Here is a 165,525-nt window from a genome sequence, read left to right on the forward strand (position 1 = left end):
GGGCTCAGGTCCTGCGGGCCGAGCGCCGGGCCGCCCCAAGCCGGCCCGCGATCCCCCCGGGGGATCGGCTGGTGTACCCGCCGGACGAGGGGCTCAGGTCCTGCGGGCCGAGCGCCGGGCCGCCCCAAGCCGGCCCGCGATCCCCTCGGGGGATCGGCTGGCGTACCCGGACGAGGGGCTCAGGTGATCGCCTGGGCGCGCACCATGCTCGCGTAGAGGCCGTTGCCGGCGATCAGCTGCTCGTGGCGGCCGCACTCCAGCACGCGGCCGTCGCCCATCACGTAGATGCAGTCGGCGTTGCGCACCGTGCTCAGGCGGTGGGCGATCAGGATCAGCGTCTTCTCGCCCTGCAGCTGCTCGATCGACTGCTGCACCGCCCGCTCGGACTCGCTGTCCAGCGCCGAGGTGGCCTCGTCGAAGACCCAGATGCGTGCGTCCTTGTAGAGCGCCCGCGCAATCGCCAGGCGCTGGCGCTGGCCGCCCGACAGGCGGCTGCCGTTGCTGCCGATGACGGTCTCGACGCCCTCGGGCATGCGCTCGACGAAGCCCCACAGGTTGGCCGCGCGCAGGCATTGCTCGATGCGGACCGGGTCCTTGGGCAGCACGTAGGCGACGTTGTCGGCGATCGAGCCGTCGAACAGCACGATGTCCTGCGACACCACCGCGAACTGGCGCCGCAGCGAGGTCTTGCGGATGTCCTGAAGGTCCAGTCCGTCGAAGGACACCTGGCCTTCGGTTGGCGCGACGAAGCCCAGCAGCGTGTTGACCACCGTCGTCTTGCCCGAGCCGGACGGGCCGACCAGCGCGATGGTCTGGCCGGGCCGGATGTCCAGGTCGAAGGTGGCCAGCGCTGCATGCTCGCTGCCGGGGTAGCGCACGGTGACGCGCTCGAAGCGCAGCGCGCCGTCCGGTCGATCGGGCAGCACGCGCGTGCCGTGGTCGGGCTCGGGCGGCGTGTCCATCAGGTCGAAGCAGGCCTGCGCGCCGATCAGGCCGCCGACGATGGGTTGCGTCACGTCGGTCAGGTGCTTCATCGGCGAGATCGTCATCAGCATCGCGGTGATGAAGGCGATGAAGTCGCCCACCGTCGCCTGTCCCTGGTTGGCCTCGATCAGCGCCAGCGTCAGGATCAGCGCCACGCCCAGGCTGGCGACGGTCTGCGTCAGAGGTGTCATGGTCGCGCCGGCCGCCACGCTCTTGAGCGTCATGCGGCGGAAGTGCTGGGCCTCCTGGCGGAAGCGCTTCTGCTCGAACTCACCGGCATCGAAGGTGCGCACCACGCGCCAGGCCCGGATGATGTCGTCGACGATGCCGATCAGCCGGATCTGCGAGCCGTAGGCCTCGCTGCCCAGCCGCAGCACCCGCTTCTGGACCTTGCGCACCACGAAGGCCAGCGCCGGCGCGATCGCGAAGGTGATCAGCGTGAGCTTCCAGTTGAGATAGAACAGGTAGCCCAGCATCGCGATCAGCGTGGTGCCATCGCGCAGCACCGTGATGACCGCGCCGGACAGCGAGGACATCGTCGAGTTCGGGTCGTTGATGACGCGTGAAGCCGCGACACCCGGGCTCAGGGTATTGTACAGGCTCGCATCGGCACCGACGACGGCCCGCAGCAGGTCGTTGCGCAGCGAGAACACCGCCTTCGACGTCGAGGAGCCGAACAGGTAGGTGCCCGCGAACGACAGCACCCCGCGCACCACGAACAGCCCGATCACGATCAGCGGCAGCAACCACACCGGCAAGGGACTCGTGCCATTGAAGCCGCGGTCCAGCAACTGCTTGAGCAGCGCCGGAATGGCCGGCTCGAACGCCGCCGAGACGAAGAAACAGGCCACGCCGGCGGCGAATTCGCCCTTGTGGGGCTTGAGGTAACCCAGGAGCCTGGTGGCGGTCTGCTTGTGGGACATGTCGTCGTGGAAGGCGCGGTTTCAGGAAGATCTGGTCAGTTGCTTCAAGCGCTGCGCGCGAGGAACTGTTCGACCTTTTCCTTCAGCAAGGCCTCGCTTTTCTGGATCATTTCCGAATACTGCGTGTTCTGGAAGCCCCAGAGAACCGAGGTCGTGTCTTCGCGATGGCCGGCTAGGAATGGCAAGGTGGTGGTGATGCGCAATCCAGGATAGTTTTCGAGATACCGGTCGATGGTGTTGCTCTGGGGATCCTGATCGGCTTCGTTCCAATTGCTGATGATGCGCATGGCACGTTGCCCGTAAATGTTGCAGACCATGCTGGTCATGCGGTCGATGGTGACGAACTGGCGACCGTTTTCCCAGCTGACGTCGCAGACTTCGGTGTCCTCATGCAGATGGGCGATCAGGCCCGCGAAGATATCCCAGGAGTAGGGGTCCTGGCGGTGCCGGGCCTGGACGTCTGCCAGGATCGCGCTCGCTTCGTCGCTGACCAGGGCATCGTCCTCGCAGATCACGATGGATTCCAGACCTTGTTCGAGGGCCTTTCGGCACATGAACTTGTAGCTCAGTCCGCAACCCACCCATCCTGGCGTCATGCGAATGCCATCGAAGAAGGCTGCCGCGAGCGGCCGCGATTCCTCGGCCAGTTTTCTTCTGGCCACGGTTTCAGGCAGGCTCAGGCAGAGTCGGTCGGCCGGCAGGCGGAATTCGGGCTGCGCCCGCTCGAAGGTCGGGAAATCGATCAGGCGCTGCGCCAGGAGGATGCGACCGAGCAGGAACTGGAAGGTCGAGGCAGATTGCCGCAGCACCTCGGACCGATCCGGGCGGCCGGCAGAGAGCGCCGCCTTGATCTCGCGAATCATGCCGTCGATGTCGCCAGGCGCGACAAAGCGGACCTCGGCCGATTCGATCGGGTATTCGGCCTGGTTGGAACTGCTCTCCGAGACGACTTGAAGGCCCAGGGCCAGGCACTCGTTGATCCGGGTGGTCTCGAGCAACGCGTTTTCGTAGTAGTGGAGATTGATCACCACGCGGGCACGGCGGAGGACGCGGTGCAATTCGGCGCCGAAGGTGTTCGAGAGTTCGGTCAGCCTGAAATGCCGGCCGAGTTCGTCCAGGATGGCACGCCGACGCGGCACGTGAGAATCACCGTAGAAGACCAGTTCGATGTCCTGATCGATCTCCCTATGCGCGTCGTCCTGCCCGTCGCCGACGCCGTAGGGGTCGTATCCCGGCATGCTGCCGACCGGCAGGTAGTGACAGTGCGGATAGCGGATGTCGCGCTCGGCGAAGTAGTTCAGGTTGTCCAGCGAATAATCGATCATGGCCCTTGATTCCCTGAGCGTGTCCAGGTATTGGGGCGTCATCCAGCGTTCGCTGACGGTTTGTTCGAACTGGTATGCGATGCGGCGTTCGCCGGGTGGCAGGACCTTGAAAATCTGGGGGCAGAGGACAAAATAGATCGGCAGGTCGAACGTGACCGTTTCGTCGGAGCCATGGATCCTCGATTGGATACCGTAGTTCTTCAGCGCTGCCTGAATGGCATGTGCCACGAACATCGTGTGTGGCGTCGTCATGATGCCGAACGTCAGCGTGCCGTCGCTTGCGATGTCGGCCGAGTTGAGCGTGCTTTCGACCTTGAATTCGCGAATCTTGTGCGCGTATTTCGTGACCTTGTCCTGCCTGCCCAGCAGGCGATAGAACTCGCGCTTGAACCGGTAGTAAGTCAGGTTGTGCCGGGACGGTGGCTCCGGCTTGACGGTTTCCTGCTCCGGAGGCTGCGCCCGTGATTCCGCCTGGAACGCCGCAGCTTGCTTCAGCGAGGTCCGTCGGTCGATCATGTCCAGCAGTTGATCGAGTTGCCGCTCGCGCAGCAGGAGTTTTTCCTGGTCTTCCGAGTAGAGCCGCTCCGAGCGTGGCTGGGGGTCGTCCTGGATGCGTGCGTTGTAATGTCTGGGCGACAGGTCCAGCATACGGCGGTTCCATGTCGGTGCATCAGCGCCGACCTTCTGGAAGACCGCCACATAATCGTTCCAGCGCTCGTTGTGGGCGTGGTGCGAGCCGATGAAGGACTCCAGCAGGTTCAATTCCTGATGGTTCCGCCGGGCCCATTCCTGGAGTGCCACACCACTGTCCGGATAAAAGCGCCAGCAATCCACCGGGTAGCGGTGATACATGCCATTGCTCGGCGCGTTCAGGTAGATCAAGCCGCCCGGACGGACGATCCGGACCATTTCGAGGAAGGCCAGCCAGAAGAACTCCGAGTGCTCCAGGCATGAACTCGACATGACGATGTCGGCGCAATCCGATTCGAGCGGCAGGGCATAAGGATCCTGCAGGATCAGGTCGACGCCCTTGCCCGGCTGGAAATCAAGACCAAGATAACGGGCATGTGCAGGAGCGAGTTCGCGCAGCGAGCCATTCACGTCCTGGCTGCCAATCTCGATGATCTGACCCGAAAAATCTTGCTCCGTGTAAGTCTGGAAAAAGAGCCTGGCGTGCTGGAGAGCGGATTGATGCATCTGGTATTCCCTGGATTTTGTATCTTGTCGTTGGTTGCTCGCCGCCATTTGTCGCGCCTGAGAGGCGTTCCGGTGGCCGGTCAGTCCCGGCTGTTGCAGGTGGCGTTGAATGTTTCTGGTAATTTCAGTCGATTGAACAGGTGGGGCCGACTTGCACAAGGCCAGCCGTGGCTGACGACGCGCGAGGCTGCATTATTGCAAGGCATGCCGCTGGAATCCGCCGCAGTTCTAGAAGCGCACCCCGACCTCAATCGGCGCCTGGCGTGCTAGTCCGCGCGGGCCGGAGCGGTGATCCGGGCCCGGTCTTCCTCGGCCGGCCGTGCCGCAAGGCACGCACCACGCGCTGGGCCGCCAGGCGGGGATCGGCAGCCGGGTCCGGCGGATTCGACCGGGACCCGTACCTCATGCCTTCCAGCGCCAGCAAGGATTCGGCAGCGGCGACGAGGTGGGCCGAGTCGGCCGGCGCCCGTTCTGCGTCCCGCCGCAAGCGCCCCGCCAGCTGCCTCGGCGTCTCGTGGGGCTGGCTCGGGTAGCCGCGTCGGGCGAGGCTGCGGCGCAGGTCTTGCCAGGCGCGCAGCCAGGGGTCGCGCGGGCGGCTGCGGCGGGCTTGCCAGGCGGCGAGGGCGGCGCCCAGGCCGGCCAGGGTCGCCAGGGCGATGGCCAGGGCGCGGCCGAGGTCGGACAGGTCGGCGTCGACCCAGCCAAGCGCGCGCAGCAGGTCGAGCTGGCGCTGCCGGCCGTGGCCCAGCACCCACTGGTTCCAGCGGTGGTCGAGCGCACCCCAGACCGCGCGCAGGCGCTCCAGCAGGGCCGGGTCGACGTTGGCCAGCGCGCCGGCGACCAGGCCGCGCGGGGCGCTCAGGCGCTGGCCGCCGCTGATGCGCTCGGGGGCGATGGCGGCAGTCGGGTCGACCCGGACCCAGCCGTCGCCGGCGCGCCAGTACTCGGCCCAGGCATGGGCGTCGCTCTGGCGCACCTCCAGCACGCCGTCGATCGGGTTGAGGCGACCGCCCTGGTAGCCGGTCACGATGCGCGCGGGCACGCCCAGGCTGCGCATCACGACGACAAAGGCGGTGGCGTAGTGCTCGCAGAAACCGGCCCGGCGGTCGAGCCAGAAGGCGTCCAGAGGCTGTTCGCCCAGCTCGCCGGGGCTGAGCGTGTAGGCGTAGCCAGCCTGACGGATGTGGGCGATCAGCGCGATGGCGAGCACGTCGGCCCGGCGGGCCTCGCTCGGTGCCTGGGCGAGGGCAGGCTGGCGAGCCAGTTCGGCGGCCCAGGCGCGGGTGCGCGGGTGCTGGCCGGCCGGCAGCGCCAGCCAGTTCGACAGGGTGCCGGTCAGCAGGTCCTCGGGCAGGCCGGGCGTGCGACCGTCGCGGCGTGCCACGGCGCGGACCTGCAGCCGCTCGGTGATCGGCCGGTTGCTGATCCAGCTGCCTTCTGGATGCGGGGCCAGCACCAGGCCGTCCTCGCCGCCGGCGATGCGCTCGGGCAGGCCCTGCACGCTTTCCAGCAGCGGCAGCGTGGCGATGCGCAGCGGCTCGACGGTCATCTCGTAGCGCAGGTCGCCGGGCATCGACGGGTCGGCCTGCTGGCGCGGGTCGAAGGCCGGCGGCAGCGCGGCGCCGGCGCGCCAGGGCAGCACGGTCCAGCGCCGGCCGTCGGGCTGGCTCAGCACCGGGCCGCGGAAGTAGAGCGCCTGCGGCGGCGGTGGCGGGCCATTGAACTGGACCCGCAGCGCGACCCGGTCATCGAGCGCCAGCTCGGCGACGTCGCCCAACTGCAGCTCGTTGGACAGCCCGGTGCGCCCGCCGGCATCGCCGGGCACGCCCCACAGCGGCGCGATGCGCGGGAAGAAGACGAACAGCGCGGCGACCAGCGGGACGCCGGTCAGCATCAGCCGGCCGGCCTTGCCGGCGGCGTTCGCCAGACCGGGCCGGCCGACCGGCATGTGCGCCAGCACCAGCGCCGCCAGCAGGCCCCAGACCGCACCGCCCATGGCCAGCGCGATGGCCAGCGACTGCGAGTGCAGGAAGTTCGACAGCACCAGGAAGAAGCCCAGGAAGAACAGCACCAGCGCGTCGCGGCGGGCGCGCAGTTCCAGCGTCTTCAGGGCCGCCAGCATGACCAGCAGCGCCAGGCCGGCGTCCTTGCCGCCGAGGCTGCGCCAGGTCAGCGCGACCGCGCCGACGCTGGCGATCAGCAGGCCGGTCAGCAGCCAGCGCGGTGGCAGGGCCGCGCCGCGCCAGGCCAGCGCCGCGCGCCACAGCAGCGCCAGCGCCGCGCCGGCCGTCGCCCAGGTCGGCACATGGCCGGCCAGCGGCGCCAGCGTCCAGGCCAGCACGGCCAGCATGAAGAGCGTGTCGCGGCGCTCGCGCGGCAGGGTGGGCAGGCCCGGCAGCCTCATGGCGCGGCTCCGGGATCGGTCGGGAAGGCGCGGGCGAGCGCGTCCAGGCAGGCCAGGCGGTGGGCCGGGCCTTCGGCCTCGGGCAGGCGCAGGCCGGGCAGGACCAGGGCCCAGCGCAGGCCGGCCCGTTCGGCCTGGAGCACCCAGGCGCACAGGCGCGACAGGCGGGCCTCGCGGTCGTCGCCGAGGTCGGCGGTCTGGCGCCAGGCGAGCACGCGGCCCTGCGGTGGCGGTGGCTGGAGATCGCGCACCAGAAGCTCGCCGCCGTGGTCCAGCAGCCGGGCCGAGCGACGCCAGAGCACCTGCGACGGCCGGTCGCCGTCGCGCCAGGGCCGCACGCCGTCGGGCTCGGGCAGCTCGGTGGCGCGGCGTTGCCAAGGCGGGGTCGGGCGGGGTGAGGCTGCCTCGTCGGGTGCGGCCAGCGGCTCGCCGACCTCGTCGCCCAGGACCGGCAGCGGTGGCGGGTCGGCCTCGGGTGTCGGCCAGACCAGCAGCTCGCCGGTCGGCCGCCAGAGCGACCAGGCGCGCAGCAGGCCGAGCGGGTAGCGGGCCTCGATGTGCAGCGTCGGCCAGGGTTGCGGACCGCGCCGCAGCGGGGTCCAGGCCGGTGCGGCCTCACGCTCGCCCTGTTCGGGGCCGTCGATCGCCAGCGGCTCGGCATGGCCGCTGGCGATCGCCAGATCCGGCCTGGTCCAGCGCAGCGCGATGCCGTGGCGGCCGAGGAAGAAGGCCCGCGCCAGCGCGCCGCGCGGCTGCGGGTCGGTGAGCCGCAGCGGCAGCTCCAGCACGTCGCCGGCATGGCCTTGCCGGAGCGTCGCGCCGGCCGCCGTGATCTGCAGGCCGCGGATCGTCGCGTGGGTCGCATGCAGCGCGACCACGCCGGAGCCGGCCAGCAGGAAGGTCAGCAGGTAGCCGAGGTTGAGCTGGTAGTTGATCGAGCCCAGCAGCAGCGCGACCAGCAGGGCGGCATAGAGCCAGCCTGCAGAGGTCGGCAGGATGTAGACGTTGCGCTGCGTCAGCAGGGTCGACGGGCTGCGCGGGTGGCGGGCCTGCCACCAGCGTTGCCAGCGTGCCCGCCAGGCCGAGGCCATCAGCGCAGCTCCACCGATTCCAGCATCGCCTGCACCTGCGCGGCGCGGCCGCGGCCGGCACCGGGGCGCGGTTGCAGGCGATGCGCCAGCACCGGCACGGCGATCGCCTGCAGGTCGTCGGGCAGGACATGGTCGCGGCCGTCCAGCAGGGCCCGTGCGCGGGCGGCCCGCAGCCAGGCCAGCCCGGCGCGAGGTGACAGGCCGTGGACGAACCAGGCGCCCGATCGGGTCGCGGCGATCAGCGCCTGCAGGTAGTCCAGCAAGGCCGGTGCCGCATGCACGCGCAGCACGGCGGCCTGCAGCGCCTGCAGCTGCACGCCGTCGAGCACCGGCGCGAGCTGGCGGATCGTGGCGCGGCGGTCGGCCCCGGTCAGCAGCGCGCGTTCGGCGGCGGCATCGGGGTAGCCGAGGTGGATGCACATCAGGAAGCGGTCGAGCTGGCTCTCGGGCAAGGGGTAGGTGCCGAGCTGCTCGCCGGGGTTCTGGGTCGCGATGACGAAGAAGGGCGCCGGCAGCGGGTGGCTGGCACCGTCGACGCTGACCTGCTGCTCCTCCATCGCTTCCAGCAGCGCGCTCTGGGTGCGCGGGCCGGCGCGGTTGATCTCGTCGGCCAGCAGCACCTGCGTGAACAGCGGGCCTTGATGGAACACAAAGCCCTCGGTGTGGCGGTCGAACACACTGGCCCCGATCAGGTCGCTGGGCATCAGGTCGGCGGTGAACTGGACCCGCGCGAACCGCAGCCCCATCGACACCGCCAGCGCATGCGCCAGGGTGGTCTTGCCGACGCCGGGCAGGTCCTCGATCAGCAGGTGCCCGCCGGCCAGCAGGCAGGCCACGCTGTCGCGGATCTGGCCGGCCTTGCCCACGACCACCGTGCTAATCTGGTTTGTCAGCTGCTCCAGCTGGACGCCCGGGGCCGGGTCGATGCCGGAGGGTGGTGTCAGGTGCATGTGATGCGCAGGCTTCATCATCCACAAACCATACCCGATGCCCGACCGTGCGACGACGCGGCGGGACATGGACAGGACCCCATCACGAGACGACGCGCGCGTGAGCCCCTCCGCCGCGAACAGACATGAGCACTGCCTTCTACAGCCACCCCGACTGCCGCGGCCACGACATGGGTCCCGGCCACCCCGAATGCCCGCAGCGCCTCGATGCGATCGAGGACCACCTGCTGGCCACCGGCCTGGACATCGCGCTGCAGCGCCCGGACGTGCCGCTGGCACGCCACCAGGATCTGATGCTGGCGCACACCGAGGGCTACCTGCTTGAACTCGACGAGTTCCTGCGCCAGGCGGTCGAGACCGGCGAGCACCGCGCGCTCGACCCCGACACCACCGTCTGCCCCGCCACCCGCCAGGCGATGCTGCGGGCGGCCGGCGCGGCCGTGGCGGCCACCGATGCGGTGATCGACGGCACCTATGCCAACGCCTTCTGTGCCATCCGCCCGCCCGGCCATCACGCCACGCGCAGCGAGGCGATGGGCTTCTGCTTCTACAACAACGTCGCGATCGCGGCCCGCCATGCGCTGGACGTGCGCGGCCTGAAGCGCGTCGCGGTGGTCGACTTCGACGTGCACCACGGCAACGGCACCGAGGACATCGTCGCCGGCGATGACCGCATCCTGATGGTGAGCTTCTTCCAGGACCAGCTCTATCCCTTCAGCGGTGGTGTGCCATTGGGCGACAACATGCTCAACCTGCCGATCCCCGCCTACACGCGCGGCGGCGAGATCCGCGAGCTGATCGAGGCCAACTGGATTCCCCGGCTCGATGCCTTCAAGCCCGAGATGATCTTCATCTCGGCCGGCTTCGACGCCCACCGCGAGGACGAGCTGGGCCAGCTCGGGCTGGTCGAGGCCGACTACGCCTGGATCACCCAGCGGCTGGTCGACGTGGCCGAGCGGCACGGCGGCGGGCGCATCGTCTCCTGCCTCGAAGGCGGCTACACGCTCAGCGCGCTGGCGCGCAGCGTGGCCGCGCACCTGCGCGTGCTGGCCGGGGTCTGATCAGCGGCTGGCCGCGGGCGCGGTCTGTGCCGGCGCCGGTTCGGCGCCGAACTCGACCGCCACGCGCAGCCGGCTGCGCACCGCCGCGCCGTCCTTGCGACCGGGCTCGAAGCGGGCCTGCAGGAAGGCCTGACGGGCGGCGTCCTCCAGCAGCGGGGGCAGCATGCCGTCGGCGTCGAGCCGGACCCTGCGGACCCGGCCGGCTTCGTCGACGAACAGCGTCATGACGGCCCGGTAGTGGCCCAGCGGCGCGGCGTCCGGGTAGGGCAGGTCGATCGGGCCGGTGGCATGGGGGGCTCGGTCGAGCTGGCTGCGCACCAGGAACAGGGCTTCGTCGTCGGGTTCGGACGGCGACGCGGCTGGTCGTCCGCCGCCACCGGTGGACGGGACTGCATCAGAGGCCGGCATGGGTGGCGCGAGGGCAGCGGACGCGACCCGGACCGTGTGGGTCGCCACCTCCTGCAACCTGCCCCGCGCCCCATCGGCCGGGCCTGGTCGGGCGGCAGCGCCCGGATCCATGCTGGCGTCCGGATCGACCAGCCGGACCTGGGCGGCGCGGGCACCGGATGGGCCGGATCCGGCACCCGCATGCCCGGCCGGGCCGGCGTCCCATGACGCCAGCAGCAGCGCCGCGTGGCCGGCGACGGCCAGCAGCACGGCGACCCGCCAGGCAGCCGGCCTCAGTCGGTCAGCTCGCGCCACGAGGCACGGCGGACGTTGCTGCCCCCGCCACCCGAGCCGCCGGTGCTGCCCTTGAGCACGGTCTTCTGGTCCTGCGTCGTGACGATGGCGCTGACCTTGCCGTTGTTGCTCATGACCCGGTTGAGGCCGACGATCATGGTCGTGAAGGTGTCGACGCCCGTGACCTGGCCGGAGTTGAGGTCGATCTGGTACAGGAAGGACGAGCCGCCCTGCGAGCAGGCGTCGGCATTGGGTACCGTCGAGGCAAAGGCCAGGATGCCGGAGGCGAGCTGCACGCCGTCGACGTAGACCTTCTCCTTGCTGGCGGCGGTCAGGTCGATGAACCAGCCGTTGCGGGTGGTCCAGTCGACCGGCGTCAACGAGGCCAGCAGCCGGGTCGAGTTGTTCAGCGTCTGCTGCACGAAGTTGGCCGGCGTCGAGCGCATCACGCCCACGCCGGTCGTGCCGAGGGTGTCCTTGATGCTGTAGATCGATTGCGTCGTGGTGTCGCCCAGGTCGGTGGTCGTCAGCAGCCGACCGGTGCCCACGCTGATGATGGCGGTGGGCACGCCGTTGATCGACTTCTCGCTCAGCACCGGCTTGGCGGTGATCGGCTGGGCGACGCCGCCGGACGTCTCGGCCCGGCCCAGCAGCAGGGCCTCGCGGCCGGACGGCGCGATGCGGTCGTCGTGGTCGAAGCGCCAGAGGTTGCCCAGCGTGTCGCCGGCATAGAAGCGCAGTGCGGTGTTGTCGGTGTCGGAGCTGACCCAGGCGTTCAGGCGACCCATGTTGCTGGGCGTGCCGGTCGAGCCTTCCCCGGTGCTGATGGTGCGCACCAGCGTGCCGGTCACCGCGTTCAGCACGTAGAGCCGGCCGATGCCGTCGCCGTTGCTGACGTTGTTGATGCCCGAGGTGAAGGCGACGATCCAGGTGCCCGCCGCGTCCTTGGTGATGACCGGGTTGCCGTAGGTGTAGCCGAGGTTCTCGTGGGTGTACTCCCACAGCGAGACCGGGTTTTCCGGATCGGTGATGTCGAGCGCGTAGTAGCCGCGCCCGCCCGCCCCGAGGCCAGCCACCAGGATGGTGCGCCAGCGCCCGGCGACGGCGTCGTAGACGTCCGAGACGTTGGGCGTCGCGTCGACGTAGAAGCGGTGGCTGTAGGCCTGGTCGGCCAGTCGCCACATCTCGCTCATCGACGCGGTCGGCACATAGGCCCACAACTCCGTGCCGCCGCTGGTGTCGCCGCGGCCGGTCCCGACCTTGAAGGCGTGCAGCATGCCGTCGTTGCCGGCGGCATAGACCACCGGCATGCGCGTGGCCTTGTCGGCCGCGAAGGCCGCATAGCCCGCGTCGGCATAGCGGAATGGCGGCTTGCCGACGTAAACCGGCGAGGCGTTGACGAAGTCGCCCAGCAGCGAGGTCGTGCGGGTCCGGAAGAGCTGGTCGTCGATCGCGGTGGCGTTCAGGTAGAGCGACTTGTTGCCGACCAGGTAGTTCACCAGGTTCTCGGCGGTGACCTTGGTGCGGGCGTTGGTGCTCAGCGCGCCGCACTGGCTCAGGTTCTCCGAGGCGGTGCCGCGGGTGCAGCGGCTCTCGAACGGCGCGGCCAGGCCGGCGGTGGCCAGGTTGGCGGCGGTGAAGTCGCTCAGGGACGTGCCGTTGCGGAAGAGCACGCGGCGGGCCGTGGTGCGGGCGTTGAGCTTCTGGCTGGCGCTCCAGATCTCCTGGCCCGGGCTGGTGTCGGGCGCGATCAGTTCGCCGTCGACGAAGGTGAACTTGAAGGCCCGAAGGTCGCCGGCCCATTCGGCCGTGGTGAAGCTGGGCACGAACACCCAGTCGTCGCCCAGCACCGGCGTGAGCGTGCTGGCGGCGGCGGCGGCACCCGATTCGGTCACGCGCTTGATCGACGACAGCGTGGTCGAGATCGCGTCGTCGAGCTGGTCCGGGTTGGAGGCCGAGAAGTACTGCCCGCGACCGTTGACCGCGGCATGCCAGAGGTCGTCGATGTGGGTGGCGTTCTCGTTGCTGCCCAGCGTGCCCGAGGGCACCGGCCAGTTCTTGGTGCCGTTCTTGATGTCGACGAAGTCGCCGCTGTTCTGCGTCAGGTAGTTGCGGTCGTAGTTGAGCGTGCCCTTCAGCCCGAGGCCGATCGTGAAGGTGCTCATGTGCTGGTGGGTCGCGCTGTCCGTGCTGTTGGGCGGGACGTTGTTCTCCAGGTTGCCGCGCAGGTCGGTCTTCCAGTAGTACTCGGCCACGTCGGCCAGCGAGTTGCTGTCGCCGGCGCTGGTGGTGGTGGTGTCCACCGTGGTGTCGCTGTCGATCGGCGTGGTCGAGACCGGCACCACCGCGCCGTTGGCCGCCGTGGACGGGTTGGACGTGGCGGTGAAGGTGGTCGCGCCGATGGTCAGGCCGTCGCCGTTGAGCTGGTTGGCGGTGCGGCAGCGCTGCGAGGTGCCGGCATTGGCCGGCACCGTCCAGTTCGCCTGCGGGCAGACCGGGTCGGCGGTGGACGTCGAGGTGTTGCGGTTGCTCGGCGAGACGGTGGTCGGGCCGGCCACGCCGTCGGTGATGACGGTCGTGTACGTCGTCACCGTCGAGCTGATCGCCGTCGTGGTGCGGGTCCAGTCGATGCGGCAGGTGGCGGTGTCGCGGTCTGTGCGGGTGACGAGGTATTCGTCGTTGTTGCAGCGGTTGCCGTTGGTCTGGGTCTGCCGGGTCTGCGAGCTGACGACGTTGCGACGACCGGTCACGGTCAGCCGCATGGGCGTGTCGGTCACGCTGGTGTTGCCGACTTCCTGGGTGCGCACGCGGGTGATGCGGGTCGAGGCGCCGTCCTTCATCGGCCGGAGCTCGCTGCCGTCCTGCTGACCGACCGGGTTGCCGGCCAGGTCAAAGGGGCCGTAGGTGGTGGTCTCGGTGTCCGCGTTCCAGTAGCCGTCGGTCGACAGCACCGCGTAGTTGCGCTGGCAGGAGTACTGGACCGGATCGGGCGAGCCGGTGCGGGTGATCACGCCGCCGTAGTAGCGCCCGACCTTGGACAGCGCGCCGCGCAGCGGCGTGAAGCCGCTCGGGCTGCTGCTGTAGAGCAGGTTGAAGAAGGCGACCTTCTGGGCCGTGTTGAAGTCTGCGGGCGGCAGGAAGTTCGCGCTGGTCACGCCGGTGTCGCTGATCTTGGTGAAGCCCACGCGGTAGCCATCGGACAGCTCGGCGAAGGCACGGCCGGCTGCCGTGCGCATCGTCAGCACGCGCTTGCGGTAGTACGAATACCAGTTCGCATAGCGCTGCTGGTCGGCCGCCGACAGGCTGCTGACGAGCACCCGGGTGAAGACCGACGAGGCGCTGCTCGTGGCGGTCCGGCACTCGATGTAGAACGGCGTCGTGGTGTCGACCGAGCCGTTGGCGGCATAGCGCCAGGACAACGCCGGCTGGCTGCCGGTGTAGCGGTAGAAGGCGTTGCCCGAGGTGGCCAGGTTGACGGTCGGCGACGAGCTGTTGAAGCCGTCGTTCGGCGCGGCCGTGAACGGGACGTTCGGGTAGCTCTCGGCCGCGCCGGTGGTCGCGTTGATGCGCACCGGCGGCGCATAGCTCACGGCCGGATCGGGATTGAAGGCCACGCCGTTGCACTGCGACGACCAGAAGCCGTAGCGGCTCGAGTCGTTGATCTCGTCGGGCATGTACTCCCAGTCCATCGAACCCGAGTCGTCGAGGATGAACATGATGTTGGGCTTGGCCGTCGTCGTCGACGTCGTGCCCAGCGGCACGTTGGCGATGTCGGGCACGGCGGCCTGGGCCAGCGAGCCGGCCAGGGTCAGGCCCAGGACCAGGCCCTGGGCCAGGGCGCGGACCGCATGGGTCGGGAGGTTCGGGCGGTTCGGCATGGCGAGCCTCGTCAGAAGTGCACCAGCGTCTCGGTGACGCTGGTGGTGTTGCGGCCCCCACGGGCCCGCACGATGACGCGGAAGTACTGCGACAGCACGATCTGCTGCAGCTTCGGGTCGGTGTAGTTCATCTCGCCCTTCTCGGCGGTCGGGGCGGTGGTGGCGGTGATCGGGCGCGAGCAGGCCACGGTGTTCAGCGTCGGGTCGCCGGCGGCGCTGCACACGCGCATGATGAACCAGCGTGCCTGCACCGCGCCGTTGCCCACGCTCAGTGCGGTCGCCAGCGGCTTGACGCAGCTGGCGGCGGTCTGGCCGGCGCAGTTGTTCATGTCCCAGTCGATCAGGGCCCGGGTGTTGTCGGACGTGCGGGTGCCGGTCGCATCGAGCCGGGCGACGCTCTGGGCGCTGTAGCCCTGGGCCTGGATGCTGGCGTGCAGCACCGTGCCGGTCTTGTTGTTGTCCAGCCAGGCGATGGCCTGGCGGGTCGCCTCGTCGGCGGCCAGCAGGGTGTCCTGCTTGAAGCTCAGGTTGCCGAGGATGGTCGCGCCGGTGTCGACCGAGCGGATCAGCGCGACCGCCGCCAGCGACAGCGCCACCAGCGTGATCAGCGAGAAGACCAGCGACACGCCGCGCTGGGCGATGCGGGCCGCGAGACGGGGCGATCGGATCGTCATGGCGTGCGTCCTCACGATTGCCACAGCAGGTTGCGCAGCGGCACGACCACCTCGAAGACCTTGTAGCGGTAGTGCCGCCAGTCGCTCAGGTGGTCGACCGGCAGGGTCTCGGCGGTGGCGCCGTCCGGGCGCCAGGTCGGCTGCGCGGTCGTGACCTCGGCCTTCTCGTATTGCGTGCTGCGGGCCACGACGGCCACGCGCACCGCGATGGCGCGGGCCCAGCCGTCGGGCGTGGTCGGGGCGGTGGTGGTCCAGCTGTCGACGACGTCGTCGGCCGTGGCGCTGGTGTCGATGCCGTAGACCGCCTGGAGGTTCACGATCTGCGGGAACAGCACGTCCGCGGCGCTCCAGGCGGCGTTGCTGGCGTCGGTCGTGCGCAGCGTCAGCGCGGTGCCGCCGCCGGCGGCGGTGTCTGCGCCGAGCGCGTACTCGCGGTAGATCAGGGTGCCGAGGTTGACGAACTGGTCGCCGACCGCATAGCCGATGTCGGAGAAGCTCACGCCGGGCCGGATGTTGGCCGTCGCGTCCTGGTTCCAGGCACCCGACTCGGCATGTTCGATCGTGTCGGCCAGCGCGGCGGGCGTGGCCGTGACCTCGACCACCGAGCACCAGCTGGTGGCGATGTTCGTCGGCACCAGGGCCAGCAGGTCGCCGGCCTGCGCGGTCTCGGTGCCCAGGTTGGTGTTGGCCTCGACGCCCAGCGACACGTCGTTCTTGCGGTGGACCCGCGACAGCCGCACCGGCAGCGCATGGAAGGACGTGCCGGGACGGCCGCTGAGCATCACGAAGATCGTGTCGGGCGAGCCACGGGTCGCGTCCGTGCCTTGCACGATGCGGACCGGCACCATCGGCTGGCCATGCCACGGCGGCGTCACGCCGTCGCGGTTGCCGCGCAGCTCGCAGCCCGCGCCGCTGCCGGTCGTGATGCCGTAGCCGCTCATCTGCAGGTCGCGCTGCAGCATCTGCAGCGACAGCGCGCCATTGACCTGGGCGTCCGAACCCCCGGTGGTGCTGCGCTTCTGGCCTTCGAAGAGCAGGGCGACCTGGGTGATCACCAGCACGGCCAGCAGGCCGATGACCATGCCGACCATCAGCTCGATCAGCGTGACGCCCTGCGCCTGCTGGCGAGCGGCTCGACGGGAGGACGGTGCGTGCATCACAGGTTCCGGTTAATCGAGGTGATGGTGGTGTAGCTGTGCTGCGGCTCGTTGGGCACCACCCAGTTGATCGTGATCTCGACGGTGGCGGTTGCCGGGTCGATGCTCAGCGTCGGCGCGATGTTGCCGGGCAGCGTGTCCTGGACCTTGGCGGTCCAGTTGCGGCAGGGCGCGTGGTTGGAGCAATCGGCCCCGTAGGCCGTGAGGTTGGCCGCATCGGCCCACATCGTGCCGACCAGGTCGTTGGCGAGGTAGGCCGCCTCGGCGCGGAACTTCGCGCCACTGGTGGCGCGGGTCAGCGAGACCTGCAGCCCGAGCACGCCGAGCGCGCCGAGCATGAAGATCAGCAGCGCGATCAGCGCCTCGATCATCGCGAAGCCGGCGGCGGCGCGGCGCAGCAGGCGGTCGGTGCGGTTCGGGCGTCGGCGTGGATGCAGCGTCATGGCAGGCCTCAGCACTTGCGCGGGTCGTTGTTGTCGGTGACGGCCGGATCGCAGCTGCGCACCGTGCCGCCGGGCGAGATCACCACGTTCAGCGGCCGCACCGTGGCCCCGCTGCTGTGGCCGATGACCAGGCAGCGGATCGGGTTGGCGGCGGTGTCGACGCGGCCGAAGCCGCCATAGACCACCTGCGTGTTGCCCGAGGCGCTGGTGCAGTCCGCCCCGCGCACCGACACCGTCACGTTGCGCGAGCCGTCGCCCTGGGCGAACTTGGCCAGGATGCGCGGCGCGTTGGTCTCGCTGACAGCGTTGCCGCAGGCGCCGGCCGGGTTGTCCAGGCTGACGACCCAGGAGGCCGAGGTCGCCGAGGCGGCGCAGTTGACGTCGAGCAGGCCGGGGTTGTCGGTGGCCGTGCTCACCAGCGTGAAGCGCACCGGCAGGTTGCGCCGCACCGCCTCGGCGCGGGCCTTGGCCAGGCCGTTGCTGATCGACTCGGCGGCGTTGCGGATCTCGGTGTTGCGCAGCCAGGCGCCGATGCTGGGCATGGTCGCCACCAGCAGGAAGCCGAGGATGGTGAGCGTCACCATCATCTCGATCAGCGAGAAGCCGCCGCGTGCCGCGCGGCCGGTGCGCGGGCTCAGCATTCGCCGCCCTTGACCAGCCAGCAGGCCTTGCCGCTGACCGTGGCGCCCTTGAACGAGGTCGTGGCCCGCGCGTTGGCCTGGTCGACCGTGTAGACATGGGCGCTGCCCATCTCGGTGGTGTTGGTGGCCGTCAGCGTGTAGCCCTGGCCGCTGTTGCTCAGCGCGCAGCTGTAGGTGAAGTATTTGGTGCCGGCCGGCGCGGCGGCGATGGCGCCGGCGGCGCAGTCGGTGCCGGTGCCGTAGTTGCGGTTGTCCTGGTAGTACTGCTCCATCTGGACCCGGTAGTTGCTCAGGTAGGTGAAGGCTTCCGGGATGCGGCCGCGCCGCAGGTAGTCGGTGTAGGACGGCAGCGCGACGGCGGCCAGGATGCCGACGATGGCCACCGCGACCATCAGCTCGATCAGCGTGAAGCCCCCGTGCGCGCGTCGGCCGGCGGACAGGTTCGGTTGGCGCGGGGGGGTCGGGAGCTTGGGCATGGCGGTCGAGGGTCGGGTCAGCGTGAACGACATGCTAGGCCGCCGACCGGTTGCCGGGCAGGGGTATCCCAACCGGCCGTCGCCCGGGATTGACCGTTTGTCCGGGCGGTCGCCCGGGATTGACCGTGTGTCCGGGCGGTCGCCGCAGCTCAGTGGAAGTCGCGTGAATGGGTCTGCAGCCGGCCGAGCCAGGCGCTCATGTCGTGCAGGTCCTGGGCGATCAGGTGGCTGACGCCGTCACGGCGCTGCCAGGTGCCGCGCACGGCCAGCAGGCGCGCGCCCAGCAGGGCCTGGCGGTGGCGCTCGCGCACGTCGCGCCAGACGATCACGTTGACCGGGCCGGTCTCGTCCTCCAGCGTGACGAAGATCGTGCCCTTGGCCGTGGCCGGCTGCTGGCGCGTCACGACCAGGCCGCAGGCCCGCACGGTGCGGCCGTCGGGCACGCGGGCCAGCTCGGCGGCGCTGCGCACCGACTGGCGCTGCAGCCGCTCGCGCAGCAGCGCCAGCGGGTGGCGGCGCAGGCTCAGGCCGGTGGCGGCGTAGTCCAGCGTGACGGCCTCGCCCTCCGGGGCCTCGATCAGGCTGAGCTGGGCCTCGTGGACCGGCGCACCGCGCAGCAGGCCTGACGGCGGCGGGCGCGGCCCGTCGGGCAGCGCGCTGGCGTGCCGGCGTTCACGCGGTCCGGCCAGCGGTGCGGCGGCGGCCCAGACCTGCTGGCGCCGGTGGCCGGCCAGCGCGGCCAGCGCATCGGCCTCGGCCAGCGTCTGCAGCTCGTGCGGTTCGAGCGCGGCGCGCAGGGCCAGGTCGGGCACGTCGGCGAACGGGGCCTCGGCACGGGCGCGCAGCAGCCGCTCGGCGCTGGCACGCGGCAGGCTGGCGACCATCCGCAGGCCCAGGCGCACGGCCGGGCCGCCCCGGCCCGAGCCTTCCTGTGGCACCGGGCCGCCCAGGCCCGAGCCGTCGTGTGCTGCCGCCCGAGCCGGCGCGGCCGCCCTGGGTGCCTCCAGCGTGCAGTCCCAGTCGCTGCGCGTGACGTCCACCGGCCGCACCTCGACCGCGTGGCGGCGTGCGTCGGCCACCAGCTGGGCCGGGCCGTAGAAGCCCATCGGCTGCGAGTTCAGCAGCGCGGCCAGGAAGGCGGCCGGCTCATGGCATTTCAGCCAGGCGCTGAACCACGTGATGATCGCGAAGCCGTAGGCATGGCTCTCCGGGAAGCCGTATTCGCCGAAGCCCTGGATCTGCTGGAAGATGCCCTCGGCGAAGGTGCGCTCGTAGCCGCGCTCGACCATGCCGTCGACGATGCGGTCGTGGAAATGGTGCACGCCGCCCTTGCGCCGCCAGGCCGCCATCGCGCGGCGCAGGCTGTCGGCCTCGCCGGGCGAGAAGCCCGCCGCGATCATGCAGACCTGCATCACCTGTTCCTGGAAGATCGGCACGCCCAGCGTGCGCGCCAGTGCCGCGTCCAGCGCCGGGTAGGGCGAGGTGGCGGCCTCGCGGCCCTGCTTGCGGCGCAGGTAGGGATGGACCATGCCGCCCTGGATCGGGCCGGGCCGCACGATCGCGACCTCGATGACCAGGTCGTAGAACTTCTCCGGCTTCAGGCGCGGCAGCATGCTCTGCTGGGCCCGGCTCTCGATCTGGAACATGCCCACCGTGTCGGCGCGCTGGATCATCTTGTAGGTCGGGTCGTCGGCGCGCGGGATGTCCTGCAGCGTCCAGCGCGGCGGGCCACCGGGCAGGCCGCGGCCGTGGCGGTCGTCGGCCAGCGCCAGCGCCTTGCGCAGCACGGTCAGCATGCCCAGCGCGAGCACGTCGACCTTGAGCAGGCCGAGCGATTCGAGGTCGTCCTTGTCCCACTGGATGACGCGCCGCCCGGCCATCGCCGCCGGCTCGATCGGCACCAGCCGGGCCAGGCTGCCGCGCGCGATGACGAAGCCGCCGCTGTGCTGCGACAGGTGGCGCGGGAAGCCCATCAGCGTGTGCGCCAGTTCCAGCCACAGCCGCGTCACCGGCGCCTCGGCGTCCAGGCCCTGTTCGGCCAGCCGGGCATCGAGCGACTCGCGGCCGTCGAACCACTGGTGCGACTTGGCCACCGCGTCGATCAGCAGCCCGTCCAGCCCGAGCGCCTTGCCGACCTCGCGCACGGCGCCGCGCACCCGGTAGGTCGACAGCGCGGCGGCCAGCGCGGTGCGGTGGTGGCCGTACTTGGCGTAGAGGTACTGGATGACCTCCTCGCGGCGCTCGTGCTCGAAGTCGACGTCGATGTCGGGCGGCTCGCCGCGCTCGCGGCTGACGAAGCGCTCGAACAGCAGCGTGGTCTGGGTCGGGTCGACCTCGGTGATGCCCAGGCAGAAGCAGACCGCCGAGTTGGCTGCCGAGCCGCGGCCCTGGCACAGGATGCCGCGGCTGCGGGCGTGGCGCACGACGTCGTGCACGGTCAGGAAGAAGGCCTCGTAGCGCATCTCGGCGACCAGCGTCAGCTCGTGCTCGATCTGCGCCATGACCGAGGCCGGCACGCCGTGCGGATGGGTCGACGGCGGGTAGCGCCGCCGCGCGCCGGCCAGCGTCTCGTGGCGCAGCCAGCTTGCCGGCGTGTGGCCGGCCGGGATGATCTCCTCGGGGTATTCGTAGGCCAGCTCGGACAGGCTGAAGCGGCAGCCCTGCGCGATCTCGACGGTGCGGGCCAGCCACTCGGGCCGGTAGAGCTGGGCCAGCGTCAGGCGGGCGCGCAGGTGGGCCTCGGCGTTGCGCGCCAGCTCGGCGCCGCACTGCTCCAGCGGCCGGTTCAGGCGGATCGCGGTGAGCGTGTCCAGCAGCGGCTTGCGCGAGCGCACGTGCATCAGCACCGCGCCGCAGGCGACCAGCGGCAGGCCGCTGGCGGCGCTGGCCTGGCGGGCCTGCTCGACGGCCAGGCTGTCGTCGGCCTGCATCAGCAGCTCGACCGCCAGCGAGGCCTGCGGCCCGAACACCGACGCCGCCCAGCGCGCCTGCATGGCCAGCGCCTCGGCGCCGTCGTCGCGGCGCGGCAGCACGATGGCGTGCAGGTCCTGCCAGTTCGACGGATCGGGCGCGGACGGCTCGGCAGGCTCATCGCATGAGCCGGTCGGGACGGCGATCGGGCCGGGCCGGAAGTCGTCGGCATCGAGCCGGTAGCGGCCCTTCTCGCAGCGGCTGCGTGCCAGCGTGATCAGCTCGCACAGCCGGCCGTAGCCAGCCCGGTTGCGGGCCAGCAGCAGCAGCCGGGCGCCGGGATGGCCGGCGCACGGTTCGAGCGTGAAGACGCTGCCGATCAGCAGCTGCAGGCCCTCGTGCCGACGCGCTTCCTCGTGCGCGCGCACCACGCCGGCGACCGAGCATTCGTCGCTGATGACCAGCGCGCGGTAGCCCAGCCGGGCGGCCCGCTCGACCAGCTCTTCCGGATGCGAGGCGCCGACGCCGAAGCTGAAGTTGCTGCGGCAGTGCAGCTCGGCGTAGTCGGGCACCGGGCTGAAGCCGGCCTGCCCGACGGCCAGCGGCGCGCGCCGGTCCAGCTCGACCAGTGGGCGCGGGCGTTCCGGTTGCGGGGCTTCGGGCATGGGGTGGTCCGGTGGCACGCGGGATCGGGGATCGTTCAGGCGAACAGGCCGTGCAGGTACCAGCGCGCGCCTGGCTCGCGGTAGATCCAGCACAGCCGACCGTCGGCGGCCAGCGCGACGTGGTAGTCGCGCCGCACCAGCGCGCCGTCGTGCCAGCCGGTCTCGATGCGCTCGGCGCGGGTCAGCAGCCGCAGCGGCCGGCCCTGGTGCAGCGGCCGGTCGTGCTGCTCGGCCAGCAGCTCGGGCTCGGGCAGCAGCCAGGTCGGGCGCGGCGGGTCGGACGGCCGGGCGGGGGCGGGCTCACCGGGCGCGGCGGGCGTCGCAGGCTGGTCGGCGTCGACCCAGCGGTCGGCCTTCTCCGGCCGCGCGTCGGCCTGCAACTGCAGCCGGCGCACCCGGCCGCGGCCGAGCCGGGCCTGCAGCCGGTCGATCAGGCTGCCGTGCGCCAGCGCCTGGGTGCGCGCGTCCGGCCACAGCGCGACCGGCTGGCCGTGCTCGGGCACGCTGCGCAGCAGGCTCAGGCCGACCGCATCCACCGGCGCGGCCAGTTCGAGGCGCTGCAGGTGCTCGCGCAGCAGCGTGCGCAGGTGGACCGGGTCGCGGCTGGGACGGGCCAGGTCGAGGTCCAGCGTGAGGTCGGGCAGGTGGCGGCGCTGGCTGTACTCGTGGTGCAGGCTCAGGCGCAGGCCTTGCGCGGCCTGCCAGCGCCGGTGCAGCCAGCCGCACAGGGCCTGCAGCAGCGGCTCGGCGGCGGCCTCGATCGGGGCGACGCCGTCGGCCCGACCGGCCAGTTCCAGCCGCAGCGAGAAGGTCTCCGGCGGCTCGTGCAGCACGCGTGGATCGGGCCGGTCGCCCCAGGCGCGGTCGAGTGCGTCCAGCCAGGGCCCGGCCCCACGCCGCCGCAGCCCGGCGCGCGGCAGCCGGCGCAGCTCGTCGATGCGGCGCAGGCCCAGCGCCATCAGCATCGCGTCGGTACCGCCGTCGGCTCGATGCTCGGCCGGCACGCCCTGCTCGGCCAGCTGGCCCAGCGGCAGCGGTGCGATCAACCGGCGCGTGCGGGCCAGCGTGGCGCAGCGGCGATGCGGCGCACCGGGCCAGGCGCTGGCGGGCGACTGGGCCAGCAGCCGGGCGGCCAGCGGCGTCGCGGCCAGGCCCCAGGTGCGCTGCGGCAGGCCGCAGGCGGCGACCAGCGCGTCGGCTCGCCGCAGCAGCGCGCGCAGGCCGCCGAACAGGCGCAGGCTCGCATGCAGGTCCACCAGCAGCACCGGCGGATCGACCACCACGTGCGAGCTGAGCTGGCCCAGCGTCAGCGCCAGGCGTTCGAGCAGCGCGGCCTCGCGCATCGCGTCGCGCGCCAGCACCAGCGTCTGTGGCGCCAGGCCCTGCGCACTGCCCAGCCGCAGTCCCGCCCGCACGCCCAGCGCCTGCGCGGCGGCGTTGGCCTGGTGGACCAGCCGGCCGCGTGCGCCGTCGCCCTGCCAGACCAGCGCTGGCAGCACCACCCCGGGCGGCCAGGGCCCGAGCGCATCGAGCGAGAGCTGCGGCAGGTGCAGGCAGAGCCAGAGGGCGGGGAGCGGGGCGGGCATGGCGGCTTTCGGCGGATCGGGTGGACGGGGTGCGGCGGGCGGGTGCCCCGCCGGTCAGCCTTCGGCCAGCAGGTCCGGGGTGCCGGGCAGGCGCCGGCGCGCCGCAGCGGGTGCCGTCGGCACGGTGGGTGGCGCCGTCGGCAGGGCGCGATGCTGGGGCAGCGGCTGGCTCAGCCGATGAGCCAGCGCGGCGGCGAACTGCGGGCCGGTGTCGAGCAGCAGTGGGGCCTCCAGCGGCGGACCGCGACGCTTGAGGATGCGCAGCCGCAGCCGCGTCGGCTGCTCCGGGTCGACGCCGGCCTGCAGCCGCAGCGGCGCGGGCGTGCTGCGGCCGGCACGGGCGACCGGGCGCAGCACGAACAGCAGTGCCTCGCTGGCCTGCACGGCCAGGTGCAGCCGGCGCAGCGTGCCGGTGGACAGGGCGGCGGTGCGCTCGTCGCTCCACCAGAGCACGGCGGTGCGGGCGCTGTCGGCCGGAGCGGCGGGCGAGGCCGCGACGCCGGCGCGCTCGACGCTGCGCAGCGCCTGTTCGGCCGCCCAGGCCGCGTCGGCGTCGCTGGCCACGTCGATCCACAGGCCCTGCGCCAGGTCCAGCCCGAGCGCCCGCAGCGCCGGCCCGTGCGGCCGCAGCGGCGGCGCGATCGCGACCCAGCGCCCGCCGCTGCGCGCCAGTCCGGCCAGCAGCGGCCCGAGCAATCGCCACTCGCCGTGGCCGGGTTGGTCGAGCAGCAGCTCGGTCAGCGCCCCGACCGGCCAGCCGCCGCCCGGCAGCTGGGCGTCCAGCGCCTCATGTCCGCTGGCCAGCACCGGCCGGACCGCGTCGGCGATCCGGTCGGCGGCCCAGACCTGGCCGGCCAGCGCCGGATCGGTCCAGCCGGTCGGTTTCGGGGAAGAGGAGGAGGCCGCGGTCGGGTCGACCGGCGGTGGGCGCAAGGGGGTCACGGCGGCAGGGGCGGAAGGACACGTCGGCGGGAAGAGCCACGGAAGACTGTATGTTCATACAGCTTTTCAGGCGCTGCAAGCCGATTCCAGGGTCCATCGGGCGGGCCGTGTGATCTGCCCGCAGCGTGCGGCGGCAGAATGTGTCCGTCGGTCTCACGGATGCATGGCGTGTGGCCGGCTGTCCTGGCGCCGTGAGTCCCCACTTCGCCCAAAACGTCCGAACCGCCCGTTTCGCCGATGTCCTCTGTTGCTTCTTCGCCCGGCCAGCGTCCGGTCGTCGTCCGTTTTCCCGCCCTGGGCGACACCGTCTTGCTGACCACGCTGCTGAAGGCGCTGTCGCTGCGCCACGGCCAGCCGGTCGACCTGCTGGCGTCCGGGCCGTGGGTGAGGCCGCTGCTGCGCGGCAACCCGCACGTCGGCGACATCCACCTGATCTCGAGCCGGCGCGCGCCCTACTGGCTCACGCCCAGCCAGTGGTCGGCGGTGCGCTGGCTGCGCCAGCGCGAGGGCGCGCCGATCTATGACTGCGAGCGCGATCCGCATGCCCGCGCGCTGCTGGCGCGGGCCGTGCCCGACGAGCGCCGCTACCTGCGCGCCTGGGACCATGATCCGGGGCCGCAACTGCACTGGGTCGAATGGTGGTTGCAGATCGCCAACCTCAGCCCGCCCTTCCTGAGCGAGGCCGGCATCGCGCCGCCGCCGGTCGAGGCACCGGCGCTGACCGAACTGCACCTGCAGCCGGCCGACCTTGATGAGGCCCGCCAGTGGCTGGCCGCGCGTGGCCTGGCCGGCCAGCCCTTCGTGCTGATCCAGCCCGGTCACAAGAAGACCCACAAGCGTGGCCGGCTGGCCACCCAGCAGCATGCCAAGCACTGGCCGGCGTCGCACTGGGCGGCCGTCGCCGGCGGCATCGCCGCCGCGCTGCCGCAGGCGCGGGTGCTGGTCTGCGGCACCCGCCAGGAACAGGGGCTGGTGCAGGAGATCGTCGACGCGGCGGCCGAGCCTCGGGTGCTCAACATCGCCGGCGACCTGCCGATTCCGCGCCTGATGGCGCTGGCCTCGCTGGCGCACAGCATGGTCTCGGTCGACACCGGACCGGCCCACGTCGCCGCCGCCATGGACTGCCCGCTGGTGGTGCTGTTCAGCGCCTTCGGGGCGACCCGCTGGAAGCCCCGCGCGCCGCATGCCGACGTGATCGCCGTGGGCGCACAGGACGACGCCCAGATGCGCCTGGTCGACCTGCCGCCCGAGCCGGTGCTCGCGGCCTGGCGCTCGCTGAAGCCGCGCCAGATCGCGGCGCGCTGATCACCCAGGCCGGTCGTCCCGGATAATCACGGGTTTTGCGGTGCGCACCGCCAACCCGGCAGCGCGCGCCGCACGGAACACCACCGGACAGCACAAGGCTCAGAACCGCACCCATGGCCCAATACGTATTCACCATGAACCGCGTCGGCAAGATCGTGCCGCCGAAGCGGCAGATCCTGAAGGACGTCTCGCTGTCGTTCTTCCCCGGCGCGAAGATCGGCGTGCTGGGCCTGAACGGCTCGGGCAAGTCGACCCTGCTCAAGATCATGGCCGGCCTGGACAAGGACATCGAGGGCGAAGCCGTCGCGATGCCCGGCCTGCGCATCGGCTACCTGCCGCAGGAGCCCGAGCTGGACCCGAACGCCACCGTGCGCGAGGCGGTCGAGCAGGGCATCGGCGGCGTGCTGGCCGCCAAGCAGCGCCTGGAAGAGGTCTACGCGGCCTATGCCGAGGAGAACGCCGACTTCGACGCGCTGGCCGCCGAGCAGGCCGAGCTGGAGGCGGTGATCGCCGCGGCCGGCAGCGAGAACACCGAGATGCAGCTGGAGATCGCCGCCGACGCGCTGCGACTGCCGCCCTGGGACGCCAACATCGGCAAGCTCTCCGGCGGCGAGAAGCGCCGCGTCGCGCTGTGCCGGCTGCTGCTGTCCAAGCCCGACATGCTGCTGCTCGATGAGCCGACCAACCACCTGGACGCCGAGTCGGTCGAGTGGCTGGAGCAGTTCCTGGGTCGCTTTCCCGGCACCGTCGTGGCCATCACCCACGACCGCTACTTCCTCGACAACGCCGCCGAGTGGATCCTGGAACTGGACCGCGGTCGCGGCCTGCCCTACCAGGGCAACTACTCGACCTGGCTGGAGCAGAAGGAAAAGCGCCTGGAGCTGGAACAGCGCACCGAGGACGCCCGCACCAAGGCGATGAAGCTCGAACTGGAGTGGGTGCGCAAGAACGCCAAGGGCCGCCAGGCCAAGAGCAAGGCGCGCCTGGCCCGCTTCGAGGAGCTGAGCGACGTCGAATACCAGAAGCGCAACGAGACCAACGAGATCTTCATCCCGGTGGCCGAGCGCCTGGGCACCGAGGTGATCGAGTTCGAGAACGTCAGCAAGAGCTTTGGCGACCGCGTGCTGATCGACAACCTGAGCTTCAAGGTCCCGATGGGCGCCATCGTCGGCATCATCGGCCCGAACGGTGCCGGCAAGTCGACGCTCTTCCGCATGATCCAGGGCACCGAGACGCCCGACAGCGGCACCGTCAAGATCGGCAAGACCGTCAAGATGGCCTTCGTCGACCAGAGCCGCCAGTCGCTCGAGGGCGAGAAGACGGTCTGGGAAGACCTCTCGGGCGGTCTCGACAACCTGGTCATCGGCAAGTTCGTGATGCCCAGCCGCGCCTACATCGGCCGCTTCAACTTCAAGGGCAACGACCAGCAGAAGCTGGTCAAGAACCTGTCGGGCGGTGAACGGGGGCGCCTGCACCTGGCCAAGACGCTGGCGACCGGCGGCAACGTGCTGATGCTCGACGAGCCGTCCAACGACCTCGACGTCGAGACGCTGCGCGCGCTGGAAGACGCGCTGCTGGAGTTCGCCGGCTCGGCCATGGTCATCAGCCACGACCGCTGGTTCCTTGACCGCATCTGCACCCACATCCTGGCCTGCGAGGGCGACTCGCAGTGGTTCTTCTACCAAGGCAACTACCAGGAATACGAGGAAGACAAGAAGAAGCGCCTGGGCGAAGAAGGTGCGCGTCCGAAGCGGGTGCGCTACAAGGCCCTCAAGTAAGGCCATCGCCGGGCTTCCGTGTCCGTCGACGGTGCGCCGCGCACCGTTCTGCAGCCCTCGTGCGACAGGCTGCAGGGCCGGCGGCGCAGGTCGGAAAAAACGGTTAAATTGAATCGCAGCAACGCATCCGGAGCATCGTCATGAAGCAGATCACCGCGGTCATCAAGCCGTTCAAACTCGAGGAAGTGCGCGAGGCGCTGGCCGAGGTCGGCGTGACCGGCCTGACCGTCACCGAGGTCAAGGGCTTCGGTCGCCAGAAGGGCCACACCGAGCTCTACCGCGGCGCCGAGTACGTCGTCGACTTCCTGCCCAAGGTGAAGATCGAGGTGGTCGTGAAGACCGCCGACGTCGATCGCTGCCTGGAGGCCATCGTCAAGGCGGCCAAGACGGGCAAGATCGGCGACGGCAAGATCTTCGTGACGCCGGTCGAGCAGGTCGTGCGCATCCGCACCGGCGAGACCGACGAGCAGGCGATCTGACGCGCTGAGGGCGTTTCCTGCCGCACGGCGCCAGTCCACTTGTCGTGGCTGGCGCTTTTTGCTGTCTGGCGCGCAGGGCGCAGCTTGCTCAGATCCGGCGGTAGTGGCCGGCCTGGCCGGTGCTGTCGACGGCCAGCCGGTCGAGCAGGCGCTCGGCGTCGTCCTCGACGACCAGCATGCCGGCCTGTTCGGCCGAGACGAAGCCCTCGGCCTGGGTCCGCTGCATGAAGTCCAGCAGCGGCTGCCAGTAGCCGGCGACCTCCAGCAGCGCAACCGGCTTGTCGTGGTAGCCGAGGTGGCGCCAGGTCCAGACCTCAAACAGTTCCTCGAGCGTGCCGATGCCGCCAGGCAACGCGACGAAGGCGTCGGAAGCCTCGGCCATGCGCTGCTTGCGCGCATGCATGGTGTCGACGACGTGGAGTTCCTGCAGGCCGCGGTGGCCGACCTCGCGGCGCATCAGCGAGTCGGGAATGACACCGCAGACCTGCCCACCAGCGGCGAGCGCCGCATCGGCGACCTGTCCCATCAGGCCGACGTTGCCGCCGCCGTAGACCAGCCGCCAGCCGCGTCGAGCGATGGCCGTGCCGAGCGCCCGTGCGGCGTCGGCGTAGGCGTCCTGCGCGCCCAGGCGCGATCCGCAGTAGACGCAGATGCTGAAGGGGCGGGCGGGGCTCATCGGTCGGTCCTCAGACCATGAAGCGCTGCCACAGCGCCGAGGCCCAGATGCCACCGCACAGCAGCAGCGCCAGCATGACGGCGGCGCTGCCAAAGTCCTTGGCGAGCTTGGACAGGTCGTGCAGCTCGAAGGAGATGCGGTCGATCGCGGCCTCGATGGCCGAGTTCAGCAGCTCCACGATCATCACCAGCACGATGCTGCCGGCCAGCAGCGCGATCTCGACCCAGCCCCGGCCGAGCCAGAAGGCCGCCGGGATCAGCGCGAGCGCCAGGACGGTCTCCTGGCGGAAGGCGCTTTCGTTGCGGAAGGCGGTGCGCAGACCGCTCCAGGAATAGCCCGCGGCATGGATGACGCGATCAAGGCCAGTGCGGCCCTTGTGGGGATTCGACATGGGGTGCGATTGTGCCAGCGGGTATCCGGTCATCCGGCCTGGCACCGGGCCCGCGTCAGCCTGTCTTCAGCGCCTGGCCGGACGCGGTGGCGGCGTGCGGCGGACCAGCTCGGTGCCGCAGATCACGTCGTGCAGGAACTGCCGTCCCGGCAGCACCTTGCTGAGCGCGGCATAGGCCAGCACGCCGACCGTGAGGGCGCTCCAGAACCCACCCGAACCCTGCGCCAGGCCGGTCAGCCAGACGAACAGCAGCGCCGGCAGGAACCACAGCCAGCTGGTGACGTAGCGCAGCGCGGCGCGCGGCAGGCCAAGCGGCGCACCGCCGGCTCGGCGCAGCTGCAGGTGCCAGGTCTTCATCGCCAGCGTCTGCCCGCCGTGGGTCCAGAAGCCGATGAAGTACAGGCCGAGCACGAGGAAGAGGTAGAGCTGGAACTCGTGCCGGCCCTGCAGCGCATGGCGCTGGTTGGTCAGCGCGGCATAGGGGATGGAGGCGGCCATCAGCACGCCGAAGAGCAGCACGCCCTCGTAAACCATCGCCGCGAGACGGCGGCGCAGCGGCGGGATGTCGGCGTGGCCGGTGTCGTCTGGCGAACCGGCACCGTGCCGACCCTGTTCAGGGCCGGTCTTGTCGAGGACGCCGCTCATGGCTGGCGGCTGGCGGCGGCGGCCGGTGGGACGGCCTTGCGTGCCGGCTCGATCGCGGCGCCCTGCGGGCCGCGCTGTGGCAGCAGCGTGGTGCTGTCGATGAACCCGGGCGTCGCGGCGATCTTTGGCAGGCCGGGTTGCTGGTGGCGCGGCGGCAGGGCGCCTTGCGTGATCGGGCGGGTGCTGGCGCCGACGGGCGCCTTGACGGTGCCGGGTCCGACCGGCTGCGGCTTGCCGCTGGGCTGCGGCGCCTGGGCGCTCTTGGTCGCGGCGGGCTCGATGCGGGCGGGCGGGCGGGCCGTGTCGGCTGCGGCCGGGCGCTGCTCGGCCTGCTTGAGCAGGGCCTCGCGCTGTTCGGTCGGCAGCGACTGGTAGGCGTCCCAGCGGGCCTGGCGTTCGCTGGCCGGCACCTGGCGGACCTGCTCGAACTGCAACCGCGCGGCATTGCGCTGGGCCGGCGACATGGCGGCCCATTCGGCCATGCGCGAGGTGGTGCGGGCCTGCTGGTCGGCCGTCATGGCGGGAAATCGCTCGGCGATGTCGCGCCACTTCTGCTTGCGCACGGCGTCGATCGTGCCCCACTGCTCCTTGAGCGGCTGCAGCGTCTGCTGTTCGCGGGCGCTCAGTTCGGACCAGGCCGGATTGCCCAGCACCTGTGCCTGCGCCAGCGCGCTCAGGCTGCCGCCGAGCACGAGGGCGAGCAGCCAGCGGTGGGCGGCTCCGGGTGTGCGGGTCGGACGGATCGTGGTCATGGACGAAGGGGAGTCGGGCAGGGCGGCGTGCCTCATTCGCGCATGTCGTCGGCAGTGGTCGCGGCAACCGGTTCGGCCGCCGCGTCCAGCGGATGGCCGGCCTGCGGCTCAAGCAGGAACTCGACGAAGCCCGGATCGGTGAAGGCCGCCGGCGGCAGGTCATCGCCCAGCAGCGCGCTGTCGATGTCGGCGGTCGTGGCGATCTGCTCGCGCTCGCGCCAGTGGCTGATGAACAGCAGGCCGATCAGCAGCAGCAGGATGGGCACCAGCTTGCCCAGCGCAGCCAGGCGAGGCGGCCGGTTCTCGGGGGCGGCGTCGGGCCAGTGCATCGCGGCGCTGCCGTTGCCAACCATCACGACCTCGTCGGCCGCAGCAGTTGTCTGTGCCATCTTGAGACGGCGAGCGGCGGCGCGCTCGAGCGCCTGCTGGCGCGCCACGCGAAGGCGCTCGGTCACGTCATGGGGAAGTGTCTGCGAGCCCTCGTTCAGGCGCGCGGTGACGCGCAGGCCGAAACGGGCCTCGAGGGCTTCGGCCTCGAGGGGGTAGGCGGATCGGAGGATCGGACCGGAGTTCACAGCGAGATTCCCTTGAGCTTCAATGCCTTGGCCAATGCATGAACGGCCCGCGAGCAATGCGTCTTCACGCTTCCCTCGGAGCAGCCCATCGCGGTCGCCGTTTCGGCAACATCCATTTCTTCCCAGTAACGAAGCAGGAAGGCCTCGCGTTGACGCGTGGGCAGCTTCGCGATCTCGTCCTCGATCAGATGGAAGGTCTGGGTCCGTTCGGCGGTGTCGGCCGAACTCTCCACGCGGTGCGAACCGGACTGGTCGGCCAGCATCTCCAGGATGTCGAAGTCGCCGTCGCTGCCGGCGGGTTCGAAGTCGGAGAAGACCGTGAGCACCCCGCGCCGCACCTTCTGGTGGCGGAACCAGTCCATCGTCGCGTTGGACAGGATGCGCTGGAAAAGCAAGGGCCATTCCGCCGGCGGCCGGTCGGCATAGCGCTCGGCCAGCCGGATCATGGCGTCCTGCACGATGTCCAGGGCAGCGTCGTCGTCACGGACCGCATAGACGGTGCGTTTGAAGGCGCGCTTCTCGATGCTCTGGAGGAAGTCGGACAGTTCCAGTTCGGCGGCCAAGTGTGCGGGGCCGGATGGCCGTGTCATGTCGACTTGGATTATGGCACCGGGCTGGGGCGGGACCGCACCGGGAGGCAGCGGCGGAGGGCCGCTTCCGGCGAGATGCCATAATTCACGGTTCCGCACACGTGCGGACCTGGTCACTTCGCTCGCCCGACCCCGGGTGACGCCGATTTCTGACCGCGCAGGCCCTGATTCCGCTCCACGAGAGCGAGTGCCCGTTTTGACGTAGGGCGCGCGAGGAGGGGCACCGTTCGATTTTCGTCAGAGAAAACCCGAAAGGTTCGACATGGACATGTCTGCAGCGGAACACAAGCGTGCCGCATCGGCACAAGCCTCCCGCGACTCCTCTTCCACGCCCGAGCTCAACGGCTCGGACATCCTCGTTCGCTGCCTCCAGGCAGAGAACGTCAAGTACATCTGGGGCTACCCGGGTGGCGCGGTCCTCTACATCTACGACGCGCTCTACAAGCAGGAAACCATCCAGCATGTGCTCGTGCGCCATGAGCAGGCTGCGGTGCATGCCGCCGACGGCTACGCCCGTGCGACCGGCGACGTGGGCGTCGCGCTCGTGACCTCGGGTCCGGGCGTCACGAATGCCATCACCGGCATCGCGACGGCCTACATGGACTCGATCCCGATGGTCATCATCACCGGCCAGGTCCCGACCCCGGCGATCGGCCTGGATGCCTTCCAGGAGTGCGACACCGTCGGCATCACGCGCCCCATCGTCAAGCACAACTTCCTGGTCAAGGACGTGCGCGACCTGGCGCTGACGCTGAAGAAGGCCTTCCACATCGCCCGCACCGGCCGTCCCGGTCCGGTCGTGGTCGACATCCCGAAGGACGTCTCGCTGAACAAGACCTCGTTCAGCTACCCCGAGACGGTCGAGATGCGCTCCTACAACCCGGTGCGCAAGGGCCACGGCGGCCAGATCCGCAAGGCCGTGCAGCTGCTGTTGGGCGCCAAGCGTCCGTACATCTACACCGGCGGTGGCGTGATCCTTGGCAACGCCGCGCCAGAACTGCGCGAGCTCGCCGACCTGCTCGGCTACCCGGTCACCAACACGCTGATGGGTCTGGGCGCGTTCCCGTCGACCGATCCGCGCTTCCTGGGCATGCTGGGCATGCACGGCACCTACGAAGCCAACATGACGATGCAGCACTGCGATGTGCTGATCGCCATCGGCGCACGCTTCGATGACCGCGTGATCGGCAACCCGAAGCACTTCGCCTCGGTCGAACGCAAGATCATCCACATCGACATCGACCCGTCCTCGATCTCCAAGCGCGTCAAGGTCGACATCCCCATCGTCGGCGACGTCAAGGACGTGCTGCAGGAACTGATCAGCCAGATCCGCGAGACCCAGCAACGCGCCGAGCCCGCCGCGATCAATGCCTGGTGGGCGCAGATCAACGAGTGGCGCAAGACCGAGTGCCTGAACTACAAGAAGTCGGACGAGGTCATCAAGCCCCAGTCGGTCGTCGAGAAGCTGTGGGAGCTGACCCGTGGCACCGAGACCTACGTCACCTCCGACGTCGGTCAGCACCAGATGTGGGCGGCGCAGTTCTACCGCTTCGACGAGCCGCGTCGCTGGATCAACTCCGGCGGCCTGGGCACGATGGGCGTGGGACTGCCCTACGCGATGGGCATCAAGCTCGCCAAGCCGGATGCAGACGTGTTCTGCATCACCGGCGAGGGCTCGATCCAGATGAACATCCAGGAGCTCTCGACCTGCCAGCAGTACAACACGCCGGTCAAGATCATCGCGCTCAACAACCGCTACCTGGGCATGGTGCGCCAGTGGCAGCAGCTGGACTACAGCGGCCGCTACTCGCACAGCTACATGGACGCGCTGCCCGACTTCGTCAAGCTGGCCGAGGCCTACGGCCACATCGGCCTGAAGATCGAGAAGCCGTCCGAGGTCGAGCCGGCGCTGAAGGAACTGCTCCGCCTGAAGGACCGCACCGTCTTCCTCGACGTGCGCACCGATCCGACCGAGAACGTCTGGCCGATGGTCAAGGCGGGCAAGGGCATCAGCGAGATGCTGCTGGGATCCGAAGAGCTCTGACTGGCTGGCCAGCGGCGCGCTCGCGGCGGCCACACGCCGCGCGCGACGCGCTGCGGGCGGCGGTCCGCGCACATCCATGAACCGACCCGTTGAATGGCCTGCACGAGGTCCGCAGTTACCGTTGCGGACGGAGGTGCCGGCCTGGAGACCGACATGAAACACATCATTGCCCTGCTGCTCGAGAACGAGGCTGGTGCGCTGTCCCGCGTGGTGGGCCTGTTCTCGGCCCGCGGCTACAACATCGAGAGCCTGACGGTCGCCCCGACCGAGGATGCCTCGCTGTCGCGCATGACCATCGTCACGCACGGTTCGGACGAGGTGATCGAGCAGATCACCAAGCACCTGAACCGGTTGATCGAGGTCGTGAAGGTGGTCGACCTGACCGAAGGCCAGTACACCGCCCGCGAACTCATGCTGATCAAGCTGCGCGCCGTCGGCAAGGAGCGCGAGGAGATCAAGCGCATGGCCGACATCTTCCGCGGCCGCATCATCGACGTCACCGACAAGACCTACACGATCGAGCTGACCGGCGATGCCGACAAGCTCGACGCGTTCATCCAGGCGGTCGACCGCACGGCGATCCTCGAGACGGTGCGCACCGGCTCCAGCGGCATCGGCCGCGGCGAGCGCATCCTCCGAGTCTGACGTTTCCAACCCACGGCGCGCGGCCACGTGGCCCGCGTCGGTCCCCCCAGGGGGACGGGGACCGCAGCCAGTTGCCGCGGTTCCTGAAACCCGTTCACTTCCCCCGCATTTCCAGGAGAAACCCATGAAGGTCTATTACGACAAGGACGCCGATCTGAGCCTGATCAAGGGCAAGAACGTCACCATCATCGGCTACGGCTCGCAAGGCCATGCCCACGCCCAGAACCTGAACGATTCGGGCGTGAAGGTCACGGTCGGTCTGCGCAAGGGCGGCGCGTCCTGGTCGAAGGCCGAGAAGGCCGGCCTCCAGGTCGCCGAGATCGCCGATGCGGTCAAGAGCGCCGACGTCGTGATGATCCTGCTGCCCGACGAGCAGATCGCCGCCGTCTACAACGCCGAAGTTGGCCCGAACCTGAAGGAGGGCGCTTCGCTGGCCTTCGCCCACGGCTTCAACGTGCACTACGGCCAGGTCGTTCCGCGCGAGGACGTCGACGTCTGGATGGTGGCTCCGAAGGCCCCCGGCCACACCGTGCGCAACACCTACACCCAGGGCGGCGGCGTGCCCCACCTGATCGCTGTCCACCAGGACAAGACCGGCAAGGCCCGTGACCTGGCCCTGAGCTACGCGGCGGCCAACGGCGGCGGCAAGGCCGGCATCATCGAGACCAACTTCCGCGAAGAGACCGAGACCGACCTGTTCGGCGAGCAGGCCGTGCTGTGCGGCGGCACCGTCGAGCTGATCAAGGCGGGCTTCGAGACGCTGGTGGAAGCCGGCTACGCCCCCGAGATGGCCTACTTCGAGTGCCTGCACGAGCTCAAGCTGATCGTCGACCTGATCTACGAGGGCGGCATCGCGAACATGAACTACTCGATCTCCAACAACGCGGAGTACGGCGAGTACGTGACCGGCCCGCGCGTGGTGACCGAGGACACCAAGAACGCGATGCGTCAGTGCCTGAAGGACATCCAGACCGGCGAATACGCCAAGAGCTTCATCCTGGAAAACCGCGCCGGCGCGCCCACGCTGCTGAGCCGCCGTCGCCTGACCGCCGATCACCAGATCGAGCAGGTCGGCGAGAAGCTGCGCGCGATGATGCCGTGGATCAAGGCCAACAAGCTGGTCGACAAGAGCCGCAACTGATGCCGCAGGCGGTGCCCGCAAGGGCGCCGTCCGCCGCTTCGCGAGAGGTCCTGCAGGACCCTGGGGCCGCCTTCGGGCGGCCCTTTTCGTGAGTTATTCTCAAGCCCATGAACCCCGCTGAACTGCCCGAAGAAGGCATCGACGACGACGATCCGCAGCCGCCCGTGCGCCCCCGGCGCAAGGGCATCTACGTGCTGCCCAACCTGTTCACGCTGGCCGCGCTGTTCGGTGGCTTCTACGCGATCGTGATGGCGATGAACGGCCGCTTCGACCTGGCCGCCGCCGGCGTCTTCTGCGCCATGGTGCTCGACAGCCTGGACGGCCGCGTCGCGCGCATGACCAACACGCAGAGTGCCTTCGGCGAGCAGATGGACAGCCTGTCGGACATGGTCAGCTTCGGCGCCGCGCCGGCCCTGATCGTCTACGAGTGGGCCCTCAAGGGCCTGGGCAAGGCCGGCTGGGTGGCGGCCTTCGTCTACTGCGCTGCGGCCGCGCTGCGGCTGGCCCGCTTCAACACCAACATCGGCGTGGTCGACAAGCGCTTCTTCCAGGGCCTGCCCAGTCCGGCGGCGGCGGCCATCGTGATCGGCTTCATCTGGGTGCTCGACGACATGGGCTTCCGGGGCGTGCGCGAGATGCCCGGCATCACCTGGACGGCCTTCGCGCTGACGCTCTACGCCGGTCTGACGATGGTCACCAACGTGCCTTTCTACAGCTTCAAGGACGTCGGCCTCAAGCGCAGCGTGCCTTTCGTGGTGATCGTCGCCATCGCGCTGGCCATCGCCGTGATCAACCTGCATCCGCCGCTGGTGCTGTTCGGCCTGTTCATGGTCTACGGCGTCTCGGGCTACGTGGTCTACGGCATCCGCAAGTCGCGCGGCAAGCCGGTCAGCGTGATCGCCACGTCGACCGACGAGCCCGACGAAAAAGGCCTGCACCACTGAGAACCCCGTGGCGATCGGCCTTCCCGGCCTGTGCTACATTGAAATCACCATGAAGACATTGACCCCGATCTGCGCCCTTGCGCTGCTACCAGGCACCCCGACACGGGTGCGCTGATCGATCACGTCCATTCTTCGTCCGGATCAACGGCCCGTCTTGCGCAACGCAGCGGGCCGTTTTCTTTTGTCTTTCAGGTCCTGACATCCCCGGCGCGGCGTTGCATTCCCACCCTTCCTGGAGTCCCCGATGAGCATGCTCAAGAACCCCGCCGCCAAGTACCGTCCGACGCCTCCGGTGGCGCTGTCCGACCGCCGTTGGCCTGACCGCGTCATCAGCGCCGCGCCGCGCTGGCTCAGCACCGACCTGCGCGACGGCAACCAGGCGCTGATCGAGCCGATGGACGTGGCGCGCAAGCTGCGGATGTTCGAGGCCCTGGTGGCGATCGGCTTCAAGGAGATCGAGATCGGCTTCCCGTCTGCCTCGCAGGCCGACTTCGATTTCGTGCGCTGCCTGATCGAGCAAGACCGCATCCCCGCCGACGTGACCATCCAGGTGCTGACCCCCGCCCGCGCGCACCTGATCGAGCGCACCTTCGAGTCGCTGCAGGGCGCGCGCGGCGCCATCGTCCACCTCTACAACGCGACCGCGCCCATCATGAGGCGGGTGGTCCTCGGGCTGGACGTCGACGGCATCGTCGAACTCGCCACCAGCCATGCCGCGATGCTGCGGGAACAGGCCGCGCGCCAGCCAGGCACGCGCTGGACCTTCCAGTATTCGCCCGAGATGTTCTCCAACACCGAACTCGAGGTCGCGCGCCGGGTGGTCGACGCGGTCACGGCGGTCTGGAACGCCAGCCCGGCGCAGCCCTGCATCATCAACCTGCCGTCGACGGTCGAGAACTGCACGCCCAACGTGTTCGCCGACATGGTCGAGTGGATGGACCGCCACCTCGCGCGCCGCGACGGCATCGTGCTGTGCGTGCACCCGCACAACGACCGCGGGACCGGAACCGCCTCGGCCGAACTGGCCCTCATGGCGGGCGCCGACCGGGTCGAAGGTTGCCTGTTCGGCAACGGCGAGCGCACCGGCAACCTCGACCTGGTCAACGTCGCGCTCAACCTCTACACCCAGGGCGTGTCGCCTGGCCTGGACTTTTCCGACATCGACGCGATCCGTCGAACGGTCGAGTTCTGCAACCAGATTCCCGTCCACCCGCGCCATCCCTATGTCGGCGAGCTGGTCTACACGTCCTTCTCGGGTTCGCACCAGGACGCGATCAAGAAGGCCTTCGCAGCCCGCCGCGACGGCGAGGCCTGGGACATGCCCTATCTGCCGATCGACCCGAAGGACCTCGGCCGCAGCTACGAGGCCGTGATCCGCGTCAACAGCCAGTCCGGCAATGGCGGCATCAGCTACCTGCTTGAGACCGAATACGGCCTCGAACTCCCGCGCCGCCTGCAGATCGAGTTCAGCCAGCAGGTCCAGGCGGTGATGGACGTGCAGGGCAAGGAGCTGTCGGCCGGCGACCTCTGGCAGTTGTTCGACGAGGTCTACGGCCTGGTAGCGGTCGATGCCGCGATGCCGCAGCCGGCCCAGGTCGACGATGCCGGCGACGGCAGCGTGCGCCTGCGGGCGCGCATCGGCGGCGTCCTGGCGGCCGACGGCGCGCCACGGGTGCTGGCCGGTGCCGGCAACGGCCCGGTCGACGCCTTCGTGCAGGCACTGACCGAGTCCGGCGGCGAGCGCATCGAGGTGCTCGACTACCATGAACATTCGATCGGCAGCGGGGCGCAGGCGCGCGCCGCCGCCTATGTGGAACTGCGGGTGGGCACGCGCGTGCTGTTCGGCGTCGGCATCGACGCCAACATCGTCAGCGCCTCGATCAAGGCGGTGCTGTCGGGCTGGCAGCGCGCCCTGAACGCGGGCTCCGACAGCCCCGCCCCGACGACCACCGCCTGACCCGACGACCTCCAGGAGACCCGCCATGAGCGAACAACTCATCATCTTCGACACCACGCTGCGCGACGGCGAACAGTCCCCCGGCGCGTCGATGACGCGCGACGAGAAGCTGCGCATCGCGCGCCAGCTGGAGCGACTCAAGGTGGACGTGATCGAGGCCGGTTTTGCCGCCTCGTCCAACGGCGACTTCGAGGCGGTCAAGGCCATCGCTGACGTCATCAAGGACTCGACGATCTGTTCGCTGGCCCGTGCCAACGACCGCGACATCGGCCGTGCGGCCGAAGCGCTCAAGGGTGCCAACCGGGCGCGCATCCACACCTTCATCGCCACCAGCGAACTCCACATGGAGAAGAAGCTGCGCATGACCCGCGAGCAGGTGCTTGAACAGGCCCGGCTGGCGGTACGCTTCGCCCGCAACCTGTGTGGCGACATCGAGTTCTCGCCCGAGGATGGCTACCGCTCGGACCCGGACTTCCTCTGCCGCGTGCTCGAGGCCGTGATCGACGAGGGCGCGACCACGCTGAACATCCCCGACACGGTCGGCTACGCCATCCCCGAGCTGTACGGCAACTTCATCCGGACGCTGCGCGAGCGCGTGCCCAACTCCGACAAGGCGATCTGGAGCGTGCACTGCCACAACGACCTCGGCATGGCCGTGGCCAACTCGCTGGCCGGCGTCAAGATCGGCGGCGCGCGTCAGGTCGAATGCACCATCAACGGCCTGGGCGAGCGGGCCGGCAACTGCTCGCTCGAAGAGGTCGTCATGGCGGTGCGCACCCGGCGCGACCACTTCGGGCTGGACGTCCGGGTGGACGCGACCCAGATCGTGCCGGCGTCGCGCATGGTGGCCCAGACCACCGGCTTCGTGGTCCAGCCCAACAAGGCGGTGGTCGGCGCGAACGCCTTCGCGCATGCTTCGGGCATCCACCAGGACGGCGTGCTCAAGGCCCGCGACACCTACGAGATCATGCGGGCCGAGGACGTGGGCTGGAGCGCCAACAAGATCGTGCTGGGCAAGCTCTCGGGCCGCAATGCCTTCAAGCAGCGGCTGCAGGACCTGGGCGTCGCGCTGGAATCCGAGGCCGAGATCAACGCGGCCTTCCTGCGCTTCAAGGACCTGGCCGACCGCAAGAGCGAGATCTTCGACGAGGACATCCTCGCGCTGGTCAGCGACGAGGAGAGCGACCAGAAGACCGAGCACTACCGGCTGCTGGCGCTGTCGCAACGCTCCGAGATGGGCGAGCGTCCGCATGCGAGCGTGGCCTTCGCGGCCGGCGAGGTCGAGCACCATGCCGAGTCCGACGGCAATGGCCCGGTCGACGCCAGCATCAAGGCGATCGAGTCGCGCTTGGCCACGGGCGCCGAGCTGCTGCTGTACTCGGTCAACGCGATCACCTCGGGCAGCACCGAGTCGCAGGGCGAGGTGACCGTGCGGCTGCAGCTGGGCGGGCGCATCGTCAATGGTGTCGGTGCCGATCCGGACATCGTGGTCGCATCGGCCAAGGCCTACCTGGCCGCGCTGAACAAGCTGCACAGCAAGGCCGAACGCGTCGCAGCCCAGGGCTGAACGCACGCCCCGGTCGTTCTGGAGCGAGGTGCCTGACGCCTGTCCCCGGTTCCCGGGGGGTCTGCGGAGTACAGGGCAATTTCCTGATTTCTTCGATAAATCAAGACGTTGCCCCGATTGAGCGATTCTCATAGACTGTGTTGAGTTGTATCTCCGCGTCACCTTTCGGCCTGGTCTGACGAGCCCGGTCCGAACCGCCGGTTCCGCCGGCACCGGGTGCGCGAAGACCCGTCCTCCCTTTCCCGAGATCGCTTCCGATGTCCGCCTTCAAGCCCCTGCGCTGGTCCCCCTCCGTCCTGTCCTGGCCTGGCGCGACGCGCTGGCTGACCATCGGACTGACCGCAGCCGGCCTGCTCCTGGCCGGCCAGGCGGAGGCGGCGCAAGGCAGCAACGCCAAGCGCGTGCGGCCGGAAGTCCGCGCCAAGTCCTCCAAGGTCGTGACGCAGCGTCGCGTCGTGCGCGCCCGTGCAACGGTTGCCGACCCGGTCTCGGTGGGTCGCAGCGCCGGCCTGCAGCACACCAGCGATCCGCTGGCACTGAAGTCCAACGTCGCCTTCGTGATGGACCAGGACACCTCCGAGGTCCTGTTCAGCAAGAACCCGCAGGCCGTGTTGCCGATCGCCTCGCTGACCAAGCTGATGACGGCGATGGTGGTGGTCGAGTCCGGGGCCTCGCTCGACGACGAGCTCGAGATCACCACCGCCGACATCGACACCGAGAAGGGCAGCTCCTCGCGCCTGGCCGTCGGGACCCGCCTGACCCGCGGCGAGATGCTGCACCTGGCGCTGATGTCGTCCGAGAACCGTGCCGCCAACGCGCTGGGCCGTCACCATCCGGGGGGGCTGGGCGAGTTCGTCAAGGCGATGAACTTCCGCGCTGCCTCGCTGGGCATGTCCGACACCCGCTACGTCGAGCCGACCGGCCTGTCGAGCCAGAACCGTTCCAGTGCGCCGGACCTGGCCCGGCTGGTCGGTGCCGCCTACGAATACCCGCTGCTGCGCCAGTTCTCGACCACCCCGGATGCGGAGGTCGACATCGGTCGCCGCACGGTCCAGTTCAACAACACCAACCGGCTGGTGCGCAACCCGAACTGGGAGATCGGCCTGCAGAAGACCGGGTACATCGCCGAAGCCGGGCGCTGCCTCGTCATGCAGGCGCAGATGGCTGGCCGCAAGCTGATCATGGTGTTCCTGGATTCGGCCGGCAAGTATTCGCGCCTGGGCGACGCCGAGCGCGTGCGCCAGTGGATCGAGCATGACCATGAGCTGGCGGCGCGCTCGAATGCGCGTCCGCTGCGCTGAGGCCGGTCGCTCACCGCGCGGCAGTCCTCCGCCGTCTTCCGCATCAAGCCGGCACGTGAGGCCGGCTTTTTCACGCCCGATTTTCTTGCGTCCGGACCGCGTTCAGCCGGCCTGGTAGCCGAGCGCCTTGGAGATCTGGCTGGCGGTCTCGCGCAGGCGCTCGCTCCAGCCTTCCTCGAGCCGGTCCGCCGGCGCTGAGATCGACAGTCCTGCGACCAGCTTGCCCTGGTCGTCGTAGATGCCGGCGGCCATGCAGCGCACGCCCAGTTCGAGTTCCTCGTTGTCCCGCGCCAGCGTGGTCTGGCGCACCTTCGCCAGCTCGCGTTCGAGCATCGCCAGGTCGGTCAGGCTGTTGCGGGTGTGGCCGGCCAGTCCCGTCCGGGCGGCATAGGCGCGCACCCGCTGCGGGTCGTCCTGGGCCAGGAACAGCTTGCCCACCGACGTCAGGTGCAGGGGCGCCCGACCGCCGACGGCGCGCACGACCTGCATGCCGGAACGCTCGGAGTAGGTCCGCTCGATGTAGACGATCTCGTCGCCCTGCCGCACCGAGAGGTTGACAGGCTGGTGCGTGACCTTGTGCAGATCCCGCATCGGCCCGAGGGCGGCGTCGCGCACGTCCAGCCGGGCCTTGACGAGGTTGCCCAGCTCCAGCAGGCGCATGCCGAGCCGGTAGCTGCCGGCCTCGGGCCGTTCGACGAAGCGACCGGCGGCGAGGTCGTTGAGGATGCGGTGCGCGGTCGACGGGTGCAGGCCGGTATGCTCGCTGACCTGCTTGAGCGACACCGGGTCCCGGTGCGCCGCCAGCACGTCCAGCAGCAGGAAGGTTCGTTCAAGGACCTGGATCGTCGGCGTCTGGCCGTCCTTCTTCGTCATGACTGCCCTCTTGAATCGCAGAAGCTATTTTTGCATGGCGAAACGTGCTTTGTCAGCGTTCACGGCTGCCGTGCTGGTCGGCTGCGCCGCTCTTCCCGCTTGCGCCCAGCCTTCGGCCGCGACCCCTGCGGCGTCGAACACGGCGGTGCCGGTCCCGGCGATGCAGGTTCCGCGTGTCTTCGGGCGGCTGCATGCGTCGCAGATCGGGTTGGTGATCAATGAGGGCGATCCCTATTCGGTGGCCGTCGGCGAACACTATCTCGAACGCCGCCAGCTCGCGCCCGAGCAGGTCCTCCGGGTCGACCTTCCGGTGCAGGCGCAGCTCTCGCCGGCCGATCTGGCTCAGCTGAAGGCACGCATCGATGCCCGCTTCGGACCGCAGATCCAGGCGCTGGCGCTGGCCTGGAACCGCCCTTATGCGGTCGGCTGCCTGTCGATCACCGGTGCGCTGGCCTTCGGGGCCGACGAGGCGCTGTGCCGCAACACCTGTGGGCGTGCCAGCGCGGCCTCGTCCTACTTCAACTCGGCCTCCAGCCAGCCGCTGAAGGACCACGGCTGGCGTCCGTCCATGCTGCTGGCCTCCGGCAGCGTCGAGGCCGCCCGTCGACTGATCGACCGGGGCGTCGCGTCCGACGGCCAGCTCGGGCTGCGCGGCAGCCCGCCGGCCCAGGCCTGGTTCCTGTCGACCGGCGACGGCGCTCGCAACGTCCGCGCGGCGCTCTTTCCGCCGTCCGCGACGGTGCCCCAGCTGGCGCTGCAGGTCGAGTCGACGACCGGCGACCTGCCGCGTCCGGGGCGTCGCGTGATGCTGGTCCAGACCGGCCTGGCGGTGCTGCCGGCCGGGCTGGAGGCGATCGACTGGGTGCCGGGCGCGCTGGCCGATCACCTGACGTCCTTCGGCGGTCTGCTCGATGCGGTGGGCGGCCAGACGCCGGCGACGGCCTGGCTCGATGCGGGTGCGACGGCGAGCTACGGCAGCGTCAGCGAGCCCTGCAACCACCTGCAGAAGTTCCCCCATCCCCAGGTGCTGCTGCTGCACTATCTGCAGGGACAGACCGCCATCGAGGCCTACTGGAAGAGCGTCGCCTGGCCGCAGCAGGGCGTGTTCGTGGGCGAGCCGCTGGCCGCTCCGTTCGCTCGCCGCTGACGGCGGAACGCTCAACCGAAACCGTGTGTTTTCGGCCCATCCGTGCAAGTTTCGTGACGGCTTGCCGGTGCTACATTCGCGGCCTGACTTGAGGTCCTTCCCGTCCCCTTCTCTGGCAACAGTCAAGGCGGGTCGCAATCCGCCAACCGGTCAAGCCGTGTCGCGGAAGGTTGTTCAACCCATCGAAGTCCTGGATACCGGGGCGAGAGGTGAGCGAAAGATGATGCAGCAATACAGGTCGAACTCCTACCTGTTCGGAGGCAACGCACCGTACGTCGAAGAGATGTACGAGGCCTACCTCGACAACCCCGGCTCCGTGCCGGACAACTGGCGCGACTACTTCGACGCGCTCCAGCATGTGCCCGCCACCGACGGCTCCGACAGCCGCGACGTGGCCCACGCTCCGGTGATCGAATCGTTCGCCCAGCGTGCCAAGGCCAACGCCTTCGCCCTGAAGGCCAGCGAAGCCGACCTCGCCGTCGCCCGCAAGCAGGTCCATGTCCAGTCCCTGATCGCCGCCTACCGCTTCCTCGGTTCGCGCTGGGCCGACCTCGACCCGCTCAAGCGCACCGAGCGCCCCAAGATTCCCGAACTGGAGCCGGCGTTCTACGACCTGAGCGAGTCCGACATGGACATCACGTTCAGCGCCGCGAACACGTACTTCAGCAAGGCCGAGAACATGTCCCTGCGCGAGATCGTGCAGGCCCTGCGTGACACGTACTGCGGCACCGTCGGGGCCGAGTTCATGCACATCACCGACCCGACCGAGAAGCGCTGGTGGCAGGAGCGCCTGGAGGCGAGCCGCAGCAAGCCCGTCTACACGGCCGAGGAAAAGAAGCACATCCTCGAGCGCCTCACGGCCGCCGAGGGCCTCGAGCGCTACCTGCACACGAAGTACGTCGGCCAGAAGCGTTTCTCGCTCGAAGGCGGCGAGAGCTTCATCGCCTCGATGGACGAGGTCGTCCAGCGCGCCGGCACGCACGGCGTGCAGGAAATGGTCATCGGCATGGCCCACCGCGGCCGCCTGAACGTGCTGGTCAACACCCTGGGCAAGATGCCCAAGGACCTGTTCGCCGAGTTCGACCACACCGCGCCGGAACACCTGCCCTCGGGCGACGTGAAGTACCACCAGGGCTTCTCGAGCGACATCTCGACCGCCGGCGGCCCGGTCCACCTGAGCCTGGCCTTCAACCCGTCGCACCTCGAGATCGTCAACCCGGTCGTCGAAGGCTCGGTCAAGGCCCGCATGGACCGTCGCGGCGACAAGACCGGCGACCAGGTCCTGCCGGTGCTCGTGCACGGCGACGCGGCCTTCGCCGGCCAGGGCGTCGTGATGGAGACGCTGGCGCTGGCGCAGACCCGCGGCTACTACACCGGCGGCACGCTGCACATTGTCATCAACAACCAGATCGGCTTCACGACCAGCGACCCGCGCGACAGCCGCTCGACCCTGTACTGCTCCGACGTCGTCAAGATGATCGAGGCGCCGGTGCTGCACGTGAACGGCGACGATCCCGAAGCCGTGGTGTTCTGCACCCAGCTGGCGATGGACTACCGCCAGCAGTTCAAGAAGGACGTCGTCGTCGACATCATCTGCTTCCGCAAGCTGGGCCACAACGAGCAGGACACGCCCAGCCTGACGCAGCCGCTGATGTACAAGAAGATCGCCCAGCACCCGGGCACGCGTCGCCTCTACGGCGACAAGCTGGAGGCGCAGGGCGTGCTGCCGGCCGATGGTCCGGACCAGATGGTCAAGGACTTCCGCGCCGCGATGGACGCGGGCAAGCACACGGTGGATCCGGTGCTGACCAACTACAAGAGCAAGTACGCGGTCGACTGGGCACCCTTCCTCGGCAAGAAGTGGACCGACAGCGCCGACACCGCGCTGCCGATGGTCGAGATCAAGCGCCTGGCCGAGCGCATCACGACGGTGCCGGGCAACTTCAAGGTCCACCCGCTGGTCGAGAAGGTCCTGGCCGATCGCGCCGCGATGGGCCGTGGCGAGATCAACGTCGACTGGGGCATGGGCGAGCACCTGGCCTACGCCTCGCTGGTGGCCAGCGGCTATGCCGTGCGCCTGTCGGGCGAGGACTGCGGCCGTGGCACCTTCGTGCACCGCCATGCCGTGCTGCACGACCAGAACCGCGAGAAGTGGGACATCGGCACCTACGTGCCGCTGCAGAACGTGGCCGAGAACCAGGCCCCGTTCGTCGTGATCGACTCGATCCTGTCGGAAGAGGCGGTGCTCGGCTTCGAGTACGGCTACGCCAGCGCCGATCCGAACACGCTGACCATCTGGGAAGGCCAGTTCGGCGACTTCGTCAACGGCGCGCAGGTCGTGATCGACCAGTTCATCGCCTCGGGCGAGGTCAAGTGGGGCCGCGTCAACGGCCTGGTGATGATGTTGCCGCACGGCTATGAAGGCCAGGGCCCCGAGCACAGCTCGGCCCGCCTGGAGCGCTTCATGCAGCTGGCCGCCGACACCAACATGCAGATCGTGCAGCCGACCACGGCCAGCCAGATCTTCCACCTGTTGCGCCGCCAGATGGTGCGCCCGCTGCGCAAGCCGCTGGTCATCATGACGCCCAAGTCGCTGCTGCGGAACAAGGACGCGACCTCGCCGCTGACCGAGTTCAGCAAGGGCGAGTTCCGCACCGTGATCCCGGAGCTGAACGCCGGCATCGACGGCGCCAAGGTCAAGCGCGTGATCGCCTGCTCGGGCAAGGTCTATTACGACCTGGTCAAGAAGCGCGAGGAGAAGAAGGCCAGCGATGTCGCGGTGATCCGCGTCGAGCAGCTCTATCCCTTCCCGCACAAGGCCTTCGCCGCCGAGCTGAAGAAGTACCCGAACGCGACCGACGTGGTGTGGTGCCAGGACGAGCCGCAGAACCAGGGTGCCTGGTTCTTCGTGCAGCACCAGATCCACGAGAACATGCTCGAAGGCCAGAAGCTGGGTTATGCCGGCCGCGCCGCCTCGGCATCGCCGGCCGTCGGTTACGCCCACCTGCACCAGGAGCAGCAGAAGGCGCTGCTGGATCAGGCCTTCGGCAAGATCAAGGGCTTCGTGCTCACCAAGTGAGTGTCCGAGTGACGGGAGCGGGCGCTGCGCGCCGCTTCCGTCGCGTGTGTGTGTCCGGCTTCAGGCCGGGCGTGGAACGCGCTGCAACTCCCCGAACAAAAGAGATTCCAAATGGCCATCGTTGAAGTCAAGGTCCCCCAGTTGTCCGAGTCGGTCGCCGAGGCGACCCTCCTGCAATGGAAGAAGCAGCCCGGCGAAGCCGTGGCGATGGATGAAATCCTGATCGAGATCGAGACCGACAAGGTCGTGCTCGAAGTCCCCGCGCCGGCTGCCGGCGTGCTGGCCGCGCATGTGGTCGGCAACGGCGGCACGGTCGTCAGCGACCAGCTGATCGCCCAGATCGACACCGAGGGCAAGGCCGGCGCCGCCGCACCGGCCGCCGCCGCTGTGGCCACCGCACCGGCGGCTGCCGCACCCGCCGGCGCCGACAAGTCCGGCGTCGCGATGCCCGCAGCGGCCAAGCTGCTGGCCGACAACAACCTCGCCGCCAGCGCCGTCGCCGGCACCGGCAAGGACGGCCGCATCACCAAGGGCGACGTGCTGGGTGCCGTCGCCGCCGGTGCGGCCAAGCCCGCCGCCGTGGCCGCTCCGGCGATCGCCGTGCCGGCCGCGCCGGCCGTTGCCAAGCCCTTGCCCGCCGTCAAGGCACCGGCCGCGCAGAACCTGGGTGACCGCCCCGAGCAGCGCGTGCCGATGAGCCGCCTGCGCGCCCGCGTCGCCGAGCGCCTGCTGCAGTCGCAGTCGACCAACGCCATCCTGACCACCTTCAACGAGGTGAACATGGCGCCGCTGATGGACATGCGCAAGAAGTTCCAGGACAAGTTCGAGAAGGAACACGGCGTCAAGCTCGGCTTCATGAGCTTCTTCGTCAAGGCTGCGGTCCATGCGCTGAAGAAGTTCCCGGTCCTCAACGCCTCGGTCGACGGCAACGACATCGTCTACCACGGCTACTTCGACATCGGCATCGCGGTCGGTTCGCCGCGTGGTCTGGTGGTGCCCATCATCCGCAATGCGGACCAGATGAGCTTCGCCGACATCGAGAAGAAGATCGCCGAGTTCGGCCAGAAGGCCAAGGACGGCAAGCTCGGCATCGAGGAGCTGACCGGCGGCACGTTCTCGATCTCGAACGGCGGCACCTTCGGCTCGATGCTGTCCACGCCGATCATCAACCCGCCGCAGTCGGCCATCCTGGGCGTGCACGCGACCAAGGACCGCGCGGTGGTCGAGAACGGCCAGGTCGTGGTGCGCCCGATCAACTACCTCGCGATGTCCTACGACCACCGCATCATCGACGGCCGCGAAGCCGTGCTGGGCCTGGTGGCGATGAAGGAAGCGCTGGAAGATCCCGCACGCCTCCTGTTCGACATCTGATCCGGCCTGCGGGGCCGGTCATGCGCCGGCCCCTTTCTGCTTTTCCCGGGAGCACGCGATGAGCCTCGCCGACGAACTCCAGCAACTCGAAGACCTGCGCCAGCGCGGTGTGCTGAGCGAGGCGGAGTTCGCCCAGGCCAAGGCCCGGCTGCTGGCGGGCCAGGCGGTGGCGCCGGGCGTGGTCGTCGCCAACGGCTTGCGCCGTTCGGCCGACGACCGCTGGATCGCCGGTGTCTGCGGCGGCCTGGCGCGCCTGATCGGCGCCGAGTCCTGGCTGTGGCGCCTCGCGTTTGCCCTGCTGTTCCTGTTCGCCGGCACCGGCGGGCTGCTCTACCTCCTGTTGTGGATCTTCGTGCCGCAGGCCCCGTTGCCCGGCACGCGCTCCCACCTGACGCCCTGAAGTGGGCGAGAACGATAGGTCACCATGTCCAAGTCCTTTGATGTCGTCGTGATCGGCGGCGGCCCCGGCGGCTACATCGCCGCCATCCGTGCGGCCCAGCTCGGCTTCAACGTCGCCTGCATCGACGAGTGGAAGAACGAGAAGGGCGGACCTGCGCCCGGCGGCACCTGCACCAACGTCGGCTGCATCCCGTCGAAGGCGCTGCTGCAGTCCAGCGAGCACTTCGAGCACGCCGGTCACCACTTCGCCGAACACGGCATCGGCCTGTCGGACCTGACGATCGACGTGGCCAGGATGATCGGCCGCAAGAACACCGTCGTGAAGCAGAACAACGACGGCATCCTCTACCTGTTCAAGAAGAACAAGGTCAGCTTCTTCCACGGTCGCGGCTCCTTTGCGAAGGCCGTTGAAGGCGGCTACGAGATCAGCGTGGCCGGTGCCTCGGCCGAGACGCTGACCGCCAGGCAGGTCATCGTCGCCACCGGCTCGACCGCCCGTGCGCTGCCGGGTGCGGCCTTCGACGAGGACAAGGTCCTGTCCAATGACGGCGCGCTGCGCATCGGCGCCGTGCCGGCCAGGCTCGGCGTGATCGGTTCGGGCGTGATCGGCCTGGAGATGGGTTCGGTCTGGCGCCGCCTGGGTGCGGAAGTCACCATCCTCGAAGCCATGCCCGGCTTCCTGGGCGCGGCCGATGAAGGCGTCGCCAAGGAGGCGCTCAAGGCCTTCCAGAAGCAGGGCCTGAAGTTCGAGTTCGGCGTGAAGATCTCGAAGGTCGACACCAGCGGTGCCGGCGTCGTCGTGTCCTATGCCGATGCCAAGGGCGCCGAGCAGACGCTGGCGGTCGACAAGCTGATCGTCTCGATCGGCCGGGTCGCCAACACGACCGGCCTGAACCCCGATGCCGTCGGCCTGAAGCTCGACGAGCGTGGCGCGATCGTGGTCGACGACGAGTGCCGCACCAACCTGCCCGGCGTCTGGGCGGTCGGCGACGTGGTGCGCGGCCCGATGCTGGCGCACAAGGCCGAGGAAGAGGGCGTGGCGGTGGCCGAGCGCATCGCCGGCCAGCACGGCCATGTCGACTTCGGGATCATCCCGTGGGTCATCTACACCAGCCCGGAGATCGCCTGGGTCGGCCGCACCGAGCAGCAGCTCAAGGCCGACGGCGTCGCCTACAAGGCCGGCCAGTTCCCCTTCATGGCCAACGGCCGCGCCCGCGCGCTGGGCGACACGACCGGCTTCGTCAAGTTCCTGGCCGATGCCAGGACCGACGAGATCCTGGGCGTGCACATCGTCGGCCCGTACGCGTCCGAGCTGATCTCGGAGGCCGTCGTGGCGATGGCCTTCAAGGCCTCCGCCGAGGACATCGCCCGCATCTGCCATGCCCACCCGTCGCTGTCCGAGGCGACCAAGGAAGCCGCGCTGGCCGTCGACAAGCGCACGCTGAACTTCTGACGCAGCCCGGCGCCTCGCGGCGCCGCTGACGAGGCATGACGGGGCGGCGCGAGTCGCCCCGTTCGTCCATCCTGACCCGAAGAGCCAGTGCATGACCCGCGTCACCGACCTCTACCACCAGACCCTGGCCGAACGTGGCTACCAGGCCGATCCGGCCCAGCTGCGCGCGGTCGCCGCGCTGCAGCGCTGCCAGGACGAATGGGCGGCCTACAAGTCCCGCCGCAGCAACGCGCTGACCAAGGCGCTGGTGCGGCCGCCGATCCCGCGCGGGGTCTACATGTACGGCGGGGTGGGGCGCGGCAAGAGCTTCCTGATGGATGCCTTCTTCCAGGCCGTGCCGCTGCAGCGCAAGACCCGGCTGCACTTCCACGAGTTCATGCGCGAGGTGCACCGCGAGCTGCAGGACCTCAAGGGCATGGTCAATCCGCTCGATGAGCTGGGTCGGCGCATCTCCCGGCGCTTCCGGCTGATCTGCTTCGACGAGTTCCACGTCGCCGACGTCACCGACGCGATGATCCTGCACCGGCTGCTGGACGCGATGTTCCGCAACCGCGTGTCCATCATCACCACGTCGAACTTCCATCCCGATGGCCTCTACCCGAACGGCCTGCACCGCGACCGCATCCTGCCGGCCATCGAGCTGCTGAAGGCCCAGCTGGAGGTCATCAACGTCGACAACGGCACCGACTACCGGCGCCGCACGCTCGAACAGGTCGAGCTGTACCACTCACCGCTGGGCGCCCAGGCCGATGCCTCGCTGACGCGGACCTTCGAGGAACTGGCCGAGGCCCGCGACGAGGACCCGGTCATGAACATCGAGCACCGCGTGATCCGCGCCCGCCGCAAGGCCGGTGGCGTGGTCTGGTTCGACTTCAAGGAACTGTGCGGCGGGCCGCGCTCGCAGAACGACTACCTGGAACTGGCGACGCAGTTCCACACGCTGATCCTGTCGAACGTGCCGCTGATGCCGCCCAAGCTGGCCTCCGAGGCGCGCCGCTTCACCTGGCTGGTCGACGTGCTCTACGACCGCCGCGTCAAGCTGGTGATCTCGGCCGCGGTGCCGCCCGAGCAGCTCTACACCGAAGGTCCGCTGTCGCACGAGTTCCCGCGCACGGTCTCGCGCCTGACGGAGATGCAGTCGGCCGAGTTCCTCGCGCTGGAGCGGCGCGATGTCGACACCTCGTTGACGTGAGCCCGTCGCCCGGGGGAATCCGGGTCAGCTGCCGTCGTCCGGCGCGTCCAGCGCCTCGACCTTGACCAGCGCGAGCGAGACGTTGTCGCCGCCGCCGCGGGCACGTTGGCGGGCCTTGGCGATCAGCATCTTGGTGGCGTCACGTGGCTTGAGCGCATGGGTGATGGTGCCCAGCTCGCGCGGCGTGAAGTAGTGCCACAGGCCGTCGCTGCACAGCAGGACCGAGTCGCCCAGCGCCAGCGTCTGCACCGCCTCCAGCGTCACCGGCGGGTCCTCGTCCGCACCCAGGCAGCCGGTCAGCAGGTGGCCGTGCGGGTGGTCGTTGGCCTCGTCCTCGGTGATCTCGCCCTGGTCGATCAGGCGCTGGACCAGCGAGTGATCCAGCGTGCGCGTGACCATCTGCGGACCGCGGAACAGGTAGACCCGCGAATCGCCCGCATGCACGACGTGGCACTCGCGGTTGGGCAGCAGCAGCGCGGCGGCGATCGTGCTGTGCGGCTCCTGCTCGGAGGTGATCGCGGTCAGCTTGATCATCAGGTGCGACTCCTCGACGAGCCGCTTGAGCAACGCCTCGGCGCTGTCCTTGACCGGCACGAAGCGCTCGAACAGCTGGCGCGCGATCAGCAGCACCTGGTCGGCCGCCTTGCGCCCGCCGCTCTTGCCGCCCATGCCGTCGGCCAGGATCGCCAGCAGGCAGCCGGCCACGCGTGGATGGGCATAGACCTCGACCTGGTCCTGCTGATAGAGACGATCGCCACGGTCGATCGCCGTGGCTGCCGTCAGCCGGTGTCCCGGCGCCATTGATTTCATGGTCGAAAACTATAATCGTGGACACGTTTTGCGCGTGCCGGCATCGCTGCACGTGGCAGCGCGACTCGCTGCATTGTCCACGCCGACGGGCTTCCTGAACGCCTCGACGGTGCCCGGATGCCACTGGTCCGGCCCACCGGACCTCGAACCGCGACGCACTCGCTCCCCGATCTTGACGACTGCCCCTTCCTTCCACCGACCGGACGCGTCGCCCGCCGACGGCGCTCGCCGCTGATGGCCGTCGCGCGCAGCCCGCTGCAGACCGAGGTGCTCGACGCCTTCGCGCCGGGTGGCCTGCTGGCGCGCAGCGACGCGCAATTCCGGCCGCGCGAGGTCCAGACGCGGCTGGCACTGGCCGTGGCGCAGGCGCTCGACGAGCGCAGCGTGCTGGTCGCCGAGGCCGGCACCGGCGTGGGCAAGACCTTCGGCTATCTCGTGCCGCTGCTGCTGTCGGGCCAGCGCGCGCTGGTCAGCACGGCCACCAAGAGCCTGCAGGACCAGCTCTTCATGCGCGACCTGCCGCGACTGGCTCGCCAGCTGGGCCTGCCGGTGCAGATCGCGCTGCTCAAGGGCCGCGGCTCCTACCTCTGCCTACACCGGCTGCAGCTGGCGCGCCAGCAGGGTGAGCTGCCGGACCGCCAGTCGGTGCGGCTGCTGGCGCGCATCGAACAATGGGCCCAGGCCACGCACAAGGGCGACCTCGCCGAGCTGGACGTGCTCGACGACCGCTCGCCGATCGTGCCGCTGGTGACCTCCACGCGTGAGAACTGCCTGGGCAGCGAATGCCCCAGCTACCGCGATTGCCACGTCATGCTGGCCCGCCGCGAGGCGCTGCAGGCCGACCTGGTGGTCGTCAACCATCACCTGTTCTTCGCCGACCTGGCCTTGCGCGACACCGGCATGGCCGAGCTGCTGCCCAGCGTCGATGCGGTCGTGTTCGACGAGGCCCATCAGCTCAACGAGGCTGGCGTGCAGTTCCTCGGCCGCCACCTCGGCACCGGCCAGCTGCTGGACTACAGCCGCGACCTGCTGGCCGCCGGCCTGGCCCATGCGCGCGGCCTGCAGGACTGGTCGGCCATTGCCGGCCAGGTCGAGCAGGGCGCGCGCCGGCTGCGCCTGGCCTGTGCCGGCGAACTGCGGGGCTCGGCCCGGCTGCGCTGGGACGAGCGCGGCCGCAGCGCCGACTTCGCCGAGGCGCTCGAGGCCGCCCGACGGGCCTGCGTCGGCGCCAGCGATGCGCTCGGCCCGGTCGCCGAGGCGGCGCCGGAGCTGGCCAAGCTGCGCGAGAGGGCTCAGGCACTGAGCCAGCTGCTGGCTGCCTATGCCCAGCCGGTGCCGCCGGGCCACGTGCGCTGGCTGGACCTGACGCTGCACCAGGCACGCCTGTCCGAGGCGCCGCTGGACATCCGCGAGACCTTGCGTGACCAGGTCGAGGACGGCAGCCGGGCCTGGATCTTCACGTCGGCGACGCTGGGCGACGACGATGAGCTGAGCTGGTTCACCCGCAGTGCCGGCGTCGAGGATGCGCAGACGCTGCGGGTGGGCAGCCCCTTCGACTACCCGCGCCACGGCCGGCTCTACGTGCCCTCGTCGATGCCGCGACCCAACGATCCCCGTCATCCGGCGGCGGTCGGCGCGCTGGCCGCGCGCTGCGCGGCGGCGCTGGGTGGCCGCACCTTCGTGCTGACGACGACGCTGCGTGCGCTGCGCGAGGTCGGCGAGCACCTGCGCGGCGTGTTCGCCGCGATGGCCGATCCGATCGAGGTCCTGGTGCAGGGCGAGGGTCCGAAGCGGGCCTTGCTGAGCCGCTTCCTGAGTGCGCCGCGCGCCGTGCTGGTCGGCTCGCACAGCTTCTGGGAAGGCATCGACGTGCCGGGCAAGGCGCTGCAATGCGTGCTGATCGACAAGCTGCCCTTCCCGCCGCCGAATGACCCGCTGGCCGAGGCGCGCAGCCGCAGCCTGGAGGCGCAAGGCCAGTCGCCTTTCGACGACTACTTCGTGCCCGAGGCGGCGGTGGCGCTCAAGCAGGGCGCCGGGCGGCTGATCCGCAGCGAGACCGATCGCGGCCTGCTGGTGATCTGCGACACGCGCCTGCTGAGCATGGGCTACGGGCGCCGCTTGCTGGCGGCACTCCCGCCGATGCCGATGGTCGAGAGCGAGGCCGAGGCACTGGACTGGCTGAAGGCGCTGGCGGGCGAGCCGGCCTGAACGCGTCGGAACCGGATGCGGCTGGCCGGGAGGCCGTCGATCCGGCTGTATCAGCGGTTCGCGACCTGGCCGCCGGGCGTGTCCTGGCGCTGCGCCAGCCAGGCGCTCTTCGGGTAGTTGGTCTGCAGCACGCGCCAGGTGTCGTCGCGCAGCGTCGTCAGACCGAGCTTGTCGTAGCTGCTGGCCATGATGAACAGCGCCTCCTCGGCCGCGGGCACGCCGCGGAAGTCGACCAGCGCCTGCTGCGCCCGGTTGGCGGCCGCCACGTAGGCACCGCGCCGGAAGTAGTAGCGCGCCACATGGACCTCGTGGGCCGCCAGCGAGTTGATGATGTAGTTGATCCGCACGCGCGCATCGGGCGCGTACTTCGATTCGGGGTAGCGCTCGACCAGCTGCTTGAAGCTCTGGTAGGCGGCGCGCGAGGCCTGCTGGTCGCGCTCGGCCAGGTCGGTGCCGACGACGGTGCCGAACAGGCCGAGGTCGTCGTTGAAGTTGATCAGGCCCTGCAGGTAGTAGGCGTAGTCGGCGGCCGGGCTGGTCGGGTGCAGCTTGAGGAAGCGCTCGACCGTGGCGAGCGCCTGGGCCTTTTCGCGCTGCTTGTAGTGCAGGTGGGCCCGCTCCAGCTGGGCCTGCTGGGCCAGCAGCGTGCCGGCAGCCAGGCCTTCGATGCGCTCGTAGAGCTTGATGGCCCGTTCGTTCGCCCCGGCCGAGGCTTCCTCGCGGGCCTCTTCGTACAATTTCCCGACGTTGTTGTTCTCGGGCAGCTTCTTCGGATCGCCGGCGCAGGCGCCCAGAAGCGTGGCCAGGACCAGCGCACCGGCCAGCATGACGCGATGGCCGGTCAAGCCGCGGCGGACCGTGGTGCCGACCGTGGTGCGGACCTGGAAGCGTGGGGCGCTGAACATGGCGTCTGCTCACCGGCGGTCAGGCGCCGGCTTCGATGGAAACAAGCCGATGATTATAGGAAGGGGGTCCGCGTGACCTCAGCCCCGGACGCGACCCTGACCGGTGTCGACGACGAGTTCGACGAAGCCCTTGACGACGCCGCCGCAGCCGATGGCAGCGTTCCACCCGATGCCGATGCGGTCGAGCGCCGCCGCGCCCGCGTCGATGCCCGCACCCACGGCCTGCGCCTGGACAAGCTGCTGGTGACGCTGGCAGGCGAGTTCTCGCGCAGCCACCTGCAGCACCTGATCGAGGCTGGCCACGTGCAGGTCGACGCGCGCGTCGCGACGCAGGCCTCGCGCAAGGTCACGGCCGGCCAGCAGGTCGAGGTCGCGCTGTGGCCGACGGCGCAGAGCACCGCCTTCCGGCCCGAACCGATGGCGCTGGCCATCGTCCACGAGGACGAGCACCTGCTGGTGATCGACAAGCCCGCGGGCCTGGTCGTGCATCCCGCCGCCGGCCACTGGAGCGGCACGCTGCTCAACGGGCTTCTGGCCCACCACGTCGGCGCCGCGCAGTTGCCCCGCGCAGGCATCGTGCACCGGCTCGACAAGGACACGTCGGGCCTGATGCTGGTGGCGCGCACGCTGGTGGCCCAGACCGCGCTGGTGCGCGCGATCGCCGATCGCAGCGTGCATCGCGAGTACGTCGCGCTGGTGCATGGTGACCTGGCCGGCAGCGCGCCCGGTCGGCCGCTGCGCATCGATGCGGCGATCGGGCGCGATCCGGTCTCGCGCGTGAAGATGGCGCTGCTCGCCAGCGGCAAGCCGGCGATGACCGACGTCCTGCGGCTGGGCGTCGCAAGCTTGCCGATCGGTCCGGGCGGCACCTCACGTCCGGTCAGCGCGGTGCATTGCAAGCTGCACACCGGCCGGACCCACCAGATCCGCGTCCACCTGACCTCGCGCGGGCACCCGCTGCTGGCCGATGCGATGTACGGCGGCGCGCCGGCCCTGGGCCTGGCACGCCAGGCGCTGCACGCGGCGCGGCTGTCGCTGGCGCATCCGGTCGACGGCCGCGCGCTGGTCTTCGAGGCGCCGCTTCCGTCAGACATTGCACAGGCCTGGCCACAGGTGTGTGGCCAGCCGTTCAGCCGCTTGCCATCGTGGGACTACAATCCGCGACGTTGAGTCGAAGCAGCGCCGTCGCCTGCACCGATCCATCCGGCAGAATCAGCGCCGGCGTCGGGTCCGGTGGTCAGCCGAAGGCCGCGACCCCCGGTCGTCGAGGATGTAGCCCTCGGTCGACACCGGCTCAGGAAAGACAGCGCGAACCGTCCGCATGCCGGTGCGACGGTCTCCCGATGCGGAGGCCCGCAAGGCCGGACTGGCGCGACATGGGGCGCGAGATGCGCCCGCACCAAGAACAGTGACACGCTGGCCCGCCCAAGAGGGAAGGGCCGCAACCCCCGGCCGACAGGCCGAAGAACAGCAACCGACCGGGCCACTGGCCCGCACACAGGCAGCCGGGATGGCGGCCAAGGTGACAGACCGTATCCATGAACACCCAGGATGCCAAACGCGTCCTCGAGACCGCGCTCATCTGCGCCCAGCAGCCGATGACGGTGCGCGAGATGCGCGTGCTCTTCGATGACGAGCTTGCCGCCGACACGGTGCGCGGGCTGCTCGACGAGCTTCTGCGCGACTGGCGCGACCGTGGTGTCGAGCTGGTCTGCGTGGCCAGCGGCTGGCGTTTCCAGAGCCGGCCCGCGATGCGCGTCTACCTCGATCGCCTGCACCCCGAGAAGCCGCCGAAGTACACCCGCGCGACGCTCGAGACGCTGGCCATCATTGCCTACCGCCAACCGGTCACGCGCGGCGACATCGAGGAAATCCGCGGTGTCACCGTCAGCAGCCAGATGATCAAGCAGCTCGAGGACCGCGGCTGGGTCGACACGATCGGCTACCGCGACGCTCCCGGCCGACCGGCGCTGCTGGCGACCACGCGCCAGTTCCTTGACGACCTGGGCCTGCGCTCGCTCGACCAGCTGCCCACGCTGGACGCGGTGCTGCCCGACCCCCAGAACCTGGCTGCGGCACTGCCGCAGCAGACCTCCCTGCTCGACGCGCTCGAAGCCGACGCGGCACCGGGCGATGTCACACCTTCCGAAGAGGCCTGAGGCCACACGATGAACGACCAGCCTGATTCCACCGATCCGACCCCGGCCGCCGCCGCGTCCGATTCCGCTCCGGCGCCTCGTCGTCGCGCGCCTCGCAAGACCGCTGCGGCGGTCGAGGCCGGCGCGCCGGCCGTCGTGGCGCCTGCTGCCGTGGCGCCAACCGAGGCCGCCGCGCCCGACAGCGCCGAGGCCGTGCCCGCGAAGGCGCCACGTCGCCGCGCCCCGGCCCGATCGGCCAGCCCGATCGAGCAGGCCGCTGCGGCCGCAGCCGAGTCGCTTGCCGCGCCGGCCGTGGTCGATGTGCCGGCGGCGCTGCCCGCAGAAGTTCCCGCCGAACGACCGGCAGAAGGGCTCGCCGAGGCCACTGTCGCCGCCAAGCCCAAGGCGCCGCGCAAGCGCAAGGCGGCCGACGTGGCCGAGGCCGTCGAGGTCGCCGATGCAGCACCCGTGGCCGCGCCGGTCGTCGAAGCCGCTGCAGAACCGGCCGTCGAAGCCGCCGCGCCGGCCCGTCGTCCGCGCAACCGCAAGCCAGCCGCCGAGCCGTCGGTCGAGGCTGCTGCGGCCACCACGGCCGCTCCTGTCGAAGCCCTGGCAGAGCCGGTGGTCGAGGCGCAGGCTTCCACCGAACCGGCCGCCGCCGAAGGTCAGTCGTCCCAAGGCGACGAGGCCCAGGATCGTGGTCCGCGCCGCCGTGACCGCCGCAACCGCCGTGATCGCCAACGTGCCGCCGCCGACGAGGGCGCCAGTGCCGACGTGGCGGCCTCGCCGGTCGCTGCTGCGGTCGATGACGTGCCACCCACCGGCGAGGTCGCCTTGCCGGTCGATGCCGGCGAGCTGTTCGCCGAGGTGCTGTCCGGCGAGTTCGATGTCGAGCCGGTCGAGGAAGCCGCCGCCGAGCCGACCAAGCGCGTGCTGCGCCCCGAACCCGAGGCGCCCAAGCTGCACAAGGTGCTGGCGCAGTCCGGCGTCGGCTCGCGCCGCGACATGGAGCAGCTGATCCAGGACGGCCAGGTGACCGTCAATGGCGAGGTCGCCCACGTCGGCATGCGCATCGCCCACGGCGACCAGATCAAGATCGCCGGCCGGCCGGTCAAGGTGCGCATCGCACCCGGACCGGCCCGCATCCTGGCCTATCACAAGCCGGTCGGCGAGGTCGTCACGCACCACGACCCGGAAGGCCGTCCGACCGTGTTCCGCGGGCTGCCGCGCCTGCCGTCGGGCAAGTGGCTGTCGGTCGGCCGCCTGGACATCAACACCGAAGGCCTGCTGCTGTTCACCAGCTCGGGCGAACTGGCCAACCAGCTGATGCACCCGCGCTTCGGCGTCGAGCGCGAGTACGCCGTGCGCGTGCTCGGCAAGCTCGAAGAGGGTGACCGCGCCCAGTTGCTCGAAGGCGTCGACGTCGACGGCCAGCGAGCCGCCTTCAAGGCCATCGCCGACGGCGGTGGCGAGGGCGTCAACCACTGGTACCGCGTGATCATTGCCGAAGGCCGCAACCGCGAGGTTCGCAAGCTGTTCGACGCCGTCGGCCTGACCGTCAGCCGCCTGATCCGCATCCGCTACGGCACCGTGGTGCTGCCGCGCGGCCTCAAGCGCGGCGTCTGGGTCGAGCTCGGCGAGTACGACGTGCGCGCGATCCGCCGTCTGGCGCACGCGCCGCGCGACGGGGCCGGCCAGGGTCCGCGCGAGGCCCAGGGCGAGGCGCCGCAGGGCCAGCAGCAGCCCCAGCAGCCCCAGCAGCCGCGTGGTCAGCAGCAACAGCGTGGCCCGCAGCATGGCAAGGGCCAGAAGGGTCAGCAAGGCCAGCAGCATGGCCAGGGCGGACCGAACGGTCGCCAGGCCGGTCAGGGTGGCCAGGGTGGTGGCCAGGGCCAGGGCCAGGGCCAAGGTCAGGGCAAGCAGCGCGGCAAGCATGGCAAGCCGGGCTTCGGGGGTCAGGGCAACCCAGGGGGGCAGGGCGGCAACTTCGAGCAGCGGCGTCCTGATGCCCGCGCCGAACAGCGTCCGCCGCGTGCCGAGCCTTCGGTGCCGCGCGACGATCCGGACTACGACGACGGTCCGATGTACATCCCCAACCCGCTGGAACAGACCTTCGACCGCCGCTTCGCGACCGGCTCCAAGCGCATCTCTGCCGGCTTCGGTCGCCCGATCGAGGAACCGGTGGGTGGCCGTGGCAACGGTCCCCGCAAGGGTGCCGGCGGCGGCCCGCGCGAACCCGATCCGCTGCAGACCTCGGTGGGCTACATCGGTGCCGACGCCTACTTCACCAAGCCCGGTGGCGGTGGCGGCAAGAACCGCGGTGGCGGTGGCCGGCGGCGCTGAGGCGCTGCGACAGCCTCGCCCGGGCGAGCCGCCTTCCGGCCGTTTGCCCTGCGCTGCCCCACGCACAAGACCCTGCCTCGGGGTCCGGCCGGTCCGGACCCCGATGTCCCTTGATGGCACCGGCTGACCCAAGCGGTCCGGTGCTGTCACGTCCGGCGGCTAAAATCGTCGGCTTTTCGTCAACACCCGGTCCCACGAGAACCGGTCCCTGGAGAACTACATGGCCATCGAACGCACCCTGTCCATCATCAAGCCCGACGCCGTCGCCAAGAACGTCATCGGCCAGATCTACGCCCGCTTTGAAGGCGCCGGCCTGAAGATCGCCGCCGCTCGCCTGGCCCAGCTGTCGCGTGCCGAGGCCGAGGCTTTCTACGGCGTGCACAAGGCCCGTCCGTTCTTCAACGACCTGGTCAGCTTCATGATCTCCGGCCCGGTGATGATCCAGGTGCTGGAAGGCGAGAACGCCATCCTGAAGAACCGCGAGCTGATGGGCGCCACCGACCCGAAGAAGGCCGACAAGGGCACCATCCGCGCCGACTTCGCCGACAGCATCGACGCCAACGCCGTGCACGGCTCCGACGCTGCCGAGACGGCCGCCGTCGAGATCGCGTTCTTCTTCCCCGCGATGTCGGTCTACAGCCGCTGATGCGGCGGCGGGCAAGGCGGCCGCTGTGGCCGGCTCGCCCGCATCCCAGGTCTCTCGACGGACGCCCATGACTGCGGTCAACCTGCTGGATTTCGACCTCGACGCGCTGACCGCCTGGTGCGAGCAGCTCGGCGAGAAGCGCTTCCGCGCGGTCCAGCTGTTCCGCTGGGTCCACCAGCGCGGCGCGTCCGACTTCACGCAGATGAGCGACCTGGCCAAGAGCCTGCGCGGCAAGCTGGCCGAGCAGGCGGTCGTGCAGCCCTTGCCGGTCGTCTCCGAGCACCGCTCGGCCGACGGCACGATCAAGTGGCTGTTCGACGTCGGTGACGGCAACGCCGTCGAATCCGTCTACATCCCCGAGGACGACCGCGGCACGCTCTGCGTGTCGTCCCAGGCCGGTTGCGCCGTGGGTTGCCGCTTCTGCTCGACCGGGCACCAGGGCTTCTCTCGCAACCTCTCGACCGGCGAGATCCTTGCCCAGCTCTGGTATGCCGAGCACACGCTGCGGCGCGAGCAGGGCACCGCCGTCGGCGACCGCGTCATCACCAACGTCGTGATGATGGGCATGGGCGAGCCGCTGCAGAACTACGGCGCGCTGGTGCCGGCGCTGCGCGTGATGCTCGACGACCACGGCTACGGCCTGTCGCGCCGGCGCGTGACGGTGTCGTCCTCCGGCGTCGTGCCGATGATGGACCGCCTGCGCGAGGACCTGCCGGTGGCGCTGGCCGTGTCGCTGCATGCCGGCGACGACCCGTTGCGCGACGTGCTCGTGCCGCTCAACCGCAAGTACCCGCTGGCCGAACTGCTCGGCGCCTGCCAGCGCTACCTGACCCGCGCCCCGCGCGACTTCATCACCTTCGAGTACTGCATGCTCGACGGCGTCAACGACAGCGATGCGCAGGCGCGCGCGCTGCTCGAACTGGTCGGTCCGCGCGGCCCTGTTGGCCGCGTGCCCTGCAAGTTCAACCTCATTCCCTTCAACCCCTTCCCGGCCTCGGGCCTGAAGCGCTCGCCAAATGCGCGCGTGCAGGCCTTCGCCCAGATCCTGATCGACGGTGGGCTGGTGACGACGGTGCGCAAGACCCGTGGCGACGACATCGACGCGGCCTGCGGTCAGCTGGCCGGCGAGGTGCAGGACCGCACCCGCGCCCACGAGCGCATGACCCGCGCGCCGATCCGCATCGTGCGCGATGCCGCGAGCGGCGCGGCGCCGGTCGATCCGGCTGCGTCGGCATGAACGTTTCCTTCCCGAAGGCCGCCGGCCCCAACGCCTGTTGTTCGGACCTGGCAGGCTGGCCCGACAATCGCGCCACCATGCCCAAGCGACTCCTGCGTGTCTGCCTGGCCGCCGCTGTGGTGGCCGGCTTCCTGGTCGGCCTGCCCGGCTGCACCACCACCACCGAGGTGGTCAACACCAGCGTGGGCGACACCCGCCAGGCGACCCCACCGGCCGGCACGAACAGCGCGCCGAGCACGACGCAGGCGGGCGCGCCGCGGCCGGACCTGGTCACCGCCTCCGACGAGACCGACGTCGCCAAGCGCTCGCGCATCCGCCTTGAACTGGCGGCGGCCTACTTCAGCCAGGGCCAGGCCGGCACGGCGCTGGACGAGGTCAAGCGGGCGTTGCAGGCCGACTCGAACAACGGCGCGGCCTACAACCTGCGCGGCCTGATCTACGCCAGCCTGTCCGAGGACGCGCTGGCCGACGAGAGCTTCCGGCGTGCGCTGGCGATCAACGCCGCCGATGCCGACGCGTCCCACAACTACGCCTGGTACCTGTGCCAGAAGCGCCGCTACCCCGAGGCGCGGCGCTACTTCGAGCAGACGCTGGCCCTGCCGCGCTACCGCGACCCGTCCAAGACGCTGCTGGCGCAGGGTGTCTGCGAGGCCCGCGCCGGCGATCTGGCCGCTTCCGAGCGACTGCTGGCGCGCGGCTTCGAGCTCGACACCGGCAACCCGGCGATCGCCTACAACCTGGCCGAGGTGCTGATGCGCCGAGGTGACCTGGATCGCGCGCGGTTCTATGTCCAGCGGCTCAACGGCGACAGCAACCTGTCGAGTGCCGAGACGCTGTGGCTGGCCGCCCGCATCGAACATCGCCGCAACGACCTGGCTGCCACCGAAGACCTCGGCCGGCAGCTGCGCAACCGCTACCCCGGTTCGCGCGAGAGCGCTGCGTTTGAACGAGGCCTATTCGATGAGTGAAGCGACGCCGTCCACGCCCGCCACGCCGGACGTGCCGCCCAGCGGCAGTGCCGGTGCGATGCTGCGCACCGCGCGCGAGCGCCGCGGGCTGGAACTCGATCAGCTGGCGCTGCTGCTGAAGGTGCCGGTGCGCAAGCTCGAGGCGCTGGAAGCCGATCGACACGAGGAACTGCCGGGCATGGCCTTCGTGCGCGGCCTGGCCACCTCGATCGCCCGCCAGCTCGAGATCGACCCTCAGCCGGTGCTCGCCGCGCTGCCCAGCGTCGGCGTCGCGCCGGTCGCGCTGGAGTCGGTCACGCGCGGGCTGGCAACGCCTTATCACGAGCCCATGGGCGGTCATCGCCTGACCCAGTGGCGCCACTGGCTGCGCCCGAACCTGCTCGCGCCGATCGCGCTGCTGCTGCTGGCGCTGCTGGTCTGGCAGGCACCGCCGGCGGCGAGCTGGCTGCCCGAGGGGCTCGTCGCGGCCTGGACGGGGCTGAAAGGACGCCTGTCCGGCTCCGCATCGCCCGACGGCACGACGGTGATCGAGGCGCCGGTGGCCGTCGATGCGGCCGCCAGCAGCGGCATGGCCTCCGCCGATGGTGGCGACAGCGGCGGCGCGGTCGCGGTCTCGGGCGCACCGAGCGCGGTCATCGAGACCGTGCACTCGGCGCCTCGCGAGGACCTGCAGCCGGTGCCGGTCGCCGCGCCGGCGTCGGCCAGCGGCAAGGCCGGTGCCAAGGCGACGGCTCCGGCGGCCGCAGCCAGCGAGCCCGCACGCGCGGCCTATGCCCGCACCGTCGTGCTGCGCACGCGCGCCGAATCCTGGATCGAGGCCCGTGACGCCGCCGGTGCCATCCTGCTGTCGCGCATGCTGCCGGCCGGCGAGACGGTCGGGCTCGAAGGCAGCCTGCCGATCCGGCTGAAGATCGGCAATGCCGAAGGCACCGAGGTGCTCTTCAAGGGCGCGCCGGTCGACCTCGCGCCGCTGACCCGCGAGAACGTCGCCCGGGTCGAACTCAACTGATGGGTAGCCGCATGGCCAACGAGATCTCGAAGACCGACCTGGACCTCGACCGCGAGCCGATCGCGCTCGGAGAGCCCGCACCGCGCTGCAGCCTGCAGGCCCGCGTGGTCTGGGGCGAGCGCGTCGTGACCATCGGCGGTGATGCGCCGGTGCGCGTGCAGTCGATGACCAACACCGACACCGAGGACGTGATCGGCACGGCCATCCAGGTCAAGGAACTGGCGATCGCCGGCTCCGAGCTGGTGCGCATCACGGTCAACACGCCCGAGGCGGCGGCTGCCGTGCCGGCGATCCGCGAGCAGCTCGACCGCATGGGCATCGACGTGCCGCTGGTGGGCGACTTCCACTACAACGGCCACCGCCTGCTGACCGACTTCCCCGAGATGGCCCAGGCGCTGTCGAAGTACCGCATCAACCCCGGCAACGTCGGCAAGGGCGACAAGAAGGACCGCCAGTTCGCGATGATGGTCGAGGCCGCCGTCAAGCACGACAAGGCCATCCGCATCGGCGTGAACTGGGGCAGCCTGGACCAGGAACTGCTGGCCCGCCTGATGGACGAGAACCAGCGCCGCGCCCGGCCCTGGGAGGCCCGCCAGGTCATGTACGAGGCGCTGATCCAGTCGGTGCTGGAGTCGGCCGCCGCCGCCGTCGAGCTGGGCATGAACCCGGCCCAGATCATCCCGAGCTGCAAGGTCAGCGGCGTGCAGGACCTGATCGCGGTCTACCGGGCCCTGCGTCCGCGCTGCGACTACCCGCTGCACCTGGGCCTGACCGAAGCCGGCATGGGCACCAAGGGCACGGTGGCCTCGGCCGCTGCGCTGTCGGTGCTGCTGCAGCAGGGCATCGGCGACACCATCCGCGTCAGCCTGACGCCGCAGCCCGGCGAAGCCCGCATCCAGGAGGTCGTGGTCGCCCTGGAGATCCTCCAGGCGCTGGGCCTGCGCAGCTTCGTGCCCAGCGTCACCGCCTGCCCGGGCTGCGGCCGCACGACCAGCACGACCTTCCAGGAACTCGCCAAGCAGATCGACGACTTCCTGCGCGCCCAGATGCCGGTCTGGCGGGTGCGCTATCCCGGCGTCGAAACCATGAAGGTCGCGGTGATGGGCTGCATTGTCAACGGCCCCGGCGAGAGCAAGCATGCCGACATCGGCATCAGCCTGCCCGGCACCGGCGAGGCCCCGGCCGCGCCCGTGTTCATCGACGGCGAGAAGGCCCTGACGCTGCGCGGCGAGGGCATCGCCACCGAGTTCCAGGCCATCGTCGAGCAATACATCGAGCGCCGCTACGGCGCCGCAGCGGCACACGCCTGAAGCCGGCACCTGACCCGCTGGCGGCGGCTCGATGCCGCCGCTTTCACTTGGACGAGAAGACATGAGCGAGAAGATCCAGGCCGTCAAAGGCATGAACGACATCCTGCCGGCCGGCCTGCCGCGCAAGGAGAAGCTGCCCGATTCGGCGCTGTGGCGCTGGTTCGAGACCACCGTGCAGGCGGTGCTCTTGCGCCACGGCTACCAGTACCTGATGACGCCGATCGTCGAGCCGACCGCGCTGTTCGTGCGTGGCATCGGCGAGGCCACCGACATCGTCGAGAAGGAGATGTACTCCTGGACCGACGCGATGAATGGCGACCGCCTGACGCTGCGCCCGGAGATCACCGCCGGCATTGTGCGCGCGATGGTCGAGCACAACGCGCTCTACAACGGACCGCTGCGGGTCTGGGGCATCGGGCCGGTGTTCCGCCACGAGCGGCCACAAAAGGGTCGCTACCGCCAGTTCCACCAGCTCGACGTCGAGGCGCTGGGCTTTGCCGGCCCGGACGTCGATGCCGAGCTGATCCTGATGGTCCGCCAGCTCTGGCACGCGCTCGGCCTGAAGGTCGGCGACGGCCCGGACTGCCATGTCCGGCTGGAGCTCAACAGCCTGGGCCAGCCGGCCGAGCGTGCGGCGCACCGGGCGGCGCTGATCGCCTACTTCGAGTCGCACGCCGACCAGCTCGACGAGGATGCGCGGCGTCGTCTGCACGGCAACCCGCTGCGCATCCTCGACAGCAAGAATCCGGCGATGCAGGCGCTGGTCGAAGCCGCGCCGAAGCTGCAGGCTCACCTGGGCGAGGAGTCCAGGGCGCACCTGGCGGCCGTCTGTGCGGTGCTCGATGCCGCCGGGCTGCCTTACCGCATCAACCCGCGGCTGGTGCGCGGTCTGGACTACTACAACCTGACGGTGTTCGAGTGGATCACCGAGCAGCTCGGCTCGCAGGGCACGGTCTGCGGCGGCGGGCGCTACGACGGCCTGTTCGAGCAGCTGGGCGGCAAGGCCACACCGGCGATCGGTTTCGGCCTGGGCATCGAGCGCCTGCTGCTGCTGCTGCAGGAGCTGGGCGTGCCGGTGCCAGGCGCGCAGCCCGACGCCTACGCCGTCCTGCCCGACCTGTCCGGGCTGCCGCAGGCGATGGTGGTGCTCGACCAGCTGCGCGCCGCCGGCCTGACCGTGCAGATGCACGCGGGCGGCGGCTCCTTCAAGTCGCAGTTCAAGAAGGCCGATGCCAGCGGCGCGCGATTTGCGCTGGTCTTCGGCACCGACGAGCTGGCCCAGGGCATGGTGGCCGTCAAGCCGCTGCGCGAGGGCGGTGGCGCCCAGCGCCTGTGCCCCCTGGACGGGGCCTCCGCCTGGGCCGCCGAGCTGCAGGCCGGCGCAGGCCTGCCCGCATAATCTTGGGTTCGGTCCGGCGCCCGGACCGACCTCCTTCCATTCACCGGTGCGTGCGGCTGCGGCTGCCGCACCGGTGCCGCAATCCGAACGTCCCTCAGGCACTGCATGGCCACGCACCTCGACCTCGAAGAACAGGAACAGATCGATCAGCTCAAGCACTTCTGGAAGCGCTGGGGCAACGTCATCAGCTGGGGCCTGGTGCTCGTGCTGGGCGCCTATGCCGGCTGGAACGGCTGGCAGTGGTGGCAGCGCGACCAGGCCAGCAAGGCCAACGGCATCTACGACGAGGTCGAGCGCGCCGTGCTGGTCGGTGATGCCGACCGCGCCGGCAAGGTCTTCGAGGACCTGAAGTCGCGCTACCCCGGCACGCCGATCGCCGGCCAGGCTGGCCTGCTGACCGCCAAGGTCCAGGCCGACAAGGGCCAGGCCGAGGCCGCCCGCGCCACGCTGGCCTGGGTTGCCGACAAGGCCAGCGTGCGCGAGTACCAGGTCGGTGCGCGCCTTCGACTGGCCGCGCTGCTGCTCGACGCCGGCAAGGCCGACGAGGCGCTCAAGTCCCTGCCGACCGACCTGCCCGAAGGCTACGAGGCCCTGGTGGCCGACCGCCGTGGCGACATCCAGGTCGCGCTGGACCAGAAGGCCGATGCCATCAAGTCCTACGAGCAGGCCTACAAGGCGATGGACCCGACGCTGGACTACCGTCGCCTGATCGAGGCCAAGCTGATCGCGCTGGGCGCCGCCCCGGCGGCCGACGCTGCCGCGTCCGGAGCGCAGCCGTGAGGTCGCTGACCCGCGCCGCGTGCGCTGCGGCCGTGATGGCGGCGGCGGCGCTGCTGTCCGGCTGCGGCTCGTCGCCGCCCAAGCCGGCGCCGCTGGAGGTCGTCACGCCGCGCATCGCCGGCAAGCAGGTCTGGCGCCAGAGCCTGGGCGGCGCGCCACTGCCGGGCCTGAGCGTGGCGGTGCAGGGCGACCGCTTCATCGTCGCCTCGCGCGACGGTGTGATCCTCGCGCTGGACGCCTCGACCGGTGCCGAGCGGGCCCGCATCGCGGTCGGCGAGCGGCTGACCGCCGGCGTCGGCAGCGACGGCCGTTTCCTGGCGGTCGTCGGCGCGAGCAACGACCTGATCGTGCTCGAAGGCGGCAAGGTGCGCTGGCGCAGCCGGCTCGGCTCGCGCGCGGTGACCGCGCCTCTGGTGGCCGGCGAGCGTGTCTTCGTGCAGCGCGTGGACCGCACCATCGAGGCCTACGACGTGCTCGACGGTCGCAAGCTGTGGAGCCTGTCGCGCAGCGGCGAGCCGCTGGCACTGGCCCAGCCGGGCGTGCTGCTGCCCTTCAAGGACACGCTGCTGGCCGGGCAGGGCGCCCGCCTGCTGCAGATCGACCCGCTGCTGGGCACGCTGCGCCAGGAACTGGCCCTGCCGGCCCAGCGCGGCACCAACGAGGTCGAACGTCTTGCCGACCTGGTCGCGCCGGCGGTGCGCAGCGGCGAGGTGCTGTGCCTGCGCGCCTTCCAGTCCTCGGTCGGCTGCGTGCAGGTCGAACGCAACCAGCTGCGCTGGAGCCGCAACTTCGGTGGCTACCAGGGCGTCGCCGCCGATGCCGACGTGCTGGTCGCGGCCGATGGCAGCGACCGCGTCAGTGCCTGGAAGGCGTCGACCGGTGACCTGCTGTGGAGCCACGAGCGCCTGCGCAACCGCGGCCTGAGCGCGCCGCTGATCAGCGGCAGCACGGTGGTCTTCGGCGACTTCGAAGGCTGGCTGCATTTCTTCGGCCGCGAGCGGGGCGACAGCCTGCTGCGCCTGCCCACCGACGGCAGCGGCATCGCCGCGCCGCTGGTGCGTTCGGGCACCACGCTGCTGGCCATCACCCGTTCGGGCGGCGTCCACGCCTTCCGGCCTGAATGAGCGCGCGCGTCGCCGCGGGCTTGCGAGAGAGAACACCATGAAACCGGTCATTGCCCTCGTCGGACGACCCAACGTCGGCAAGTCCACCCTGTTCAACCGACTCACCGGCAGCCGCGACGCGATCGTGGCCGACTACGCCGGCCTGACCCGCGACCGCCACTACGGCGACGGCAAGGTCGGCCGGCAGGAATTCATCGTCATCGACACCGGCGGCTTCGAGCCGGAATCGACGGCGGGCATCTTCAAGGAGATGGCCAAGCAGACCCGCCAGGCCGTCGCCGAGGCCGACGCGGTGATCTTCGTGGTCGACGTGCGGGCCGGCCTGTCGGCCCAGGACCACGACATCGCGCGCTACCTGCGCGGTGCCAACAAGCGCGTGCTGCTGGCGGCCAACAAGGCCGAGGGCATGCAGGAATCGCCGTTGCTGGCCGAGTTCTACGAGCTGGGCATCGGCGATCCGCACCCGATCTCCTCGGCCCACGGCCAGGGCATCCGCAGCCTGATCGAGGCCGCGCTCGAGGACTTCATCTCGCCCGATGACGAGGACGACGATGACGCCACGTCCGACGAGGACCGGCCGGTCCGGCTGGCGGTCTGTGGCCGTCCCAACGTCGGCAAGTCCACGCTGATCAACACCTGGCTGGGCGAGGAACGGCTGGTCGCCTTCGACCTGCCGGGCACGACGCGCGACGCCATCACCGTGCCCTTCGAGCGCGACGGCAAGCGCTACGAGATCATCGACACGGCCGGCCTGCGTCGCAAGGGCAAGGTGTTCGAGGCGATCGAGAAGTTCTCGGTGGTCAAGACGCTGCAGGCCATCGGCGATGCCAACGTCGTGCTGCTGCTGATCGATGCGCTCGAGGGCGTGTCCGACCAGGACGCGCACATCGCCGGCTACATCCTCGAGTCAGGTCGCGCGGTGGTCATCGCGGTCAACAAGTGGGATGCGATCGACAGCTACCAGCGCGAGATGCTCGAGCGCTCGATCGAGTCGCGCCTGTCCTTCCTGAAGTTCGCGCCGATCGTGCACATCTCCGCCAAGCGTCGCCAGGGCCTGGGCCCGCTGTGGCAGGCGATCGATGCGTCGTGGGCCTCGGCCACGCGCAAGATGCCGACGCCGCAGCTGACGCGCCTGCTGCAGGATGCGGTGTCCTACCAGCAGCCCAAACGCGCGGGCGCCTTTCGCCCCAAACTGCGATATGCGCACCAGGGCGGCCAGAACCCCCCGATCGTGGTGGTCCACGGCAATGCGGTCGAGCACGTCACGGACGTCTACAAGCGCTACCTCGAAGGCCGCATCCGCGAGCACTTCAAGCTGGTCGGCACGCCCCTGCGCATCGAGATGCGAAGCTCGCACAACCCCTTTGCAGACGAAGAACGCTGAGGCCTGAAAAGGCCTGCCATGTCTCTGTGACCGGGCGATGGCCGGGGCCCGCGATGGGCGGAAACCCTGTGTTATGGTCCAGTCTTCCGAACTTTTCAACACGGAGAATATCGTGAGCAACAAAGGGCAACTCCTGCAGGATCCCTTCCTGAACCTGCTGCGCAAGGAGCATGTGCCGGTGTCGATCTACCTCGTCAATGGCATCAAGCTTCAAGGCCACATCGAGTCCTTCGATCAATACGTGGTCCTGCTGCGCAACACGGTCACCCAGATGGTCTACAAGCACGCGATCTCCACCGTCGTGCCGGGGCGTCCGGTGAACTTCCACCCGAACGACACCCCGGAAGCCTGAGCCATCCAGCTGCCCCCGACCGGTACCCTCCACTCCCAGATTCTTCGATCATCTTGACCGACACGGAAGTTGTCGCATGTCCTCGGGCTGTGCTCGTTGGCGTCGACCTGGGTACCGGTTCCTCCTTCGACCCGACCCTCGATGAATTGGCGCTGCTGGCCGAATCGGCCGGTGACGAGCCGGTGGCTCGGCTGATCTCGCGCCGCAAGGCGATCGATGCCGCGCTCTACGTGGGCAGCGGCAAGGCCGACGAGATCAAGGAACTCGTCGTGCTGCACCAGGCTCACTGCGTGATCTTCGACCAGGCCCTGGGCCCGGCGCAGCAACGCAACCTGGAGCGCCACATCGGCGTCGAGGTGCTCGATCGCACCGGCCTCATCCTCGAGATCTTCGCTGCACGTGCCCGCAGCCACGAGGGCAAGCTACAGGTCGAGCTGGCCCGGCTGCAATACCTCGCCACGCGACTGGTTCGACGCTGGTCCCACCTTGAGCGCCAGCGCGGCGGCTTCGGCCTGCGCGGGGGACCGGGCGAGACCCAGATCGAGCTGGACCGCCGCATGATCGATGCGCGCATCAAGTCCGTGAAGGAGCGCCTGGCCAAGGTCAAGCGCCAGCGCAACACGCAGCGCCGCTCGCGCGAGCGCCATGGCACCTTCCGGGTCTCGCTGGTGGGCTACACCAACGCCGGCAAGAGCACGCTGTTCAACGCGCTGGTCAAGGCCCGTACCTATGCGGCCGACCAGCTGTTCGCGACGCTCGACACGACCACGCGGCAGATGTACCTCGAAGCGGCGCAGCGCAGCGTCTCGCTGTCCGACACGGTCGGCTTCATCCGCGACCTGCCTCACGGACTGGTCGAAGCCTTTCAGGCTACGTTGCAGGAAGCCGCCGAGGCTGACCTGCTGCTGCATGTCGTCGACGGTGCCAGCCCGACCTGGCTGGAGCAGGTGCAGGAAGTCCAGCGCGTGCTGCGCGAGATCGGTGCGGACGACCTGCCGCAACTGCTGGTCTTCAACAAGCTCGACCTGATCGATGAAGAGGCGCGACCGCGCCACACCGCCGATCACTACGAACTGGAGCCCGGCCGCGTCGTGCCGCGACTGTTCATCAGCGCTGCCGCCGGCGTGGGTCTTGCCGACCTGCGTGCAGCCATCGCGCAGGCCTCGATCGACGCCGACAACCCGCGCGATGCGGGCCCGGCGGATGTCCGCTTTACCCGGATCGACGAGGCGATGGAACCTCCAGATGAAGTGCCGCTCGAAGCTGCGCCCGAGGACCTCGCGGAACGCGAGCCCGAGGATGCAAACGATGTCGAACATCGTTCCCGCCCACGCGCTGCCTGATCGCCAGCCATTAGCATTCAGCCCATGACATCCATGCCCCTTTCCATGAGCCTGGGAACCCGGCTGGCCCGGACGGCCGCTGCCGCCCGCGCCCTGCTGGCAGGCGCCGGCCGCCGCGCGCTGAACCTCGCCGGCGTCGGCCTGATGGCCAACGGTCGCAACGACGGCCCGCCTGATCTCGACGAGCTCTGGCGCGACTTCAACCAGAAGCTCGGCGGCCTGTTCGGAGGTCGCAACCCTGGCAACCGCGGCGGGGGCGCAGGCGGTGGCGGCGGTGACCCGTCGGACGCCCGCATGCTGGGCATCGGTGGTGGCCTGATCGCCGGCATCGTCGCCCTGCTGTGGCTCGGCAGCGGCTTCTTCATCGTGCAGGAAGGCCAGCAGGCGGTGGTCCTGACCTTCGGCCGCTACGCTCGCACGGTCGACGCCGGCATCCAGTTCCGCTGGCCCTATCCCTTCCAGGCTCACGAGACGGTCTCGGTTACCCAGACCCGCTCGACCGAGGTCGGCCGCAACAACGTCGTTCAGGCAACCGGTCTGCGTGACTCGTCGATGCTGACGCAGGACGAGAACATCGTCGACATCCGGTTCACGGTCCAGTGGCGCCTCAAGGAGGTCAAGGACTTCCTGTTCGAGAACCGCAACGTCGAGGAGGCCGTGCAGCAGGCCGCCGAATCGGCCGTGCGCGAGATCGTCGGCCGCAGCAACATGGACTCGGTGCTGTACGAGCAGCGCGACGCCATCGCGGTCGACCTCGTCAAGTCGATCCAGGCCCAGCTCGACCGCCTCAAGGCCGGCATCCTGGTGGTCAACGCCAACGTGCAGAGCGTGCAGGCGCCCGAGCAGGTCCAGGCCGCCTTCGATGATGCCTTCAAGGCTGGCGCCGACCGGGAGCGCCTGAAGAACGAGGGCCAGGCCTACGCCAACGACATCCTGCCCAAGGCGCGCGGTGCCGCCGCCCGCCTGAACGAGGAAGCCCAGGGCTACCGCGCCCGCGTGATTGCGCAGGCCGAGGGCGATGCCGAACGCTTCCGATCGGTCCTGACCGAGTACCAGAAGGCGCCGGCCGTGACCCGCGACCGCCTCTACATCGACACGATGGCCCAGGTGTACGCCAACGTGACCAAGGTGATGGTCGATTCGCGCAGCAACGGCAACCTGCTGTACCTGCCGCTGGACAAGCTGGTCCAGCAGACCGCGCCGGCCAGCAGCGCGCCGACGCTCAATGCACCGGTGCCGCCGACCGTCGAGACCGCGCCCGCGCCGGTCACCGACGTGCGTTCCCGTGACGGCCAGCGCAGCCGCGACGGCCGCTGAGCCCGAGCCCACAAGGATCCGTATCCATGAATCGAATCGGACTCATCGTCGTTGGCGTGCTGCTGGTCCTGATGACCGCCATGTCGACGCTCTTCGTGGTCGACCAGCGCTTTGTCGCAGTCGTCTATTCGCTCGGCGAGATCAAGGAAGTCATCGCCGAACCGGGCCTGAAGTTCAAGCTGCCACCGCCGCTGCAGAACGTCATCCTGATCGACCGCCGCACCCAGACGCTGGACAGCCCGGAGACCCGACCGATCTTCACGGCCGAGAAGCAGAGCCTGGTGATCGACTGGCTGGTCAAGTGGCGCATCGTCGAACCGCGCCAGTTCATCCGCAACACCGGCATCGACCTGCGCAATGCCGAGGCACGCCTGACGCCCATCGTGCAGGCCGCGTTCAACGAGGAAGTGACCAAGCGCAGCGTGCGCTCGATGCTGTCGGGCGAGCGCGAGAAGGTCATGCAGGACGTGATGGCACGCATGGCCGATGACGCCAAGAACTTCGGCATCGAGATCGTCGACGTGCGCATCAAGCGCGTGGACTTCGCCTCGACCGTGACCGAGTCGGTCTACCGCCGCATGGAGTCCGAGCGCAAGCGCGTCGCCAACGAACTGCGTTCGCAGGGCTCAGCAGAGGGCGAGAAGATCCGCGCCGATGCCGACAAGCAGCGCGAGGTGATCCTCGCCGAGGCCTACCGCGACGCCCAGAAGCTCAAGGGCGAGGGCGATGCCAAGGCGTCGGCCCTGTATGCCGATTCCTTCGGGCGCGATCCGCAGTTCGCGCAGTTCTATCGCAGCCTCGAGGCCTATCGCTCCAGCTTCCGCAGCAAGAGCGACGTGATCGTGGTCGACCCGGGCAGCGAATTCTTCAAGGCCATGCGTGGTTCGCCGGGCGGTGCACCGGCGGCGGCGCGAAAGTGATCGGCCGGCCCACCGGGCGGTCGATGATGTGCCGGGCCCTGCCATGAGCGAGACGCTGCTGGCAGCGCTGGCGCTGATGCTGGTCTTCGAGGGGCTGCTGCCCTTCCTCAGCCCGCAGCGCTGGCGCCAGGTCTTCGAACAGGTCCTCAAGCTCCAGGACGGCCAGATCCGTTTCTTCGGACTCTGCAGCATCCTGATCGGCCTGTTGCTCTTGGCCGTCACCTGAGCCGGGCGCCTCCGCGGGGCTCGCGCTTCCCTCCATTCCCCGCGCCGGTGTCGGCCGGCAGCAAGGTGCCGGCCGCTAGAATCCGTCGTTTTGAGTCCACGAAACGCCATGTCCTCAGCTTGGCTGCTGCCCGAGCACATTGCCGATGTCCTGCCGCATGAAGCGCGCCGCATCGAAGAACTGCGCCGCCTCATGCTCGATGCGGCGCGAGCCCATGGCCATGAGCTGGTCATGCCGCCGCTGCTCGAACACATCGAGTCGCTCTTGTCGGGCACCGGGCATGCGCTCGACCTCAAGACCTTCAAGCTGGTCGACCAGCTCAGCGGCCGCACCCTGGGTGTGCGCGCCGACACCACGCCACAGGTCGCCCGCATCGATGCCCACCTGCTCAATCGCGTCGGACTGACCCGTCTGTGCTACTGCGGCCCGGTGCTGCACACCCGCCCGAGCGGCCTGCATGGCAGCCGGGAACCGCTGCAGTTCGGTGCCGAGACCTACGGTCATGCCGGCCTGGAGGCCGATCTGGAGATCATCGAGCTGGCGCTCGACTGCCTCGGTCGTGCTGGCATCGGCGGGCTGCTGCTGGACCTGTCGGACGCCCGCCTGCTGCGCGGTGTGCTGTCCTGTGGCGAGGTCTCGGCCGAGACCCGCGCGGCGGTCGAATCCGCCATGGCCGCCAAGGATCGCACCGCCATCGAGGAACTGGGCGACGCGCTGCCGGTGACTGTGCGCAACGGTCTTCTGTCACTGGTCGAGCTCTACGGTGGCGCCGACCTGCTGGCCCAGGCCCGCACCCGCCTGCCCGACGTGCCACTGGTGCGTGCCGCGCTGGACGACCTGGAATGGTTGGCGCGTCACTTGCACGCGCTGCAACCCGAGCTGTCGCTGGGTTTTGACCTGGGCGACATGTCTGGCCAGAGCTACTACAGCGGTGCCCGCTTCGCCGTCTACGGACGCGGCTGCACCGATGCGCTGGCCCGAGGCGGCCGCTACGACGACGTGGGCGCGGTGTTCGGCCGCAAGCGTCCCGCGGTGGGCTTCAGCCTGGACCTGAAGGCGGTGGTGGGTGGCGTCGGTTTCGATGGCCGTCGCGCCGCGATCCGCGCGCCCTGGAGCGAAGACCCCGACCTGCGCGCCGCCGTGCGCCGTCTGCGCCGAGATGGCGAGACGGTGGTGTGCGTGCTGCCGGGCCATGAACACGAGGCCGATGAATTCGACTGCGACCGCGAGCTGGTCGCCGAACAAGGCCGGTGGTGCGTGCGGGCCCGCTGAACGCGTGCCGGCCTCACCGAAGATTCCCCTTTCGATCGGATGTTAGAGATGGATACACGCAGTGCCGCGTCGGGCCGCAACGTTGTCGTGGTCGGCACCCAATGGGGTGACGAGGGCAAGGGCAAGGTCGTCGACTGGCTGACCGACCATGCCGCCGCCGTGGTGCGCTTCCAGGGCGGCCACAACGCCGGCCACACGCTGGTGATCAACGGCAAGAAGACGGCGCTGCAGCTGATCCCGTCGGGGATCATGCGCGAGGGCGTGGCCTGCTACATCGGCAACGGCGTGGTGGTCGACCCGGCCCACCTGATGCTCGAGATTGAGCGTCTCGAAGCGGCCGGCCTGAACGTGCGTTCGCGCCTGTACATCAGCGAGTCCTGCCCGCTGATCCTGCCCTTCCACGTCGAGGTCGACCGGGCCCGCGAGGCGCTGCGCGAGTCCAGCGGCGCTGGCAAGATCGGCACGACCGGCAAGGGCATCGGCCCGGCCTACGAGGACAAGGTCGCACGCCGTGCGCTGCGGGCCCAGGACCTCAAGCATCCGGAGCGCTTCGCCAGCAAGCTCAAGGACCTGCTGGAACTGCACAACCACGCGCTGTCCGGCTTCCTGAAGGGCAACACGCTGGCGTTCCAGCCGATCTACGACCAGGCGATGAAGCTGGCCGAGCAGATCAAGCCCATGCTGGCCGATGTCGGCGTGCGCATCCACGCGACCAACGTCGGCGGCGGCAGCGTGCTGTTCGAGGGCGCGCAGGGCACGCTGCTCGACATCGACCACGGCACCTATCCCTATGTGACCTCGAGCAACTGCGTGGCGGGCAACGCCGCAGCGGGCTCTGGCGTCGGTCCGGACAAGCTGCACTACATCCTGGGCATCACCAAGGCCTACACCACCCGCGTGGGCAGCGGCCCCTTCCCGACCGAACTGTCCATCGACGATGCCGGCAGCGTCGGCCACCACCTGTCGACGGTTGGTCAGGAGCGCGGCACCGTGACCGGGCGTGCCCGCCGCTGTGGCTGGCTGGATGCGGCGGCGCTGAAGCGTTCGATCCTGATCAACGGCATCTCGGGCCTGTGCATCACCAAGCTCGACGTGCTCGACGGCCTGGCGGAGATCAAGATGGGCATCGGCTACAAGCTGCGCGGCGAAACCATCGACATCCTGCCGCTGGACGCCGACGACATCGTCGCCGCTGAGCCGATCTACGAGACCTTCCCGGGCTGGAACGACACGACCGCCGGCGTGACGAGCTGGGACAAGCTGCCGCTGAACGCGCGCCGCTACCTCGAGCGGGTGCAGGCCTTCATCGGTGCGCCGATCGACATGGTCTCGACCGGTCCGGACCGCGACCACACCATCCTGCTGCGTCATCCGTACAAGGCCTGAGCCGCACCCCGTGCCGGCCGTGGTCCCATGCGACCGGACCGGCATGTCTCCCGAAGAACTCCGCTGACGAGGTAAAGACCGATGCTCACCGACGATGGCAAGCACCTGTATGTGTCCTGGGACGAGTACCACCTGCTCACCGAGCGCCTGGCGCTCAAGGTGCACAACTCGGGCTGGGAGTTCGACCAGATCCTGTGCCTTGCGCGTGGTGGCATGCGGCCGGGCGACGTGCTGTCGCGCGTGTTCGACAAGCCGCTGGCGATCATGTCGACAAGCTCCTACCGAGCCGAAGCCGGCACGATCCAGGGTCGTCTGGACATGGCCAAGTACATCACCATGCCCAAGGGCGAACTGGCTGGTCGCGTCTTGCTGGTCGATGACCTGGCCGATTCGGGCGTGACGTTGCAGGCGGTGGTCGAGCGGCTGCGTGGCATGCCGGCGATCCGCGAGCTGAAATCGGCCGTGCTGTGGGTCAAGGGCGTGTCGAGCTACGTGCCCGACTACTACGTCGAGATGCTGCCGACGAGTCCATGGATCCACCAGCCCTTCGAGGAATACGACGGCCTGCGGCCTGACGGACTGGCGCGCAAGCTGTCGGTCTGATCGAAGAATGGCCGGATCAGGAGATGAAAACGCCCGGCACGCCCGGGCGTTTGTCTTGAGCGGGCCAGCGATACGCTGGGCATGTGTTCCAAGGGAGTCCCAAGGGAGCCTCGCATAACTTGCCGGATCGACCGACATGCGCAACGATCTCGTCATGCTCATTCAGCGCTTCGATCTTGCCGTCCGCAAAACAAAACGGCCGACAGCTTGTGGCTGTCGGCCGTTTGATGATGGTGCCCAGGAGAGGACTCGAACCTCCACGGAGTTACCCGCTAGTACCTGAAACTAGTGCGTCTACCAATTCCGCCACCTGGGCTTGACCTGTCGTTTTCTTGTTCTTTTTCTTCTGTCTTTCTTTCGTTGATTGCTGCTGTGTTGCAGTGATCAACCGAGAAAGAAAGTGTAGCATCCATCGAATTCGAAAAGCAAGAGGTATTGTTTGAACGCCACACTCATGAGTGAGATCGAGGGCACGGTGCAGGGGCACCGCGATGGACACGGGTTCGTGATCCGGGAAGACGGGGAGCCAGACATTTATCTGGCACCGCAGGAGATGCGGGCGGTGCTGCACCGTGACCGCGTCAAGGTCCGGGTGATCCGCCTGGACCGCAAGGGGCGGCCAGAGGGCCGCGTGCTGGAGATCATCGAGCGCAAGCGCGCACCGATCATTGGCCGGCTGCTGCTCGAGGGCGGCGCGTGGATCGTGGCGCCGGAAGACAAGCGCTACGGCCAGGACATCCTGATTCCGAAGAACGCGACCGCCAAGGCCGAGGCTGGCCAGGTCGTCGCGATCGAGTTGACCGAGCCGCCGTCGCTGTATTCGCAGCCGGTGGGCCGGATCACCGAGGTGCTCGGTGACATCGACGATCCCGGGATGGAGATCGAGATCGCGGTGCGCAAGTACGAGGTGCCGCATCGCTTCTCGACCGAGACGCTGGCGCAGACCGCCAAGCTGCCCGACCGCCTGCGGGCTGTCGACCTCAAGGGCCGCGTCGACCTGCGCGACGTGCCGCTGGTGACGATCGACGGTGAGGACGCCCGCGACTTCGACGACGCCGTCTATTGCGAGCCCGCCAAGGTCGGACGCGCCAAGGGCTGGCGTCTGCTGGTGGCGATCGCCGACGTGAGCCACTACGTCAAGCCGGGCGAGGCCCTCGACGGCGACGCCTTCGAGCGCGCCACCTCGGTCTACTTCCCGCGCCGGGTCATCCCGATGCTGCCGGAGAAGCTGTCCAACGGCCTGTGTTCGCTGAACCCGGACGAGGAACGCCTGTCCATGGTCTGCGACATGCTGGTCGACCCGATCGGCGAGGTGCAGGCCTACCAGTTCTACCCGGCGGTGATCCTGTCGCACGCGCGCTTCACCTACAACGAGGTGGCCGCGATCCTCGCCAACACGCGCGGACCCGAGGCCCGCAAGCGCGCGGCGCGGGTCAACGACCTGATCAACCTGCACGAGGTCTATCGGGCCTTGCTCAAGCAGCGGGCGACGCGCGGTGCGGTCGACTTCGAGACCACCGAGACCCAGATCGTCTGCGACGACAACGGCCGCATCGAGAAGATCGTGCCGAGAACGCGCACCGAGGCGCACCGCCTGATCGAGGAAGCGATGCTGGCGGCCAACGTCTGCGCCGCCGACTTCATCCACGGCGCCAAGCACCCGAGCCTCTTCCGGGTCCATGAAGGCCCGACGCCGGAGAAGCGCCAGACGCTGCAGAACTACCTGCGCTCGATGGGTCTGGGCTTCGTGCTGAGCGAGGACCCGAAGCCTTCCGAGTTGCAGACCATCGCGCAGCAGACGCGCGACCGGCCCGATGCGGCGCAGATCCACCAGATGCTGTTGCGCGCGATGCAGCAGGCCATCTACACCCCCACCAACAGCGGCCACTTCGGACTCGCCTACGAGGCCTACACGCACTTCACCAGCCCGATCCGGCGCTACCCGGACCTGCTGGTGCATCGCGTGATCAAGGCCATCCTGGGCGGCAAGAAGTACACGATCGACCTGCCGCGCCCGCCCAACACGGGCAGCGACCGGCGCGGCCTGGCCCAGGCGGCCAAGAACGCCAAGGCCGCGCGCGAGCAGGAGTCGCATGCGCACCTCAAGCCCGCCAAGGGCGGTGCGGCGAAGTTGTCGCAGGCACAAGGCAACTGGGAAGCCGCCGGCATCCATTGCAGCGCCAACGAGCGCCGCGCCGACGAGGCCTCGCGTGACGTCGAGGCCTGGCTCAAGTGCAAGTTCATGCGCGACCGCCTCGGCGAGGAATACGCCGGCACGATCAGCGCGGTCACCAGCTTCGGCCTGTTCGTGCAGCTCAACGACCTGTACGTCGAGGGCCTGGTGCACATCACCGAACTGGGTGGCGAGTACTACCGTTTTGACGAGGTGCGACAGGAACTGCGCGGCGAACGCACCGGCGTGCGCTATGCCGTCGGTGGCCGCATCCGCGTGCAGGTCAGCCGGGTCGACCTGGACGGCCGCAAGATCGACTTCCGGCTGGTCCGCGAAGGCGGTGCGACGGCGCCCGGTGCGTCGCAGCGCAGCCCGCGCGAGCGCACGCCCAAGACCGGTGGTGCTCCCAAGGCGGGCAGCGCGCAGGACGAACTGGCCAGCGTGCAGGAGACCGATCGCGAGGTCCGCAAGGCCGCGCGCAAGGCCGCCGGCAGCGCGACCCGCAAGGCCCGACCGGCCAAGGCGTCCAAGGCCGGCAAGGGCAAGGCGACCGCAGCGGGCAAGGGCGCCAGCGCGGCCGCCGGCGATGGCAGCGCGGTCACGCGCAGCGCCAAGCCGCGTCGATCGCGCAGCTGAGCGATCGGCCGATCGGGCGCGGGAGCCGCCGCCTGATCAGCCGCGTGGTCAGTCGCGTGATCGGCCGCGTGATCAGCCGAGGTGACCCGGGCCGCGCCGCCTGAGCGCGTCGCCCAGTCCGCTTGCCAGCCAGGAGGCTGGCAAGGCCTCGCCCGACAGGCTCATCGACTGGGCCACCCGGCCGTGCAGGTCGACCGCCGCGCGGGTTGCCAGCGTTGCGCACCTGTTGGCGTCGATCCTGTCGGCATCGCATGACGCGGCGGCCGCGCGGCTCCACAAGGCGCCCAGCGCACCGGCCAGCACGTCGCCGCTGCCGGGCGTCGCCAGGGCGGCGTTGCCACTGCCGTTGATCGAGGGCACCGCGTCATCCTGAGGTCCGCAGACGATCGTCCCGGAACCCTTGAGCAGCGCCGTGCAGCGGTAGCGGCTGGCGAGCGCGCGCGTCGCGGCCAGACGGTCACGCTGGACCTCGGCGATCGTGCAGCCGAGCAGCCGTGCGGCTTCGAGTGGATGCGGCGTCAGCACGCTGGGCAGGCCCTGGTGGGCGCGCGCCAGCAGGCCGGCCTGCAGGACGGCATCGGTGGAGACGGCGTTCAGCGCATCGGCATCGAGCACCAGCCGCGCACTGGCCGACAGCAGTTCGCCCAGGCGCGCGGCGATGGCCGGACCGCCACCACATCCGGCCACCACCGTGCTGCGTGCCAGTTCCGCCGGGTCGGCGCGGCGGCCCACCATCAGCTCGGGCTGCCCGGGGTCAAGGCAGAGTCCGGCGGCGTCCAGACGGTCAACGTGGACACGGCCGGCACCCAGATGCAGGGCGGCCCGGGCCGCGAGCCAGGCCGCGCCCTGCATCGCGGCATCGCCACCGACCACCCAGAGGTCGCCGACGCTGCCCTTGTGCTGACGGTGCGGACGCGGCTGCAGCAGCGTCGACAGGGCCTCGCCCCGCTCCAGGCGGGCCTGCGCCGGCACGTTCGCGACCTGCGCGAGCGACGCCGTGTCGAGGTCATGCCACCACAGTTCCCCGACCGCGTCGCGCCCGTCGCCGGTGAACAGGCCGGGCGACGGACTCAGCAGCGCCAGCGTGGCATCGGCACGCACGATTGGCGCCCTGCGTCCTTCGCGGCGCTCGGGCCAGGTGCCGGTGTCGCCATTCAGGCCGGACGGCAGGTCGACGGCCAGCACGCGGGCCGCGCCGGCGGCGAGTGCCTCGATCAGCCGTGCCAGATCGCCGTCGGCCGGCCGGTTCAGGCCGCGGCCGAGCAGGGCGTCGATGACGATCGTGTCGGCGTCGGCTTCGGCCAGCGTGGCGCAGAGCGCGTCGAGCGTGGTCGCGGTGCTGGCCGTGTCGATCGGCGCGATCGCGACACCGGCCGCCTCGGCCCGCAGCCGCGCGGCATGCGCATCGGCCGGCTGCGCGGCGCCCCGGCCCAGCCAGAACAGCGCCAGGTCCAGGGATGGATGGCTTGCCCGCAGCCTGGCCGCCGCCTCGAAGCCATCGCCGCCGTTGTTGCCCGGGCCGGCCAGCACGATCACGCGGTGGGCATGCGGCGCCAGCGCCCGCGCCAGCCGGGCCACCGCCAGGCCGGCCGTCTGCATCAGTCGATGCGGAGGCAGCGTGGCGGCGAGCGCGCGTTCGAGCGCGGCGGCATGGGCCGCGTCATGCAGGTCGATGGACGTCGTGTCGTCCGTCGGGGGCAGCAGCCGTCGCGGCGCGGCATCGGGCGTGAACGCAGGCTGGGGCATGCGCCGATGCTAGCGAGGGATCAGCCTGGCAAGGGCGTCGGCAAGGCAGGCTGCAGGGACGCCGGCCAGGCGACGTTCCACTGCGCCGGCGTGACCACCTGCACGCCGTGCGGGCGGGCGCGCTTGGCGAGCTTGAGCAGCGCCCGGTCGCGGCTCAGCAGCCAGGGGATGCGCCGGTGCAGCGCCAGGTCGATGAAGACCTGGTCATCCGGATCGACGCTGCGCAAGCGCATCGGCCAGGGCAGCGGCGGCGGTGACTCGACCGGCTGCATCCAGCGCGCGACGGCCTCGAGCGCGCCCGCACGACGCTCGTCCCAGCGCTGCAGGTGGGCATGGGTGCGCAGGCGGTCGAGCACCTCGATGGACTCCTCGCGCATCGCCTCGGTCGCCAGCCAGGCGAGGCGGCCGGACATGACGGCCGCGCCCAGGGCGAGCGTGTCGTCGCTGCGGAAGACCAGCCAGTCCAGCACGACGTTGGTGTCGATCACGACCGGCACCGGCGCGACGGGCGACGTCGCCGTGTTCATCGGACCTGCCAGCGCGACAGCGCGAAGGGCACCGTGTCGATCGAGGGCTCGCCCTCGGAGATCTGCTCGGCCAGCAGCCGGGCGCTGCCGCAGGCCAGGGTCCAGCCGTGCGCGCCGTGGCCGACGTTGAGCCAGACCCCGGGCATCGGCGCCGGCCCGACGATGGGCGGACCGTCCGGCAGCATCGGCCGTGCGCCTTGCCAGATCTGCGGCGAGCGGCGGTCGGTGGCATGGCCGAACCAGCGGTCGAGCGCGCCGTAGAGCGGTCGCAACGCCTCGTCCGAGCCGGCCGCGCCGCGATCGCCCAGGGTGTAGCCGCCGGTCACGCGCAGGCGTTCGCCCAGGCGGGTCAGCGTGATGCCGTCGCGCGCGTCGATCACGCCGGATTGCAGCGCCAGGCTGTCGGGCCGCAGCCGCAAGGTCAGCGACTGGCCCCAGACCGGCATCAGCGGGATGCGCACGCCCACGCCCTGCAGCAGGCCGGTGTCGGCACCGCCGCACAGCACGACGGCATCGTGGCGGACGACGCTTTCGGCCATCGGGCTGGGCTCTCCGGCCAGCCGCATGCGACCGGCCGGGCGGCTGGCCAGCGTCAGCTCGACGCCGTGGCCGTCGCCAGCCGGCCGGATCGCGCGGACCTCGCTGCCCAGCCGCAACGGCACGCCATGCCGGCGCACCAGGCCGTCGCGCAGGCGCTGGATCCACAGCCGGCAGTTGCCCACCGCGTCCAGCGGCAGCAGCAGGCCGCCGGCGATGTCGCTCGGACCGAGGTGCGGCTCGATCTCGCGGCATTCCTGTGGACTCAGCTCGCGCGCCGACCAGCCCAGCTCGCGCAGCATCTGTGCATGGCGATGGGTCGGTGCCAGCTCGCTGGCGTGGCGCAGCAGCACGAGCACGCCGGGGCTGCGCTCGTAGTCGATGGCGAAGTCGCGGCTGATGCGGTCGAGCCGGCGCATGCTGAGCAGGGCCAGTTCGGTCATCGCGCGCACGTCGTCGCCATGGCCGCGACGGCTGGCGCGCCACCAGCGCCACAGCCATCGGTAGGCGGCCGGTGACTGCATCGGATGCCAGCGCAGCGCCGCCGAGTGGTGGCGCAGGCCACGCCAGAGCCAGCGCCGCAGGCCCGGGGCAGCGGCCGGCGACACCAGGCCCGGCGTCAGCAGGTTGGCGTGGGCGAAGCTGGACGCCTCGGCAACGCCGTCGTGGCGGTCGTAGACGACGACCTCGTGGCCCATCTCGACAAGCTCGCACGCGCTCGCCATGCCGGCCACGCCGGCGCCGATCACCGCGATGCGCATCAGGCGCTCCGGGCGACCGCGTCGCGCAGGGTGGCCTCGACCGCGAGCGCGGCATCGAGCAGGACATCGTCGTCGCCATGTCCGGCCCACAGCATCAGGCCGACCGGCGCGGCATCGGCGGGAACGGGGGCAGGCAGGCTGAGCGCGCAGCCGTCGAACAGGTTGATCACGGCGGGGTTGCGCAGCAGCGCGGCGTTCAGGTCGAAGAAGGCGTCGTCGTCGTCGACCACCATCTCGGCGATCGACGGCGCAGGGCGGGCGTGGGTCGGCGCCAGCATCACGTCGACATCGGCGATCTGGGCGCGCAGCCGGGCGATCCAGTCAGACCGCAGGTCGCGCAAGGCCGCCAGCGTCGCGGCGTCGATCGCCTGCCCGCGCAGGATGCGCGACAGCACGCGCGGGTCGTAGTCGGCGGCATGGACGTTCAGGTGCGGCGCGTGCCAGGCCCAGGCCTCGGCGGCCGTGATGCCGCCGCGTTCGGTCAGGCGCGGCAGATCGGCGAGCGTGTCCAGGTCAAGTTCCACCAGCTCGGCGCCTGCCGAGGACAGCGCGTCGAGGCTGCATTGCCAGGCCGCGCCGATCGACGGCTCGATCGCATCGAGGAACAGGCGCCGGGTCCAGCCCAGCCGCAGGCCGCGCACCGGCCGGCCAGCCAGCGCGACGCGGCGATCGGCCAGGACCTCGTGCAGCACGATGGCATCGCGCACGCTTCGGGTGATGGCGCCGACGGTGTCGAGGCTCGCAGACAGCGGCACGCTCCCGGCCAGGGGCACGAGCGTCTGGCTGCACTTGTATCCGACCAGGCCATGCAGCGCGGCGGGGATGCGCAACGAGCCGCCGGTGTCGCTGCCCAGGGCCGCCCAGCTCGCGCCACTGGCGACCGACACGGCGCCGCCGGAGGTCGATCCGCCCGGCACGCGGCCGGCCAGCCCGAGCCGTGCCAGCGCCACGTTGGCCGGTGTGCCGGTGTGGGGGTTGATGCCCACGCCCGAGAACGCGAACTCGGTCATCTGCGTGCGGCCGATCAAGGCCGCCCCGGCCGCACGCAGGCGGGCCACGGCGGGTGCGTCGAATGAGGCTGGGCGTCCCTCGTTCAGCCAGGTCGAACCGGCACTGGTCACCTGGCCATGGACGTCGAACAGGTCCTTGATGCTGACGGCCAGACCGGCCAGTGCGCCGGGATCGGCGCCGTGGACGATGCGTTCGTCGGCCCGCCGAGCGGCGGCGCGGGCCTCGTCAAGGTCGAGCAGCACGTGGGCGAGGGCGGCCTCGGGCGCTTGCGCGCGGCGCATCGATGCGTCGAGGTGGTCGACCGCGGTGACGCGCCGCGCCAGCACCTCGGTGCGGGCGTCGACCAGATCGGGGGAAGCAGGGGCTGGACCGGGCGGGCAGGGCGCCTGCAGTGGATCGGGCTCGGGACGGCTCTTCACGGCTGCTATACTCTTTGGGTTTTTTCGTGAACACCTTCGACTGGGTCGTGATGACCGGGTCGGCAGGTGCAGCGTCAAGACGACTTGTGTCTCAAACGCGAGTCCGGCAGCTGAACTGGATAGGCCAGCGAAGCGAACTGAAGGTGTTGCGACTGCAGAGGATGCGGGCAGCGACGGCGGAGAAATCCTTGTCGTGTGTGCCGCGTGTTTCTCTTGTCACTGCGTGCAATTCGAGCCGGATTCTAGATCCAACCTTTGGAGCAACCATGTCCTTCACCATGCGTGACATGCTGGAAGCGGGCGTCCATTTCGGACACCAGACGCGCTTCTGGAACCCCAAGATGGCCCCGTTCATCTTCGGCCACCGCAACAAGATCCACATCATCAACCTCGAGAAGACGGTTCCGCTCTTCCACGAGGCCACCAAGTTCGCCCGCCAGCTGGCTTCGCGCCGCGGCAACATCCTGTTCGTCGGCACCAAGCGCCAGGCGCGTGATGTCGTCGCCATGGAAGCGGCTCGCGCCGGCATGCCCTATGTCGACCAGCGCTGGCTCGGCGGCATGCTGACCAACTTCAAGACCGTCAAGGGTTCGCTGAAGAAGCTCAACGAGATGCAGGCCATGGTCGAGGCCGGCACCCAGCCGTCGATCAAGAAGGAAGCGCTGATGTTCCAGCGCGAGATCGACAAGCTGCAGAAGGACATCGGCGGCATCGCCGCGATGAACGCGCTGCCTGACGCGCTGTTCGTCATCGACGTTGGCTACCACAAGATCGCCGTCGCCGAAGCCCGCAAGCTGGGCATTCCGGTCATCGGCGTGGTCGACACCAACCACTCGCCCGAAGGCATCGACTACGTCATCCCCGGCAACGACGACTCGGCCAAGGCCGTGGCGCTGTATGCCCGCGTGATGGCAGACGCCGTGCTCGAAGGCAAGGCGAACTCGGTCAATGAAGTGATCGAGGCCGTGGCCTCCAACGGCGACGAGTTCGTCGAGGTCAACGACGCCGCCTGAGTCCTTCGGGACCGGTGAGCAAGGGGCTGCTACAGCCCCTTTTTTTCGAGATTTCTTGACGGTCGCAACGGTTGCGGCCGCAACGTGACAGGAGTTGAACGATGGCTGCAATCACCGCCAGCATGGTCGCCGAACTGCGCGCCAAGACCGACGCCCCGATGATGGAGTGCAAGAAGGCACTGACCGAGGCCGAGGGCAACATGGACAAGGCCGAGGAGATCCTGCGGGTCAAGCTCGGCAACAAGGCCAGCAAGGCCGCCAGCCGCGTGACGGCCGAAGGCGTCATCGCCGCAGCAGTCAACGGCGACGTCGGCGCGCTGGTCGAGGTCAACTGCGAGACCGACTTCGTCTCGAAGAACGACACCTTCCTGAGCTTCGTGCAATCGGTCGCCCAGCTGGTCGCCGACCACAACCCGGCCGACGTGGCCGCGCTGTCGGCCCTGCCGCTGGCCATGGAGGACTTCGGCCCGACGGTCGAGGACGTGCGCAAGGGCCTGATCGGCAAGATCGGCGAGAACATGTCGATCCGCCGCTTCAAGCGCTACGCGGGCGGTGGCCAGCTGGCCCACTACCTGCACGGCGTGCGCATCGGCGTGGTGGTCGAGTACACCGGCGACGGCGCGGCAGCCAAGGACGTGGCGATGCACGTCGCGGCCATGAAGCCGGTCGCGCTGGCCCAGGCCGACGTGCCCGCCGACCTGATCGAGAAGGAGCGCTCGGTCGCCACGGCCAAGGCTGCCGAGTCGGGCAAGCCGGCCGAGATCGCCGCCAAGATGATCGAAGGTTCGGTGCAGAAGTACCTCAAGGAGGTCTCGCTGTTCAACCAGCCCTTCGTGAAGAACGACAAGCAGACCGTCGAGCAGATGCTCAAGGCTGCGGGCACCTCGGTGGCCTCGTTCACGATGTTCATCGTGGGTGAAGGCATCGAGAAGAAGCAGGACGACTTCGCGGCCGAAGTGGCCGCCCAGGTCGCCGCCGCCAAGGGCCAGTAAGACGGTCCCGGACCGGTCCCGACGGGCCGGTCCCCAGGCCGGGGCGGTGACGCCTTGGCCTACACTCGAACGCTGTTTTTGCCACCCCCGAGGATCCTGCATGCCGGCCTACAAGCGCATCCTGCTGAAACTTTCCGGAGAGGCCCTGATGGGCGACGATGCCTATGGCATCAACCGCGCGACCATCGTCCGGATGGTCCGTGAAGTCCAGGAAATCACTCAGCTCGGCTGCGAGGTCGCGGTGGTCATCGGCGGGGGCAACATCTTCCGCGGCGTCGCTGGCGGCTCGGTCGGCATGGACCGCGCGACGGCCGACTACATGGGCATGCTCGCCACCGTGATGAACGCGCTGGCGCTGGCCGACACGATGCGCCAGGAAGGCATGACCGCCCGCGTGATGTCGGCCATCAGCATCGACCAGGTGGTCGAGCCCTACGTGCGGCCCAAGGCGCTGCAGTACCTCGAAGAAGGCAAGGTCGTGGTGTTCGCCGGCGGAACCGGCAACCCCTTCTTCACGACCGACACCGCCGCCGCACTGCGCGGCGCCGAGATGGGCGCCCAGATCATGCTGAAGGCCACCAAGGTCGACGGCGTCTACACCGCCGATCCGAAGAAGGACCCGAGCGCCACGCGCTACCCCTCGTTGACCTTCGACGAGGCCATCACCCAGAACCTGCAGGTGCTCGACGCCACCGCGTTCGCGCTGTGTCGCGACCAGAAGCTGCCCATCAAGGTGTTCTCGATCTTCAAGCCGGGCGCGCTCAAGCGCGTGGTGATGGGCGAGGACGAGGGCACGCTGGTCCACGTCTGAGCCAGCGACCGAGCGGCCGCCCGAGTACCGCGCCCGCCTGCCCCGACGCCTGAGCAGAGCGTCTCCCGAGGAGCCCCACGATGAGCATCGCCGACATCAAGAAGACCGCTGAAGCCAAGATGGCCAAGTCCATCGAGTCCTTCAAGAACGAACTCCAGAAGATCCGCACCGGCCGTGCCCACCCCGGCATCCTTGACCAGGTGCAGGTCGAGTACTACGGCTCGATGCTGCCGATCAGCCAGGTGGCCAACGTGTCGCTGATCGACGCGCGCACCATCAGCGTCCAGCCCTGGGAAAAGGGCATGGGCCAGAAGATCGAGAAGGCCATCCGCGAGTCCGACCTGGGCCTGAATCCGTCGACCATGGGCGACCTGATCCGCGTGCCGATGCCTGCGCTGACCGAAGAGCGCCGCAAGGAGCTGACCAAGGTCGTGCGCCATGCCGGCGAGGACGCCAAGGTGGCGGTGCGCAACCTGCGTCGCGATGCCAACGAGCATGCCAAGAAGCTGCTCAAGGACAAGCTCATCACCGAGGACGACGAGCGCCGTTCGGTCGACGAGGTCCAGAAGCTGACCGACCGCACCGTCGCCGAGATCGACAAGCTCGTGCAGGGCAAGGAAGCCGAGATCATGGCCGTCTGACGGCCGTCCTCTCGCCTGCGGTCCGATGAGCTCCTCCCCCACCGGCGCTGCCGCGCGCGTGCCGCGCCACCTCGCCATCGTCATGGATGGCAACGGCCGCTGGGCCAACCGCCGGCTCATGCCCCGGGTCATCGGCCACAAGTTCGGCGTCGACGCGCTGGTGCGCGTCATCCATGCGTGCCGCGAGCGCGGCATCGAGCACCTCACGGTCTTCGCCTTCTCGTCAGAGAACTGGAAGCGGCCGCAGGAAGAGGTTTCGGGGCTGATGAACCTCGTGCTCGTCGCCGTCTCGAAGTACCTCACGCGCATGGCCAACGACGGTGTGCGCATCCGCATCATCGGCGACCGTGCCCGGGTGGCCGCCAAGGTCCGCGAGGCCTGGGACCACGCCGAGGCGCTGACCGCTGGCAACCGCGCCATCACCGTCAACGTCGCCTTCAACTACGGCGGTCGTTGGGACATGGTGCAGGCTTGCCAGGCCCTGGTGCGTGACGGGGTCGCGCCCGAGGCGATCGACGAGGCGGCCATCGCGCAGCGCCTGTCGCTCGCCGATGCGCCGGAGCTGGACCTGTTCATCCGCACCGGCGGCGAGGTCCGGATCTCGAATTTCCTGCTCTGGCAGGCGGCCTACGCCGAGCTGTACTTCACCGACTGCCTCTGGCCCGACTTCGACGAGCTTGCGCTCGACGCGGCCCTGGCAGACTACGCCGCCCGCGACCGTCGATATGGCCGGGTCAAGAAGGACGTCAAGGCCGACGGCACGCCCGTCAGCTTCGCCCCCGAAACCTGAGGCTGCGGACCATGCTCAGAACGCGCGTCATCACGGCCCTGGTCCTGCTTGCCGTGCTGCTGCCGGCCCTGCTGGCGGCCAGCCCCTGGCCCTTCCAGCTGCTGACCCTGGTGATGATCGCCGCGGCTGGCTGGGAGTGGTCCCGCCTCAACCAGCTGCCGGGCGCCGGCGCGCTGGGCCTGGCGGCGGTCGTTGCCGCCGGCTGCGGCCTTGCGCTGGCGCAGGGCTGGGTCGGCCACGCGCCGGCCCGCCTCTGGCAGGTCGCCTTGCTGCTGTGGGTCATGGGCGGTGCCTGGGCGCTGTCCCAGGGCGTCACCGGCTGGCCCAAGGTGCCGTCGGCCGCGCGCCTGCTGCTGGGCCTGGCCTTGCTGTGGCTGGCCTGGCTGGCGATCGCCGAGGCGCGGCTGCGCGGGCTGAACTTCCTGCTGTCGCTGTTCTGCCTGGTCTGGATGGCCGACATCGCCGCCTACTTTGGCGGCCGGGCTTGGGGCAAGCGCAAGCTCGCGCCCGCGATCAGCCCGGGCAAGAGCTGGGCGGGCGTCTACACCGGCATGGCCGGCGTGCTGCTGCTGGCGCTGGGCTGGATCGCCTGGGATGCCGCCCATCCGGACGCCGGCACCAGCCTCTACACCGCGCTCCTGCTGCGGGCCGGCTGGCCCGGGCTGGTCGTGGCCTGTCTGTTCCTGGCCTCGCTGAGCGTGGTCGGCGACCTGTTCGAGTCGATGGTCAAGCGCAGTGCCGGCGCCAAGGACAGCAGCGCGCTGCTGCCCGGTCATGGCGGCGTGCTCGACCGCATCGATGCCCTGCTGCCGGTCTGCCCGCTGGCCCTCGCCCTGTTGACGACATGAACGCTGCTGCCACCCCGAACCGCCCGACCCCGGCCTCCGGCCGGCTGCGGGTGTGCATCCTCGGTTCGACCGGCTCGATCGGCACCAGCACGCTGGACGTGCTGGCCCGCCATCCCGATGCCTACGAGGTCACCACGCTGACCGCGCACAGCCGCATCGACGCGTTGGCCGCGCAGTGCCTCGCCTGGCGTCCGCGCCAGGCCGTGGTGGCACGGCCCGAGCAGGCCACCGACCTGCAGGCACGCCTGCGCGCGGCCGGTCTCGCGACCGAGGTGCTGCACGGCGCCGCCGCGCTGGAGCAGGTCGCCGCCGACCCGGGCACCGATGCGGTCATGGCGGCCATCGTCGGCGCGGCCGGCCTGCCGCCCTGCCTGGCCGCCGCACGCGCCGGCAAGCGGCTGATGCTGGCCAACAAGGAGGCGATCGTGCTGGGCGGCGCACTCTTCATGGGTGCGGTGAAGTCCGGCGGCGCGATGCTGCTGCCGATCGACAGCGAGCATTCGGCGATCTTCCAGTGCCTGCCGGAGGACCGTTCGGCCTGGGCCTCGCGCATCGACCACATCGTGCTGACCGCCTCGGGCGGGCCGTTCCGCGACCGCGATCCGGCCACGCTGCACAGCGTCACGCCCGACCAGGCCTGCGCGCATCCGAACTGGGTCATGGGCCGCAAGATCTCGGTCGATTCGGCCACGATGATGAACAAGGCACTCGAGGTGATCGAGGCACGCTGGCTGTTCGACCTGCAGCCCGAGCAGGTCCGCGTCGTGCTGCATCCGCAGAGCATCATCCATTCGATGGTCGTCTGCCGCGACAACTCGGTGCTGGCACAGTTGGGCACGCCCGACATGCGCGTGCCGATCGCCTATGGCCTGAGCTGGCCGGCGCGCATCGAGTCCGGCGCGGCACGGCTGGACTTCCTCGGCCTCAAGCCGCTGACCTTCGAGACCGCCGACGCGCACCGCTACCCGGCGCTGCCGCTGGCCTGGCAGGCGCTGCGCGCCCGCGAGGGCAGCACGGCGGTCCTGAACGCCGCCAACGAGGTGGCGGTCGAGGCCTTCCTCGGCGGTCGACTGCGCTACGACCGCATCGCCACGCTGAACGCCGACGTGCTGGCGCGCCTGGCGGTGCCCGAAACCGCGGCTGCCTCGGTCGAGGGCCTGCTGGCGCTTGACCAGGAAGCCCGCGCGCTGGCCCGCCAGTGCCTGGCCGAGCTGTCGGCCTGATGTCCTCCACCGAGCGCGCATGAACACCTTGCTGTCCTTCCTGTTGACGCTGGCGGTGCTGATCGCCGTGCACGAATGGGGCCACTACCGAGCCGCCCGGGCCTGCAACGTCAAGGTGCTGCGCTTCTCGATCGGCTTCGGCCGGCCGATCTGGCGACGCCTGCGCGGCGAGACCGAATGGGTCGTCGGACTGCTGCCGCTGGGTGGCTACGTGCGCATGCTCGACGAGCGCGAGGCGCCGGTCGCGCCCGAGGAGCGGCACCGCGCCTTCAACCTCAAGCCGCTGCGGCAGCGTGCCTTCATCGTCGTGGCCGGACCGCTGGCCAACCTCGTGCTGGCGGTGCTGCTGTATGCCGCCGCCCACTGGGTCGGCACCGACGAGCCGCTGCCGCTGCTGGGGACGCCGGTGGCCGGATCGCCCGCAGAACAGGCTGGCGTGATGGCCGGAGACCAGGTGCTGCGCCTGGGCGACGTCGGCAGCGCCGGCCGGCCGGTGCTGTCCTTCACCGAGCTGCGCTGGCAGCTGACGCGCGCCGCGCTGGACGGCCGCGACGTCGTGCTGCAGGTGCGCCGCAGCGATGGCAGCGACGCCGAGCTGCACATCGGCCTGGCCGCGCTGGGCGTGACCGATGCCGACCCCGGCCTGATGCGCCGCATCGGCCTGCCCGGGCCGCTGTCCGAACCGGTGCTGGGTGACATCGTCGCCGGCGGGGCGGCCGAGCGGGCCGGACTGCGCACCGGCGACCGGGTCCTCAGCGTCGACGGCCATCCGGTGACCGACGGTGCCGCGCTGCGCGCCATGATCCGCGCCGCTGCGCGCGACGTGGATGCACGTCCGGCCACGTCGGCGGCCGCGTCGGCGGCAAACCCGACGGCCGTCCACGCGGCGTCGACCTCAGGTCCCGCCGCTTCGCCGGCCTTCGGCACGGCTTCTGCGCCGTCCATCACCGAATTGGCACCGGCCGCCGAGATCGCCGATCCGCTGCAGGCTGCGGCCGCACCCGCGCCGGCCGAGTTGCCGCCTGGCAGCCAGCTCTGGCATGTCGACCGGGCCGGGCAGCGGCTCGAGATCGTCGTGACGCCGGCGATCGTCGATGACCGCGGCCAGCGCGTCGGCCGCATCGAGGCGGTGGTCGGCTCGGGCGTGAAGATGGCGCTGGTGCGGCTTGGTCCGGTCGATGGCCTGACGCGGGGCGTCGAGCGCACCGGCGAGATGGCGATGTTGACGCTGAAGATGCTTGTTCGCATCGCCACCGGCGAAGCCTCGCCGCGCAACCTCAGCGGCCCGCTGACCATCGCCGAATACGCCGGCCAGTCGGTCCAGCTCGGCCTGGCCTACTACCTCGGCTTCCTGGCCGTCGTCAGCGTCAGCCTGGGCGTGCTCAACCTGCTGCCGCTGCCGATGCTCGACGGTGGCCACCTGCTGTTCTATGCGGTCGAGGCGGTGTTCGGGCGACCGATCCCCGATGCCTGGATCGAACGCCTCCAACGCGGCGGCCTGTTCATCATCCTGGTGATGATGTCGCTGGCGCTCTACAACGACGTCGCCCGGCTGTTCGGGCAGATGTGATCCGCTGACCTGACCCGCTGACCTGATCCGCATGCCATCACCTGCACCCCTCCGTTCCACTTCCCGCCTGGTCGCGGCCATCGCCGCCGGCTGGCTCGGCCTGGGCCTGCCGGCCTGGGCGGTGTCGCCCTTCGTGTTGCAGGACATCCGCATCGAGGGCCTGCAGCGCACCGAGGCCGGCACCGTGTTCGCGTCGCTGCCTTTCCGCGTCGGCGACACCTACAACGACGACAAGGGCGCCGCCGCGCTGCGCGCGCTGTTCGCCACCGGCCTGTTCAAGGACGTGCGCCTGGAGGTCACCGGCCAGGTCGTCGTGGTGGTGATCGAGGAGCGCCCGATCATCGCCAGCGTCGACTTCACCGGCACCAGCGAGTTCGACCGCGACACGCTGGTCAAGGCTCTGAAGGACGTCGGCATCGGCGAGGGCCAGCCCTTCGACCGCGGCCTGGCCGACCGCGCCGAGCAGGAGCTCAAGCGCCAGTACCTGACCCGCAGCTACTACGGCGCCGAGGTCGTCACCACCATCACCCCGATCGAGCGCAACCGCGTCAACGTGAGCTTCGCGGTGACCGAGGGCGGCATCGCCCGCATCGGCGAGATCCGCATCACCGGCAGCAAGGACTTCTCCGAGAGCACGCTGCTGTCCGAGCTGGACCTGACCGCCGGTGGCCTGATGACCTGGTACACGAAGAGCGACCGCTATTCGCGCGCCAAGCTCAACGCCGACCTGGAGACGCTGCGGGCCTGGTACCTCAACCGCGGCTACCTCGAGTTCGTGGTCGAGTCGACCCAGGTGGCGATCTCGCCGGACAAGCAGTCGATCTCCATCACCATCAACATTCGCGAAGGCCAGCAGTACACCGTCACGGCGGTGCGGCTGTCGGGCGACTACCTGGGCAAGGACGACGAGTTCAAGTCGCTCATCACGATCAAGCCCGGCGAGCCCTACCGCGCCGAGGCCGTCAACGAGACCCAGCGTGCCTTCACCGACCGCTTCGGCCTGTTCGGTTTCGCCTTCGCGCGGGTCGAGACGGTGCCGCAGGTCGACCGCAACACCGGCCGCGTGCAGGTGCAGCTCAACGCCGATCCGGGCCGACGCGCCTACGTGCGCCGCATCAACGTGGCCGGCAACTCGCGCACCCGCGACGAGGTCATCCGGCGCGAGCTGCGCCAGCTCGAATCGGCCTGGTACGACGGCGCACGCATCCAGCTCTCGCGCGACCGGGTCGACCGCCTGGGCTACTTCAGCGAGGTCGAGTTCGACACCAGCGAGGTGCCGGGCACGTCCGACCAGGTCGACCTGACGCTCAACGTGACCGAGAAGGCCACCGGCAGCCTGCTGCTGGGCGCGACCTTCTCCAGCGCCGAGAAGCTGTCGTTCAACTTCGCGGTCAAGCAGGACAACGTCTTCGGCACCGGCAACTACCTGGGCGTCGAGCTCAACACCGGCAAGCTCGCGCGCACGCTGGTGCTGACGCACGTGAACCCCTACTTCACCGAGGACGGCATCTCGCGCACGCTGGATGTCTTCTACCGCACCAACCGGCCGCTCAACAGCCAGGGCGAGGACTACCAGCTGGTCACGCCGGGTGCGTCGGTGCGCTTCGGCGTGCCCTTCACCGAGCTGGACACGGTCTTCTTCGGCATCGGCGCCGAGCGCACCACGATCAAGGCGGCCAACGCGCTGCCCGAGGTCTACTTCCGCCAGCGCGCCCAGTTCGGCGACAGCAGTTCGTCGGTGCCGCTGACGCTGGGCTGGCAGCGCGACGGCCGCGACTCCGCGCTGGTGCCCAATCGCGGCCTCTACCAGCGCCTGAACGTGGAGTGGGGCGTCGCCGGCGACACCCGCTACGTGCGCAACAACTACCAGATCCAGCAGTACATCCCGCTCAACAAGCGCTTCACGCTGGGCCTGAACGGCGAGTTCGGCTGGGGCCAGGGCCTGAACGGCCGCAGCTACCCGGTGTTCAAGAACTTCTACGGCGGCGGCCTGGGCACGGTGCGTGCCTTCGACCAGAACTCGCTGGGGGCGGTCGACGTGACCGGCGCCTACCTCGGCGGCAACCGGCGCCTGAACCTCAATGCCGAGCTGTACGTGCCCTTCCCGGGCGTGGGCAACGACCGCACGCTGCGCATCTTCGGCTATGCCGACGCCGGCAATGTCTGGCGCGAGGGCGAGAAGATCGGTGACTCGAAGGAGAACCCGATCCGCATGTCGGCCGGCGTCGGCCTGTCCTGGGTCTCTCCGGTGGGGCCGCTCAAGCTGTCCTGGGGCCAGCCTTTGCGCTATGCCCGTACGGATAGAATCCAGCGCTTCCAGTTCCAGATCGGTACCGCATTCTGATGAAGAAGCTCACGCTCTTGATGCTGGCCACTGCGGCCATGCTGACCTTGTCCGCCCCGATGCTGCGGGCCCAGGAACTCAAGATCGGCTACGTCAGCAGCGATCGCGTGCTGCGCGACGCCGTGCCGGCCAAGGCAGCGCTAGCCAAGCTCGAGACTGAGTTTGGAAAGCGAAAAAAGGATCTTGATGACTTTGCGGCACGCATTAAGACTGCGGGCGATAAGTTGAACAAGGATGCACCTACCTTGTCGGAGTCTGAACGAGATCGGCGACAGCGCGAGCTTGTTGATCAGGAACGTGAACTCAGCCGAAAGCGTCGTGAGTACCAAGAAGACGTGACTCAGCGCCAAAACGAAGAGCTGACTGCTGTTATCGAGCGTGCAAATAAAGCAATCAAGCAGATCTTTGAGCAAGAAAAGTACGACCTTATTGTTCAAGATGCGATTCATGCGAGCGCCCGCGTCGACATCACCGACAAGGTGATCAAGGCCCTGAACGCACAGGCCCCCGCGGCCAAGTGAACACGCCTCACGCCCCGACCTTCACCACCACGCTGCACGAAATCCACGCGGCGCTGGGCGGTGAACTGCTGGGCGACCCGGCTCTGGTGATCCACCGCATCGCCGCCATCGGCCAGGCCGATGCGCACGCGATCACCTTCATCGCCAACCCGCGCTACCGCGCGCAGATCGAGTCCACCGCCGCCGGCTGCGTGATCGTCGCCCCGGCGCTGGCCGAGGCGGCGGCCCAGCGCGGCGCAGCGATCGTCACGCCCGATCCCTATCACCACTACGCCCGCCTGACCCAGTGGTGGGCGGCCCGCCTGCGTTCGGCCGTGCCGACCGGCGTGCATGCCTCGGCCGTGATCGGCGCGGGCGTCACGCTCGGTGACGGCGTCACCGTCGGTCCGCTGGCGGTGATCGAGGCCGGCGCGGTGATCGGGCCGGGCGCGACGGTCGGCGCGCAGTCCTACATCGGCGCCGGCGTGGTGGTCGGCGCGCACACCCGGCTGGCACCGCATGTCACGCTGATGCACGGCACCACGATCGGCGCGCGCGGCATCGTGCATGGCGGCGTGGTGGTCGGAGCCGATGGCTTCGGCTTCGCGCCGCACCAGGGCCGCTGGGACAAGATCGAGCAGCTCGGCGGCGTGCACATCGGCGATGACGTCGAGATCGGCGCGAACACCTGCATCGACCGCGGTGCACTCGGCGACACGGTGATCGGCAACGGCGTCAAGCTCGACAACCTGATCCAGGTCGGCCACAACGTCCACATCGGCGAGCACAGCGCCATGGCCGGTTGCGTGGGCATCGCCGGCAGCGCGAAGATCGGCCGCGGCTGCACCGTCGGTGGCGGCGCGATCGTGCTGGGCCACCTTGAACTGGCCGACGGTGTGCACATCTCGGCGGCCAGCGTGGTGATGCGCTCGATCACCCGGCCGGGCCAGTACAGCGGCGTCTTCCCGATCGACGACAACGCGTCGTGGGAAAAGAACGCCGCCACCTTGCGTCAACTCCATACGCTGCGCGATCGCCTGCGTGGCCTCGAAAAGAAGATCGACACACCATGAACACGACCTCCACGAACGACGCCCAGACGCCCGAGGCCGCCTTCCCGACCACGATGGACATCCATCAGATCGTCAAGAAGCTGCCGCACCGCTATCCCTTCCTGCTGGTCGACCGCGTGGTCGACATGAAGAAGAACACCTGGATCAAGGCGATCAAGAACGTCACGATCAACGAGCCTTTCTTCACCGGCCACTTCCCGCACCGTCCGGTGATGCCGGGCGTGCTGATCCTGGAAGCGCTGGCGCAGGCCTCGGCGCTGCTGTCCTTCGCGTCGATGGACGAGGATCCGGGCGACGACTCGGTTGTCTACTTCGTGGGCATCGATGGCGTGCGCTTCAAGCGTCCGGTCGAGCCGGGCGACCAGCTGATCCTGGAATCGACCATCGAGCGCCACAAGGCCGGCATCTACAAGTACAAGACCCGCGCCTCGGTCGACGGCGAGACCTGCACCGAGGCCGAGCTGATGTGCACGATGCGCCGCATCTCGTGAGCGCGCGCTGAACCGTCCCGTCCCCATTCCAGCTCCCGCTCCCGTTCCCGTTCCTCAGCCCGCACCCGCCATGGCGCAGATCCACCCCACCGCGATCGTCGATCCAGGCGCCCGACTGCACGAGTCCGTCAGCGTCGGCCCCTACACGATCATCGGCCCGCACGTGGTCGTCGGCGAAGGCACCACCATCGGTCCGCACTGCGTGATCGAGGGCCACACGACCCTGGGCCGTGACAACCGCGTCTTCCAGTTCTGCTCGCTCGGCGCCGTGCCGCAGGACAAGAAGTACGCCGGCGAGCCGACCGAGCTGCGCATCGGCGACGGCAACACCATCCGCGAGTTCTGCACCTTCAACCTTGGCGTCGTCGGTGCCGGCGGGCTGACCCAGGTCGGTCATCGCAACTGGGTGATGGCCTATGTGCACGTCGCGCACGACTGCCGCATCGGCGACGACAACGTCATCGCCAACGCGGTCCAGTTCGCCGGCCATGTCGAGGTCGGCAACGCCACGCTGATCGGTGGCATCACCGGCGTGCACCAGTTCGTGCGCATCGGCGACTTCGCCATGGTCGGCTTCCAGACCCGGTTGTCGCAGGACCTGCCGCCCTTCATGGTCGCGGCCGGCAACCCGGCCGAGGCGCAGAGCGCGCACCTCGAAGGCCCGCGCCGCCGCGGCTTCAGCGCCGAGCGCCTGGCCCAGCTCAAGCAGATGCACCGCATCCTCTACCGCAAGGGCCTGACGCTGGAAACCGCGCGGGCCGAGCTGGTCGAGCTGCGGGGCAGCGTCGAAGGCGGCGATGCCGACCTCGACATGATGCTGACCTTCCTCGACCAGGCGCAGCGCGGCATCGTCCGCTGAGCCTGCCGCCGTCGCCGCCTGCGGACCGGTCGGCGGTCCCCGTTCCTGCGAGCACCGCCACCATGTCGAACGCTGCCGATCCGCGCCTTGCCCTGGTGGCTGGCGAAACCTCCGGAGACCTGCTCGCCGGCCTGCTGCTGGGCGGGCTGCGCGCGCGCTGGCCGCAGCTGGTCGCGCAGGGCATCGGCGGGCCGCGCATGATCGCCGGCGGCTTCGAGAGCTGGTGGCCGCAGGACAAGCTGGCCGTGTTCGGCTACGTCGACGCGCTGCGCCACTACCGCGAGATCGCCGCCATCCGCCGCCAGCTGGGTGACCGGCTGCTGGCCGAGCGGCCGGAAGCCTTCATCGGCGTCGACGCGCCCGACTTCAACCTCGGCCTCGAAGAGCGCCTGAAGAGCGCCGGCATCCGCACGGTCCACTTCGTCAGTCCGTCGATCTGGGCCTGGCGTGGCGGCCGGATCGAGAAGATCCGCCGCTCGGCCGACCGCGTGCTGTGCCTGTTCCCGTTCGAGCCGGCGATCTACGCCCAGGCCGGCATCGCCGCGACCTATGTCGGCCATCCGCTGGCCGACCACATCCCGCTGGACGTGCCGCGTGCCCAGGCCCGCGCTGCGCTGGGCCTCGACGAGGCGGTGCCGCTGGTCGCGCTGTTGCCGGGCAGCCGGCGCGGCGAGATCCGCCACATCGCCGCGCCGCTGCTGCAGGCCGCCGCGCGGCTGGCACGGCGCCGGCCCGAGCTGCGCTTCGTGCTGCCGGTCGCGCCGGGGCTGCGCGGGCTGATCGAGCCGTTGCTGGCCGAACATGCGCCCGACCTGCCGCTGCAGCTGATCGACGGCCAGTCGCACACCGCGCTGGCCGCCTGCGACCTGACGCTGATCGCCAGTGGCACCGCGACGCTGGAAGCCGCGCTGTTCAAGCGTCCGATGGTGATCGTCTACCGCCTCAGCGGCCTGAGCTGGCAGCTGATGAAGCGCATGTCCTACCAGCCTTGTGTCGGCCTGCCCAACATCCTGCTGCGCATGGACGCGGCGACCGCGCCCGGTCCGTTGCGCCAGGTCAGGCTGGGCGAGGGTGCCGAGACCTTCGCCGTGCCCGAGCTGCTGCAGGACGCCGCCACGCCCGAGGCCATCGCCGCCGCCGCGCTGCGCTGGCTCGATGACCCGGCCGCCTGCGCCCGCCTGTCGGCGCGCTTCGCCGAACTCCACCAGACGCTGCGCCAGGACACCGCGCGGCGTGCCGCCGATGCGATCGCGCAAGTCCTCGGCCGCTAGCGCGATGCCGGTGCAGATCCCGCTCGTGTTCGACCGCCCGGGCCTGATCGCCGGCGTCGACGAGGCCGGCCGTGGCCCGCTGGCCGGGCCGGTCGTGGCCGCGGCGGTGATCCTCGACGAGCTGCAGCCCATCGCCGGCCTGGCCGACTCCAAGAAGCTGACCGCACGGCGGCGCGAACGGCTGTTCGACGAGATCCGGGCCCGGTCGCTGGCCTGCTGCATCGCCGAGGCCAGCGTCGAGGAGATCGACCGCCTCAACATCCTGCAGGCGACCCTGCTGGCGATGCGCCGCGCCGTCGAAGGCCTGCGGCTGAAGCCGGCCAAGGTGCTGGTCGACGGCAACCGCGTGCCGGTGCTGCGCATCCCGGCCGAGGCGATCGTGCAAGGCGACGCCAAGGTGGCGGCCATCAGCGCGGCGTCCATCCTGGCCAAGGTCCACCGCGACCGGCTCTGCGTGGACCTGGATGCGCGCTACCCGGCCTACGGCTTCGCGGTCCACAAGGGCTACCCGACGGCGGCCCACCAGGCGGCCCTGCAGGCGCATGGCCCGTGCCCGGAACACCGCCGCAGCTTTGCGCCGGTGCGCGAGGCCGAGGCGGCGTGCGGGTTGCGCCACGGCGGGCACGGCGGCTTGAAGGGCAGCTTGCACGAGGATTCACGATGACCGACGACATCGAACGCCCAGGCGCCCCGTCGCCCCGGGTCCGAGAGATCAGCTCGCGCACCCACCCGCTGCTCAAGGACCTGCGCCGGCTGGTCTCCGATCCGGGCGCCTACCGCAAGCTCGGCCGGGTCTGGCTTGAAGGCGACCACCTTGCCAGGGCGCTGGCCGCACGCGGCGGCGTGCCGTCGCTGGCCGTGGTCGGTGCCAGCGCCTGGCTGCAACCGCGCTGGCGCGAGCTGGCGCTGGCCGCGCCCGAGGTGGCCGTGCTGGCCGATGCGCTGCTGGGCGAGGTCAGCTCGCTGGGCACGCCCGGCCCCTTCGGCCTGCTGATGGATCTGCCGGACGTGCCGGCCCCGCCGCGCGCGGGCGTGGCCACGCTGGTGCTGGACCGGCTGCAGGACCCCGGCAACGTCGGCACGCTGCTGCGCAGTGCGGCTGCGCTGGGCGTGCCGCAGGTCGTCGCGCTCAAGGGCTGCGCCGCGCTGTGGTCGCCCAAGGTGCTGCGTTCGGCGATGGGCGCGCATTTCGCGCTGCACCTGGTCGAAGGCGTCGAGGCCGATGTGCTCGACGGGCTCGGCGTGCCGCTGCTGGCGACCAGCTCGCATGCGGCGCAGTCGCTGCACGCGACCCGCCTGCCGTGGCCTTGCGCCTGGGTGCTGGGCCATGAAGGCCAGGGCGTCGCCGACGAGCTGCTGGCGCGCTGCGCGCTGACGCTGACCATCCCGCAGCCCGGCGGCGAGGAGTCGCTCAACGTCGCCGCCGCCGGTGCGATCTGCCTTTACGAGTCGGCCCGCCAGAGGCTCACGCCGTGAGCCAGGCCCGGCGGCTCGGCGCGATCGAACGCGCGGTCCTGCATGCGCTCGCGCTGGGCGCGACGATGCGCGCGCGCAGCTGGGTCACCGGCGTGGTCGGCCGGCTCGCGGCGGCGCTGGGCGCACGCGACGACGGCATCGAGCGCCTGACCCAGGACCAGCTCAAGGCCGCCTTCGACGCGCTGACCGAGGCCGGCTGGCTGCTGCCGTCCGACCATCGGCCGGGCTACTGGTGCATCGCGCCGGAGCGCTGGGCCGAGGCCGATGCCGACCTGCGCGCCGCCCACGACCCCGAGGCGCTGATGCGGCTGCTCTGCCTGCAGGAAGGCATCGACCGGGTCAACGGCCATGTCGCGGTCGGCACCTTCCGCCACATGGACATGGCCGTGTCGGTGACGCGGCTGCAGCTCTACGGCGGCGCCGATCCGGGCCAGCTCACGCACCTGCGCAACGCCTGCGGCTGGACCGTCGACTGGGACAGCGTCTTCGAGCGCGCCGTGCTCGATGTCGCCGATGCCGACACCCTGCCGCGCCTGCATCCGCAGATCCAGGCCCAGGTGCTGGCGCAGGCGCTGGCCGATGCGCTCAACCGCTGGATCGTTCCGCCGCGCCTGAACCTGCCGCAGGCCGCGCTGGATTGGCTGGCCGCGCAGGAGGGCCAGGTCTGGCCCGAGGCCGTCGAGCCGGTCGTGCGGACTTTGCGCACGCTCTGCGCCGAGCACCTGACGCTGGCCGGCCGGGCTGACGAGGCGCAGCGCCTGCTCGCGCCGCTGGCCGCGCTCGCGCCCGGTCTGGCGCACCGCGCCGCACTGCTGCGGGCGGTCGACCACAGCGCGCGCGGCGAGTTCGCGCAGGCCGAGTCGCTGTTCACCAGCCACCATGCGGCCCTGCGCAAGCTGACCCAGCAGCGCAAGGGGCTGCTGCAACCGCTGCTGGCGACCTTCCTGGTCCAGGCCCAGATGGCCCAGCACACCGCGCAGGGTGGCGCGGCTCGGCTGCAGTCGGCCCTGAAGTTCTGCCAGGCCGAAGGCACAGGCCGCAGCGCCGATCCGCAGACGCCCTGGGGCCTGATGGCGCTGGCCTTGCAGATGCGGCTGGGTGACCTGCCGCGCGACCTGCGTCCGCTGCGCATCCAGGGCCGCCCCGGCGCGGTCGTGCCCAACGACTGGTGGGCCTGGCTGATGCGCGCCTGGCTGCATGAACGCGGCGATGCGGAGCAGGTCGCGCTGCAACCGACGCCGGCCGAATGGGCCAGCGCCGACGCGCTGCGCGAACGCCTGCTGTCGGCCGGCCTGACGCGGCCGGCGGCGCAGCTCGACGGCGCGCTGGCGGTGCTGCGCCATGGCGACGTCCCGGCCGGCTACTTCGTGCCCGCGCCGCAGGACGGCTGGCAGGTCGCGCTGGCCGCCCTGGCCGCGCTGGCCGGCAGCTCGTCCGAGCAGGAAGGCCAGGTCACGGCCGCGCCCAGCGAAACCCGGCTGTGGTGGCGACTGAGCGTCGACGACGAGGGCGCCCTGCAGGCGGTCGCGCCCTTCGAGCAGAAGCTCGGCCCGCGCGGCTGGGGCAAGTCGCGCGAGGTGCCGCTGGTGCGCCTGGTGCAGGCCCAGAACCTGTTGCCGCACGATGCGGCGGTGGTGCGCGCGATCCGCAAGGGCGTGGCTGCGCGCGACGTCCAGCTCGACCGCGCGGTGGCCTTGCTGGCGCTGCCCGGCCATCCGCACGTCGACTTCGACGACGCGCCCGAGCGCGCCGTGCAGCTGGTCGAGTCCAGCCCCGAGCTGGAGGTGATCGAGCACGGCGAGGACCTGCTGGTGCGCCTGCAGCCACCGCTGCGCAGCGTGCCGCACGATCCGCTGGCCGGCCTGGTGCGCTGGTCCGGCGCGGCCACGCAGAAGGAGGCCCAGGCCCTGCTGACGCTGACCGTGCTGCGCGACGAGCCGCAGCGCGCTCGCCTGGTGCGCTACACGCCAGCCCAGCAGCGCGCGGCCCAGCTGATCGGCCTGGGCCTGACGGTGCCGCGCCATGCGGCCACGCAGCTGCAGGGCGTGCTCAAGGGCCTGGGCGCACATTTCCAGATCCATGCCGACGAGGTCGCCGCCAGCCGCGAGCTGCCGACCGACAGCCGGCTGCGCGCCGAGCTGAGTCCGGAAGGCGCGGGCGTGCGCTTGCGCCTGGTCGTTGCGCCGCTCGGCCCGGAGGGCCCGCGCCTGACACCCGGCAGCGGCCGCCAGCGCCTGATCGCCGCGATCGGCGGCGAGACCCTGGGCGCACAGCGTGACCTGGCGGCCGAGCGCAGCCATCTCGAGACCGTCATCGACGCCTGCCCGATGCTGGCGCCGCTGCCGGTGGCGCGCAGCGAGGGCCAGGTCGTGCCGGCGCTGTGGAGCGTCGACGATGCCGAGGCGGCGCTGGCGCTGGTCGAGCGCCTGCACACGCTCAACGCGGTGGCCGCGCTGGACTGGCCGCAGGGCAAGGCGCTGCAGGTCGACCGCATCGGCCTGGGCCAGTTCAGCGTGCAGGTCCAGTCGGGCCAGGAATGGCTGGCGCTGCAAGGCGGCATCGAGGTCGACGAGCAGCTGGTCGCCAGCCTGGGCCGGCTGCTGGACTGGGCCGCGACCACGCGCAGCCGGTTCATGCCGCTCGGCGACGGCCGCTACCTCGCGCTGACCGAGGCGCTGCGCAGCCGCATCGACGACCTGGCCGCCGTGGCCGAGCCGCTGCCACGCAGCACGACCGGCGGGCTGCGGCTGCCGGCCGTCGCCGCCGGCTGGCTGGCCGCCGCGCTGGACGAGGCGGCACTGAAGACCGACGCCGGCTTCCAGGACCGCCTGGAGACCCTGCTGCGGGCCCGCCACTGGGACCCGGCTCTGCCGGCCACGCTGCAGGCCGAGCTGCGGCCCTATCAGCTCGAAGGCTATCAATGGGCCATGCGGCTGGCCGAGGCCGGGCTGGGCGCGGTGCTGGCCGACGACATGGGCCTGGGCAAGACGCTGCAGGCCATCGCCGTGCTGCTCTCGCGTGCGACCGCCGGCGCGGCGCTGGTGCTGGCGCCCACCTCGCTGATCGGCAACTGGGCGGCCGAGCTGCGCCGCTTCGCGCCGTCGCTGAACGTGCGCATCTTTGCCGAGGACGACCGCGAGGCCGTGCTGGCCGAGGCGGGCAGCGGCGACGTCGTGCTGATCAGTTACCAGCTGCAGTTCCTGCATGCCGAAGCCTTCGCGGCGCGGCGCTGGCACACCCTGGTGCTCGACGAGGCGCAGGCGATCAAGAACGCGGCGGCCAAGCGCACCCAGGCCGCCTTCGAGCTGTCGGCCGACTTCCGGCTGGCGCTGTCGGGCACGCCGATCGAGAACCGGCTGGCCGAGCTGTGGTCGATCATGCGGGTCTGCAACCCGGGCCTGCTGGGCACGCCGGCCCAGTTCAACGCCCGTTTCGCGGTGCCGATCGAGCGCGACCGACAGCGCGGCGCGCAGCGCACGCTGCGGCGGCTGATCCAGCCCTTCGTGCTGCGCCGGACCAAGTCCGAGGTGCTCGACGACCTGCCGCCGCGCACCGAGCGGGTGCTGCGCGTGCAGGGCAACGAGTCCGAGCTGGCGCACTACGAGGCCCTGCGCCGCCAGGCCCTGCAGGAAGCCCAGGAGGCGCTGCGCGGCGCGACCACCGGGCAGGCCCACCTCAACATCCTGGCCCAGCTGACGCGGCTGCGCCGCGCCGCCTGCGACCCGCGCCTGGTCACGCCCGACCTGCGTCAGCCCGGCGCCAAGGTGCAGGCCTTTGGCGAGCTGGCGCGCGAGCTGGTGGCCAACGGCCACAAGGCGCTGGTCTTCAGCCAGTTCGTCGACTTCCTGGCCCTGCTGCGCGAGCCGCTGGACGAGGCCGGCATCGCCTACCAGTACCTCGACGGCAGCACGCCGGCACCCGAACGCAGCCGCCGTGTGGCGGCCTTCCAGGCCGGTGAGGGCAGCCTGTTCCTGATCAGCCTGAAGGCCGGCGGCTTCGGCCTGAACCTGACGGTGGCCGACTACGTCGTGATCGCCGACCCGTGGTGGAACCCGGCTGCCGAGGACCAGGCCAGTGGCCGCGCCCACCGCATCGGCCAGCAGCGGCCGGTGACGGTCTACCGGCTGGTCAACGGCGGCACGCTGGAGGAAACCATCGTCGCGCTGCACGAGCGCAAGCGCGAACTGGCCGACAGCGTGCTGGCCGCGCCCGACGAGGCCGAGCGGGCCGCCCAGGCCGAGGCAGCGCACGGCGCACCGTTCAAGGTCGACGAGCTGGTCGCGCTGATGCGGGCCTCGCCGCTCGGCGAGGGCTGAGCCGGCGTCGCCTCGGGCTGGTCAGTAGATGAGGCGGTCCGGGCGGATGTCGCTGAGGATGGTCGTCGCGATCTCCTCGATCGACTTGTGCGTCGACGACAGCCAGTGGATGCCTTCACGCTTCATCAGGCGCTCGGCCTCGTTGATCTCGTAGCGGCAGTTGGCCAGCGCGGCGTACTTGCTGCCGGGGCGTCGCTCGTTGCGGATCTGGCTCAGGCGGTCGGCGTCGATGGTCAGGCCGAAGCACTTGCGCTTGTAGGGCAGCAGGCTCGACGGCAGCGCGTCGCGCTCGAAGTCGTCCGGGATCAGCGGGTAGTTGGCCGCCTTGATGCCGTGCTGCATCGCCAGGTACAGCGAGGTCGGCGTCTTGCCGCAGCGGCTGACGCCGACCAGGATCACGTCGGCCTCGGCGAGGTTGCGCGAGGACTGGCCATCGTCGTGGGCGAGCGAGAAGTTGATCGCCTCGATCCGGTCGTGGTACTCCTGGCTCTTGGCGACGTCCGAGAAGCGGCCCACGCGGTGGTTGCTCTTGATGCCCAGCTCGGCCTCGATCGGCTCGACGAAGGTGCGGAACATGTCCATCACCAGCGCGTTGCAGCGGCTGGCGATGCGGTCGCGCACGGTGTCGTTGACCAGCGTGATGAAGACGATCGGCCGCTTGCCCTCGACCACCGCCGTGCCGTTGATCTCGGCGATCACCTGGTCGGCCTTCTCGGCGGTGTCGATGAAGGGGCGGCGCACATGCCGGTGGCGCGAGGAAAACTGCGCCAGGATCGAGTTGCCGAAGGTCTCGGCGGTGATGCCGGTGCCATCGGAGACGAAGAAGACGGTGCGGTTGGGCATGGTGGTGATCGGCGTCCCGCCGGCGTGCGTTCGTGTCGAAAAAGGTTCCCGCAAACGAGGAACAAGGGCGTTACATGATAGGGGCCCGACCCTTAGAATCCGCCGCAATTCGCCCGACGCCAGCGCCTCGAAACATGCACCCCGCCACCCCGCCACGCCAAGAAGAACAGCCACAAGCGTGCTGTGGCCGGGTCGCCGCGAGCGCGCCGCCCAGGGCTCCCGGTTTCTTACTTCACGGAGCTTTCCCATGTCTTCCACCCATCTGGCGACCGCCCTGGTCGTTCCGTTCGAGCAGCTGAGGATGACCGACGTCGAGACCGTAGGCGGCAAGAACGCCTCGCTCGGCGAAATGATCAGCCAGCTCGCGGCCTCGGGTGTGCGGGTTCCCGGTGGCTTCGCCACGACCGCCGCAGCCTTCCGCGACTTTCTCGACGCCGGTGGCCTGACCGCGCGCATCAACGCGCGTCTGGACGCGCTCGACACCGAGGACGTCCGGGCGCTGGCCGAGGCCGGTGCCGAGATCCGTCGCTGGGTCGAGGACGCGCCGTTCCCGGCCGACCTCGAGGCCGCGATCCGCACCGAGTTCGCCAAGCTGACCGCCGGCAACCCCGGCGCGTCCTTCGCGGTGCGGTCCTCCGCCACCGCCGAGGACCTGCCCGATGCCTCGTTCGCCGGCCAGCAGGAGACCTTCCTGAACGTCGTCGGCATCGACGAGGTGCTGCACAAGATCAAGGAAGTCTTCGCCTCGCTCTACAACGACCGGGCCATCAGCTACCGCGTCCACAAGGGCTTCGCGCACCATGAGGTCGCGCTGTCGGCCGGCATCCAGCGCATGGTCCGCTCGGACCTGGGTGCGGCCGGCGTGATGTTCACGATCGACACCGAGAGCGGCTTCCAGGACGTCGTCTTCATCACCTCCAGCTACGGCCTGGGCGAGACGGTGGTCCAGGGCGCCGTCAACCCCGACGAGTTCTACGTCCACAAGCCGGCGCTGAAGAACGGCAAGTTCCCGGTCATCCGTCGCAACCTCGGCTCCAAGCTGATCCGCATGGAGTTCGCGACCGCCGCCGACCAGGCCGAGACCACCTCGTCGGGTGGCCGCAAGCTCGTCAAGACCACCGACACGCCGCCCGAGCTGCGCAATCGCTACTCGCTGGCCGACGAGGACGTCATCGAGCTGGCCCGCTACGCGCTGATCATCGAGCAGCACTATGGTCGCCCGATGGACATCGAGTGGGGCAAGGACGGCGGCGACGGCAAGCTCTACATCCTGCAGGCCCGCCCGGAGACGGTGAAGAGCCAGTCCGCCGGCCAGGTCGAGCACCGCTACAAGCTCAAGGGCAGCTCGACCGTGCTGGCCGAAGGCCGCGCGATCGGCCAGAAGATCGGCACCGGCCCGGTCCGGCTGGTCCACTCGATCACCGAGATGGACCGCGTCCAGCCCGGCGACGTGCTGGTCACCGACATGACCGACCCGAACTGGGAACCGGTGATGAAGCGCGCCAGTGCCATCGTCACCAACCGCGGTGGCCGCACCTGCCACGCGGCCATCATCGCCCGTGAGCTGGGCATCCCGGCGGTGGTCGGCTGCGGCGACGCGACCGAGATCCTCAAGGACGGCCAGCTGGTGACGGTGGCCTGCTCGGAAGGCGACACCGGCTTCATCTACGACGGCCTGCTCGAGATGGAGGTCAGCGAGGTGCACAGCGGCGAGATGCCGTACTCGCCGGTCAAGATGATGATGAACGTGGGCAACCCGCAGCTCGCCTTCGACTTCGCCCAGATGCCCAACTCGGGCGTCGGCCTGGCGCGGCTCGAATTCATCATCAACAACAACATCGGCGTGCACCCGAAGGCGATCCTCGACTACCCGAACATCGACCCCGACCTGAAGAAGGCGGTCGAGTCGGTGGCCCGTGGCCATGCCAGCCCGCGTGCCTTCTACGTCGACAAGCTGACCGAGGGCATCGCCACCATCGCGGCAGCGTTCTGGCCCAAGCCGGTGATCGTGCGGCTGTCGGACTTCAAGAGCAACGAGTACAAGAAGCTCATCGGTGGCTCACGTTATGAGCCCGAGGAAGAAAACCCGATGCTGGGCTTCCGCGGTGCGGCGCGCTACGTCAGCGAGGCCTTCGGCGAAGCCTTCGCGATGGAATGCGAGGCGCTGCGCCGCGTGCGTCGCGACATGGGCCTGAACAACGTCGAGATCATGGTGCCCTTCGTGCGCACCCTGAAGCAGGCCGAGCGCGTGGTGAACATGCTGGCCGACCAGGGCCTCAAGCGCGGCGTGGACGGACTGCGCGTGATCATGATGTGCGAGATCCCGAGCAACGCGATCCTGGCCGACCAGTACCTCGAGTTCTTCGACGGCATGTCGATCGGCTCGAACGACCTGACGCAGCTGACGCTGGGCCTGGACCGTGACTCCGGCATGGAACTGCTCGCCGCCGACTTCGACGAGCGTGATCCGGCCGTCAAGGCCCTGATCTCGCGTGCCATCGCGGCCTGCCGCGCGCATGGCAAGTACATCGGCATCTGTGGCCAGGGCCCCAGCGATCACCCGGACTTCGCCGACTGGCTGGCGCAGGAAGGCATCGTGTCGATCTCGCTGAACCCGGATTCGGTCATCGAGACCTGGCAGCGCATCGCCGGCCAGCGCTGATCGCGGCGTCGGCCACGACGTGCACGGCCTCGGGGCCGGGCCTCTCGCGGGGTCCGGCCCTGTTCGTTTCCGGGTGTGTGCCGCGCCTGAAACTGGGTGACACCCCGATGGTGAGTGCCCGCTGCGGCCCGCAAAATGACGCACATGCAGCATGACCTTCCCGATCCCCTTGCCGGGCGTGCCGAGTCCGGCCGCCAGGAGGCGGTCCGCGAGCATGCACAGGCCCGCCGCGACCAGCGGCACTACTGGCGCGGCGTCGTGCGCTGGACCTGGCTCGGCCTGGCCACCTGGCTGTTCGTGACCTGTGTGGTCAGCTGGTTCGCCGGCAGCTTCAACCAGTGGACCGTGGCGGGCGCGCCGGCCGGCTTCTGGCTGGCGGCGCAGGGCGCGATCGTGGCCTACCTGGTCATCATCGTGGTCCATGGCTGGGTGATGGATCGCCTGGAAGTACGGCTGGAGCAGCAGCATCGCGACCGTGCGAGGCCTGCCTCGACGTCTGCCCCGTCCTGAGCCGATGGCCAGCGGCCACGGTCGACCCGACCGGATTTCGCGTCCCACCGAGGCCACCCGCGTCTTCACGCAGGTGCTGCACCGGCGCTATGCCTGGTACACGCTGGGGCTGCTGTGCTTCATCGCGCTGATGGCGACGCTGGAGCGCATGGGCTGGCCGCGAACCTGGATCGGCGGCACCTTCCTGATCGGCACCGTGGCGGTCTACGCGGCGATCGGGCTGATGTCGCGCACGACCGACGAGGCCGAGTACTACGTTGCCGGTCGACGTGTGCCGGCGATCTACAACGGCATGGCGACGGCGGCCGACTGGATGTCGGCGGCGTCCTTCATCGGCACCGCCGGGGTGCTCTACCTGCAGGGTTTCGCCGGATTGGCCTACATCCTCGGCTGGACCGGCGGCTACTGCCTGGTGGCGCTGCTGCTGGCGCCCTACATGCGCCGGCTCGGCTTCTTCACCGTGCCCGAGTTCCTCGGCGCACGCTACGGTGGCGTGTTGCCGCGCGTGGTCGGCGTGATGGCGGTGGTGGTGGTGTCCTTCGTCTACGTCGTGGTGCAGATCTACGGCGTCGGCCTGATCACCTCGCACCTGACGGGCTTCAGCTTCGAGATCGGCATCTTCGTCGGCCTGGGCGGCGTGCTGGTCTGCTCCTTCCTCGGCGGCATGCGCGCCGTCACCTGGACCCAGGTGGCGCAGTACATCGTGCTGATCGTGGCCTACCTGACGCCGGTGTTCTGGCTCTCGATCAACCAGACCGGCAGCCCCTTCCCGCTGTTCTCCTATGGCCGTCAGCTCGAGCAGGTCGGTCTGCGAGAGCAGAAGCTGCTGGACGACCCGCGCGAGGCGCTGGTGCGCCACCAGTTCGCGGTGAGGGCCGAGGACGCCCGCCGCAAGCTGGCCGACGTGCCGCAGGCCATGGTCGATGACGCCGAGACGCTGTCGGCCCACGTGCGTGCGCTGCAGGCCGCCGATGCGCCGCTGGCCCGTATCCAGCAGGCCGAGCGCCGCTACCTGGACCGCCCGCGCACCGTCGAAGAGGCCGAGGTCCGCTACCGCCGCGAGGCCGAACTGTCCGAGGAGCGCGCCCGGCCGCTCGGCGGCATGCCGCGCCAGGCCCAGGCCTACCCGTCGCGCGCGTCGGCGACGCCGGCCACCGGCGCAGCCGATGCGCCGACCCCTCCGCCACCTGCCAACCACGCCGCGCAGCGCAACTTCCTGGCCCTGGTGCTGTGCCTCATGCTCGGCACCGCCGCGATGCCCCATGTGCTGACGCGCTACTACACGACGCCGTCTGCGACCGAGGCGCGCAAGTCGGTCGGCTGGTCGCTGTTCTTCATTGCGCTGCTCTACCTGGCCGCGCCGGCGCTGGCGGTGATGGTCAAGTACGAGGTCTTCACCAACCTCGTCGGCACGCCCTTCGACCAGCTGCCGGGCTGGATCCGGCGCTGGTCCAAGCTCGACTCGTCGCTGGTCTCGGTCGAGGACATCAACGGCGACGGCCTGCTGCAACTGGCCGAACTCAAGCTGGCCGGCGACGTCATCGTGCTGGCCGCCCCGGAGATCGGCGGGCTGCCGCTGGTGGTCACCTACCTGGTCGCTGCCGGCGGGCTGGCCGCCGCGTTGTCGACCGCCGACGGGCTGCTGCTGACGATCTCGAACGCGCTCTCGCATGACCTCTACTTCGGCCTGGTCAACCCGCGCGCGCCGGCAATGCGGCGCGTGATGCTGTCGAAGTTCCTCGTGCTGGTGATCGCGCTGCTGGCGGCCTTCATTGCCTCGATGCGGCTGACCGACATCCTGCAGTTCGTCACGGCGGCCTTTTCGCTGGCGGCGTCCGCCTTCTTCCCGGCGCTGGTCTTCGGCATCTTCTGGGGGCGGGCCAACCGCATCGGCGCGACGCTGGGCATGCTGGCCGGACTGGGCACCTGCGTGGCCTACATGGTGGTCGCCCACCCCCTGCTGCGCAGCTTCTTCGGCGTCACGCTGCCACTGGAACAGGCACGCCTGCTGGACGTCGATGCGGTCGCTGCCGGCGTCTTCGCGGTGCCGGTCGGCGCGCTGGTGCTGTTCGTCGGCAGCCTGCTGACCGCGCCGCCCGGCGCACAGCAGCTGGCACTGGTCGAACGTGCTCGCAACCCCGATTCCGAGTCCGACTGATCGGTCGACCCGGGCGGGCGTCGCTCTCCTGCTATAATTTTTGGCTTTCCCTTGCCGCACCTGTGTCTTGACGCGACGGGGCGGCTTCCTCAACTGGAAACCACAAGGAGTTGTGATGCGTCACTACGAAATCGTGCTGCTGGTCCACCCGGACCAGAGCGAACAGGTTCCGGCCATGCTGGAACGCTACAAGACCCTCGTCACCAGCAATGGCGGCAAGGTGCACCGCGTTGAAGACTGGGGCCGCTTCCAGCTGGCCTACATGATCAACAAGCTGGCCAAGGCGCACTACCTGTGCATCAACATCGAGTGCAGCAAGGAGACCCTGGCTGAGATCGAGACCGGCTTCCGCTTCAACGATGCCGTCCTGCGTCATCTGACGGTGAAGAAGGACAAGGCCGATACCGCTCCGTCGTCGATGATGAAGCGTGTCGAGAAGGAAGAAGCGCGCAAGTCGCAGCAGCAGCAGGAGACGGCGGCCTGAGTGTCTGAACCCCTGCGTGCGCCCCGGCGCCCGGATGCAGCGACCTCGTCGACATGAACGACGTCCAGCTCTCCGGCCGCATCGTGGAACGCGCTGCCCTGCGCTACACCCCCGCCGGCTTGCCGGCACTGGACATCCGCCTGGCCCATGAGTCTGAACTCATGCACGCTGGGGCGCCCCGCAAGGTCTCCCTGGAGATGCATGCGACGGCGATCGGCGATCTCGCCCTCGACCTGGCCCGCGTGCCGGTCGGCGACGCGATCGACATCCGCGGATTCCTGGGCAAACAGCGCAATGGCAAGGGGGTGATGCTGCACATCAGCGCCTTCGTTCCCACGTCCCTGTCACCCATATCGAGTTGAAGAGGTCACTATGGCTCCGCCCCGTGGCAAGTTTTCCAAGGATCGCAAGACCAAGCGCAATCAGCAATCGCTGCTGTTCAAGCGCAAGCGCTTCTGCCGTTTCACCGTCGCCGGTGTTCAAGAGATCGACTACAAGGATCTCGACGTGCTGCGCGATTTCGTCGGTGAGAACGGCAAGATCACCCCGGCCCGCCTGACCGGCACCCGTGCCTACTTCCAGCGCCAGCTGACCACCGCCATCAAGCGCGCCCGCTTCCTGGCCATGCTGCCGTACAGCGACCAGCACAAGGTCTGAGGAGTAGAAACATGCAAGTGATCCTGCTTGAAAAAGTGGCCAACCTCGGCGCCCTGGGCGACGTGGTCAAGGTCAAGGACGGCTACGCCCGCAACTTCCTGATCCCGACCGGCGCTGCCCGTCGTGCGACCGAGAAGGCGATCGCCGAGTTCGAGGCCCGTCGTGCCGAACTGGAAAAGGTCCAGGCCGAAAAGCTCGCCGGCGCCCAGGCGCAAGGTGACAAGCTCGGCGGCAAGACGATCACCGTGACCCAGAAGGCCGGCGTGGACGGTCGCCTGTTCGGTTCGGTGACCAACGCCGACATCGCCGAGGGCATCAAGGCCCAGGGCTTCGACGTCGCCAAGTCGCAGATCCGCCTGCCGAACGGCCCGCTGAAGCACATCGGCGAGTTCCCGGTTTCGGTCGCTCTGCACCACGATGTCGTCGTCGACATCACGGTGGCGGTGGTCGGCGAGACGGACTGATCCTGAACCAGGGATCGGCGTCGCGGCTCCCGCAGCCGTGACCGCCCCGAGAGGCCGGCACCCGCCGGCCTCTTTCTTTTTGGGCTGCGCACTTTTCCCCCGAGTTTCCCGGACTTGTCCCCAGGTCTGTCCACAAGCCGGGCCGGACCCCCGACCTATCATCGATCGATGTCTGCCCTGCTCTCCGGAACCACGCCCCTGCCTCGCGGCACCGATGACGAGGTCGCCCGCCTGCGCGTCCCGCCCCACTCGGTCGAGGCCGAGCAGAGCGTGCTCGGCGGTCTGATGCTCGACAACAGCGCGTCCGACCGCGCCGGCGATCTGCTGACCGACAGCGACTTCTACCGCTACGAGCACAAGCTGATCTACGCGGCCATCATGGCGCTTATCTCGACCAACAAGCCGGCCGACGTCATCACCGTGTTCGAGCAGCTGACCAGCCTTGGCAAGGCCGAGGAGGTCGGTGGCCTGGCCTACCTGAATGCGCTGGCCCAGAGCGTGCCGAGCGCGGCCAACCTGCGCCGCTACGCGGAAATCGTTCGCGAGCGCGCGATCCTGCGCAAGCTCGTGGCGGCCAGCGACGAGATCGCCACCAACGCCTTCAATCCGCAGGGGCGGGCGGTGTCGACCATCCTGGACGAGGCCGAGGGCAAGATCTTCCGCATCGGCGAGGAGGGCTCGCGCAACAAGCAGGGCATGCACTCGATGGAATCGCTGGTGGTCCAGCTGATCGACCGGGTCCAGGAGCTGGCCGAGAACGGCGCCGGCGAGGTGACCGGCGTGCCCTCGGGCTTCGTCGATCTCGACCGCATGACCGCTGGCCTGCAGCCGGGCGACCTGATCATCCTGGCCGCTCGCCCGTCGATGGGCAAGACCGCCTTCGCGCTGAACATCGGCGAGCACGTGGCGGTCAAGGAACAGCTGCCGGTGCTGGTCTTCTCGATGGAAATGGGCGCCTCGCAGCTGGCGCTGCGGATGGTCGGCTCGCTCGGCCGCATCGACCAGCAGCACCTGCGCACTGGCGCGCTGCGCGACGAGGAATGGGGGCGGCTGTCCGAGGCGGTCGACCAGCTGCGCAACATCAGCCTGCACATCGACGAAACGCCTGCGCTCAACCCGACCGAGCTGCGGGCCCGCTCGCGCCGGCTGGCGCGCCAGTGCGGCAAGCTCGGCCTGATCATCGTTGACTACCTGCAGCTGATGAGCGGATCGTCGGCCTCCAGTGGCGAGAACCGCGCCACCGAGATTTCCGAGATCTCGCGTGGCCTGAAGGCATTGGCCAAGGAGCTGCAATGCCCGGTGATCGCGCTGTCCCAGCTCAACCGCTCGGTCGAGACCCGCACCGACAAGCGCCCGATGATGAGCGATCTGCGCGAATCCGGCGCCATCGAGCAGGACGCGGACGTCATCATGTTCATCTACCGCGATGAGTACTACAACAAGGACTCGAAGGAGCCCGGCGTGGCCGAGATCATCATCGGCAAGCAGCGCAACGGCCCGGTCGGCACGGTCAAGCTGGCCTTCCTGCGCCCGCTAACCAAGTTCGAGAACCTCGCGCCCGGCAGCTACGGCGGCGGCAGCGAGTACTGACATCGGCGCGGCGGCTGCCGCGTCCGCGCATGAACAAGGCCCGGCATGACCGGGCCTTGTCCTCCGCGGGGCCGACCGGATCCGGGCGGGATCCGGTCGTGGCGTCGGCGCTTACTCGCGTTCGCCGCCCACCAGGCCGAAGATGGCCAGCAGGCTCTGGAACACGTTGTAGATGTCCAGGTAGATGGCCAGCGTGGCGCTGATGTAGTTGGTCTCGCCGCCGTCGAGCACGCGCTTGATGTCGTAGAGCATGAAGGCCGAGAACAGGCCCACGCAGATCACCGACAGCGTCAGCATCAGGGCCGAGGACTGCACGAACATGTTGATGATGCCGGCGATCAGCACGACCACGGCGCCCACGAACAGGAACTTGCCCATGCCACTCAGGTCACGCTTGATGACCGTCGCCAGCGTCGCCATGGCGAAGAAGACGCCGGCGGTGCCGCCGAAGGCCATCATGATCAGCGAGCTGCCGTTCTTGAAGCCCAGGACCATCGCCAGCATGCGCGACAGCATCAGGCCCATGAAGAACGTGAAGGCCAGCAGCACGGCCACGCCGGTGCCCGATTCCTTGGTCTTCTCGATGGCGAACATGAAGCCGAACGCACCGACCAGGAACAGCACCATCGACAGCCCGTTGCCCATGGCCGCCATCACGCCGGTCGTGACGCCCACCCAGGCGCCCAGCACCGTCGGGATCATCGACAGCGCGAGGAGGGCGTAGGTGTTGCGCAGGACGCGTTGTTGCTGCAGGCCCAGCGCACCCGTGCCGGCGTGGCCGGAGTAGGTCGACAGGTCAGGGGTCATGAATCCTCCAGAGAGTGGTTGAAGACGGTGTCTGTGACACCGGAAAAATGATTCTAGTTCCCGGGTTCCTGAAGGAAATCCACAGCTTCCCGGTGGCAGAGCGGCATGAGGCTTGCGGGGAGAATGCGCCTCCCGAACCAACGACACGGTCACCAGACCGCCCTGAACATGAAGACCCGCTCCGCCCTGACCCATGAAGACCTGCGCCGCATGGCTGCTGCCGCCGAAGCCGAGGCGGTCAAGAACAACTGGGCCGTGACCTTCGCCATCGTCGACGACGGCGGTCACCTGCTGTGGCTCCAGCGCCTGGACGGTGCCGCGCCGCTGTCCTCGCACATCGCACCGGCCAAGGCACGCACCGCCGCGCTGGGTCGCCGCGAGAGCCGCATCTACGAGGAGATGATCAACCAGGGCCGCGTCTCCTTCGTGACCGCGCCCGAGGTCGATGCGCTGCTCGAAGGCGGCGTGCCCATCATCATCGACGGCGACTGCATCGGAGCCATCGGCGTGAGCGGCGTGAAGTCCACCGAGGACGCCCAGATCGCCAAGGCGGGCATCGCCGCGCTGACGGCCTGATCGAAGGCCGGATCGGGCGCCAGGCCCGATCGGCACGCACGATCCGGGGCGCTGCGGCACCGCCAACAGCCCTTCTGCGCACCGGGAACGGGCGGCGGGAAAACCCGCAGACGTTATACTTTCACGGTTTGTCTGCCAACAACGCCGCCCGGCCCGCCCGGGCCACCGTGACACCCTGATGAAGGGTGTTGCGAGAGGCCCGGTTCGTGTTGCAACCCACCCCCAGTGTTGTGCCTGATGCGTCCCTTGCGGGGCGGGTCGAGCCGCACCGGTCTGCGTCGGGCGAGCGTCCACCTATCGGAGAACCCGTGCTGCCCGTCCTGCCCCCCGCTCTTCTCGCACTCGCAGACGGCACGGTCTTTCAAGGCACCTCGATCGGCGCTGCCGGTCAGACGGTGGGTGAGGTGGTGTTCAACACCGCGCTCACCGGCTATCAGGAAATCCTCACCGACCCGAGCTACTGCCGGCAGATCGTCACGCTGACGTATCCGCACATCGGCAACTACGGCGTCAATCCGCAGGATGTCGAAGCCTCGAAAGTCCATGCCGCCGGCCTGATCATCAAGGACCTGCCGGTTCGTTCGTCCAACTTCCGCCAGTCGGTCACGCTGACCGAGTACCTCGTGGCCGAAGGCACCGTGGCGATCGCCGACATCGACACCCGCCGCCTGACCCGCCTGCTGCGCACGAACGGCGCGCAGAACGGCGCGATCGTCGCCTTCCCGGCGGGCACCGTGATCACCGAGTCCCACCGCGACGCGGCCGTCGCTGCCGCCCGCTCGGCTCCCAGCATGGCCGGGCTGGACCTGGCCCAGGTCGTCAGCCGCACCGAGGCGGTCGAGTGGACCGAGACCGAGTGGCGCCTGATCGGCGACGACGGCCTGCCCGGCTTCGGCCAGCAGACCGCGCCGCGCTTCCACGTCGTGGCCTACGACTTTGGCGTCAAGAACAACATCCTGCGCATGCTCGCCGAACGCGGCTGCCGTGTCACGGTGGTGCCGGCGAAGACGCCCGCCGCGGCCGTGCTGGCGCTCCATCCGGACGGCATCTTCCTGTCCAACGGCCCTGGCGACCCGGAGCCCTGCGACTACGCGATCGACGCCGCGCGCACGCTGATCGAGACCGGCATCCCGACCTTCGGGATCTGCCTGGGCCACCAGATCATGGCGCTGGCCTCGGGCGCGAAGACCTTCAAGATGAAGTTCGGCCACCACGGCGCGAACCATCCGGTCAAGGACCTCGACGACGGCCGCGTCTCGATCACCAGCCAGAACCACGGCTTCGCGGTCGACGCCGCCAGCCTGCCGGCCAACCTGCGGCCGACCCACGTCAGCCTGTTCGACGGCACGCTGCAGGGCCTCGCCCGCACCGACCGTCCGGCGTTCTGCTTCCAGGGTCACCCTGAAGCGTCGCCCGGCCCCCACGACATCGCCTATCTGTTCGACCGCTTCACCGCGCTGATGGAAAAGATGGAGAAGAACAATGCCTAAGCGCAGCGACCTGAAAACGATCCTCATCATTGGCGCCGGCCCGATCATCATCGGCCAGGCCTGCGAGTTCGACTACTCCGGCGCCCAGGCCTGCAAGGCCCTGCGCGAGGAGGGCTACAAGGTCGTGCTGGTCAACAGCAACCCCGCGACCATCATGACCGACCCGGCCACCGCCGACGTCACCTACATCGAGCCCATCACCTGGCAGGTGGTCGAGAAGATCATCGCCAAGGAGCGCCCCGACGCGATCCTGCCGACCATGGGCGGTCAGACCGCGCTGAACTGCGCGCTCGACCTGCACAAGCACGGCGTGCTGGCGAAGTACGGCGTCGAGATGATCGGTGCCAACGAGCACGCGATCGAGAAGGCCGAGGACCGCCTGAAGTTCAAGGACGCGATGACCAAGATCGGGCTCGGCTCGGCCAAGTCCGGCATCGCGCACTCGATGGAAGACGCCTGGGCGGTGCAGAAGGCGATCCAGGCCGAGATCGGCGCAAACGGTGAACATTCGGGCTTCCCGATGGTCATCCGCCCGAGCTTCACGCTTGGCGGCACCGGCGGCGGCATCGCCTACAACCCCGAGGAATTCGAGGAAATCTGCAAGCGCGGCCTCGACCTCTCGCCGACCAACGAACTGCTCATCGAGGAATCGCTGATCGGCTGGAAGGAGTACGAGATGGAGGTCGTCCGCGACAAGGCGGACAACTGCATCATCGTCTGCTCGATCGAGAACCTCGACCCGATGGGCATCCACACCGGCGACTCGATCACCGTCGCGCCGGCCCAGACGCTGACCGACCGCGAGTACCAGCTGCTGCGCAACGCCTCGATCGCCATCCTGCGCGAGATCGGCGTCGACACCGGCGGCTCGAACGTGCAGTTCTCGATCAACCCGCGCGACGGCCGCATGGTCGTCATCGAGATGAACCCGCGCGTGTCGCGTTCGTCGGCGTTGGCTTCCAAGGCGACCGGCTTCCCGATCGCCAAGATCGCCGCCAAGCTGGCGGTCGGCTACACGCTCGACGAGCTGCGCAACGACATCACCGGCGGCGCGACACCGGCCTCGTTCGAGCCCTCGATCGACTACGTCGTCACCAAGATCCCGCGCTTCGCGTTCGAGAAGTTCCCGGCGGCGGACCCGCACCTGACGACGCAGATGAAGTCGGTCGGCGAGGTCATGGCCATGGGCCGCACCTTCCAGGAAAGCCTGCAGAAGGCGCTGCGCGGTCTCGAGACCGGCATCGACGGCCTGACCGAACGCAGCCGAGACCGCGACGAGATCATCGAGGAGATCGGCGAGCCCGGCCCCGAGCGCATCCTGTTCGTGGCCGACGCCTTCCGCATCGGCATGACGCTCGACGAGGTCTTCGAGGAGACCGCGATCGATCCGTGGTTCCTGGCCCAGATCGAGCAGATCGTCACCACCGAAGGCCAGCTCAAGGACCGCACGGTCGAGAGCCTGTCGGCCGACGAGATGCGCTACCTGAAGAAGAAGGGCTTCTCGGACCGCCGTCTCGCCAAGCTGATGGGCACGAACCAGCACCTCGTGCGCCAGGCCCGTCACGCCCTGGGCGTGCGCCCGGTCTACAAGCGCGTCGACACCTGCGCGGCCGAGTTCGCCACGCAGACCGCCTACATGTACTCGTGCTACGAGAACGTCGACGGTGAGTGCGAGGCCGCGCCGACCAGCCGCCGCAAGATCATGGTGCTGGGCGGTGGCCCAAACCGCATCGGCCAGGGCATCGAGTTCGACTACTGCTGCGTCCATGCCGCCCTCGCCATGCGCGAGGACGGCTACGAGACCATCATGGTTAACTGCAACCCCGAGACCGTCTCGACCGACTACGACACCAGCGACCGCCTCTACTTCGAGCCGGTCACGCTGGAGGACGTGCTCGAGATCGTCGCCAAGGAACAGCCGGTCGGCGTGATCGTCCAGTACGGCGGCCAGACGCCGCTGAAGCTGGCGCTGGACCTGGAGGCCAACGGCGTGCCCATCATCGGCACGACGCCCGACTCCATCGACATCGCCGAGGACCGCGAGCGCTTCCAGCAGCTGCTGCACACGCTGGGCCTGCGCCAGCCGCCCAACCGCACCGCGCGGACCGAGGAAACCGCGCTGACGCTGGCCAACGAGATCGGCTACCCGCTGGTGGTGCGCCCGAGCTACGTGCTCGGCGGCCGCGCGATGGAGATCGTGCACGGCGACAAGGACCTCGAGCGCTACATGCGCGAGGCCGTGCGCGTGTCCGAGAAGTCGCCGGTGCTGCTGGACCGTTTCCTCGACGATGCCGTCGAGGTCGACGTCGACTGCATCAGCGACGGCACCGACGTCATGATCGGCGGGATCATGGAGCACATCGAGCAGGCCGGCGTCCACTCCGGCGACTCGGCCTGCTCGCTGCCGCCGTACACGCTGTCGGCCGCGCTGCAGGACGAGCTGCGCCGCCAGACCGCGCTGATGGCCAAGGCCCTCAAGGTGGTCGGCCTGATGAACGTGCAGTTCGCCATCCAGGGCGACGTGACGCGCGGGCTCGACGCCTGCACCGTCTACGTGCTCGAAGTGAATCCGCGTGCCTCGCGCACCGTGCCCTACGTGTCGAAGGCCACCGGCCAGCCGCTGGCCAAGATCGCCGCGCGTTGCATGGCCGGCCAGCGCCTGGCCGATCAGAAGGGTCCGGACGGCCGCACCCCGCGCGAGGTCGTGCCGCCGTATTTCAGCGTCAAGGAAGCCGTCTTCCCGTTCAACAAGTTCCCCGGCGTGGACCCGATCCTCGGCCCGGAAATGCGTTCGACCGGCGAAGTGATGGGCGTGGGTACCACCTTCGGCGAGGCCATGCTCAAGAGCCAGCTCGGCGCCGGCTCGCGCCTGCCGACCAAGGGCACCGTGGTGATCTCGGTCAAGGCCAGCGAGCACGCCCGTGCCGTCGGCGTGGCCCGTGACCTGCACGCGCTCGGCTACACGCTGGTGGCGACCAAGGGCACGGCATCGGCCATCGGCGCCGCCGGCATCCCGGTCAAGGTCGTCAACAAGGTCAAGGACGGCCGGCCGCACATCGCCGACATGATCAAGGCCGGCGAGATCCAGCTGGTGTTCACGACCGTCGACGAGACCCGCACGGCCATCGCCGACTCGCGCTACATCCGCACCGCCGCGCTGGCCAACCGCGTGACCTACTACACCACGATGGCTGGTTGCGAGGCCGCCACCGAGGCGCTCAAGCACCAGGCCGGACTGAGCGTCATCTCGGTGCAGGACATGCACGCCCTGCTGGCCTGAGGCCAGGTGGGACGGCGGTTCGAATAGACTGCCGTTCCAGACGCCGCCGCGGCGCGTTCCCTCGGGGACAGGCCGCGGCGGCGCAGTTTTTGGCCCGTCCGCTTTCCACCCGGAACCCCCGATCCGATCCTCCGCGATCCCACCAGACCGAATCCCATGGCCACCATTCCCCTGACCAAGCGCGGCGCCGAACTGCTCAAGCAGGAGCTCCAGCGCCTCAAGACCGTCGAGCGTCCGGCCGTCGTCAACGCCATCGCCGAAGCCCGCGCGCAGGGCGACCTGTCCGAGAACGCCGAATACGACGCGGCCAAGGACAAGCAGGGCTTCATCGAGGGCCGCATCCTCGAGATCGAGAGCAAGCTCGCGCAGGCGCAGATCATCGACCCGGCTGCGCTGAACGCCGGCGGCAAGGTCGTGTTCGGTTCGACCGTCGAACTGGAGGAAGAGGAAAGCGGCGACGCCGTCACCTACCAGATCGTCGGTGAGGACGAGGCCGACCTGAAGCAGGGGCGCATCTCGGTCGGTTCGCCGATCGCGCGGGCGCTGATCGGCAAGGAAGCCGGCGACGTCGCCGAGGTCCAGGCCCCGGGCGGCGTGCGCCGTTACGAGGTCGTCGACGTGCGCTACATCTGATCGCGATGCTCGCGCGCATCGCGAAACTGCTGGCCGCCCTGTGGCTGGGCCTGGTCGTCACGCTGGGCGGCGTCGCCGCGCCGATGGCCTTCCAGGTGCTGGAACGCACGCTGGCCGGCCAGTTCGCCGGCGCTTGCTTCCGGCTTGAAGCGCAGGTGTCGCTGGGCCTGGCGATGCTGCTGTTCATGCTGCACCGCAAGCTCGCGCAGCAGCAGGCCGAAGCGGGCCTGGGCTCGCGGTTGTCGACCGATCTGCTGCTCGTGCTGGGGGCGCTGTTCTGCACCGTGCTCGGTTACTTCGCGCTGCAGCCGATGATGGCAGCGGCTCGCGCGGGCACCGGCATGTACAGCTTCGGCACGCTGCACGGCGCGTCGAGCCTGATGTTCCTGCTCAAGGGTGGGATGCTGCTGGCGCTGGTCTGGCGAGGCACTGCCACGCCGCAGCGACGAGCGGGCTGAACGGCGTTCGCGCTGGCGGCCTGGCGCCGCCAGCCGATCGACGCTTCAGCCGCCCAGCGAGCGCTTCTTGCTGCTGGTCGCGCGCTTCTTGGCGCGCTTGACGAGGCCACCGGCCGAGATGCGCTCGTTGCCCAGCACGGTCAGCTTCTTGACCTGGGCGCGCTGCGTGCCGCTCTTCGAGAACTTCAGGATCTTGACGACCCGCGGTCCGGGCCGGCGGCTGTCGTCGACCACGACCGGCGCTGCCTTCTGCTCGACCGGCTTCCACAGCACCAGCAGCTTGCCGATGTGCTGGATCGGCGCGGCCTCGAGCTGGTCGGCCAGCGTCGCGAGCAAGGCTTCGCGCGCGGCCCGGTCGTCGCTGAAGACCCGGATCTTGATGAGGCCGTGGGCCTTGAGGGCGGCCTCGGCCTCCTTCAGGACGGCGGGCGTGAGGCCCTCGCCACCGATCATGACGACCGGGTCGAGGTGGTGGGCCGCAGCGCGGTGTTCCTTGCGCTGGGCGGGGGTCAGTTGAATCGCGGGCATCCCTCTATTATCGGTGCGACATGAAGATCAACACGAAAAGCAAGAAGGTCAACAAGGCGTGGCTCAACGACCACGTCAACGATCCCTGGGTCCGGCTGGCGCAGAAGGAGGGCTATCGGGCCCGCGCAGCCTACAAGCTCAAGGAGATCGACGAGACCCTCGGCCTGGTCAAGCCCGGCCAGGTGGTCGTCGACCTGGGTTCCACGCCGGGCGCCTGGAGCCAGTACGTGCGGCGGCGCTTCGCGCCCAAGGAGGCGGGCGCGGGCGGCGCGGCGGTCGGCTCGCTCAACGGGACCATCATCGCGCTGGACCTGTTGCCGATGGAGCCGATCGAGGGCGTGGTCTTCCTGCAGGGCGACTTCCGCGAGGATGCGGTGCTGCAGCAGCTGGTCGACCAGCTCGCCGGCCGGCCGGTCGACGTGGTGGTCTCGGACATGGCGCCCAACCTGTCGGGCATCGAGGTCTCGGACGCCGCACGCATCGCCCACCTGGTCGAGCTGGCGATCGAGTTCGCGCAGGCCCACCTTCGGCCACAGGGCGCGCTGGTCTGCAAGGTCTTCCACGGCAGCGGCTACAGCCAGCTGGTCGACGCCTTCCGGCAGGCCTTCCGGGTGGTCAAGGCGATCAAGCCCAAGGCCTCCCGCGACAAGTCTTCTGAAACCTTTCTGGTGGGCATCGGTCTCAAGGTTTCTTGACAAGGGCGTGCACCGCAAGCCGAACTCGGTGCGACAGTGCACGATCCTTGAATTTGACAGGTCTGCTCCAAGGTGTTTCGGGCCGGTTCGGGTGTAGGGGCTGCACTAGAATCGATCGAAGCTACCGCGTCAGACGCAGTCCGAGTCGGCCCCGGCCGCATGACCCTCCCGGGTCTTCATGAACGTTAGAAGGAGCCGCGGTGAACAATCAATGGTTCTCCAAAGTCGCTGTGTGGTTGGTGATCGCCCTGGTGCTGTTCACCGTGTTCAAGCAGTTCGACCGCACGTCGACCGCGGGCAACCAGATCGGGTATTCGGAGTTCCTCGAAGAGGTCCGCGCCAAGCGGATCCGCGAGGTGGTCCTCCAGGAGAACCCCGGCGGTGCCGACATCGAAGCCCTGACGACCGACGACAAGCGCATCCGCACCACCGCGACCTACCTGGATCGCGGCCTGGTCGGTGACCTGATCAACAACGGCGTCAAGTTCCGCGTCAAGCCGCGCGAGGAGCCGTCGGTCCTGACCAGCCTGCTGATCTCCTGGGGCCCGATGCTGCTGCTGATCGGCGTGTGGGTCTACTTCATGCGCCAGATGCAGGGCGGCGGCAAGGGCGGTGCCTTCAGCTTCGGCAAGAGCCGCGCCCGCATGCTCGACGAGAGCAACAACTCGGTGACCTTCGCCGACGTGGCCGGCTGCGACGAGGCCAAGGAAGAGGTCAAGGAACTGGTCGACTTCCTGAAGGATCCGCAGAAATTCCAGAAGCTCGGCGGCCGCATCCCGCGTGGCGTGCTGATGGTCGGCCCGCCCGGCACCGGCAAGACGCTGCTGGCGAAGTCCATCGCCGGCGAGGCCAAGGTGCCGTTCTTCTCGATCTCCGGTTCCGACTTCGTCGAGATGTTCGTCGGCGTGGGCGCGGCCCGCGTGCGCGACATGTTCGAGCAGGCCAAGAAGAACTCGCCCTGCATCATCTTCGTCGACGAGATCGACGCGGTCGGCCGCCACCGCGGTGCTGGCCTCGGCGGCGGCAACGACGAGCGCGAGCAGACGCTCAACCAGATGCTCGTCGAGATGGACGGCTTCGAGACCAACCTCGGCATCATCGTCGTGGCCGCCACGAACCGCCCGGACATCCTCGACCCCGCGCTGCTTCGCCCCGGCCGCTTCGACCGCCAGGTCTACGTGACGTTGCCGGACGTGCGTGGCCGCGAGCAGATCCTCAACGTGCACATGCGCAAGGTGCCGGTCGGCCAGGACATCCGGGCCGACATCCTCGCGCGCGGCACGCCGGGCTTCTCCGGTGCCGATCTGGCCAACCTGGTCAACGAGGCTGCCCTGTTCGCCGCCCGCCGCAACGGCCGGGTCGTCGAGATGGTCGACTTCGAGAAGGCCAAGGACAAGATCATGATGGGCCCCGAGCGCAAGTCGATGATCATGCCGGAGGAGGAACGCAAGAACACTGCGTACCACGAGGCGGGTCATGCGCTGGTCGCCCGGCTGCTGCCCAAGACCGACCCGGTCCACAAGGTGACGATCATCCCGCGCGGTCGTGCGCTGGGCGTGACGATGCAGTTGCCCGAAGGTGACCGCTACAGCATGGACAAGGAGCGCATGCTCTCGACCATCTCGGTGCTGTTCGGCGGCCGGATCGCCGAGGAGGTCTTCATGAACCAGATGACCACCGGCGCCAGCAACGACTTCGAGCGCGCGACCCAGATTGCCCGCGACATGGTCACCCGCTACGGCATGACCGAAGAACTCGGCCCGATGGTCTACGCCGAGAACGAGGGCGAGGTCTTCCTGGGCCGCTCGATCACCAAGCAGGTCAACGTCTCGGAAGAGACGATGCAGAAGGTCGACAAGGAGATCCGCAAGATCATCGACACCCAGTACCAGCTGGCGCGTCGCCTGATCGAGGATCACCAGGACAAGATGCACGCGATGGCGCGCGCACTGCTCGACTGGGAAACCATCGACGCGGACCAGATCGAGGACATCATGAACGGCCGTGAGCCGCGTCCGCCCAAGGACTGGGTGCCGCCGGCTTCGCGTCCCCCGGGTGGCCCGAGCAATCCGACGGTGACACCGAACGCGACCGCGACGGTCTGAGCACGGCGGGTCCGGCCCAGCGTCCGGACAGCGTCAGACAAAGGAAAGGGCCCGCAAGGGCCCTTTCTGCTTTCCGGTTCCGATGACGAGTTGCCGGACCCCGGCCCGGACGGTCGGGCTCAGCTGTCGATCTTGCCGACCGACACCACCGGCCCGGTCGGCGCACCGGTGGGCGAGCCGCCCGGTGGTTCGATGCTGACGGCGAAGGCCGCGGTGTCCTTGAGCAGCTGGGCGCGTTGCACCGTCGTGCCGCCGCGCGCGGAGACCAGGCCCAGCGAGCGCGGCGCGCCGCTCGGCGGCAGGGCCCACAGCTCGTAGGCCTGGCTGGCGGTCAGCTGCACGCCGTCGATGGGCTTGAGCACGAGGCTGCGGCCATCGGCGCTGACGCTGGCGACGAAGCGGGTTTCGCTCTGGTTGGGCGACAGCACCACGACGACCGGCGGCTGGATCGGCGCGGGCAGGCTCAGCGCCACGCCCAGCCCGATCGCGGCGACGCTGGCCGCCGCGCTCAGGCCCTGCCACAGGCCCAGGCGCTCCCACCAGCGCTGAACCGCACGGGTGACGGCAGCGGCCGACGGTTGGGGGGCAGCGCCTCGGCGCGCGGCGCCGAACAGGTGCTGGTCGATCGCGGTCCAGACGCGCTCCGGCGGCCTGACCGGCGGCAGCGCCTGGGTGAGCGGCATCAGGCGGACCTGCCACGAGCGCACCGCGCCCCGCAGCACCGGGTGCGCCGGCAGCAGCGATTCAAAGCGGCGGCGTGCGCCACCGCGCAGCGTGCCCACGACGTAGTCGGCGGCCAGTCGGTCGGCCAGGTTCGAGCGGCTGTAGTCCATGGCTCAGCTCTCCTGCGTCGCGCCTTGACGCATGCCCAGACGGTCCAGGCAACCCTTGAGCGCCTGCAGGCCACGCCGCAGCCAGCTCTTGACGGTGCCCAGCGGCTGGCTCAGGTGGTCGGCCACCTCGGCATGGCTCAGGCCCTGGTAGAAGGCCAGTGCCAGGCTCTGCTGCTGCTCGGCACTGAGCTGGTCCATGCAGCCCTGGATGGACTGCGCCTGGGCCGCCTGCATCAGCAGTTGCTCGGGGCCGGGTTCTTCACTTGCGACTCGTTCCAGCATGTCGTCGTTGTCGGGATCGCCATCGCCATGCCAGGTCTGGCTCGACACGGTGTCGGGCTCGGCCTGGCGCCTCCGCAGGCTGTCGATGGCCCTGTTGCGGGCCACGCTGGTCATCCAGGTCAGAGCCTGGGCCCGATGCACGTCGAAGCTGGAAGCACTGCGCCAGATGTTGACGTAGACCTCCTGCAGCACGTCCTCGGCCAGCGCGCGGTTCTTCTGGATACGCAGCACGACCGCGAACAGATGCGGGCTGCTGCGTTCGTAGAGCGTCTGGAAGGCGCGCCGGTCGTGCAGGGCGACCCGCGAGAGCAGGGCGGCGAGTTCGGCGGCACGTTCGGCGGCGCGGGCCTGGGCGGCATCGCTGGCGGACGAGGGGGAGGCGGAGGGCGTCTGGGGCATGTCGTCAGGGGGTATCGGTCCATTCTAGGAGGGGGCCGCGACAGGGCGCTGCGTAGAATCTCGCGCATGTCGTCGCCCGCATCCGCCCAGTTCGTCCTCACCCTTTCCTGCCCCGACGTCAAGGGCATCGTCCATGCGGTTTCCGGCCTGCTCTACCAGGCCGGCTGCAACATCATCGACTCCCAGCAGTTCGGCGACGTGCTCGGCGAGGACGCCACCGGCCTGTTCTTCATGCGGGTCCATTTCGAGGCCCCCGATCACCTGGCCGACGCGCTGACGCTGGAGAAGCTGTTCGGCCCGATGCGCGAGCAGTTCCGCATGGATGCCCGCGTGCATGCGCTGGCGCGCCGGCCGCGCGTGCTGCTGATGGTCAGCCAGCACGGCCACTGCCTGAACGACCTGCTGTTTCGCTGGAAGAGCGGGCAGCTGGCGATCGACATCCCGGCCATCGTCTCCAACCACCCCGACTTCGCGGCACTGGCCGACAGCTACGGCGTGCCCTTCCACCACCTGCCGCTGAAGGCCGGCTCCAGCGCCGAGACCAAGCGCGCGCAGGAGCGCCAGATCGAGGCGCTGTGCGATCGCGAGCAGGTCGACCTGCTGGTGCTGGCGCGCTACATGCAGATCCTCAGCGAGGACTTCTGCCACTTCCTCGCCGGCCGGGCGATCAACATCCACCACAGCTTCCTGCCCAGCTTCAAGGGCGCGAAGCCGTATTTCCAGGCCCACCAGCGCGGCGTCAAGCTCATCGGCGCGACCGCCCACTACGTCACGGCCGACCTCGACGAGGGCCCGATCATCGAGCAGGACGTCGAGCGCGTGGACCACACGCTGAGCCCCGAGGACTACACCGCCACCGGCCGCGACGTCGAATGCGTCGTGCTGGCCCGCGCGGTGCGCTGGCATGTCGAGCACCGCGTGCTGCTCAATGGCCGCAAGACGGTCGTCTTCCGCTGACCGCCTGATCCTGCCGCCCCCCAAACCTGACCCGACGAGGCCGACGCCATGAGCCAGACCAAGCCCCTGCAGGCCGCGCTGATGGCCACGCCCGACGACCTCGAGGTCTCGTTCTACGAGAGCCTGCAGCAGGGCGATCTCGACCGGCTGATGTCGCTCTGGTCGGACGAGGAGGAGATCGCCTGCGTGCACCCGGGCGGTCCGCGCCTGATCGGCGCGCCAGCGATCCGCGCGAGCTTCGAGGAGCTGTTCTCGCAGGGCGGCATCGACGCCCGCCCGGCCCAGGTCCGGCGCATCACGCTGGGCGGCACCGCCGTCCACCACGTGCTGGAAGAAGTCCGCGTGCAGACCGAGGAAGGCCCGCGCAGCGGCTATGCGCTGTGCACCAACGTCTACGTCAAGACGCCGCAGGGCTGGCGCATGCTGGTCCACCATGCCAGCCCCGGCACGCCCATCGAGCTGCAGGAATTCGTCGAGTCCTCGACCACGCTGCATTGAGGCCGTCGCCCGTCTATCACCCGCCGCGCTGGCTGCCGGGCGGGCACCTGCAGACCATCTGGTCGGCCCGCCTGGCCCGCCACCACGTCGATCCGAGCGATCCGCCGCGCTTCCGGCGCGAACGCTGGACCACGCCCGACGGTGATTTCGTCGATGCCGACTGGCGCGACGACGGCCAGGCGCTGGCGCCCGACGCCCCGTTGCTGGTGATGTTCCACGGCCTCGAAGGCAACCGCCACAGCCAGTATGTCCAGGCCCATGCCGACCTGGCACGGCGGCGTGGCTGGGGCTTCGTGATGCCGCACTTCCGCGGCTGTTCGGGCGAGCTGAACCTCGCGCCGCGGGCCTACCACTCGGGCGACCATGTCGAGATCGGCTGGATGCTCGACCAGGGGCGCGCCCGCCATGCCGGACCGCTGCACGCGGTCGGCATCTCGCTGGGCGGCAACGCGCTGCTGCGCTGGGCCGAGGAGCGCGGCCATGCCGCCGGCGCGGTGCTGCGTTCGCTGGCGGCGGTCTGCTCGCCGATCGACCTGGCGGCCGGCGGGCATGCGCTCGGGCGCGGCTTTTCGCGGCGGGTCTACACGCCGATGTTCCTGCGCACCATGAAGCCCAAGGCGCTGGCCAAGCTGGCGCAGCACCCGGGCCTGTTCGACCGTGAACGCCTGCTGGCCGCGCAGACCCTGCATGCCTTCGACGACGTCTTCACCGCGCCGCTGCACGGCTTTCGCGACGCCGACGACTACTGGGCCCGTGCCTCGGCGCTGCCGGCGCTGGCCGACATCCGCCTGCCCAGCCTGCTGGTGCACGCGCTCAACGACCCCTTCGTGCCGGCCGACAGCCTGCCGCGCACGCCGCCGGCCGGTGGCCATGTGCGGCTGTGGCAGCCGCCCGAGGGTGGCCATGTCGGCTTCGCGTCCGGCGGCTTCCCGGGCCATGTGCTGGGCCTGCCGGCCCAGGTGCTGGACTGGCTCGCATCGCCGGCCTGAGGCAGCATCGCGGCATGGATGACATCGTCAAGGCAGCGCTGCGCAAGTGGCCCCACGTGCCGGCCTGCCGCGGCTGGCTGGCGCTCGACGCGCGCGGCGACTGGTACATGCGCGACGACCGCGTGCAGGCGGCCGGCCCCTTCCCGCAGGCCAAGGGCAGCCGGGTCGTGCACGACAAGCTGCGCGAGTTCATCGGCCGCAACTACGAGCCCGATGGCGATGGCTGCTGGTACTTCCAGAACGGCCCGCAGCGGGTCTACGTCGAGCTGGAGATGACGCCGCTGGTGCTGGGCGTGCGGCGCGACGAGGCCGGCGGCTTCGAGCTGGCCGACCACACCGGCGCGCGCATCGAGCGACCTGGCCCGGCCTGGCTGGACGAGCACGGCCGGCTCTACCTCGAGACGCCGCGCGGCCTCGGCCTGGTCCGCTCGGCCGACATGGATGCCGCCGCCGACGCGGTGCTGGCCGGTCTCTGGCAGCCGGGCGAGATCGCCAGCGCCAGCCTGCCGGCGCGGTTCGGCTACCGCCTCAGCCCGCAGGCGACGGCCGCCGCCTCAGGCTGATCCCAGCAGCCCGATCAGGTCGCTGAAGAGCCGGCTGCCGTCGGCGTCCACGCCGTCCGGGTCGGCCTTGGCGTCGGTCTGCGCGATCACGCGGGTGTCGGAAGGGCCGGCCCAGACCGGGCTGCAGCGGCCCAGCCCGCCTTGCGACAGCAGGTCGGCCAGCAGGTCGAAGGCGGCCTCCGGTTCGGCCAGCCGGGTCCACAGCGGCGTGCTGTCGGACGGCCCAGACGGCAGCGCGATGCCCAGCCGCGCGGCCATCAGCTCCTGGCGGAAGCGCACGATGCCGGTCGAGCGGCCATGCGCGTCGAGCTGGCGGTCGATGCTGGCGACGTCGCAGCCGCCGTCGAAGGTCATGCCGCGGCGCCGCCAGTGGCTGGTGCCGACCAGCGCGTAGACGTCGTCGACGATGACCACGCTCGAACGCAGCACAGCCGGCCGGCCCGGGAAGCCGATCGGGTGGAAGGCGGCGACGCGCTGGCGGTCCTGCGAGGTCAGCGTCTCGACCGCCGCCTTGCGGTGCGCCAGCGCGGTGCGCACCCAGGGCGCCAGCGCCGGGTCCATGTCCGGCCAGCGCGGCACGCAGACCATCACCTTCAGGCGCGGGTTGGCGGCCAGGCGCGCGCGCAGCCGCTCGACCAGGTCGACCTCGTGCGCGGCCGGCGTGCCGCTCGGGCGTGCGGTGCGGGCGAAGGCCGGGCCCTCGATGTAGACGAACTCGCGCGCCTGCTCGACCGCGCGCAGCAGCGACCAGAGCGCATCGCGCTGGCCGCGCCGGGCGGTGACCATCTCGCGCTGCAGGGCCCGCTTCAGGCGCGCCTCGTTGGCCAGGTTGAGGCTGGGCGCGCCCACGCCCAGCAGGCCGGCCAGCGCGTTGACGGCGGTCTGGATCGAGTCGGCCGGCTGCGGGATCGGGATCGCCGACAGGCCCAGCTCGGGGCTGTCGCAGAAGGCCGCGACGGTCTCCAGCATCACCGCGGAGACCGTTCCGCTGACATCGGCCGGCGCGTCGTTCCAGTTGTTGCCGCCCAACGCCACCAGCCAGCCCGGCGTGGTCGGCCCCAGCGGGATGACCGGCTGGGCGCGCTTGAGCGCATGCAGCGCCAGGTCCTGCGCCAGCTGGCCGTCGACCCGCACGCCGGCCGCGTGCAGGTCCGGGCCGGGCGGGTTGCCGGGATCGCCGCGTTCCGGCCGGGCGCTGCGGCTTTCCTCGCGCCAGCGCGCGCCGGTCAGCACCGCGCGCCAGGCCAGGGGCTGGCTGGCCGCCGGGGCCGCGCCGAGCGCCAGCACGGTGTCGAAGCGGGCCTGGGTCGGCAGGTGCGGTCCGATGCGCGGGGCGCTGGTCTCGTTGGCCAGGCGTCGCACCAGGTCCAGGAAGTTACCCGGCGCCGGGGCGGGGGCGGCGGCCGGCGGGGCGATGCCGAACAGCGAGGCCGGCGCGACCGCCGTGCTGCCGAAGGCTGCCAGCAGGGCGGCGACCGCCGGCCGCTGCAGCAGCGCCTCGCCACCGAAGGCGGCCGGGTCGGGCGTGAACGAGGCGGTCGTGGCCGAGACCGTCAGCTCGATGCCCGAATGCAGCCGCCGCTGGCCGTCGCGCCCGACCGCCACCACGTCGACCAGCAGCAGCGCCGGCGACGGCAGCGGCGCGGCGCTGGCGAGGCCGTAGGGGTTGCGCAGCAGCATCCGGCTGGGCTGGCCGGCCTGGGCCAGGGCCGCGCCGCCGTCGCCGCGCAGGAAGGACGGCTGCTCGCCGTCGATCGCGTCGATCTGCACGAAGCGGCGCGGGTAGACGCGCAGGTGGGTGCCGGCGGGCACCGCGTCGGCGGCGACCGTGACGACGACGTCCAGCCGCGCGTCGGCGGCATCGCCGGGGGCGCGGAAGGCCGCCGCCAGGCCAGCCGTCGCGTCGGCCGAGGCCGGCAGGCCGCCACCGGGGTTGGGGGCCGGGAAGGCCGGCCAGCTGCCGGCCGCGCCAGGGCCGGGCGGCAGCGCCAGCGTCGGCTCGATGGCCGGCGAGCACAGCAGCGCCTGCACGTCCACGCCGGCCGGCGGGAAGCCGCTGGCGGCCTGGGCGCAGGCGCCGAGCACGTCCATGCCGTCGCTCAGGTAGTCGAAGTTCGGCACCGCGTTGCGCACCACCGGCAGCGCGAAGTCCGGCACCGCGCCGTCGTCGCCGGGCACGTTGGCGATCACGCTGTCGCCGCGGTTGCCGCGCAGGTGCCAGGCCAGGTCGACCGCGACGACGCGCAGGAACTGGCGCGGCAGGCTGACGCCAGCGGGCGATGCGGGTGGTGCCAGCGCGCTGCGGGCCAGCGTGCTGTCGTGGGCCCAGCCCCAGTGCAGCGGGTTCGCGGCGGTGCTGTCGGCCGGCGCGTCGCCGCTGGCGCGGCCCAGGCTCATGCCCGGCGGCAGCGTGACCAGGCCGGCGTCGGGCACCGGCTGGATCTCCACCCCGGCGCCGGTGACCACCTTCAGGCGCGCCTCCGGCCGGCTCGGCACGAAGACGCGGCCATGCGGGTCGATCACGTGGATCCGCACGGCGGCCGGCGCGGACGCCACGATGCCGTCGATGCCACCGGCCGCGCCGCGCGCCGGCATGGTCGCGTCGCCATGGCCGAGCGCCGGGAAGGCCGTCAACAGGTCGGCGAACAGCGCGGCCGCCGCCAGCGGGCAGATCGGCAGGCCGCGTGCGTCGTGGAAGCTGACCGCCAGCGAGCCCGGCAGGCCCAGCGGCGCGCCGGCCTCAAGCCAGTCGACCGGCTGCGGCGTGGCCGGCGGCGCGGGCACGCCGTGCACCAGCATCGCCACCGGCACCGGCCGGATCAGCGGCCCGCCCAGGCGCTGCGCGACCAGCCGGCCCAAGCGCCGCGCCGCCTCCGGGTGCAGGCGCAGCTCGACCACCGGGCCGGCCAGCGACGCGCCGGCCACGTCCGCATACAGCGGCGCCTGCGCCAGCGTGCGGTGCAGCGCCTGGAAGGGCGCGCGCGGGCTGGCCAGCGTCAGGCGCAGCGTGTCGGCATCCAGGTCGGTGGCGGACGGCGTGCTGCTGGCCCAGCCGGTTGCCAGCGCCGGGGCGACCAGGCCCAGCGCAGCCAGCCCGCGCGACTGCAGCTGGCTGGCCGCGTCGCCCGGGGTCAGCACGGTCTGGGGGGACATCAGGTCGGGCATGGCAGCTCTCCGGCGCGCCTCAGCGCAGGGTGCGGGACAGGGTGGCGGTGCGGCCGTCCGGGCCGCGCAGCGTCAGCGACAGCCGACCGCCGTAGCGGCCGCGCAGCGCGAAGCCGATGGCGCCTTCGGCATCGCCGGCATCGGCCAGCCGGCGTACCGGGATCGCGGCCGGGTCGAGCAGCAGGTCCTCGCCCGCGGCCAGCCGGCGCAGGTCCGGCAGCGCCACGCTGACCTGCGCGATCGGCCCGCTGCGGACCGGCGGGCGCAGGCCCGGACGCGGCAGCGGGAAGGGCAGCAGCGGCAGCAGCGGCGACAGCGACGGCACCCAGCGGATCGTCAGCACGAAGGGCCCGGCGCTGGTCGGCCCGAACAGCGCCGAGGTCAGGAACTGCGCCAGGATGCCGCGCGGCGGCCGGTGCTGGATCGAGAAGGCCAGGATGTCCGGCGCCGGCAGCGGCAGGCCGGGCTCGATCGTCAGCTCGCGCTCGCTGGCGCGGCCGAGCGGGTCGATCAGCAGGAAGCGCGCGCGCAGCCGGCTGGTGGCGTCCGGGCGCTGGGCCTGCAGGCGCAGCCGGGTCGTCTTCGGTGGGCCGGCCGGGGCCTGCCAGAGACCGGCGGTGCCGGCCGGCGGGGCGACGTCGGCGAGGCGGTCCAGCCGGTCGGCGCCGCCGTCTGCGCCGGGTGTCGCGGGGTGGCGGAACAGCACCTGGCTGGACCCGTCGGCCGCCTCGGCCAGCAGCTCGACGCGCAGCCGGTGCGGGCCCAGCGGCGTCTCGGCCAGCGGGGCCGGCGTGGTCGCGTCGACCTGCAGGGCCAGCAGGTCCGCGCCGCCCGGCCAGCCCGCGGCCAGGGCCGACAGCTGCGGCGGGCCGGCCGGCGGCACCACCACCTCGCGCAGCGCACTGGGGCCGGAACGGCCGCCGAACAGCCCGCGTGCCGGGTCGTCGGCGCTCCAGGCCACCGCCCGATACCAGACCTTCTTCCAGGAACCCGGCACCGCGTCGCGGCCGGCGATGCGGGCCAGCGGCTGGTCCATGCCGGGTTCGGACGAGACCTGCGGCGTCGCGACCCAGGCACCGGCCGAGCCGGTCAGCGTCGCCACCGGCGGACCCATCGTGTCCAGCTCGAGCGTGGCTTCGGCGACCCGCACGCGGTGCAGGTCGATGCGGCTGACGCGCGGGCCGGGCTTGCAGCGCACCGTCACGGCGGCATGGAAGCTTGGCGGGTCGGTGCTGTCGTCGCGGCCGCGCGAGACCTCCAGGTCGGGCGGCATCGGCACCACCACCTGCGGCGCGGCATAGGCGATCGGGCGCTTGCGCAGCAGCGGGTCGGCCAGCGTCGGCCAGGCCGATTCGACGTTGCCGGCGCTGGTCCCGATGACGAGGTAGAGGTGGATTTCCTTGCTGCCGCGCGGCAGCGAGACCTGGGTCGACAGGCCGGCGACCGGCGCGCTGTTGACGCGGGTGAAGGAGCGCCGGTCCGGGTTGGCGGCAAAGGCGTTGCGCAGGGCGGACAGGCGCTCGGACAAGGTCAGCGACTTGCCCGGCGAGGGCAGGCCGCGGTCGGCCCGCAGCTTTTCCTCGGTGCAGGTGTAGACGAAGTAGCCGGCCGCGTTCGGCGCGGCCGGCCAGGACAGCCGGGCGTGGTGCAGTCCGCTGGCATCGGCCAGGCTGGCCAGCAGCACGTCCTCATGCTCGACGGCGACGACCGGCGGGCGCGGGTCGGCGGTCGAGGCCACCGCCGGCTGGGCGCTCCAGGCGCCGATGCGCTGCGGGCTGCGGTGCTCGATGCCGCGGCCCCACAGCGCCAGGCCGATGCGCGGCGCCGCGTCGAAGTCCAGCCGCAGGCCTGAGACGGTGAGCCGGTAGCGACGCGGACCGGCGCTGGCCGGTGGTGCGGCGACCAGCGTGCGGCCGTCGAAGGCGACGTATTCCAGCGCGACGGTTGCGCCCGGCGGCACCGCGCCGACGAGGGCCGGCGCGCCCGCCGCCGCGCCGCCGAACTGGATGCGCAGCAGCGGCCCGGCGCCGCCGCCCAGCGCCATCGCCAGGCCGGCCGGCACGCTGGTGTCGGCCGGGGCATCGCCCAGGCGGGCCTGCGGGTAGAGCCGGCCGACGAGTTCGAGCCGTTCCGGGCTGCGGGTGGCCCAGTCCCAGCTGGTCTCGATCACCAGCGTGGCCGGGCAGGGGCCGCTGGCAATGGCCTCGACCTCCAGCCGGGCCGAGACGATGGACAGCGGCCGCACCGGCGGTTCGGCCAGCGTCAGTCCGGCCGTGCGCCAGCCGCTCCACAGGCCCAGCAGGTCCTGGTGCGCCAGGCCGTACAGGACCGCGTTCGGATCGGGCGCGGTGGCCAGCGCGTAGCGCTCGTCCAGCGCGGCCCAGCGGGCCGGTTGCGGCGAAGAGTCCGGCGCGCCGGACGCCCCGATCGGCTGCAGCGCGACGTCGTCCGGCCGCTTGTCCATCAGCGCGACCAGCGGCCCGGCCGGGGCCAGTCCGGCGCGCACGAAGGCGTAGCTGCCCACCCGCAGCGGCAGCAGGCCGGACGGCCGGTCCCAGTTGACGCGCACCACGCCGTGGTAATCGGCATCGGTGCCGGCCGGCGTGCGCAGGCCGTCGAGCTGGGCGACGGCGTTGACCGGCGCGGGCGGCGGCACGGCGAACTTCGGCGCCATCAGCAGCGCGGCCAGCTCCAGCGGATCGGAGGCATGGTCCAGCCCGCGCGACCAGCGCGCGGTGACCATGTAGTCCCAGTCGCTGCGGCTGGCGTCGCCGAAGAACTGCCGGTCCGAGACGTTGATCGGCGGCAGGTCGATGTCCTCCAGCGCCGTGCCGTAGCCGGTCATCAGCGAGGCCAGCGGGTCCGTGCCGGCACCGAACAGCAGCGTCGCCAGCGGCTTGAAGCGCGCGGTGGCCGACTGCCCGCCCGAGGCCGACGCGAGCGAACGTGTCAGCTCGAAGGTGCGGTGCTGCGGCGGCAGCAACGTGGTGACCATGTCGCGGATCGGATCGAGCATCTCGGCCCGGATCAGCTTGAGCACGGCCACCGGATCGGCCAGCTGCCAGGGCGGCGCGGCCAGCGTCGGCGTGACCTGCGGCTGCCAGCCGTAGAAGGGTGCGCCGCGGCGGAAGCGGTCCAGCGCCGCGCGCATCGGGTCGACCAGCGCACCGGCCGGGCCCTGCGGCGCGGCCAGGTCGAAGACGCCGGAAAAGCGCTTGTCCACCGGCAGGCCGACCACCTCGACCAGCTGCCAGTGCGGATCGTCCTGGATGCCATCGGCCACGCCGGCCAGGCCGCTGACATGGATGCCGGGGCTGCACAGCAGGCAGCCGATCTGCGGTGCGGCCAGGCGCACGCTGGCCGAGCCGGCGGCGTTCAGCACGTGCGAGCCGACCAGGCCGGAGCCCAGCGGCGCACCGGAAAACGCGATCACGCTGCCGCCGCCCGGGTTGGCCGTGCTCATGTGGAAACGCAGCGTCAGCTGCGGCTGCTCGAACACCAGCAGCGTCATGCCGAAGAAAGTGGTCGGCTGCGGCGTCAGCGGCTTCTCGCCTTCCCAGGGCAGGGACGGCCGGCGCCAGACCTGGAAAGGCTCGGTCGGCAGGCCGACGCCCTCGGCGGTCAGCCAGCGCAGCTGGACCAGCCGGGTGCCTTTCAGCTCGCGTTCGCGGGCGATGTCGGCGGGGCTGCGGGCCTTCTTCTGGTTGGCGGCCTGCTGGCGGAACACGGCGGTCCAGTCGATCAGGCCGCCGGTCAGCAGCAGCCGCGTGGGGTCGACGATGCGGTGGGCCATGGCTCAGTCCTCCTCCCACGGGGCGCGGGCCAGCCGCAGGTCGAGCACGGTGGTGCGCTGTTCGGCCGCGCCCAGGAAGGGCAGGTCGGGGAAGCCGATCGCCACCAGGTCCAGCCTGAGCTGCTTGCCACGTGCACCCGGGGCCAGCACGACGATGGCGCGTTGCAGGCCCGGTGCCTTGACCAGGCCGTCGGCCGCCAGCACGCCGGCCGCGCTGGCGTCCTGCAGCTGCAGCCACTCGGTCGGCTCCAGCACCCAGCGGGTCGCGTCGACCGGACCGGTCGTGTCGGTGACCTTCCTCGGATACGGCCGGCTGCGCCACAGCGGCTCGGTCGCGTCGATCAGCACCGCCTCGGGCTGCGGTGGGCTGCTGCCGGCCTGCGACCAGAACACGACGATGCGTGGCTGCGTCGGCAGGCCCAGCGGCTCGATGCCCTGGGCGCGCAGCTGCTCGTCGATCTCGGCGCCTTCGGCCACCCGGCCGGCGAACAGCGCCGGCAGGCCGGCGAAGGCCGCGACGGCGCAGAACCGTGCGCCCGGCTGCACGCCCTGGATCGAGCCGGCCAGGCCGGCGCGCGTCGCGTAGCCGCCGGTCGAGAAGTGGCGCCGGTAGATGCTCGGCCCGCTGGCGCTGGCCGGTGCGCCGCTGGCAACCAGCTCGACGTCGAGGATGTAGTCGGTGTAGGGCTCCAGCGGGATCGGGATGTCGATGACGCTGTGCCGCACCCGGTCCTCGTCGACCGGCACGCAGGGCGCGTCGCTGGCCAGCACCTCGGAGGCGGCCTCCTCCCAGGGCGACAGGATGGTGGCCTTCACCGGCGTCAGGAAGGGCGCGGCGATCGGCAGCGGATGCGGCACGCCCGGCTGCGCGACCGGGTGGCGCGAGCTGGACGCCTGGAAGCGCACCCGCAGCTCACGGCCGTAGGCCGCGAACAGGCGGTCGACGTCGTGGGTGTTGAAGACCAGCCGCGGCGCTTCCTCGTAGAAGGCCTGGGCCTCGTGGTCGGCCGGCAGCGTCACCAGCATCCACGGGTCGAGCCGGACCGGCAGCGGCACGGTCTGCTCGAACACCGGCTTGAGGGGATCGCCACCGGCCAGGCCGATGCGGTCGGTGCGGAACCAGAAGTCCTGGGTGGCCGCGGCCGTCTTGGCATCGCTCGGCCGCCGGCCTTCCCAGACCACCCGCAGGCGGTAGGTCGCGTCGGCGAACAGCAGCGCGCAGTCGCTGCTGGCCGGGCCGACCGCGTTCGTGATGACCTCCTGGTCGTGCGTGATCTGGCGGTCGTCCCATTCGTGGCGGCGGGCCTCGCCACCGCGCAGCGCCGACAGCGCGCCGACGAAGTAGGCCGGCTCCAGCGATTTCGGCAGGCCCTGGCGCGGGTCCTGGCCTTCGCGGCGCAGCGTGCCGATCTCGATGCGGTCGGCCCGCTCGGCGCGGTTGGCCTTGTCCAGGTGGATCAGCGCCGCGAACAGCTTGCGCTGCGCGCCCCAGCGCAGCAGCTCGGCGATGTCGTCGATCCACGGCCCGTCGGCCTGGGTCCAGCGCGCCGGCAGGGCCTTGGGCGGCACGCGGTCGTTGGGGTCGACCACCTCGCGCGACAGCTCCTGGCCGCGCGCGTCGAGCAGCCGCACGATCAGCGTCTTGTCGGTCGTGCGCTCGCGGTCGGCGAACAGCAGCAGGTGGCCGCGCAGGAAGGCGCCGGTGTGGATGACCACCACGTCGTCGAGCGGACCGTGCGTCACGCCGCGCTGCTTGAGCTGGCGTGCCACCGTCTCGGCCAGCGCCGGGTTGCCGATCGCGATCGGACGGCCGTCGTCCAGCATCGGCGCCTGCAGCACGCGGACCTCGCAACGCCCGCCGGTGGTCGCGGCGCGGCTGCTGCCGTCCGGGTTCGTCGGGGTGGCGGTCGTGCCGGGCGTGGCAGGCGTCGGGGCCGGCAGGTCCAGCCGCCCCGCATCGACCAGCGTGCGGGCCAGCGCGACCAGCCGGGTCGCGTCCAGGCCGTCGGCGCGGTCGAGCAGGTTCGTCACCGGATCGACCCGCGCGGCCTGCTCGATCGCCAGCGAGGCCGCCACCTTGGCATGCAGCGTCGGGCTGATGCGCAGCGGCAGGGCTTCCGGCCGGCGCACGAACTTCGCCGCCACCGGGTCGTCGTCGGGCAGCACCGCGCCGCCCGCCGCCGTCGGCTGTTCGGTGACCGGGCCGAGCCCGCCGACCAGCAGGCGCGGCGCCGGGCGCAGCAGCTGGCGCACGCCGGTCGACAGGGTCGGTGCGACGGGGGTGCCGGGGGCCGTCGTGCCGGGCACCGTGGTTCCCGGCACGGTGCCCGGAACGCCGGTCCCGCCGTCACCGGGGCCATGCCAGCAGGCCACCAGGCCGCCGATCACGAAGGCCGGGACGATGCCGCGCTGCATGTCCAGCGCCGCGTCGCCGGAACGCCAGCGCTCGCTCACGTGCAGGCCGGTGTCGGGCGCGCCGCTGCGGCGCGTGCCGGGCGGGTCGGGCCAGGCCACGCCTTCGAGGTCCCAGCCGGTGGCCGACGGGCCATAGGGTTCCCAGCGGAAGGTCCACAGCACCTCGGCGGCCGGCGCGGCCGGTTCGCAGACGCGGCCCCAGCGGTCGCGGATGGTCTCGGTCAGGCGCTCGGTCTTCTCGATCGCCTTGGTGGCCGGCGTCGGCTCCCAGGTCAGCAGCGCGAGCTGGGCGTTGGCATTGGCCTCGGTCGCGTCGCGCAGCGTCCACCACAGCGCCGGGGCGCTGCCGCCGTCGACGGCCGGGCTCAGCACGCTGCCGCTGGCCGGGTCGATGCGTTCGAGCGCCACCGCCGTGATGCGGTACTGGTAGGACTCGCCGCCCCGCTCGGACAGGCCGCTGCCGCCGCCCGGATCGGGCAGCAGCCCGGCCGGCGCGGCCAGCGCGGTGCCCAGGCCGGTGACCGACAAGCCGGGCGCGACATCCGGCGTCAGCGTCATCGACACCACCGGCACCGCGTCGATCGGCACGACGATGCCGGCCAGCTGCTCGCGCGTGGGCAGGCTGGTGCTCGCCAGCGCGTCGCCCAGGCTGACGTCCAGCCCGCGGTCCACGCCGGTGCCCGCCAGCAGCGCCGGCGAGCGGCTCTTGAGCGACAGCTTCTCGACCAGCACCGGCATCGGCGAGGACTTCTCCGGGCCGGACAGCGTGATCTCGACGCAGCCCTCGATGTCGAAGAACAGGAAGCTGACCTTGCCGCAGGCCTCGCCGTGGACCCACAGCGCGAGGTTGCCGTCGTCCTCCTCGTTGACCTTGGCGGTCAGCTGCGCATAGGCGCCGATCGAGACGATGAACAGCCGCAGCTCGCCGCTGACGTAGACCGTGCCGGCGAGGATGAAGGGATCGAAGCCGATCACCGCGTCCATGCCGCCGCCGATGCGCAGGTAGAGCCCGGCGTCGACGTCGCCCCAGGTGAAGGACGCAGCCACGCCCAGGCCGATGCCGAAGCCCTTGATCGCCGGCAGCGTCGCGCCCAGCACCGTGTAGGCCGGCAGGCCGTCGCCCTTGAACATCAGGTAGCCGGTGCCGCGCACGATGCCCAGCACGTCGACCTCGACCGGCCGCGCGATGTCTGGCCGCGCGCCGAGGTAGATGTGCCACTTGTGCAGGTGGGGCGCGAAGGGGAAGACCGCCTCGACCGGGATGACGATTCGGACCAGGTCCTCGACCTCCCAGGCAATCAGGATGCCGATGAGGAAATGCTCCGGCGTGATCTCGATGACCGCCAGGATGCCGCCGCTCATGCCCAGGCCGTCCATCGACGGCGGCGGCGAGACGATGCGCGCGTTCATCATGATCAGCACGCGCGGGCCGGGCAGCTCCAGGATCAGCGTGCCGTCCAGGTTCATCAGGACGCCGCCCTCCATCGTCCCGATCAGCATGCCCAGGCCGAAGGACCAGCGGTCGATGCGCGGCTTCCACAGGTCGACGCCGCCGTGCGTCAGCAGGTGCGGCTGGCCGCCGGCGGCCTGCAGCCAGGCCAGCGCCGGCACGCCGGTGCCCGCGCCGATGGTGGTGTTGCGCTCGAAGTGCATCCCGAAGATGCCGCGGAAGCCGAAGATGCCCAGCCCCGAGCTGCCCAGCGGCAGGCCGACCGGCAGCACCACGTTCAGGCCGACGTAGACGCCGGTGGCCACGCGCGTGCCCTCGGTGATGGTGGCGACCGCGACGGCGGCGGCCACCCGCACCGACAGCGGCCGCAGCGTCAGGTCGAGCTGGCCGGCAATGATCGAGACCGGGTTGCCGCTGCCGTCCGTGCCGGAGCGGATCTCCAGGTAGCCGGTGCCGACCAGCGCACCGGGGATGTCCACGCCGGCCTGCAGCGCCGTCAGCTCGGGCGCACGCGGCTGGTCCAGGAAGGCCCGCACGCTGGCACGCTCGACCGAGATCACGCCCAGGTCGACGCCCAGGCCGATGTCGATCTCGAAGGTCAGCGGGTTGGTGCGCGACAGCCGCGCGCCCAGCACCCGCAGGATCTGCCCGAGCGGATCGCCGATGCGCAGCGCGCCGCCGCTGGCGATGTCGATCGAGTAGCCACGCGCGCTGTCGAAGATGGGCTTGAAGACGAACTGCGGCGCGCCCGTGTCGGCGGTGTTGCCGAACCGAAGGCCGATGGCCTTGTAGCGGATCGCCAGCGGGTGGTCGCGCGGCACCACGATCAGGCCGTCGAGGATGTTGACCGACCAGTCGATGCCGATGTCGAACAGCAGCTGGCCCTCGAACTCCTCGCCGCGGTTCTTCTGCTGGTATTCGGCGCCGAAGACGATCACGCGCTCGACCTGGAACCACGGCAGCGCCGCGATCACGCCCGGCACCGCCAGCGCGACCACGCCCAGCGTCGCGTCGACCGTCTCGCCGCGACCGCCGTTGGCGGCCTCGACCAGCAGCGGCCAGAAGCTCAGGTAGGAGCCCAGCAGCGTCAGCGGCAGGTCCTTGCTGGCCGGCATGGGCTGGCCGGGGATCCAGCCGGCGTAGAACAGGCCGTCCTTGTCGGCCGGATCGGCGCCCACCGACAGCAGCGTCGTGACCCGGCCGGTGCCGGGGTCGGACTGGCACAGCACGCGCAGCTTCGTGATGCCGTCGGCCGGGTTGTCGGGGCCCAGCGGCGTGCCGTTCTCCAGCGTGTGCACGTCCGGTGGCGGGTTGCCGCCGAGCTGGCCGCCGCGCGCGAGCTGGCTTTCGGTGGCGGTCTGGATGTCGACCTCGGCCTCGATCTCGCCGGCGATCAGCTGGCTGCGCACCACCCGCAGCTTCAGCTTCGCGGAGCGGAACCAGTCCGGCGTCTGCGGCTCGGCCACCGGCGGGTCGATCACCTCGGGTTCGGGCGGCGGCGGCGGTGGCGCGGCCGGCCGCGCCACCGTGCCGGTGGCGTCGTCGTCGGCGCTGGACAGGCCCGGCGGCAGGATGACCTGGGCCTTCCACCAGCCCTCGCGGTCGCTGCCGTGGCTGGCCCAGCCGGAGTCGGCCACCCAGGCGCTGACCTGCGCCGGGGTCGCAGCGGCGTCGAGCGGCTTGAGGTCCGAGAAGTTGAAGTTCCGCGTCGGGAAGGCGGCCGCGATGGCCTCGCGCGTGGCGATGGCGCGGCGGCGCGCCAGCCGGTAGTTGTAGGTCGCGCGGCCGGCGTCGCTCTCGTAGCTCGCATGGCCGCGGATGCCGATGGCCGCGCCGTTGCCGGCCAGGTCGAACCAGCGCGCGTAGTCGGTCGTCGGCGACGCGTGGCCGGGGCGGCGGCGGCGCTCGGTCTCGCTGACCGCGCGCACCGTGGAGAGGTTGTCGCCGACGGCGGCATGGGCGCGCAGTGCGCCGGCCTCGCCGGCGTCGGGCACCTGATCGGGCTCGTCGTAATAGAAGAAGACATCGAGCGTGCCGGGCACGGTGGTGCCGGGACGGCGGGCCTGCACCTGGCGGGTCTGGCCGGGGCCGAGCGTGACGGTCAGCGCCGGCTGCGCGGCGCTCCAGGCGCCGCCGTCGACGGCCCACCGCAGCGTCGGATCGCGCGGCTCGGTGGCCAGCACCACCTCGGTGTCGGTCTGGCTGACCAGCACGATCACCGGCGTGTCGGCCGGCGCGCTGAGGGTGGCGACCAGCGTCGGCACCGCCGCGTCGCCCGGTGCCGGCAGGGTCGGCGTGGCACTGCGGCGCTCGGCCTGGATCACCAGCGTGGCCGTCAGCGACGTGCCGGCCGTGCCGTCGCTGACGGTCACGCGGATTTCCTGCTGCGGCGTCGTCGACAGGTCGACCACGAAGGCGGTGCCGGCCGCCTCGGCCGCCGCGCCGATGCGGGCCCGCCGGGTGTAGGGCGCCCGCCCGCCGCGCACGTCGATGACCATGCGGGTGCGCGCTGGCAGGCGGGCGCGGGCCTGCGTGGTCGAGGCCTGCGGCGTGCCGCTGCTGCCGGTGCGTTCGATGCCGTACGCGCGGCCCTGCTCGTCGATGAAGCGCACCGTCACCGCCAGCTCGCCGGAGCCCTGGTTGACCAGCATGGCCTCGAAGTCGCCCCAGAAGCCGTCGTGCTCGCCGAAGCCGATCAGGAGCTCGCGCGCGCCGGCCTCGAAGGCGAAATCGCGCGCGCCGTTGGGCGAGAAGAAGACCCGCACCTCGGGCAGGTAGAGCCCGGTCCAGTCCTCGCCGACACCGGCCTTGGCCAGGATGGCCGGCGGGGTCGATTCGCTGGACAGGTCCAGCGTCGCGCTTCGAAAGCCGATGCCGAAGACCCGGTCGCGCTCGCCGCCGACGAAGGCGTAGGGCGGGTCCATCGAGATCAGCTCGGCCACGCCGATGTCGGCCGGATCGTCCAGCGTGGTCGCGCCGGCCGAGACCAGCTCGAAGCGCAGCTGCGCGCCGACCGCGTTGCCGTGGCTGAGCCGGAAGCGCAGCTTGGGCAGCGTCAGCGCGACGTCCTGGAAGGCGGTGTCGGGCTCCAGCAGGCCCTGCCCGTTGAGCTTGGCCGGATGCAGGAAGGGCGGGCGCAGCGTCGGCGCGGCCAGGATCAGGTCGAGCGTGCAGCCGGTCGACGGGTAGTCGCTCGGGTCCGGGTCCAGCGGCAGCGCGTCCCAGGCGTCCAGCACCGCGCGGGTCGGCGCGAAGCCGGTCGCACCGATGCCCCCCACGCCCTGGGCGATCAGCGCCGAGCCGCTGCGCGGCACGAACAGCTCGAAGTCAACGCGGGTCTCGCGGATGTCGAACACCGGCGTGCGCCGGGCCGGATCGTGGGCGGGCGCGGCCTCGTCGACGCCGGCCTGGATGCGCAGGCCACCAGCGGACGGGTCGATGCTCAGGCGGCCGTTGAACTCGCAGCGGCCCCGGAAGACGATGCCGAAGTCGTCGGCCGCCGTCTCGTACGACACCACCCGCAGCACCGACAGCGCGGCGTGCTGGGCGCCGAGGTTCTCGCCCCGCAGAACGTAGGGCAGCACCAGGTCCAGCAGCGCGAGATTGGCCATGGCAGACCTCCAACCCAAGCACGAAATTTCATCCTAAGCCGGCCAGGCCAAGGCTCGCGCATCCCCTTGCATCCGGAAACAACCCCGCACCCGGCCCTGCAACCGGCCCTGCACCCGGCCCCGCAGCCGGCCCTGCATCCGCGGCGTCCTGAACCGGCTCGCCCGGTTCGCCCCGGTTTCCCGAACCGACAATCTCCCGAACCCACCATCCGCCAACGTCCTGCCCGAACGCCATGACCATGCCTTGCGCCCACGAAACCACCGCGGAGGCCATCGCCCCCGCCGCCGCCCTGACCGTCGAGGCGGAAGACCTGCCCGGCCGCAACCCGGTGATGGGCCCGCCGTGATCGAGGCCCGTGGCCTGGGCTGGGCCCATCCCGACACGCCGGACCGGCCCGTGCTGGCTGGCCTGACCTTCACGATCGGCCCCGGCCTGACGCTGGTGCGCGGCGGCGAAGGCCGGGGCAAGACCACGCTGCTGCGGCTGCTGGCCGGCGACCTGGCGCCGGGCGCCGGCGCGCTGGTGCGCAGACCCGGCCGGGCCTTGCGGCCGTCGCCTGCCGACCCGGCGTGCGACCCGCAGCGCGCCCGCGACTGGCTGCTCGACCAGGACCTGCCGGCGCTGCAGGCCGATCCGGCGGCGGCCGATCCGCTGCTCGCCGCACTCGGGCTGGTCGAGCACATCGACAAGCCGATGTTCATGCTGTCGACCGGCAGCCGCCGCAAGGTTGGCCTGCTCGCCGCCGCGCTGGCCGGTGCGCCACTGACGCTGCTGGATCAGCCCTTCGCGGCGCTGGACGCCCGCTCCTGCCGCGTCGTCGCCGAACTGCTGGCCGATGCGGCGGCGTCGAGCACGCGGGCCTGGGTCATCGCCGACCACGGGCGCTCGCACTGGCTCGACGACATCGCGCTGGCCGGGGTGATCGACCTGGGGGACTGACTGGGGGACTGAAGCGGCCGGCGGACTCAGCGCCCCGGCAGGGTCAGCGTCCCGGCAGGGTCAGCGTCACGCCGGTGCCGACGACGCCCGGGTAGACGCTCGCGTGCCCGTGCGCCGCCTTCAGCGCGGCGGCATCCCAGCGCCGGTTGCGGGGCGTGTCATGGTTGAACCACAGCGTCAGCGGCTGGCCGGCGCGGGCGGTGACGACGCGGGCCAGGGCCTCGTCGTCGGGGTGCCTGAACTGCTTGTTGTCGGTGCTGACGATGGCGTTCGGGCTGTCCAGCATCGCCAGCAGCGCGGCCGTCAGGTTGCCGCGGCTGCCGTGGTGACTGAGCTTGACCGCGTCGACCGCCAGGCGCGCGACGCCGCGCCGTTGCAGCAGCGCGCGCAGCGCCGGCTCCAACGTGCCCGGCACCGCGTCGGCGCCCAGCAGCACCGAGGCGCCCCGGTGTTCGAGCAGGAAGGCGATGCTCGACCCGTTGGGCAGCGACGCGTCGTTGGGCGTGCGGCGCGCCGCCAGCGTCGCCAGGTCCAGCGGCAGCGGCGTGGTCGCTGGCGGGCCGGCCTTGCTGGCCGCGTCACTGGCCGGATCGACACCCGCTTCCCGCGCGGCCAGCTTGGCGAGTTCCGCGTTCCAGGCCGGCCACAGCCGCGTCAGCCGGTCCGGCGAGGGCGACAGCAGCGTCAGCGTCGGCAGGCCGGGACCGCCCAGCTGCACGCCCCCACCGTCCGCCGGCGTCACCACCGGCCGGCCCGACCAGGCCCGGTTCCACGGCAGTCCCGGTCGACCCGAGCCCAGCAGCTTCGCCAGCGCGGCGCCTTCCACGGCGCTGCGCGGCCGCGGCAGGTTCGGCGGGGCGTTGAACCAGACATCGCCAAAGGCCAGTGCCAGCTCGCGGTCGTCGAGCATCTTGGCGACGCTGCCGATGTGGTCGTGGTCGATGTGGCTGATCACCAGCAGGTCGATCCAGCGCGTGCCGTCGGCGCGCCGGGGCAGCGCCAGCAGCCGCCGCTTCAGGGCTGGAAAGGTCTCGTCCGGCCCGGTGTCCATCAGCAAGGTCCAGGTGCCACGCCCGACCGGACAGCGCAGCAGCAGCGCGTCGCCGTAGCTGGCGGGCAGGACGTCGAGGGTGATGGCCGGACGACGGGCGGGCGGACGTGGGGCGGGGCGGGTGCTCATCGCGGCATCCTAGTAACCCAAGCTGAGTAACCCAAGCGTTTGCGGCACCTCGCGCGGACCCTCGGTGGCCACCGACCGTGACGGGCTGCGCGTTCCCGGGCGCGTGGTTCGCCCGGTCCACGCCGCCGCCGGCATGATGGACAGGAAGGAGCCCCTGCCATGCCCATCCGCCCGCTCGGCACGACCTTCATCGCCCCCGGCGTCTTCGTCGAGGAGGTCTCGTTCCGCTCGCGGGCGATCGAAGGCGTGCCGATGGCCGTCACCGGCTTCGTCGGGCCGACCCGCAGCGGGCCGGTTGGCGGGGTGGCGGTCGCGTTGACCAGCCTGGCCGAGTTCGAGCGCCTGCATGGTGACGGCCAGCCGCTGGTCCTGGGTGGCCAGACCCTGGTGCAGCACCTGTGGCATGCCGCCCGCGCCTACTTCGCCGAAGGTGGGCGGCGCCTGCATGTCGTGCGGGTCTACCGGCGCGATCCGGCGCCGCCCAAGGGTTCGGCGGCCGACGGCATCGCCCGCCTGCGGCAAGGTGGCGTGACCTGGGCGGCCCGCCACCCGGGGCGGGCCGGCAACCTGCGCCTGCGCCTGACGCTGCGCCATGGCCAGCGGGCGGCCGATGGCGGCGTGCTGGGCGAGCCCTGGACGATGACCCGGGCCGACCTGCAGGTGAGCGGCGAGGACGGGCGGGCGATCGGCCAATGGACCGGCCTGTCGGTCGATCCCGCCGCCGCACCGGCCGATGGCCGGCGCTGGCTGTTCGAGCCGGCCGGCACGGTGCCGGCGACCGATGCGCTGCCGGTGGTCGTGCAGGCGCGTCGCGGCCTGGGCGTCGAGCCGGTGCTGCGCGCCCTCACCGCCGCGCTCGGACCGGTGATGGACGATCCGTCGCGCTGGGTCGACGGCCTGGTGCTGGACCTGGCCCTGGCCGGCGGCCATGACGGCCAGTGGCCGGCGGCGGCCGAGATCGCCGGCCAGGTCGAGGCCGGCACCGGCCGGCGCCACGGGCTGTGCGCGCTCGAGGCGGTCGAGGACCTCTCGCTGGTCGCGGCACCGGCCAGCGCCGTGCCGGATGCCTCGGGCCGTGCGCCGGTCGACCTGGGCGCGGTGCATGAGCTGCTGCTCGCGCATGCCGGCCGGATGCGTCACCGCATGGCCCTGCTGGACGCCGCGCCGGGGCCGTCGCTGTCCGAACTGACGGTGACGCGCGAGCGCCTGTCTGCGCGGCCGCAGGCGCACCTCGGCGCGCTGTTCCATCCCTGGGTGCAGGTGGCCGATCCGGTCTCGGGGCAAACGCTGGCCTTGCCGCCCTCGGCCTTCGTCGCCGGTCTGATCGGGCGGGTCGACGAGGCCCGCGGCGTCTGGAAGACCGCAAGCGGCGAGCCGCTGCTGCTGGCGACCGGCCTGTCGGCCAACCTGGGCAAGCCCGAGCAGGACGTGCTCAACCAGGCCGGCGTGAACCTGCTGCGGGCCGTGCCGCAGCGCGGCATCCAGGTCTGGGGCGCCCGCACGCTGTCGACCGATCCGGCGCACCGCTACCTTCCGGTCGAGCGCAGCCTGATCTGGCTTCAACGCTCGATCGAGCGGGGCTTGGACTGGACGGTGTTCGAGGCCAACGACGAGCCGCTGTGGACGCGCGTCCGGCAGGCCGTCCAGGACTTCCTGATGACCGCGTGGCGCGCCGGCATGCTGCTGGGCGCCCGGCCCGAGGAGGCCTGCTTCGTGCGCTGCGACCGCACCACCATGACCCAGGCCGAGATCGACCAGGGCGACGTGATCGTCCTGATCGGGCTGGCCCTGCTCAAGCCGGCGGAGTTCATGGTGGTGAGGGTGGGGGCGAGGGCGGCCGGCAGCGCCTGACCCGGCCACCGTCGCGTCCACCTGTTCACCTCCCCACCGCCACGGCCCTCCGGGTCTCCCCGGACCCCCTGGCCGCATCGGCTCGTGTCAACTGCCCAGCCTCCGCCGTTCACCTCCGCAGGCCGCCCCGATGCTTCCGTCTTCCCCGTTGCTGCAACTTGTCCCCGCCCGTGCCCACGCCGTCCTGGCGCGCTTGCGTGACCGCATCTGGCGGCCGGTCGGGACCGTGACGATCGAGGCCGGCGAGCCGCAGGCCGCGCATCGGACCTGGGCGCAGGCGCGGCAAGAGCCGCTGGCGCCGGTCGCGGTCCTGCCCGAACACTGGGGCCGGCTGTGGGACCAGCGCTGGTTCCGCCTGACGCTCGACGAGGCCGCCGCATCCCGCGACGACCTCTACCTGGCCTGGGACGACCAGGCCGAGGCGACGCTCTACGTCGACGGCCTGCCGCACTACGGCTTCGACCCGGTGCACCACCACGCGCCGCTGCCGGTGGGGCGGCATGAGCTGTGGATCGAGGCGGTGGCCTGCCAGACCGGCATCTGGATCGAGGGCGCCAGCGGGCTCGATCCGGCTGGCTCGAAGCTGAGCGGCGCGCGGCTGCTGCAGCGCGACGACGCGACCTGGGGCCTGTACCACGACCTCGCCACGCTCGATGACCTGATGCGCCTGCTGCTGCGGCGCGAGTTCGGGGCCGATGGGGCGCAGAACTTCCAGGGCTTCGGCACGCGGCCGGTGCTCGGTCCGATCGACCCGCTGCTGCGTCGCCTGCTGCGCGAGATCGACGCGCTGATCGACGCCTACCAGGCCGGCGGCGTCGATGCCGGCCGCGCCCGCGCCGCGCAGGCCTATGCCGCGCTGAAGGCCGGCCCGACCGCGCTGGACGCGGTGCTGACCGGCCATGCCCACCTCGACCTGGTCTGGCTGTGGCCGGAGGTGGTCGGCGAGTTCAAGGCGGTGCGCACCTTCGCGATCGCCAACAACCTGATGTCGCGCTACCCCGAGTTCCGGTTCGGCTACAGCCAGCCGGCCAGCTACGAGGCGGTCGAGCGCCGTTCGCCCGAGATGATGGCCGCCGTGCGCGGGCGCATGGCCGCCGGCCAGTGGGACGCGACCGGCGCGACCGAGGTCGAGTCCGACACCGTGCTGGCCTGCGGCGAGGCGCTGGCGCGCAGCTTCCTGATCGGCCAGCGGCGCTTCGAGGCGCTGCGCGGCAGCCCGGCGCGGGTGCTCTGGCTGCCCGACGTGTTCGGCTACTCGCCCTGCCTGCCGCAGATCATGCAGCAGTGCGGCGTCGACTTCTTCTACACGACCAAGCTGTCGTGGAGCGCGATCTCGGCCTTCCCGCACACCAGCTTCGTCTGGCGCGGCCACGACGGCTCGGAGGTCGTCACGCACCTGGGCTGCCGGCTGGGCTACAACCAGACCGCCGAGGCGACCCACCTTGACACCAACGCCCGCGAGCACCGCCAGAGCGACGTGCACGGCGAGTTCCTCGCGCCGACCGGCTACGGCGACGGCGGCGGCGGCACGACCGAGGCGATGCTCGAACGGGCCCGTCGCAGCGCCGACCTGGCCGGCCTGCCGCGCGCCCGCTGGGGCAACATCGAACCGTTCTTCGACCGCCTGGCCAGCCGTCGCGCCCAGCTGCCGACCTACCAGGGCGAGCTCTACCTCGAATACCACCGCGGCACCTACACGACCCATGCGGCCGTCAAGCTCGGGCTGCGGCAGGCCGAGCGCGCGCTGCAGGTTCACGAGGCGGTGCGCTGCGCGACCGGTGCCGGCCCGATCGACGAGGCCGCCTGGCGGCGCGTGGTGTTCGCGCAGTTCCACGACTACATCCCCGGCAGCTCGATCCATGAGGTCTATGTCGAGGCCCGCGCCGAGCTGGCCGCCATCGCGCAGCAGGCCGGCGCGGCGGCCCGTGCCGAGCTGGGTGGCTCAGTCGATGAGCCTGCTGCCGGCTCGACCGCCACGCGCCTGTTCAACCCGCTGCCGCGACCGCAGCGCCATCGCCTGGGTGTCGACGCGGCCGGGCGGGTCGAGGCGGTGATGCTGCCGCCACTGGCCGCCGCCACGCCGGCCGACCTGCCGCGCACCGCGCTGGCGCCGGTCAGGGCCACGCCGGACGGGCTCGACAACGGCCTGGTGCAGGCCCGCTTCGACGCACAGGGCCGCGTCGCCTCGCTGTGCATCGACGGCGTCGACCTGGCCTTGCGCGCGCCGCTGTGCGAGCTGGTCGCCTACCCGGACCAGCCGCACCTGTTCGAGGCCTGGGACATCGACCGCCAGACGCTGGCGCTGGGCGAGCCGGTCACCTCGACGGCGGCGCTCACGCGGCGCCAGGACGGCGCCGGCTCGGCCACGCTGAGCTTCACGCGCTCGCTGGGCGAGGACGGCGAGGCCACGCTGCACTACACGCTGGAGGCCGGCGCGGGCGTGCTGCGGCTGGACATCGAGCTGGACTGGCGCCGGCCGGAGCGCCTGCTCAAGCTGGCCTTCCCGACCGCCTACGCCGGCCGCCAGGCCCGCTACGCCGCGCCCTTCGGCAGCGTGCTGCGCAGCCAGGTGCCGGGCGAACAGGCCGACGAGGCCAAGTGGGAGGTGCCGGCCAGCCGCTGGGCGGCGGTCGCCGACGAGACCGAGCACGAGGGCCTGTTCGTCGTCAGCCAGGCCAAGTTCGGCTGGACCTGCCGCGACGGCAACCTCGGCCTGACGCTGGTGCGCAGCGCGGCCGTGACCTGCAGCGACGCGGTGATGGGCGGCACGCCGATCTCGCACCCGCAGGCGATGCGCCGGGACGCCGGCGAGTCGTACTCGGACCTTGGCCGCCACGCGATCCGGCTCGCCTTCGGCCTGCACCGGGCCGACGCGCCGCGCGACGAGCAGGCCGCCGCCTGGGCCGACCTGATCGACACCCCGCCGCTGCCGGTGGCCGACGGCGTGCAGGCCGGCTGCGGCCTGATCGGACTGGTCGGCGGCGAGACGCTGCAGCCGGTCTGGGCCCAGCCGCTCGGGCCGGACACCTGGGTGCTGCGCCTGAACGAGACCCTCGGCCGCCGCGGCATCGCCCGCCTGCGCCTGGCCGAAGGCTGGCGCGCCAGCCGCGTCGACCTGCGCGCCCTGCCGCTGGATGGCGGCCAGCCGATCGAGTCGGTGGCCTACGGGCCGTACGCGCTGGTGAGCGTGAAGGTGGAGCGGGTGGGGTGAGGCGGCCGGACGGCGCGCGTCCGTTCAGCCAGCCGACAGCACCGGCCGCTCGGCCGGGAGGATCGGCCCCATCGTCCAGGCCCGCAGGTCCAGCGTGGCCGGGCCGTCGCTGAAGGCGCTGGCCTGCAGGCTGTCGGGCAGGGTCGGGTAGACGCGGGTGCTCAGGCAGAGGCGGTCGTTGGCGTAGACCTCCAGCACGCTGCCGTCGAGCAGCACGCGCAGGTTCAGCGCCTCGTCCGGCGCGAGCGCGAGGTGGGCGTGCACGTCCTGGTGCCGCACCTGCGGGCTCAGCGAGCTGCGCTCGCGCTCGATGCTCAGGCGCCGCGCATCCTGCCAGTAGACGATGCGGGTGGTCTCGCGGCCATCGGCCGAGGTCCGCAGCATCAGGCCGACCTTGCCGCGGTCACGGCCGGCAAAGCGGGCCTCGATGTCCAGCACCGCGCCGCTGAAGCGGACGTGTTCGCCGCTGCCGCGCAGGCCCGTCACGCGGGCGACCGGTTCGCCGCGCAGCCGGGCGATCTCGGCCACCGGCCGCAGGTTCAGTCGGCCGTGCGCGTCGATCGACAGCTCGCGCGGCACCGTCATCGCGCCGGCCCAGCCGTCGGCGTCGATGGCGGCCTGCTCGCGCTGCTCGTTCATCCAGGCCCATTGCAGCGTGCGGCCGTCGGGCCCCTGCATCGTCAGGTGGGCAAAGGCGCCGGCATCGACGTCCAGCGGGCCGTCCCACTCGGGCACGAAGCGCTCGTGCTCGAAGCGGCCGACGAAGGCATGCACGCCCAGGCCCAGCCAGAGCGAGACGGTCAGCACCCACCTGTCACCGATGGGGAAGAAGTTCGGGCATTCCCACATGCGGCCGTGGCGGTCGCTGGGCGAGGTGTAGAGCGCGCCGCGGTCTTCCCAGGTGATGCCGTCGTCGCTGCGGTAGAGCAGGGCCTGGCCCTGTTCATGGTCCCGCGAGGCGCCGACCACCATGTACCAGCGGCCGTCGTGGCGGAACACGTAGGGATCGCGGAAGTCGTGGCCCTCGACGCCGGCCGGCGGCGTGGCCAAGGTGCGCTGCGGCTGCTTGGTCCAGTGCCGCAGGTCGCTGCTGGTGGCCACGCACTGCACCTGGCGCTCGGCGGTGTAGCCGGTGTAGTAGAGCGTGTGCACGCCGTCGACCAGCGCGTGGCAGCCGGAGAAGCAGCCGCCCGCGTCGTCGCCGGGCGAGGGCGCCAGGGCGATCGGCTCGTCGCGCCAGCTCACCAGGTCGGCGCTGCTGGCATGGCCCCAGTGGATGTCGCCCCACTTCGAGCCGTTCGGGTTGTACTGGAAATGCAGGTGGTAGCGACCGTCGTGGAAGGCCAGACCGTTGGGGTCGTTGATCCAGTTCGTCGGCGCGGTGTAGTGGAAGACGGGGCGGTGCGGGATCGTGTTCATGGCGGGTGCGGAACCGGTGGTGGCAACGGCCGGCGGCCGGGTGGCCGGCCGGTGGCGGGGGGAAGTCAGCGGGCGGCGAGCGGGGGGACCGAGTCGCGCACGACCAGCTCGCCGGCGACGCGGGAACGGACCTCGCCGGCCGGCGCCTGGCCGGCCATCAGGTCCAGCAGGCGACGGACCGCGAGCTGGCCCATCTCGAAGTAGGGCAGCACGACGGTGCTCAGGCGCGGCCGGGCGGCCTCGCAGATGACCTCGTCGTTGTCGTAGCCGATCACGGCGATGTCGCCAGGCACGTGGATGCCCAGCGCTTCGAGCTCGCGGATCGTCTGCAGCGCCATCACGTCGTTGCCCAGGCACAGCGCGGTCGGGCGCTGCGGGCGCTGCAGGATCTGCGTCAGCGCGGGCAGCAGCGGCAGGAAGGGATCGCGCTCGCGGATGTCGGAGCCGGTGCGGGCCGGGCAAAGGTCCAGGTCCAGGCCATGGCGCTGGCAGGCGGCCAGGAAGGCGGCCTTGCGCAAGCGGCCGGCGACCATGTTCTCGTCGACGCCGATGTAGCCGATGCGGCGATGGCCCTGCGCGACCAGGTGGTCGACCACCCGGGCCTGGCCCCGTTCGTCGTCGGGCACCACCGCCGGCGTGCCGGCCAGGTCGTGGCAGTTGACCAGCAGCAGCGGCGTGTCCTTGACCGCCGGCAGCAGCACCTGCTGGTGGTAGGGCGCGGCATAGAGGATGCCCTCGACGCGGTGCGAGGCGAAGGTCTTGAGCAGCTGCGCCACGCTGTCGGTCTGAGGCCGGGCGCCGGTGCCGATGTCGGCCGCCAGCAGCGTCTTGCCGGCCGCGCTGCAGGCCAGCTGGGCGCCGCGCAGGATGTTCAGGTCGGACAGGCCGGCGCGGGTCTTGGCAACCTCGATGTCGCTGAACAGGCCGGTGATGAAGCCGATCAGCCCCGACTTGCCCGAGCGCATCAGCCGCGCGCCACGGTGCGGCTCGTAGCCCAGCATCTCGATCGCGCGGCTGACCTTCTCGAAGGTCTCCGGGCTGATGCGGGGCTCGCGGTTGACGACCCGCGAGACGGTCTTGATGGAGACACCGGCCAGCTGGGCGACGTCGTGGATGGTGGCCATGGGGCAGGGGAGCGGTTCGGGACCGGCAAATGACAACGAAGGACATTTGCATGGTCCGGGATCGATCCTTGCCTGTCAAGCGTCGCGTGGACCATCGGGTCTTCCCGGGTCGAGCGCTGCCCGAGCGATGAGGGATTTCACTCGTGTTCATCGGATCGATGGACGATGGCCTGCGAATGACCGGCCCCTTCGGGTTTCCCCGGATTACCGATGAAAAGCGTCGGATCCTACATTTCGGTCCGCCATGACAACATTGTCATCAGCAAGCCAGAAGTCCTGATCCACCCCTCGCATCCGGAGACCGCCATGACCTTCACCTCGCCGCTGCGCCGCAGCCTCCTCGTCCTCGGCCTGGCCGCCCTCGGCGCCAGCGCCGCGCAGGCCCAGACCACGCTCTCGATGTGGTACCACGGCGCGGGCAACCCGAAGGAGAAGGAGCTGATCACCGGGATCATCAGCGACTTCAACAAGAGCCAGAAGGACTGGAAGGTCGAGCTGCAGCAGTTCCCGCAGGAGGCCTACAACACCTCGGTGGTGGCCGCGGCGGTGGCCGGCAAGCTGCCCGACATCCTCGACGTCGACGGCCCGGTGATGCCCAACTGGGCCTGGTCCAAATACATGCAGCCGCTGGCCTTGCCGGCCGGCGCGATCGACAAGTTCCTGCCCGGCACGATCGGCAAGTGGAACGGCAAGGTCTACTCGGTCGGCCTGTGGGATGCAGCCTGCGCCGTCTTCGCCCGCAAGTCGGTGCTGCAGGCGCACGGCATCCGCATCCCGACGCTGGACAAGCCGTGGACCCGGGCCGAGTTCGACGCCGCGCTGGTGACGCTGCAGAAGGGCGGCAAGTTCCAGTACCCGATCGACTTGGGGCTGGCCTGGAAGGGCGAGTGGTACGCGTACGCCTTCGGCCCCTTCCTGCAGAGCAGCGGCGGCGACCTGCTGGACGCGTCGGTGCCCAAGTCCAACGGCACGCTCAACGGCAAGGCCGGCGTCGAGTTCGGCAACTGGTGGCAGAGCCTGTTCACCCGCAAGCTGACCCCCGGCACCTCGCAGGACGGTGCGGAACGCGAGACCGGCTTCATCGACGGCAAGTACGCGATGCAGTGGAACGGCAACTGGGCCGCGCTGCCGGCGCTGAAGAAGTTCGGTGACGACCTGGTCTTCCTGCCGGCGCCGGACTTCGGCAAGGGCTCGAAGATCGGTGCGGCCTCGTGGCAGTTCGGCGTGTCGGCGACGAGCAAGAACGCCAAGGGTGCCAACGCCTTCATCGCCTTCGCCCTGAAGGACAAGTACCTGGCCGCCTTCTCCGACGGCATCGGCCTGATCCCGTCGACCCCGGCGGCCGCGGCGATGACGCAGAACTACAAGAAGGGCGGCCCGCTGGAGGTGTTCTTCGCGCTGTCGGCCAAGCAGGCCACGCTGCGCGCCTCGACGCCGGGTTATGCCGGTGCCTCGGGCGAGTTCGAGAAGGCGCTGGCCGACATCGCCAACGGCGGCAAGGTCGCCGACGCGCTGGACAACGCCGCCGACGCGATCGATGCCGACCTGAAGAAGAACAACAACTACCGCTGAGCGCGGCAGTTCCAGACAGGCGATGACCATGAGCCAGACCTCACCCACGTCACCCGCGACGACGAGTGCGCCCGGCGCGGCCAGCGCGCGGCGTGCGGGCCTGCTCATGGTCTCGCCGGCCATGCTGCTGATGGGCCTGTTCCTGATCGTGCCCTTCGTGCTCGCGTTCGCGATGTCCTTCACCAACCAGCGGCTGGTGTCGCCCAATCCGACCCAGTTCGTCGGCCTGGAGAACTACCGCCAGATGCTGGGCCTGGGCGTGCTGGTGCTCGAACCGGAGCGCGACGCCCAGGGCGCCATCGCCCGCGAGAGCGATGGCAGCCCGACCTACCCCAACCTGCGGCAGTACACCCGCGACAACCCCGACTACCCGCAGCTCGACCGCAAGCGCGAGTGGTTCCACCTCGACTGGACCGGTGACAGCCGGCTCTACGTGCTGGCCAGCGACGTCATCTTCATGAAGGCGCTGGTCAACACGGTGCTCTTCGTCGCCGTCGTCGCGCCGGTGCAGGCCCTGCTGGCGCTGCTGCTGGCCATGCTGATCAACCAGCCGCTGCGCGGCATCAACGTCTTCCGCACCATCTACTTCATGCCGGTGGTGATCTCGATGGTGGTGGTCGCCTTCCTGTGGCGCTTCATCTATGCCGGCGACACGGGGCTGCTGAACTCGCTGCTCCACCAGCTGACCTTCGGTGCCTTCGAGCCGGTCGACTGGCTGGGCCGGCCCGGCACGGCGCTGTGGGCCATCATGGCCATGTCGGTCTGGCAGGGCGTGGGCTTCCACATGATCGTGTGGCTGTCGGGCCTGCAGACCATCCCGGCCTCGCTCTACGAGGCGGCCGCGCTGGAAGGTGCCTCGCGCTGGCAGGTCTTCCGCTACGTGACCTGGCCGGGCCTGCGCAACACCGCCATCCTGGTGATGGTGGTCATCACGATGCAGGCCTTCACGCTCTACCCGCAGATCGACGTGATGACCCGCGGCGGCCCGCTGGACTCGACCCAGTCGCTGGTCTTCCAGGCGGTGCAGCGCGGCTACGGCAAGCAGGACATCGCCGGCGGCTCGGCCATCAGCGTCTTCCTCTTCCTGTTCGTGCTGGCGATCTCGCTCGGCCAGCGCTGGCTGACCCGCGAACGCCAGCCGGCCCAGGGCCACTGACCGCGTCGCCGCCCCACCGGAGTCTCACGACATGAGCCACCCCATGCTGCCCTCGCTGGCCCGGCGCGCGCTGAACTACGTGCTGCTGAGCTGGATCGCGCTGATCTTCATCTTCCCGATCGTCTTCATGATCGTGTCCTCGCTCAAGCCCGACCTGCAGCTGCTGCAGGACGCCAGCTCGCTGCGGGCCTTCCTGCCGGTCGGCGACATCTCGCTGGACAACTACCGCGCGGCCTTCGAGCGCGTGCCGATCGGGCACTTCATCCTCAACTCGGTGATGGTCACCGGCATCACGATGGTGCTGTCGCTGGCGGTCTGCTCGATGGCGGCCTTCGCCTTCGTGTTCCTCGAATTCCCCGGCCGCAACCTGATGATGGCCGTGGTGCTGGCGACCTTCATCGTGCCCTTCGAGTCGATCGCGATCCCGCTGCTGCTGGTGGTCAACAACCTGCCGTGGATCGGGGCGGCTGGCCTGACGCTCGGCTGGCTCAACTCGTACCACGTGCAGATCATCCCCTTCGTGTCGGACGCGCTGACCATCTACCTGTTTGTCCAGTACTTCCGCGACCTGCCGCGTGACCTGGTCGAGGCCGCCCGGGTCGACGGCGCGAGCTACTTCCAGATCTACCGCCGCGTGATCCTGCCGCTGGCCGGACCGGTGTTCGCGACCGCCGCGATCCTGAAGTTCCTGGCCATGTACAACCAGTACCTCTGGCCGGTGATGTCGGCCCAGTCGGAGGACTACCGCCCGATCATGGTCGGCCTGCAGTACTTCTTCCAGCTCAACATCGCCTGGGGCGAAATGATGGCCTACCTCACCGTCATCACGGTGCCGGTGCTGCTGTTCTACCTGAGCCTGCAGCGCGCCTTCATCGCGTCCATCGCGTCGACCGGGGTCAAGGGATGAATGTCTGCCCCCGGTCACGGCCTTGCCGTGACCGCCCCCCGAGGGGGCGCCGGCCGCTTCGGAGCGGCCGTGCGCTGGCCGGCTCGGACCCGACGAAACGACCTTGAATTCCTGCCCACGGATTCGCCTGTCCCCTTCACTGGACCTTCACCATGCATGACGTCCGCCTCTCCGGCATCCGCAAGTCGTACACCTCCGGCACGACCGTGATTCCCGGTCTCGACCTGGAGATCCCCGCCGGCTCCTTCACCGTGCTGGTCGGCCCGTCGGGCTGCGGCAAGTCCACGCTGCTGCGCATGGTGGCCGGGCTGGAGTCGGTCAGCGGCGGCCAGATCCTGATCGGCGGGCGTGACGTCACGCACCTCGAACCGGCCGCGCGCGGCATCGCGATGGTGTTCCAGTCCTACGCGCTCTACCCGCACATGACGGTGGCCGAGAACATCGGCTTCCCGCTGACCATCGCGCGCCGGCCCAAGGCCGAGATCGACGCGGCGGTGCAGAAGGCCGCCGACGTGCTGCAGCTGGGCCACCTGCTGCAGCGCACCCCCAAGGCCCTGTCGGGCGGCCAGCGCCAGCGGGTGGCGATCGGCCGGGCGATCGTGCGCAACCCCTCGGTCTTCCTGTTCGACGAGCCGCTGTCCAACCTCGATGCCTCGCTGCGCGGGCAGATGCGCGTCGAGCTGGCCGACCTGCACCGGCAGATCGGCGCGACCATGATCTACGTGACCCACGACCAGGTCGAGGCCATGACCATGGCCGACCAGATCGTCGTGCTCAACAAGGGCCACATCGAGCAGGCCGGCTCGCCGATGGACCTCTACCGCCAGCCGGCCACGCCCTTCGTCGCCGGGTTCCTCGGCGCACCCAGCATGAACCTGTTCGAGGGCACGCTGGCGCGCGAGATGGGCTGCGAGACCTATGGCGTGCGACCGGAGCATGTCGACATCCATGCCGATGGGGATGGCGAGGACAAGGGCGTCGGGCGCTGGCCCGCGACCATCCGCCACATCGAGCACCTGGGCGCCGACGCCATCGTCTACGCCGACGTGCGCGAGGTCGGCACCTTCACCGTGCGGGCCGAGGGCGAGCTGTCGCTGCAGGTCGGCCAGGCGGTGCGCCTGTCGCCGCGCAGCGGCCACGAGCACCGCTTCCAGGGCGGGCGCCGGCTGGCGGCTTGACGACGCTGCCGCACAGCTTGCTTGGGTATCCTCGGGACTCCCGCCGGACGGGCCATCGGGCGTGATCCGCCCGCACCGTTCGGCTTGACCGCCGCCAGCCCTTGCCGAGACCCCAGCCCATGACCAAGAAGACCCTTGCCCAGATCCAGTCCCAGATCGACAAGCTGCAGAAGGAAGCCGAGGCGATCCGGTCGCGCGAGGTCGCCGACGTGGTCGGCCGCATCAAGGAGGCGATCGCCCACTACGGCCTGACCGCCGCCGACCTCGGCCTGGACGGCCGGGTGGCTCGTGCGCCGGCGAAGAAGTCGGGTGCCAAGGCAGCCCGGGCCGATGCCGCCGCCACGCCCAAGGTCCGTCGCCGTGCGGCCGAAGCCGTCGCCACCAAAGCGGCCAAAGCTGCCAAAACCGACAAGACCGCCAAGGCTGCGAACGCGGCCAAGGCCAGCCGACCGTCGGTCATCAAGTACGCCGACGACCAGGGCCACACCTGGACCGGCGTGGGCAAGCGCCCGAACTGGTTCCTCGCCGCCATCGCCGCCGGCAAGACCGCCGAGGATCTGCGCGTGCAGGCGCCGACGGCCTGATCGCGCCTCAGCTCGCCAGCCGCCCCCGACCGTCCGCCTTGGCACGGTAGAGCCGTTCGTCGGCACGCCGCACCAGGCCGGTGGCACCGCCCTCGGCCTCGACGCCGTGGGCCACGCCGACGCTGGCACCGATGACCAGCTGCAGGCTGTCGACCTCGAAGGGCAGGCCCAGTGCGGCCACGACCTTCGCGGCGACGGCCTCCGCATGGGCCCGCTGGGCCAGGTCGACCAGCAGGATGGTGAACTCGTCGCCGCCCATGCGCGCGACCGCATCGACCGGCCGCACCAGGCCGGTCAGGCGTTGCGCGACCTGCGCCAGCAGGCGATCGCCGACGGCATGGCCGTGCTGGTCGTTGACGGGCTTGAAGCGGTCCAGGTCGATGTAGAGCAGCCCGAGCCGCGCGCCGCCGCCGGACTGGATGTGGCGCTCCATCGCCAGCTCGAAGCCGGCCCGGTTGAGCAGGCCGGTCAGCGGATCGCGCTGCGACAGCTCGGTCAGCCGGACCTGTTCCCGGCGCTGCTGGGTGATGTCCTGCGAGATGCCGACGAAGCCGTCCACCTCGCCGCCGGCAAGCCGCAGCGGGATGCAGTTCAGCTCGAACCAGTGCATGCCGTCTTCGCCGGGCTTGTCGAGCTCGAAGCTCACCGTCTCGCCGGCCAGCGCCTGCGCGATGTAGGGCCGCCGACGGTCGGCCTCGACCGCACCGAGGATGTCGACGGGCGTGCGGCCGACGATCTGCTCGCGCGGGCGGCCGGTCATGCGCTCGAAGGCGCGGTTGACGAAGCGGTAGCGGCCTTCGGCGCTGACCACCACGACGGTGGTCGGGATCGCGTCGGCGACCAGCCGCAGGATGTCGGACTGGCGCTGCGCGTCCAGCGAGATCGCCCGCAGCGCACGTTCGCTGCGGGCCCGCTCGGTGATGTCCTGGCCGAGGTAGAAGTAGCCGTGGACCTCGCCGTCCTCGCGCTGGTCGGGCACCAGCCGGACCTCGAAGCGGCGCAGCTCGCCGTCGAAGGGCTCGTCGTATTCGAACTGCTGCGCCTGGCCGGCCAGAACCGCCTTGATGCGGGCATCGATCGGCGTGGGCGTGGCATGGCCCAGCAGCTCGTCGCGGGTGCGACCCAGCACCTGCTCGCGCGTCAGGCCGAAGCGCTTGCAGTGCGCCTCGTTGACGTAGCGGTAGCGCCGCTCGCGGTCGACGTAGGCGATGCGCAGCGGCAGCTTGTCGGCGACGTTGCGCACGAAGGCGGCGCTGTCGCGCAGTTCCTCCTCCAGCCGGCGGCGTTCGGTGACGTCACGCCCGACCGACAGCAGCAGCGTCTCGCCTCCCTCGACCTGCACGCCGTTGGTCCAGGCGATCCAGCGCGTCTGGCCCTGTCCGTTGAGGATGCGGTTCTCGGACCAGACCGAGCGACCGCTGGCCAGCACCTCGGCGATCAGGGCCTGCACGGCGGCCCGCTCAGCCTCGGGGACATGCTCGTACAGGCTGCGGCCGACCAGCGCCGCGGGCGTCGAGCCGACCTGGCGGGCATAGGACGGGTTGACATAGACCAGCGTGCCGTCCGGCCGGGCCAGCGAGACCAGCTCGGCCTGGGCCTCGACGATGGCGCGGTAGTGGCCTTCGGACACCGGCGCGGCGGCCGGTGCGGGGTCATGGCTCGACATGGGCGACGCGGTGATCCTGTAGGGGCTCAGAGACCCAGTTCGCGCCGGAACAGGTCTTCCTGTTCGCGCCGCACCTGCACGGCCTGACGGCCCGCGTCGTGGCGCACGTCGTCCCAGCTGACGAGCTCGCCGGCGCCGATGTCGCGCAGCAGCACCATGTCGTGCGCCAGGCCGATCGGCAGCGCGCGGCGACGCAGCGAGTCGGCGGTGGGCATCAGCTTGCCGTAGACGGTGTGGCCGCCTTCGCCGTCGAGCTTCTCGCCGGCCCGCAGCGCACGCTTGGCGGTCGCGGCGACGTCGCCACGCCAGGTGCCGGTCGCGCCGGTGGCCTCGTGGCGCACGGCGATGCTGGCCACCGAGATGCCCAGCTCCAGGCCGATCAGGTGGTAGGGCTTGTACATCGCGGCATAGCGGCCGCTGGCATCGGTCTTCAGGCCGTATTGCTGGAAGCAGTCCATCACGTAGCGGCTGGGCGCCTCGAACACCGCGTAGACGCCCCAGCGCAGGTCACGGAAGACCGGCCGGCCGTCACGCTCGATCGACGACACCACCTCGACCATGCCCTTGCGTGGCAGCACGCCGCCGTCGGCCACCGGCCGCAGCACGTGCGGCAGGTCGTCGACGCCGCAGGGCGGGAAGGCCAGGCCGTCGGCCGGCGGGTCCAGCTCGCAGCCGTTGGCCACGGCAGCCATCTCCAGGGCCGACTTGGTGCCGTCCAGGAAGCTGTTGAACATCTGCGCGTTGAAGTCGCCGCCGGCCACCTGGGCCTCGCTGAAGCCGTAGTGGCCCCAGACCGTCTCGGGCGTGCTCTGGTGGTAGACCGGCAGGTACTTGGTGCCCTTGCCGGCGCAGACCACCTCCAGGCCGATGGTGCGGGCCCAGTCGACCAACTCGGCGATCAGCGCGGGCTGGTCGCCAGCGGCCATCGAGTAGATGACGCCGGCCTCGGCCGCACGGCGTGCCAGCAGCGGGCCGGCCAGCACGTCGGCCTCGACGTTGACCATGATCACGTGCTTGCGGTGCTCGCAGCACAGCAGCGCGTGGCGGATGCCGGCGGCCGGGCTGCCGGTGGCGTCGATGACGATGTCGACGTGCTCGCTGGCAATCACCGCCGCTGCGTCGTCGGTGACGAAGGTGCTGCCTTCGCGTGCCGCCTGGGCCAGCGACGTGGCGGCATGGCGCGCGTCTTCCCAGCCGACCCGGGCCAGCGAGGCCCGTGCCCGGTCGGGCGACAGGTCGGCCACTGCGACCAGGTGGATGCCCGGCGTGCGCGGCGCCTGCGACAGGTACATCGAGCCGAACTTGCCGGCGCCGACAAGGGCCACGCGGACCGGGCGACCCGCCGCAGCGCGGGCCTTGAGTTGACGGATCAGCGACATCGACGGGTCTCCTCGGGTGATCGGGTGGTGGATCGGCGGCCGGTCCTTCAGTCCAGCGGCAGCGTGTGGCTGACGAAGGCGACGCGGCGGCCGTCGGGCGACCAGGAATGCACGTTCAGGCTGCCCTGGCCGCCATGCAGGTAGGCCACCACGCGCGGTGCGCCGCCATCGACCGGCATCGTGCGCAGCACCACGTGCCGGCCGCCGGGATGATCCTGCGGATCGACCTCGCCGGGCAGGTAGCTCAGGAAGATGACCCGGCTGCCGTCGGGCGAGACATGCGGGAACCAGTCGTCGTGGCCGTCGTCGGTGAGCTGGCGCGGGTCCTCGCCGCCGGGGCCCATGCGCCAGATCTGCATGCGGCCGCTGCGGGCCGAGCAGAACCAGATCGAGGCGCCGTCGGGCGCGTACTCCGGGCCGTCGTCCAGCCGCGGCGCGTCGGTCAGGCGGGTCTCGTGGCGGCCGTCCAGGTCGATGCGCCAGATGTCGTAGGCGTCGTTGCCCGGCCGCTGCGCGGTGTAGACCAGGTGCTGGCCGTCGGGCGACCAGCCGTGCAGGTAGGACGGTCCCTGGCGCGTCACGCGGCGCGGCCGGCCACCGTCGATCGGCAGCACGTGGATGCGCGACTCGCCGTCGTTCGGGTCCTGGCTGCTGATGGCGATCTGGCGGCCATCGAAGGACAGCACGTGGTCGTTGTTGTTGCGCACGACGTCGCCGGTGTCGATGACCTCGATGCGCCGGTCGACCAGGTCGATGCGCTGCAGCCGGCCGGCCTGGTTGATGATCAGGAAGCGGCCGTCGCGGCTCCAGTTCGGCGCCTCGAACAGCTGGGCATCCTCGTGGATGACGCTGCGCACGCCGGTGTCGACGTCCAGCAGTTCGAGCCGGCTGCAGATCGGCCGCTGCAGGTAGAGGCCGGGCAGGCGCGGCAGCGGCCGCACCACGCGCACGTTGTCGAAGGTGGCGCTGCCGGCCTGCACGAACAGGCCGACGTGCAGCGCATCGGCCAGCTCGCGATCTTCCTGGCGCAGCACGCGCAGGGCCTCGCCGTGGCGGGCGACCGAGACGGTCCAGAGGCGGCCCCGGCGTTCGAGCTGGAGCACGTCCAGCCCGGCCAGCTCGACGGCACCGAGCCCGGCCTCGACCTGCGCGTCCCCGGCCTGCAGGCCCTCGCGGGCGGTCCAGCCCAGCCGGATCGCCCCGTCGGCCGCGTGGGCCTGGCTGGCCACGACCCGCGCGGTGACGATGAAGTCGCCGGCGATGACACGGGCGGCGACATGCGCAGCCGCGTCGCCGGCCGTCAGGGTGTGCCGCAGGGCCGGGCCTTCGCAGCGGGTCGATCCCGGCGTGGCCGGCTCGCCCAGGTCGGCCTGGATCGTCAGCGGCGAGGCCGGCACCCGCGTCGGCATCGGGCGGGCGTGGAAGCCGGGCGTCTCGCTCATGACCGCCCCCAGGCAGCGAGCGGTCCGAAGGCGCGGCCTGGCGGTGGGCAGGTCGGCGCCGCAGCGCGGGAGGGGACGGGCGTGGGCATGGGACGGGCCTTGGTCAGGAAAGGGCGGAGCGTGAGCCTGGCGGGCGAGGCCGGAACAGCGATCGCCAGCGGCTGCGATGAATTGAACCACGCCGCTCGGCGCTTGCCCTGGTCGGAAATCCGGACGTCGCCCGGGCCGATCGGGCCGTGCCGATCGGGAATCCGACCACGCCGGCCGGGCGCAACATGCACGCCGCCAGACAAATCAAGGACTTGGCGACGACGAGCCGACGGATCACCGCTGGCACGGCGCGTGCAATCCATCCGGGCATGAAGCGCCTGACCGTGTCGATCCTGACGAGCCTGAGCCTGCTGGCCATCGCGGCCGGGCTGGCGCTGCCTGTGCGGGCGCAGGCCGTGAATGCGCAGGCCATGAATGCTCAGGCCGTGAAGGCACCCGCCCTGAAGGCATCCGCCGAGACCGACCGCACGCTCGAACGCATCGCCCAGACCGGCACGATCAGCCTGGGTCACCGCGAGGCCTCGGTGCCGTTCTCGTACTACGACGCGCGGCGGCAGGTGGTGGGCTATTCGCATGAGCTGATGCTGCGCCTGCTCGATGGCATCAAGGCCGAGCTGAAGCTGCCGGCCCTGACCCTCAAGCTGGTGCCGGTGACGGCGCAGAACCGCATCCCGCTGCTGCAGAACGGCACCGTCGACCTGGAATGCGGCTCGACCACGCACAACGTGGCCCGCGAGCGCGAGGTCGCCTTCTCGAACTCGATCTTCGTCATCGGCACGCGGCTGATGGTGCCGCGCGGCAGCCGCGTGCGCGACTTCCCGGACCTGGCCGGCCAGCGTGTCGTCGTGACCGCCGGGACGACCTCCGAGCGGCTGCTGCGCACCTATGCGGAGCGGCGCGGCATGGCCCTGGCCATCGAGGCCACCAAGGACCACGACGCCTCGTTCCGGCGGCTGGAGACCGGCGACGCCGATGCCTACATGATGGACGACGCGCTGCTGCACGGCGTGCGCGCCCGGGCGCTGCGGCCGGACGACTGGGAGGTCGTCGGCCAGCCCATGTCGACCGAGGTCTATGCCTGCGCGATGCGGCGCGGCGATGCCGAGTTCAAGCGCGTCGTCGACGCCGGCCTGGCCCGCCTGATGCAGTCCGGCGAGGCGCTCAAGATCTACCAGCGCTGGTTCCAGAAGCCCATCCCGCCGCGGGGCCTGAACCTCGCGTGGCCGCCCTCCGAGGCGCTGCTGGCGCTGTACCGCTCCCCCAATGACCGGCCGCGCGACTAGCGCAGGCCCGCTTTCGTCCCGTGTCTCGTCCCGTCTCTCGTCCCGTCCCACCTTCCGTTTCCCACCCCCTTCGTCGTTCCCTTCCGGAGTCCGCTTCCATGTCCCTGAAGTCCTTCCTGATCAAGCTCTCGACCGGCCTGGCCGCCCTGACGCTGGCCGCCGCCGTGCATGCCCAGACCGCCAAGCCGCAGGTCGTGCTGCTGGCCACCGGCGGCACCATCGCCGGTGCCGGCGCGAGCGCCACCAACAGCGCCACCTACCAGGCCGCCAAGGTGCCGGTCGACAAGCTGATCGCCGGCGTGCCCGAGCTGTCGGCGGTCGCCCAGGTGCGTGGCGAGCAGGTCTTCCAGATCGCCTCCGAGAGCTTCACCAACGAGCACCTGCTGACGCTGGGCAAGCGCGTCGCGGCGCTGGCCAGACAGGCCGACGTCGACGGCATCGTCATCACCCACGGCACCGACACGCTGGAGGAGACGGCCTACTTCCTGAACCTGACCGTGCGCACCGACAAGCCCATCGTGGTGGTCGGCTCGATGCGCCCGAGCACGGCGCTGTCGGCCGACGGCACGCTCAACCTTCTCAACGCCGTGACGACGGCGGCCGACAAGAGCAGCCGCGGCAAGGGCGTGCTGGTCGTGATGAACGACGAGATCCACAACGGCCGTGACGTCACCAAGTCCATCAACATCAGGACCGAGGCCTTCAAGAGCCCCTGGGGCCCGCTGGGCATGGTCGTCGAGGGCAAGACGTACTGGTTCCGCGCCCCGGCCAAGCGCCACACCATGAACTCGGAGTTCGACATCGAGCAGATCAACGCGCTGCCGCAGGTCGACATCGCCTATGGCTCGGGCAACGCCAGCGACACGGCCTACCGCGCCTTCGCCGCCAAGGGTGCCAAGGCCATCGTGCATGCGGGCACCGGCAACGGCTCGGTCGCCGGCCCGGTGGTGCCGGCGCTGCGCGAGCTGCGTGCCCAGGGCCTTCAGATCGTGCGGTCGGCCCGCGTGGTCGGCGGCGGCTTCGTGCTGCGCAATGCCGAGCAGCCCGATGACCAGTACGACTGGGTGGTGGCTCACGACCTGAACCCGCAGAAGGCCCGCATCCTGACCCTGGTCGCGCTGGCCAAGGGCGCGGACAGCAAGACGCTGCAGCGCGTCTTCATGGAGTACTGATGGCCTTGCCGGCCCGACCTGACCTGACCTGTTTCGACCTGACCCGACACCTGGAGACACCATGAACAAGACCCTGATCCTGGCCGCCGCGCTGCTGGCCGTCGGCACCGCGCAAGCCCAGTCCGACACGCTCAAGAAGATCAAGGACAGCGCGAGCATCACGCTCGGCGTGCGCGAGTCCTCCGGCGCGCTGGCCTACACGCTGGGCGACGGCAAGTACGTCGGCTTCCACACCGAGATGGCCTACCGCATCGCGGCGGACCTGCAAAAGCAGCTGGGCCTGGCCAAGCTGGACATCAAGGTCCAGCCGGTCACCTCGCAGAACCGCATCCCGCTGGTCCAGAACGGCACCGTCGACCTGGAGTGCGGCTCCACCACCAACAACGCCGCGCGGCAGAAGGACGTCGCCTTCGCGATGACGACCTATGTCGAGGAGGTGCGCATCGCGGTGAAGGCCAGTTCGGGCATCACCAACATCGACCAGCTCAACGGCAAGTCGGTGGCGACCACGACCG

The 165,525-nt window shown here is 70.4% G+C and carries 128 protein-coding genes and 1 tRNA gene; 86 read left to right on the forward strand and 43 right to left on the reverse strand.

Annotation, left to right across the window (positions count from 1 at the left end):
* Positions 1–179: 179 nt before the first annotated feature.
* From msbA to Q8X39_RS05550, 5 genes are all read right to left on the reverse strand, one after another.
* A complete protein-coding gene (msbA, locus tag Q8X39_RS05530) occupies positions 180–1,907 on the reverse strand; it encodes a lipid A export permease/ATP-binding protein MsbA (RefSeq protein WP_305748636.1) in 1,728 nt (575 codons plus the stop codon).
* 44 nt (positions 1,908–1,951) lie between these two features.
* Positions 1,952–4,477, reverse strand: coding sequence for a methyltransferase domain-containing protein (locus Q8X39_RS05535; protein WP_305748637.1), 2,526 nt, complete (start codon positions 4,475–4,477; stop codon positions 1,952–1,954).
* Positions 4,478–4,676: 199 nt separating this feature from the next.
* The gene (locus tag Q8X39_RS05540) at positions 4,677–6,833 is read right to left on the reverse strand and encodes a transglutaminase TgpA family protein (protein ID WP_305748638.1); all 2,157 of its coding nucleotides are present in this window, start codon (positions 6,831–6,833) and stop codon (positions 4,677–4,679) included.
* A complete protein-coding gene (locus tag Q8X39_RS05545) occupies positions 6,830–7,924 on the reverse strand; it encodes a DUF58 domain-containing protein (protein ID WP_305748639.1) in 1,095 nt (364 codons plus the stop codon). The genes Q8X39_RS05540 and Q8X39_RS05545 overlap by 4 nt, the downstream gene beginning before the upstream one ends.
* Positions 7,924–8,874 (reverse strand): AAA family ATPase, encoded by a 951-nt coding sequence (locus Q8X39_RS05550; protein ID WP_305748640.1) that lies wholly within the window; start codon positions 8,872–8,874, stop codon positions 7,924–7,926. Before Q8X39_RS05550 ends, Q8X39_RS05545 begins: the two co-directional genes overlap by 1 nt.
* A gap of 125 nt (positions 8,875–8,999) precedes the next feature.
* Here Q8X39_RS05550 and Q8X39_RS05555 point away from each other — a divergent pair, with 125 nt between their 5' ends.
* On the forward strand, positions 9,000–9,935 hold the full coding sequence (locus Q8X39_RS05555; RefSeq protein ID WP_305748641.1) for a histone deacetylase family protein: 936 nt from the start codon (positions 9,000–9,002) through the stop codon (positions 9,933–9,935).
* On the opposite strand, the gene Q8X39_RS05560 is transcribed toward Q8X39_RS05555, so the two are convergent.
* The 10 genes from Q8X39_RS05560 to imuA form a co-directional block, all read right to left on the reverse strand.
* Complete coding sequence (locus tag Q8X39_RS05560; protein WP_305748642.1) at positions 9,936–10,637, reverse strand: energy transducer TonB; 702 nt, start codon at positions 10,635–10,637, stop codon at positions 9,936–9,938.
* Entirely contained in the window at positions 10,616–14,494 is a 3,879-nt protein-coding gene (locus tag Q8X39_RS05565) for a pilus assembly protein (protein WP_305748643.1), read from the reverse strand. Before Q8X39_RS05565 ends, Q8X39_RS05560 begins: the two co-directional genes overlap by 22 nt.
* Positions 14,495–14,505: 11 nt before the next feature.
* Positions 14,506–15,168, reverse strand: coding sequence for a pilus assembly PilX family protein (locus tag Q8X39_RS05570; protein ID WP_305748644.1), 663 nt, complete (start codon positions 15,166–15,168; stop codon positions 14,506–14,508).
* A gap of 11 nt (positions 15,169–15,179) precedes the next feature.
* Positions 15,180–16,325: a PilW family protein gene (locus Q8X39_RS05575; RefSeq protein ID WP_305748645.1), complete on the reverse strand. Its 1,146-nt coding sequence runs from the start codon at positions 16,323–16,325 to the stop codon at positions 15,180–15,182.
* A complete protein-coding gene (locus Q8X39_RS05580) occupies positions 16,325–16,768 on the reverse strand; it encodes a type IV pilus modification PilV family protein (protein WP_305748646.1) in 444 nt (147 codons plus the stop codon). The genes Q8X39_RS05575 and Q8X39_RS05580 overlap by 1 nt, the downstream gene beginning before the upstream one ends.
* Positions 16,769–16,776: 8 nt before the next feature.
* The gene (locus Q8X39_RS05585; RefSeq protein WP_305748647.1) at positions 16,777–17,409 is read right to left on the reverse strand and encodes a GspH/FimT family pseudopilin; all 633 of its coding nucleotides are present in this window, start codon (positions 17,407–17,409) and stop codon (positions 16,777–16,779) included.
* The gene (locus Q8X39_RS05590; RefSeq protein ID WP_305748648.1) at positions 17,403–17,885 is read right to left on the reverse strand and encodes a type IV pilin protein; all 483 of its coding nucleotides are present in this window, start codon (positions 17,883–17,885) and stop codon (positions 17,403–17,405) included. The genes Q8X39_RS05585 and Q8X39_RS05590 overlap by 7 nt, the downstream gene beginning before the upstream one ends.
* 149 nt (positions 17,886–18,034) lie before the next feature.
* Positions 18,035–21,460 (reverse strand): error-prone DNA polymerase, encoded by a 3,426-nt coding sequence (locus Q8X39_RS05595; protein WP_305748649.1) that lies wholly within the window; start codon positions 21,458–21,460, stop codon positions 18,035–18,037.
* 35 nt (positions 21,461–21,495) lie between these two features.
* Positions 21,496–23,046, reverse strand: a complete 1,551-nt coding sequence (locus Q8X39_RS05600; RefSeq protein ID WP_305748650.1) for a Y-family DNA polymerase — start codon at positions 23,044–23,046, stop codon at positions 21,496–21,498.
* 54 nt (positions 23,047–23,100) lie between these two features.
* On the reverse strand, positions 23,101–23,988 hold the full coding sequence (imuA, locus tag Q8X39_RS05605) for a translesion DNA synthesis-associated protein ImuA (RefSeq protein WP_305748651.1): 888 nt from the start codon (positions 23,986–23,988) through the stop codon (positions 23,101–23,103).
* 237 nt (positions 23,989–24,225) lie between these two features.
* Between imuA and Q8X39_RS05610 the strand changes: the two genes are divergently transcribed.
* The 3 genes from Q8X39_RS05610 (at position 24,226) to Q8X39_RS05620 (ending at position 27,550) form a co-directional block, all read left to right on the forward strand.
* Positions 24,226–25,293 carry a glycosyltransferase family 9 protein gene (locus Q8X39_RS05610; protein ID WP_305748652.1) on the forward strand — a complete coding sequence of 356 codons (1,068 nt, stop codon included), beginning with the start codon at positions 24,226–24,228 and terminating at the stop codon, positions 25,291–25,293.
* Positions 25,294–25,406: 113 nt separating this feature from the next.
* Positions 25,407–27,071 carry an energy-dependent translational throttle protein EttA gene (gene ettA / locus Q8X39_RS05615; protein WP_305748653.1) on the forward strand — a complete coding sequence of 555 codons (1,665 nt, stop codon included), beginning with the start codon at positions 25,407–25,409 and terminating at the stop codon, positions 27,069–27,071.
* Positions 27,072–27,211: 140 nt separating this feature from the next.
* The gene (locus Q8X39_RS05620) at positions 27,212–27,550 is read left to right on the forward strand and encodes a P-II family nitrogen regulator (protein WP_305748654.1); all 339 of its coding nucleotides are present in this window, start codon (positions 27,212–27,214) and stop codon (positions 27,548–27,550) included.
* An 88-nt stretch (positions 27,551–27,638) separates the two neighbouring features.
* Here Q8X39_RS05620 and Q8X39_RS05625 read toward each other — a convergent pair whose 3' ends face one another.
* The 6 genes from Q8X39_RS05625 to Q8X39_RS05650 all read right to left on the reverse strand — a co-directional run bounded on the left by Q8X39_RS05625 (position 27,639) and on the right by Q8X39_RS05650 (position 31,152).
* Entirely contained in the window at positions 27,639–28,226 is a 588-nt protein-coding gene (locus tag Q8X39_RS05625) for an LOG family protein (protein WP_305748655.1), read from the reverse strand.
* Between the two features lie 10 nt (positions 28,227–28,236).
* A complete protein-coding gene (locus Q8X39_RS05630; RefSeq protein ID WP_305748656.1) occupies positions 28,237–28,617 on the reverse strand; it encodes a diacylglycerol kinase in 381 nt (126 codons plus the stop codon).
* A gap of 66 nt (positions 28,618–28,683) precedes the next feature.
* Positions 28,684–29,262: an RDD family protein gene (locus Q8X39_RS05635; RefSeq protein WP_305748657.1), complete on the reverse strand. Its 579-nt coding sequence runs from the start codon at positions 29,260–29,262 to the stop codon at positions 28,684–28,686.
* Positions 29,259–30,014 carry a DUF3106 domain-containing protein gene (locus Q8X39_RS05640; RefSeq protein WP_305748658.1) on the reverse strand — a complete coding sequence of 252 codons (756 nt, stop codon included), beginning with the start codon at positions 30,012–30,014 and terminating at the stop codon, positions 29,259–29,261. The genes Q8X39_RS05635 and Q8X39_RS05640 overlap by 4 nt, the downstream gene beginning before the upstream one ends.
* 32 nt (positions 30,015–30,046) lie before the next feature.
* Positions 30,047–30,589, reverse strand: a complete 543-nt coding sequence (locus Q8X39_RS05645) for a DUF3619 family protein (RefSeq protein ID WP_305748659.1) — start codon at positions 30,587–30,589, stop codon at positions 30,047–30,049.
* The gene (locus tag Q8X39_RS05650) at positions 30,586–31,152 is read right to left on the reverse strand and encodes an RNA polymerase sigma factor (protein ID WP_305748660.1); all 567 of its coding nucleotides are present in this window, start codon (positions 31,150–31,152) and stop codon (positions 30,586–30,588) included. The genes Q8X39_RS05645 and Q8X39_RS05650 overlap by 4 nt, the downstream gene beginning before the upstream one ends.
* A 289-nt stretch (positions 31,153–31,441) precedes the next feature.
* Here Q8X39_RS05650 and Q8X39_RS05655 point away from each other — a divergent pair, with 289 nt between their 5' ends.
* The 7 genes from Q8X39_RS05655 (at position 31,442) to pbpG (ending at position 40,778) form a co-directional block, all read left to right on the forward strand.
* A complete protein-coding gene (locus tag Q8X39_RS05655) occupies positions 31,442–33,223 on the forward strand; it encodes an acetolactate synthase 3 catalytic subunit (RefSeq protein ID WP_305748661.1) in 1,782 nt (593 codons plus the stop codon).
* A 153-nt stretch (positions 33,224–33,376) separates the two neighbouring features.
* Positions 33,377–33,868, forward strand: a complete 492-nt coding sequence (gene ilvN, locus Q8X39_RS05660) for an acetolactate synthase small subunit (protein ID WP_305748662.1) — start codon at positions 33,377–33,379, stop codon at positions 33,866–33,868.
* 124 nt (positions 33,869–33,992) lie between these two features.
* Positions 33,993–35,009 carry a ketol-acid reductoisomerase gene (gene ilvC / locus Q8X39_RS05665; RefSeq protein ID WP_305748663.1) on the forward strand — a complete coding sequence of 339 codons (1,017 nt, stop codon included), beginning with the start codon at positions 33,993–33,995 and terminating at the stop codon, positions 35,007–35,009.
* A gap of 107 nt (positions 35,010–35,116) precedes the next feature.
* Entirely contained in the window at positions 35,117–35,953 is an 837-nt protein-coding gene (gene pssA / locus Q8X39_RS05670) for a CDP-diacylglycerol--serine O-phosphatidyltransferase (RefSeq protein WP_305748664.1), read from the forward strand.
* Between the two features lie 250 nt (positions 35,954–36,203).
* Positions 36,204–37,910 carry a 2-isopropylmalate synthase gene (leuA, locus tag Q8X39_RS05675; protein WP_305748780.1) on the forward strand — a complete coding sequence of 569 codons (1,707 nt, stop codon included), beginning with the start codon at positions 36,204–36,206 and terminating at the stop codon, positions 37,908–37,910.
* A gap of 25 nt (positions 37,911–37,935) precedes the next feature.
* Positions 37,936–39,477, forward strand: a complete 1,542-nt coding sequence (locus tag Q8X39_RS05680; RefSeq protein WP_305748665.1) for a 2-isopropylmalate synthase — start codon at positions 37,936–37,938, stop codon at positions 39,475–39,477.
* A gap of 257 nt (positions 39,478–39,734) precedes the next feature.
* Positions 39,735–40,778, forward strand: coding sequence for a D-alanyl-D-alanine endopeptidase (gene pbpG, locus Q8X39_RS05685; RefSeq protein ID WP_305748666.1), 1,044 nt, complete (start codon positions 39,735–39,737; stop codon positions 40,776–40,778).
* A gap of 102 nt (positions 40,779–40,880) precedes the next feature.
* Here the strand turns inward: pbpG and Q8X39_RS05690 are convergent, their stop codons facing one another.
* On the reverse strand, positions 40,881–41,651 hold the full coding sequence (locus Q8X39_RS05690) for an IclR family transcriptional regulator (RefSeq protein WP_305748667.1): 771 nt from the start codon (positions 41,649–41,651) through the stop codon (positions 40,881–40,883).
* A 160-nt stretch (positions 41,652–41,811) separates the two neighbouring features.
* On the opposite strand from Q8X39_RS05690, the gene Q8X39_RS05695 reads away from it, so the two are divergent.
* The 6 genes from Q8X39_RS05695 to zapE all read left to right on the forward strand — a co-directional run bounded on the left by Q8X39_RS05695 (position 41,812) and on the right by zapE (position 50,292).
* Positions 41,812–42,798 carry a TIGR03790 family protein gene (locus tag Q8X39_RS05695; RefSeq protein WP_305748668.1) on the forward strand — a complete coding sequence of 329 codons (987 nt, stop codon included), beginning with the start codon at positions 41,812–41,814 and terminating at the stop codon, positions 42,796–42,798.
* 220 nt (positions 42,799–43,018) lie between these two features.
* A complete protein-coding gene (locus tag Q8X39_RS05700) occupies positions 43,019–45,877 on the forward strand; it encodes a 2-oxoglutarate dehydrogenase E1 component (RefSeq protein ID WP_305748669.1) in 2,859 nt (952 codons plus the stop codon).
* A 111-nt stretch (positions 45,878–45,988) separates the two neighbouring features.
* Positions 45,989–47,248, forward strand: a complete 1,260-nt coding sequence (odhB, locus tag Q8X39_RS05705) for a 2-oxoglutarate dehydrogenase complex dihydrolipoyllysine-residue succinyltransferase (protein WP_305748670.1) — start codon at positions 45,989–45,991, stop codon at positions 47,246–47,248.
* Between the two features lie 58 nt (positions 47,249–47,306).
* Positions 47,307–47,648, forward strand: coding sequence for a PspC domain-containing protein (locus Q8X39_RS05710; protein ID WP_305748671.1), 342 nt, complete (start codon positions 47,307–47,309; stop codon positions 47,646–47,648).
* Positions 47,649–47,672: 24 nt separating this feature from the next.
* Positions 47,673–49,100, forward strand: a complete 1,428-nt coding sequence (gene lpdA, locus Q8X39_RS05715; RefSeq protein ID WP_305748672.1) for a dihydrolipoyl dehydrogenase — start codon at positions 47,673–47,675, stop codon at positions 49,098–49,100.
* A 91-nt stretch (positions 49,101–49,191) separates the two neighbouring features.
* Complete coding sequence (gene zapE, locus Q8X39_RS05720; protein ID WP_305748673.1) at positions 49,192–50,292, forward strand: cell division protein ZapE; 1,101 nt, start codon at positions 49,192–49,194, stop codon at positions 50,290–50,292.
* A gap of 24 nt (positions 50,293–50,316) precedes the next feature.
* On the opposite strand, the gene Q8X39_RS05725 is transcribed toward zapE, so the two are convergent.
* On the reverse strand, positions 50,317–51,093 hold the full coding sequence (locus tag Q8X39_RS05725) for a PP2C family protein-serine/threonine phosphatase (RefSeq protein WP_407067969.1): 777 nt from the start codon (positions 51,091–51,093) through the stop codon (positions 50,317–50,319).
* A 243-nt stretch (positions 51,094–51,336) separates the two neighbouring features.
* On the opposite strand from Q8X39_RS05725, the gene Q8X39_RS05730 reads away from it, so the two are divergent.
* Complete coding sequence (locus Q8X39_RS05730; protein ID WP_305748675.1) at positions 51,337–53,310, forward strand: DNA repair helicase YoaA; 1,974 nt, start codon at positions 51,337–51,339, stop codon at positions 53,308–53,310.
* A gap of 50 nt (positions 53,311–53,360) precedes the next feature.
* On the opposite strand, the gene Q8X39_RS05735 is transcribed toward Q8X39_RS05730, so the two are convergent.
* Positions 53,361–54,137, reverse strand: a complete 777-nt coding sequence (locus tag Q8X39_RS05735) for an outer membrane protein assembly factor BamD (protein WP_407067970.1) — start codon at positions 54,135–54,137, stop codon at positions 53,361–53,363.
* 150 nt (positions 54,138–54,287) lie between these two features.
* Between Q8X39_RS05735 and Q8X39_RS05740 the strand changes: the two genes are divergently transcribed.
* The 20 genes from Q8X39_RS05740 (at position 54,288) to Q8X39_RS05835 (ending at position 75,972) form a co-directional block, all read left to right on the forward strand.
* Positions 54,288–55,385 (forward strand): RluA family pseudouridine synthase, encoded by a 1,098-nt coding sequence (locus Q8X39_RS05740; protein WP_305748677.1) that lies wholly within the window; start codon positions 54,288–54,290, stop codon positions 55,383–55,385.
* A 368-nt stretch (positions 55,386–55,753) separates the two neighbouring features.
* Complete coding sequence (scpB, locus tag Q8X39_RS05745; RefSeq protein ID WP_305748678.1) at positions 55,754–56,374, forward strand: SMC-Scp complex subunit ScpB; 621 nt, start codon at positions 55,754–55,756, stop codon at positions 56,372–56,374.
* 9 nt (positions 56,375–56,383) lie between these two features.
* Positions 56,384–58,696 carry a pseudouridine synthase gene (locus Q8X39_RS05750; protein ID WP_305748679.1) on the forward strand — a complete coding sequence of 771 codons (2,313 nt, stop codon included), beginning with the start codon at positions 56,384–56,386 and terminating at the stop codon, positions 58,694–58,696.
* Between the two features lie 220 nt (positions 58,697–58,916).
* Positions 58,917–59,342 carry a nucleoside-diphosphate kinase gene (gene ndk, locus Q8X39_RS05755; protein ID WP_305748680.1) on the forward strand — a complete coding sequence of 142 codons (426 nt, stop codon included), beginning with the start codon at positions 58,917–58,919 and terminating at the stop codon, positions 59,340–59,342.
* Between the two features lie 67 nt (positions 59,343–59,409).
* Entirely contained in the window at positions 59,410–60,579 is a 1,170-nt protein-coding gene (rlmN, locus tag Q8X39_RS05760; protein ID WP_305748681.1) for a dual-specificity RNA methyltransferase RlmN, read from the forward strand.
* A 77-nt stretch (positions 60,580–60,656) separates the two neighbouring features.
* Positions 60,657–61,547 (forward strand): type IV pilus biogenesis/stability protein PilW, encoded by an 891-nt coding sequence (gene pilW / locus Q8X39_RS05765; protein ID WP_305748682.1) that lies wholly within the window; start codon positions 60,657–60,659, stop codon positions 61,545–61,547.
* Positions 61,540–62,556, forward strand: coding sequence for a RodZ domain-containing protein (locus tag Q8X39_RS05770; RefSeq protein WP_305748683.1), 1,017 nt, complete (start codon positions 61,540–61,542; stop codon positions 62,554–62,556). The genes pilW and Q8X39_RS05770 overlap by 8 nt, the downstream gene beginning before the upstream one ends.
* An 11-nt stretch (positions 62,557–62,567) precedes the next feature.
* Positions 62,568–63,866: a flavodoxin-dependent (E)-4-hydroxy-3-methylbut-2-enyl-diphosphate synthase gene (gene ispG / locus Q8X39_RS05775; RefSeq protein WP_407067971.1), complete on the forward strand. Its 1,299-nt coding sequence runs from the start codon at positions 62,568–62,570 to the stop codon at positions 63,864–63,866.
* Between the two features lie 61 nt (positions 63,867–63,927).
* The gene (gene hisS, locus Q8X39_RS05780) at positions 63,928–65,265 is read left to right on the forward strand and encodes a histidine--tRNA ligase (protein WP_305748685.1); all 1,338 of its coding nucleotides are present in this window, start codon (positions 63,928–63,930) and stop codon (positions 65,263–65,265) included.
* Between the two features lie 105 nt (positions 65,266–65,370).
* Positions 65,371–66,045: a YfgM family protein gene (locus Q8X39_RS05785; RefSeq protein WP_305748686.1), complete on the forward strand. Its 675-nt coding sequence runs from the start codon at positions 65,371–65,373 to the stop codon at positions 66,043–66,045.
* On the forward strand, positions 66,042–67,169 hold the full coding sequence (locus tag Q8X39_RS05790; RefSeq protein ID WP_305748687.1) for an outer membrane protein assembly factor BamB: 1,128 nt from the start codon (positions 66,042–66,044) through the stop codon (positions 67,167–67,169). The genes Q8X39_RS05785 and Q8X39_RS05790 overlap by 4 nt, the downstream gene beginning before the upstream one ends.
* 37 nt (positions 67,170–67,206) lie before the next feature.
* On the forward strand, positions 67,207–68,553 hold the full coding sequence (gene der / locus Q8X39_RS05795) for a ribosome biogenesis GTPase Der (protein ID WP_305748688.1): 1,347 nt from the start codon (positions 67,207–67,209) through the stop codon (positions 68,551–68,553).
* A gap of 112 nt (positions 68,554–68,665) precedes the next feature.
* Complete coding sequence (gene hfq / locus Q8X39_RS05800; protein ID WP_242615417.1) at positions 68,666–68,905, forward strand: RNA chaperone Hfq; 240 nt, start codon at positions 68,666–68,668, stop codon at positions 68,903–68,905.
* A gap of 89 nt (positions 68,906–68,994) precedes the next feature.
* On the forward strand, positions 68,995–70,248 hold the full coding sequence (gene hflX, locus Q8X39_RS05805; protein ID WP_305748689.1) for a GTPase HflX: 1,254 nt from the start codon (positions 68,995–68,997) through the stop codon (positions 70,246–70,248).
* A gap of 45 nt (positions 70,249–70,293) precedes the next feature.
* Positions 70,294–71,565 carry an FtsH protease activity modulator HflK gene (gene hflK, locus Q8X39_RS05810; protein WP_407067966.1) on the forward strand — a complete coding sequence of 424 codons (1,272 nt, stop codon included), beginning with the start codon at positions 70,294–70,296 and terminating at the stop codon, positions 71,563–71,565.
* A gap of 26 nt (positions 71,566–71,591) precedes the next feature.
* Positions 71,592–72,485, forward strand: a complete 894-nt coding sequence (hflC, locus tag Q8X39_RS05815; RefSeq protein WP_305748690.1) for a protease modulator HflC — start codon at positions 71,592–71,594, stop codon at positions 72,483–72,485.
* A 43-nt stretch (positions 72,486–72,528) separates the two neighbouring features.
* Positions 72,529–72,711 (forward strand): DUF2065 domain-containing protein, encoded by a 183-nt coding sequence (locus tag Q8X39_RS05820; protein ID WP_305748691.1) that lies wholly within the window; start codon positions 72,529–72,531, stop codon positions 72,709–72,711.
* A gap of 108 nt (positions 72,712–72,819) precedes the next feature.
* A complete protein-coding gene (locus tag Q8X39_RS05825) occupies positions 72,820–73,983 on the forward strand; it encodes an ATP phosphoribosyltransferase regulatory subunit (RefSeq protein WP_305748692.1) in 1,164 nt (387 codons plus the stop codon).
* A gap of 48 nt (positions 73,984–74,031) precedes the next feature.
* Positions 74,032–75,369 (forward strand): adenylosuccinate synthase, encoded by a 1,338-nt coding sequence (locus tag Q8X39_RS05830; protein ID WP_305748693.1) that lies wholly within the window; start codon positions 74,032–74,034, stop codon positions 75,367–75,369.
* An 81-nt stretch (positions 75,370–75,450) separates the two neighbouring features.
* On the forward strand, positions 75,451–75,972 hold the full coding sequence (locus Q8X39_RS05835) for a phosphoribosyltransferase (protein WP_305748694.1): 522 nt from the start codon (positions 75,451–75,453) through the stop codon (positions 75,970–75,972).
* A 231-nt stretch (positions 75,973–76,203) separates the two neighbouring features.
* On the opposite strand, the gene Q8X39_RS05840 is transcribed toward Q8X39_RS05835, so the two are convergent.
* Positions 76,204–76,288, reverse strand: a tRNA-Leu gene (locus Q8X39_RS05840).
* 138 nt (positions 76,289–76,426) lie between these two features.
* Here Q8X39_RS05840 and rnr point away from each other — a divergent pair.
* Positions 76,427–78,781 (forward strand): ribonuclease R, encoded by a 2,355-nt coding sequence (gene rnr, locus Q8X39_RS05845; RefSeq protein WP_305748695.1) that lies wholly within the window; start codon positions 76,427–76,429, stop codon positions 78,779–78,781.
* 72 nt (positions 78,782–78,853) lie between these two features.
* Here the strand turns inward: rnr and Q8X39_RS05850 are convergent, their stop codons facing one another.
* Genes Q8X39_RS05850 through Q8X39_RS05865 form a run of 4 tightly spaced genes read right to left on the reverse strand, consistent with a single transcriptional unit; the run spans position 78,854 to position 83,782 of the window.
* Positions 78,854–80,527 carry an NAD(P)H-hydrate dehydratase gene (locus Q8X39_RS05850; RefSeq protein WP_305748696.1) on the reverse strand — a complete coding sequence of 558 codons (1,674 nt, stop codon included), beginning with the start codon at positions 80,525–80,527 and terminating at the stop codon, positions 78,854–78,856.
* Between the two features lie 20 nt (positions 80,528–80,547).
* Positions 80,548–81,054 (reverse strand): PIN domain-containing protein, encoded by a 507-nt coding sequence (locus tag Q8X39_RS05855; RefSeq protein ID WP_305748697.1) that lies wholly within the window; start codon positions 81,052–81,054, stop codon positions 80,548–80,550.
* Positions 81,051–82,352: an FAD-dependent oxidoreductase gene (locus Q8X39_RS05860; RefSeq protein WP_305748698.1), complete on the reverse strand. Its 1,302-nt coding sequence runs from the start codon at positions 82,350–82,352 to the stop codon at positions 81,051–81,053. Before Q8X39_RS05860 ends, Q8X39_RS05855 begins: the two co-directional genes overlap by 4 nt.
* On the reverse strand, positions 82,352–83,782 hold the full coding sequence (locus tag Q8X39_RS05865; RefSeq protein WP_305748699.1) for an amidase: 1,431 nt from the start codon (positions 83,780–83,782) through the stop codon (positions 82,352–82,354). The genes Q8X39_RS05860 and Q8X39_RS05865 overlap by 1 nt, the downstream gene beginning before the upstream one ends.
* A 266-nt stretch (positions 83,783–84,048) precedes the next feature.
* Between Q8X39_RS05865 and rpsB the strand changes: the two genes are divergently transcribed.
* The 17 genes from rpsB (at position 84,049) to Q8X39_RS05950 (ending at position 104,000) form a co-directional block, all read left to right on the forward strand.
* On the forward strand, positions 84,049–84,795 hold the full coding sequence (rpsB, locus tag Q8X39_RS05870) for a 30S ribosomal protein S2 (protein WP_305748700.1): 747 nt from the start codon (positions 84,049–84,051) through the stop codon (positions 84,793–84,795).
* A gap of 101 nt (positions 84,796–84,896) precedes the next feature.
* Entirely contained in the window at positions 84,897–85,787 is an 891-nt protein-coding gene (tsf, locus tag Q8X39_RS05875) for a translation elongation factor Ts (RefSeq protein WP_305748701.1), read from the forward strand.
* Positions 85,788–85,887: 100 nt separating this feature from the next.
* Entirely contained in the window at positions 85,888–86,598 is a 711-nt protein-coding gene (gene pyrH, locus Q8X39_RS05880) for a UMP kinase (protein ID WP_305748702.1), read from the forward strand.
* 80 nt (positions 86,599–86,678) lie between these two features.
* Positions 86,679–87,239 carry a ribosome recycling factor gene (gene frr, locus Q8X39_RS05885; protein ID WP_305748703.1) on the forward strand — a complete coding sequence of 187 codons (561 nt, stop codon included), beginning with the start codon at positions 86,679–86,681 and terminating at the stop codon, positions 87,237–87,239.
* Between the two features lie 25 nt (positions 87,240–87,264).
* Positions 87,265–88,029 carry a polyprenyl diphosphate synthase gene (gene uppS, locus Q8X39_RS05890; protein WP_305748704.1) on the forward strand — a complete coding sequence of 255 codons (765 nt, stop codon included), beginning with the start codon at positions 87,265–87,267 and terminating at the stop codon, positions 88,027–88,029.
* 11 nt (positions 88,030–88,040) lie between these two features.
* Complete coding sequence (locus Q8X39_RS05895) at positions 88,041–88,877, forward strand: phosphatidate cytidylyltransferase (RefSeq protein ID WP_305748705.1); 837 nt, start codon at positions 88,041–88,043, stop codon at positions 88,875–88,877.
* Positions 88,874–90,100 carry a 1-deoxy-D-xylulose-5-phosphate reductoisomerase gene (locus Q8X39_RS05900; RefSeq protein WP_305748706.1) on the forward strand — a complete coding sequence of 409 codons (1,227 nt, stop codon included), beginning with the start codon at positions 88,874–88,876 and terminating at the stop codon, positions 90,098–90,100. The genes Q8X39_RS05895 and Q8X39_RS05900 overlap by 4 nt, the downstream gene beginning before the upstream one ends.
* 19 nt (positions 90,101–90,119) lie before the next feature.
* The gene (gene rseP, locus Q8X39_RS05905; protein ID WP_305748707.1) at positions 90,120–91,670 is read left to right on the forward strand and encodes an RIP metalloprotease RseP; all 1,551 of its coding nucleotides are present in this window, start codon (positions 90,120–90,122) and stop codon (positions 91,668–91,670) included.
* A gap of 31 nt (positions 91,671–91,701) precedes the next feature.
* The gene (bamA, locus tag Q8X39_RS05910; protein ID WP_305748708.1) at positions 91,702–94,014 is read left to right on the forward strand and encodes an outer membrane protein assembly factor BamA; all 2,313 of its coding nucleotides are present in this window, start codon (positions 91,702–91,704) and stop codon (positions 94,012–94,014) included.
* Positions 94,014–94,535 carry an OmpH/Skp family outer membrane protein gene (locus Q8X39_RS05915; RefSeq protein WP_305748709.1) on the forward strand — a complete coding sequence of 174 codons (522 nt, stop codon included), beginning with the start codon at positions 94,014–94,016 and terminating at the stop codon, positions 94,533–94,535. Before bamA ends, Q8X39_RS05915 begins: the two co-directional genes overlap by 1 nt.
* Before the next feature lie 32 nt (positions 94,536–94,567).
* The gene (lpxD, locus tag Q8X39_RS05920) at positions 94,568–95,587 is read left to right on the forward strand and encodes a UDP-3-O-(3-hydroxymyristoyl)glucosamine N-acyltransferase (protein ID WP_305748782.1); all 1,020 of its coding nucleotides are present in this window, start codon (positions 94,568–94,570) and stop codon (positions 95,585–95,587) included.
* On the forward strand, positions 95,584–96,078 hold the full coding sequence (gene fabZ, locus Q8X39_RS05925) for a 3-hydroxyacyl-ACP dehydratase FabZ (protein ID WP_305748710.1): 495 nt from the start codon (positions 95,584–95,586) through the stop codon (positions 96,076–96,078). The genes lpxD and fabZ overlap by 4 nt, the downstream gene beginning before the upstream one ends.
* Before the next feature lie 70 nt (positions 96,079–96,148).
* Entirely contained in the window at positions 96,149–96,937 is a 789-nt protein-coding gene (gene lpxA / locus Q8X39_RS05930) for an acyl-ACP--UDP-N-acetylglucosamine O-acyltransferase (protein WP_305748711.1), read from the forward strand.
* 62 nt (positions 96,938–96,999) lie between these two features.
* Positions 97,000–98,208: a lipid-A-disaccharide synthase gene (gene lpxB, locus Q8X39_RS05935; protein ID WP_305748712.1), complete on the forward strand. Its 1,209-nt coding sequence runs from the start codon at positions 97,000–97,002 to the stop codon at positions 98,206–98,208.
* On the forward strand, positions 98,180–98,872 hold the full coding sequence (rnhB, locus tag Q8X39_RS05940; RefSeq protein WP_407067972.1) for a ribonuclease HII: 693 nt from the start codon (positions 98,180–98,182) through the stop codon (positions 98,870–98,872). Before lpxB ends, rnhB begins: the two co-directional genes overlap by 29 nt.
* Complete coding sequence (locus tag Q8X39_RS05945) at positions 98,869–99,684, forward strand: TrmH family RNA methyltransferase (RefSeq protein ID WP_305748714.1); 816 nt, start codon at positions 98,869–98,871, stop codon at positions 99,682–99,684. Before rnhB ends, Q8X39_RS05945 begins: the two co-directional genes overlap by 4 nt.
* Complete coding sequence (locus Q8X39_RS05950) at positions 99,681–104,000, forward strand: DEAD/DEAH box helicase (RefSeq protein WP_305748715.1); 4,320 nt, start codon at positions 99,681–99,683, stop codon at positions 103,998–104,000. Before Q8X39_RS05945 ends, Q8X39_RS05950 begins: the two co-directional genes overlap by 4 nt.
* A gap of 21 nt (positions 104,001–104,021) precedes the next feature.
* On the opposite strand, the gene ppsR is transcribed toward Q8X39_RS05950, so the two are convergent.
* On the reverse strand, positions 104,022–104,843 hold the full coding sequence (gene ppsR, locus Q8X39_RS05955; RefSeq protein WP_305748716.1) for a posphoenolpyruvate synthetase regulatory kinase/phosphorylase PpsR: 822 nt from the start codon (positions 104,841–104,843) through the stop codon (positions 104,022–104,024).
* A 247-nt stretch (positions 104,844–105,090) separates the two neighbouring features.
* Here ppsR and ppsA point away from each other — a divergent pair, with 247 nt between their 5' ends.
* The 8 genes from ppsA to dnaB all read left to right on the forward strand — a co-directional run bounded on the left by ppsA (position 105,091) and on the right by dnaB (position 113,368).
* Entirely contained in the window at positions 105,091–107,505 is a 2,415-nt protein-coding gene (gene ppsA, locus Q8X39_RS05960) for a phosphoenolpyruvate synthase (protein ID WP_305748717.1), read from the forward strand.
* A 144-nt stretch (positions 107,506–107,649) separates the two neighbouring features.
* The gene (locus tag Q8X39_RS05965) at positions 107,650–108,015 is read left to right on the forward strand and encodes a DUF4212 domain-containing protein (protein WP_305748718.1); all 366 of its coding nucleotides are present in this window, start codon (positions 107,650–107,652) and stop codon (positions 108,013–108,015) included.
* A 4-nt stretch (positions 108,016–108,019) separates the two neighbouring features.
* A complete protein-coding gene (locus Q8X39_RS05970; protein WP_305748719.1) occupies positions 108,020–110,173 on the forward strand; it encodes a VC_2705 family sodium/solute symporter in 2,154 nt (717 codons plus the stop codon).
* A gap of 115 nt (positions 110,174–110,288) precedes the next feature.
* Positions 110,289–110,657: a 30S ribosomal protein S6 gene (gene rpsF / locus Q8X39_RS05975; RefSeq protein ID WP_305748720.1), complete on the forward strand. Its 369-nt coding sequence runs from the start codon at positions 110,289–110,291 to the stop codon at positions 110,655–110,657.
* 53 nt (positions 110,658–110,710) lie between these two features.
* Positions 110,711–111,019, forward strand: coding sequence for a primosomal replication protein N (gene priB, locus Q8X39_RS05980; RefSeq protein WP_305748721.1), 309 nt, complete (start codon positions 110,711–110,713; stop codon positions 111,017–111,019).
* Between the two features lie 10 nt (positions 111,020–111,029).
* On the forward strand, positions 111,030–111,314 hold the full coding sequence (gene rpsR, locus Q8X39_RS05985) for a 30S ribosomal protein S18 (protein WP_130480744.1): 285 nt from the start codon (positions 111,030–111,032) through the stop codon (positions 111,312–111,314).
* Between the two features lie 11 nt (positions 111,315–111,325).
* A complete protein-coding gene (gene rplI / locus Q8X39_RS05990; protein WP_305748722.1) occupies positions 111,326–111,778 on the forward strand; it encodes a 50S ribosomal protein L9 in 453 nt (150 codons plus the stop codon).
* A 168-nt stretch (positions 111,779–111,946) separates the two neighbouring features.
* The gene (gene dnaB / locus Q8X39_RS05995; protein ID WP_305748723.1) at positions 111,947–113,368 is read left to right on the forward strand and encodes a replicative DNA helicase; all 1,422 of its coding nucleotides are present in this window, start codon (positions 111,947–111,949) and stop codon (positions 113,366–113,368) included.
* A 111-nt stretch (positions 113,369–113,479) separates the two neighbouring features.
* On the opposite strand, the gene Q8X39_RS06000 is transcribed toward dnaB, so the two are convergent.
* Entirely contained in the window at positions 113,480–114,175 is a 696-nt protein-coding gene (locus tag Q8X39_RS06000; protein ID WP_305748724.1) for a Bax inhibitor-1/YccA family protein, read from the reverse strand.
* Between the two features lie 168 nt (positions 114,176–114,343).
* On the opposite strand from Q8X39_RS06000, the gene Q8X39_RS06005 reads away from it, so the two are divergent.
* The 5 genes from Q8X39_RS06005 to Q8X39_RS06025 all read left to right on the forward strand — a co-directional run bounded on the left by Q8X39_RS06005 (position 114,344) and on the right by Q8X39_RS06025 (position 120,612).
* The gene (locus Q8X39_RS06005) at positions 114,344–114,751 is read left to right on the forward strand and encodes a GlcG/HbpS family heme-binding protein (RefSeq protein WP_305748725.1); all 408 of its coding nucleotides are present in this window, start codon (positions 114,344–114,346) and stop codon (positions 114,749–114,751) included.
* Positions 114,752–115,059: 308 nt separating this feature from the next.
* Positions 115,060–116,241: a glutamine-hydrolyzing carbamoyl-phosphate synthase small subunit gene (carA, locus tag Q8X39_RS06010; protein ID WP_305748726.1), complete on the forward strand. Its 1,182-nt coding sequence runs from the start codon at positions 115,060–115,062 to the stop codon at positions 116,239–116,241.
* Positions 116,234–119,521, forward strand: a complete 3,288-nt coding sequence (gene carB / locus Q8X39_RS06015) for a carbamoyl-phosphate synthase large subunit (RefSeq protein WP_305748727.1) — start codon at positions 116,234–116,236, stop codon at positions 119,519–119,521. Before carA ends, carB begins: the two co-directional genes overlap by 8 nt.
* Before the next feature lie 156 nt (positions 119,522–119,677).
* On the forward strand, positions 119,678–120,154 hold the full coding sequence (gene greA / locus Q8X39_RS06020) for a transcription elongation factor GreA (protein ID WP_305748728.1): 477 nt from the start codon (positions 119,678–119,680) through the stop codon (positions 120,152–120,154).
* A 5-nt stretch (positions 120,155–120,159) separates the two neighbouring features.
* Positions 120,160–120,612 (forward strand): DUF4149 domain-containing protein, encoded by a 453-nt coding sequence (locus tag Q8X39_RS06025; protein ID WP_305748729.1) that lies wholly within the window; start codon positions 120,160–120,162, stop codon positions 120,610–120,612.
* A gap of 45 nt (positions 120,613–120,657) precedes the next feature.
* Here Q8X39_RS06025 and Q8X39_RS06030 read toward each other — a convergent pair whose 3' ends face one another.
* Positions 120,658–121,140, reverse strand: coding sequence for a YhbY family RNA-binding protein (locus Q8X39_RS06030; RefSeq protein WP_305748730.1), 483 nt, complete (start codon positions 121,138–121,140; stop codon positions 120,658–120,660).
* A gap of 20 nt (positions 121,141–121,160) precedes the next feature.
* On the opposite strand from Q8X39_RS06030, the gene Q8X39_RS06035 reads away from it, so the two are divergent.
* Together Q8X39_RS06035 and ftsH are read left to right on the forward strand one after the other, a co-directional pair.
* Positions 121,161–121,835, forward strand: coding sequence for an RlmE family RNA methyltransferase (locus Q8X39_RS06035; RefSeq protein ID WP_305748731.1), 675 nt, complete (start codon positions 121,161–121,163; stop codon positions 121,833–121,835).
* Between the two features lie 200 nt (positions 121,836–122,035).
* A complete protein-coding gene (ftsH, locus tag Q8X39_RS06040) occupies positions 122,036–123,940 on the forward strand; it encodes an ATP-dependent zinc metalloprotease FtsH (RefSeq protein ID WP_305748732.1) in 1,905 nt (634 codons plus the stop codon).
* Positions 123,941–124,059: 119 nt separating this feature from the next.
* Here ftsH and Q8X39_RS06045 read toward each other — a convergent pair whose 3' ends face one another.
* Positions 124,060–124,773 carry an anti-sigma factor gene (locus Q8X39_RS06045; RefSeq protein WP_305748733.1) on the reverse strand — a complete coding sequence of 238 codons (714 nt, stop codon included), beginning with the start codon at positions 124,771–124,773 and terminating at the stop codon, positions 124,060–124,062.
* A 3-nt stretch (positions 124,774–124,776) separates the two neighbouring features.
* On the reverse strand, positions 124,777–125,454 hold the full coding sequence (locus Q8X39_RS06050) for a sigma-70 family RNA polymerase sigma factor (RefSeq protein ID WP_305748734.1): 678 nt from the start codon (positions 125,452–125,454) through the stop codon (positions 124,777–124,779).
* Positions 125,455–125,520: 66 nt separating this feature from the next.
* Here Q8X39_RS06050 and purU point away from each other — a divergent pair, with 66 nt between their 5' ends.
* From purU to Q8X39_RS06070, 4 genes are read left to right on the forward strand one after another with little or no spacing between them, the layout of a single operon-like run.
* The gene (purU, locus tag Q8X39_RS06055) at positions 125,521–126,411 is read left to right on the forward strand and encodes a formyltetrahydrofolate deformylase (RefSeq protein ID WP_305748735.1); all 891 of its coding nucleotides are present in this window, start codon (positions 125,521–125,523) and stop codon (positions 126,409–126,411) included.
* Positions 126,412–126,459: 48 nt separating this feature from the next.
* Positions 126,460–126,909 carry a YybH family protein gene (locus Q8X39_RS06060; protein ID WP_305748736.1) on the forward strand — a complete coding sequence of 150 codons (450 nt, stop codon included), beginning with the start codon at positions 126,460–126,462 and terminating at the stop codon, positions 126,907–126,909.
* Positions 126,906–127,898, forward strand: a complete 993-nt coding sequence (locus tag Q8X39_RS06065; protein ID WP_305748737.1) for a YheT family hydrolase — start codon at positions 126,906–126,908, stop codon at positions 127,896–127,898. Before Q8X39_RS06060 ends, Q8X39_RS06065 begins: the two co-directional genes overlap by 4 nt.
* Before the next feature lie 14 nt (positions 127,899–127,912).
* Positions 127,913–128,461: a DUF2946 family protein gene (locus Q8X39_RS06070; RefSeq protein WP_305748738.1), complete on the forward strand. Its 549-nt coding sequence runs from the start codon at positions 127,913–127,915 to the stop codon at positions 128,459–128,461.
* Here Q8X39_RS06070 and Q8X39_RS06075 read toward each other — a convergent pair.
* Genes Q8X39_RS06075 through Q8X39_RS06085 form a run of 3 tightly spaced genes read right to left on the reverse strand, consistent with a single transcriptional unit; the run spans position 128,453 to position 142,895 of the window.
* Entirely contained in the window at positions 128,453–131,626 is a 3,174-nt protein-coding gene (locus Q8X39_RS06075; RefSeq protein ID WP_305748739.1) for a phospholipase D-like domain-containing protein, read from the reverse strand. The two genes, Q8X39_RS06070 and Q8X39_RS06075, sit on opposite strands and share 9 nt — an antisense overlap.
* Positions 131,627–131,645: 19 nt before the next feature.
* Positions 131,646–135,419, reverse strand: a complete 3,774-nt coding sequence (locus tag Q8X39_RS06080) for a hypothetical protein (RefSeq protein ID WP_305748740.1) — start codon at positions 135,417–135,419, stop codon at positions 131,646–131,648.
* Between the two features lie 3 nt (positions 135,420–135,422).
* Complete coding sequence (locus tag Q8X39_RS06085; RefSeq protein WP_305748741.1) at positions 135,423–142,895, reverse strand: hypothetical protein; 7,473 nt, start codon at positions 142,893–142,895, stop codon at positions 135,423–135,425.
* Positions 142,896–143,238: 343 nt separating this feature from the next.
* Here Q8X39_RS06085 and Q8X39_RS06090 point away from each other — a divergent pair, with 343 nt between their 5' ends.
* Entirely contained in the window at positions 143,239–143,835 is a 597-nt protein-coding gene (locus Q8X39_RS06090) for an ABC transporter ATP-binding protein (RefSeq protein ID WP_305748742.1), read from the forward strand.
* A 43-nt stretch (positions 143,836–143,878) separates the two neighbouring features.
* Here the strand turns inward: Q8X39_RS06090 and Q8X39_RS06095 are convergent, their stop codons facing one another.
* Positions 143,879–145,015 (reverse strand): ComEC/Rec2 family competence protein, encoded by a 1,137-nt coding sequence (locus Q8X39_RS06095; RefSeq protein ID WP_305748743.1) that lies wholly within the window; start codon positions 145,013–145,015, stop codon positions 143,879–143,881.
* A gap of 159 nt (positions 145,016–145,174) precedes the next feature.
* On the opposite strand from Q8X39_RS06095, the gene Q8X39_RS06100 reads away from it, so the two are divergent.
* Together Q8X39_RS06100 and Q8X39_RS06105 are read left to right on the forward strand one after the other, a co-directional pair.
* Complete coding sequence (locus Q8X39_RS06100) at positions 145,175–146,866, forward strand: phage tail sheath family protein (protein WP_305748744.1); 1,692 nt, start codon at positions 145,175–145,177, stop codon at positions 146,864–146,866.
* Between the two features lie 130 nt (positions 146,867–146,996).
* A complete protein-coding gene (locus Q8X39_RS06105; RefSeq protein WP_305748745.1) occupies positions 146,997–150,077 on the forward strand; it encodes an alpha-mannosidase in 3,081 nt (1,026 codons plus the stop codon).
* 24 nt (positions 150,078–150,101) lie between these two features.
* Here Q8X39_RS06105 and Q8X39_RS06110 read toward each other — a convergent pair whose 3' ends face one another.
* Positions 150,102–151,496: a glycoside hydrolase family 32 protein gene (locus Q8X39_RS06110; protein WP_305748746.1), complete on the reverse strand. Its 1,395-nt coding sequence runs from the start codon at positions 151,494–151,496 to the stop codon at positions 150,102–150,104.
* A gap of 65 nt (positions 151,497–151,561) precedes the next feature.
* Complete coding sequence (locus tag Q8X39_RS06115) at positions 151,562–152,620, reverse strand: LacI family DNA-binding transcriptional regulator (protein WP_305748747.1); 1,059 nt, start codon at positions 152,618–152,620, stop codon at positions 151,562–151,564.
* A gap of 306 nt (positions 152,621–152,926) precedes the next feature.
* Here Q8X39_RS06115 and Q8X39_RS06120 point away from each other — a divergent pair, with 306 nt between their 5' ends.
* The 5 genes from Q8X39_RS06120 to Q8X39_RS06140 all read left to right on the forward strand — a co-directional run bounded on the left by Q8X39_RS06120 (position 152,927) and on the right by Q8X39_RS06140 (position 158,017).
* Positions 152,927–154,192, forward strand: a complete 1,266-nt coding sequence (locus tag Q8X39_RS06120; protein ID WP_305748748.1) for an extracellular solute-binding protein — start codon at positions 152,927–152,929, stop codon at positions 154,190–154,192.
* A gap of 28 nt (positions 154,193–154,220) precedes the next feature.
* On the forward strand, positions 154,221–155,348 hold the full coding sequence (locus Q8X39_RS06125; RefSeq protein ID WP_305748749.1) for a carbohydrate ABC transporter permease: 1,128 nt from the start codon (positions 154,221–154,223) through the stop codon (positions 155,346–155,348).
* A gap of 31 nt (positions 155,349–155,379) precedes the next feature.
* Positions 155,380–156,255 (forward strand): carbohydrate ABC transporter permease, encoded by an 876-nt coding sequence (locus Q8X39_RS06130; protein WP_305748750.1) that lies wholly within the window; start codon positions 155,380–155,382, stop codon positions 156,253–156,255.
* A gap of 152 nt (positions 156,256–156,407) precedes the next feature.
* Positions 156,408–157,433 carry an ABC transporter ATP-binding protein gene (locus Q8X39_RS06135; RefSeq protein WP_305748751.1) on the forward strand — a complete coding sequence of 342 codons (1,026 nt, stop codon included), beginning with the start codon at positions 156,408–156,410 and terminating at the stop codon, positions 157,431–157,433.
* A 119-nt stretch (positions 157,434–157,552) separates the two neighbouring features.
* A complete protein-coding gene (locus Q8X39_RS06140) occupies positions 157,553–158,017 on the forward strand; it encodes an H-NS histone family protein (protein WP_305748752.1) in 465 nt (154 codons plus the stop codon).
* Between the two features lie 7 nt (positions 158,018–158,024).
* Here the strand turns inward: Q8X39_RS06140 and Q8X39_RS06145 are convergent, their stop codons facing one another.
* The 3 genes from Q8X39_RS06145 to Q8X39_RS06155 are packed head-to-tail and all read right to left on the reverse strand — an operon-like array spanning position 158,025 to position 162,504.
* Positions 158,025–159,683, reverse strand: coding sequence for a sensor domain-containing protein (locus Q8X39_RS06145; protein ID WP_305748753.1), 1,659 nt, complete (start codon positions 159,681–159,683; stop codon positions 158,025–158,027).
* A gap of 26 nt (positions 159,684–159,709) precedes the next feature.
* The gene (locus Q8X39_RS06150; protein ID WP_305748754.1) at positions 159,710–161,062 is read right to left on the reverse strand and encodes an NAD(P)H-dependent oxidoreductase; all 1,353 of its coding nucleotides are present in this window, start codon (positions 161,060–161,062) and stop codon (positions 159,710–159,712) included.
* 47 nt (positions 161,063–161,109) lie between these two features.
* Positions 161,110–162,504, reverse strand: coding sequence for a TolB family protein (locus Q8X39_RS06155; RefSeq protein ID WP_305748755.1), 1,395 nt, complete (start codon positions 162,502–162,504; stop codon positions 161,110–161,112).
* Positions 162,505–162,965: 461 nt separating this feature from the next.
* Between Q8X39_RS06155 and Q8X39_RS06160 the strand changes: the two genes are divergently transcribed.
* The 3 genes from Q8X39_RS06160 to Q8X39_RS06170 form a co-directional block, all read left to right on the forward strand.
* Positions 162,966–163,838: a transporter substrate-binding domain-containing protein gene (locus Q8X39_RS06160; RefSeq protein WP_407067973.1), complete on the forward strand. Its 873-nt coding sequence runs from the start codon at positions 162,966–162,968 to the stop codon at positions 163,836–163,838.
* 98 nt (positions 163,839–163,936) lie between these two features.
* Positions 163,937–165,010: an asparaginase gene (locus tag Q8X39_RS06165; RefSeq protein ID WP_305748757.1), complete on the forward strand. Its 1,074-nt coding sequence runs from the start codon at positions 163,937–163,939 to the stop codon at positions 165,008–165,010.
* Positions 165,011–165,071: 61 nt separating this feature from the next.
* Positions 165,072–165,525, forward strand: a 454-nt coding sequence (locus Q8X39_RS06170) for a transporter substrate-binding domain-containing protein (RefSeq protein ID WP_305748758.1), incomplete at its 3' end; no start/stop codon positions are given.

It is taken from the genome of Leptothrix discophora (genome assembly GCF_030705305.1).
GTDB lineage: Bacteria > Pseudomonadota > Gammaproteobacteria > Burkholderiales > Burkholderiaceae_C > Sphaerotilus > Sphaerotilus discophorus.

Coding starts and splice junctions, on each gene's coding strand:
- msbA (WP_305748636.1), bottom strand. CDS start 1,907: ATGTCCCACAAGCAGACCGCCACCAGGCTCCTGGGTTACCTCAAGCCC.
- Q8X39_RS05535 (WP_305748637.1), bottom strand. CDS start 4,477: ATGGCGGCGAGCAACCAACGACAAGATACAAAATCCAGGGAATACCAG.
- Q8X39_RS05540 (WP_305748638.1), bottom strand. CDS start 6,833: ATGAGGCTGCCGGGCCTGCCCACCCTGCCGCGCGAGCGCCGCGACACG.
- Q8X39_RS05545 (WP_305748639.1), bottom strand. CDS start 7,924: ATGGCCTCGGCCTGGCGGGCACGCTGGCAACGCTGGTGGCAGGCCCGC.
- Q8X39_RS05550 (WP_305748640.1), bottom strand. CDS start 8,874: ATGCACCTGACACCACCCTCCGGCATCGACCCGGCCCCGGGCGTCCAG.
- Q8X39_RS05555 (WP_305748641.1), top strand. CDS start 9,000: ATGAGCACTGCCTTCTACAGCCACCCCGACTGCCGCGGCCACGACATG.
- Q8X39_RS05565 (WP_305748643.1), bottom strand. CDS start 14,494: ATGCCGAACCGCCCGAACCTCCCGACCCATGCGGTCCGCGCCCTGGCC.
- Q8X39_RS05570 (WP_305748644.1), bottom strand. CDS start 15,168: ATGACGATCCGATCGCCCCGTCTCGCGGCCCGCATCGCCCAGCGCGGC.
- Q8X39_RS05575 (WP_305748645.1), bottom strand. CDS start 16,325: ATGCACGCACCGTCCTCCCGTCGAGCCGCTCGCCAGCAGGCGCAGGGC.
- Q8X39_RS05580 (WP_305748646.1), bottom strand. CDS start 16,768: ATGACGCTGCATCCACGCCGACGCCCGAACCGCACCGACCGCCTGCTG.
- Q8X39_RS05585 (WP_305748647.1), bottom strand. CDS start 17,409: ATGCTGAGCCCGCGCACCGGCCGCGCGGCACGCGGCGGCTTCTCGCTG.
- Q8X39_RS05590 (WP_305748648.1), bottom strand. CDS start 17,885: ATGCCCAAGCTCCCGACCCCCCCGCGCCAACCGAACCTGTCCGCCGGC.
- Q8X39_RS05595 (WP_305748649.1), bottom strand. CDS start 21,460: ATGCCCGAAGCCCCGCAACCGGAACGCCCGCGCCCACTGGTCGAGCTG.
- Q8X39_RS05600 (WP_305748650.1), bottom strand. CDS start 23,046: ATGCCCGCCCCGCTCCCCGCCCTCTGGCTCTGCCTGCACCTGCCGCAG.
- Q8X39_RS05610 (WP_305748652.1), top strand. CDS start 24,226: ATGTCCTCTGTTGCTTCTTCGCCCGGCCAGCGTCCGGTCGTCGTCCGT.
- ettA (WP_305748653.1), top strand. CDS start 25,407: ATGGCCCAATACGTATTCACCATGAACCGCGTCGGCAAGATCGTGCCG.
- Q8X39_RS05620 (WP_305748654.1), top strand. CDS start 27,212: ATGAAGCAGATCACCGCGGTCATCAAGCCGTTCAAACTCGAGGAAGTG.
- Q8X39_RS05625 (WP_305748655.1), bottom strand. CDS start 28,226: ATGAGCCCCGCCCGCCCCTTCAGCATCTGCGTCTACTGCGGATCGCGC.
- Q8X39_RS05630 (WP_305748656.1), bottom strand. CDS start 28,617: ATGTCGAATCCCCACAAGGGCCGCACTGGCCTTGATCGCGTCATCCAT.
- Q8X39_RS05635 (WP_305748657.1), bottom strand. CDS start 29,262: ATGAGCGGCGTCCTCGACAAGACCGGCCCTGAACAGGGTCGGCACGGT.
- Q8X39_RS05640 (WP_305748658.1), bottom strand. CDS start 30,014: ATGACCACGATCCGTCCGACCCGCACACCCGGAGCCGCCCACCGCTGG.
- Q8X39_RS05655 (WP_305748661.1), top strand. CDS start 31,442: ATGGACATGTCTGCAGCGGAACACAAGCGTGCCGCATCGGCACAAGCC.
- ilvN (WP_305748662.1), top strand. CDS start 33,377: ATGAAACACATCATTGCCCTGCTGCTCGAGAACGAGGCTGGTGCGCTG.
- ilvC (WP_305748663.1), top strand. CDS start 33,993: ATGAAGGTCTATTACGACAAGGACGCCGATCTGAGCCTGATCAAGGGC.
- pssA (WP_305748664.1), top strand. CDS start 35,117: ATGAACCCCGCTGAACTGCCCGAAGAAGGCATCGACGACGACGATCCG.
- leuA (WP_305748780.1), top strand. CDS start 36,204: ATGCTCAAGAACCCCGCCGCCAAGTACCGTCCGACGCCTCCGGTGGCG.
- Q8X39_RS05680 (WP_305748665.1), top strand. CDS start 37,936: ATGAGCGAACAACTCATCATCTTCGACACCACGCTGCGCGACGGCGAA.
- pbpG (WP_305748666.1), top strand. CDS start 39,735: ATGTCCGCCTTCAAGCCCCTGCGCTGGTCCCCCTCCGTCCTGTCCTGG.
- Q8X39_RS05690 (WP_305748667.1), bottom strand. CDS start 41,651: ATGACGAAGAAGGACGGCCAGACGCCGACGATCCAGGTCCTTGAACGA.
- Q8X39_RS05695 (WP_305748668.1), top strand. CDS start 41,812: ATGCAGGTTCCGCGTGTCTTCGGGCGGCTGCATGCGTCGCAGATCGGG.
- Q8X39_RS05700 (WP_305748669.1), top strand. CDS start 43,019: ATGATGCAGCAATACAGGTCGAACTCCTACCTGTTCGGAGGCAACGCA.
- odhB (WP_305748670.1), top strand. CDS start 45,989: ATGGCCATCGTTGAAGTCAAGGTCCCCCAGTTGTCCGAGTCGGTCGCC.
- Q8X39_RS05710 (WP_305748671.1), top strand. CDS start 47,307: ATGAGCCTCGCCGACGAACTCCAGCAACTCGAAGACCTGCGCCAGCGC.
- lpdA (WP_305748672.1), top strand. CDS start 47,673: ATGTCCAAGTCCTTTGATGTCGTCGTGATCGGCGGCGGCCCCGGCGGC.
- zapE (WP_305748673.1), top strand. CDS start 49,192: ATGACCCGCGTCACCGACCTCTACCACCAGACCCTGGCCGAACGTGGC.
- Q8X39_RS05725 (WP_407067969.1), bottom strand. CDS start 51,093: ATGGCGCCGGGACACCGGCTGACGGCAGCCACGGCGATCGACCGTGGC.
- Q8X39_RS05730 (WP_305748675.1), top strand. CDS start 51,337: ATGGCCGTCGCGCGCAGCCCGCTGCAGACCGAGGTGCTCGACGCCTTC.
- Q8X39_RS05735 (WP_407067970.1), bottom strand. CDS start 54,137: ATGCTGGCCGGTGCGCTGGTCCTGGCCACGCTTCTGGGCGCCTGCGCC.
- scpB (WP_305748678.1), top strand. CDS start 55,754: ATGAACACCCAGGATGCCAAACGCGTCCTCGAGACCGCGCTCATCTGC.
- Q8X39_RS05750 (WP_305748679.1), top strand. CDS start 56,384: ATGAACGACCAGCCTGATTCCACCGATCCGACCCCGGCCGCCGCCGCG.
- ndk (WP_305748680.1), top strand. CDS start 58,917: ATGGCCATCGAACGCACCCTGTCCATCATCAAGCCCGACGCCGTCGCC.
- rlmN (WP_305748681.1), top strand. CDS start 59,410: ATGACTGCGGTCAACCTGCTGGATTTCGACCTCGACGCGCTGACCGCC.
- pilW (WP_305748682.1), top strand. CDS start 60,657: ATGCCCAAGCGACTCCTGCGTGTCTGCCTGGCCGCCGCTGTGGTGGCC.
- Q8X39_RS05770 (WP_305748683.1), top strand. CDS start 61,540: ATGAGTGAAGCGACGCCGTCCACGCCCGCCACGCCGGACGTGCCGCCC.
- ispG (WP_407067971.1), top strand. CDS start 62,568: ATGGCCAACGAGATCTCGAAGACCGACCTGGACCTCGACCGCGAGCCG.
- hisS (WP_305748685.1), top strand. CDS start 63,928: ATGAGCGAGAAGATCCAGGCCGTCAAAGGCATGAACGACATCCTGCCG.
- Q8X39_RS05785 (WP_305748686.1), top strand. CDS start 65,371: ATGGCCACGCACCTCGACCTCGAAGAACAGGAACAGATCGATCAGCTC.
- der (WP_305748688.1), top strand. CDS start 67,207: ATGAAACCGGTCATTGCCCTCGTCGGACGACCCAACGTCGGCAAGTCC.
- hflK (WP_407067966.1), top strand. CDS start 70,294: ATGAGCCTGGGAACCCGGCTGGCCCGGACGGCCGCTGCCGCCCGCGCC.
- hflC (WP_305748690.1), top strand. CDS start 71,592: ATGAATCGAATCGGACTCATCGTCGTTGGCGTGCTGCTGGTCCTGATG.
- Q8X39_RS05820 (WP_305748691.1), top strand. CDS start 72,529: ATGAGCGAGACGCTGCTGGCAGCGCTGGCGCTGATGCTGGTCTTCGAG.
- Q8X39_RS05825 (WP_305748692.1), top strand. CDS start 72,820: ATGTCCTCAGCTTGGCTGCTGCCCGAGCACATTGCCGATGTCCTGCCG.
- Q8X39_RS05830 (WP_305748693.1), top strand. CDS start 74,032: ATGGATACACGCAGTGCCGCGTCGGGCCGCAACGTTGTCGTGGTCGGC.
- Q8X39_RS05835 (WP_305748694.1), top strand. CDS start 75,451: ATGCTCACCGACGATGGCAAGCACCTGTATGTGTCCTGGGACGAGTAC.
- rnr (WP_305748695.1), top strand. CDS start 76,427: ATGAGTGAGATCGAGGGCACGGTGCAGGGGCACCGCGATGGACACGGG.
- Q8X39_RS05850 (WP_305748696.1), bottom strand. CDS start 80,527: ATGCCCCAGCCTGCGTTCACGCCCGATGCCGCGCCGCGACGGCTGCTG.
- Q8X39_RS05855 (WP_305748697.1), bottom strand. CDS start 81,054: ATGAACACGGCGACGTCGCCCGTCGCGCCGGTGCCGGTCGTGATCGAC.
- Q8X39_RS05860 (WP_305748698.1), bottom strand. CDS start 82,352: ATGCGCATCGCGGTGATCGGCGCCGGCGTGGCCGGCATGGCGAGCGCG.
- rpsB (WP_305748700.1), top strand. CDS start 84,049: ATGTCCTTCACCATGCGTGACATGCTGGAAGCGGGCGTCCATTTCGGA.
- tsf (WP_305748701.1), top strand. CDS start 84,897: ATGGCTGCAATCACCGCCAGCATGGTCGCCGAACTGCGCGCCAAGACC.
- pyrH (WP_305748702.1), top strand. CDS start 85,888: ATGCCGGCCTACAAGCGCATCCTGCTGAAACTTTCCGGAGAGGCCCTG.
- frr (WP_305748703.1), top strand. CDS start 86,679: ATGAGCATCGCCGACATCAAGAAGACCGCTGAAGCCAAGATGGCCAAG.
- uppS (WP_305748704.1), top strand. CDS start 87,265: ATGAGCTCCTCCCCCACCGGCGCTGCCGCGCGCGTGCCGCGCCACCTC.
- Q8X39_RS05895 (WP_305748705.1), top strand. CDS start 88,041: ATGCTCAGAACGCGCGTCATCACGGCCCTGGTCCTGCTTGCCGTGCTG.
- Q8X39_RS05900 (WP_305748706.1), top strand. CDS start 88,874: ATGAACGCTGCTGCCACCCCGAACCGCCCGACCCCGGCCTCCGGCCGG.
- rseP (WP_305748707.1), top strand. CDS start 90,120: ATGAACACCTTGCTGTCCTTCCTGTTGACGCTGGCGGTGCTGATCGCC.
- bamA (WP_305748708.1), top strand. CDS start 91,702: ATGCCATCACCTGCACCCCTCCGTTCCACTTCCCGCCTGGTCGCGGCC.
- Q8X39_RS05915 (WP_305748709.1), top strand. CDS start 94,014: ATGAAGAAGCTCACGCTCTTGATGCTGGCCACTGCGGCCATGCTGACC.
- fabZ (WP_305748710.1), top strand. CDS start 95,584: ATGAACACGACCTCCACGAACGACGCCCAGACGCCCGAGGCCGCCTTC.
- lpxA (WP_305748711.1), top strand. CDS start 96,149: ATGGCGCAGATCCACCCCACCGCGATCGTCGATCCAGGCGCCCGACTG.
- lpxB (WP_305748712.1), top strand. CDS start 97,000: ATGTCGAACGCTGCCGATCCGCGCCTTGCCCTGGTGGCTGGCGAAACC.
- rnhB (WP_407067972.1), top strand. CDS start 98,180: ATGCGATCGCGCAAGTCCTCGGCCGCTAGCGCGATGCCGGTGCAGATC.
- Q8X39_RS05945 (WP_305748714.1), top strand. CDS start 98,869: ATGACCGACGACATCGAACGCCCAGGCGCCCCGTCGCCCCGGGTCCGA.
- ppsR (WP_305748716.1), bottom strand. CDS start 104,843: ATGCCCAACCGCACCGTCTTCTTCGTCTCCGATGGCACCGGCATCACC.
- ppsA (WP_305748717.1), top strand. CDS start 105,091: ATGTCTTCCACCCATCTGGCGACCGCCCTGGTCGTTCCGTTCGAGCAG.
- Q8X39_RS05965 (WP_305748718.1), top strand. CDS start 107,650: ATGCAGCATGACCTTCCCGATCCCCTTGCCGGGCGTGCCGAGTCCGGC.
- Q8X39_RS05970 (WP_305748719.1), top strand. CDS start 108,020: ATGGCCAGCGGCCACGGTCGACCCGACCGGATTTCGCGTCCCACCGAG.
- rpsF (WP_305748720.1), top strand. CDS start 110,289: ATGCGTCACTACGAAATCGTGCTGCTGGTCCACCCGGACCAGAGCGAA.
- priB (WP_305748721.1), top strand. CDS start 110,711: ATGAACGACGTCCAGCTCTCCGGCCGCATCGTGGAACGCGCTGCCCTG.
- rpsR (WP_130480744.1), top strand. CDS start 111,030: ATGGCTCCGCCCCGTGGCAAGTTTTCCAAGGATCGCAAGACCAAGCGC.
- rplI (WP_305748722.1), top strand. CDS start 111,326: ATGCAAGTGATCCTGCTTGAAAAAGTGGCCAACCTCGGCGCCCTGGGC.
- dnaB (WP_305748723.1), top strand. CDS start 111,947: ATGTCTGCCCTGCTCTCCGGAACCACGCCCCTGCCTCGCGGCACCGAT.
- Q8X39_RS06000 (WP_305748724.1), bottom strand. CDS start 114,175: ATGACCCCTGACCTGTCGACCTACTCCGGCCACGCCGGCACGGGTGCG.
- Q8X39_RS06005 (WP_305748725.1), top strand. CDS start 114,344: ATGAAGACCCGCTCCGCCCTGACCCATGAAGACCTGCGCCGCATGGCT.
- carB (WP_305748727.1), top strand. CDS start 116,234: ATGCCTAAGCGCAGCGACCTGAAAACGATCCTCATCATTGGCGCCGGC.
- greA (WP_305748728.1), top strand. CDS start 119,678: ATGGCCACCATTCCCCTGACCAAGCGCGGCGCCGAACTGCTCAAGCAG.
- Q8X39_RS06025 (WP_305748729.1), top strand. CDS start 120,160: ATGCTCGCGCGCATCGCGAAACTGCTGGCCGCCCTGTGGCTGGGCCTG.
- Q8X39_RS06030 (WP_305748730.1), bottom strand. CDS start 121,140: ATGCCCGCGATTCAACTGACCCCCGCCCAGCGCAAGGAACACCGCGCT.
- Q8X39_RS06035 (WP_305748731.1), top strand. CDS start 121,161: ATGAAGATCAACACGAAAAGCAAGAAGGTCAACAAGGCGTGGCTCAAC.
- Q8X39_RS06045 (WP_305748733.1), bottom strand. CDS start 124,773: ATGGACTACAGCCGCTCGAACCTGGCCGACCGACTGGCCGCCGACTAC.
- Q8X39_RS06050 (WP_305748734.1), bottom strand. CDS start 125,454: ATGCCCCAGACGCCCTCCGCCTCCCCCTCGTCCGCCAGCGATGCCGCC.
- purU (WP_305748735.1), top strand. CDS start 125,521: ATGTCGTCGCCCGCATCCGCCCAGTTCGTCCTCACCCTTTCCTGCCCC.
- Q8X39_RS06060 (WP_305748736.1), top strand. CDS start 126,460: ATGAGCCAGACCAAGCCCCTGCAGGCCGCGCTGATGGCCACGCCCGAC.
- Q8X39_RS06070 (WP_305748738.1), top strand. CDS start 127,913: ATGGATGACATCGTCAAGGCAGCGCTGCGCAAGTGGCCCCACGTGCCG.
- Q8X39_RS06075 (WP_305748739.1), bottom strand. CDS start 131,626: ATGCCCGACCTGATGTCCCCCCAGACCGTGCTGACCCCGGGCGACGCG.
- Q8X39_RS06080 (WP_305748740.1), bottom strand. CDS start 135,419: ATGGCCCACCGCATCGTCGACCCCACGCGGCTGCTGCTGACCGGCGGC.
- Q8X39_RS06085 (WP_305748741.1), bottom strand. CDS start 142,895: ATGGCCAATCTCGCGCTGCTGGACCTGGTGCTGCCCTACGTTCTGCGG.
- Q8X39_RS06095 (WP_305748743.1), bottom strand. CDS start 145,015: ATGAGCACCCGCCCCGCCCCACGTCCGCCCGCCCGTCGTCCGGCCATC.
- Q8X39_RS06100 (WP_305748744.1), top strand. CDS start 145,175: ATGCCCATCCGCCCGCTCGGCACGACCTTCATCGCCCCCGGCGTCTTC.
- Q8X39_RS06105 (WP_305748745.1), top strand. CDS start 146,997: ATGCTTCCGTCTTCCCCGTTGCTGCAACTTGTCCCCGCCCGTGCCCAC.
- Q8X39_RS06110 (WP_305748746.1), bottom strand. CDS start 151,496: ATGAACACGATCCCGCACCGCCCCGTCTTCCACTACACCGCGCCGACG.
- Q8X39_RS06115 (WP_305748747.1), bottom strand. CDS start 152,620: ATGGCCACCATCCACGACGTCGCCCAGCTGGCCGGTGTCTCCATCAAG.
- Q8X39_RS06120 (WP_305748748.1), top strand. CDS start 152,927: ATGACCTTCACCTCGCCGCTGCGCCGCAGCCTCCTCGTCCTCGGCCTG.
- Q8X39_RS06125 (WP_305748749.1), top strand. CDS start 154,221: ATGAGCCAGACCTCACCCACGTCACCCGCGACGACGAGTGCGCCCGGC.
- Q8X39_RS06130 (WP_305748750.1), top strand. CDS start 155,380: ATGAGCCACCCCATGCTGCCCTCGCTGGCCCGGCGCGCGCTGAACTAC.
- Q8X39_RS06135 (WP_305748751.1), top strand. CDS start 156,408: ATGCATGACGTCCGCCTCTCCGGCATCCGCAAGTCGTACACCTCCGGC.
- Q8X39_RS06140 (WP_305748752.1), top strand. CDS start 157,553: ATGACCAAGAAGACCCTTGCCCAGATCCAGTCCCAGATCGACAAGCTG.
- Q8X39_RS06145 (WP_305748753.1), bottom strand. CDS start 159,683: ATGTCGAGCCATGACCCCGCACCGGCCGCCGCGCCGGTGTCCGAAGGC.
- Q8X39_RS06150 (WP_305748754.1), bottom strand. CDS start 161,062: ATGTCGCTGATCCGTCAACTCAAGGCCCGCGCTGCGGCGGGTCGCCCG.
- Q8X39_RS06155 (WP_305748755.1), bottom strand. CDS start 162,504: ATGAGCGAGACGCCCGGCTTCCACGCCCGCCCGATGCCGACGCGGGTG.
- Q8X39_RS06160 (WP_407067973.1), top strand. CDS start 162,966: ATGAATGCTCAGGCCGTGAAGGCACCCGCCCTGAAGGCATCCGCCGAG.
- Q8X39_RS06165 (WP_305748757.1), top strand. CDS start 163,937: ATGTCCCTGAAGTCCTTCCTGATCAAGCTCTCGACCGGCCTGGCCGCC.